Origin of the sequence: Mesorhizobium qingshengii, from assembly GCF_027563465.1 — a bacterium.
Lineage (GTDB): Bacteria > Pseudomonadota > Alphaproteobacteria > Rhizobiales > Rhizobiaceae > Mesorhizobium > Mesorhizobium qingshengii_A.
Genome location: NZ_JAPFQA010000006.1, coordinates 113,266 through 343,017 on the forward strand (window position 1 = coordinate 113,266; position 229,752 = coordinate 343,017).

Consider the following 229,752-nt stretch of genomic DNA (forward strand, 5'->3'; position numbering starts at 1 on the left):
CTTCGCCGGCGTCGCGATCCTTTGCTCCAGCAGCGGCGGGAATGCTCGATGCGGCACGCGACGAGATGACAGGAATGGAAGGGAAATGGTGCCGCTTGCGTGACTCGAACACGCGACCCCCGCATTACGAATGCGGTGCTCTACCAACTGAGCTAAAGCGGCCCCGGGAAGCCAAGGCCTCCAGGATGGGCTGGGTGATAGACTCAACCGGCCGCGAATTCAAGATGCGACTTGCCATTTCATGCGGGGTGTCGTGCCGCCGTCGAAAGCCGGCCGCCGCACCCTCGCCAATTGGTCGCGAAGGGATGGCTCGGCAGGATTGATATCTCCATGCGCGGGAAATTAGATGAAACATGCTGATTTCGTTGTCGGATCACTGCCGGAATGGACTTTGCACACCTCGGCAAGGCAGAATGCGCCGCTCGCCCGTTGATTGATTGGTCGCCTGCGGCTAACGATCATGGCAAGGTTGGGCAAACGTGCAGAGGGACCCGCTTGGACGCGATCGAAAAAGCGATCCGGAACGCCTTGGAGAAGGGCAATGCCGAGGACCGCGCGTTCCGCGAAAAGGTCTATCGATCGGCTTTCGCCGCGCTCGACCGCGCGCTCCAGGCCAACCCTGGTGTAACAGTCGAGGTCGCCATCAATCGCCGCAAGTCGATACAGGCGAAAATCACCGAAATCGAATCCGAGTACCTGCCGGCGGTGCCGGATGTCGCGCCGCGGGGCGATGCCCCGGCGGTCGAGCTTGCGGCCGATGCCGCACCCACGGTCGAGACTGGCCGGGCGGCGCCATCGCCTGCTGTCGACGGACCTGTGCAATCCGGCTCCGATGCGCCGCACTTGCGCGTGCTGCCCGTCGTTCCCGACATCATGCCGGACACGACTCTTCCCGGCGTGCCGGCCATCGACATGTCGGCGCCGGCCTCGGCGCAAGCCGCGGCCGAAGTGGCGCCCGATCGCGATGAACGGCGCATAAGGGGGCGTCGCCTGCCGCTGACCGGCATCTTCCTCGGCGTGACGCTGCTTGCCGCAATTGGCATCGGCCTGTTCTTCGCCATGCAGACCGGCGTGTTCAAGACGCCGGCGCAACTCGACACCGCGCCGCCGCAAGCGCCGCCGACGGTCGAGGACGACGATTTCACGCCAGCCGATGGCGAAACCGGACCGGCAAAGCCGGGTGCGGCGGACCAGTCGCGTGACTGGATCAATGTGTTCTCGCCGACCGACCCGACGCATGTCAGCGCCCCGTCGGATGCCAAGGCCGAGGTGATGAAGGACGACACCGGGTCGTTCCTGCGCATCCAGTCCGGCGCCTCCGGTTCGGCGATCAGCTTCGATGTCGGGCAAGGCGTGCTGGAGAAGCTCGCCGGCAAGCATGCCGTGTTCGACATCATCGCCCGTTCCGAAGAAGGCAAGGAGACGCAGATGTCCGTCGACTGCAATTTCGGCGAACTCGGCGACTGCGGCCGCAAGCGCTATGCGGTCGGCCAGCAGCAGAACGAATATCTGTTCGACGTGAAGTTTCCCGACAAGCACCCGGGCTCGGCCGGCACGATCGCCATCAATTCCGATTTCGACAAGCAGGGCAAGGCCGCGGACATCTACGAAATCCGCGTTTCGGTTGAGCCGTAAGAGCATCCGGTGCCGGACGAAGTGGACTAGCGGTCGAGCAGCGCCCGCAGCGTCTCGATACGGTCGGCCTCGTTGGCCGGCTTGTCCCAGCGCAGCCGCGAAATGCGGGGGAAGCGCATGGCGACGCCGGATTTGTGCCGGGTCGAGCGGTTGAGCCCCTCGAAGGCGACTTCCAGCACGAGGCCGTTGTCGCGGTCGGCCCGCACCGAACGCACCGGTCCGAAGCGTTCGATGGTGTTGTCGCGGACATATTTGTCGATCTGCTTCAGCTCCTCATCGGTGAAGCCGAAATAGGCCTTGCCGACCGGCACCAGTTCCTCCTCGCCTTCCCCGCCGGACCAGACGCCGAACGTGTAGTCCGAGTAGAAACTCGAGCGCTTGCCATGGCCGCGTTGGGCGTACATCAGCACCGCATCCACCGTGTGCGGATCGCGTTTCCACTTGAACCAGGGACCTTTCGGCCGGCCGGCGACATAAGGTGAGTCCCAGCGCTTCAGCATCACGCCTTCGATGACCGGGTGCGGCGGCGCCCGGCGCAGGTCCTCCAGCGCTTGCCAATCCTCGAACTGGACGAACGGCGAAAGATCGAAGCGGCTCGGATCGAGCGTCTGCACGAAGGTTTCGAGACGGCCGCGCCGCTCGCGAAACGGCAAGGCGCGCAGATCCTCGTCGCCGATCTGCAGCAAATCGTAGCAGCGCATGAACGCCGGGTACTGTTGCTGCATCTTCGCGGTCACCGTCTTGCGGTTCAGCCGCTGCTGCAGATCCGAGAAGGTTCCCGTCGTCTCTCGGGGATCGCCGACCAGCAGTTCGCCGTCGAGGACAGCGGAAAAATGCATGGCGTCGGCGAGGTCTGGAAAGGCGCCGGAGACATCGTCGCCGGTGCGCGAATAGAGCCGGCGACTGCCGCCTTCGGCTGCCGCCTGGACACGGATGCCGTCCCATTTCCACTCGGCCGCATAGTCCGCGGGGTCGAGCTTGTCGAGATCGCCATCGCCGACCGGGTTCGACAGCATCACCGGTTTGAACAGCGCCATCGCCGTGCTTTGTGGTTTTTCGGCCTTGCCTTCCAGCCACGCGAACAGTGCCGTGTAAGGCGGCGACAGTCCGTGCCAGAGCTCCTCGATCTCCGCGACATCGACCTTGCCGAAATCCGCCAGAGCCTGTTTGGCAAGCCGCGCCGATACGCCGATCCGCAGGCCCCCGGTGACCAGCTTGATGATGGCAAAGCGCGCCGAGACGCCGGCGCTGTCGAGCAGCCCGGCCAGCACCTTCGGTCCATCGGAGCGGCTTGCCGACTGCAGTTTCCCCACGACCTCGCCAAGCGTCGGCTCACGGTTCGGAATGTGTCCGGGCGATTGCGGCCAGACCAGCGATACCGTTTCTGCGAGATCGCCGACATAGTCGTAGGAATAGCCGAACAGCACCGGGTCCATGCGTTCGCTGACCAAACCACGCAGCATCGCCGGCTTGACCGCGGCTATATTGAGGTCACCGGTGATGGCGGCCAGCGCCAGGCCGCGGTCGGGATCCTCGACGCTGCGGAAATAGTCGGTCAGCAAGGTCAGCTTGCCGTTACGCGACGGTGTCAGCACGAGGCGGTCGAGAAGCTCGGCGAAGCGGTTCATGCCATCAATCGCCCTCGTCCTCATAGCCGACAAGGTGCAATGGCCGGGCGGCTATGCCTTCGAGTTCGCACCAGCGCACCAGCGCTTCCTCGCGGCCATGCGTCACCCAGATCTCCTCGGCTCCGGTCTCCTTGATGGTGCCGGTCAGCTCGTCCCAGTCGGCATGGTCCGAGATGATCAGCGGCAGTTCGACGCCGCCTTGCTTGGCGCGCTGGCGGATGCGCATCCAGCCCGACGCGAAGCAGGATATCGGATCGGGAAAGCGCCGCGCCCAGCGGTCGGCGAAGGCCGACGGCGGGCCAACGACGATGGCGCCGGCGAAATCATCCTTGCCGCCCTCCACCGTTGCCGGTTCGAGCGTCCCGAGGTCGATGCCCTGGCCCTGGTAGTACTCGCTGAGTCTCGCCAGCGCGCCGTGGATGTAGATCGGCCTGTCGTAACCGGCGTCGCGCAACAGCCGCATCACCCGCTGCGCCTTCCCCAACGCATAGGCGCCGACTAGATGCGAGCGCTCGGGGAACTGCGCCGCCGATTTCAGCAGTCGCGCGATCTCCTCGGTGTCGGGCGGATGGCGGAACACCGGCAGGCCGAAGGTTGCCTCGGTGATGAACACGTCGCACCGGATCGGCTCGAATGGCCGACACGTCGCGTCCTTCTGTCGCTTGTAGTCGCCGGAAGCGACGATGCGCGTGCCCTGGTGCTCGACGGCGATCTGCGCCGAGCCCAGCACATGACCGGCCGGATGGAAGCTGACGCTGACGCCGTTGAGGGCAATCGTCTCGCCGAGCCGTGCTGCTTGCGTCGTGTCGGCAAAATGCTCGCCATAGCGCAGGCCCATGATGTCCAGCGTCTGCTGCGTCGCCAGTACCGAGCGGTGGCCGGAACGCGCATGGTCGGAATGGCCGTGCGTGATCAGCGCCCGGTCGACCGGCCGCACCGGGTCGATGAAGAAGTCGCCCGGCGGGCAATAGAGGCCTTCGGGCCGGGGATGAAGCAGGTCTCTGGCGCGCATGTTTCTCCAAGATAGGATATAATTCCGCCACGGGAAGCCTGTTGTCAGAGACTGCTGACTCGCGCATACGGCATCGCCGGCTGCATTTGCCGACAGGACCCATCGCCATGAAACCGCTACAGGCCTCGTCAGGCGACTTGAACGCCGATCGCCGCGCCGATTATGCCGAGATGCTCCACGCGGATGGTGATCATGCGGCGGCGGCGGAATTGCTGCTCGGCGCACTGGAGCTGACGCCACAATGGGCGATGGGCTGGTTTCGCCTCGGCGAAATGCAGCAGGCTGCGGGTGCGCCGGACCTGGCTGCGCAGGCGTGGACGATGTCGCTGCAACTCGATCCGACGGATCGTCAGGGGGCTGCATTGAACCTGCAATTGATCGGCAAGGCGCCGGCCGCCGCCGCGCTCCCCAGTGCCTTCGTCGAGACGCTGTTCGACCACTACGCCGAGAGCTTCGATGAATCACTGGTCGAGAAGCTGGGTTACCGGCTGCCGCAGTTGCTCGATCAGGCCATCCGGACGGCAAGGCCGGGCCGCTTCCCGCTGGCGCTCGATCTCGGCTGCGGCACCGGCCTGATGGGGCAAAGGCTGCGGCCGATCGCCGACCGGCTGGAGGGTTACGACATTTCGGCCAGGATGCTGAAGCAGGCGCGTGCCAAGGGCGTCTACGATTTCCTGGGCAAGGCCGATTTGCGGGATTTTTCCTATGCCGGCCCGAAAGCCAAACTGGTGACGGTGGCCGATGTCTTCATCTATGTCGGCGCGCTGGACGGCGTGGTGAAGACGATTGCCGGCTTGCTGACCGGGGATGGCCTGTTCGCCTTTTCCGTCGAGAAATTGGCCGGCAATGGCGATTTCGTGTTGCTGCCATCGCGTCGCTACGCCCATTCGCAACATCATGTGCGTGAAGTCCTGGCTGCCAACGGGTTTTCGGTCCTGTCGCTGGAAACAACCGTGATCCGGCAGGATCGCCGGGAACCGGTCGAAGGGTTGGTCGTTGTGGCGGGCAGGCTGCCGGCGGGTTGAATGGCAATCTTGTTTCGTCGTCCTCGCAGGCATCGGCGCTGCGAAAAAAGTCTGATTTGCGTGCGCGACTGATATTTGCGATCTGGTCGCATCAGGGCGGGATATCAGGAGGAGCATATCAGATGCGCTGGAACATGATTGTCTTGGCATCTTGCCTGGCGACCGCCGGCTGCGTGGGCAATTCGATGTCCGAGAGGCAGGATGCCAACATACAGTCCTCCCTGCAATATGACAGCGTCCCGTGCGACCAGTTGCTCGCGCAGCGCGACGGATTGGCGCTGCAATACCATCTGTCGGCGGAAGCCAAGCCGACATTCTCCAACCCGGCGATGGGCTTCGGCCCGTTCACGCCTGACATGCGCTCCAAGGCCAAGCGCGATGCCGACCAGGCGACCGGCGAGATCGATGCCATGAACCGGTCGATCGACCGCCGCGACTGCGGCCACCCGGACAAGCAGAAGAAGTTGGCCCTGCCTGGCTAGGGCATGATCCCGAAAAGTGGAATCCGGTTTTCGGACGCGGCGCTCTAATACCCCGCTTTGCGATCCACCAGATTGTCGAGCTTTTCGCCCCGTTCGAAAGCATCCATCTGGCGCAGCATGATCGGCGCCAGGTGAACGGGGTCGGAGGTCGCGGCCGTGTGTGGCGTCACGAACACCTTGGGATGGCTCCACAACGGACTGGTCTTCGGCAGCGGTTCGACCTCGAACACGTCCAGACTCGCTTCCTTCAGCGTGCCGTCATCCAGCGCCCGCAAAATGTCGGCGTCCTTCTGCAGGCGGCCGCGTCCGGCATTGATCAGCACCGAGCCGCCAAGACCGTTGCGTTTCCTCAACTCCTTCAGCACTCCGTAGTTGATGATGCCACGGGTGTCTGGCGTCAGGGGCAGCAGAACCACCAGGATATCGGTCGCCTTGAGGAAAGGGATCAATCCGGCCTCGCCGGAATAGGTCGCAACCCCGTCCATCGGTCGGTCGCCGCGCGACCAGCCATTGACGGCAAAGCCGAGCGACAAGAGCACCGAGGCTGCGGCGCGGCCGAGATTGCCGAGCCCCATGATGCCGACGGAAATGTCGCTGGCCGGCCTCTGCTGCGGCTCATGCCAGATTTTCTTCGGCTGCTGCGACCGGTAGAGCAGGCCCTGGCGATGGTGATCGAGCACCCGCCATACGACATATTCGGTCATGTACTGGGTAAGGTTGTCGGCGACGACCTTGACGATCGGCACATCGGGCAGGCCGGGATCGGCGAAGATATGGTCGACGCCGGCACCGATCGAGAAGATGGCGCGCAGATTGGGCAGCGACGCCAGAATGTTCGGCTTCTGCTTCCACACCACGGCATAGGTGATCGAGGGGTCTCTGGCGCCATCCGGCTCCAGCACCACCTCGCGTTCCGCCGACAACAGTTCGCGCCAGCGCTGCGGATGAAAGCCGGTGACGGCAAGCAAGATACGGCCTTTTTCCATCGCGATCTTCTAGTCCCTCTTTACGCAAATCACTGGCTGACGATGCCGACCGGGGCCGTCTCTATCTTGAAGGCGGCCGAGATCAACGCCCGAGTATAGTCGGTTTGCGGATTTCCAAAAATCTGCTCTGAGGGGCCTGCTTCGACGATCTTGCCGTTGCGCATGACGATGACGTCATTGGCCAGCGCCCGGATGACCTTGAGGTCGTGGCTGATGAAGAGATAGGCGAGGTCGTGCTTGGCCTGCAGGCTGCGCAACAGGTCGACGACCTGTGCCTGCACGCTCATGTCGAGCGCCGACGTCGGCTCGTCCAGCATGACGAAGCGTGGGTTGAGCACCATGGCGCGGGCGATCGCGACACGCTGGCGCTGGCCGCCGGAAAACTCGTGCGGATAGCGGTTGCGCGTCGCCGGATCGAGGCCGACCTCGTTCAGCACGGCGGCTACTTTGTCGTCGCGCTGGTCGGGCGACAGCTTCGGTTCATGGATCTTGAGGCCTTCCTCGATAATCTCGGCGATCGACATGCGCGGGCTGAGCGAGCCGAACGGGTCCTGGAAGACGATCTGCAACTCGCGCCTGAGCGGCCGCATGGCGTTGAAGGACAATTGGTTGATGTCGTGCCCGTTGAACTGGATGGTCCCGGTCGACGAGATCATGCGCGCCAGCGCCAGGCCGAGCGTCGTCTTGCCCGAGCCGGACTCGCCGACCACCCCGAGCGTCTGGCCGGCACGCACGGTGACATCGATGCCGTCGACCGCCTTCACATTGTCGACCGTGCGGCGGAAGAAGCCCTGCTTGATCGGAAACCAGACCTTGATGTCCTTGCCCGTCATCACCGGCTTGGCGGCGGCATTGGCCGCCGGCGGCTTGCCCTTCGGCTCCGCCGCCAGCAGATGCCGCGTGTAGGCGTGCCGCGGATTGGCGAAGATCTCCTTGGTCGGTCCGGTCTCGACGATCTTGCCCTTGGTCATCACGCAGACCCGGTCGGCAATCTTGCGCACGATGCCGAGATCGTGGGTGATGAACAGCATCGACATGCCCTTGCGGCTTTTCAAGCCGGCCAGCAGTTCGAGGATCTGCGCCTGCACGGTGACGTCGAGCGCCGTCGTCGGCTCGTCGGCGATCAGCAGTTCGGGTTCGTTGGCCAGCGCCATGGCGATCATGACGCGCTGGCGCTGACCGCCGGACAGCTGGTGCGGATAGGCATCGAGCCGCTTCTGCGGATCGCGAATGCCGACCTCGTTGAGCAGTTCCAGCGTACGCGCCTTGGCCGCGCGGTCGGCCATGCCCTGATGCAGCTTCAGGATCTCGACGATTTGATGCTCGATCGTGTGCAGCGGATTGAGCGAGGTCATCGGCTCCTGGAAGATCATGGTGATCTTGTTGCCGCGCACCTGCCGCAACTGCTTCTCGCTCATCGCAAGCAGGTCAGCGCCCCGGAACAGGATTTTTCCCGATGGGTGGCTGGCGCTCGGATAGGGCAAGAGCTTCAGCACCGACAGTGCCGACACCGATTTGCCGGAGCCGGATTCGCCGACGAGCGCCACTGTCTCGCCCCTGGCGATGTCGAAGGAGATGTGGTCGACCGCCATCGACTGGCCGCCGCCCTGGCCGAAGGCGACGCTGAGGTCTTGTACGCTGAGCAGGGGCGCCTCGCTCATCGGAACGTCTTGCGCGGATCGAAGGCGTCGCGCGTCGCCTCGCCGACGAAAACCAGCAGCGACAGCATCAGCGAAATGACGACGAAACCGGAAATGCCGAGCCACGGCGCGTTGAGGTTGCGCTGCGCCTGCTTGAGCAGCTCGCCGAGCGAGGCGGAGCCGGGCGGCAGGCCAAAGCCGAGATAGTCGAGCGAGGTCAGCGTCGAGATCGAGCCGCTGAGCAGGAACGGCAGGAAGGTCAATGTCGCCACCATGGCGTTGGGCAGGAGGTGCCGGAACATGATGGTCAGGTTGGGCACGCCGAGCGAGCGGGCCGCGTTGACATACTCGAAGTTACGGGCGCGCAGGAATTCGGCCCGCACCACGCCGACCAGCGCCACCCAGGAGAACAGAAGCATCAGCCCGAGCAGGATGAAGAAGCCCGGCGGCAGGATGGCGGCGACGATGAGCAGGAGATAGAGCACCGGGATCGCCGACCAGATTTCGATGAAGCGCTGGAACAGCAGATCGGTCCAGCCGCCGAAATAGCCTTGCAGGGCGCCTGCCGCGACGCCGATCAATGCCGAGCCGGCGGTCAGGATCAGGCCGAACAGCACCGAAATGCGGAAGCCGTAGATGACGCGCGCCAGCACGTCGCGTGCCTGGTCGTCGGTGCCAAGCCAGTTCCAATTGCCGACGATGCAGGCCGGGTCGGCCGCGCCTTGCGGGTACTGGCTGCAGCGTGTCTTGGCGTCGTACTCCCAGGACGGCTTGGCGGGCGCGGCTTCCGGAATGGCGTTGTTGACGGTCTGGTAGGAGTAGCGCACCGGCGGCCAGATCATCCAGCCATTGGCGTTGATCTCGTCCTGGATCACCGGGTCGCGATAGTCGGTGACGGCATAGAAGCCGCCGAACTTTTCCTCGGGGTAGGCGACCAGCACCGGAAACAGGATCTCGCCCTTGTAGGAAGCGATGATCGGCTTGTCGTTGGCGATGAATTCGGCAAACAGCGACAGCACGAACAGGACGAGGAAGATCCACAGCGACCAGAAACCGCGCCGGTTGGCCTTGAAATTCTGCAGGCGGCGCTTGTTGAGCGGCGACAGGAAGGGCCGCTTGATCCGCGCGGGCGCCGTCTCCGCACTGGCGCTGGCCTCCGACATCAGACGTCTCTCCGCTCGAAATCGATGCGCGGATCGACCCAGGTGTAGAGCAGGTCGGACAGCAATCCGACGAACAGGCCGAGAAGCGAGAAGATGTAGAGATTGGCGAACACCACGGGATAGTCGCGTTCGACCACCGACCTGAAACCGAGCAGGCCGAGGCCATCGAGCGAAAAGATGTTCTCGATCAGCAGCGAGCCGGTGAAGAAGGCCGAGATGAAGGCGCCCGGAAAACCGGCGATGACGATCAGCATGGCGTTGCGGAAGACGTGGCCGTAGAGCACCTGCCGTTCCGACAGGCCCTTGGCGCGCGCGGTCACCACATACTGCTTGCGGATCTCTTCCAGGAACGAGTTCTTGGTCAACAGCGTCGTGGTGGCGAAGGCCGACAGCACCAGCGCCGTCAGCGGCAAGGTCATGTGCCAGAAATAGTCGACGATCTTGCCCCACCAGGACAGCTGATCCCAATTGTCGGAGGTCAGGCCGCGCAGCGGAAACCAGTCCCAGAAGGATCCGCCGGCAAACAGCACCATCAGCAGGATGCCGAACAGGAAGCCTGGAATGGCATAGCCGATAATGACGACGCCGCTGGTCCAGACGTCGAACGGACTGCCATCCTTGACCGCCTTGCGGATGCCGAGCGGGATCGAGATCATGTAGGAGAGAAGCGTGATCCAAAGCCCGATCGAAATCGACACCGGCATTTTTTCCCGGATCAGGTCGAGCACCGAGATGTCGCGGAAATAGCTGTCGCCGAAATCGAAGCGGGCGTAGTTCCACAGCATCATGCCAAACCGCTCGAGCGGTGGCTTGTCGAAGCCGAACTGCTTTTCCAGCTTCTTGATGAATTCCGGATCGAGGCCCTGCGCGCCGCGATATTTCGAACCGACGTCGCCGGCGACATCCAAATTGCCACCGCCCACGTCGCCACCGCCGCCGCCGAGGCGATCGCTGCCGCCCTGGTTGGTCAGTTTGGCGATGACCTGCTCGACCGGACCGCCGGGTGCGAACTGGATGACGGCGAAGGATATCGCCATGATGCCGAACAGGGTCGGGATCATCAGAAGGATGCGGCGCAGGATATAGGCGCCCATCAGGCTTTCTGCCCTCGTTGGACTGATATCTCAGCCTTTGCCAATTTTTGCCGCCTTGCCCTTATCGAACCACCACAGCGCCTCGACCGGAAAGCCGAAATCGGGCTTCTGTTCGGGAAAGCCGAACATGTCCCAATAGGCGCTTCGGTGATTCGCCAGGAACCAACTAGGAATCCAATCGCGCCGCGCGCGCAAGACCCGGTCGAGCGCCCGCATCGTCACGGTCAGGGTTTCACGATCCTTTGCGGCGCCCACGGCATCGATCAGCGTGTCGATCGCCGGGTCTGCGACACCCGGCAAATTGCGCGAGCCGGAGACGTTGGCGGTGCTCGAGTGGAAGAAGACTTCGAGATCGTCGCGCGTCGGCGTCGCGCTGAACGAGAAGGCGGCCGACAGCAGATCGAAATCGAACGTCGCTTGTCTGGACTGGTATTGCGCCGAATCCACCAGTCGGATGGTGGCATCGATGCCGATCGCCTTCATGTTGGCGACCCAGGGCGAATAGATCTGCACAAAGGTGTCGTCATCGACCATGAACTCGGCCGAGAGTCTGCTGCCCTTGTCGTTGACGACAAAGTCGCCCGACCGTTTCCAGCCCGCGGCGCCAAGAAGCTTTGCCGCCTGGCCAAGCAGTTTGCGGTCGCGGCCGGAGCCGTCGGATGCGGGCTGCGCCACGGCCTCGCCGAAGACTTCCGCCGGAAGCTGGCTGCGCAGCGGTTCCAGCAGGGCCAGTTCTGCCGGCGAAGGCGGCCCTTCGGCGCGGAAGGCCGATTTCTCGAAGCAGGATTGCGAGCGTTCGTAGGAGCCGTAGAAGAAATTGCGACGCGTCCATTCGAAGTCGAAGCACAGTGCGATCGCCTGCCGCACCCGCGCGTCGCGAAACTGTTCGCGCCGTTGATTGACCGCGGTCCCCTGCATGGCGGGTTTCTTTTCGGCCGGAAATTCGTGCTTGATCACCTTGCCGGCGGTCAATGCGGGGAAGTCGTAGGCCGTGGCCCAGACGCGCGAGGTGAATTCTTCGCGATAGGTGATCTCGCCCTTCTTGAAGGCTTCGAAGCCGGCCGTGCGGTTCTGATAGAACTCGATGCGGATGCGATCGAAATTCTGCTGGCCGCGATTGACCGGGAGGTCGCGTCCCCAATAGTCCGCCACACGCTCATACTCGATCCATGCGCCGGCCGAGAAGCTCCCGACCTTGTAGGCGCCGGAGCCAAGTGGCGGGTTCAATTGCGAACTGTCGAACGGGTTTGCCGTGTAGAAAGCCTTCGACAGGATCGGGAACTGCACGATGTTGAGAACGGTGCGGGCGGATTGCTTGCCGGAAAAAGTCAGCCGCAGCGTGCGGTCGTCGACGGCGACGGCGTCGACCATATGCGTCAGCGACAGCGACAGGTCGGGGTGGCCCTTGTCCTTGTAGAGCTTGAAGGTGAAGGCGGCGTCTTGTGCCGTCAGCGGCGTACCGTCGTGGAAGCGGGCCTGCGGGCGAAGCGAGAACGTGAAGCCGTTGCGGTCGTCCGACAGCGTCACTCCGTCGGCGATCTCGCCATAGACGGCGTCCGGCTCGTCGAGCGCCGACACCATCAGCGCATCGAAGCACATCTCCATGCGCGGCGGCGCATCGCCCTTGTTGGCGAAGGAATTGAGCGTGTTGAAGGTCTGCGTGTCCTGGTTGTAGCCCCAGTTCGGTGGGGCGAAATTGAAAATGCCGCCAGTCGGTGCGTCGACGTTGACATAGTCGAAATGTGTGAAATCCGGTTTGTATTTGAGGTCGCCGAAGGCAGACAGGCCGTGCAGCTTGGTGCCGGTCGCGATGTTGGCGAAGGCCCGGCCGGGCAAAAGAGCGGCGGCCGCGGCCGCGCCGCCCAATGCCAGGAAGTCGCGGCGGGGCAGGGCCGCCATCAATTGCCGCCCTTGTATTTGGCCGCCAGCGCCTTCTCCTTGTCGGGGTCGATCCACCAGGAGTCGATATCGGCACCGACATAAGCAGGCTGCTTGTCGGGGAAGCCGAACTTGTTCCAATAGGCCAGCCAGACCGCGGACCGGTGATATTGTGGCAGGACGTAGAAGTTCCACAGCAGGACGCGGTCGAGCGCGTGGGTGGCGGCGACAAGGTCATCGCGGTCGGTGGCGAAGATGATGCGGTCGACCAGCGCGTCGACGATCGGGTCCTTGATGCCCATCAGATTGCGCGAACCTGGCGCATCAGCGGCCTTCGAGCTCCAGAAATCGCGTTGCTCATTGCCGGGCGAATCCGATTGGCCGAACAGGCCCGTGACGACATCGAAATCGAAATTGTTGACGCGGTTGATATACTGGGTCTGGTCGATGATGCGCAAAGTGGCAGCGACACCGATCTTGCGCAGATTGGCGATGTAGGGACTGGCGATCACCTGATCGGTGTCGTTCCAGCCGAGGATCTCGAACTTGAACGGCGCGCCGGTCTTGGCATTGACCATCTTGCCACCTTTGATGACCCATCCGGCCTTGGCGAAAAGATCGACCGCCTGCTTGAGGTACTTCCGTTCCGCTTGCGGCGAATCGTAGACGGGCAGCTTGAATTCCTGGGTGAAGAGTTCGGGCGGCAGCTTGTCGCGGTACTTTTCCAGGATCTCCAGTTCCTTGCCTTGCGGCAATCCGCTCGACGCCAGGTTCGTGCCCTGGAAGTAGCTTGATGTGCGGGTGTTGAAGCCGAAGAACAGGGTGCGGTTCATGCTCTCGAAATCGAACGGGATGGTCAGCGCCTCCCGCACCAGGCGGTCCTGGAACAGCGGCCGCCGCTGGTTGAGGACGAAGCCCTGCATCGGTTCTGGCGACTGGGTCTGGAAGTCCTTCTTGATGACGTCGCCAGTCTGGAATGCCGGGAAATTATAGGCTGTCGCCCATTTGCGCGAGCTGTACTCCCGGTGGATGTCTTCAAGCCCACCCTTGGTGAAGGCCAGCCAGGCGGCATTGTCATCGAGGATATAGGTGTAGCGCCGCCTGTCGAAATTCTCGCGACCGATCTTTACCGGCAGCTTGGCCGCCCAGTAGTCCGGCACGCGTTGCCAGATGATTTCCGAGCCCGGCTTGAAGCTGGCGATCTTGTAGGCGGCCGAGCCGAGCGGAATTTCCAGCGTCGGCTTGGTGACGTCACGCTTTTTGCCGCTGGCATCGGTGCCTTCCCACCAGTGTTTCGGCAGCACGGCGAGATCGCCGATGATCTTGGGCAGTTCGCGGTTGCCCTTCTGGCCGAAATGGAACTCGACCTCGCGGTCGGAGACCGCCACCGCGTCGGTGACATTCTCGAAATAGCGGCTGTATTGCGGGCTGTTGGCCTTCAGCACCTGAAACGACCAGATCACGTCATCGACGGTGATCGGCTGGCCGTCGTGCCATTTCGCGCGCGGGTCGAGCCGGTAGGTCGCCGAGGAATAGTCGGCCGGATATTTGTAGGCATCGGCGATCAGCGGATGGCTGGTGCTGCCTTCGTCCGTGGCCTGCTCCATCAGCGTGTCGTAGAGCAGGCCACCGCCGAACCCGACAAGGCCCGCCGCCGGCGATCCCTGGACGACATAGGGGTTGAAGCTGTCGAAGGTGCCGAGCACCACCGAATTCAGCGTGCCACCCTTGGGCGCATCAGGGTTGACGTAGTCGTAGTGCTGGAAGTTGTCGCCGTATTTGGACTCGCCGATCAGCGATGAGGTGGTGCGCCATTCGTCGGCACGGGTGGTCTGCAGTCCCGCCGCCAGAAGGGCCGCCGCCAGCAACGACTTGAGAAGCGTTCGGCCAACCGTCATGCACTATCCTCTTCGCGATGCCTGTCCCGGATCAGTCCAGAAAGGCAATCTAGATGATTTGGCGCTCGTGAAAACCGCCATGGGCGGCTTTGTCGCCGTATATGCCTCTTTCCTAACGAAAAAGCCGGGCTGAACCCGGCTTTTTCAAGGTCGTCGAAATCACATCTGTTTATTGGGCGGGCGCCGGTGCCGGTGCGGCCGGAGCCGGTGCAGCGGGAGCCGGTGCGGCGGGAGCGGCTGGCGCCGCCGGCTTTGCCGGGGCGGCTGCATCAGCCGGCTTGGCGGGCGCCGTTGCGTCGGCGGCGGCTCCTGGCGCCGGCAGCGGCTTGGGATTGTCCGAAAGCGTACGCAGATAGGCGATGACGTTGGCGCGGTCCTCGTCCTTGGGCAGGCCGGCGAAGCCCATGGCCGTGCCTTTCACGAATTTCTTCGGCGAGGTGATGAAGTGGTTGATGTTGTCGTAGGTCCACTTCTCGGCACCGCCCTTCGAGAATTCCTTCATGCCGGCCGAATAGGCGAAGCCTGCATGTTCGGCGACGGGGCGGTCGACGAGATCCCACAGATCGGGGCCGACCTTGTTCGGGCCGCCCTTTTCACCGGAATGGCAGGCCTGGCATTTCTTGAAGACGGCCGCGCCCGCTTCGACATTGGCGGTCGCCAGCAGGTCGGCGATCGGCTTGGCTTCGGCAGCCGGAGCGGCCGGGCCGCCTTCGGCCGGCTCGGCGGCTTCGATGGCAAAGCCGGGCTTTTCCGGGGGCGGCGAGGCAAACAGCGCATTGGATACAAGGCCGACCGAGAAGACCACGAAAACGGTTCCGAGCAATCCGGCGAGCAGCTTGTTGACTTCGTTGGAATCCATACGCCCCTTGCTCCCTTTTCCGGCGGACAGAACCGTCCACTCCGTCCGTCGGTATCGAGACCTGCCCTCCAGAGCCGGTCAAATCGGGCGGAAACTAGGTCTTTTGCTCGGGCGTTGCAACACCTATAAGGGCGCTTCCAGTGAGACCTTTTGCCACTTTTCCCTTCCTCTCCGAGACGCCCCGCACTTACGATGTCCACGTTGATCCTGATCCCGGCCCGCATGGCCTCGACGCGCCTGCCGGGCAAGCCGCTGGCTGACATCGCCGGCGCGCCGATGATCGTCCATGTCGCCCGCCGCGCCGCCGAGGCCGGCCTCGGCCGGGTGGTGGTGGCGACCGACACGCAAAGCGTGGCGGAAGCGGTGCGCGCGCATGGCTTCGAGGCCGTGATGACGCGCATGGACCACGAATCGGGTTCCGACCGCATCTTCGAAGCGCTGACGATCCTCGATCCCGCAAAAAAGGTCGAAACGATCGTCAACGTGCAGGGCGACCTCCCGACCATCGATCCCGATATAATCGGCGCTTCGCTCAGGCCTTTCGAGAACGCGGCCGTGGACATCGCCACGCTCGGCGTAGAGATCGTCCGCGACGAGGAGAAGACCAACCCGAACGTCGTCAAGATCGTCGGTTCGCCGCTCTCCGGCACGCGGCTGAGGGCGCTTTATTTCACCCGCGCCACCGCGCCATGGGGCGAAGGGCCGCTCTACCATCATGTAGGCCTCTATGCCTACCGCCGCGCCGCGCTCGAACGCTTCGTCGCGCTGAAGCCGTCGCAGCTCGAACGCCGCGAGCGGCTGGAACAACTGCGGGCGCTGGAAGCCGGCATGCGCATCGATGCCGAGATCGTGCGTTCGCTGCCGCTCGGCGTCGACACACCCGAAGACCTAGAACGCGCCAGAACCATCCTTTCGACCTGAGAAATCCCTTCGAACCCGAGATCCCCTTGAATCGAGACTTGGCCCATGCCTGAAAAGACCAACAGAATATCGTTCCAGGGCGAGCCGGGCGCCAATTCCGACACCGCCTCCCGCAACGTCTATCCCTCGATGGTGCCGTTGCCATGCCCGACCTTCGAGGATGCGTTCAATGCCGTCGAGACGGGCAAGGCCGATCTCGCCATGATCCCGATCGAGAACACCATTGCCGGGCGCGTCGCCGACATCCATCACCTTTTGCCGGAATCGAAGCTGCACATCGTCGGCGAGTACTTCCTGCCGATCCATTTCCAGCTGATGGTGCTGCCGGGAGTCAGGCGCGACGAGATCAAGACCGTGCACAGCCACATCCACGCGCTTGGCCAGTGCCGCAAATACATCCGCAAGAACGGCTGGAAGGCGATCGTCGCAGGCGACACGGCTGGTGCCGCCAAGCTGGTCTCCGAGGTCAAGGACCGCACGATGGCCGCTCTGGCGCCGGCACTGGCCGCGACGCTCTACGGGCTCGACATCATCGAGGAGAATGTCGAGGACACCGACAGCAACGTCACCCGCTTCGTCGTTCTGACCAAGAACAAGCAGTGGGCCGAACGCCCCTCGGCCGACGCCAAGATGATGACGACCTTCATCTTCCGCGTCCGCAACGTGCCGGCCGCGCTCTACAAGGCGATGGGCGGCTTCGCCACCAACGGCATCAACATGACCAAGCTGGAGAGCTACCAGCTGGGAGCTTTCACCGCGACGCTGTTTTACGCCGACATCGAGGGCCACCCCGACGATCCGCTGGTCAAGCTGGCGCTGGACGAGCTTCGCTTCTTCTCGCGCGAGGTGCGCATCCTTGGCGTCTATCCGGCCAGCGAGTCGCGTGAGCAGTGGAAGGTGGCGGACTAAATCACCGCGCCGAGCGGCACATAGTCGATTTCGAGAAATTTCTCGACTTCCGGAATCCAGCGATCGCGCACGAAGGCGACGTGGTCGGGATGGTCGTTGTACCTCGTATAGGCGGCCTGGTCGGCGAACTCCATCGAGAAGCCGAACTGATAGTCGTTCTTGGGGCTGACCTGCCGCAACTGTTCGAAATGCGTGACGCCCCGGATCGCCGAGAGGATTTTCCTGGCGTCGACGAGAAACCGCTTTTCCTCCAGCGAGTGTGGCGCATGCTTCAGCGTGAAGACGACGGTGTGACGGATCATTTGTCTCTCCTGGAATGTCTTTCAGTATTCGCGGGCATTATTCGGCATCGACCCAGGCGCGGATAAGATGGTGCGCGATGGCGCCTTTCGGCGGCGTGATCAGATTGCCGGGATGCTCCCTGGCAAGCATCAGGCGCACTTCGTCGCGGGCAAACCAGCGGCAGTCTTCCAACTCGTTGAGGTCGGCCTGGATGTCTTCATTGAGCGGTTCGCCGAAGCAGCCGATCATCAGCGAATAGGGAAACGGCCAGGGCTGGCTGGCATGGTAAACGACACGGCCCAGCCTTATGCCGGCCTCCTCCAGCGTTTCGCGGCGCACCGCCGCCTCGATCGTTTCGCCCGGCTCGATGAAACCGGCAAGGGCCGAGTACATGCCCGGCGCGAAGTGCCGGCCGCGCCCAAGCAGGCATTTTTCCCGCGTCGTCGTCAGCATGATCGCCACCGGATCGGTGCGCGGAAAATGCTCGGTGCCGCAATTCGGGCAATGCCGCTTGTAGCCGCCCGCCCGCATCTGCGATTCGGTACCGCACTTGCTGCAGAAACGATGGCTTGCATGCCAGGCGAGCAGGGCGGCACCCTGCGCCATCGCGCCGGCGGCCTCTTCATCGATCAGCCCTTGCATGTAGACCGAGCGGTAATCGATCGCCTTGATGGTTTCGGGCAGCTGTTCGGCATCGACGCCGGCCGGCACGGCCAGCACGGGTCCTCGTTCGGAAAAGCCGAGCAGGACGCCGTCGGCAAGGGAAATCTTGAAGGGCTGGCTATCGGCGGCGCCGAACCATGGGTCGAGACTGCTGTTGCCGAGCTTCAGGTAGAGCCGGCCGCCATTCATCAAAAGCAGCCGCGTCGTCGGATCGGCCAGAGCCTGGTCGACCGAATCGTCGGCGCGGTTCTCGGACTGCCGGTCGATCGTGTTGCCGGCGAAGCCGACGAACTGGCTCGGCTCGCGCAAGGGCGCGTCAAACAGGCGGAAGCTCATGCGGACTCTGGTGTTTGGGATGGACATGTTTTGGGATGAACACAGGGAAGGCTTATAGCGCCGCCCTTATCGTTTCGGCAAACCGGCGCAGATCGGAACGCTTGTAGGGCTCGCGCAGGCCGTGCCCCCACACCGGGCCGGGCCAGCCGGGATCGCCTTCCGAGCGTGCGATGACGTGGATGTGCAACTGGCGCACGATGTTGCCGAGCGCGCCGGTGTTGATCTTGGTGCAGCCGCTCGCCTTCTTCAGCGCTTGCGCCACCATATTGGTCTCGAAGGTCAGCATTGCCTGGTCGAGCGGCGTCATGTCGTGGATTTCCTCCGCGCCAGGCCGCTGCGGCACAAGTAGCAGCCATGGCCAGCGGCGGTCGTTCATCACCCGCAATTCGCACAGCCCAAGCCACATCAACTGCTCGCTGTCTGCCTCCAGCCGGGCATCCAGCGTGAATCCGGCCTTCAGGCCCGGCAGCATCGGCGTTTCCCTTGCATTTCGTGTTTTTTCGAACTCATAAACGCTAGAGCGGCGGCACAGGGGCTGCAAGCGAATCATTATGCCCCTCACGGTTTGGTGTGCCAATTCTCGTGCGCACTTGCATTTCATCGCCGAATTGCCGATATGGGAAGCGGGAGGTTGGTGGTGGACGATCCACTCGCCAACCGGGTCAGGTCCGGAAGGAAGCAGCCCTAACGAGCCCGGAACGGGTCATTGTTCCAGCCTCCCACCTCAACGGCCCCTCTCGCGACATTGACGACGCATTGCAGCGCGAGCGAGACTATGCGCAGGAGTCGGCCGCCTTCGGGCGCGGCCATTTGGAGCTTTACGGGCGAATGAGCGAAGCCGGAAATTCGGGGCCACAAAGCCTGGAGAATGGCAAGGCCGCCGCCTATCGCGTGCTGGCGCGCAAATACCGTCCTTCGAACTTCTCCGAACTGGTCGGCCAGGAGCCGATGGTGCGCACCCTTACCAACGCCTTCGCCACCGGCCGCATAGCCCAAGCGTGGATGCTGACTGGCGTGCGCGGTGTCGGCAAGACCACGACGGCGCGCATACTCGCGCGGGCCCTGAATTATAAAACCGCCGATATGGACCAGCCTTCGGTCGACCTTGCCGTGCTCGGCGAGCATTGCCAGGCAATCATGGAAGGCCGCCATGTCGACGTCATCGAGATGGATGCCGCCTCGCACACCGGCATCGACGACATCAGGGATATCATCGAGCGCGTGCGCTACGCACCGGTCTCGGCGCGCTACAAGGTCTACATCATCGACGAAGTGCACATGCTTTCCACGCAGGCCTTCAACGGCCTGCTGAAGACGCTGGAAGAGCCGCCGCCGCACGTCAAGTTCATCTTCGCCACCACCGAGATCCGCAAGGTTCCGATCACCGTCCTGTCGCGCTGCCAGCGCTTTGACCTGAGGCGCATCGATGCCGGTGCGCTGGTCGCCCACCTCTCCTCGATTTCGGCCAAGGAAGGCATTTCGGTCGACGACGACGCGCTGGCGATGATCGCGCGCGCGGCCGAAGGCTCGGCCCGTGATTCGCTCTCCATCCTCGACCAGGCGATCGCGCACGGCGCCGGCTCCGTCAGTGCCGATGCCGTACGGGCGATGCTGGGGCTTGCCGATCGCGCCCGCATCGTCGACCTGTTCGAACATGTGATGAAGGGCGACGTGGCGGCGGCATTGGCCGAATTCCGCACGCAATACGACACTGGCGCCGATCCGGCCGCCGTGCTGACCGATCTCGCCGAGTTCAACCACCTCGTCACCCGGCTGCGTTTCGTGCCGACGGCAATCGAGGATGCTTCGCTGTCCGAGGGCGAGCGGCAGCGCGGCGCCGATTTCGCCAGGACGCTGTCGGTCAGGGTGTTGTCGCGGACATGGCAGATGCTGCTCAAGGGCATCCCCGAGGTGCAGTCTTCCAACCGGCCGGTCAGTGCCGCCGAGATGGTGTTGATCCGGCTGGCGCATGCCGCCGACCTGCCGACGCTGGACGAGGCGCTGAGATCGCTTGACGGCACGGCACCGGTTCAAAATGGCGCGACGCGGCCGAATGGAGCGCCGGCACCTTCCGGTAATGGCAATGGCGCCAGCGCCAGCGCGGTGGCGCAGACGCGCATGCCTGCCGGACCGGGCGGTGCGCAGACCATGCGGCTGGTCGAGGCCGCGCCTGCTCCCGTCGCCTTCGTCGCGCCCCCGCAACCGGTGCTGGAGACGCAGCAGGTACCGCTGAAATCGCTGGCCGACATCGTTGCCCTTGCCGATGCGCAGCGTGACATCGCCTTCAAGGTGTTGGTCAAGAGCTGCATCCGTCTCGTACGTATCGAGCCCGGCCGTATCGATGTCGGCTTGACCAGCGACGCGCCCAAGATGCTGCTCAACGACCTGACGACAAAGTTGCGCGCCTGGACCGGGCGCAGCTGGCTGGTCTCGCTGTCGAAGGAGGAGGGCGGCCAGACCCTCGCCGAAATGGAATCGACCAAGCGCGAGAATGCCTTCCTCGATGCCAAGAGCGACCCGACCGTCGCCGCCATCCTGGCGCGCTTTCCCGGTGCGAAAGTCATCGACGTGCGCATTCCCGACGCGCCGGAAGCCGAGACGGCTGAAGCCGACGTGCCGGTCGAACCGCCGACGGACGACGACGAGACCTGATCCCAGCAAGTATTCGCAAAGGACCCGACCATGAAAGATCTTCTCGGCCTGATGGGCAAGGCGAAGGAAATGCAGGCCAAGTTCCAGGCCATGCAGGACGAGATCGCCACGCTGGAAGCATCCGGCCAGGCCGGCGGCGGCCTGGTTAACGTGACGCTGACCGGAAAATTCGAGTTGAAGTCGCTGAAGATCGACCCGTCCTTGTTCAAGGAGGACGACGTCGAGATCCTGGAGGACCTGATTCTTGCCGCCCACAATGACGCCAAGACCAAGGTCGAGCAGATCATGCAGGAAAAGACCAAGGCGCTGACTGCCGGGCTGCCGATCCCGCCAGGAATGAAACTGCCCTTCTAGCGTTCAGTGGCGGCACGCCATGACCGAAGAGCCGTCCGAGAGACTGATCGAGCAGCGTATCCGCAACCGGATCTACGAGATTCTGGAAATCCTGGCCGATTGCGATGCGGGCGTCGATCTCGTCGGCATCAAGGGTTATTTCGATCTGTTCGAGGATTTCGTGCATCGCCCCGCGATCGAGGCCGGCACGTCGGCGCTTTCGAGGGACGAACGCGTCATCGTGCTGGAGATCGCTGAATTCCTCGAGGCGGCCTGCGAGACAAATGCGGACTTCACCAAGGCTGAGTTCATCGAAAGCGACTGGCCGGGAAAGATCGCCCCAACGGCCAGGAACGCGCGGGAATTGTTCCTCCACAGAGGGCTGTTTTCCGAGAAAGTCGAAGAGGTCGAGCCTGGCCAGCCGGCCGTGATGCCGGCCGCGCGATAAAGCAATTCCGGGAAAAGTGTGAACGGTTTTCCCGGGAAAAGCGCATAGCGCTTGCCCTTGGGAATTGCGTCAAGACAAAGAGATTGAGCGGTTCAGCGGTTCCGTGAAACGCTGAACCGCTCAGCCGGGAAAAACCATGCATTTGTGCCCATTTGGCAACAGTGCCTCATTAATAACGTTTTAGCCATCATTTTGCCTGAAAGTGTCTCATTCTTGCCGCAGCCTGGGGGCGGGCATCGAAGTGAGAGGGTTACCTGTTGATTGCCACGCGATGGAAGACGCCGCTGTTGCTCGGCGTCGTTACGTCTCCCCTGTTCTTGGCCGCTTGCAGTCAGACCACTTCGCACGGCATGTCCGTGGCAAGCCTGACTGACGCCATAACGCCGAGTTTCCTGAGCTCGAAGGCCTACAGCCACACGCCGAAGGACAAGGAATGCCTGGAGAGGGCGATGTTCTTCGAGTCCAACCGGTCGAGCCGCGACGGCATGATCGCGGTCGGCACGGTGGTGATGAATCGGCTGCGCTCCGGCAACCACGGCAGCACCATCTGCGAGGTGGTGGGCGAGCACGGGCAGTTCGCGCCGGGCGTCATGACCCGGCCAATGAATTCGCGGGCGATGCCCGATGTCGAGGAAGCCGCCGACGCAGTGCTCAAGGGCGAGCGCAAGGCCAAGCTCAAGAACACGATGTATTTCCACACCGCCGGGCTGCGGTTCCCCTACAAGAACATGCACTACACCATGGTTGCCGGCGGCAATGCCTTCTACGAGAAGCGCGGCCGCAACTGGCAGCCGCTGCCGGACGAGCCGACGGTCGCCATCGCCTCGGCCGAAACGCCAGCCCCTGTTCCGGCCGTGCTTGTCGCTTCCGCGGACCCGGCGCGTCCGGCCAAGACGTCTGTCCGTACCGCTCCGGCGCAACAGGCCTTTATGACTGCCTCGGTCGAACCGGCACATCAGCCCAAGACGGCGACCGCCCGCACCGCCCCTGCCCAGCAGGCCTATGTGACCGCATCCGCGGCGCCGACGGCAAAGTCGGCGCGCGTCTCGGCCAAGCCGATAGTGGTGGCGATGCAGGAGCCGATGGAAGAACCGGATGCCGCCCGTTTTGGCGGAACGTTGACCAAAAGGGTCATCAGCTCGGTCCAGAACGCGCCGCAGGAGGCGTCGATGGGATTCCAGTCGACGCCGGACGACACCGACGCCATCGGCGCGATGATCGTCAGCCAGACCCGGCCGCTCGAAGCCAACTGATCCGCACCCCAGGGTCCGCCAGGGCGATATGGCGGGTCTTGCCGACTCTGGATGTTCCAAAGCGCTCTGAAAAATCCTAGATCAGAGCGATGTCCAAGCGAATCGCCGGTCCCGAGATCGAACGCCTGATCCAGCTCCTGGCCAAGGTACCGGGGTTGGGTCCCCGTTCGGCCAGGCGCGCCGCACTTCATCTGATCAAGAAGAAGGAGCAGCTCTTGTCGCCGCTCGCCGCCGCCATGGGCGAGGCGGCCGAAAAGGTGCGCATCTGCTCCACCTGCGGCAATGTCGATACGGCGGACCCTTGCATGATCTGCACCGATCCGCGCCGTGACGCGGCTACCATCATCGTCGTCGAGGACGTCTCCGACCTTTGGGCGCTCGAACGGGCGGCGGCGATGAATGTGCGCTACCACGTGCTCGGCGGCACGCTGTCGCCGCTCGACGGCATCGGCCCCGACCAGCTCAACATCCGTTCGCTGATCGACCGCGTCGCCGGTGGCGAGGTCAAGGAGGTCATCATCGCCGTCAACGCGACGGTGGAGGGCCAGACGACCGCGCACTACCTTACCGACCAGCTGTCCGGCTTCGACATCAAGGTCACTCGTCTCGCGCATGGCGTGCCGGTTGGTGGTGAACTCGACTATCTCGACGAGGGCACGCTGGCGGCGGCGCTGCGCTCGCGGACGGCGTTTTGACGCAATTGGCGGGCAGGGGGATGCAGATGGTTCCTGCTTTTGTGAAATCGACCCTCGTCTTTCTCTGCCTCGCCTTCGCGCTGACGGTCTCGACCACTCCGGCGTCAGCCGCCAGGATCGACGACCAGTTCAGCGCCTGGCTGCAGAACGACCTGTGGCCGCAAGCCAAGGCGAAAGGCATTTCCAAAAAGACCTTCGATGCCGCTTTCGATGGCATCAAGCCCAATCTGAAGCTGCCCGATCTGGTGAAGCCGGGCGAGAAGGCGACGACGCCGCAGAAGCAACACCAGGCTGAGTTCGGCTCACCCGGCGCCTACTTCGCCGAAAAGACCATTGGCGCCGTCACCGCGGGCGGCCGCGCGCGCGAAGCCACCAATGCCAGGACACTTGCCGCCATCGAAAAGCGCTATGGCGTGCCGGGCGAGGTGTTGCTGGCGATATGGGGCCGCGAGACCGGCTTCGGCGCGGCAAAGATGCCCTACGACGCCTTCGAGGTGCTGGGCACCAAGGCGTTCATGTCGACCAAGAAGGATTTCTTTCGCACCGAGCTTCTGGCCGCGCTGGAAATCGTCGAACGCGGGCTGGCTCCGGTCGGTGCGATGAAATCGTCCTGGGCCGGTGCGCTCGGTCAGCCGCAGTTCATGCCGACGTCGTTCCTGAAGCATGCGGTGGATTTCGATGGCGACGGCCGAGCCGACATCTGGAACTCCACGCCGGACGTGCTGGCTTCGATCGCCAACTACCTCGTCCACTATGGCTGGGTGAGGGGGCGCGGCTGGGGCTTCGAGGTCACGGTGCCGGAGACCGTCTCCTGTTCGCTCGAAGGTCCGGACCAGGGCAAGAAGATTTCGCAGTGGGCGGCGATGGGCATCAAGCGCGTCGGCGGAAAAGCGTTTCCGGCGGGCGAACTGAAGGCCGAGGGTTTTCTGCTGATGCCGGCCGGGCGCAGCGGGCCGGCCTTTATCGCGACGCCCAATTTCTACGTGCTGAAGGAATACAACACCAGCGACCTCTACGCGCTGTTCATCGGCCATGGCGCCGATCGCATCGCCCATGGCGACAGCAATTTTGCCGGCAGCTGGGGCGCGGTCGGCGGGCTTTACCGGTCGGACATCGCAGCCCTGCAGCGGGCGCTGGAAGCCAAGGGCTACGATGTCGGCAGCGCCGACGGCCTGCCCGGCTTCAAGACCCGCCGGTCGATCGGCGAATGGCAGGCAAAGAATGGTCAGGCCGCCACCTGCTTCCCGGACGCAAGCCTGGTCGCGGTGCTGAAATAGCTCCGAAATTAGCAGATTTTTCCCGATCGGCGGCCGCAATTGGCTGGCGCGTGCATCGACACGCCATGGCCCATTCTGGTCCAATGCACTGTCCCGCGAATGCCCGTTGCCGGCTGGCAGGCCGCCGGATAGGGTGTTGACCAATTGGACAAAAACCACGACGGTAAGGGGCTGGAGGGCCATCGTCTGGCTCCGACAAGAATTCTACAACCCTGAGCCGGGAACTCAGGTCAACAAACCAACAAAACAGGGAACGATCACCATGATGATGGAAAAGTTTGCTCTTCGCTCGCGCACCTTGCTTGCGGGTGCGGCGATGTCGGCGCTGCTCATTGGCGCGGCACCTGCCTTCGCTGTCACGCCCGCCGACACGCTGGTCGAGGGCTTCGCCATCGACGACATCATCTCCATGGATCCGGGCGAAGCGTTCGAACTGTCGACCGCAGAGGTCACCGGCAACACCTACGATCTGCTTGTCCGACTCGACCTCACCGACACCTCCAAGGTCAAGGGCGATCTCGCCGATAGCTGGAGCGTCTCCGACGACGGCCTGACCTACACGTTCAAGCTCAAGCCCGGCCTGAAATTCGCTTCGGGCAATCCGATCACGGCGGCCGACGTCGCCTATTCGTTCGAGCGCGCCGTCAAGCTGGACAAGAGCCCGGCCTTCATCATCGACCAGTTCGGCATCAGCGGCGACAACGTCACCGAAAAAGCCAAGGCCGTCGACGACACCACCTTCCAGTTCGTCGTCGACAAGGCCTATGCGCCGAGCTTCGTGCTGAATTGCCTCTCGGCAACCGTTGCTTCGGTGGTCGATGCCAAGCTGGTCAAGGAACATGTCGCGGCAGTCACGCCGAGCGCCGACTACAAATGGGACAATGATTTCGGCAATGCCTGGCTGAAGACCGGCTATGCCGGCTCCGGCGTCTTCAAGCTGCGCGAATGGCGTGCCAATGAAGCCGTCGTCATGGAGCGCAACGACAATTACCATGGCGAGAAGGCCAAGCTTGCCCGCGTCATCTATCGCAACATGAAGGAAAGCTCGGCCCAGCGCCTGGCGCTTGAAGCCGGCGACATCGACGTTGCCCGCAACCTCGAGCCGAACGACCTCGATGCCATCGCCAAGAAGGCCGATCTCACCACCACCAGCGCGCCGAAGGGCACGGTCTACTACATCAGCCTCAACCAGAAGAACCCGAACCTGGCCAAGCCCGAGGTTCGCCAGGCGTTCAAGTATCTGGTCGACTATGATGCGTTGAGCTCGACCATCCTCAAGGGCATCGGCGAGATCCACCAGACCTTCCTGCCCAAGGGCGTTCTGGGTGAACTGGACGAGAATCCGTTCAAGCTCGATGTCGCCAAAGCCAAGGAATTGCTGGCCAAGGCCGGTCTCGCTGACGGCTTCAGCGTAACCATGGACGTACGCACCGGCCAGCCGACGACCGGCATGGCGGAATCGATCCAGCAGACACTGGGACAGGCCGGCATCAAGCTGGAGATCATCCCCGGCGACGGCAAGCAGACGCTGACCAAATACCGCGCCCGCAACCACGACATCTATATCGGCCAGTGGGGCCAGGATTATTTCGATCCGAACTCCAACGCCCAGACCTTTGCCTCGAACCCGGACAATTCGGATGAAGGCAAGACCAAGACGCTCGCCTGGCGCAATGCATGGGACATTCCGGACCTGACCAAGGAGACGGAAGCGGCTCTGCTCGAGAAGGATTCGGCCAAGCGCGCTGCGACGTACCAGGACCTCGAGAAGAAGATCCTCGACACCAGTCCCTTCGTCGTTATCCATCAGCAGCTGGAAGTTGCCGGGCTGCGCAAGAACCTCAAGGGCTTTGCGCTCGGCCCGAGCTTCGACAGCAACTTCGTCGGGCCGGTCTCGAAAGAGTAACGCCCGCGGACGCGCCGCATGAGTGCGGTTGAAAACGAGGGCGGGCGCGGCAGCGCCCGCGCCGTCGCCCTTGCATCCTTCATCGGCCGTTTCCTGGTCATCGCGATCACGACCTATCTTGGTCTTCTCGCGGTCACCTTCTTCATCGGCCGGGTCATCCCGATCGATCCGGTGCTGGCGGTGCTCGGCGACCGGGCGCCAGCCAATGTCGTCGAGCGCACGCGTCGCGAAATGGGTCTGGACCTGCCGCTGGTCGAGCAGTTCTACATCTATGTGAAAAGTGCGCTGAGCGGTGATTTCGGCACATCGGTGCTGACCACCAATCCGGTCATGACCGACATTCGCCGTGCCCTTCCGGCAACGACGGAACTGGCGACGCTGGGGACATTGATCGGTGCGCTGTTCGGCGTGCCGCTTGGCGTACTGGCTGCGGTCAAACGCGGCAGCCTCATCGACCAGATCGTGCGCATCATTGGCCTGATCGGTTATTCCGTGCCGATCTTCTGGCTCGGGCTGCTGGCGCTGGTGCTGTTCTACGCCAAGCTGCAATGGGTCGCCTTCCCGGCGCGGCTCGACGTCGTCTACGAATACACCTTCACGCCGATCACCGGCTTCTATCTGCTCGACTCTGCGATGCAGGGACAGTGGGACGTCTTTTACGATGCCTTCCGCCACATCATCCTGCCGGCCTCGCTGCTCGGCTATTTCTCGCTCGCCTACATCAGCCGCATGACGCGCTCGTTCATGCTCAACGAACTCACCCAGGAGTACATCGTCGCGGCGCGCGCCAAGGGCCTGTCGGAAACCCGCATCATCTGGGGCCACGCGCTGCGCAACGCCGCCGTGCCGATGGTGACGGTGATCGCGCTGTCCTATGCCGGGCTGCTCGAGGGCTCGGTGCTGACCGAGACCGTCTTCTCGTGGCCGGGCATCGGCCTCTACATCACCAATTCGCTGCAGAACGCCGACATGAATGCCGTGCTCGGCGGCACCATCGTCATTGGTTCGGTTTTCATCGGCATCAATCTCTTGTCCGACCTGCTTTACCGCGTGCTCGATCCGAGGACCAAGACAGGATGAGCGCCGAGACCATCCAGAGCCGTCGCGACTGGCTGCTCAGCGAGCGGCCGGCGTCGCGCATGCAGGCAAGGCTCGGCCGCGCCTATGTCGCGTGGCGGCGCTTTTCCGCCAACCGGCTGGCCTTTCTCGGCCTGCTCATCATCATCGCCCTGCTGGTCGTTGCCGCCCTTGCCGGTGTGCTGGCGCCCTATTCGCCGACATTCGGCGACCTCAAGGGGTCGCGCCTGCTGGCGCCGGGCGCCGAGCACTGGTTCGGCACCGACGATCTTGGCCGCGATATCCTTTCGCGCATTCTCTACGGCTCGCGCTGGACGCTTTACGTGGTCATCCTGGTCGCCATCATCGCCGCACCCATTGGCCTGCTCGTCGGCACCGTGGCCGGCTATGCCGGCGGCTGGACCGATGCCATCCTGATGCGCATCACCGACATCTTCCTCGCCTTCCCCAAGCTGATCCTGGCATTGGCCTTCGTCGCCGCCCTTGGCCCGGGCATCGAGAATGCGGTGCTTGCCATCGCCATCACCTCCTGGCCGCCCTATGCCCGCATCGCGCGCGCGGAAACGCTGACCGTGCGCAACTCGGATTACATCAAGGCCGTGCAGCTGATGGGCGCCTCGCCTTTCCGTATCGTGCTGCGCCACATCATGCCGCTCTGTATCTCCTCGCTGATCATCAGGGTGACGCTCGACATGGCCGGCATCATCCTCACCGCGGCGGGCCTCGGCTTCCTTGGCCTCGGCGCGCAGCCGCCACTGCCCGAGTGGGGCACGATGATCGCCTCGGGCCGCCGCTTCGTGCTCGACCAGTGGTGGGTGGCCGGTGCGCCGGGTTTCGCCATCCTGATCGTCAGCCTCGGGTTCAACCTGCTTGGCGATGGCCTGCGCGACGCGCTCGATCCGCGCAGTGGTGACCAATGAGTGGTGGCCCCAATCAGCAGCGGTCAATGAGCGCGCTTCTCGATGTCGACGATCTGCGCGTCACCTTTCCGACCCGCTCCGGGCTGATCGAGGCGGTGCGTGGCGTCTCCTTTTCGCTCGGCCGCGAGCGGCTCGGCATTGTCGGCGAATCCGGCTCGGGCAAATCGCAGACCGGCCGCGCCATCATGGGCCTGACGCCGCCGCAGGCCAGGATATCGGCAAACAAGCTCGCCTTCGACGGCATCGACCTGCTCGCCGTGTCGCCACGCGAACGCCGGGCGCTGCGGGGAAAACGCATCGCCATGATCCTGCAGGATCCGAAATATTCGCTCGACCCGGTGATGAGCATCGGCCGTCAGATCGTCGAGACGCTGCGAACGCATGAGAAGGTCGGCAAGGCCGAGGCGCGCGACCGCGCGCTGGCCATGCTGGAGGCGGTGCAGATCCGCGACCCCGCCCGTGTCTTCGACCTGCATCCGCATGAGGTGTCGGGAGGCATGGGCCAGCGCGCCATGATCGCCATGATGCTGATCGCCGGGCCGGAAATGATGATCGCCGACGAGCCGACCTCGGCGCTCGACGTCACCGTGCAGCTCGACGTGCTCGGCATCTTGGACCGGCTGGTCAGCGAGCGCGGCATGGGGCTGATCTTCATCTCGCACGATCTGCGCCTGGTCTCGTCCTTCTGCGACCGCGTCATCGTCATGTATGCCGGCAAGGTGGTCGAGCAGCTCAAGGCGTCGGAACTCGGCCGGGCCCAGCACCCCTACACGCGCGGCCTGCTCAACTGCATGCCCAGGATCGGCTTCGAACGGCATCCGCTGCCGGTGCTCGACCGCAAGCCGGAGTGGGCGGCATGACAGCAGCGATTGCCATCGACGGGTTGGAAGTGATCTTCGACCGGTTTCGCGCGCTGAAAGGCGTCAGCCTCGAAGTCAGGTCAGGTGAATCCTTCGGCCTTGTCGGCGAATCCGGCTCCGGAAAATCGACGCTGCTGCGGGCCATCGCCGGCCTGGCGCCGGTCGCCTCGGGCAGCATCACCGTCAATGGCAAGAAACTCGGGCCACGCCGCGACAAGGCCTTTTACCGAGAAGTGCAGATGGTCTTCCAGGATCCGTATGGGTCGCTGCACCCGCGCCAGACCGTCGACCGCCTGCTGCAGGAACCGCTTGCCATCCATGGTTTTGCCGACGGCGAAAAACGTATCCAGCGGGCTCTCGATGAGGTCGGTCTCGGCAGCGGTTTCCGCTTCCGCTATTCGCATCAATTGTCGGGTGGCCAGCGCCAGCGTGTGGCGATCGCGCGGGCGCTGATCCTCGAACCCTCGATCCTGTTGCTCGACGAGCCGACCTCGGCGCTCGATGCCTCGGTGCAGGCGGAAGTGCTCAACCTGCTGGAAGAAGTCCGCCGGCGGCGCAAGCTGACCTTCCTGATGGTCAGCCACGACCTCGCCATCGTCACCCATATGTGCGAACGGCTGATGGTCATGCAGGGCGGCGAGGCGGTGGAGAATCTCACGGCGGCCCAACTTGTCGCGCACCGCGTGACAGAGGATTACACGCGCAATCTGCTCAGGGCCAGCGAGGGGTTTGTGAGGACAGCCTGAATTCGTTTCTTGCTCTGTGCAGAACAGTCGTCTTGGGGAATTCCCATGGAGAAATGGAAGTTTGCGGACCCACCCAACGTCGCGGTGTTTCTGGATAGGGGCATTATTACTCGCGGCGACTGGATCGCATACGTCTCGCACGACGATGACGACGGCAGTTGGCAATTCCACAACAGCGAAACTGGACCTGTTGACGAAGGCGACATAATGATCGTCAGCTTGCAAAACGTTGTGCAGCGAGATGAAAGCATCCTGGCGTTGGCCGACTTGCCAGAAGGCTGGCACGCCTGGCGCACTTCAAAATCGTCACCGTGGCAGCGCGCCAGGTCGCGCCCTGTACCCTCCAACGATAACGAATGACCCGTCAAAACCTTAAGCTGGGCCTTGCACTGGCTCGCCATTCTCCAGAACGGGCGGTTCTTCTCTGCCCTTCGGCTCCTTGATCCGGAACCACGTCACATAAAGCGCCGGCAGGAACAAAAGCGTGATCGCGGTGCCGGCGATGATGCCGCCCATCATGGCATAGGCCATCGGGCCCCAGAACACTTCGCGGGCGATCGGGATCAGCGCCAGGCTGGCGGCCGCTGCCGTCAGCGCGATCGGCCGCATGCGGTGCTCGGTCGCTTCGATGACGGCCGCCCAGCGGTCCTTGCCCTCGCGCACGAGGTCCTCGATCTGCACGATCAGGATGACCGAATTGCGGATCAGGATGCCGATCAGCGCCAGCACGCCGAGGATGGCGACGAAGCCGAGCGGCGCGCCGCTCGGCACCAGTGCCGCCACCACGCCAATCAGCCCGAGCGGCGCCACCGCCACGACCAGGAACAGGCGCTGGAAGCTCTGCAACTGCACCATCAGGATGGTCGCCATGATGAACAGCATGAGCGGCACCACCGCCGCGATCGGCCCTTGGCTTTTGGCGCTTTCCTCGACCGAGCCGGCGGTGGCGATCGAATAGCGCGGCGGCAGCTTGGCGATGAAGGCGTCGACCGAGGGCTTCAGCTCGTTGACCACGGTTGCCGGCAGCACGTCGCCGACCAGCCCGGCGCGCACGGTGATCGTCGGAATGCGGTCGCGCCGCCACACCGTTGGCTGTTCGAGCTCGTAGCGGAAATTGGCCACCGCGGCGAGCGGGATGGATTCGCCCGTGCCGGTCGGCAGTTGCATGTTCTGCAGCGTTCCGATCGAGCCGCGCTCGGCCTCGCGCGAACGGGCCACCACATTGATCAGGTAGGTGGCGTCGCGCACCTGGGTGATGGTGGCGCCGCCGACCGTGCTGTTCAGCGCGCTGGCAATGTCGGAAGAGGTGATGCCGAGCTGGCGCGCCTTGTCCTGCAGCACTTCGACCCTGAGCACACGCTGCGGCTCGTTCCAGTCGAAGGTGGGTGCTGCCAGCTTTGGATTCGCGGAAATCACGCCGGAGAACTGCTGTGCCAGCTCCCGCACAGTCTGGATATCGGGGCCGCTGACGCGGTACTGCACCGGACGCCCGACCGGCGGCCCGAGTTCGAGCGGCTTGACGAAGGCGTCCGTGCCGACGAACTCCTCGCGCAGCAGCTTTTCCAGCGCCGGCTTGACCCGGTTGCGCGCCTCGATGCTCCTGGTGACGATCACGGTCTGGCCGAAATAAGGATTGGCCGGCTGCACGTCATAGGCCAGCACGAAGCGCACCGCGCCCTGGCCGATATAGGAGCTGAAATGGTCGATGTCGGGATTGCCGACCAGCGCCCGCTGCTCGAAGCGTTCCATCTGGTCGCGGGTCTCGGCGATCGACGAGTTCTGCGGCAGGTTCCAGTCGACGATCAGCTCCGGCCGGTCGGAGGGCGGGAAAAACTGCTGCTGGACAAGGCCGAAGCCGGCGATCGAGGCGGCAAACAACAGCACCGTGGCGATGATGGTCAGCCAGTGATGGCGCACGGAGCCGACCAGGACACGCCGGAACAGCGATGTGAAACGGCCGGGCTGGTCGTGATGTTGCTGCTTCATGGTCGCCGGCAGGATGGTGACGCCGAGCAGCGGCGCGAACAGCACCGCCACGATCCATGACACCAGGAGCGACACGGCGATGACGACGAACAGCGTGAAGGTGTATTCGCCGGCGGCGCTGTTGTTGAGGCCGATCGGAATGAAGCCGGCGACCGTCACCAGCGTGCCGGTCAGCATCGGGAAGGCGGTCGAGGTGTAGACATAGGTCGCCGCCTTGCGCAGACTGTCGCCGACCTCCAGTCGCGCCACCATCATTTCGACCGCGATCATGGCGTCGTCGACCAGAAGGCCGAGCGCGATGATCAGCGCGCCGAGCGAAATGCGCTGCAGCGAGATGCCGAGATAGGCCATGACCGTGAAGGTGATGGCCAGCACCAGCGGGATCGACAGCGCCACCACGAAGCCGGCGCGCATGCCAAGGCTGATGAATGAGACAGCAAGCACGATGGCCACCGCCTCGAACAGGGCGCGGGTGAAGCCCGAGACCGCTTCCTCGACGATCACCGGCTGATCGGCGACCAGGTGCACGCCGACGCCGACCGGCAGGTCAGCCAGCACCTTGTCCATCTCCCTGTGCAGCGCCGCGCCGAATTCGAGCAGATTGGCGTTGGGCCTCATGCCGATGGCGAGCGCGATGGCGTCCTGGCCGTTGAAACGAAACAGTGCCGTCGGCGGATCGACATAGCCACGTGTGATCGTCGCCACGTCGCTCAGCCGGAAGAAGCGGTCGTTGACGCGCAGATTGATGGCACGCAGGCTCTCTTCGGAAGTGAAGTGGCCGCCGACGCGCACGCTGATGCGCTCCGGGCCGGACTGGATGACGCCGGACGGCGTTATCGCGTTCTGCGCCTGCAGGCTGGCCACGATCGCCTGCTGGTTGAGGCCAAGGGCCGCGATCTGGCGGGTCGAGAATTCGAGATAGATCGCCTCGTCCTGCGCGCCGACGAGATCGACCTTGCCGGCATTGGGCACGGTCAGGATTTTTGTGCGGACATCCTCGACATAGTCGCGCAATTGGCGCGGGGTCAGCCCGTCCGACGTGAAGGCGTAGATGTTGCCGTAGACATCGCCGAAGCGGTCGTTGAAGAACGGTCCCTGCACGCCTTGCGGAAACTGCCCCTTGATATCGTTGACCATGTTGCGCACCTGGATCCAGTTCGGCACGACATCGCGCGCCCTGGTGGTGTCCTTCAGGTTGACGAAGATGACGGTCTGGCCGGCGGTGGTGATGGATCTGGTGAAGTCGAGGCTGTCGAGCTCCTCGAGCTTCTTCTCGATGCGGTCGGTCACCTGCTGCAGGGTCTCCTTGACCGAGGCGCCCGGCCAGTTGGCCTGGATGATCATCGTCTTGATGGTGAAGTTGGGGTCTTCCTCACGGCCGAGATTAAGGTAGGAGAACACACCGGCGACGACGAAGACCAGCATGAAATACCAGACCATGGAGCGGTGGCTGAGCGCCCAGTCGGAGAGGTTGAAGCCTTTCACGTGGCCCCTCCTTCGAGAATCCTGACTTTCTGTCCCTCGGCCAGGCTATGTACGCCGGCGGTGACGACGCGCATGCCGGCCTCCAGCCCTTCGGCGACGGTAAAGGTGGCGGCGCCTTTGGCGGCAACCTTGATCTCGTGCGCGCTCACACTCGATGTCTGCGGATCGACGATCCACACTCTGTCGGAACCGTCCTTTTCGAGCAGCGCCGACAGCGGCAGTTCGATCGTCGGCGCCACCTTGGTCATGCGCGTCGCGGTCACCGTCGAGCCGAGCCTGAAGGCCTGCGGCGGATCGGTGAGCGTCAGCCGGACGCGGCGGGTGCGGGTCGAACCCTCGGCCTGCGGCGCGATCTCGCGCAGCTTGGCCTGGGTCTCGATCGTCGGCAGCGATTGCAGGATGACCTGGAACGGCGTGCCGGCTGTCAGATCGCCGGTCAACTGGTCGGGAATGTCGACCACCGCTTCGCGCAGGTCAGAGCGTGCCACCGTGACCACGGTCTGCCCGGGCGAAACCGTCTGGCCGACCTCGGCGCCGGTAGCGGTGACGACGCCGTCGAAGTCCGAGAACAATCTGGCATAGCCAAGCTGCTCCTGCGACTTGGCAAGCGCGGCCTTGGCCCGCTCGACACCGGCCTCGGCTGCCTTGCGCGCCTGTTGTGCGGCATCGAAGACGGCTTGCGAGGTGTTGGCGGCGGCAAGCAGCTGGCGTTGGCGTTCCTCGCTGGCGGCGGCGTTGGCGAACTGCGCCTCGGCATTGGAGAGTTCGGCCTTGGCCGCCTGGACGGCCAGCTCCAGCGCGGTCGGATCGAGCGCGGCGATCGTCGTTCCCTTGCTGACGATGTCGCCGACCTTGACGTCGCGCGAGACGACCCGGCCAAGCAGGCGGAAGGCAAGGTCGGCGCTGTACTGCGGCTCGACCGAGCCGGCGAAGCCGAAGGTCTGGGTGGTGCGCGGTTCGACCACGACCGACAGCACCGGCCGGACGATCTCCGGCGGCTTTTCATCCGGCTTCGAGCAGCCAGCGAGCGCGCCAAGCGCAAACAGGCCAAGCAGGATGCGCGGCAGCCGGTTCATTGGCCCGCTCCCGATATCTCGACCGTCTGTCCAGGGCTGAGCAACTGTCCGCCTGATGTGACAACGCTTTGGCCTTCGTCCAGCCCCTTGGCGATCACGACCGTGCCCGATTCGAAAGCCAGCACCTCGACCGGCGTCGTGGTCACCGCCTTGGTCGCGGGGTCGACCACCCATACCGCCGGATTGCCGGCGCTCGACGTCAGCGCCTGCCAGGGCAGCAGGACAGCCTTCGTCGGCTTGGCGCTGACCGAGCCGATGACCGCCGCCCCCAGCGGCATGCCGGCGGGCGTGTCGGGAATGCTGACCTTGACCCGGATCGAACCCGAAGCCGGATCAACCACCGGCGAGATTTCGCGCACCTCGCCCGTCGCCTTGATCTGGGGGTCGGACAACAGCGTGATCGTCACCACCGGAGAGGCCGGCGTCCTGGCGACCAGAGTTTCCTGGACGTTGAATACCGCGTCGCGGTCGCCGTCCTCGGCGACGGTGAAGACAGTTTGCGCTGCTTGCACCACTTGCCCGGTTTCGACCTGGCGGGCGGTGATCACGCCCGCGGCGCCTGCCTTGAGTTCGGTGAAGGACAGGTTCTGCTGGGCGTTGGCGAACGCGCTCCGCGCGGCATCGACGCTGCCTTGCGCCACCTTCAGCGCCTGGTCGGCCGCGTCATAGTCGCGCCTGGTGGTGAAACCCTGGGCCAGAAGCGTCTTCTGCCGCTCGAAGGCGGCGGCGGACTGGGTCAACTGCGCCTGCGCGGCGTCGAGGTCGGCCTGCGCCGAGCGCAGATCGGACTCCTGCTCCTGCGGATCGATGCGGGCGAGAACGGTACCTTGATCGACATGCTGGCCGACATCGACAAGCCGCTCGGCGACGCGGCCGCCGACCCGGAACGACAGATTGTTCAGCGTGCGCGCGGCGATCACCCCGGTCAGCGAGGTCCGCGGCGCAAAGTTGGCGATCTCCACCGTCTCCGTGCGCACCATCACCGGCAGCCTCTTTGCCACGGCCTCCTGCTTCTGGCAGCCAGTCAGCAGCATCGCGGCCGTGCAGGCAAGAATCGCCAAGGCGGCTGGAAAAGGCAAAAGGCTGGAGGCTTTGACCGATGGCGGCGAGACGGACGATGTCGCGTTCCTGCTCATGGGCTCCCTCAGCCGCGGGCCGATCGCGATACCTCGCGGACAATTAGGAGGATAATCGATCCTTGGAAAAAGAAAACCGGTCTTGGACGCGTAGCGCCCGACTGTTAAGGGCATGCCTGCGCCGCAGGCCCAATCGACCGCCGGTGGTGCCGGCTTGAGGAAAACGTGAAATAAGGTCAGAAGACGGTGATCAAACGAGAACGGGCGCCAGCCCGATGAGGGATATCATGAAGAATTCAGCCATTTCCGAACGCAAGAACCAGTCGATTTCACGCGGCGTCGGCATGACCACGCAGATTTACGCCGACCGGGCTGAAAACTCGGAGATCTGGGATGTCGAGGGTCGCCGCTATATCGACTTCTCGTCGGGCATCGCCGTCGTCAATACCGGACACCGCCACCCCAAGGTGATCGATGCGGTCAAGGCACAGCTCGACCGCTTCACCCACACCTGCCATCAGGTGGTGCCCTATGAGAGCTATGTGCGGCTGGCCGAACGGCTGAACGCCATGCTGCCAGGCAAGTTCGAGAAGAAGACGATCTTCGTCACCACCGGCGCCGAGGCGGTCGAGAACGCCGTGAAGATCGCCCGCAACGCCACCGGGCGCCCGGCGGTCATCGCCTTCGCCGGCGGCTTCCACGGCCGCACCTTCATGGGCATGGCGCTGACCGGCAAGGTCGTTCCCTACAAGGTCGGCTTCGGCGCCATGCCGGGCGACGTCTATCACGCGCCGTTCCCGGTGCCGCTGCATGGTGTATCGGTTGCCGATTCGCTGGCCGCGCTCGACCGCCTGTTCAAGGCCGATGTCGATCCGGCCCGCGTTGCCGCCATCATCGTCGAGCCGGTGCAGGGCGAGGGCGGGTTCTATGAAGTGCCGCGCGATTTCATGGTGGCGCTGCGCAAGCTCTGCGACCAGCACGGCATGCTCTTGATCGCCGACGAGGTGCAGACAGGCTTTGCCCGCACCGGCAAGATGTTCGCGATGGACCACCACGACGTGGCGGCCGACATCACCACGATGGCCAAGAGCCTGGCCGGCGGTTTCCCGCTCGCCGCGGTCACCGGCCGAGCCGAGATCATGGATGCACCCGGCCCCGGCGGGCTCGGCGGCACTTATGGCGGCAGCCCGATCGGCGTCGCCGCGGCGCACGCCGTGCTCGACGTGATCGAGGAAGAAAAGCTCTGTGACCGGGCCAATGCGCTGGGCGGGCGATTGAAGCAGCGGCTGCAGTCGATCCGCGACGAGGTACCCGAAATCGTCGATATCAGAGGCCCTGGCTTCATGAACGCGGTCGAGTTCAACGACGTCAAGAAAGGCCTGCCGTCGGCCGAGATCGCCAACGCGGTCAGGTTGAAGGCGCTCGACAAGGGCCTGATCCTGTTGACCTGCGGCGTCTACGGCAATGTCATCCGCTTCCTCGCTCCGATCACCATCCAGGACGGCGTCATGAACGAGGCGCTCGATATTCTGGAAAGCTCGATCCGCGAAGTCTGCGCCGCCTGATTGAGGGCGTGCCGACCCGGAGGGGCGGGATTATCCCGCCGCTCTGGCCGGTTCCTTTTCAAGGAAAGCGGCCAGTGCCGCTTTCAGGCCCTCGGGGCCATCGGCAATCGTCTGCGGCGACGGCGAGAAGCCGGCGCCGAGCATCTTGCGGCCAAGCATGTGGTCGCCGGGGCGGTTGACCGATTCGATGCCGAGCAGCCGGTCGCCGGCATAGTGGTAGATCGAGAACTTGTTGTCGGGCAGGTCGCCCAGCACGACGTGGCTGTCGCCGCCGGCGGTCAGGCCGACCATCTGCAGCTTCATGTCGCCAATGTCGGACCAGAACCACGGCACCGCCGAATAGGCGTCCGCATGGCTGGCGATCGTGCGTGCGGCAAGCCGCGCCTGGTCGGTGGCGTTCTGCACCGATTCCAGCCGCACGTCGCCGCCGGTGAACCAGTGCCGGTAGGAAGCGGCGTCGCCGATTGCGAGGATTTCAGGCGCCGAGGTGCGCATCTGGTGATCGACACGAATGCCGTTGGCGATGGCAAGGCCGGCTTGCTGCGCCAGTTCGACGTTCGGCACGGCGCCGATGCCGACAATGACCATGCGTGCGGGCAGCCTTTCGCCTGACGAGGTGATAGCGGCCACGACACTGCCGTTTTCGCCTTCAAGCCTTGCAACGCTGGTCCCGGTAAGGATGCGCACGCCGGTCGCTTCCAGCCTTTGGCGGACATGGCTTGCCACCACAGGGGCAACGGCGCGGCCAAGCAGCCGGTCGACCGCCTCGACAACAGTCACCGTGCGGCCGGCCGCACGCAGCGTCGCGGCGATTTCCAGCCCGATGAAGCCGCCACCGAGGATGACGACCTCGTCGCTCTGCGCGCTGAGGTCGCGGATCAGCCGCGCATCGGCGAGCGAGCGCAACGACACCACACCGGACAGATCGGAGCCTGGCAGCGGCAGGGTGCGCGGGCGCGAGCCAGTCGCCAGGATCAGGTGGTCGAAGGCGAGCGCGCCGCCGCCGGCAAGGTCCAGGAGCCGACCGCCGGCGTCGATCCGGTCGACCTTGACGCCCGGCCGATAGTCGATCGCGCTGCCGCTGTAGAAGGCTTCGCCGCGCAAGGGCTGGGGTTTCGCCTCGGCATCCTTGATGAAGGTCTTGGACAGCGGCGGCTTGTGATAAGGCAGCTCGTTCTCGTCGCCGACGAGGATCACCGGCCCGTCATACCCTTCCTCGCGCAGGCTGGCGGCCGCTTGCACGCCCGCATGACCAGCACCGACAATGACCACACCGTTCTTCATCGCAGCCCAAATTCCTCGACAGATTCTAGGACGTCTCGCCAGATGGCATCTGCCTGACACCGTCGCGAGCGTATGCGTTCGGGTCGCACCCGGAATGGCGTCTGTCAATCATGCGGTTCCACGGCGCGCGTGACGCAGGAGGCGTGGTTAAAGTTGACAGTTGTAGTTTAGAATAATTCTAAACTGTTGTTTTAATTGAATTTTATCTCTTTCGCCAGTTGACTTCCAGCTGCTCCGACGCTTTATGGAGGGCTCGCGCATCAAGCGCATCCCTTTGATGTCTGGGCCTTGAACCCTTTCGATTGGAGGCATTTCGGTGTCTTTCTTACGCCAGCCGCGTCGTCGCGCGGTCCCTATCCCCTCCGGTTGCATGCACATGCCCTGGCGTGGGCCGTCCGTTGCCGCGCCATTGGCGCCGGCTTTTCACCGAACTTCGAGGAGATAGCAGTCATGAGAGCGATGATCACGGCACGGTATGGCGGCAGGCTTGCAGCGATCGGCGCCACGGCACTGCTGACGGCGGCGGTATTTGTGTTGCCGGCCAAGGCGGAAACCGACGTGAAGGCGGTCATCAAGACCTATGCCGATATTGGGCTCGCCAAATATCAGGACGCGCTGACCACGGCGCAGGCGCTCGACAAGGCCGTCGACGCGCTGCTCGCCACCCCCTCGGTCGAAACGCTCAATGCGGCTCGCGACGCCTGGAAGGCGGCCCGCGTTCCCTACCAGCAGACCGAAGTCTACCGGTTCGGCAACAAGATCGTCGACGACTGGGAAGGCGAGGTGAATTCCTGGCCGCTGGACGAAGGCCTGATCGACTATGTCGCCAAGAGCTACGGCGCCGAGTCGGACGCGAATTCGCTCTATACGGCCAATGTGATCGCCAACAAGGAGATCGAGATCAACGGCAAGAAGGTCGACGCCTCGAACCTGACGCCGGAATTCCTCTCCGGCACGCTGCAGGAGGCCGGCGGCATCGAGGCCAACGTCGCCACTGGCTATCACGCCATCGAGTTCCTGCTCTGGGGCCAGGACCTGCATGGCACCGGTCCGGGCGCCGGCGAGCGCCCTTATACCGACTACGACCTCAAAAACTGCACCGGCGGCAATTGCGACCGCCGCGCCCAGTACCTGAAGTCGGCCAGTGACCTTCTGGTCTCCGACCTGCAGAAGATGGTCAACGATTGGAAAGAGGACGGCGCCGCGCGCAAGAACCTCGTCGATGGCGAACCGAACACCGCCGTCTCGATCATCTTCACCGGCATGGGCTCGCTGTCCTATGGCGAACTGGCCGGCGAGCGCATGAAGCTTGGTCTGCTGCTGCATGATCCGGAAGAGGAGCATGACTGCTTTTCCGACAACACCCACAACTCGCATCTCTACGACGCCATCGGCATTCGCGCCGCCTATCATGCCAGCTATGTCAGGCTCGACGGCACCGTTGTTTCGGGTCCTTCGGTGTCGGATATGGTGAAAGCGGCCGATCCGGCGATCGACAAGGAGCTGTCGGACAAGCTCGACGTCAGCGTCGCCAGGATGGAGGCGATCAAGGCGCGGGCACTGGCCGGCGAGGCCTATGACCAGCAGATCGCCGAGGGCAATACGCAAGGCAACGCCACCGTGCAGGCAGCGATCGACGCACTGGTCGACCAGACCAAGTCGATCGAGCGCGCTGTCGGCTCGCTGAAGCTCAACGACATTGCCTTCGAGGGCTCCGACAGTCTCGACGCGCCGGACAAGGTGTTCAAGTAAGAGTCGTCTTGGCATGACCCCGGACCGGAGGTCCGCGTCTGCGAAAAGTGGAAACCGATTTTCGGAAAAGGTCATGCCGACCAGGAAATACCAGCCAAACGGTGCCGGGGCGCCGTCAGCCAGAGCAACATAATGCTGATCTGCCATTGCAACATCATCACCGAGAAGGAGATCGAGCAGACGATCGTCGGGCTGCTGGATCAGGATCCCTGGCAACTGATCGTGCCGGCCAAGGTCTATCACGCCATGCAGAAGCGCGGTCGTTGTTGCGGCTGCTTTCCAAATGTGGTCGAAACGATCATTCGGGTCACCGAAAATTACCACGCCCGCTCGGAGGCGAGCGGCATGGATGTTGTTTCACACCTGGATCGCGTCAGAGGGCTGCGCGTCCAATACGGGAGCGGAACCCATGAAAGGCGAAAAGCAGGTCATCGAGCGGCTTAATGAGGCTCTGTTTCTGGAGCTCGGTGCGGTCAATCAATACTGGGTGCATTTCCGTCTGCTTGAAGACTGGGGATATGCCAAGCTGGCGAAAAAGGAACGCGCGGAATCGATCGAGGAGATGCACCATGCCGATCGGCTCGTGGCCCGCATCATCTTCCTCGAAGGCCACCCGAACCTGCAGTCCGTGGCGCCGCTGCGCATCGGGCAGAATGTGAAGGAAGTGCTCGAATCCGATCTCGCCGGCGAGTATGACGCGCGCACGGCATACAAGCGGTCGCGCGAGATCTGCGAGGAAGCGGGCGACTACGTGACAATGAAGCTGTTCGAGGAATTGCTGGCTGACGAAGAGGGTCACATCGACTTCCTCGAGACGCAGCTCGACTTGCTCGCCTCGATCGGCGAGGAAAAATACGGCCAGCTCAACGCCGCATCGGCGGACGAGGCGGATTGAGGCATGCTGGAATGCGGCGCCTGCTAGAATTCGTGCGCCGCTTGCGGCGGGCCGCCGGCTCGCCGCTCCGTCAGAAAACACCAGCCGGATTGGTCGGCAGGCGCTGCGTCCTCTTCGTGGTGGCGTTCACCTCTTGCGCGATGGCCGGCGACCCTCGGCCTCCCGGCCTCGCCATCACGCGCACCGACCTCAGTGCGAAGGATCAGGCGCGCGTCACCACCATCATCAGGCCGACCACTGATTTTTCCAAACCCGAGCAATTCGAACTGATGCAAGGCGGCGCCGGCACGTCCAGAAAGGACGTCAGCCGCGATTCCTTCTCGCAATCCTCGGCCAACATCACCTTCGAGGAAGAGGGCACCTTCAAGCTTGGCAACGCCCTGTTCCGCAAGAATTGGGTGTCGTCGCCATCCTCGACGCAGGCGTCGGACGGACTTGGCCCCCTGTTCAACGAACGCGCCTGCCAGAACTGCCATCTGAAGGATGGCCGCGGCCATCCGCCGGAAGGCGAGGCCGGCACCACGTCGATGTTCCTGCGGCTGGCGCGCGAGGCGAGCAGCGCGCAGGAGAGAGCCGCGCTTGCCGACCACAAGGTGCTCAATTTCCCCGACCCGGCCTATGGCACGCAGTTGCAGGAACTGGCCGTGCCCGGCCTGCGTGGCGAAGGCAGGATGCATGTCGACTATCAGGAACGGAAGGTGATGCTGGCGGACGGCAGCGTGGTTTGGCTGCGCAAACCTGCCTATTCGGTCGCCGATCCCGCCTATGGGCCGCTTGATCCGCGCACCACGCTGTCGCCGCGCCTGACCCCACCGATGATCGGCCTTGGCCTGATCGAACAGATTGCGCCGGCGGACATCCTTGCCAACGCCGACCCGGACGACCGCAACGGCGACGGCATTTCCGGCCGGCCGAACATCGTGCGCGACGGCCAGAGCGGCGAGCTGGCGCTTGGCCGTTTCGGCTGGAAGGCACAGACCGCGTCGATCCGACAGCAGGCAGCGGATGCCTTTGCCGGCGATATCGGCATCTCGACGCCCGAAGTGCCGAAACACTGGGGCGACTGCACCGCCGCGCAGCCAAAATGTCTCGCCATGCCGAACGGCGTGCAGGAGCGGCTTGGCCCGGCCGAGGCACCGCCGCCGGTGATGGATCTCGTCACCTTCTATTCGCAGAATCTGGCCGTGCCGGCACGCCGCGGCCTCGACACAAGGCAGGTGCTGGCCGGCAAGAAGGTCTTCTACGAGATCGGCTGCATTGCCTGTCACACGCCGAAATTCGTCACCCGTCGCGACACGCCCAACAAGGCGCAGGCGTTCCAGCTGATCTGGCCCTATTCCGATTTTCTGCTGCACGACATGGGACCTGATCTGGCCGATGGTCAGGCCGTGGGGGAAGCGGCGGGCAATGAGTGGCGCACGCCGCCGCTGTGGGGCATCGGCCTCACTGAAACGGTCAACGGCAACTCCTTCTTCCTGCATGATGGCCGAGCGCGCACATTGGCCGAGGCGATCCTTTGGCATGGTGGCGAGGCGCAGAAGGCGCGTGACCGTTTTGCCGCCGCCAGCGCCACGGACCGAGATGCCCTGGTCAAATTCCTGGAGTCACTCTGATGCCGAAGCGTTCCGCACTGGTTCTCGTTCTGCCTCTGGCTCTGCTGGGTGTCTTCCCGGCGTCGGCGGCGGTGAAAGCCTCCGACATCATCCAGCGAGCGATCGATGGGTTTGTCCGCCCGGCCTATGCAAGCCTGCACGAGCATGCGGAAACCTTGACCGGATCCGTGCGCAAGCTCTGCACCGCGCCCTCGCAAGGGGAGCTTGATGCGGCGCGTGCCGAATTTTCAGCCGCGGTCGATGCCTGGTCGTCAGCCGAAATCATCGGCTTCGGGCCGATCAAGGAAAACAACCGGCTGGAACGCATGCTGTTCTGGCCGGATCGCAAGGGCATCGGCCTGAAGCAGGTGCAGGCTGCCTTGGCGGACAAGGACCCGACCGCCACCGATCCCGCTCAACTGGCCGGCAAGAGCGTTGCCATGCAAGGGTTGGGCGCGCTGGAATTCGTCCTTTATGGCGATGGCGCCGATGCGCTGACCGGCAAAGGCGGTTCCTATCGCTGCGCCTATGGCGCTGCGCTTGCCGGCAACATCGAAACCATGGCCGGCGACGTCAGCGATGCCTGGAACAAGCCGGACGGGTTTGCCGCGCTGTGGGCCAATCCGGGACCGCAGAACCCGCTATACCGCGATGGCAACGAAGCGGTGACGGAACTGGTCGGCGTCTTCATCAATGAGCTGGAAATGGTCCGCGATGTCCGCCTGAAGGGCTTTTTCGGCGGCAAGCCGGATGCGGACAAGCCGAAACAGGCGATCTACTGGCGCTCGCAAAACACCACCAATTCACTGGCTGGAAACCTCGCCGGCATCGATACGCTGTTCCAGGCTTCGAAGCTTGGCGACGCATTGCCGCCCGATGCGCGCTGGATGGCGGAATCGATCCATATCCAGCTGGTCAACGGCGTTGCCACCGCCAAGGCCGTCAAAGGTCCGATCGACAAGGCGCTCGCCGATCCGGTGCTGCGTGACAAACTCGACCATTTCGCGCTGATCACCTCCAGCCTGTCGACCCTGTTCGGAACCAGGCTGACCGCCGAATTCGGCCTGACCGCCGGCTTCTCGTCGCTGGATGGGGACTGAGCATGATCCCGAAAAACGGAATCCGGTTTTCGGAAGAGATCATGCTCAAAAAGAGAGACTGATCCTTGAAAACGCCACTCATAGATCGCCGTGATTTCCTCAGGGCCGCCGGGGCAGGCTTCATGGCCGCAATGGCGCCGTCGGCATGGGCGAAGACGCTTGCCGCCGACGCCGTCTTCGCCACCGCTTTCGTCAAGCGCGATGGCAGTTATGGCGCCGCCGTGCTGTCCGAGGCCGGCAAGGTCCTGCATGCGATCGACCTGCCCGATCGCGGCCATGACGTCACCTTCGATCCGGTCTCGAAGCGCTCGGTGGTCTTCGCCCGCCAGCCCGGTACCTTCGCGATCGTTTTCGATCACACCGGACGCGACGCGCCGCTGACCATCGCCAGCATCGCCGGCCGGCATTTCTTCGGCCATGGGGTGTTCTCGACCGACGGCGCGCTGCTTTACGCCACCGAGAACGACTTCGACAATGCCGCCGGCATGGTCGGGGTCTATGATGCGCGCGCGAAATTCAACCGTATCGGCGAGTTCCCGACCTATGGAATGGGGCCGCACGAGCTTCTGCTCATGGGGGACGGCAGGACGATTGCCGTCGCCAATGGCGGCATCGAGACCCACCCGGACTACGGCCGCGCCGAGCTCAACATCGCGACCATGAAGCCATCCTATGTGCTCATCGACCGCGTCACCGGCGACCTCGTCGAGAAGCACGAACTGCCGGCCGCACTGCACCAGCTGTCGATCCGCCACATGGACACCGATCGGTCCGGAACGGTCTGGTTCGGTTGCCAGTACAGGGGGCCGGGCACCGATCGCCCGCTGCTGGTCGGCCGCGCCGGGCGGGGCAAGGACTTGCAACTGCTCGACATGCCGCGGGACGTGCTGACCGGCTTCCGCAACTATATCGGCTCCGTCGCCGCCAATCCGGTTGCCGGCACCGTCGCCGTCTCGTCGCCGGAGGGCAATTCGCTTGCCGTGATCGACGCGGCGAGCGGCAAGGTCGTCTCGGCCAGCGCACTGGTCGAGGTCTGCGGCGTGGCGCCCGACGGAACCGGCTTCATGGCCACCACCGGCGCCGGCGAGATCGTCGCGGGCAGTGGTGCGACACGGTCCGAGCCGGACTATGTCTGGGACAACCATATGCTGCGTATCGAGCCAGTCGCGTAGATGCTTTTCCGGCAAGGCCGAAGCGAAGCCGCTTAACAAATTATGCACTATCCCCTTGCGGTGGCGCGCCGTGGCGGGCACAGGGAAACTGTTCTCGAACCGGTCGTTTCATGAAATTGCTCGCCATCGACTGTGCCGCCAATCTCTGCGCCGCTTGCGTCTATGACGCGGAGGCGAAGCAGGAACTCGGCCGCTCGGTGATCGACCTGGGTAAGGGCCACGCCGAGCACCTGATGGCAGTCATTGCCGAGGCGCTGAAGGCGAGCGCAACCGACTATGCCGGTCTGGGCGCCATCGCGGTTTCCGTCGGCCCCGGTTCCTTCACCGGTCTGCGTGTCGGCGTCTCGGCCGCGCGCGGTCTGGCGCTGGCGTTGAAGATTCCGGCGATCGGGGTGACAACGCTCGAGGCACTGGCGGCTGAAGCGGCCGTGACATTTCCCGGTCGCGCCGTGCTGGCGGCGCTCGATGCCGGGCGCGAGGAAATCCATGCCGCCCTTTACGATGAAATGTCGGTTTTGACTTACGGACCGGCGGTGACCACGCTGGCGGATGCCACCACCATGGCGACGGAAAGCTCTCCGGTGCTGGCCGGCACCGCGGCAGCGCAGATTGCCGCATCGGCCGGGCGCGCCTTCGATATCGGCCCTCGGACGGCTACCGCCGACATTCTCACATACGCTCGGCTGGCTGCCGCCAAGGGGGAAGGCGAAAGGCCGAAACCACTCTATCTGCGCGGTGCGGACGCCAAGCCGCAGGCCGGGTTCATACTGGCGAGGCTCAGACCGTGATCCCGAACCGAAGGAACGCGGTAGCGAAAAGTGGAAGCCGGTTTTCGGAAAAGATCGTGGTCAAACAAGAAAACGGAAATTAATGCGCATACCTTTTCTCCAGCCGCGGCGCCGGGACTATGCGCTCGAGCCGCTGAAGATCGCCGACAGCCCGGCGGTCTCGCTGCTGCACCGCGAGGACTTTGTCCGCCCGTGGACCGATGGCGAATTCGCCGCCTTGCTCGAACAGGACACCGTGTTCGGCTATGCCGCGCGCGAGACCGGGCACGGCTCCAAGCCGCCGGTCGGCTTCGTGCTGGCCAGGCTGGCCGCCGGCGAGGGCGAGATCCTGACCGTCGCGGTGGCGCGGTCCCATCGCCGGCAGGGGCTTGGCTGGCAGTTGATGGACGCGGTGCTGCGCGAACTGCACGCGCAGCGCGCCGAGGCGCTCTTCCTCGAAGTCGACGAGACCAATGTCGCCGCGATCGCGCTCTATCGGCGGCTCGGCTTCCGCGAGGTCGGCAAGCGTCCGAATTATTACAAGTCGCCCGAGCGCGGCCCGACCGGTGCGCTTGTCATGCGCCGCGATCTTCGCTAGCCAGAGGCCTGGGTAGGGGCGATGATCAAGAAAATCAGGATTTTCCTGGCGCTGGGCCTCGTCGTCGCAGGTTCCCTGATCCTCGTGCCGTTGCAGATCCTGTCGATGAAGACCGGCTGGTGGCCGGAAACGTTCATCTTGAAGATCTGGCACAGGCTGATCATCAGGGCGCTCGGCATGCGCGTCCACGTCCACGGCGCGCTTTCGACCAGGCGCCCTTTGCTGGTGGCGGCCAATCACATCTCCTGGACCGATATCATGGTGCTCGGCTCTTTTGCCGATGTGAAGTTCATCGCCAGGGCGGATATGGAAGGCTGGCCGCTGATCGGCATGCTGTCGAAGCTGCAGCGCACCGTTTTCATCGAGCGCGAGCGCAAGCGTTCGTCTGGCGACCAGGCAAGCGAAATCGCCAGCCGCATGGCCAAGGGCGACGCCATGGTGCTGTTCGCCGAAGGCTCGACCGGCGACGGCAACGTCATCTTGCCCTTCAAGAGCACGCTTTTTGGCGCCGCCTCGATGGCGATTTCGGAAGGCGCGGCGGAACAGGTGTTCATCCAGCCGGTGGCGATCGCTTACACGCGCCTGCATGGCGTGCCGCTCGGCCGCCGGCACCGGCCGCTTGCCGCCTGGATCGGCGATGAGGACCTGATGCCGCATCTCAGGGTGCTGCTGGCGGAGGGCGCCCTCGATGTCGAGGTGCATTTCGGCGAGCCGATCGCCTTTTCCAAGGGCTCGAACCGCAAGGAAACGTCGAAGCTTATGGAAAGCAGGGTTCGCGAGATGATGCAGGCGGCGCTTGCCGATCCGCGCTCCAGCCGTTAGCCGGCCGCGCGTTCGCCGGCAAGCATGACGGCGGCAGCGGAGAATCGTCTGTTTTTTGTCACGGAAAGGCGTTAGAAGCCGCCGGATGGACTTGAACACGATAGAGCGTGACGACATCGACGCCACCGCCGAAGGGATGGCCGCGCCGGCAGGAGCGACCAGGAAGGTCTTCATCAAGACCTATGGCTGCCAGATGAACGTCTATGATTCCCAGCGCATGACCGATGCGCTGGCCGCCGACGGCTACACCGCGACCGACACCATCGGCGAGGCCGATCTGGTGCTGCTCAACACCTGCCATATCAGGGAGAAAGCAGCCGAAAAGGTCTATTCCGAGCTCGGCCGTATCCGCGAGATGAAGGCAGAACGCGCCGGCACCGGGCGCGAAATGCTGGTCGGCGTCGCCGGCTGCGTGGCGCAGGCCGAAGGGGCCGAGATCATCCGCCGTTCGCCGGCCGTCGATCTGGTCATCGGCCCGCAGACCTATCACCGGCTGCCCGATGTGCTGGCGCGGGTGCGCGGCGGCGAAAAGATCGTCGAAACCGACTACGCCATCGAGGACAAGTTCGAGCATCTGCCGCAGCCGAAGCGAGCCGAGCTCATCAAGCGCGGCGTCACCGCATTCCTCACCGTGCAGGAAGGCTGCGACAAGTTCTGCACCTTCTGCGTCGTGCCCTATACCAGGGGCTCCGAAGTGTCGCGGCCGGTGGCGCAGATCGTCGCGGAGGCGCAGCGTCTGGCGGAAGCCGGCGTGCGCGAGGTGACGCTGCTCGGCCAGAACGTCAATGCGTGGCATGGACAGGGCGAAAATGGCGAGGAATGGGGCCTTGGCCGGCTGCTGTCCAGGCTCGCCGAAATCCCCGGGCTGGCGCGCTTGCGCTACACCACCAGCCACCCGCGCGACATGGACGATGAACTGATCGCCGCCCACCGCGATCTGCCGGCGTTGATGCCTTATTTGCATCTGCCGGTGCAATCGGGGTCCGACCGCATCCTCAAGGCGATGAATCGCCGGCATACGGCGAAGGACTATCTGGCGCTGCTCGACCGCATCCGTGCCGCCCGGCCGGATATCGCGCTTTCCGGCGACTTCATCGTCGGTTTCCCCGGCGAGACCGAAGCGGATTTCGAGGCGACCATGGAACTGGTGCGCCAGGTGAATTACGCCTCGGCCTTTTCGTTCAAATATTCGCCGCGTCCCGGCACGCCGGGCGCCGAGATGGCCGATCACGTGCCGGAGACCGTCAAGGATGAACGCTTGCAGCGGCTGCAGGCACTGCTCGTGAAACAGCAGCAGGACTTTGGCTTGAGCCTCGTCGGCAGCACCATCGACACGCTGATCGAGAAGCCCGGCCGCCAGGCCGGCCAGAAGGTTGGCCGCTCGCCTTGGCTGCAGCCGGTTATTGTTGATGAAAAGGCCGGCGAAATCGGTGACATTATCCAGGTGCGAATCACGAAGACGGGCTACAACAGCCTGTTCGCCGAATTGGCCTGAGGGTCTCGGCAGATGAGGAGAGACGGTTGAGCGCAGCAGAGCTGAAGAACCTGCCCCCGGTACCGGCATCTGGGGCTTCTGACATGGCGCACATCGTTCTGACTTTCGACAACAACAAGCTTGCCAGCGCCCTTTACGGTCAGTTCGACGAAAATCTTGCCAGGCTCGAGCAGAAGCTCGGCGTCGACATCCGCTCGCGCGGCAACCAGCTGACCATCAAGGGGTCCGCCTCGGCCGCCGAGCAGGCGCGCCGCGCCCTGGATAATCTCTACGGCATTCTGCAGAAGGGCGTGGATATCGGTCAGTCCGACGTCGACGGCGCCGTGCGCATGGCTGTCGCCGCCGATGATCAGCTGACCCTGCCGACGCTGGAGCGCAAGGGCAAGGTCTCCGCCGCCCAGATCGCCACCCGCAAGAAGACCATCTATGCCCGCTCGCTGAACCAGGACGCCTACATGCGGGCGCTGGAGCGATCGGAACTCGTGTTCGGCATCGGTCCGGCCGGCACCGGCAAGACCTATCTGGCGGTGGCGCATGCGGCGATGCTGCTCGAACGCGGCATGGTCGAACGCATCATTCTCTCGCGGCCGGCGGTCGAGGCCGGTGAGCGGCTGGGCTTCCTGCCGGGTGACATGAAGGAGAAGGTCGATCCCTACCTGCGTCCGCTCTATGATGCGCTCTACGACATGATGCCGGCCGACAAGGTCGAGCGGGCCATTGCCGCCGAGGTGATCGAGATCGCGCCGCTCGCCTTCATGCGCGGCCGCACGCTGGCGCATGCCGCGGTCATTCTCGACGAAGCGCAGAACACCACGCCGATGCAGATGAAGATGTTCCTGACGCGTCTGGGCGAGAACTCGCGCATGATCGTCACCGGCGATCCAACCCAGATCGACCTTCCCCCGAGCACCAAATCCGGCCTGGTCGAAGCCTTGCGTGTCCTCGACGGCGTGGCGGGCGCGGTGACCGTGCGCTTCAACGATGTCGACGTGGTTCGCCATCCGCTGGTGGCGGAAATCGTCAGGGCGTACGACCGGGATGCCAAGCTGGCGCGCGGCCTCGGCGCCGAGAATTGATTTTGACGATGCGGCGTCATGCCTGAGGACATAAAACCAGTCGGTGGGGAGATTTCGCTTCCCGTCGACATCGACTTGGCCGTCGAAGCGGGAAACTGGCCTGAAGAGGCCGTACTTTTGCGGCTGGTCGAACGGGCTGCCGGTGCCGCCTTCGCCGAAACCGGCGCGGCGGGACGCTCCGAACTCAGCGTCGTTTTTTCCGACGATGCCCAGATACGCACGCTCAATGCCGGCTGGCGCGGCAAGGACAAGCCAACCAACGTCCTGTCTTTCCCGGCTTTTCCGTTTCCCAAGGGTGGCCCGCTGCCGCCGATGCTGGGCGATATCGTGCTGGCCGCTGAAACGGTCGCGCGCGAAGCGGCACTGGAAGAGAAGCCCTTGGAGAACCATATCTCCCATCTCGTCATCCATGGCCTGCTGCATCTCCTGGGCTATGATCACGAGACCGACGCCGAGGCCGAGGAGATGGAGGCCATCGAACGCGCAGCGCTCGCAAGGCTTGCCATTCCCGATCCCTACGCGTAACTACAAAAGACCAATTGACCGGACGACGATGAACGACAAACCAGAGACTGCCGCCCGCCCCGACGCCGGCAGTGCTACCAAGGCTTCCGATACGTCGGAAGAGGGATCAAGTCCGAGTACCGTTACCGGCAGCGCTGCCAGCGAGTCTTCGCCTGCCGGTCCCTCCCTGTTCGAACGCGTTTTGGGCTTGTTCCGGCAACGCAACGGCACCAGCCTGCGTGAGGAAATCGCCGGTGCGCTTGCCGAGACGACGAGCGATGCCGGCGCCTTCTCGCCCGGCGAACGCGCCATGCTCAACAACATCCTGCGGCTGCGCGAAGTGCGCGTCGAGGACGTCATGGTGCCGCGCGCCGACATCGAGGCGGTCGAGATCACGACGACGCTTGGCGATCTCTTGGGCACCTTCGAGCAATCCGGCCATTCCCGCATGCCGGTCTATTCCGAGACCCTCGACGATCCGCGCGGCATGGTCCATATTCGCGACGTGCTGGCCCACATCACCAAGATCGCGCGGGTCAAGAAGGGCCGCACGAGCAGGAAAACCCCTGCCGCCACGGTTCTCGATCTCGCGCAGGTCGACCTCGCGCGCACCATTGGCGAGCTCAGCCTGATCCGCCCGGTGTTGTTCGTGCCGCCGTCGATGCTTGCCTCCGACCTGATGGGCCGCATGCAGACGACGCGCACGCAGATGGCTCTGGTGATCGACGAATATGGCGGCACCGATGGCCTCGCCTCGCTGGAAGACATCGTCGAGATGGTCGTTGGCGACATCGAGGACGAGCATGACGACGACGAGCCGATGATCACCCAGAGCGGTGACGGCGTTTTCATCGTCGACGGCAAGGCCGAGATCGACGATGTCGCCAAGATGATCGGTGGGGATTTCGCCGCCGGCGAACACGGCGAATATGTCGACACCATCGGCGGCATGATCTTCAACACGCTCGGCCGCGTTCCGGCCCGGGGCGAGGTGGTGCAGGCCATTCCCGGCTTCGAGTTCCACGTGCTTGATGCAGATCCGCGCCGCGTGAAGCGCGTGCGCATCGTGCAAATCCAGAAGGCTGAACGCCGCCGGCGCGCCACCGCCCGTGCCGAGCAGGCGTGAGCGTTTCGCTCCCCGATGACACTCGACGACCCGTTCAAGCACTCAAGCCTGGGCTCCGGTGTCTTCTACAAGGATCCTCGTGCCGCGCTGGACTGGCTTGAGGCGGCTTTCGGCTTCGTGCGCAGCATGGTGGTCGGCGATGCAGAGGGAAAGCTCGTCCATTCTGAGATGCGGTTCGGCGACAGCTACATCATCGTCGATTCCGAATGGGCCGACCACGTCGCCAGTCCGGCTTCGGTCGGCGGCAGGAACACGCAGTGCGTCTATGTGCGCCTGAAGGATGGACTGGACGCCCATTGCGAACAAGCCAGGGCAAACGGCGCGGAGATCATCCAGGAGCCCGCCGATCAGTTCTATGGCGAACGTCAGTATCGCGCCCGTGATCCCGAGGGTCATGTCTGGACCTTCACGCAACCCATTCGCCTGGTTCCGCGCGAGGAGGCGGAGCGATTGGGCGGTCTGCGCATCGACGGCTGGCATCGCTAGGCTCGGCCCGGGCGCGCTTCCCGCCAGATCGCTGCCGTTTGGAGCGCGGACCACAGCCTGTTAAATCTTGCTTCCTGATTCGCGCGACTCGGAAGTATGCATGGAGCGCCTTGCCGGCCGGATAATTCTGCTTTGGGGTTGGCGGCGTGCGCTCGTCGCGTTTCTCGTGGGGGCGCTGGCGGTGCTTGGCCAGGCACCTTACGATTTCTTCGCCGCCTGTTTCATCTCGTTTCCCTTGCTGGTCTGGCTGCTCGACGGCGCCACCGGCGAAGCGTCCGGCAGCCTGTTCCGGCGCCTGCGGCCTGCCTTTGCCGTCGGCTGGTGGTTCGGCTTCGGCTATTTCCTCGCCGGCCTGTGGTGGATCGGTTCGGCGCTGCTGGTCGAGGCCGACAGCTTTGCCTGGGCGCTTCCCTTCGCGGTGGTCGGCATTCCCTTCGCGCTCGCCTTTTTCTATGGCTTCGCGGCGATGGTGGCGCGGCTTTTTTGGAGCAGCGACATAGGCCGTATTGCCGCCCTTGCCTTCGGCTTCGGGCTGGCGGAGTGGCTGCGCGGCTTCCTGTTCACCGGTTTCCCCTGGAATGCGATCGGCTACGCCGCAATGCCGGTTCCCTTGCTGATGCAGAGCGTCTCGGTCACCGGCATGGTCGGCATGAACGTGCTCGCGGTGTTCCTCTTTGCGCTGCCGGCGCTGCTGGCGGCGCGCCGGCATCTTCGCCTCGGCGCGGCGCTGTTTGTCATCCTCGCCGCGGCCCATGCCGGCTTCGGCTATGTCAGGCTTGCAGCTCCCGAGAAGCCGGCGACGCACAGCCTGGATGTCCGCATCGTCCAGCCGGCCGTCGACCTGTCGGAAAAATGGGACGCTTCGGTCCGCGACCGCATCTTCGCGGTCCTGATGGGCCTTTCGGCCAAGGCCCCGGACCCCGGCCATGCAAAGCCGCAACTGATCCTGTGGCCGGAAACCTCGGTGCCGTTCCTGTTCACCGAGCGGCCCGACGCGTTGACGGCGCTGGGTGACATGCTGGGCGATGGCCAGACGCTGATAGCCGGCGTCGTGCGCGAGGAAGGCGGCTCGGCCGCCAACGCCGACAGCCGCTACTACAACTCTGTGGTGGCGATCAACGACAAGGGTGAAATCACTGATGCCGTGGACAAGGTTCATCTGGTGCCGTTCGGCGAATACCTGCCGTTCGCCGATCTGCTCGAGCGTTTCGGCATCGAGCAGCTGGTTGCCGGGCCGATGACGTTTACCGCCGGCAACGAGCGGCACGCCCTCACGCTGCCGGGCGGCATCCGCGCGCTGCCATTTATTTGTTATGAGGTGATTTTTCCCGATCTGGTGGCAGTTGACGCAACGTCAGCACAGCTTATTGTGAACGTCACAAATGATGCCTGGTTCGGCGACACGCCAGGTCCGTACCAGCATTTCAGGCAGGCTCAAATCCGCGCGGTGGAGAATGGATTGCCATTGTTGCGTGCTGCCAACAACGGCATCTCGGCCGTTGTCGATCCACGCGGACGCATCGTCGATGCGCTGGCGATCGACGCGCGCGGCGCCATCGATGCACATGTGCCGATTTCCGAACAGAGTATCGTATCGTCCGGCCAGCGGCGGATTAACGGAATGCTGATCATGTTGTTGTTTGCCGTTGCAGCGGCGCTGTTGAACGTAAGGCAAAGGCTACGGGCGAATTGACAGCCCGCACATTAGAAACTCATACTGTAACGCCTGAAATTTCTCGAAGTCGGTTGATCGTTCTGTTGGGGCAGTTGCCTCCGGCTCCATTTGGGCAGGAAAAAAATAGAGAAAGCCGAAAAAATTCGGCGAGGAAAAAATGGCAGAAGACAACAAGAAGAAACCGAATCCGATCGATATCCATGTTGGGAGCCGCATCCGGCTTCGCCGCAATATGCTGGGGATGAGCCAGGAGAAACTGGGCGAGAATCTCGGCATCACATTTCAACAAATTCAGAAATATGAAAAGGGCACCAACCGCGTCGGCGCCAGCCGCCTGCAGGCGATCGCTTCCATACTCGGCGTGCCTGTTGCCTTCTTTTTCGAGGATGCGCCGGGCCAGGAGCCTGTTGCCGGCCGTGGCTTTGCCGAAGATGCGTCGATGGCTTTCGCCGTCGAATTCTGCGGCAGTCCCGAAGGTCTTCAGCTCAACCGGGCCTTTGTCAAGATCGCCGACGCCAAGGTGCGCCGCAGGATCATAGATCTGGTCAAGTCCCTCTCCGCCGACGATCCCGACTGATCCGCAATCCCGTTGCACCGGCGGCGACTTGCCGCCGGTGGCACAAGATAACTGCATTGACATTCATGCCAGGACGGCGGCACCGCTTGACGAGCGGCGCTCCGCCCCGCTAACACGTGGCGCGCCAAAATCGGCAGCCTGCCGATCGTTTTTCAAGAGGGGACACCCGTGACGCGGCAGAATTACTTCTTTACCTCGGAATCCGTTTCCGAGGGCCATCCCGACAAAGTCTGTGACCGGATCTCCGACGAGATCGTCGATCTGGTCTATCGCGAAGCCAAGAAGACCGGCATGGATCCGTGGAAAGTCCGCGTCGCCTGCGAGACGCTGGCAACCACCAACCGCGTCGTCATCGCCGGTGAGGTGCGCGTTCCCGAGACGCTGCTGAAGAAGGACAAGGAAGGCAACATCCTCAAGGATGCCGCAGGTCATCCGATCGTCAATCCGGCCAAGTTCAAGTCGGTCGCCCGCAAGGCGATCCGTGAAATCGGCTACGAGCAGGCCGGCTTCCACTGGAAGACGGCGAAAATCGAGGTCCTGCTGCACGGCCAGTCGCCCGATATCGGCCAGGGCGTCGACAACGCTTCCGACCGTCAGGGCGAGGAAGGTGCCGGCGACCAGGGCATCATGTTCGGTTATGCCTGCCGCGAGACGCCGGACCTGATGCCGGCGCCGATCTACTACAGCCACAAGATCCTCGAACTGCTGGCCGCCGCGCGCCACGAAGGCAGCGGCGAGGCCGGTAAGCTCGGGCCGGACGCCAAGAGCCAGGTCACCGTTCGCTATGTCGACGGCAAGGCGGCGGAAGCGACGCAGATCGTGCTCTCCACCCAGCACCTCGATGCAAGCTGGGACTCCAAGAAGGTGCGCCAGGTTGTCGAGCCCTATATCCGCGAGGCGCTGGGCGACCTCAAGATCGCCGACAATTGCATGTGGTACATCAACCCGACCGGCAAGTTCGTCATTGGTGGCCCTGACGGCGACGCCGGTCTCACTGGCCGCAAGATCATCGTCGACACCTATGGTGGTGCGGCACCCCATGGCGGCGGCGCCTTCTCCGGCAAGGACACCACCAAGGTCGACCGTTCCGCGGCCTACGCGGCCCGCTATCTGGCCAAGAATGTCGTCGCGGCGAAACTCGCCGACCGTTGCACGATCCAGCTTTCCTACGCCATTGGCGTCGCCCAGCCGCTGTCGGTCTATGTCGACCTGCACGGCACCGGCAAGGTCGACGAGGCCAAGCTCGAGGAAGCGCTGCGCACCGTCATGGATCTCTCGCCGTCCGGCATCCGTCGCCATCTGGATCTCAACAAGCCGATCTATGCCAAGACGTCCTCCTACGGCCATTTCGGCCGCAAGGCCGGCCGAGATGGGTCTTTCTCCTGGGAAAAGACCGATCTCGCCAAGGCACTCAAGGACGCGGTTGCCGCCTGATAGCGGCGCCAAGGCCTCGCTGTGGAACCGAAGGACAGACCACGCCGCGCGACCGAAGCATTTTTCGGTCGCCGGCGCGGCAAGACCATGCGACCGCAGCAGGCGGCCGCATTGGAGAGCGGTTTCGGGACATATAGGCTCGATCTGACGGCTGAACCGCCGGCTGATCCGCGCACTCTGTTTGAAGCGGATGTTTCGGCAGTTCGCCTCGAGATTGGCTTTGGCGGCGGCGAACATCTGCTGCATCGCGCGACCGAGGCGCCAACGATCGGCTTTATCGGTGTCGAACCCTTCGTCAACGGCATGGCCAAGATGATGATGGCGGTCAAGGAAAAGCCACTCGCCAATCTTCGGGTTTATGACGACGACGCCACCCGGCTGCTTGACTGGCTGCCGCAAGCTTCACTCGACGGCATCGACCTTCTCTATCCGGATCCCTGGCCGAAGAAGAAGCACTGGAAGCGCCGTTTCGTCAGCCCGGTCAATCTCGACCGTTTCGCGCGCGTCCTGAAGCCGGGTTCAAAATTCCGTTTCGCCTCCGACATCGACACGTATGTAAACTGGACCTTGCTGCATTGCCGGGCGCATGGCGGGTTCGCCTGGCAGGCTTCGGAGGCGGCGGACTGGCATCGTCCCTATGACGGCTGGCCCGGCACCCGCTACGAGGCGAAGGCCATTCGTGAGGGCCGGCGGCCGGCCTATCTCACCTTCATCAGGACGTAAGCGCGCTCACACAGCGCAGCGCGCTCACACAGCGCATTGTGTCCGGCGTTCACCCCGGCAAAGGCGAGCGTCATCCGCCCGCCAAATTTCAGAAACGGCCGATCCTGTTGAAGATGGCAGGATCCATGCCGAGGTTGCGCAGGTCATCCGCGCGTGGCTTGCGGCCGGCTTCCACGGTACGCGAAGCGGCGACCGCGCCGCCAAATGTCGTGAAGAGATCGCCTATGGCGGATAAGATCTTGCGGTTGGTCATGTCAAACCCCTTTCGCTGCTGTGACGTTCATTCATCTTTGTGCAATGCAACATAGATGGGGGTGCGGCTCTGAGGCTCACAGAGGCGTCGCCGCATGGACGCCATGCGCCTGGCGCAACGCTGGCGCCGCCACGGCTTTTGTCCGGTCGGGCATAGCGGGCTTGAAACACCGGCCGCGATCGTTTATATCAGCCTCAAATTCTTGGTCGGTATGACGAAGAGTGGGTCCACCCGGTCCCGCTCTTTTTTATTACCTGCCGATAGCTTCGAATCGAACGACAGGAATCGAATGACTGCAACGGCAAGCGAGGGCGACGATCGCATCATCCGCGAGAGCGGCATCGATGCGCGCATCGCGTTGATCGTCCAGCCGGTGCTGCGCGCGATCGGCTTCCGCCTCGTGCGGGTGCATCTGTCGGGCCAGAACGGGCTGACGCTGCAGATCATGGCCGAGCGCGAGGACGGCACCATGACCGTCGAGGATTGCGAAGAGGTCAGCCGCGCGGTGTCGCCGGCGCTCGATGTCGATGATCCGATCGAAAAGGCCTATCATCTCGAAGTCTCGTCGCCCGGCATCGACCGGCCATTGGTCCGCAAGTCTGATTTCGCGACGTGGACGGGTCACTTGGTCAAGATGGAAACATCGATCGTTGTCGCCGATCGCAAGCGGTTCAAGGGCAAGATCGTCGAAGCCGGTGAAAATGACGTGCTGATCGAGCGCGACAAGGCCGCCTATGGCGAAGAGCCGACGGTGCGCGTACCCTACGATGCGATCGCCGAAACCCGGTTGATCCTGACCGACGATCTCATCCGTGACGCGCTGTCGAAGGACAACAGGGCGCGCAAGGAAGCGAAGAAACGCCGCGGCGAGCCGGAAGACGAGGCGCCAGAGGGCGCGGAAAACGAAACCGAACAGGAAATGTGATTGGGCTGCCGGGCGCAAAGGCTCGGCAACAAGCTCGGGAGAAAAAACATGGTTGTAAGCGCCAACAGGCTTGAACTGCTGCAGATCGCCGATGCGGTCGCGCGTGAAAAGTCGATCGACAAGTCGATCGTCATCGCCGCCATGGCCGATGCGATCCAGAAGGCGGCGCGCTCGCGTTACGGCCAGGAGACCAACATCCGTGCCGACATCAATCCCAACACCGGCGAGATGAAGCTGCAGCGGCTGATGGAAGTGGTCGAGAAGGTCGATGACTACGCCACGCAGATCGCCATATCCTCGGCGCGTGAGCGCAATCCCGACGCCCAGCTCGGCGACTTCATCGCCGAACAGCTGCCGCCGATGGATTTCGGCCGCATCGCCGCCCAGTCGGCCAAGCAGGTCATCGTGCAGAAGGTGCGCGAGGCCGAGCGCGACCGCCAGTACGACGAATACAAGGACCGCATCGGCGAAATCGTCAACGGCACGGTCAAGCGCGTCGAATACGGCAATGTCATTGTCGATCTCGGCCGTGGCGAGGCCATCATCCGCCGCGACGAGCTGATCCCGCGCGAGAACTACAAATATGGCGATCGCGTCCGCGCCTATGTCTACGACGTGCGCCGCGAGCAGCGCGGCCCGCAGATATTCCTGTCGCGCACCCATCCGCAGTTCATGGCGAAGCTGTTCACCATGGAAGTGCCGGAGATCTATGACGGCATCATCGAGATCAAGTCGGTTGCCCGCGACCCGGGCTCGCGCGCCAAGATCGCCGTCATCTCGCGGGACTCCTCGATCGATCCCGTCGGCGCCTGCGTCGGTATGCGCGGCAGCCGCGTCCAGGCGGTCGTCGGCGAATTGCAGGGCGAGAAGATCGACATCATTCCGTGGTCGCCTTCGGCCGCGTCCTTCATCGTCAACGCGCTGCAGCCGGCCGAAGTCGCCAAGGTCGTGCTCGACGAGGATGCCGAACGCATTGAGGTCGTGGTTCCCGACGACCAGCTGTCGCTGGCCATCGGCCGCCGCGGCCAGAACGTGCGGCTCGCCTCGCAGCTCACCGGCTGGGATATCGACATCCTGACCGAGGCTGAAGAATCCGAGCGCCGCCAGAAGGAATTCGTCGAGCGCTCCTCGCTGTTCATGGAAGCCCTCGATGTCGACGAGATGGTCGGCCAGGTGCTGGCCTCCGAAGGCTTCACCAGCGTCGAGGAAGTCGCTTATGTCGACGCCGGCGAAATCGCCTCGATCGATGGCTTCGACGACGACACTGCTTCGGAGATCCAGACCCGCGCCCGCGAGTATCTGGAGAAGATCGAGGCCGAGCACGACGACAAGCGCAAGGCGCTGGGCGTCAAGGACGAGCTGCGCGAAATCCCCGGCATCACCACCGCCATGATGGTGACGCTCGGTGAGGACGGCATCAAGACGATCGAGGATTTCGCTGGTTACGCGGCCGACGATCTGACCGGGTGGAAGGAACGCAAGGACGGCGAGACAAAGGTATTTCCGGGTGTGCTCGCCAGCCATGGCGTGACGCGCGCCGATGCCGAGCAGATGGTTCTGGCTGCCCGCCTCAAGGCTGGCTGGATCACCGAAGACGAGCTTGCAGCCGAAGAAGAACCGGCTGACGAAGCCGTTGGTGCGTGAGGTGAAACCGCATCGCACCGAACCCGCCCTTGGACGAGATGAACGATCGCACCTGCATCGTCACCCGCAGGCAGGCCGAACCGGATGAACTGATCCGGTTCGTCGTCGGCCCGGATTCGGCCGTCGTTCCCGACATCAAGAGAAATCTGCCTGGCCGTGGTTGCTGGGTGACGGCCGACCGCCTACATGTCGACAAGGCGGCGGCCAAAAACCTGTTTGCCCGTGCCTTCAAGGCGCAGGTGACAGTGCCGCCCGACTTTGGCGGCATGGTCGACGGGCTGCTTTCCAGATCTGCTCTGGGCATGCTGGGGCTTGCACGCAAGGCGGGCGCAATTTCTCTTGGCGCCACCAAGGTTGAGAGCGCGGTGCGCGGCGGGCTGGCGCTTTTCGTGCTCCATGCGACCGAGGCGTCCGACGACGGCGTACGCAAGATCAGCCAGGCGCGGCGGGCGACAGTCCATCTCGGCGGGCCTGCCATCCTTGCCTACAAACTTTTCTCCGAGGCCGAGTTGAGCTTGGCATTGGGGGGTACAAATGTGATACATGCTGCCGTTCTCGCGGGAGACGCGGGCAGGGCGGTCCAGAAGCGCATGGTTGCGCTCGACCGGTATCGGGGCGGTTCCCCGGACGATCTGGCAATGCTTGCGGCTGTTGCTGACGAAGATGATGCCGCAGAGGATATGGAATGAGCGATACGAAATCGGGTGACGACAATACGCTGAGTGTGACGCCGAAGAAGACCTTGACGCTGAAGCGCCCCGGTATGGAACAGGGCACTGTGCGCCAGAACTTCTCGCACGGCCGCACCAAGCAGGTCGTCGTCGAAACCAAGAAGCGCAAGTTCTCGATGCCCGGCGACAAGCCGGAGCCTGTTGCCGCACCTGTGTTCACGCCGAAGCCGCCGGTCGTGGCCGCTCCCGTCGTGCAGGAAGCGCCCAAGGCGCCGCCGCCACCACCACCACCACCGCCTCCGGTCGAGCGCGGCGGCATGGTGCTGAACGAATTGTCGCGCAGCGAAATGGAAGCGCGCCGCAGGGCGCTCGAAGGCTCGAAGGTGCGCGAGGTCGAGGACCGTCAGCGCGCCGCCGAGGATGCCAAGCGCCGCGCCGAGGACGAAGAGCGCCGCAAGCGCGAACGCGAGGAATCCGCGCGCCGCCAGGCCGAGGAAGAGGCGCGGTTGCAGACCGAGGCCGAGTCGCGCCGCCGGGCCGAGGAAGAGGCACGTCGCCGCGCGCCGCTGGCCGCTGAACTGGCAACGGTCGACGAAGAGGAAGAGGTCAAGCCGAAGCGGACTGGCGCCGGTGCGCCGGTGCGCCGTCTGGTCACGCCCGAAGTGGCGCGCCCGGCCAAGCCGACCAAGAGCGAGGAAGACCGCCGCCGTGGCAAGCTGACGCTGAATTCGGCATTGTCCGACGAGGACGCGCGGGCTCGGTCGCTGTCGTCGATGCGTCGCCGCCAGGAGAAATTCAAGCGCGCGATGCACAATGAGCCGCGCGAGAAAGTCATGCGCGAAGTGATCCTGCCCGAAACCATTACCATCCAGGAACTTGCGCAACGCATGTCCGAGCGCGCCGTCGACCTGGTCAAGTTCTTCATGAAGCAGGGCCAGATCCTGAAGCCGGGCGACGTCATCGACGCCGACACGGCCGAGCTGGTCGCCACCGAATTCGGCCACACGGTTCGCCGCGTCGCCGAGTCCGACATCGAGGAAGGCCTGTTCAACATCGCCGACAATGCCGAGGACCTGGTGTCGCGTCCGCCTGTGGTGACGATCATGGGCCATGTCGATCACGGCAAGACCTCGCTGCTCGACGCCATCCGCAACGCCAATGTCGTGTCCGGCGAGGCCGGCGGCATCACCCAGCATATCGGCGCCTACCAGGTCGAGAAGAACGGCAACAAGATCACCTTCATCGACACGCCCGGCCATGCCGCCTTCACGGCGATGCGTGCCCGCGGCGCCCAGGCAACCGACATCGCCATCCTGGTGGTGGCGGCCGACGACAGCGTGATGCCGCAGACGATCGAGTCCATCAGCCACGCCAAGGCGGCCGGCGTTCCGATCATCGTGGCGATCAACAAGATCGACAAGCATGATGCCGATCCGCAGAAGGTGCGTTCGGAACTGTTGCGCCACGAGGTCTTCGTCGAATCGATGGGCGGTGAAGTGCTGGACGTCGAAGTGTCGGCGACCAAGGGCACCAATCTCGACAAGCTGCTCGAGGCGATCCTGCTGCAGGCCGAAATTCTCGACCTGAAGGCCAATCCGGACCGCACCGCCGAGGGTGTTGTCATCGAAGCTCAGCTCGACAAGGGTCGTGGCCCGGTTGCCACCGTGCTGGTGCAGACCGGCACGCTGATGCCGGGTGATATCCTTGTCGCCGGCAACGAATGGGGCCGGGTGCGTGCGCTGGTCAACGATCGTGGCGTGCAGATCAAGGAAGCGCCGCCGGCGATGCCGGTCGAAGTGCTTGGTCTGCAAGGCACGCCGCAGGCTGGCGACCGCTTTGCCGTGGTCAACAACGAGGCCCGCGCCCGCGAAATCACCGAGTACCGCCAGCGTCTGGCGCGTGAGAAGGCGGTTGCCAAGCATGCCGGCCAGCGCGGGTCGCTCGAGCAGATGATGTCGCAGTTGCAGACGAGCGGACTGAAGGAATTCCCGCTGGTCATCAAGGGCGACGTGCAGGGCTCTATCGAGGCGATCAACGCGGCGCTGGACAAGCTCGGCACCGACGAGGTGCGTGCGCGCATCGTTCATGCCGGCGCCGGCGCCATCACCGAAAGCGACGTGTCGCTGGCGGAGACTTCGGGTGCGGCGATCATCGGCTTCAATGTCCGCGCCAACGCCCAGGCGCGTGCCGCCGCGGCGGCCGCGGGCATCGAGATCCGCTACTACTCGATCATCTACAATCTCGTGGATGACGTGAAGGCGGCTCTGTCGGGCCTGTTGTCGCCGGAGCGTCGCGAGACCTTCATCGGCAATGCGCAGATCCTCGAGATCTTCGACATCACCAAGGTCGGCAAGATCGCCGGCTGCCGTGTCACCGAAGGCAAGGTCGAGCGTGGCGCGGGCGTGCGCCTGATCCGCGACAACGTCGTCATCCACGAAGGCACGCTGAAGACGCTGAAGCGCTTCAAGGACGAGGTTTCGGAAGTCCCCGGCGGCCAGGAGTGCGGCATGGCCTTCCAGAACTACGAGGACATGCGTGTCGGCGACGTCATCGAGTGCTTCCGCGTCGAGATGGTGACCCGGACGCTCTGAGTTCGAGTGACTTGTCCATACCGGGCGGTGGTCGAAAGACCGCCGCCCAACACATATGAGACATGCGGCACGGTCCCATCCCGCGCCCCACGCTTTCAGGATTGAGAGAAATGCCCCGTCCAACCACTTCAAGTCCATCCCAGCGCATGCTGCGCGTCGCCGAACAGGTGCGCCATGCGCTGTCCGAAACCTTGCAGCGCGGCGAGATCATCGATCCGCTGATCGAGAATACCGTGGTTTCGGTCTCGGAAGTGCGCATGTCGCCCGACCTGAAGGTCGCCACCGCTTTCGTTTCGCCACTTGGAGCCAAGGATACCGACGCGGTGGTCGAGGCGCTCAACAAGCATGCGAAATTCGTGCGTGGCCGCGTTTCCGGGGCGCTGCGGCAGATGAAGTTCATGCCGGAGTTCCGCTTCAAGCTCGACACTTCCTTCGACAATTTCGCCAGGATCAACGATCTCCTCAAGTCGCCCGAAGTGGCGCGCGATCTGGGCCCAGACGACCAAAATAAAGCCGACCAAAACAAAGACGACAACAAGGACACCGAATAGTGGCGCGTCGCGGCAAGAAGAAGGGCCGGCCGATCTCGGGCTGGCTGGTGCTGGACAAGCCGGTCGGCATGGGTTCGACCGAAGCCGTCTCCAAGATCAAGTGGCTGTTCCAGGCGGAAAAGGCCGGCCATGCCGGCACGCTCGATCCACTGGCTTCCGGCATGCTGCCGATCGCACTCGGCGAAGCCACCAAGACCGTGCCCTATGTGCAGGACGGCGCCAAGATCTATCGTTTCACCGTTGCCTGGGGGCAGGAGCGTTCGACCGACGACCTCGAGGGTCCGGTAACCAAGGATTCCGACCAGCGTCCGTCGGAGGCAGAGGTGCTGGCGCTGCTGCCGAAATACACCGGTGTCATCATGCAGACGCCGCCGCAATTCTCGGCCATCAAGATCGCCGGCGAGCGCGCCTACGATCTGGCCCGCGAGGGCGAAACGGTCGACATCCCGCCACGCGAAGTGGAGATAGGCCGTCTCGACCTTGTCGAGCACCATGCCGACCACACCGTTTTCGAGGTCGAGTGCGGCAAGGGCACGTATGTGCGTTCATTGGCCCGCGACATGGGCCGCGACCTCGGCTGTTTCGGCCATATTTCGGAACTGCGCCGTGTCGAGGTCGAGCCGTTCACGCCGGAAGACTTTGTCACCATCGCCGAACTGGAAGCCGCTCGCTTCGGCGAAAAGGGCGACGAAGGTTCGGAAACGGTTGATGAGGCGGAAAAGCCGGCCGATTTCGGTGCGATCGACGCGCTGCTGGTCGACACGTCGGCCGCGCTCGACTGTCTGCCGCAGATCGCCATCAGCGACGACGCGGCGACAAAGATCCGCCTCGGCAATCCGGTCATCATCCGCGGGCGCGACGCGCCGGTGGAAGCGGAAGAAGCCTGCGCCACGGCACGTGGCAAGCTGGTCGCCATCGGCGCGATCGAACAAGGCATGTTCAAGCCCAAGCGGGTCTTTGCCGGGTGACGGCGCTCGTCTAGTTTCTTTCGACACGACGCGCGAGGGGGCTCCATGGCAAAGGCTGGGACGGTCAAGAGGCGGGCGACGGCGAGGATGCGGCGGCCACCGGTCGGCGCGTCGCCCGGCACGCTCATCGCCGACCCGGCGGCGCGGCGCTCGGAACTGCGGCTGACCCTGATCTCGCCGCAAAAGTTCATGACCATCGACAATGCCAGCATCGACGACGTCGCCGCCAATTGCGAAAAATGGCCGATCATCTGGCTCGATTGTACCGGACTGGCCAACATTTCGCTGATCGAGGAGATCGGCCGCATTTTCAGCCTGCACCCGCTGGCGCTGGAAGACGTCGTCAACACGGGCCAGCGGCCGAAGGTGGATTTCTTCGAGGACCATGCCTTCGTCGTCGTCAGGATGATCGACGACGTCACCGCGCACCGCTACGAGCAGATCGCCGTTTTCTTCGGCAAGGGTTTCGTCGTCACGTTCCAGGAACGTGAAGGCGATCCGTTCGATCCGGTGCGCAAGCGCATCGAGAGCTCGGCGCCCAACCGGCTGCGCGCGCGTGGCGCCGATTACCTTGCCTATGCGCTGATCGATGCCATCGTCGACAGCTATTTCCCGCCGATCGAGACTGCCGGCGACCTGGTCGACAGCATCGAGGACGAGATGATGAACACGCCGCACAAGCATCAGATGCGGCAGTTGCACGAATTGCGGCGCGACGCCAATGTGCTCAAGGGCGTGCTGTGGCCGATGCGCGATGCGCTGGCGACCCTGATCCGCAACGACGTGCCCTATGTGAAGGCCGAGACCAAGGTCTTCCTCAACGACACGCTCGATCATTCGCTGCGGCTGATCGAATTGGTGGAAACCCAGCGCGACATGCTGACCGGCCTGATCGAGATGCATCTGTCGCTGAGCCAGGCGCGCACCAATGACGTCATCAGCTACCTGACCATCGTCTCCGTCATCTTCATGCCGCTGACCTTCCTGGTCGGCGTCTGGGGCATGAACTTCAGTCCCGACGCCTCGCCATGGAACATGCCGGAACTGCGATCCTACTACGGTTATCCGGCCGCACTCGTCTTCATGCTGCTTGTCGCGATCGGGCTGATCTCGTTCTTCAGATGGAAGAAGTGGCTTTAGCCGCGGCGAAAGTCCTCTTTTGGGTCACAAAAGCTGCGACGAAGCCGGCTTGTGAATTGGGCTGGTGTTTTCCGGGGAATTGCACTATATGCGCCGCAGCATCGCGCCCTGACGCGTTGCCTGCACCGGCCCCTGCTGGACGACATCCCGGCTGAGGGCGACCCGTTTCCTCAAACAGATAAGGAAAAACACGATGTCGATTACTGCCGAGCGCAAAAAGGAATTGATGGGTGAATTCGCAACCGCCAAGGGCGATACCGGGTCTCCGGAAGTCCAGGTGGCCATCCTTTCCGAGCGCATCAAGAACCTGACCGACCATTTCAAGGACCACAAGAAGGATAACCATTCCCGCCGTGGTCTGCTCGCTCTCGTCTCCCAGCGCCGCAGCCTGCTTGATTATCTCAAGCGCAAGGACGACGCGCGCTATCAGACGCTGATCGAGAAGCTCGGTCTGCGCCGTTGACGAATTGACCGGCGGGCTTTCCTCGGAGAGCCCGCCGGTCGCGCATTCTGCCAGTCGTATCGATTGGCCAGACCCGGTTTCGAGCGTGCAGAGGGCCACTCGAAACCGCCCATGGACGGTCATGGGGCAGGATTGCAGGACGCTCGCGCGCTCGCCGCGCCGAAATTACCCGAGCTTCCCGTTGTCTTGCCCGTGGCTGCCCGAGAAAGGAAGCCAGGGAAAGGGCATCCGCGCACCGTGAAACGGCGCGGCCCTTTCCGCTTATTAAGGACAAGACATGTTCAATCACCACAAAGTGGAAATCGAATGGGGCGGCCGTCCGCTCATCCTCGAAACCGGCAAGATCGCGCGCCAGGCTGACGGCGCGGTGCTCGCCACCTATGGCGAGACCAAGGTTCTCGCCACCGTCGTTTCGATGAAGGAGCCGAAGCCCGGCCTTGATTTCTTCCCGCTGACCGTCAACTACCAGGAAAAGACCTACGCCGCCGGCAAGATCCCGGGTGGCTATTTCAAGCGCGAAGGCCGTCCGAGCGAAAAGGAAACGCTGGTTTCCCGCCTGATCGACCGCCCGATCCGCCCGCTCTTTGCCGAAGGCTACAAGAACGACACCCAGATCGTCGTCACCGTCGTCCAGCATGACCTCGAGAACGATCCGGACATCCTGTCGATCGTCGCCACCTCGGCGGCGCTGACCCTGTCGGGCGTGCCCTTCATGGGCCCTGTCGGCGGTGCCCGCGTCGGTTACATCAACGGCGAATACGTGCTCAACCCGCATGTCGATGAGATGCAGGAATCGAAACTCGACCTCGTCGTCGCCGGCACCGCCGACGCCGTGCTGATGGTCGAGTCCGAAGCCAAGGAACTTGGCGAAGAGCTGATGCTCGGCGCCGTCATGTTCGGCCACAAGGGCTTCCAGCCGGTCATCGACGCCATCATCAAGCTGGCCGAAGTTGCCGCCAAGGAGCCGCGCGACTTCACCGCGCCGGACTATTCCGCGCTTGAGGCCGAGATGCTGAAGATCGTCGAGGGCGAACTTCGCGACGCTTACAAGAACGTAGACAAGCAGAAGCGTTACGCCGCCGTTGACGCCGTCAAGGCCAAGGTCAAGGCCGCGTTCGCGCCGGCTGAAGGCGAAGAGGCCAAATACACCTCCGAGCAGATCGGCACCGTGTTCAAGGAACTCCAGGCCAAGGTCGTGCGCTGGAACATCCTCGACACCGGCTCGCGCATCGATGGCCGCGATCTCAAGACGGTCCGCAAGATCGTCTCGGAAGTCGGCGTCCTGCCTCGTACCCATGGTTCGGCGCTGTTCACCCGCGGCGAGACCCAGGCACTGGTCGTTGCCACGCTCGGCACCGGCGAGGACGAGCAGTATGTCGATTCGCTGACCGGCATGTACAAGGAGAAGTTCCTCCTTCACTACAACTTCCCTCCCTATTCCGTCGGCGAGACCGGCCGCATGGGATCGCCGGGCCGCCGCGAAATCGGCCACGGCAAGCTCGCCTGGCGCGCCATCCGCCCGATGCTGCCGAGCGCTGACCAGTTCCCCTACACGCTGCGCGTTGTCTCGGAGATCACCGAGTCCAACGGTTCGTCGTCGATGGCCACGGTCTGCGGCACCTCGCTGGCGCTGATGGATGCGGGCGTTCCACTGGCCAAGCCGGTCGCCGGCATCGCCATGGGCCTGATCAAGGAAGGCGAGCGCTTCGCCGTGCTCTCCGACATCCTTGGCGACGAGGATCACCTCGGCGACATGGACTTCAAGGTCGCCGGCACCGCCAACGGCATCACCTCGCTGCAGATGGACATCAAGATCGAGGGCATCACCGAGGAGATCATGAAGATCGCGCTGGACCAGGCCAAGGATGGCCGCCAGCATATCCTCGGCGAAATGGCGCATGCCCTGACCGGCGCCCGCCCCGAACTCGGCGAGTTCGCGCCGCGCATCGAGGTCATGCATATCCCGACCGACAAGATCCGCGACGTGATTGGTTCGGGCGGCAAGGTCATCCGCGAGATCGTCGAGAAGACCGGCGCCAAGATCAACATCGAGGATGACGGCACGGTCAAGATCGCTTCGTCCAACGCCAAGGAGATCGAGGCGGCCAAGAAGTGGATCCACACCATCGTCGCCGAGCCGGAAGTCGGCGAGATCTACGAAGGCACGGTCGTCAAGACCGCCGACTTCGGCGCTTTCGTCAACTTCTTCGGTCCGCGTGACGGCCTCGTCCACATCTCGCAGCTTGCCAACGACCGGGTCGCCAAGACCTCGGACGTTGTCAAGGAGGGCGACAAGGTCTGGGTCAAGCTGATGGGCTTCGACGAGCGCGGCAAGGTCCGCCTGTCGATGAAGGTGGTCGATCAGGCCACCGGCAAGGAACTCGCTCGCGACAAGAAGACCGAAGGCGAAGAAAACGCCGCCTGATCGGTCCGGCCAGTAGATCAAGACGGGCGCGCCGGTAGGTCGCGCCCGTTTTCATTTGAAGGGACATCGGAATGCCGGCTGAGGCGCTGAAGACGCTTTTTCACCCATTCGAGGCCGAGGCTGTCGCCTTGCCGCGAACGGGCGAGCGCGTTCTCTTTCTCGGCGCCGAACCGGGCTTTCGCCTGCCTGACGGTTTCGAGGCCGAGCTTCACGTCGTACAGGGCTTCCGGCCGTACTTTCGCGCGCTGCAGGCTCCCGGTGTCGTCGTCACTCCGCAAGCGGAAGGCGATGGCTTTGGTATGGCGCTCGTGTTTGCCGGCCGCCATCGCGGCCTGAACGAATTGCGTATCGCCCAGGCGCTCGAGAGCGTGGCGCCGGGTGGGTTGATCGTCATTGCCGGCGGCAAGGATGATGGTATCGCCAGCCTGCGCAAGCGCATTGACGAGCTTGTGCCGCTCGACGGCCATCTGCCGAAATATCACGGCATTGCCTTCTGGCTCCGCCGTCCCGCCGATCTGGCAGCGGCGCAAAAACTGCGCGCCGCCAATCCAGCCTTGCTGGTGGAAGGCCGTTTCCATACCGCACCGGGCATGTTTTCCTTTGACCGGATCGATACCGGCTCGAGATTGCTGGTCGAAAACTTGCCCAATGACCTGCGTGGCAGCGTAGCCGATTTCTGCGCCGGCTGGGGCTATCTGGCGGCCGAGCTCGTCGCGCGCTCCCCCGGCATTCTGGCGCTCGACCTTCATGAGGCGGACTTCGCCTCGCTCGAAGCTGCAAAGCTTAATCTGGCGGGGGTTGGCCAGTCGATCACACGGAATTTCTTCTGGACCGATCTGCTGAGCGAGCCGGTAGAACGGCGCTACGACGCGATCGTCATGAACCCGCCGTTTCACCGCAGCCGCGCGGCCGAGCCTGAGATCGGGGCCGGCATGATCCGCGCGGCAGCCAAGGCCTTGAAGCCTGGAGGGCGGCTGTTCATGGTGGCCAACCGTCAGCTTCCTTATGAGCCAATACTGTCGGCCGCCTTCTCGAGCCATGCCGAGCTTGCCCGCGACGGCATGTTCAAGGTGCTTTCGGCACGTCGCTGAAGCATTGATCCGAACGGACGGTCAGCGTAAGCGGATGCGCGCCGTGCTCAATGCAGATTGGCGACGCGTCGGACCTCGTCGGTGGCATACCCGTCGCCAGTCCTGAACTTGAGTGGCGCCGGCCTGCCGAACAGGTAACCCTGCACCACTTCGCAGCCGGCTGCCCTCAGCATCGTCGCCTGGTTTTCGGTCTCGACGCCTTCGGCAATGATGCTGACGCCGAGCGCGCGCGAAAGCCCGACGATGGTCGAGACGACCGCGCCGGAGCTGGAATCGGTGTCGATGCGGCTGACGAAGGAGCGGTCGATCTTCAGCTTGCCGAACGAGAAATCGATCAGGTAGCTCAGGTTGGAATAGCCGGTGCCGAAATCGTCGACAGCGACCGAGATGCCCATGTCGGCAAGCTGCTTCAGGATGATGGCGGCGCGGTCGCGGTCCTGCATCATCGCCGTCTCGGTCACTTCCAGCTCCAGCCGCGACGGCTTGATACCGGTGCTCGTCATGGTGTCACGCACGATGCCGACGAAGTCCTTGGTCATGAACTGCACGGGCGAGATGTTGACCGCGACGAAGCAATCGTCGGGCAGATGGCGGGCGTCGCTGCAGGCCTTGCGCAGCACCCATTCGCCGATCGGACCAATCATGCCTGTTTCCTCGGCGATCAGTATGAAATCCATTGGCGGGATCATCCCACGTTCTGGATGCCGCCAGCGGATCAGCGCTTCGTAACCGATGATGCGGCCCGTCGGGAGATCGAGTTGTGGCTGGTAGTGAAGATCGAAGTCACCGCGCTCGAAGGCTGTATGCAACTCGGATTCGATCCATTGGCGATGGTCGGCGACCCTGCCCATTTCGGCATGGAAGACAGACCAGTTGCCGACCCCGCTGGCGCGCGCATGCTGCAGCGCCAGATTGGAGCGCCGCAGGATGAGGACGGGATCGATGCCATCCTTTGGCGTCGCCACGATGCCCACCGACAGGCTGACCGATTGCATGTGGGTGCTGAGCTCATAGGGCTCCATCATCTCGTCGATGAGCCTCTCGATGAAACTTTCCAGCGTCCCCTGCACCTGATTGTCGGGGAGCAGCACCGCGAACTCACCGGCGCCGATCCGCCCGATCAGCGCTCGCGGCGGCACGCAAGCCTTCAGTCGCTTGGTGAAGGCGCGGATCAGTTCGTCGCCCTGGCTATAGCCGATCGCGTCGTTGACCTGCTTGAACCGATCGATGTCGATGTCGATGAGGAACATCGGCTCGCCGGTGCGGCTGGTCGTGCATGCCGCCTCGGCAATCTTGCCAACCATCGCCGGGCGTGCCAGCAGGCCGGTCAGCTTGTCGAAGTGGGTTTCCTTGAAGACGAAATCCGCCGATTCATCGACACCGGCGAAGAAGGACATCGCGGCTCCCGCCGCCGCCAGGGCGCAAAGGGCGGCCATGATCGCGACCATCATGGCCGCCGGTATGCCGGCAAAACCATCGCCGAGACCGAGCTTCAGGCCCCAGATGCCGAGGACGAAACTGCCAATGCCCGAGCTTGCTATGGTAAGAAGCCGGAACACCGGTGTTCGCTTCGGGTTGCTGACAGCGGGCATTCTAAGGTCCCCAGAGTGCGGGGCTTTCTAGCAGATACCTCCTTAAAATGAGTTTCCGCGAATGCGTCCAATTTTACTGGAAGGAATCGTCTCTTTACTGGAGAGACTATTTCCAGGAGCGGCCTATTCTCGCGCGCCGTCGGTCTGCTTCAATTCGTCGAGCGTCGGCATCGAGACGATGTGATAGCCGGAATCGACATAGTGGATTTCACCGGTGACGCCGGAGGCGAGATCGGACAACAGATAAAGCGCGGAGCCGCCGACCTCGTCGATGGTCACGGTGCGGCGCAGCGGCGAGTTGCGCTGCTGGTAGGAAAACATGTGGCGCGCGTCGGAAATCCCGGCGCCGGCAAGCGTGCGCACCGGTCCAGCCGATATGCCGTTCACCCTGATGCCGCGCGGACCGTAGTCGTTGGCGAGGTAGCGCACACTGGCTTCCAGTCCGGCCTTGGCGACGCCCATGACGTTGTAGTTCGGCATGACGCGCACGGAGCCCGCGTAAGTCAGCGTGATCATCGATCCGCCGTCTTGCATCAACGCCGCGGCGTGGCGGGCGATCTCGGTGAAGGAGTAGCAGGAGATCACCATGGTGCGGACGAAATTGTCCCGGCTGGTGTCGGCGTAAAGGCCCTTCAGCTCATTCTTGTCGGAAAAGCCGATGGCGTGGACGATGAAGTCCAACCCGCCCCAGGCCTTGCCCAGGGTCTCGAACGTGGCGGCGACCGAAGCGCTGTCCTCGACATCGCACGGAACGACCAGCGAGGCGCCGAGCTTGTCGGCGAGTGGCTTGACCCGGCGCCCAAAGGCGTCGCCCTGGTAGGTGAAGGCGAGTTCCGCCCCATGTTCGGACAATTTCCGCGCGATGCCCCAGGCGATCGAATGGTCGTTAGCGACACCCATGACAAGCCCGCGCTTGCCCTTCATCAATCCGTCCATGGTCGGCGGTCCTTATGCGGAATAGCGCTGGAAAACGAGCGTTGCGTTGGTGCCACCGAAACCGAACGAATTTGACAAAACGGTGTCGATCCTGGCGTTGTCGATGCGCTTTCGCACGATCGGCATGCCCTCGAATTCCGGATCGAGGTTCTCGATATGGGCGCTTTCGCCGATGAAGCCGCCTTGCATCATCAGGATCGAGTAGATCGATTCCTGCACGCCGGCGGCCCCCAGCGAATGGCCGGTCAGCGATTTCGTCGAGGTGATGTACGGCATCTTCTCGCCGAACACCTCGCGGATCGCGCCCATCTCCTTGGAATCTCCAACCGGCGTCGACGTACCATGCGTGTTGATGTAGTCGATCGGGGTGGCGACGGTCGACAGCGCCTGGCGCATGCAGCGGATCGCGCCTTCGCCCGACGGCGCCACCATGTCGTAACCGTCCGAGGTCGCGCCATAGCCGACAATCTCGGCGTAGATCTTGGCGCCGCGCGCCTTGGCATGCTCCAGCTCTTCGAGCACCAGCACGCCGGCGCCGCCAGCGATGACGAAACCATCGCGATTGGCGTCATAGGCGCGCGAAGCAGTCGATGCCTTGTCGTTGAATTTCGACGACATGGCGCCCATGGCGTCGAACAGGTCCGACATCGTCCAGTCGAGGTCCTCGTGGCCGCCGGCAAAGACCATGTCCTGCTTGCCCCACTGGATCAATTCGTAGCCATTGCCGATGCAGTGGGCCGAGGTCGAGCAGGCCGACGAGATCGAATAGTTGACGCCGTGGATCTTGAACCACGTGGCAAGCGTTGCCGATGCGGTCGACGACATCGCTTTCGGCACCGCGAATGGGCCGATGCGCTTGGGGCTGCCGTTCTTCAGCGTGATTTCAGCCGCTTCGACAATGGTGCGGGTGGATGGCCCGCCCGATCCCATGACGATGCCGGTGCGTTCATTGGTGATGTCGCTCTCTCCAAGGCCAGCGTCCGCGATCGCCTGATCCATGGCGACGTGGTTCCAGGCCGCCCCTTGCGACAGGAAACGCATCGCACGGCGATCGATCATGGCGGATGGGTCGAGCGTCGGCGCGCCCCAGACCTGGCACCGAAAGCCATGCTCGGCGAAGGAATCGGAGAAGCTGATGCCGGATCTGGCGTCATGCAGCGAGGCCTGCACCTCGTTGGCATTGTTGCCGATCGACGACACAATGCCGAGGCCTGTGACTACGACACGTCTCATTCGCAACTCCTTCCAAGGGGCCGGTCAGCGACCGGTCAGCCGGCCGCCGATTGCTTGGACAGACCGACCTTCAAATCCGTTGCCGTGTATATGGGCTCGCCATCCGCTTTCAGCCAGCCATCGGCAATGCCGAGCACCAACCGGCCGCGCATCACGCGCTTGAAGTCGATGCCATACTCGACCTTCTTCACAGCGGGCGTCACCATGCCTTTGAACTTGACCTCACCGGTTGACAGCGCCATTCCCTTGCCCGGCTCGCCAAGCCAGCCGAGGTAGAAGCCCGTCAACTGCCACATCGCATCGAGGCCGAGGCATCCCGGCATGATCGGATTGCCGATGAAATGGCAGGCAAAGAACCACAGGTCCGGCTTGATGTCGAATTCGGCACGGATGAAGCCCTTTTCGAAGGCACCGCCCGTCTCGCTGATCTCGGTGATGCGGTCGAACATCAGCATGGGCGGATAGGGGAGTTGGGCATTGCCCGGTCCGAACAGTTCGCCGCGGGCGCAGGCCAGCAATTCATCGTAATCGTAGCTGGATTTCGAACCCGCCATCAATCTCGTCCCCATGTCGTCTCGGGCTATAGCGCGCCCTTGTCGTTGGTTTCCTAACACAATCCGTTTCAGGCCGGAAACCGGCGCTTGCGCTTAACCCGCCCGTCTGCCTGGGTCAATGCGCGCTATTGATCGCATTCGGACGACAGAATATATGTCGGTAGGGGTCCGGTTGCGGCAGGCGTTCATTTTTTTGCCATTCTGGGCGCGTCTTGGGGCGGAACTGTGAGCGTGGGCGGATAGATGGACCTGGGCTGCCGGAAGGAAAATGTCGCTGTGGACAAGCGGGTCCGTGAAGCCGGCCTGAGGCCGACACGCCAGCGCATTGCGCTGGCCGACCTGCTTTTCGCCAAGGGCGACCGCCATCTGTCGGCCGAGGAACTGCACGAGGAGGCGGTTGCCGCCGGCGTGCCGGTGTCGCTGGCCACCGTCTACAACGCCCTTCACCAGTTCACCCAGGCCGGACTGTTGCGCATCCTGGCGGTCGAGGGCGCCAAGACCTATTTCGACACCAACACTTCCGACCACCACCATTTCTATGTCGAAGGCGAAAACCGGATATTCGACATCGCCGGCGGTCCCGTGACTGTTGCCAACCTGCCGCAGCCGCCGGAGGGGATGGAGATCGCCAATGTCGACATCGTGGTGAGACTGCGCCCCAAACGCCCGGAATGATCCGCGAGGAATGAAACCTCTCGATCCGACAATTCGGCTCGAATGGGCCATCGTGGCGGTCGCCGCCGTCGTATTCTACGGATCGGTCGGCGTTTCCTGGTGGCTCTTTGCGGCGCTCATCCTGGCGCCGGACCTGTCGATGTTGGGCTATCTTGGCGGGTCGCGCGTCGGCGCCATCGCCTATAACGCTTTCCACATCCTTGTTGTACCGGTGCTGCTGCTGCTTGCAGGGCACCTGTCCGGCAATGCGGCCGCGATGGCGTTTGCATTGATCTGGATCGCCCACATCGCCGTCGACCGGGCGCTGGGCTACGGCCTGAAGCTGTCAACCGGGTTTCAGGACACTCATCTCGGTCGTATCGGGCGCTAGATCGGCGTCAAACAGTCAGAAAGTCAGTCCTTGACCCGTTCGCCGGGATAAGCACCCCAGACAAGCGACTGGGCGAGCCAGCCGGTGTGGCCGTCGAGCGTCATTTCGCACCACTGGCCGTCGCAGGATTTGAGCGTGCCCATGACACCCGGCTCGACGAGCGCGACCACCCTTGCGTCTTTGTCAGGGCTGTTGACCATGTTGATCTGACCACCCTTGCCGCGTTGCCACGGCGCGACGATCGCCGTGCGCCGGCCCGAAAGCAGCGACTGGTTGATCCAGCCTTCCGAACCGTCGGCATCGCGCACGCGGCGCCATGTGTCGAATTCCTGGATGATCTCCATCGGCAGGCCGGCCTTCATATACATCCAGTCGACCGAGTAGTTGGCGCCGGGGCCGACGCGCGAGTTGACGCGGCCGGATTTCAGGCTGACGAATCGCGGCAGCGGCAGGCCGCTCGGCCCGAGCGTGACGACGCTCTGGGCGGGTGCTGCCGCGCCTTGTGCGGCCAGTTGCGGGGAATAAAGGAGAGCGCCGAGAAATGCTGCGCTGAGGGTCAGGCGAAGCGACGCGAAACCAGACACTTTCATTCCTTTCGGCGCTTGCCTGCCGGCGTCGGCGCCCCTTTTTCTTTGTCTTCGGCGGCACCGCTTGTTACATGGGTAATCGGCACCGCGACCGGCTCCCAGTTTCGCCGGTCTTGGTTAAAGAGGTCTCAACGAGGGAAACAATGGTAGGCAAAAAGAAGCCTCTCGTGGTCATCACGCGAAAGTTGCCCGACCCGGTCGAGACCCGCATGCGCGAGCTGTTCGATGCCCGGCTGAATGTTGAGGACAGGCCGATGACGCAGCCGGAACTGGTTGCGGCGGTCAAGGAAGCCGATGTCCTCGTCCCGACCGTGACCGACCAGATCGACGCGGCGCTGATCGCCCAGGCCGGCGACAATCTCAAGCTGATCGCCAACTTTGGCAACGGCGTCGACAAGATCGACGTGGCTGCTGCTGCGAAGCGGGGCATCACCGTCACCAACACGCCGAATGTGCTGACCGAAGATACCGCCGACATGACCATGGCGCTGATGCTGGCGGTGCCGCGGCGGCTGGTGGAAGGCGCCAATGTGCTCACCGGAGACAAGAAATGGGCCGGTTGGTCGCCGACCTGGATGCTTGGACGGCGCATCTGGGGCAAGCGGCTCGGCATTGTCGGCATGGGGCGCATTGGAACCGCGGTCGCCAGGCGGGCCAAGGCGTTTGGCCTTTCCATCCACTACCACAACCGCCATCGCGTGCTGCCGGCGGTCGAGGACGGGCTGGAGGCGACCTATTGGGAAAGCCTCGACCAGATGCTGGCCCGCATGGACATCATCTCTGTCAATTGTCCGTCGACGCCGGCGACCTTTCACCTGCTTTCGGCGCGGCGGCTGGCGCTGCTGCAGCCCTCGGCCTATATCGTCAACACCGCCCGCGGCGATATCATCGACGAGGAAGCGCTGGTCAAGCTGATCCAGGACGGCAAGATCGCCGGCGCCGGCCTCGACGTCTACGAGCACGAGCCGGCGTTGAACAGCAAGCTGCTCAGGCTCGCCGCCAAGGGCAAGGTCGTGCTGTTGCCGCATATGGGCTCGGCGACGCTCGAGGGCCGCATCGACATGGGCGAAAAGGTCATCATCAACATAAAGGCGTTCGTCGACGGCCACCGCCCGCCGGACCGCGTGCTGCCGCTCAGAACCTGATCCTGTCGAAGCGACATTTCGCGGCCTTTCAAATGAAAGCCCGGGCTTACGCAAGAACCTTGCGCATGGTGATAGAGGTCGGCCTGAGATAGCCCTCATGTGCCGTCCGTTCTGTCTCGTGAAAACCGAAGCGTGCAAAGGCCGCATGGTTTCCGGTCAACTCGATCCGGGTCTGAAGCTCGAGGGCGGCCTTGCCGCGCCTGCGGGCAAGATCTTCGACCGCCTGCATCAGCCGGCGGCCGATGCCTTGCCCCTGACAGTCCGGCGCGACGGCGAGCTTGCCGACATAGACCTCCGCCACCCGATCAAGAGCAAAGACGCAGCCGACGATCCTGTCGCCCTTGAACGCCACGAAACCGGCTTCCCGCCGCGCCTTGTCGCGCAGATTGTCGGCGGTCAGCAGGTGCGCCGAGGAGGGCGGGTCGATGACACCGTCCATCGAAGCGAAGGCACGCATGATCAGTGCGAGCACATCGTTCCAACGATCGAAATCGGCCGGGATCCGGGCAACGGAAACGGCTTCTGTCCGGTCCACGGGTCAGTTTCTCTTGTAGCGGATCGTTTCAAAGCGCGCGGCCAGCGCATCGTAGAGCAGCAGCCGGCCAACCAGCGGCTCGCCGATGCCGGTGATCAACTTGATCGCCTCCATCGCCTGCAGCGTGCCGACGACACCAGTCAGCGCACCAAGCACCCCGGCCTCGGCACAGGACGGCACCACGCCGGGAGGCGGCGGTTCCGGAAACAGGTCGCGGTAGCCCGGGTTGGGCTTGCCGTCCTTGCCGTCCTCGAATGGCTTCAGCACGGTCACGGAGCCGTCGAAGCGCCCGACGGCGGCGTGCACCAGCGGTTTCCTTTCGCTCGCACAGGCATCGGCCACCGCATAGCGGGTTTCGAAATTGTCGGAACCGTCAACGACGATGTCATAGCGGGCGACGAGGGCGGCGGTGTTGTCCGGGGTCAGCCTGAATGTGTGGGTTTCGACAATGGTGTTGGGATTGATGCGGGCGATTGCCGCCTGCGCACTGTGGGTTTTCAGCATGCCGACAGTATCCGTGCCGTGAATCACCTGGCGCTGCAGGTTGGAGAGCGACACGGTATCGTCGTCGACCACGCCGAGCGTGCCGACGCCGGCGGCGGCAAGGTACTCGAGTACCGGTGCGCCCAGCCCGCCCGCGCCGATCACCAGAACCCGCGCCCGCTTCAATCTCTGCTGGCCGGCGCCACCGATTTCGGGCAGCACGATGTGGCGGGCATAGCGTTCGATCTCGTCGGCGGTCAGGGCGGAACTGGTCATCACCGGACCATATAGTGGCTGGAAAATCTTGTCAGGCCTTCATGCATGTCGCGCAAAAGTGTGGAGCGGTTCTGGGATAACGACATGCATGCAACAAAAATCTAGACGGTTGGCCCAACCGTACCGTGGTCGACGGTAAGGAACTGCGCGCGCCCCTTGAGGCTGGAAAACAGCGCCGCGTCGGTGCCGGTCATGAACACCTGGCAGTTCACCTCTTCCAGAATGGAAAACAGCGCCGCGCGCCTGCCGCCATCGAGATGCGCGGCGATTTCGTCGAGCAGCAGGATCGGCGTCATGCCCGACATCTCGCCAGTCAGCCGCGCGTGCGACAGGACAATGCCGACCAGCAGCGCTTTCTGTTCACCCGTCGAACAGAGCTCGGCCGGCATCGCCTTGGGACGGTGTCGAACCACGAGATCCGAACGGTGCGGGCCTTCGAGCGTGCGCCCGGCGGCGCGGTCGCGGTCGCGACCCTCGACGAGCGTCCGGCGGAATCGCTCCTCGACATCGACCGCCGGCGCGGCGGCAACCGCGGCTTCCAGTTCGCCCGAAAGGCCGATGTCGGCCTGCGGAAACGGCCCTGTGTCGGGCAGCTTGTCGATCATCGCGGCCAGCAGGCGCACCATCTCGGCACGTGCGGCGGCGATCGCCACACCGGTTTCGGCCATCTGTGTCTCGATCGCGTCGAACCAGCGGTCGTTCCGGGAGCCTTCAGTAAGCAGCCGATTACGGCCACGCATCGCCTTCTCGTAGTCGAGCGCCCGCTGCCCGTGGCCGGGATCGATCGCCAGCACCAGCCGGTCGAGAAAGCGCCGGCGATCCGCAGCCGGTCCGGTAAACAACGCATCCATGGCCGGCGTCAGCCACACCACGCGCAGCCATTCCAGCATGTCCTCGGTCGAACGCGCCGCAGCCCCGTTGATACGCACCCGTCTGCCACCCTCGCCGGCACTGTCGCCGCCTGAAATGCCGGTACCGATCTCGACCGGGCCGTCGGGTCCATCGAGCCGGGCATGCAGGGCAAAGCCGCCGTCGCCGCCCTCGCGCGCGACATCCGCGTAAGGCGCGCGGCGCAAGCCGCGTCCCGGCGTCAGAAAGGAAATCGCTTCGAGAAGATTGGTCTTGCCGGCGCCGTTGTCGCCGGAAAAAACCACGGCGCCTGGAGCGAGATCGATCGCCAGCGCAGCGTAGTTGCGAAAATTAGTAAGTGTAAGCTTACTTATATGAGTTTGTACCGGCAACCGCTATCCGCCTATAGAGCGGCTCGTCGTTTCACGGAAACGCGGAACAGCCCTATCTCTTTTTTCACGCAATTCCCAAGGGAAAGCGCTACGCGCTTTTCCCGGGAAAATCGTTTCACACGTTTCCTGGAATTGCTCCAGAAGTCGCCGCAACCATCGTTCTCGTTGCCGGTTTCTTGGCAGGCCCGGGTTGATGACGCAGCGCCAGCTACACCCGCATCGGCATCAGCACATAAAGCGCGGTTTCGTCGGCCATGTCGTGGATCAATGTCGGCGAACCGGCGTCGGCCAGCATGAACTTGGCCTCCGTGCCGGTCAACTGCGCGGCAACGTCAAGCAGGTACTTGGCGTTGAAGCCGATTTCGATCGGATCGGATGAGTAATCGGCGGCCAGTTCCTCGGTGGCGCTGCCGGAATCCGGATTGTTGACCGCCAGCGTCACTTGCCCCTCGCTGATCGAAAGCTTCACCGCGCGGCCGCGTTCGGAGGAAATGGTCGAGACGCGATCGACCGCGGCAGCGAAACTCTGGCGGTCGATGATCAGTTTCTTGTCGTTGCCGGTCGGAATGACCCGCTGATAGTCCGGGAAGGTGCCGTCGATCAGCTTCGAGGTCAAAACGACGCTGCCGATGGTGAAGCGGATCTTGGTGTCGGACAGTTCGGTGGTCACGGCAACGTCCGGGTCATCGACAAGCTTCTGCAGCTCGCTCACCGTCTTGCGCGGAATGATGATGCCCGGCATGCCCTCCGAGCCCGCCGGCGCGTCGATCTCGGCGCGTGCCAGACGGTGGCCGTCGGTCGCCACCGAACGCAGCTTCAGCTTGCCGCCGACCTCATGCGTGTGCAGGTAGATGCCGTTGAGATAGTAGCGCGTCTCTTCGGTGGAGATGGCGAACTGGGTCTTCTCGATCAAGCCCTTCAGGGCAACCGAGTCGAGACGGAAGATATGCGAGAAGGATCCGGCCGAAAGTTCGGGGAAGTCGGATTGCGGCAAGCACTGGAGACGGAAGCTCGAGCGGCCGGACGTCACCGTCATGGCATTGCCGTCCTCGTCTGTCTTGAGCATCACTTCGGCGCCGTCGGAGAGCTTGCGCACGATGTCGTACAAAAGATGCGCCGGAACCGTCGTCGCCCCGCCGCGCTCAACCTTGGCGGGCGTCGCCTCCGTCACCTCCAGGTCGAGATCGGTCGCCTTCATCTCCAGGCTGGCGCCCTCGGCGCTGAGCAGCACGTTGGACAGGATCGGAATGGTGTTGCGCCGTTCGACCACGCGGTGGACGTGGTTGAGCGACTTCAGGAGATTTGACCGTTCCAGGATAACACGCATGACGAAACAGGCTCGCTTGAATGAATGACGGGCTCCGGCAAGCGGCGTCCCGCGAAAGGTCTGAACAGGCTCAGAATCTGCGTAAACTGACAGGAAAAAACCAGCAAAGGCAAGCCCGCGCCACCGGTTCGGGCCGGCTGCGCGGGCTTTCTGGGGATAAACGGCAAGAACTCCGTGAGCCGGTGTGGGAAATCCGAAATCCGGACCGCTTCCGGCCCGCCCAACGAACCCATTTCGGGTTCAAGGCTGCGCAGGTAAGCCCTTGAATTCCGGTGTTGTTCCGCTTCGCACTTCCCGGGCCGGTCAGGCCTGGTCGTTGATCAGCCTTCTTAACAGCTCGAGTTCCTGCGCCAGCGTGTTGTCGTTGCCGGAAAGGTCCTCGATCTTGCGCACGGCGTGCAGCACGGTGGTGTGATCGCGACCGCCGAAGCGCCGTCCGATCTCGGGCAGCGAGCGCGGCGTCATCACCTTCGACAGGTACATGGCGACCTGCCGCGGCTTGACGATGGTGCGCGTGCGCCGGTTGGACAGCAATTCGGTTTTCGACACGTTGTAGTGGCGCGCGACGATACGCTGGATATCCTCGATACGGACCCGCTTCGGCTCGCCCGTGCGATAGATGTGGCCGAGTATCTCGTCGATACGGTCGATGGTGATCTGCGGTTCGAAGGACTGGCGGAACAGCAGCTGATTGAATGCGCCTTCCAGCTCGCGTCCGCTGCCGGTCACGGTGCGGGCGACGTGGTTGAGGATTTCCTCCGAGATGTCGAGCGACGCGTCATCGACCCTGGCGGTCGCAAGGCGCAATTTGAGCATGCCAATGCGCATGGCGAAATCGGGCGCCGACATTTCGAGCGCGACGCCGCCATTGAGACGCGACCGGACCCGCGGTTCGAGCGATTCCAGTTCCGATGGCGGCCGGTCGGCGGCAACAACGACTTGCTTGGCGCTGTCCAGCAACATGTTGATCAGGTGGCAGAATTCATGCTGGATCGACTTGCCCTGCAAGAACTGCATGTCGTCGATGATGAGCAGGTCGATGTCGCGCAGCTGCTCCTTGAGCGTCAGCGCATTGTTGTCGCGGATCGCGGTGGCAAAGCGCCACATGAAATACTCGGCCGTCAGATAGACGACGCGCGATTTTGGGTTCTGCTTCAGCGATTCCGCGGCGATGGCCTGCAAAAGGTGGGTCTTGCCGAGCCCGACGGTTGCGTGAAGGAAAAGCGGATTGAAGCGCACCGCGCTTGACTGCGATTCCGCTACCGCCTTGGCAGCGGCGAATGCCACCCGGTTCGACGGCCCCTCGATGAAGGAGCCGAATGTGTAGCGCGGATCAAGCGGCGAGCCGAGCACGTTGTGCCTGAACTCGCTCTCGACCGGTGTGCCCGGACGCGGAGCCGGTGCACGATCCGCCCTGCCGGGGCTGACAGTGCCGGCGGCGAGCGCCGTCTGCGTCTGCCGCGTCATCTTGCGTGCCGGGGTTACCTCAGGCTCGGCCTGGCTGCGCCCCTGGCGAGTGGCCGTGCGCACGACGATTTCGATCTTGAGGATATCGGGATCCTCCTGCTTCCACAGTTCGGAAATGAGGTCGAGATAGTGCCCGTTGATCCATGAGCGCAGGAAGGCGGTTGGCACCGAGATGCGGACGATGCCCTTGGAAGCCTCCGCGACCTTCATGCGTCCGAACCAGCTCGAATAGACTTCGGTTCCCAGGCGCGCCTTCAACTGGGCCTTGACCCGGTCGAACTTCTGCTCCGCGTCGCTGGAAACAGCCATGTCGCTTGCTCCGATCAAAGTTCCTGGGAATGGGAGGTCGCTCGTAAGCTCCCTTTCGATGCCGCTCTGCATGATCCTTGCCTTTCTGTACCTGTTTTCCGCTGGGGATGCGCCTCCTGCATCCTTGTTCCAGCGACTGCGTCTTCGCTACGATGCCCTTTGCCGCCGCCGGCAATGAACGTCGCCCACTATCCAGGGGAAACCGGAGCCGGCCCATGGAAGCCAGTCCGCGTTTTGGGTATGTCAAGGCAATACAACATCGTCCGGCGTAAAGGCGCCGGCGCGCTGTCTACCTGCCATGTCTCGTTACGCCAGTCCCCTTACCCACATCGAAAAGGACAAACCAACCCATCCGCAGACTTGATCCGCGTTGCAAATCCCGCCAATTTAAGCTGGCCGATTCAGGCTGGGGTGGGGGCTACGGGCCCGTCCCTTTCAATACGTCGACATTACCGAAATCGCTGTGGATAGGGCAAGGCCACGACTAACCGATTTTTAATGAATCTGCTTACCGCAGAGAGGTGCCGCAACGGTATATTTTGACAAAGCCATTGTGATTCAAACCCTTTTCCGGCGAATATGAAAAAGCCGGCGCGGCACGAAATTTTCTGAAATAATTCGCTTGACAGCCACTTGTCCCCCATCGCCCCGGCTCGATGTGAACAAGCTGTGGATGACTGTCTGTAACTATCTGAATAATAAAGATTATTTCTGAGTGCCGACTTTATTTCAGCAGTCGCTTTTCGGGGATATCGACTATCTGCCAGCAAGGCTGTGCCGGCAAAGTATTTCGAACGGCGGAATCCGTACCGGACACCATTTCCGATTATTCTTTTTAAGTACTTGCCGGCAAACGAAAAAACCCGGCGCAATTGGCCGGGTTCGAAGAACGTCAGTCTAGGAAAGTAATGTCAGGCCGACAATACCTTGACCCGCTGGGCCAGCCGCGAGACCTTGCGGGATGCCGTGTTCTTGTGGATCACGCCCTTGGTTGCGGCGCGCATCAATTCGGGCTCCGCGATCTTGAAGGCAGCCTGTGCGGCGGCCTTGTCGCCGGAGGCAAGTGCCTCCTCGACCTGGCGCACATAGGTGCGGACGCGCGAACGGCGGTTCTTGTTGATCGCTGCGCGGCGTACGATCTTGCGCGTTGCCTTTTTGGCCGAGGATGTGTTGGCCATGATGCCTCTCTTCTGATCTGGTCGGCGCATGCGGCATGCCGCAGGGCGCAAAAAACAAACGGGCAGCCACGGGGCCGCCTCGGTTGGTGCGGCTTATAGTTCAGCTTTTCCGGCGCGTCAACGCTGCCTGGCCTTCTTTTTGGCGGCCATCGGGCGGGCGTCAACGGTTGGTGAAATTCGGCTTCCGCTTCTCCGCAAAAGCCGCCATGCCTTCCTTCTGGTCTTCGAGCGCGAACAGCGAGTGAAACAGCCGTCGTTCGAACCGCAATCCCTCGGCAAGCGTCGTCTCGAAGGCGCGGTTGACGGCCTCCTTTGCCATCATCACCGATGGCAGCGAGAAATCGGCGATCTTGGCTGCCGCCTTGAGTGCCTCCTCGACGAGTTCGCCCGCGGGCACGACCCGCGACACCAGGCCCGAGCGTTCGGCCTCGGCCGCGTCCATCATCCGCCCGGTCAGGCACATGTCCATTGCCTTCGACTTGCCGACGAAGCGGGTCAGCCGCTGCGATCCGCCCATGCCTGGAATAACGCCGAGCGTGATCTCCGGCTGGCCGAACTTGGCGTTGTCGGCGGCGATGATGAAATCGCACATCATCGCCAGCTCGCAGCCTCCGCCGAGCGCATAGCCGGCCACCGCCGCGATGATCGGCTTTCGCACCCGCGTGAATTCTTCCCAGCCGACGAAGAAGTCCTGGCTGTAGGCGTCCACATAGGAGATCGACTGCATCTCCTTGATGTCGGCGCCGGCGGCGAAGGCCTTTTCGGAACCGGTGATGACCATGGCGCCGATACCGGCATCGGCGCTGAAACCGTTCACGGCCGCCACCAGTTCGGCGAGGATCTGGGAATTCAGCGCGTTGAGTGCCTTCGGCCTGTTCAAGATGATCAGCCCGACCTTGCCGCGCGTCTCGGTGATGATTGTCTCATAAGTCATGGCTGCGTCTCCTCGCTCGACCCATCGTCTAACTCACCGCTGACACGTCCGGCAATAGAAGGTCGAGCGGCCGCTCTGCACGACGCGCTCGATGTGACCACCGCAGCCAGGCTTGGAACAGGGTTCGCCTTCGCGGTCATAGACGGCGAAGGAATGCTGGAAGTATCCCAGCGATCCGTCGGTCCGCATGTAATCCCTGAGCGAGGATCCGCCGGCCGCGATCGCATCGGCGATGACCGAGCGGATGGCTTCGGCAAGGCGTTCGCTTTGAGCCTGGGCCTTCTTTCCCGGCTTGGCTATCGTGCCGGCCTCGCGCAGCGGCGACAGGCCGGCGCGCCACAGGGCCTCGGAGACATAGATATTGCCGAGCCCGGCGATCAACCTCTGGTCGAGAAGTGCTGCCTTCAGCGGCGATCGCCGCCCTTTCATCAACGATGCAAGCAGCGCACCGTCCAGTGTATTGCCCGTAGGCTCTACACCCAGCCCGCTCAGCATCGGATGCGTGTCGGGCGGCCCTTCCGAAAACAGCATGAAGCCGAAGCGGCGCGGGTCATTGAAGATCACGCGGGACCTGGCGCCGGCCGGGGACGCCACATCGAACACAACATGGTCGTGTGCCGTGCTCTTCGAGCGCTCATGATGGAACACGCCAGGCATTTCACTGTCATTCGCCGTCTCGATACGGAATGAGCCCGACATGCCGAGATGGCAGATCAGCGCCGGGCCGCCTTCGATATCCATCGTCAGATACTTGGCCCGGCGGCCGAGCGCGGTGATCGTCCTGCCGGTCAGCCGTTGCGAGAATTTCTCAGGAAATGGAAAGCGCAGATCCGGCCGGCGCGCCTCGATACGGGTAATGGTGGCGCCTTCCAGGACCGGCTGCAACCCTCGGCGGACCGTTTCGACCTCGGGCAATTCAGGCATGACCGCCAATCGATCTATAGAAGGAAGTGCCGTGCCGGCCGCGCGCCAGCCCAAGATGCTCGGCCACGGTTTCACCGATGTCGGCAAATGTTGCCCTCAGCCCGATATCGCCGCCTTTGAAACCTGGTCCGGTGCCGATCACCGGGATACGTTCACGCGTATGATCGGTGCCGCGCCAGGTCGGATCGTTGCCGTGATCGGCCGTCAGGATGAGAAGATCGCCTTGCTTCAATCTTGCCAGCGCCTCCGGCAGCCGCCGGTCGAAGGCCTCGAGCGCGGCGGCATAGCCGGCGACATCGCGGCGATGTCCGAACTCGGTGTCGAAGTCGACGAAATTGGCGAAGACCAGGTCGCCGTCGCCGGCATCGTCCATTGCCCCCAGCGCCTCATCGAACATGGCCATGTTGCCCGCCGCCTTGCGCACTTCCGAGATTCCACGATGGGCGAATATGTCGCCGATCTTGCCGACCGCGATGACGCGGCTTCCACGCGCCGTCAGCCGGTCGAGCAGGGTCGGCTCCGGTGGTGGCACGGCGTAGTCATGGCGGTTGTAGGTTCGCTCGAAAGTTGCGGCGGTTTCCCCGATGAACGGCCGCGCGATCACCCGTCCGATCCTCAGTGGGTCAACCAGCTTGCGCACCACCTTGCAGAATTCATAAAGCCGCTCCAGGCCGAAATGAACTTCATGCGCCGCGATTTGCAGGACGGAGTCGACCGATGTGTAGCAGATCGGCTTGCCGGTTCGGATGTGCTCCTCGCCGAACCGCTCGATAATCTCGGTGCCCGGCGCGTGACAATTGCCGAGAATGCCCGGCACCTTGCCGATGCGGATCATGGCCTCGGTCAGATCGGCCGGAAAGGCGGGAACCGTATCAGGGAAATAGCCCCAGTCGAAGCGCACCGGCAGGGCGGCGATCTCCCAGTGGCCGGACGGCGTATCCTTACCGCTCGAAACCTCCTGCGCCGCGCCGTGGAAGGCAGTCGCGAGCAGATCCGTCCTACCGGTGTCGAAGCCTAGCCCCGTGGCGGTTTCGGCAGCCTTGCCAAGCCCGAGCGAGGCCATGTGCGGGACGAAGAGAGGCCCGTTGCGGAGTCCCTCGCGATCGGCGCGGCCTTCCGTGCAGGCTTCCGCGATGTGCCCCAATGTATTGGCGCCGGCGTCACCGTAGCGCTCGGCGTCGGCAGCGCCGCCGATACCAAAGGAGTCCAGAACGAAGAGGAAAGCACGCGCCATTGGAGCCATTGTTGCCAGTTTGGACGCCCAGACATAGGGTTCGCCGGCCGCATTGGCAATTCGGAAACCAAACGGCAATGGCTTGGCACGACAGTCTGGTGCATGTCACCCAAAAGCGCCGAGCGGTTTTGGGACAGCGACATGCACAATACAGACATGCGCAATACAGAAGACTACAGTATCGCGACACGCCGGGCATGGGACGACATGGATCGAAGAAAACAGAGGACCCTCTTGTCATGACAGATGTCTTGTCATGAAAGCTGCCCTGAAGGCGTGTGCTGCCCTCATGGTCGCGCAGGGCGTGGTCTGGTCTGATCCGGCGCGGGCCGACTGGCGCGAAGATATCGGCACGTTTCGCATAGGTATCGTCGCCGAACCCGGCGCCGTCAACACCGTTCCGGGGCTGGCGCTGTTGACCGATGCCTACACCAAGGCCTTGGGCATGAAGGTCGAGTTCGTCGTCGCCCGCGACTATGGCGCGCTGATCGAGGCGCAGGCCAATGCCCGCATCGAATATGCGATCTATTCGGCGACTGCCTACGCGACGGCCTCGCAGCGCTGTGGATGTGTCGAGCCACTTGTGGCTCCGGTTGATTCCGACGGCGCGATCGGCATCCGCTCCGTTCTGCTGACGCGGGACGGCAAGCTGCCTGACCTGGCGGCAATGGAGAACCATCGCATCGCCATGGCGCCTTCGAGCAGCGTCGGCGGTTCTCTCCTGCCGCTGGCGGCGTTGGCCGCGGAAGGCCGCAAGGTCGCGGAAGATGCACCATTTCTGGTCCATGCCGATTCGGCCGCGGCAGCGGAAACGATGCTGGTCGACGGCAAGGCCGATGCCTTGTTCGGCTGGGTGACGGCCGCTGCCGACGGCCAGCCGGAAGCATCGGGCACGCAGGCGAGGCTCGAAACGGCAGGGCTTTCGGCAACGGCACTTCAGGTCTTATGGACGTCGGGCCTGTTGAGATACGGTCCCCATGCCGTCCGTAGCGATCTCGACCCGGAAGCGAAGCGCCGGCTCACCGTGTTCCTCACCAACCTCAAGTCGATGACGCCGGACGTTTACGATCTTCTGGAATCGAAGCATTCCGGCGGCTTCACCGTCGCGGCCGCCAAGGACTACGAGATGGCGCAAGCCATAGTGCGTCTGGTCTCGAATGGCGGCTCGCGGCGATAAAGGCCGTCAGCAGTCGCCGCAAGGGATCGTCACGCTTCTGCGGGGACGCAGATAATAGGTCTCGCCCATCGATATGGCATTGAAAGCCGAGGTCAACCCAAGCTGCTGTTGACCGCCCGCCGACCAGGTGATGACCGGCTTGTAGTCGAGATTGCTTTCGACGCGGATGAGGAAGGTGCCGGCGACCTTGAGCGTTGCCGGGACCGTCGTGGCCGAGTTCGCGGCAGCGCCGACGCTCGTGGTGCCATTGACCAGCTTGCGTGACCATACCACCAGCACCTTCGGCGTTGCATCGGTCGTAACTTGTATTGCCGTGATCGTGATGCTTGGCGTCGAGCGGTTGTAGGGCTGAAGGGTGACGGTGCCGATCTTCATGATGGCGTCGAGATCCGCCTTGACGATGGTCGTCTGCTGCGTGACGAGATCAGCCACCATGCTGCCGACACGGCTGACCTTCTTGCTGGTCTCGATGGCTTGTGACGCCTCCATGGTGATGAAATACATGATCAGCAGGATAGGCATGATCAAGGCGAATTCGACCGCCGCGATGCCACGGCGATCGGAACAGAACCGGATCGCTTTGCGCCAAGTTCCCGTAATCCCCGGATGTGCCCCCGCACGCATCATGCCCATCACCCTTTCTTCTTTTGCCGTACGTGCATCCGCCGCGACCTCAGTTGCCGAACGGTTCATTCTGCCAAGTCACCGATGCGAAATGCAGGGTCTTGTTACCGCCCATCGACTGCGCCAACAGATCGGTCATGATCGGCCATTTGTAGAAGACCCGCAGCATGTTCCTCGATTCCGCCGGGCCCGGCGCAACAGTAAAGGACTGTGCGGCAGCGCCTTGCGTCAGCACGACGTCGTTGTTCTGGATCTTGAAGCCGGCCAACGCCGCGTCGGCGAACGTCGCGTATTGGCGAAGATCCACCAGCAGCTGATTGGGACAATCCTGGGAGACGATGATCTCCAGTTTTACGCAGATCTTGTCCCTCAAATTGTTTCCGGCGACGTCGGCCGCCCTTAACTGGCCGGTGCGCAACTGGCGCGCGATATCGTCGGTGATGTTGGCCATCACTTCCTGGCCGGCAAATGAAATGCAGCTTTCCAGAATCGCAAAGACAAGCAGCGCGAATGGGATTGCAAGGATTGCGAATTCCAATGCCGTGCTGCCGCGCCGGTCGCGGATAAAGCGAGCGAAAAACCGTGGGTGTTTCGCCTTGCGCTCGCCCGCGGACTCGATTTCCTTGCTCATGTCCCGGTCCTGCCGATCTCTAAAGGGTCTCGGAAGGAGTATTAGCGGAAACCAATTGAAGTCCGGTTTGAATGATCGTTAAAGTCGGCGTTGGCGTCTTAACCAGACGATAACCGGAACTGCACTCAGCCGCGCTATCCTACCGGCTGACACTCATCTCGGCTTCGGAGGATTTCTCCGCGTCGCTCTTGTAAGAGCTTTCGCAATAGGGCGTGCAGGACATGGTCTGGATTTCGGCGCGCCGATAGATACGGACGGACGAGGCGGCCTGCCGCACGACGGTAACCTGCTCGTCGACGATCGGGCTGCCGTCCGGATCGAGCACGACCAGATTGGTAACGCCGAAGCCCTTGCCGGTCAGCACGATCGTCGAGGCGTCCTGTACGGAAGCGTCGGCGATTGCCGGGTTGCCGACCACGATCGTGTCGGCGGGACGCGACAGTTTGACGATCTTGGCCTGGTTCATCGTGACCTCGATGCCGGGGCCGGCCATGGCGGGCATGGCGAAGGTCGTGGCGGCAAGAAGCACTGCAACCAGAATTGATGATCTCGGCTCGGCCATTGTGGCGCTCCACGCATGCAGACTGTTCAACGGAACATGAACGAGATTGGTGAACCAACGGTTAAGCGGGCGCTCTTGCCGATGATTGCCTTGGCCGACATGAGTGCATGCGTGACGAGGTCGGGTCCGGATCGCAAGCGCCAGCGACCCGGGAAACGGAAGGGTCGGCCAGCACTTAGCTCGGGATTAACCACGCAATAGGTTCGAACCGGGAAAGGAATCGGTAAGGCTGTTTATTAAGCCGATCGAAAGAGCTTCTCCCTAGATTGGCAGTATCCGATCAACCATCACAGAAGTTGACGGAAGTGCTGTAACACGTGGAGTAGGAGCTCTCGAATGTCTAAACTCGTTGCACGTTTTGTGAAGGACGAATCCGGCGCGACCGCTATCGAATATGGTCTGATCGCCGCTCTTATCGCGCTTGCCATCATCGTCGGCGCCGGCGCGCTCGGCAATGCAATCAACGCCAAGTTCACTTCTATCGGAACCACCCTGAACAGCAGCGGCGGCTGATCTGTCATAGTGCCGAGCGCTCAAGCCTGAGCGTTCGGATTGGGTTCTGGACAAGGGCCGCCACATGGCGGCCCTTGTTCTTTGCCGCAGCCAATACCAGTCGTCTTTTTGGTCCGAGCCTCATCAATCGTTAATCGAAGATGCCTAGATTGGACCCCGTGGAATCGGACAATAGGTATAGCGCCGATGCTTGAAGCCCTGATCTTCGTCGTCTTTCCGTTCTGCATGCTGTTTGCCGCGATCTCCGACATGCTGTCGATGACGATCGCCAATCGCGTGTCGGTGCTGCTTGTCGTTGTCTTTGCTTTGGTCGCCCCCCTGACCGATATGGGCTGGGCTGCCTATGGCGGGCACTTCGCCGCCGGCGCCCTCGTCCTGGCCGTGACGTTCGGCCTGTTCGCGATGGGTGGCATGGGTGGCGGCGACGCCAAACTGCTGGCCGCCACCGCGGTGTGGATGGGGCTCAACGTGCATCTCGTCGAGTATCTCGTGGCCTCGACACTCATCGGCGGCCTGCTGACGCTGGCTGTCCTCCTTTACCGGAAATCGCCGCTTTCGACCGTTACCGGCCGAAACCCGTTTCTGCGCCATTTCGCCGACGAGACGACGGGCGTTCCCTATGGCATCGCGCTTGGCCTTGGCGGGTTGGTGACCTATCCGGATTCGCCCTTGATGGTGTGGGCGCTGACGAAGCTGGCGACCTGAACGCGCCTGATTTCCATGACCACCTGCGCTGTCGCGGCCGGCCTTCAACAAGGTCGGGGCCGCGATCTTGTCCGGTCCGCACACATTTCAGCTAATTTATGTAAACCTTAAATTAATCACGATCGTAAGCATTGCATTAACCTTGTTTTGACGATTGCCGCTGCAAAGTCCGGCTTGGCTACGTGGTTTGCCAGGGCGAGGGTTCGGACAGATGCCAGCATCGCGATTGATTATTCTGAGCGTGGCGGTTGCCGCGGCGGGTGGCGCTGGCTATGTCGCGAAAAACATGGTGGCGGCACCGCCCCCGCAGGTCACCGTCGAATCCGGCCCAAAGGCCCCGGCGGTGGCTCTGCAGGATGTGCTCGTGCTTTCGGGCGATGTTCCGATGGGCAACCCGCTCGAAAACAACATTGCCTGGCAATCCTGGCCGGCCGACGGCATCAACGCGAACTTCATCACCCGCGCAGCCGAACCCGAAGCGTTGGAGAAGCTGAAGGGTTCCGTTGCCCGTATGACGATGTATACCGGGGAGCCGCTGCGCCGCTCCAAGCTGATCGGCGAGGGGCAGAGCTTCATGTCGTCGATCCTTCCTTCCGGCATGCGGGCGGTCGCCACGGCCATCTCGGCCGACACGTCGGCCGGCGGCTTCATTCTCCCGAACGATTTCGTCGATGTCATCATGACCCGCAAGGCTGATGCCAGCGGTGGCGGCACCGGCTTCAACACCGAAACCATCCTCAAGAACATCCGCGTCCTGGCAATCGACCAGACCATCCAGGAAGATGAGGAAGGCAAGAAGACCAGGGTGGGTCAGACCGCTACGCTGGAGCTGACACCGCGGCAGGCGGAGATCATCACGGTTGCCCAGCAGATGGCGGATCGCCTGACCCTGGCGCTGCGGGCGATCTCGGACACCCAGGAAAAGAATGTCGACGAGGCCGACTATCTCGTTTCCGGTAATGGCCGGAGGGGAACGGTGAGGCTGATCAAGTCGGGCGAAGTTTCCGAAGTAGGGGCAAGGAAATGAGGCTAAATGGTAAACTGCCGGCGATTGTAGCCGCGGCATTCGGCCTGCTGCTGGTCGGAACGAATGTGCAAGGCGTTGTCGAGGCAAAGAACGCGCAGGTCACTGCATCGACGGCCACCCAGCGCGTCAAGCTCGGCCTCAACAAATCGGTGGTCATCGACCTGCCGAACGATGCCTACGACATTCTTGTCGCCAACCCGGCGGTCGCCGATGCGGTGACCCGCACCGCAAGGCGCATCTATCTGTTCGGCAAGGCGGTCGGCGAGACGAACATCTTCGTCTTCGGTCCGAATGGCGAACAGATCGTCAGCCTGGATCTGGCCGTCGAACGCGATGTCGCCGGCCTTGAGGGTTATATCAAGCGCTTCCTTCCGACGTCGACGATCAAGGTGGAACTGCTGAACGACAACGTCGTCCTGACGGGAACGGTCGACACGCCTCTGGACGCGAAACGGGCGGTCGACCTGGCGACGATCTTCGTCTCGGGTGGTGAAGCGACGACGGGACAATATTCGCAAACGGCGTCCGGCGGCTCTGCCCAGGGCGGTGTCGACATCAACAATCCCGACCAGGAGCGCCGCGTCAGCAAGATCGTCAACCTGCTGCAGATCATCGGCGACGATCAGGTCACGCTGAAGGTGACGGTCGCCGAAGTCAGCCGCTCCGTCATGAAGCAGCTCGGCGTCAACATGGTCGGCAGCGGCGGCAGCAACGGCATCAGCTACGGCGCGCTCAGCGACAATTTCACCGGCCTCGGCAAGCAGCTGTCGAATTCGGGCTTCAACATCGGCGCCTCGGGTCTGCAGGCCTATATCAACGCCATGGAGCAGTCCGGGGTCATGAAGACCTTGGCCGAGCCGACCTTGACCGCCGTATCCGGCGAGAAGGCGACCTTCAAGGTCGGCGGCGAATACAACATGGTGAGCGGTGTCTCCCAGAACGTATCCACCGACAATCAGACTGGCTTGAAGACCTATACCGTCGACAAAATCGAGTACGGCATAGGCCTGGAATTCCAGCCGGTGGTGTTGTCCCCCGGCCGCATAAGCCTGAAAGTCAGGACCTCGGTTTCCGAGCCGACGACCGAAGGGTCGGTGTCGTTGTCCGAGGGCGTGACGAGCCCCGGCATGAATGCGCTGTCGCTGCGCAAGCGTCTTGCCGATACGACGGTCGAACTGCCCTCGGGCGGCTCCATGATGATCGCCGGCCTGGTTCGCGACGATGTCAGGCAAGCCGTCAACGGGTTGCCCGGACTGACGAAGATTCCCGTGCTCGGCGCGCTCTTCCGCAGCCGGGACTTCGTGCGCAACGAGACCGAGCTGGTCGTCATCATCACGCCTTATCTGGTGAAGCCGGTGGCGCGCAACGACCTTGCCAAACCGGACGACAATTTCAACGCTGCCAGCGATGGCGCCGGCATGTTCCTTGGCCGCGTCAATCGTGTCTACGGCACCATGCAAACCGACAAGCCCAACGGCCGTTACCACGGCGTTGTCGGCTTCATCTACAAGTGAGCGGGGAAGCGCACATGTTCGAGTCAGCATTGAAGGCAGGGGCCATCGCCACAACGATGCGCGTCGGTCGTTTGCACCGGCGAGCCGTTCCGGTCCTGGCGGTGGCGGTCGCGGCGCTGCTGGCCGGCTGCGCCCAAAGGGACAGCATTACTGTCGGCGCCATTCCGGACGACTATCGCACGAACCATCCAATCGTGATCGCGGAGAAGAATCTGAAGATCGACCTGCCGGTCGGCGCCGGCGACCGCGGCATGACCGGCTCCCAGCGCGATACGCTCCTGGGTTTCCTAGAAGGCTACGACAAGAGTGCCGCTCCGGCATTGACGATCCAGGTCCCGAGCGGTTCGGCCAACGAGGTTGCCGCGACGGCCGCCGCCCGCGACTTTGCCCGTCTCGCGGTCGCCAGCGGCGTCAAGCGGAACCGGATCGTCGTCACCTCCTACCAGGCCGCCTCGAGCGAGGCATCCGCACCGGTTCGCGTCGCCTATGTCTCGGTGAGAGCCCAGACCGACAAATGCGGACGCTGGCCCGCTGACCTGGGCGATACGTCGGAAAACAAGCACTACGCCGACTTCGGCTGCTCCTATCAGAACAATCTTGCCGCCCAGATGGCCAACCCGGCCGATCTGCTCGGCCCGCGGAAGCCTTCCACCATCGATGCCGAAAATCGCGGCGCGGTGATCGATATCTACCGTACGAGAGGCATTTCGGGCGAGTTCCTCGGCAATTCGGAAGTGACGTATTGAGCCACGCCAGTCTCGGACAGAACAGGCCACGGGAAAGAGCATGACCATGAGCAACCTTGCCTACGACGCTTCGGTGGATGGCGGCGACACCTCGCAGCAGGACATCGCTGCGATGCAGGCATTGCGGCCGATTCCGCGCATCTCGATCCAGGCATTCTGCGAGACCGAGGGCGTTGCCAATCCGGTCGAGCGCGCCGGCGAGGATCGCCGCATGGCGAAGGCGCACCTCAAGGTCCATATGGGGGGCGTCCCCACCGCCATCGAATTCTACCAGTCGGCGCCGACACCCAACCTGATCCTGCTGGAATCGCGCAGCGAACCGAAGCAACTGCTGGAGCAGCTCGCCCAGCTCTCCGAATATTGCGATCCGACCTCGAAAGTGGTGGTGATCGGTCATTACAACGACGTCGGTCTCTATCGCGAGCTCATCCGCAACGGCATTTCCGAATATGTGATCGCGCCGGTTTCGATGGCCGACATCGTCAGCGTGGTGTCGTCGATCTTCGTCGATCCGGAAGCCGAGCCGCTCGGCCGCTCGATCGCTTTCGTCGGCGCCAAGGGCGGCGTTGGCTCCTCGACGATTGCCCACAATGTGGCCTGGGCGATGTCCTCGCTGTTCAAATCCGAAGTGGTCGTCGCCGACCTCGATCTCGCCTTCGGCACGGCCAACATCAATTTCGATCAGGACCCGGCTCAGGGCATCGCCGAGGCGGTGTTTTCACCCGAACGCATCGATGAAGTCTATCTCGACCGGCTGCTGACCCAGTGCGCCGAGCACCTGTCGCTTCTGGCAGCACCTTCGACCCTGGAACGGGTCTATGACTTCGATCCCGAGGCCTTCGCCCAGCTCATCGACACCGCACAGCGCAGCGTGCCGCTCCTGGTCCTCGATATTCCGCATGTCTGGACGGGCTGGGCCAAGAACACCCTGATCAAGGCCGACGAGATCGTCATCACCGCGACGCCGGAACTGGCCAATCTGCGCAACACCAAGAACCTGGTCGACATGCTCAAGCGGCTACGTCCCAACGACCCGCCGCCGAAGCTGATCATCAACCAGGCTGGCGTCCCCAAACGCCCGGAGATTTCGCCATCCGATTTCGCCGAGCCGCTGGGCTTGTCGCCGATGTCGGTGATCGGTTTCGATCCGCTGCTGTTCGGCAATGCCGCCAACAACGGACGCATGCTCGGTGAAATGGATGCCAAGAACCCGGTCGTCGCAATGATCAACGAAATTGCGCATGTGCTGACCGGGCGCAGTGAGATCAAGGCGAAGAAGAAAGCCGGGCTTGGCACTCTGCTCGGCAAACTCTCGCGCAACAAGAAGTGACATTTCAGCGGTGGAATCGGTAGCCGATCATGTTTGGTAAAAGAGGCAGCGACGACGGAAACCGGTTCAAGCCGGAATTTCGCCAGCCAGCACCGGCGCCTGTCGCGCCGGCGGCTGCAAGTTCCGTGGACACGGCTGTTCTAGCCCGGCCCACGGCTCCGGCGCCAAGCGCATTTGTCGCGCCGCCGGCCCGCCGCGCCGTGGAGGCGCCGCCATTGGCGCCGGAGCCGAAGCGGATACAGCGCGAAAAGAGCGAAACCTACTACGACACCAAGAGCCAGGTCTTCTCCGCGCTCATCGATACGATCGATCTGTCGCAGCTTGCCAAGCTTGATCCCGAAAGCGCCCGCGAGGAAATCCGCGACATCGTCAACGACATCATCGCGATCAAGAATTTCGCGATGACCATCGCCGAGCAGGAAGAACTGCTTGAGGACATCTGCAACGACGTGCTTGGCTATGGGCCGCTCGAGCCGTTGCTTGCACGCGACGACATCGCCGACATCATGGTCAACGGATCCAAGAACGTCTACATCGAAGTCAACGGCAAGGTCGAGCAGACCGGCATCCGCTTCCGTGACAACCAGCAGCTTCTCAACATCTGCCAACGCATCGTCAGCCAGGTTGGCCGCCGTGTCGACGAATCCAGCCCGATCTGCGACGCGCGTCTTCCCGACGGCTCCCGTGTCAACGTCATCGCGCCGCCGCTCTCCATCGACGGCGCCGCGCTCACCATCCGCAAGTTCAAGAAGGACAAGCTGACGCTCGATCAACTGGTCAAGTTCGGCGCCATTTCACCGCAGGGAGCCGAGGTTCTCAAGATCATCAGTCGTGTTCGCTGCAACATCGTCATCTCGGGCGGTACCGGTTCCGGCAAGACGACGCTGCTCAACTGCCTGACCAACTATATCGATCGCGACGAACGCGTCATCACCTGCGAGGACTCGGCCGAGTTGCAATTGCAACAGCCGCATGTCGTGCGCCTTGAAACCCGTCCACCCAACCTCGAGGGCGAGGGTGAGGTGACGATGCGCGACCTCGTGAAGAACTGCCTGCGCATGCGGCCCGAGCGCATCATCGTCGGCGAAGTGCGCGGACCTGAAGTGTTCGACCTTCTGCAGGCGATGAATACCGGCCATGACGGCTCGATGGGAACGATCCACTCGAACAGTCCGCGCGAATGCCTGAACCGTATGGAATCCATGATCGCAATGGGCGGCTATTCGCTGCCGCAGAAGACCGTGCGCGAAATCGTTGTCGGCTCCATCGACGTGATCATCCAGGCGGCGCGCCTGCGCGACGGATCGCGTCGCATCACCCACATCACCGAGGTGATCGGGATGGAGGGCGACGTCATCATCACGCAGGACATCATCCTCTACAACATCAAGGGCGAGGACGCCAATGGCAGGCTGCTGGGAGAACATGTATCGACCGGCATCGGCCGCCCGCATTTCTGGGAGCGGGCTCGCTACTATGGCGAGGAGCAGCGCCTCGCCATCGCGCTCGAGGCGATGGAGAAACGCGCTGACTGACGCATCTGGAGGCGTGAAGGTTCTGGCCAATGTTCGGAATTGACGGCACCGTACTGGCGTTTGTCGTGCTCGCCGGCCTCAGCGCCGGCGCGGTCGCCTATGCATTCCTGTTCACCCGGATCAGCAACGAGAAACAGGTCGGCAAGCGGCTTGAAACGATCAAGAGCGCCGAGACGGACCGTTCCGTCGTCAAGGCCTCACGTGACCGCGTTGCGGAAGCCGCCAAGCGGCGCAAATCGGTTCAGGATTCGCTGAACGAGCTCGATGCGAAGCAGAAGTCCAAGGACAGCGCCGTCAGGAAACCGCCGCTGAAAGCCCTGCTTCGTCAGGCCGGCCTGAAAACCACCGTCGAGCGCTTCTATATCTACTCCGCCATATGCGGCCTCGCCTTGACGATTGTCGCCTTTGTGGCCGGAGCACCGTTGTTCCTCTTGCCAGGTGTTTTGCTGGCCGGCGCCCTCGGCCTGCCGCGCTGGTTCGTCTCGTTTCGTCGCGCCCGACGGGTCAAGGCGTTCCTCAACGAATTTCCAAACGCGCTCGATATCATCGTGCGCGCGGTCAAATCCGGCCTGCCGCTGAACGATGCCGTGCGCCTGATCGCCAACGAATCTCCAGAGCCCGTGAAGACCGAGTTTCGCCGCGTCGTCGATTCGCAACAGATGGGCCTGTCGATCCCCGAAGCGACATTGCGCATGCCCGAGACCATGCCCTGCACGGAGGCAAGCTTCTTCGGCATCGTCATCCAGATTCAGTCTCAGGCCGGCGGCAATCTCTCCGAGGCGCTGGGCAATCTTTCGCGCGTGCTGCGCGATCGCAAGAAGATGAAAGCCAAGGTCCAGGCACTGTCGATGGAGGCGAAGGCGTCCGCCGCCATTATTGGCGCGCTGCCTTTCATCGTCGCATTCCTCGTCTACCTGTCGAGCCCGACCTACCTGATGCCGCTGTTCAACACCAGCGTTGGAAACCTGATCCTTGGGTGCGCGGCGGTCTGGATGTCGATCGGCATCCTCGTGATGCGCAAGATGATGAACTTCGATGTCTAGGATGTCAGCATGACCGACCAAGTCGTCAAATCCCTGACGGATCCGAGCTTCCTGATAGCGTTGCTGGTCGGTATAGCGGTGTTTGCGACCGTCTTCACCTTGCTGCCGGCGTTTGGCGGAAACCAGCTCAAGTCACGCATGAAATCGGTTGCGCTGGAACGTGACGAACTGCGTGCCAAGCAGCGCGCCCGGCTTGCCGTCGAGGCGGATCGCCGCCGCAAGGGCCTGCGCGAGGAACAGTCGGTTGGCATGCGCAACATTGTCGACCGGCTGGACCTGCGGCGCGCACTGGCCGACGAGGGCACCTTGCAGAAGCTCAAGGTGGCGGGGTTTCGCGGGCAGAATCCGCTGACGCGGTTTCTTTTCTTCCGCCTCGTGCTTCCTTTTGTTGGCTTCGGGTTGGCGCTTGTCTACCTGTTCGTGCTCGGCGGCTTGCCCGACAAGCCGCTCGTCATCAAGCTTTTCGTTTGTATCCTGGTTGCCTATGGCGGCTTCTACGCACCGGTCGTCTATGTCAACAACCGTGCCACCAAGCGCAAGCAGTCGATCCAGATGGCATGGCCGGACGCGCTCGACCTGATGCTGATCTGCGTCGAATCGGGCATGTCGGTGGAAGCGGCCCTGCGCAAGGTCGCCGACGAGATCGGCGCGCAATCGGTGCCGCTGGCGGAAGAATTCATCCTCACCAACGCCGAGCTTTCCTATTTGCAGGAGCGCAAGCAGGCTTACGAGAACCTGGCAAGCCGCACCGGCCTGGAATCGGTCAAGTCGGTCTCGCAGGCGCTCGTTCAGGCAGAGCGTTACGGCACGCCGGTGGCGCTTGCATTGCGCGTGCTTGCCGCCGAAAGCCGCGACATGCGTATGAACGCGGCCGAGAAGAAGGCCGCTGCCTTGCCGCCAAAGCTCACCGTGCCGATGATCCTGTTCTTCCTGCCGGTGCTTTTCGCCATCATCCTGGGCCCTGCCGGTATCCAGGTCAGCCAGCGCGGCATCTTCGGCGATCATTCGGGATCGGCGTCATCCGCCAAGTAGCGGCGAGGCACGTCCCTCCACGAAAAGACGAAGAAGCCGCGCTGAACGCAGCGCGGCTTCTTCGTTCATTCAGGGTCGTTGCAGATCGTCGCCTCAGTTGGTCGCCGACTTGGGCTTGTCCTGATCCTTGAGTTGGGTCCAGGCATTTTGCTGAGCCAGCATCTGGCGCAGATAGGCGACGTTTGCCTGCGCCTGTTCGGGCGACAGTTCCTGCGAGGCGATCTTCTCGGCTTCGTCGAAACGGCCTTGCAGGCCAACGACGAGCGCCAGGTTCTGACGGACCCGGCTGTCGGCGTTCGGCTGCTGCGCGGCGGAGCGCATATAGGTTTCAGCCGTGCGCAGGTCGCCTTCCAGCACATAGGACATGCCGAGATTGGAGAGCACGGAAGGCTCGTTCGGCTTGAGTTCGAGCGCCTTGCGGTAAAGCTGGCGGGCGTCAGCTTTCTGGCCGATCTGGTCGAGAATGGCCGCCTCGGCCGACACCAGCCTCCAGTCGGGATATTCCGGCGTCTGGGCGCGGCGTACGGCGTCCAGCGCGGCTTCGAACTGGCCATTGGCGGCCAGCGCCTTGCCATAGGCGGCGAGCACGTCGCGATCCTTCGGCAAGGTGATCGCCAGCTTGCGCATGACGGCGAGCGACTGGTCGGCGTCGCCATCCATTTGCAGCGCGGCGGCGAAGTTTGTCGCGATTCGCTTGTCGTTGGGGTTCCTGGCGTAGGACTGGCCAAGCGACGCGGTGGCGTTGTGCAGTTCTCCGGCCGACATGGTTTCCAGCGGCTTGCCGCTGGTGCGCCCGATCGAGCCGGTGGTGAGCTTGCTGGTTCCACAGCCGGCAACGCCAGCCGCGAGCGCCAGCATGAGGGCCGTGGTGATGAGCCGCTTTCCCGTGGCGTTGATCGTGCGGTTGGTCGGCATCGGCACCGGGCCTCCATTATGCGCGGCCATTGCGTGGCCGTCTTTCCTCCCGCAGAAATATTCTGTTAACCCTAACGGATGGTTAAGAACGCCGACTCGGAATCCCGTCGGACGGAGAACATTGAATGCCTGTCGAACTCGTCGAAAAGAAAATGCAGGGTGCGCTGCCGGTCCACCTGGTCGCCAGGGACGGTCTGGAGACCGCCGGTCTGGCGCCATCCGCCGTCGCCTGGGCCAAGGCGAATGGCTTTTCAGGCGAGGTGGGCAGGACGTTGGTCATACCCGGTGAAAATGGGGCGCTCGGCGGTGCCTTGTTCGGTGTCGGTGAGGGCGAGGGTGCACTCGCTCTCGGCGCTCTGTCGAAAGCCCTGCCGGAAGGCGACTGGCATTTCGCTTCGGCACCGGCCGAGCCGGAACTCGCGGCAATCGCGTTGGCGCTCGGCGGCTATGTCTTTACCCGATACGGCAAGAAGCCTGGCAAGGCGCTGCGTTTCGAGCTGCCGGCCGGGGTCGATGCGGGGCGTGTTCGCCGCATCGCCGACGGCGTCTTCCTGACGCGCGATCTGGTCAACACACCGACCAGCGACATGGGGCCGGAGGATCTGGAGAAGGCGGTGCGGACCCTGGCCGGAGCCCACAAGGCCGATGTCTCCGTGATCAAGGGCGACGATCTGCTCAAGCAGAATTTCCCGATGATCCATGCCGTCGGCCGTGCATCCGCCGGCGCGCCGCGCCTGATCGACATGAGATGGGGGCCGCGAAGCGCGCCGAAGGTGACGCTGGTCGGCAAGGGCGTCTGCTTCGACACTGGCGGTCTCGACATCAAGCCGTCCTCCGGCATGCTGTTGATGAAGAAGGACATGGGCGGTGCCGCCAATGTGCTCGGTCTGGCTTCGATGATCATGGCCGCCGGGCTGAACGTGCGGCTGCGCGTGCTCATTCCCGCGGTCGAGAATTCGATCGCCGGCAACGCCTTCCGGCCCGGCGACGTGCTGACGAGCCGCAAGGGCATCACCGTCGAGATCGGCAATACGGACGCCGAGGGGCGGCTGGTGCTGGCGGACGCCCTGGCGCTGGCCGACGAGGAGGAACCGCAACTGCTGGTCGACATGGCGACGCTGACCGGAGCTGCCCGTGTCGCGCTAGGCCCCGACCTGCCGCCGTTCTACACTGGTGATGAGGCGCTGGCCTCGGAACTGGCCTTGGCATCGCTGACGGTCGAGGATCCGCTGTGGCGCATGCCGCTGTGGCGGCCCTACGACGCGAAACTGTCGTCGAGGATCGCCGACATCAACAATGTCACCACGGATGGTTTCGCCGGCTCGATCACCGCGGCGCTGTTCCTCAAGCGCTTTGTCGAGAAGACCACGAGTTGGGCGCATTTCGACATCTTCGCCTGGAACCCCGCCGATCGTTCGCATGGCCCCGCCGGCGGCGAGGCGCAGGGCATTCGCACATTGGAGCGGATCATCTCGACACGCTTTGGCTGAGGTTTCCGCCGTTTTAAAGTCATGACTGAAACGGAACCGAAACAATTTGCCGTCATGCTGGCGCGATGTCGATTGCGATGCGCCCGAGCCAGGCCTTGCGACTGTGGCAGCAAGTGATGCTGTCGCAGGTGCGCGAGGACGCGCCCGATCTGACCATGCGCCAGACGGCGATCCTGTTCACCATCTATCTCGATCCGCCGCCGCACACGGTGCGCGGGCTCGCCGCTCGCCTCAATGTCACCAAGCCGGTGATCACCCGCGCGCTCGATACGATGGGCGCATTGAAACTGGTGTCGCGCCATCGCGACGAGCTCGACAAGCGCAATGTTCTGATCAAGCGCACCGTCGAGGGCGCGCTCTTTGTCGAGCGCTTCGGCGATGGTATCATCGCCAAGGCCCACGAACTGCCGATTTGAGCGAATTTTCCATTCTAACAGTTGTCCATAACAGAGTTGCCGATTTGACCGCCAGGGATGCACGCCTTCACGCCTTCCGTTCCGATCTTGCCGATGCACGGCTGAGGGGCGAGGTTGTCGCCGACCGCTTCGTCGCCGGTCGCCCGGCGCGGATCACCGCATCCGTGGCCGATATGCGCAAGGCGCCGCGACCGGATGCCGGCGTCAACACGCAACTCCTGTTCGGCGACGATGTCCTCGTCTTCGAGGTCTCCGAGGGCTGGGCCTGGATACAGGCCGAGCGCGATGGTTATGTCGGCTATGTCGCCGACACCATGCTGGGCGGGCGGGACCATGCACCCACTCACATCGTCTCGGTGCCGCGCACCTTCCTCTATCCAGGTCCGGATCTGCGCTTCCCGATCGCGGGACAGCTATCGATGGGATCGACTGTGACGGTGACGGGGTCTGCCGAAACACGCGGCACGCACTATGCCGTTCTGTCTACCGGCGAAGCGCTGATCGCAGGTCATCTGCGGCCAATCGGCGAAGTTGCTGCTGACTACGTCGCGGTTGCCGAGACGTTTCTTGGAACACCCTATCTGTGGGGTGGCACTTCCGGCTTCGGCATCGATTGTTCGGGCCTGGTGCAACTGGCGATGCGGATGGCCGGCAAAAACGTACTGCGCGATTCCGACATGCAGGCGGCGACGCTCGGCGAGCCGCTCGAGCGGGGCCCTGATTTCTCGGGGCTGCGCCGCGGCGACCTGGTGTTCTGGAAAGGCCATGTCGCTGTCATGACCGACGCCGACGCCATGATCCATGCCAACGGCCACACCATGCTGGTGTCACGCGAGGGGCTGAAGGATGCGGTTGCCCGCATCGGCTACCTCTATGGCGGCCCGACCGGGTTTCGGCGGCCGTAGCTTCTTCCTTCTCCCCGTATAGTGACGGGGAGAAGAGCGCTCTCCTCGATCCCCTTTTGTTCCGATTCTTCTTGGCGATTGACCGCCGTCGCGCTACCTCTGGCGCGTGACAGTTGAGCCGCGCCTTGCCGAACAGAATGCCACTGTGACCCTGCCCGAACCATTCATCAAATGGTTCGGCGAAAAGGGCTGGTCGCCGCGCGCCCACCAGATCGAGTTGCTGGCGAGGGCTCAGGGCGGGCAATCGGTGTTGCTGATCGCGCCGACCGGCGCCGGCAAGACGCTGGCCGGCTTCCTGCCTTCGCTGACCGAACTGGCCAATCGGCCAAGGCGAAAACCGGGCCAGGCGCATCGCGGCATCCACACGCTCTATATCTCACCGCTCAAGGCGCTGGCCGTCGACATCGAGCGCAATCTCGGCAAGCCGGTGGAAGAGATCGGGCTGCCCGTCACCATCGAGACGCGCACCGGTGACACGCCCGCGCATAAGCGCCAGCGCCAGAAGTTGGTCCCGCCCGACATTCTGCTCACCACGCCCGAGCAACTGGCGCTGCTGATTGCGGCAGGCGATGCCGGGCGCTTCTTCGAAGACCTGCGCTATGTCGTTCTCGACGAACTGCACTCGCTGGTGACGTCGAAACGCGGACATCTGCTGGCGCTTGGGTTGGCGAGGCTGCGCGGCTTTGTTCCTGGCCTGCAGACGATTGGCTTGTCGGCGACCGTGGCCGAGCCGGACGAATTACGGCGCTGGCTGGTCAGCCAGAATCCACTTGGCGCGATGGCCGGGCTGATCACCGTCGCTGGCGGCGCCAAGCCCGATATTTCGATCCTCGACTCGCGCGAGCGTGTGCCGTGGTCCGGGCACTCAGCCCGCTATGCCATTCCCGAAATCTACGAGGCGATCAAACGGCACCGCACGACGATCCTGTTCGTCAACACCCGCAGCCAGGCCGAACTGCTGTTCCAGGAACTGTGGCGGGCGAATGAGGATTCGTTGCCGATCGCCTTGCACCATGGCTCGCTTGAGGTCGGCCAGCGCCGGCGGGTCGAAAAGGCGATGGGCGAGAACGCTCTGCGCGCCATCGTCGCCACCTCGACGCTCGACCTCGGCATCGACTGGGGCGATGTCGATCTGGTCGTGCATGTCGGCGCGCCGAAGGGCGCCAGCCGGCTGGCGCAGCGCATTGGACGCGCCAACCACCGCATGGACGAGCCGTCCAAGGCGATCCTCATTCCGGCCAACCGTTTCGAGGTTCTGGAATGCCGGGCCGCGCTCGACGCCAACTATCTCGGGGCGCAGGACACGCCACCGCTGATCACCGGCGCACTCGACGTGCTGTCGCAGCATGTGCTCGGCGTCGCCTGCGGTGCGCCTTTCGACGCCGACCGGCTGTTCGAAGAGGTGCGTGGCGCCGCGCCCTATGCCGGGCTGGAACGCGAGACCTTCGACCGTGTCGTCGATTTCGTCGCCACCGGCGGCTACGCGCTGAAGAACTATGAGCGTTACGCTCGCATCCGCAAGACCAGGGATGGGCTGTGGCGGGTCTCGCATCCGCGTGTCGCCCAGCAATACCGGCTGAATGTCGGCACCATCGTCGAGATGCCGGAGCTCAATGTCCGCTATGTCAGGCAGGGCCGTGGCATGGCCGGGCGCGGCGGGCCGGTGCTGGGCAAGGTCGAGGAGTACTTCGCCGAGACGCTGCGGCCCGGCGACAATTTCCTGTTCGCCGGCAAGGTGCTGCGCTTCGAGGGTATCCGCGAGAACGAATGCGTCGTCTCCAACGGCGTCGGCGCCAACATCATCGTGCCGTCCTACGCCGGCGGCAAGTTTCCGCTGTCGACCTATCTCGCCGACCAGGTGCGCGGCATGCTGGCCGACAGCGATCGCTGGCAGGCGTTGCCCGAACAGGTCGCCGACTGGCTGCGGCTGCAGAAGGAGAAGTCGGTGCTGCCGAAGCGCGGCGATCTTCTGGTCGAGACCTTTCCGCGCGGCAACCGCCACTACATGGTCGCCTATCCCTTCGAGGGCCGGCTGGCGCACCAGACGCTCGGCATGCTTTTGACGCGGCGGCTGGAACGCGCCAATGCCCGCCCGCTCGGTTTCGTCGCCACCGACTATTCGCTGGCCGTATGGGCGCTGGACGACATGGCGGCCCTGTTCAAGGCGAAGAAGCCGTCGCTGGCCGCGCTGTTCGACGAGGACATGCTCGGCGATGACCTCGAGGCCTGGCTGAACGACAGCTGGATGCTGAAGCGCACCTTCCGGACCTGTGCCGTCATTGCCGGGCTGATCGAGAAGCGCTTTCCGGGGCAAGAGAAGAGCGGCCGGCAGGTGACGGTGTCGGCCGACCTCATCTATGACGTGCTGCGCAGCCATGAACCGGACCATATCCTGCTGCAGGCGACGCGAACCGACGCGTCGGCCGGGTTGCTCGATGTCAGCAGACTTGCCGAGATGCTCTCGCGTGTGCGTGGTCGAATCATGCATAAGCATCTCGACCAGATTTCGCCGCTCGCGGTGCCGATCATGCTGGAGATCGGCAAGGAATCGGTGAATGGCGGCGCCAACGAGTCTCTGCTCATGGAAGCCGCGGATCTGGTCGAGGAGGCCATGGGCCAAAGATGAGTCTGGTTTCGAGATGAATTTTTCGCTGGCGCGCACATCGCTGATAGCCCAGGCCGATCTGGTCGGCATCGCCGGCGAGCGCGCGGTCTGCGACCCGCGCGGCGTGCTCTATTTTCCGGAGTTCAGGCTTCTGGCAGTGTCCGACCTGCATCTGGAAAAAGGTTCGTCGCTGGCGCGGCGCGGTGCGCTGATCCCGCCCTACGACACCGGCGCGACCTTGCTCAGATTGCAGGCGGTCATATCAGACTACCAGCCGTCGATCGTCATCAGCCTGGGCGACAGCTTTCATGATGGTGGTGGCGCCGAGCGCATGCATGCGAGCTTCCGCGAACGGCTGGAAGCGCTGATGGCAGGACGCGACTGGTTCTGGGTCGCCGGCAATCACGACCCGGAAGCACCGGCCGACCTGCCCGGCGAGACTGTGCGTGAACTTGCCATCGGCTCGCTGCTGTTCCGGCACGAGCCATCGAAGCTGCGCATCGAAGGCGAGATTTCAGGCCATCTGCATCCCGGCGCCCGCATCGTGCAGCGCGGCCGTTCGGTGCGGCGGCGCTGCTTTGCCGGTGACGGCGGCCGCATGATCATGCCGGCATTCGGTGCCTATACAGGCTCGCTCAACGTGCTCGACCGCGCCTATGCCGGCCTGTTCCGCCTGGACACGCTGATGGCCTATATGCTCGGCGCCGACCGCATCTTTGCCATCTCCCGCTCGATGCTGCGGCCCGGCTGACCTTAACGTCCGTAGTACAGGCTAACCGTGTGCTTCGCCTCGGCGAAGAACAGCCAGCGTTCGACCAGCATGCCGGAGAGCTGAGCGATCGCGGCAAGAACCGAAAGCACCGCCGCGAAGGGCCACGGCAGGGCGAGGGTGGCGGCAAGCAGCAGGACGGGCAAGGCGAAGGCCAGAACCTGCGTGATCTGGCGCAGCCGCGCGCTGTGCTTGCGAGCGATGCGGAACCCCATTTCCTTGAGCAGGTAGTTCTCCTCGGTATGCGGCCATTCCAACGACCGCACCGTGCCGCCCACCAGTCCAGTCGCGGTGTTCGCGTTGGTCGCGATCTCCAGCGCGTCGTTGTATCGCCAGGTCGCCAGTTTCCAGCCCCAGCCGAGCAAGGTCAGCAGCATCGAAGCCGCCAGAAGCATTCTCGAACCCAGTGCAAAACCCTGCAGCAGCGCGTTCAAGAGCACACTGCCGGTCATCGCCGAGAAGATGAGGTAGGCGGGCAAAGTGTAGCGGCTGTGCCATTGGGCAATCGGCTTCAGCGACGCATAGATCATGCCCGTGGTGCAGACGGTGACGATCGCGCCAATGGCCGCCAGCAATCCGGCAATGGCCACCCAGCCACCGGTGCGATCGAAGAATACCCAGCCGATGCAGAACAGTCCTGCCGGCACGAAGGTGGCGACCGAGGCGACGCCTTCGCGGGACAGCCACGAGCTTCGCCACTGCGAGAAGGCGCGCCAGGCGCGTTCGGGCCTGCCGAGATGACCGGTCGAGGACAACAGCCCGGCGGCGATCAGGCCGAGCGCCAGCCCCATGCCGATGAAGCCCAGCCAGAAATCGGGCGGGATGATCTGGGCTCCTCCGAGCACACCCAGCAGCGCCAGCAGCCCATAGCCGGCACCGGTGGCGGTGGTGAAGAAGACGACGGAGAAGGCTGGATGCATGGTCAGTTCGAAAGCATGCGGTCGACCCAGCCAAGGAAACCGCCTTCGGCCCGCACCGGCTCCAACGCCTTCGCAGGCACCGATGCGGCACGCCTGGTATGGGCACGCGGCGGAAGATATTTGTTGGTCGGGTGATAGCCGAGTTCTGGCATCAGGTCGACGCCGCCACGTTCCGCCACCAGTTGCGACACAGCCGACCTGGGATCGCCGAGATCGCCGAAATGCCGCGCACTGGTCGGGCAGGCGGCGACGCAGGCCGGCACACGGTCTTCCTCGGTCAGATTGTCATTGTAGATGCGGTCGACGCAAAGTGTGCACTTCTTCATCACCCCGACATCGGTGTCGAATTCGCGCGCCCCATAGGGGCAGGCCCAGCTGCACAATTTGCAGCCGATGCACTTGTCCTCGTCGATCAGCACGATGCCATCCGAGGCTCGCTTGTAGGAGGCGCCGGTCGGGCAGACGGTGACGCAGGCCGGCGTCTCGCAATGCAGGCAGGAACGCGGGAAATTGACCGTGCGCCCGCCCATCTCGGTGGTGTGCTCATAAGCGTGCACGCGGTTGAACCAGACGCCGTCGACAGTGCCGCCATAGGGGTCGATGTCGGTCAGCGGCGCCATGTGGCCGCCGGTGTTCCATTCCTTGCAGGCGGTGGCGCAGGCCTGGCAGCCAACGCATGTGTCGAGATCGATGACGAGGCCGAGTTTCTTGCCGCCTTGACTTGGAAGACAGGTCATTCGGCCGCCTCTCTTGCCCGCCGGAATTCTGCGCCGAAAGTCAGCTTCTGCGGCGAAGGCTCGAAATGCGGCGGCTGCTGGAAGCGCTCGAACTGCGGCTCGGTGAAGCCAGCCTCTTCCGCCGCGCATTTGACGATGCGCACCCGCAGGTCGAACCATGCCGCCTGGCCGGTGACAGGATCGGAATTCGAATAGCGCTTGCCGTTGGCGTCGGCCGTGGTCTGGTCGCCGATGATGTGGTTGAGCAGGAAGCCGCGAGTGGATTCGGCCGCACCGTCCTTAAGCCCCCAGCTGCCGCGTCGTTTGCCGATCGCATTCCAGGTCCAGACCGTGCTTTCGTTCACCCCGTCGACCAGTTTGATCTGCCCCTTCACCCTGCCGTTGATGCTCTCGATCCACACCCAGTCGTCATCGACCAGGCCGAGGCTGGCGCCGGTCCGGTGATGCACGAACAGCCGGTTCTGGCTGGTGATCTGCCGCAGCCAGGCATTCTGCGAGCCCCAGGAATGATACATATGCATCGGCCGCTGCGTCAGCGCATGCAGCGGATATTTCTCGAGGTCGACGGCCGCTTCCTCGAAGGGCGTGTACCAGAAAGGCAGCGGGTCCATGTAGGTCTCGATGCGCTGGCGATCACCCTGTGGCGGCAGCACGCGGCCATGGCCGCGCGCGGCCAGGCGGAAGCGCTGCAAGGGCTCGGAATAGAGCTGGAAGACGATCGGCTCCGCCTTGGGGATGAAGCCCATGCTCTCGGCGAAGTCGAGATAGGAGCGGTTGGCCATCTTGTAGTAGCGCTGGTCGTCCGCGAAATCGTGATGCCAGAAGCCGCCATTGTCGATGTAGCGCTGTAGCTGGTCCGGATTGATCTCGCCTTTGCCGATCGACGTCCCATCCTTGCCGCGCCAGCCGGCAAGCGGCCCGATGCCGGGCGTCCGCTCATGATTGACGATGTAGTCGGCATAGTCGCCATATTTGGCCGAGCCGTCCTCATCCACGAAACCGGGCAGGCCAAGCCGGGCGCCGAGCTCGATCAGCACCGACTGGAACGGCCTGACGTCGCGGTCCGGCTCGACGACGGGATGGCGGATGGCGTCGCCGGGTCCGTCGGCATGGCTGATCGGCCGGTCGAGCAGGCTGATGCAGTCATGGCGCTCAAGATAGGTCGTGTCGGGCAGGACGAGGTCTGCGAACGGCACGGTCTCGGAATAATAGGCGTCGGAATAGATAATGAAGGGGATTTTGTAGTTGCCGGCTTCGTCGTGGTCGGTCAGCATCGCGATGGTCTCGACGGTGTTCATCGAGGAATTCCACGCCATGTTCGACATGTACATCATCAGCGTGTCGATCGGGTATGGATCGCTAGCCCAGGCATTGCGGATGACGGTGTGCATCAGGCCGTGCGCGGCCAGCGGCGCGTCCCAGGAATAGGCCTTGTCGATGCGGGTTGGCGTGCCGGCCTCGTCGACCAGCAGATCGTCCGGCCCACAGACGAAGCCGAGTGGCATGCCGTCGAGCGGCGTCATCGGCTTGATGGTCCGGCCTGAAGGCTTTGGACCTGGCGGCGCCGAGCGTGGATAGGGCGGCTTGAAGCGGAAGCCGCCGGGAACATCCACTGTCCCCAAGAGCACCTGAAGCAGATGGATGGCGCGGCACGTATGAAAACCGTTTGAGTGAGCGGAGATGCCGCGCATGGCGTGCATCGAAACAGGCCGGCCCTTGATCGTCTGGTGCCGGCGCCCGGCCCAGTCGGTCCACGCAACCGGCAGTTCGATCGTCTGTTCGAAGGCGACATGGGCAAGTTCGGCAGCGATCCTGCGGATCGTATCGGCGGGAATACCGCAACGCCCGGCGACCGCATCGGGTGCATAGCTCTCATCGAGGTAACGGTCGGCGATGAGCTGGAACACTGGCGTGCAGCGGCGGCCATCGACGGTGTAACTACCGGTCAGCGCCGGCTTGGCGCTGGCATCGGTGGCGCTGACAGGCGTCTTCGCCACCCTGTCCCAGGCCAAGGGATTGCGAGTGTCGTCTCGCACAAACAGCCCGTCATCGGCGGCACCCGGCTCCTGGATGACGAGCACATGGGCATTGGTGTAGCGCAGCAGATAGTCGAGATCGACGCGGCCGGCTTTCAGCAATTCATGGATCAGCGCGAACACGAACAGGCCGTCCGTGCCGGGCCGGATGCCGATCCAGTCGTCGGCAATGGCGTTGTAGCCGGTCCGGCACGGGTTGATCGAAACCACCTTGGCGCCGCGCGCCTTGAGCTTGCCCAAGCCGATCTTGATCGGGTTGGAGTCATGATCCTCGGCGACGCCGAACAGCATGAAATATCGGGTGTTGTCCCAGTCGGGCTCGCCGAACTCCCAGAACGAACCGCCGATCGTATAGAGGCCCCCCGCCGCCATGTTCACCGAACAGAAGCCGCCATGGGCGGCAAAGTTCGGTGTACCGAACTGGCTCGCCCACCAGCCGGTCAAGGATTGCGACTGGTCGCGCCCGGTGAAGAAGGCGAGCTTCTTCGGATCGGTCCGGCGGATGGCGGAGAGCCGTTCGGTGGCGATCGAAAACGCTTCCTCCCACTCGATCTCGCGGAACTCGCCCGAGCCGCGCGGCCCGGTGCGTAGCAGCGGCTTCTTCAGCCTGGCAGGGCTGTAATGCTGCATGATACCGGAACTGCCCTTGCCGCAGATCACGCCGCGATTGACCGGATGGTCCTTGTTGCCGTTGATGTAGCGGACCTTGCCGTCCTTGATGTGAACATCGATGCCGCAGCGGCAAGCGCACATGTAGCAGGTCGTCTTGGCGATGCTGTCCGAGATATCGGGCGAGGTGTCGACGCCGTCGCCTTCGTCGGGCGCGCGCGTGTCGGCAAGCGGGCGTTGCGATGGTGCCGAATTCGCGCCGCGCGGCGGTCCTTGCATCATGATCCGGTGGTGCCCGCGCGGCCGGCGGATTTGGCTCGCGTCTTCGGCCCGGGGCCACGCATGTAATGCTCTTCCGGGTGATAGCCATCGCCGGCCAGCCGCCGCCGGATGCACCGGGTCCAATGCGCAAACAAGGATCTGAACCGCCCGATCATTTTAGTCTCTGCGATCCGCTGGCGAATTTTTTCTAACTTCACTCGAAAACGTAGAATAAAGATATCGATCCGTCTAATCAGTTGTTCTTGTAAATTCGATCGATATTGTTTCTTAATGCGCGCATGACCCTGGACCAGTTACGCATTTTCGTCGCCGTCGCCGAGCGCTGCCACATGACCAAGGCGGCGGAGCTGCTGGGCATTTCCCAGTCGGCGGCGTCGGCGGCCATACGCGCGCTTGAGGAGCAGCACGGCGTCCACCTGTTCAACCGCGTCGGCCGCAACATCGAGCTTGCCCAGACCGGACACCGGTTCCTGCCAGAAGCCAAGGCTGTACTGGAACGAGCCGCCGCGGCGCGCAACGTGCTGGAACATGTTTCGCAGACGGTCACCGGCAGCCTTTCGATCGCCGCCAGCCAGACCATCGCCAGCTATTGGCTGCCGCGCCGGCTGGCGTCCTTCCACGAGGCCTATCCCGCCGTCCGGCTGAGCGTCACCATCGGCAACACCAGACAGGTCGAGGCGAATGTCCTCGATGGCGCCGCGGATCTCGGCCTGGTCGAGGGGCGCACGGAATCCGACATCCTGCGCCGCGCCAAGGTCGACGTCGACCGGCTGATGCTGGTCGTCGCCAGCTCGCATCCGGAGATCGCCGAACTGTCGCCCGGCCGTCCTGATATCAGGGGGCTGCGCTGGATCATCCGCGAAGGTGGTTCAGGCACGCGCGAGGTGCTGGAGGATTTGGCGCGCCGCGAGGGGATTTCGCTCGCCGACCTGCGCATCTTCCTGGTGCTGCCGAGCAACGAGGCCGTTCGCCAGGCGGTCGAGGCGGGCGCCGGCGCCACCATCATTTCGGAGCTCGTCGTCGCGCGCGCCGTCGCCGAGGGCAGTCTCAGAGCCGTGCCGCTCGATTTGCCGAAACGCGACTTCGCCATGATCACCCACCGCGATCGCCAGGCAAGCCTGGCGCAGATGGCGCTCAAGGCGCATCTCGGCACGTCTGCGGACCATGACTAAGGGTCCGCAGAGATTCAGGTCAGGCCGGCGTCACCTGAATATCAATGGACCTGGATCAGCCGAACTTCCGTTGGGCATCCAAAGCCAGGCCAAGCCCGACCGAGCCGAACATGTCGCCTTCGATGACGGAAGCCCGCGGCACCAGCGACAGGATCTCCCGTCTCGCCAGCGGGATCGCGGTCGATCCGCCGGTCAGGAACACCGCGGTGATGTCGGACGGCTTGACCTGGGCATCGCGGATGGTCTGCCCGACCGTCGCGGTGACCCGCTCGATGTCCCTGGCAATCGTGGCTTCCAGCCCGGCGCGCGTGATGTTGGCGGCGAACTCCACGCCCGGCAGCTTCACCGCGACCTCGGCGGATGATCTGTCGGTCAGCTCTATCTTGGCCTTTTCGACCAGTGCCGCCAGCGCGTGTCCGTAGCGGTGCTCGACGATGTGGATGAAGCGGTCGACCAGGTCGGCGCGCTCGGCCTCGTAGCGGATCTGGCGCAGATGCGTCATCGCCTTGGCGGTGTAGACTAGGTTTATGCGCTGCCAGGTCGCGAGATCGATGAAGTAGCTGGCCGGCAGATTGCGCTTGCCGTCCTTGGTCGGGGTCAGGTAGCCGAGTTGCGGCATCACATGAGCGATGCTCAAGAGCCGGTCGAAATCGGTGCCGCCGATATGGATGCCTCGGCTGGCCAGGATGTCGTCCTTGCGGTCGAGCGAGCGGGTGCGCTCCGGTGAGACGCGCACGATCGAGAAGTCGGACGTGCCGCCGCCCATGTCGATGATCAGCGCCAGTTCCTCGCGCGTCACCTTCTGCTCATAGTCGAGCGCCGCCGCGATCGGCTCGAACTGGAAAGCGATATGCTTGAAGCCCTGGGCCTGCGCCGCCTTTTCGAGTTCGCCCTGGGCATTCGCATCGGCTTGGGCATCGTCGTCGACGAACTGGACCGGGCGCCCGAGCACCACGGTCTCGACCGCATCGCCGGCGTCTTCCTCCAGCTTCTTCCTGAGATGGCCGAGGAACAGGCCGATGATCTCCATGAAGCCGATCGAGCGCGCCTTGATGCGCGTCTTTTCGTGCGCGAGCGAACTGCCGAGCACGCTCTTCAGCGAGCGCATCAAGCGGCCCTCGATGCTGTCGGTGTAGTTGGCGATGGCGTTGCGGCCAAAACAGGTGCGGTTGTCCTCGAAGTTGAAGAAGACGGCACTTGGCAGCGTGACCTGGCCATCTTCCAGAGCGACAAGGCGAGGCTGCCCGTTGCGGACCACGCCCACGGTGGAATTCGAAGTGCCGAAGTCGATACCGCCGAATGCTGGTCGCATCGCAACGTCCTGTCATTGTCCTTGGGGCAGCGGATCGGCGTCTTCGCATGCGCGCCGTTGTCCGGGGTGACCGAACCATCCTGCCGAACTGAAATCGTGCGCGTTCGCCGCGCCGGGAGGCGGCGGTCTATCGCATGGCCCGGGAAAGGGAAACCCCTTTCAAGAGCATGATCCCGAAAAGTGGAAACCGGTTTCGGACAGGATCGTGCTCAAACAAACAGATAGAGCCCGGTCCCGATTCAATCGGGATGAAACAGGATCTAGTCTTTTCTGAAGATCAGCCTTCCGAGCCAGCCCGTTATCATGGCCAGCGATATCGCGAAGACGCCGTAGAGGAAGGAGTAGTCGTGGGCGACGCGGAAGATCGATTGTTCGAAACCGGATTTGCGGATTTCGAGCTGGGCCGAGCTTTCCTTGATGAACAGGCCGCTCTTGAACAGGAAGGCACGCGCCTTGTGGGTGCCGACCGGAACATTCGGCGCCAGCCTGACAGTGGCGCGAAACAGGTTCTGTGACAGGAATTGCACGCCGCCGACATTCTCGCTGAAGAGGCCGGTCGCCGATTTGCGCTCGCGCAGTGCCGCCGTGAATTCCTCGATGGTCGCCGGGCTGTCGCCGACATCGGCGGGCTGCATGTAGAGGTTGGAGGCGCCGAGCGACAGCTGCTTGTAGCTGTTCGGTTCGGTAATGTCCTGCAGCGGCCGCGTCGTCGCCACCGAATAGGACATCGGCACGTTCTCGAAAGTCGCGGAGTCCAGATTGACCCAGACACCGAGCACCCGGTCCTTGCGGCGCACCACCACCGTTCGCGGCGGGCCTTCGAGCACGACAATGACATCGTAGCGGCCCTGACGGGCAACGAGCGGATCGGGGTTTTCCAGGGAACCGAAGATCGTCAGGTCTGCGCCGGAAAAGCCGGCGGTGATCGACACATTGTCGGTGGAGAGCCCGATCTGGATGCCTTCCGTTGGCAAAGGCGTCTGCGCCTTCGCCGGCACGGCGGCGGCAAGCAACGACAGGAGTATTACGGTTGCGATCGCTTTTGGTGCCGGCATCAGTTGAGGCCCACGCCGGACAGCGAATAGAGATTGGGCGGGGTGACGAAGAGATCGATGGCAAGCCGGATCGCCACCGCCAGCACAAGCAGCGCCAGCAACGCCCTGAGCTGCTCGCCACGCAGCCTCTGGCCGGCCTTGGCACCATATTGCGCCCCGGCCACGCCGCCCGCCATCAACAGGAAAGCCAGCACGACATCAACCGTCTGGTTGGTGGTGGCGTGGACCAGCGTCGTGTAGGCGGAGGTGAAGATGATCTGGAACAGCGAGGTGCCGATGACGACGTTGGTTGGCACTTTCAGCAGATAGATCAGCGCCGGCACCATGATGAAGCCGCCGCCGACGCCCATGATCGACGACAGGAAGCCGATGCCGGCTCCGAGACCAAGCACCGGGATGACGCTGACGAACAGTTTCGAGGCCCTGAATCGCATCTTCAGCGGCAAGCGGTGGATCCAGTTGTGCTGGCCGGATTTCTTCAGCACCGGTGCCGCGCCACTGCGCGTGGCACGCAGCGCATTGACGCTTTCGACCAGCATCAGCCCGCCGACGGTGCCGAGCAGCACGACGTAAAGCAGCGAGATGAACAGGTCGAGCTGGCCGAGCCTGCGCAGGAAGGCGAAGACGTAGATACCGCCGGTTGAGCCGACGATGCCGCCGGCCAGCAACACGCCGCCGAGCTTGAAGTCGAGCGTCCCTCGCTTCATGTGCGAAAGCACGCCGGAGAAGGAGGAGGCGATGACCTGGTTGGCGCCGGTGGCGACCGCGATCGCCGGGGGTATGTTGTAGAAGATCAGCAGCGGCGTGATGAGGAAGCCGCCGCCGACGCCGAACATGCCCGACAGGAAACCCACTGCCGCACCCATGGCCAGCAGCACGAAGACGTTGACGGAAATTTCCGCGATCGGGAGATAGATGCCCACCCGTCAGTCTCGATCAGTTCTGCCTGCCGGCGAATGCAACCGTTGCGGGCATCTTGCCCCGACAAGCCAATTTGTTCTTGCGCCGGAGGTGCTACGAAGTCAAACCACGCCGCACCGCCGAAACAAAAAACATCTCAATCAGTTAACAGGCAAATGTGTGGCAAGGGCGTCGTGGAAGCGACGCATCCGCCGTTATTTGCGCGCCAGCAGGGCCTTGACCAGTTTTTCATCGATCGTGCCGGTCGCCGGCATCTTGTTGTCGGTCTGGAAAGCCATGATAGCGGTCTTTGTCTTCTGGCCCATCTTGCCGTCGGCGCCGCCGGCATCGTAGCCATTCTTGTTGAGAATGCGCTGGATGTTCTGGATGGCCTTCGTCATGTCGATGCTGGCGGTCGTCTGCGGAGTGTCGTTCTGCCAGGATTCGGGAATGTCCGCCGAATTGGACGCCGGATCCAGCGGCTTGGCCTTCCACAGTTCGGCAGCGGCGCGGGCGCGTTCGAGCTGCTCGGGCCGCAGCGCATTGGCGATCTCGTCGCGCTTGGCCGCCGCATCCTTGTCGCCTGTCTTGGCGACGAGAGCGAACCATTTGTAGGATTCCTCGAGGTTCTGCTTCATGCCGACGCCCTTGGCGGCGAGGATACCGAGATTGAACTGGCTGTCCTTGACGCCGACATCGGCGGCCGCCTGGAACCAGTGGGCGGCCGACTCATTGTCGGTCACGCCGTCCGCCGCCATGGCGAACAGCACGGCCAGATTGTGCATGGCGCTGGCGTTGCCCTGCTCGGCGGCGAGCTGGTACCAGGTCTTGGCTTTCTTGATGTCGCGGGCGACGCCGATGCCCTTTTCGTAGAAATTGCCGATGCGGTATTCGGCCGGCGCAAAGCCGAGTTCCGCCGCCTTCTCGTACCATTTGGCGGCCGCCGCCATGTCTTCCTTGACGCCGCGCGACTCGGCGTAGCGCGAGCCGATCTCGAACAGCGCCTTGGCGTCGCCATTGGCGGCTGCGTCACGCAAGGCGGCCGGGCCGGCATTGGCGGGAATGTCGATCTTGGCCGCGGCCGTCGCCGGGGGTGCGTCCGCTGGCGGAACCGCGCCTGTGGTATCCGTGGCTGGCGCGGCCGCGATCGGCTGAGCGCCGGTGTCGGCATCGGTTGCTTCCGCGGCCGGCGCGGCGACCGGGGCCGGCGCTATCGGCGCCGCAGCCGAGGCTGTCGTGCCGGATGCCGCCGGGCCAGCATCGGTGGGCATGGCCGAAGCAACAGGCATCGGAGCGGGCTCGGCTGTCGGTGCCGCATCCATCGACGGCTCGACGCCCGGTGGCGCTGCCATCGTGGCTTGCGTCGCCATGTCGTCCTTGGTTGCCGGTTCGGATGGCTCGGCCTGCCTGACGGCACGGGCCGGCGCGGTTTCCAGTGCCGGGGGCCGCGCATCCGCCTTTGCCTGGCTTGCGGTGTCGAGCGAGGCGGTTTGCACCGGTTGGGAAGCCGCGATCGGTGCGGCGTCGTTGCTCGCAACTTGCGCGGGATCGGCGAAGAAAGCCTTGCCCAGTTGCAGGCCGGCAAGCGCCAGCAAGATCGCGGTTGACCCCATCAGGATCGGCTTGCGTCGCGCCTTGAGCAGGTCACCGATCCGCAGCGCCTTGACCGGTCCGGTCATCGTCGACTGACGTTTCAGGGCATCGGCCTCGGCGGCGGCGGCCTGCGCCGCGCGCCGCGCCGCGGCGATGAAATCCGATTTGGCGGCATCGGTGTCGCTGGGCTTGGCCGGTTGGCCGCGCTCGTCACGCACGCGCTTCATGATGGCGTTGAGGTCCGGTGCGCCAGAGCCGGGCTCCAGCGGCCGGTTGGCCATTTTCGGATCGAGCGGCTCGTCGAGGTCCACACTCGGGGTCGGAGCGCTCGGCGCCGAGCCGGCCAGTGGTACGTCCGCCTCCTTCCTGCCCCTGAATGCGCGCGCCAGCCCGCCGAACATCGATTTGCGGCGACCCGCCGGCTCGCCACTGTCGGCGATCGTGTCGGAACCAAGGGCTGCCATGGCCGCGGCAGCGGCGGCCTCGGCCGGCGTACGCGTGCCCAGGTCGCGCGTACCCAGGTCGCCACGCGTACCCAGGTCGCTCCGCGTACCCAGGTCGCCGCGCATGATGGCGGCGACGCGGCCATCGAGATCGGCCATGTCTCCGGTCAATGGCATTGGCTCGTCGATGTCCATCGACGGTGCGTCGACGGAGATCTTGGACTGCCGCGCGCGGCGCCTGCCGACCGACTCATCCGGTCGCGCGTCCAGGAGTTCGCTGACCGCCTCGACCGGCTCGCCGGGTTCCAGCGAGCCAAGCCTGTCGACGATCTTGAGCAGCGTGTCGTGGATGGCCTCGAACGTTCTCGAATTGCGCTCGTCTGAGCGCCGCGTCAGCGCTTCGAGCGTCTTCAGGTCCTGAGCGAGGCCGGAAACCGCCGTCGTGTTGGCGCTCGAACCGGCCAGCGATCGCACCGCGTTCTCAGCCGCTTCGCGTGCCGCGCCGAGAATGGAATCGCGGGTTCCGGCCAGCGACTTTTCGATTTCGTCGAGGCGCGGGCTGATGTCCTCGAATTCCGGCAGCGGCGTGCTGGGCTTGGAAAGATGGGCGGACAGGCCGGCGACCTGTGCTTCCAGGCTTCGGATCAGCGCTGGATCGATGCCGGCCACTTGCGCGGCGGACGCGTCCAGCCGGCTTGAAATGTCTTCGAGCCGGCTTTCCAGGCCGCGGATCGCTGCTTCGCCGGCGGGATCTGGAACACGCGTTTCGATGCGCTGGGCCAGAGCGGTGAAGCGGGCGTCGATGGCGTCCATGATGCCGGCGCTGTCGACTTGCGGCATGCGCTCGTCCAGCCTGTCGGCAACTTCGTCCAGCCGGCGCTCGAGATCGCGGAACAGCATGTTGCCCTGTTCGATGGCGTCACCCTGGCGGCGTTCCATCATGCCGGACAGCACGTCGAAGCGCTGCTCCAGCCCATGGAAGATGTAGTCGGCATCAGGCATGGCAGGCGCCTGGTCGATCTTGTCGGCGATGAGTGCGATCTGGTTGGCCAGGCGCTCCATCGCCTGCTCGGGCAGATCGGCGCGGCCGGCGAGCTCGTCGACCCGGCTCGACAGCGTGTTCAGGCGGTCCATGACCGCGTTGCCGGGGCGATCCTGCGCCACTTCCTCGATCTGTCCGGCAAGCGAGTCGATCCGCTTCTCGATGCGCTCGAAAGCCTCATGGTCGAATGAATTGGCTTGCGCCGCGACGGTCGATGCAACGATGGCGCGGGAAATCTCGTCCAGCCGCTCATCGATCATGCCAAGCGTGTCGCTGCCGCGATTGTCCTGCTGGCTGGCGAAGTGGTCGACGGCGCCGGCAAGCGTGCGTACCTTGTCCTCGAGCGAGCGCAGCGACAGCGATTCCGGCAGATTGTTGACGGCGTTGCTGATCTGCTCCAGCCGGTCGGTCAGCATCGACAGGCCGGGGCCGTCCGAGCGCTTGCGCTGGTCGGCATCGACGCGATCCTCGAAAGCCGTCCAGCGGCGATCGAAATCGTCCCAGCGGCGATCGACTTTCTGCACACTCTCCTCGCGCGCCAGCGTGTCGAGCGCCGCCTTGACCTGCTCGAGTTCGAGCCGCAGCATGTTGACGCTTCTGTCGTCGCTCTTCTCGGCCAGCGTCTGGATGGCGCCGGAAAGCCTCTCGAACTCAAGGCCGAGTTCGGCGCTGCCCTTGGCCATGGCGCCGGACGGGCCGCCTGGTGTCGCGCTCGACTGGAAGGCCCGCTCGATGTCCTTGCGCAGCGCTTCGAATTCACGCTGCAGCCCGGCGGTCATCTGGTGGCGCAGTTCCTCACGCATGCCGCGCAATTCGCCGGCGATCTTGCCGACCATGGCAACGCCGTCTTCCTGTCCCCGCACGCGATCGATGTCGCGCGCAATGGCCTGGTAATTCTGCTCGAAAGCGGCGGCGGGCTGTATCGGGCTCTGCGGGCGCGGCGCCGGCTGCGGATCCTCGTACCAGCGCTGCTGGCCGGCGGGCCGGGCGGCGGGATAGCGGGCGTCGGCGCCATATTGGCGCGGATCGGGACGACCCATCGGATCCTCGCGGGTTCGCTCCAGTCGCTGTTCCAGCGTCTCCAGCGAGCGGTTCAACTGCTCGAGCGTGGTCTGCGGCCTGCGCTGCCTGCCGGCGTTGAGTGTATCGAGATAGGACCGCTTGCTGTTCATCTGTGCGTCCGTCTTTCAGAATGGCTGGCTTGTGGCCAACTCCCCCAAGTCCCTGTCGGAACGAGGCGACCGGACGGCTTTGCCGCGGTGGAAGACAAGCTTCCCGGGTTCTCACCCGCGCTCCGAAAAACCGTGAAAAATTCGATACAGGATAAACACGGGTAGCCGACGCGCCCACATTTCGCCCAACGTGGTAAACAACGCGTTAACCAAACTTAAGAAGTTGCAATCATGTTGGCTTCGGGCCTGACGGTGCGGCATAAAGCTCCGCTCGCAGAACGCCCTTGCGTCATGAGGCGGCTATCGGTATAGAATTGACGTAAACGTAAAAGGCGCATTGAGCGTGCTGTTTGCGATTTGTTTGTTGAAACCACGACTGGAAGCACGCCCCCGCTTCCAGTCAGGCGACGCACGGTCCAGGACCGCGACGCCACCAGACGGGGAAAGCCAGTGACCATGAAGCTTATCTCGGCCGGCGAGACCGCGGCCAATACCAATATGTCTGTTGAAGCCGGCGAGGACCTTGTCCGCATCGGCGAGATGGCGAAGAAATATGGAGTAACGCTGCGCACGCTGCGTTTCTACGAAGACAAGGGCCTGCTCAACCCGCAGCGCGACGGTTCGACCCGTCTCTACACGCGTCGCGACAGGGCGCGGCTGAAGCTGATCCTGCTTGGGCGCAAGGTCGGGTTCTCGCTGCGCGACGTCAAGCAGATGATGGACCTCTACGATCCGACCGGTTCCAACACCAAGCAACTGCGGCTTGCGCTGGACAAGTCGGAAAAGCAGCTTTCACGCCTGCAGAAGCAGCGGGCGCTGATCGACGACGCCATCAACGAGCTGAGCGGCTCGATGTCGGCAGTACGCCAGATGCTGGCCGAGCGTTCGGTGCCACAGGCGAGCGCGGCAAGCTAGGCCATCTGCTGATTCCGACGCCGTCGGACTCCTGACCATCAAAGCCGCGTGGCTCCGCCGCGCGGCTTTTCGCTGTCTGCGCCCGCCATGTAGCCCTTCTGGTTGTTTCGCGCTGGCTTGCGCGATGCCGCGCCGCTAGGCTCCTTGCGCTCAGGGGCGGGAAATCTTGTCGCATCGAAAAAATTGACGTTTACGCAAACGTCAATTTTTGCTATCCCGGCCCCAACACAGGTCCGCATGCCGCCCTGGCTTGATTTCGGGGGCTTTCGGATCAGGTTTGCAGGGTGGAGAAAAAGCATGCCGACATACAGGGCTCCGGTCCAGGACACGCTGTTCGTGCTCAACGAGGTGCTGGGCTATCAGCGCTATTCGAACCTTCCCGGATTTTCCGACGCCACGCCCGATGTGCTGGAGGCGATCCTCGCCGAAGGCGCCAAGCTCGCCGAGAACGTCATGCATCCGCTCAACCGTGTCGGCGACATGGAAGGCTGCGTCCGTCACGACGATGGTTCGGTGACGACGCCGAAAGGCTTCAAGGAGGCCTTCGACCAGTATCGCGAAGGTGGCTGGATGGGGCTGGCGGCACCTGTCGAGTTCGGTGGCCAGGGCCTGCCCTATGCCGTGCATACGGCGGTTTCCGAATACTTGGTCTCGGCCAACATGTCGCTGATGATGTATCCGGGCCTGACACAGGGCGCGATCGCGGCGATCATCACTCACGGCACCGACGAGCAGAAGGCCAAATGGTTGCCGAGGATGGTCGAGGGTGCCTGGACCGGCACCATGAACCTGACCGAGCCGCATTGCGGCACCGATCTCGGCCTGCTGCGCACCAAGGCGGTGCCGAACGGCGACGGCACCTACAAGATTTCAGGCCAGAAGATCTTCATCTCGGCCGGCGAGCACGACATGTCCGACAACATCGTCCATCTGGTGCTGGCCCGCATCGAGGGCGCGCCTGAAGGCGTCAAGGGCATTTCGCTGTTCATCGTGCCGAAGCTCAAGCTCGACGCATCGGGCAATCCGGGCAAGAGGAACACCGTCTCATGCGGCTCGATCGAGGAGAAGATGGGCATCCACGGCAATTCGACTTGCGTCATGAACTATGACGAGGCCGAAGGCACGCTGCTCGGCGAGGCCAATGGCGGCCTCAAGGCGATGTTCACGATGATGAACGAGGCGCGGCTCGGTGTCGGTCTGCAGGGGTTGTCGCTGTCGGAGATCGCCTACCAGAATGCTGTCGCCTACGCCAAGGACCGTTTGCAGGGTCGATCGCTGTCGGGGGCCAAGGCGCCGGACAAGAAGGCCGACCCGATCATCGTCCATCCCGACATCCGCCGCAGCCTGATGACCATGAAGGCCTTCAACGAGGCCGGCCGCGCGCTGGCGCTGTGGACCGCCATCAAGTCCGACATCGCCCATCGCTCCGGCGACGACAAGGATCGCCAGGCCGCCGACGACTACACCGGCCTGATGACGCCGGTGGTCAAGGGCGTGCTCACCGACAAGGGTTTCGACCACGCCGTGATGGCGCAGCAGGTGTTCGGCGGTCACGGTTACATCGAAGAGCATGGCATGAGCCAGTTCGTGCGCGATGCCCGCATCGCCATGATCTATGAAGGCGCCAACGGCATCCAGGCGCTCGACCTTGTCGGCCGCAAGCTTGGTTTGAATGGCGGTCGCGCCGTGCAGGCCTTCTTCAAGGAGGTCGGTGAGTTCTGCGAGGAAAACCGCTCCGACGAGAAGATGGCGTCCTTCACCAAGGCACTGAAGAAGGGTCTCAACGACCTGCAGGCGGCGACCATGTGGCTGGTGCAGAACGGCATGGCCAGGCCCGACAATGCAGGTGCCGCCTCGACCGACTACATGCATCTCTTCGGCCTTGTCGCGCTGGGTTACATGTGGGCGCAGATGGCCAAGGCGGCCCTTGGCAAGACGGGCGTCAACGGTTCCCAGTCCTTCTACGACAACAAGGTCGTGACGGCCCGCTTCTTCATGGAGCGGATCATGCCGGAGACCTCGGCGCACCTCGCCCGCATTTCGAGCGGCGCCGATACGTTGATGGCTCTGCCGGCGGAAGCGTTCTAAGCTCGACCGCCGGCGCGGCCGGCCCTGTCTGTCGATACGCGGAGGAAATCGTGGCGACAAATCCCGCCGAAGTGCTCTCGTTGCCGAAGCCCGCCTGGGCAGCGGATGAAGTCGGTATGCTCTACGACATGGCGCATCGCTTCATGTCGGAAGAGATCGCGCCGCGTTACGACGAATTCGAGAAGAACGAGATGGTCGACCGCGAGAGCTGGTTGAAGGCCGGTGCGGCCGGTCTGCTCTGCGCTTCGATGCCGGAGGAATATGGCGGCTCGGGTGGCACCTTCGCCCATGAGAGCGCCATCATCGAGGCCATCGGCCATGTCGGTGTCGATGGTTTCGGCATCGGCCTGCACAACTCGATCGTTGCGCCCTACGTTCTTCATTATGGTTCGGAAGAGCAGAAGAAGAAGTGGCTGCCGAAGCTGGCCACCGGCGAACTGATCGGCGCCATCGCCATGACCGAGCCCGGCGCCGGTTCCGACCTGCAGGGCGTCAAGACGCGGGCGCAGAAGGATGGCAACCAGTACAAGATCAACGGCTCCAAGACCTTCATCACCAACGGCCAGTTGGCCAACTTCATCATCGTCGTCACCAAGACCGATCCGGAGAAGGGCGCCAAGGGCACCTCGCTGATCGTCGTCGAGACCGATCAGGTGGAAGGCTTCGAGCGCGGCCGCAACCTCGACAAGATCGGGCTGAAGGCCAACGACACATCGGAGCTGTTCTTCAATGATGTGCGTGTGCCGACCTCCAACCTCCTCGGCCACGAAGAGGGACAAGGCTTCGTCCAACTGATGCAGCAATTGCCGCAGGAGCGGCTGCAGATCGGCACCGGTGCCATCGCCATGATCGAGCGGGCGCTGGCGCTGACCATCGACTACGTCAAGGACCGCAAGGCCTTCGGCAAGGCGATCATCGATTTCCAGAACACCCAGTTCAAGCTGGCCGAACTCAAGACCGAAGCGACCATCGGCCGTGTCTTCTACAATGACTGCGTCACCCGCCACATCGCCGGCGGTCTCGATCCGGTGACGGCCTCGATGGCCAAGTACTGGCTCAGCGACCTGCAGGGAAAGGTCGTCGACGAATGCCTTCAATTGCATGGCGGCTATGGCTACATGAATGAATATCCGATCGCCCGCATGTTCCGCGACGCTCGCGTCCAGCGCATCTACGGCGGCACCAACGAGATCATGAAATTGCTGATCGGACGCTCGCTCTGAGCTGCGTCCGATAAACCCAAGGAGCAAGAAAATGACTGACGCTTATGTCTATGATGCCGTGCGCACGCCGCGCGGCAAGGGCAGGAAGGACGGATCGTTGCACGAGGTGCCGGCGGTGCGGCTTGCCGCCAAGACGCTCGAGGCGTTGCGCGATCGCAATGGACTCGACACCGGCAACGTCGACGACATCATCTTCGGCTGCGTCGATCCGGTCGGCGAGGCGGGCTCGGTCATACCGCGCGCCGCCGCCTTCGAGGCCGGTTACGACACCAAGGCGCCAGGCATGCAGATCTCGCGCTTTTGTGCTTCCGGTCTCGACGCAATCAATTTCGGCGCCGCCAAGATCGCCCAGGGCGCCGACGAGATCGTCATTGCCGGCGGCGTCGAATCGATGTCGCGCGTCGGCATGGGCGCCTCCGGCGGTGCCTGGTTCATGGATCCCTCGGTCGGCTTGCCCGGCTGGTTCGTGCCGCAAGGCATCTCGGCCGACCTGATCGCCACCAAATACGGCTTCTCCCGCGACGACGTCGACGCCTATGCGGTCGAGAGCCAGAAGCGCGCCGCCAAATCCTGGGCCGATGGCCGTTTCAAGAAGTCCGTCATCCCGATCAAGGACCAGAACGGCCTGACCATCCTCGACCATGACGAGCACATGCGGCCCTCGACCGACATGCAGTCGCTGGCCGCACTCAACCCGTCCTTCGTCATGCCTGGCGAAATGGGCGGCTTCGATGCCGTTGCAGTGCAGAAGCACCCCGAGGTTGAAGAGGTCAACCACGTCCACCACGCCGGCAACTCGTCCGGCATCGTCGATGGCGCCGCCGCCGTGCTGCTCGGCTCGAAGCGGGCCGGCAAGGCCATGGGCCTGAAGCCGCGGGCCCGCATCCGTACCTTCGCCAACATCGGTTCCGAACCGGTGCTGATGCTGACCGGTCCGGTCGACGTCACCGAGAAACTGTTGAAGCGCGCCAAGATGAAGCTGTCCGACATCGATCTGTTCGAACTCAACGAGGCCTTTGCCTCGGTGGTGCTGCGCTACATGCAGGCCTTTGATATCGAGCACGGCAAGATCAACGTCAATGGCGGCGCCATCGCCATGGGCCATCCGCTCGGCGCCACTGGTGCGATGATCCTGGGCACGGTGCTGGACGAGCTCGAACGCCGGGACCTGAACACCGCGCTGGTGACGCTGTGCATCGGCGCCGGCATGGGCACCGCCACGATCATCGAACGCGTCTGACGGGGAGAGAAACGATGAGCTACACCAATTTCACCCTCGATATCGACGCCGACGGCATTGCGCTGGTCACCTGGGACATGCCGGGCCGCTCGATGAACGTCTTTACAGAAGAGGCGATGCGGGAGCTGAACGCCATCGTCGACAAGGTGGCTGGCGATGCGGCCATCAAGGGCGCGGTGATCACCTCCGGCAAGGATACGTTCTCCGGCGGTGCCGACATCACCTTGCTGCAGAAGATGCTGACGACCTTCGCCGCTGAAAAGGCCAAGGATGTCGAAAAGGCGACCAAGGCGCTGTTCGACAATGCCGGCACTATGACGGGCCTGTTCCGCAAGCTGGAGACTTGCGGAAAGCCGTGGGTTTCGGCGATCAACGGCACCTGCATGGGTGGCGCCTTCGAATTGTCGCTTGCGTGCCACGGCCGTGTCGCGGCCGACTCGGACAAGGTCAGAATGGCGCTTCCCGAAGTGAAGATCGGCATCTTCCCGGGCGCCGGCGGCACTCAGCGCGTGCCGCGGCTGACCGATCAGCAGCAGGCGCTGCAGATGCTTACCTCCGGCCAGACGCTGTCGCCGCAGAAGGCCAAGTCGATGGGCCTGATCCATGAGATCGCCGAGCCGGCCAGGCTGGTCGAAGCGGCCAAGGCGATGATCAAGAACGGCTTGAAGCCTGTGGCGCCGTGGGATGAGAAGGGCTTCAAGTTGCCCGGCGGCCCGATCTATTCGGCGGCGGGCGCCAATCTGTGGCCACCAGCCATCGCCATCCTGCGCCGCGAGACCCATGGCAATTATCCGGCCGCCGCCGCGATCCTCAAATGCGTCTATGAAGGCCTGCTGGTGCCGTTCGACACCGGTCTGCGCATCGAGCAGCGCTATTTCACCGAGATCATGCAGACCAGGGAAGCGGCGGCGATGATCCGCTCGCTGTTCGTCTCGCTGCAGGAACTGAACAAGGGCGCGCGCCGTCCGGCCGGCGTGCCGGAAACCAGGTTCAAGAAGATCGGCGTCCTTGGCGCCGGCTTCATGGGCGCCGGCATCGCCTATGTCACGGCCAAGGCCGGCATCCCGGTGGTGCTGCTCGATCGCGACATGGAGTCCGCCGCCAGGGGCAAGGCACATTCCGACAGCCTGGTCTCGGATCAGGTGAAGAAGGGCCGCGCCAAGCCCGAGGAGAAGGACAGGCTTCTGTCGCTGATCACGCCGACGGCCGACTATGCCGACCTCGCCGGTTGCGACCTGGTGGTCGAGGCGGTGTTCGAGGATTCGGCCGTCAAGAAAAGCGCTACCGAAAAGGCGGAAGCCGTGCTGAAATCGTCGGCGATCTTCGCCTCCAACACCTCGACCATTCCGATCACCGGTCTGGCGAAGAATTCGGCGCGGCCGAAGAACTTCATCGGCATCCACTTCTTCTCGCCGGTCGACAAGATGATGCTGGTCGAGATCATTCTGGGCAAGAAGACCGGCGACAAGGCACTTGCCACGGCAATCGACTTCGTGCGCGCCATCAAGAAGACGCCGATCGTCGTCAACGACACGCGCGGCTTCTACGTCAACCGCTGCGTGCTGCGCTATATGTCGGAAGCCTACAAGATGCTGATCGAAGGCGTGCCTGCCCCGATGATCGAGAATGCGGCGAAGGCCGCCGGCATGCCGGTCGGGCCCTTGGCGCTGACCGACGAGACGGCCATCGACCTTGCCCAGAAGATCATGAAGCAGACCATCAGGGACCTCGGCGACAAGGCCGTCGACCCGAAGCAGATGGCGCTGATCAACACCATGGTCGACACGCACGGCCGCTTCGGCCGCAAGAACGGCAAGGGTTTCTACGACTACCCCGCCAAGCCGGCCAAGAAGAAGCTGTGGCCAGGCCTCAAGGACCTCTATCCGCAGCTGGCGCCGGAGAAGGTCGACTATGAGGGACTGCAGCAGCGGCTGCTCGTCACCATCGCGCTGGAGGCAGCGCGGGTGATGGAAGAGGGCATCGTCACCGATCCGCGCGAGGCCGATGTCGGCTCGATCCTGGCCTTCGGCTTCGCGCCCTACACCGGCGGCGCGCTGTCCTATATCGACGGCATTGGCGCCAAGGCGTTCGTCAAGATCGCCAAGGGCCTGCAGAAGAAATACGGCGCCGAGTTCAAGGCGCCCAAGCTGCTGCTCGACATGGCCGAAAAGGGTGAGACCTTCTACCAGCGCTTCGATCCCTACGCCAAGGGCGACGTGAAGCAGGCGGCCTGACGCATGGGTAAGATCAAGGGTCTTGCAGCGTCCTTTGCGCGTCCAAGAGGACGCGCGGCGCTGTAATGTATGTCTGGGCGCGCATGGCGCGCATGATGGCCACGGCACGAAGCCGTGGCCCCTATGTGATGGGCGGCGAGAGCCGGCTGGCCTTTCGCTGCCTGCCGACCGACATCGATTTCAACATCCATCTCAACAATGCGCGCTACATGATGCTGGCCGACCTCGGCCGCATCGACCTGTTTATGCGCGCCGGCCTCATCAGGCTGGCGAGGAAGAATGGCTGGGCGCCGATGATGGGCGGGCTGCAGTCGGTCTACGCACGCGAGATCAGGCTGTGGCGGCGTTTTGAGGTTGTGTCTTCGATCGAGACCTGGGAAGGCACCCAGGTTATCGGCAAACACCGCTTCGTCCTCGACAATGGCGAAACGGCCGCATTGATCATGACGACGGCCGGCGTCTACGATCGCGCGGCTGGCCGCTTTCTCGGCATTGACGAGGTCGTCGCAGCACTTGGCCGTGCCGTTCGGCCCCGCCCGCTTACAGAAACCGAGCGGGCGTTCATGATCTCCCACCAGGGGCTGCGCGGGCTGGCCAAGTCATCCGGCTGATCAAGCTTTCGGGAGCGGGCTCCTATCGGCTTTTCCAGGCGAAGCGCGAGTGTTAAATTAGACATCGCTAACAAAACGTTGGCGGAGGGAGAAATCGTCATGCGCATGATGCTGAAAGTTTCTGTTCCGACCGTTGAGGGCAACAAGGCGATCAAGGACGGCAGCATGGGGAAGTTCATTGAGCACGCGCTGTCGGAACTGAAGCCGGAGGCGGCCTATTTCACCGCCGAGAAGGGTCAGCGAACGGCCTATCTGTTCGTGGACATGAAAGAGAATTCCGACATGCCTTACCTCGGCGAGCGGTTCTTCTTCGCCTTCAACGCCGCTGTCGACTTCGTCCCCGTGATGAATGCCGAAGAGCTCAAGAAAGGGCTGCCCAAGGCGATGGCAGGCATGGCCGCATAGGCTCACGCCCGGCCCGGAAGGGCCTTGGCTTTGTTCGCGATCCGCCGGCCGCCCCGGTGGACATTGAGATGTCTGCGCGGTAGAAAGGAAAGGTATTTTTTCCTGTCCTGAAGGAGAGCGAGATTGCTCTCGCATGACCGCGTCTGGGCTGCCATCGATGCTCTTGCCGAGCGCTATTCGCTTTCGGCCTCGGGTCTGGCAAGGCGCGCGGGCCTCGATTCGACCGCCTTCAACAAGTCGAAACGTCTGTCGTCGGATGGCCGGCCGCGTTGGCCCTCGACCGAATCGCTGGCCAAGATCATCGAGGCGACCGGCGCTTCGCTCGACGAATTCACCGGGCTGATCGAAGGCCGGGCCGAATCCTCCCATGGCGCATCGGTCGCGCGCAAGCGCTCCGTGCCATTGCTCGGCTTTGCCCAGGCCGGTGCCGGTGGCTTCTTCGACGATGCCGGCTTTCCGGTCGGGCAGGGCTGGGATCTGGTCGAGTTGCCGGCGCAATCCACCGATAGCTCCTACGCGTTGCAGGTGCAGGGCGATTCCATGCTTCCGCTCTACCGCAATGGCGATGTCCTCATCGTCGAGCCGGGCGCCATCACCCGCAAGGGCGATCGCGTCGTCGTCAAGACAACAGCCGGCGAGGTGATGGCCAAGGTGCTGGACCGCCAGACCGTCAAGTCGATCGCGCTGGTCTCGCTCAATCCCGATCATCCCGACCGCGACATTCCCATGCGCGATGTCGAATGGGTGGCGCGGATTGTCTGGGCAAGCCAGTAGGCCATGCCGTTGCGGCTCCCTCATCTTGCCTTGGCGGTTCTGATGGTCCCGGTTATGGCGGCCCTGGTCGTCGCCGGCGGTCGCACGCTGAAGCGAAGCGACAGCGTCGTGACGGTGGATCAGGTCGATCCGAGCGCCGACACGATCCCGCAGCAGGGCGCCGACACGGTGCCCGAAGAACCAGCCACTTCCGCCATACCCGCCCCGCAGCCGCCAAAGCCGGCACCGCATTCGAGGGCGATCGATCCCGACGTCATCGCGCCGCCGGAGCTTCCGCCCGAGGGGCTTGAACGGGTCGAGCCGCGCGCGCCGCTGAGCAAGCTGGCGCTGGCCGTGCCGCCGAAGCCGAAAATGCCCGACGACTGGAACGGGACGAAACTGTTCCAGCCGGTCGCGCCGGCCGCCGGCCTTATCGAAGCGAAGGGTTATTCGGTCGCGGTTTCTGGCATCGACGTCGTCAGGCAGGATGAGACCTGTGGCGATGAGGGCAAATCCTGGCCGTGCGGCGTCCGGGCGCGGTCGGCGTTCCGCGCCTTCCTGCGCGGCCGCGCGGTGGCATGTACCGTGCCGCCCGAGGGTGGCCGTGACCTGATCGCCGCCGAATGCCGGATCGGCAAGCAGGATGTCGGTCAATGGCTGGTCGAGAACGGCTGGGCGCGCGCCACCAGGGGCGGGCCCTATGTCGAGGCCGGCGAAAAGGCACGCACCGAAAGGAAAGGCATTTTCGGATCGGCGCCGAACCTTTCCGGTATGCCGTCGATGCCGGCCGCACCGAGCCCGGCGCCTCAGGCGCCGAGTTCGATCCTGGAAGAGGTCGACGGCGTTCTCAAGCCAGCTGACCAGCCAGCGCCCGCTCAATGAGCGCTCGCGTTTCGGCAATGCCGTAGAGCGCGGCGAACGATCCGAAGCGCGGGCCGCGTTCCTGGCCGATCAGCACCTGATAGATCATCTGGAAGAAGGCACCCGAAACGCCAGGGCCGCCCTCCGGGCTTTGCTTGGAATGGTCCTGATAGCGCTCGATCTTGCGCGCGACGTTGAGCGAAGCATTCTGGATCGCTTCGCCATTGGCGCCCGCCGGCAGGGCGCCAAGCGCCTTGTCGAGGTCTTCCAGCGCAGCGCGCTCGACGTCGTCGGCTGGGCGGAAGGTTTTCGTCGGCTTCACGAAGTCGTCGAAATAGCGGATCGCATGGCCGACCAGCTGGTCGAGCTCGGGATGCGTCTGCGGCGTCACGCCCTGCGTATGGCGCGAGATGAAGCCCCACAGCACATCCTTGTTTTGCGCGTTGGAGGCGCTGACCAGATTGAGCAACAGCGAGAACGGCACCGGCATGTCTATGGCCGGCGGATTGCCATCATGCATATGCCAGACCGGGTTGCCCAGCCGCTCCTTCCAATCCTGCCGGGGATACGCGGCGAGGAATGCATAGTATTCGTCCACCGCTCTCGGGATGACGTCGAAATACAGCTTCTTGGCCTGCCGCGGCCGCTGGTACATGTAGAGCCCGAGGCTCTCGGTCGGCGCATAGGTCAGCCACTCGTCGATGGTCAGGCCGTTGCCCTTGGATTTCGAGATCTTCTGGCCGTTCTCGTCGAGGAACAGTTCATAGACGAAATGTTCCGGCGCCCGCCCGCCCAGAATGTTGCAGATGCGGTCATAGACCACCGCGTTGGTCTGGTGGTCCTTGCCGAACATTTCGAAATCGACGCCAAGCGCCGCCCAGCGCATGCCGAAATCAGGCTTCCACTGCAGCTTCACTCTGCCGCCGGTGATCGAAAGCGTCGTCTCGGTGCCCTCGTCGTCGAAGGTGATGGTGCCGGCCTTGGCGTCGACATGCTTCATGGGAACGTAAAGCACGCGGCCGCTCTTCGGCGAAATCGGCAGGAACGGGCTGTAGGTCGCCTGCCGCTCGGAGCCGAGCGTCGGCAGCATCACCGCCATGATCTGGTCATAGCGTTCGGCGGCGCGCAGCAGCATCGCATCGAAACGGCCTGACTTGTAATATCGCGTCGCGCTGGCGAACTCGTAGTCGAAGCCAAACGTGTCCAGGAAGCGGCAAAGCATCGCGTTGTTGTGATCGGCAAAGCTCGCATAGTCGCCGCCGAAGGGATTGGGAACCGATGACAGCGGCTTGTGCAGGTGCGGCTCCAGTGCCGAGCGATCCGGCACGCTGTCGGGTATCTTGCGCATGCCGTCCATGTCGTCGGAAAAGCAGAGCAGCTTGGTCGCGACCTTGTCCTGCGTCAGGACGCGAAAGGCATGGCGCACCATCGACGTGCGCGCCACTTCGCCGAACGTGCCGATATGCGGCAGGCCGGACGGTCCGTAGCCGGTCTCGAACAGGATTGTTTCTGGAAAGTCGGCGCCTTTGTAGCGCTCGATGATCTTTTTGGCTTCCTCGAACGGCCATGCCTTGCTCTCGGCCGCGGCCGAGAGCAGCTCGGGATTGAGATCGATGATGTTTGATCCCGCCATGGTACAGTCTTCCAAATCATTCGCCGGCATCGCCGAGGCTGGTTTTTTTCAATCGGTCTCTAGGCGCGCGTGGCCGGAGCGTCAACGAGTGCGGCGCTTTTTCCTTGCGGCACGGGTACCGCGCTCCTACCTTCGGGGCCTGTTCAAGGAGTAAGAAATGCCTCTGCCGACGCCGCACGAAGCCCTGATCTACCTGATGGTCATCACCTCGGCGTCCGATCGCGACATGACCGATGTCGAACTGGCGCGGATCGGCGACGTCGTCCGCTCCTGGCCGGTGTTCGAGGATTTCAATCAAGACCGGCTGGTTTCAGTCGCCCAGGCCTGCCAGAAGATGCTGCATGAAAAGGATGGGCTGGAAGGCGTTCTGGCGCACGTCGCCGAGGCCCTGCCGGAGCGCTTGCGCGACACCGCCTATGCCGCCGCCTTCGAAGTGGCCGCCGTCGATCTCGAAATGCGGCTGGAAGAGGTGCGGGTGCTGCAGCTGATCCGCCGCCAGCTCGATCTCGACACGCTGACCGTCGCGGCAATCGCGCGCGCGGCCAAGGCGAGGCTGCGCACCTTGACCTGATCGCCTCCGGGTTCCCTAGAAAAAGCCGACCGGGCCGGATCAGTAAAAGCTGACCGGGAAATAGCGCAGGTAGAATTCCGCAAACGTCCCTTTCATCGAAATTTCCTGCAGTGCGTAGTCGAGCGCGGCGGCCAGCGCCGGATTGTCCGCCTTGGTGGCGATGGCCATGCCCGAGCCCAGATATTCGGGCGCCAGGTAGGGACCGCCGGCAAAGCGGCAGCATCCCGCTGCATCCGAGCCGCCCAGCCAGAAGGCCAGGCGCATGCCGTCGCCGAAGGCGGCGTCGATCTTGCCAGTCTTGAGATCGTTGTAGAGGTCTTCCGGTCTGTCGAAGGGAACGACCTGAACGGTGTTGAAATAGTCGCGCAGCATGCGCTCATGCGCCGAGCCGGCGATCACGCCGACACGCTTGCCGCGCAATTTGTCGAAGACCGGATCGGTCAGCGCCGTACCCTTCGCCATGACGAAGCGCGCCGGAAACTGCAGGTAAGAGCGCGAGAAGGCGTATGTCGAGCGCGATTGCGGCGTTGCGGCTATGCCGGCGATGATTGCCTCGCCTTCGCCTTTCTGCAGCGCGCCTTCCAGCTCGACCCAAGGCAATGCCTGGATCTGGCATTTCTCGACGATGCTGAGCTCGGCGCATATGGCGCGCGCCAGATCGATGTGAAACCCGGACAGTTTTCCCGCGCCATCGAGGAAATTGAAGGGCGGGAAGTCCGTGGTCGTCAGGAATCTCAGTCGCGGCAGAGCCGAAAGGTCCGGCTTGGGCAATCGCTCCTTGGTATCCCACAGCACCGGAACCTGCGGCTCCGCGGCGCGCCCGCCATTGGCGGCCAACAGCGCCGCGACCAGCATCGACGCAAGAACGAAGGACCTCCACTGGAACGCCACGATAAAACTCCGCCACGGTCGTGCTCGCAGGGTTTTGGTACGAAAATGGTACAGGTACAATGGTTTTTGATTTCAACCTGTCGATTTCGGGATATGATTTAGCGAGTTTGCAAACAGCGGTGGTTGCCTTGGTGGAGGATCAGGGTCGAGAACCACAACCGGGAGCGAGTGCTTTGCAATTCATGGTTAGTGGCGAAGTGCAATTCAGGCACGGACCATTGATCGAAATGCATGAGGCAACATGGGATTGATGTTGCGATGAGTCAGTTCGATCGCACGCTGGAATTCATAGATCAGCTGCAGCACGCCGGAACGGCGGCCGCGGTCTGCGAAAAGCTTCTGGGCATAACGTCGGATTTCGGTCTCACCGCGCTGATGGCGGGAACCGTCCCGCAGCCAGGCACGCCGGCCGGCCTGCAGAAACAGCACGTGCTTCTCTGCGACTGGCCCGTTGAATGGCTGGAGCGCTATGTCGCGCGCAACTATGTCGATCACGACCCGGTCGTCAGCCATATGAAACAGTTGCAGGCGCCGTTCCAGTGGCGCGAGGCCTCGCAGGGCATCAGCATCGACAAGAGCAGCGGCGAAGTGATGGGCGATGCCGGCGTGTTCAAGTTGCGCGACGGGCTGGCCTTCCCGCTGATCACGCTCGACGGCCAGATCGTCATGGTGTCGCTGGGCGGCGAGGCTGTGGAGTTGTCGGCGGCGGAGTTCGGCCAGGTGTCGCTGGTGTCGACCTACGCGGTTGGCCGCGCCATGCAGCTCCACACCATGGCAAACAAGACCATCGACCATATCGAACTGACGCCGCGCGAGCGCGAATGCCTGCAATGGGCCGCCGTCGGCAAGTCCGAATGGGAGATTTCGCAAATCCTTGGCATCTCCGAACATACCTCGGAGAAACACCTTCTTAACGCCAAAGGTAAACTCGGTGCCGTCAACCGGGTGCAGGCCGTCGCGGAGGCGATAAGGCGCGGCTACATTAGTTAGGTCGGCCGTGCCGGCCTAGAAATTCTTGCCTACGTGATCACGCAATTTTCTCGTCGAAGCACGGCCGTATCTTCCTCTGAACCCAGGAGACGGCAGAATGCTTTATTCCCTTACAACCCAAGAATTGATGGAACGTCCTGACCTTTGGGAGGCCGTCCATCGGCTACGCTACAAGATATTTGTCGAGGAGATGGGATGGGATGATCTCAGGCGCCCCGACGGACTCGAGCGCGACCAGTTCGATCATGACGAGGCCGTCCACCAGATCGTCATCAGGGGCGACGAAGTCGCAGGCTACCAGAGGCTGTTGCCGACGACGCGCGGGCATCTCCTGACCGAGGTGCTGACCGACCTCTTCGAGGGAACGCCACCCTCCGGTCCGAACATCTACGAATTGACCCGCTACGCGGTTGCTCCCGGTTATCGGGACGGCCGTCGCGGCGTGTCGACTGTCGGCACCGAGCTGATTGCCGGCTTCGTCGAGTGGGGGCTGAAGCGCAATGTCCACCAGATGATCATCGAGTTCGAGCCGATGTGGGTCCTGCGCGCATTGCAACTGCATTTCCTGGCGACACCGCTTGGCTATCAGCGCACCTATGGCAACCAGCAGGTCGTTGCAACCTTGCTTTCCTTCAACGAGCACACGCTCGATGTGGTGCGTTCGCGCCGCAATCATTTCGCCCCCGTTCTGGCCAGGGGATACCCCGACATGCTCGGACAAAGGCGTGCGTCGTGAGATCGGAGACAGTCATGAACACACATCCACAACCCGAACTCCGCAACCACACGCTGGTCGTTACCGTATCGTCGAATGACGGCCGACCGGTGCTGGACAGAAGAGCTTATGAAAGCCTGGCCAAGACTTTCCATGAAGCTGCCGACAATGAGGAGGTTCGCGTCGTCGTGCTGCGCGGCCTGGCAGGCTGCTTCTGTCTCGGCGGCGACTTCTCCGAATTCCTCGACGCCACCAAGCACCAGAAGCTGATCGCCGCCGTCACCGATCTGTTTCGCACGTTGGCGACGTTTCCCAAACCCATCCTTGCCTGCGTGGATGGCGATGCCGTCGGCGTCGGCTGCACCATCCTGTTCCATTGCGACATGGTGATTGCGTCGAGCCAAAGCACTTTTAGGGTGCCGTTCGTCGATTTCGGCCTGGTCCCGGATGCGGCGACCAGCATCCTGGCTCCGCAGAAGCTCGGCTATGCCGGTGCTTTCCGCTTCTTCTGCCTCGGCGACACGCTTCGCGCCGAGGACGCTAGGGCGCTCGGCCTCGTCGCCGAGATCGTGCCGGGCGGCAGCGTCGAGGAAGCGGCTCTCGGCCGGGCGAGACAGCTTGTCAAGAAGCCGGTCGCCGCCTTGCTGCAGACGCGCGGCCTGCTCAAGGGCAACACCGGCGAGCTGTGCGAGCGCATCGATCAGGAGATTTCGCTTTTCCAGCAGGCTCTGCAGGATGACACCACGCTGCGGCGCTTGCAGCGGATTGCCCGGCTGGCCGCCTGAACGGCTCTGCCGAAAGGCCTCGATGATGGCGCGCCGCGCGGCCTCCTGGCTGCGCGGCGCGAAGAAGCGTCTGTCCTGGTTTCACAGGCCACGGCCTGCGGGCCGTCCTATTCTTTCAAAAATGACGGCCCTTCGCCGATGATCTTCTTGTCCTCCTTGCCGAGGATGCCGAGATCGCGGCCATCATAGGGCAGCGACAAAAGGATGCGCCGCATGACCGCCAGCCGCGCGCGCCGCTTGTCATTGGCCCGCACGATGATCCAGGGCGCGAACTGTTTGTGGGTGCGCTTGAACATGGTGTCGCGCGCTTTGGTATAGTCGTCCCACTTGGTGATGCCGGCTATGTCGATGGGCGAGAACTTCCAGCTCTTCAGCGGGCTGTAGCGGCGATCATGGAAGCGCTCGAGCTGCGTTTCCTGGCCGATATTCAGCCAGAACTTGAAGAAGTGGATGCCTTCGTTGCAGATCATCCGCTCGAAATGGGGCGTTTCGTCGAGAAACTGCTCGTGCTGCTGCGGCGTGCAGAAACCCATCACCGGCTCGACGCCGGCGCGGTTGTACCAGGAGCGGTCGAAGGTGACGAATTCGCCGGATGTCGGGAAGTGCTCGACATAGCGCTGGAAATACCACTGACCGCGCTCCGGTTCGGTCGGCTTGGTCAGAGCCACGTTGCGTGCGGTTCGAGGGTTCATGTACTGGTGCAGGACGAAGATCGTGCCGCCCTTGCCGGCGGCGTCACGGCCCTCGAACAGCGCCATCACCCGTTTGCCGGTCGATTGCAGCCACGCCTGCGCCTTGACCAGCTCGATCTGCAGTTGCTCGAGCATCGCGTCATACTCGTCGCTGTTCATCTTCTTGTCGTAGGGATAGCCGCCGGCGGTCAGCTTGCGCTCCTCAACCCAGCTTGGAAGGGTCGGATTCTCGATATCAAACTCCCGCTCCTTGCCGTCGATCCTGATCTTCTGCGGTCCCGATGTCGGAGCGGCGGAGTTTTCCTTGGCTTTTTTCATGGAGACGAACCTTTCCAGCTTCCGGACTCATGCTATTGGGAGCCTCTACAGCGCCGCGCGTCCGTTTGGACGCGCAAAGGACGCTGTAGCACTTTTTAATTTGCGCATGATCCTTTCCGAAAATCGATCCCGATTTTCGGGGTCATGCGCGAAGCCGGTCCAGCGCGAAGTTGCCAGGGGACCGGCCGGCGAAGCGCAAGAATGCGGGGCGCGCGTATGGCTGACCGGGGCGCGGATGACAGGGGCATGGTGCAAGCCATTGCCACGCGGCTGTGGAACAGCCGCTGGCTGCTCGCGGCGAGCCTCGTTGCGGTTCTCGCGGTCTATACCCTTGCCGGTATCTCCGCCTACGTGCTGCTGCTGGCACTGGCCATGCTGCCAGCGGCGGCGCTGTTGCCGGCCGGTGCCACGCGCCAGTCCGGCGAGAACGGCGCTGCCATCGAGGCGATCGGGTTGCAGCGGCTCTCCGGCGAGTATCTGGCGGCGGCCGTCGCCGATCCGCTGATCATTTTCGACCGTACCGCCACCATCGTCCATGCCAATGCCGCCGCCTTCGCCGCTTTCGGGGGGATCGCGCCGGGCATGTCGCTGTCGCTGAAATTCCGGGCGCCGGAAATGCAGGCTCTGCTGGACAGTGTGCTGTCGGGCGATGTCGCCTCGGATGTCGTCGACTACACCGAGAAGCTGCCGGTCGAACGGGCTTACCGGGTGAGCGCGTCCTCGGTCGGCCACGGCACCGATCTCTATGTGCTGGTGTTCAAGGACCAGAGCGAAACGCGCAGGATCGACCGCATGCGCGCCGACTTCATCGCCAATGCCAGCCACGAGCTGCGCACGCCGCTCGCCTCGATCGCCGGCTTCATCGAAACACTGCGCGGCCCGGCGCGCAACGACCCGGCGGCACGCGATCAGTTCCTGCAGATCATGCAGAGCCAGACCGGCCGCATGGCGCGTCTGATCGACGACCTGTTGTCGCTGTCGCGGCTCGAGATGAAGCCCTATCTGAAGCCGGGAACCGAGGTCGACCTGCGCCAGACCGTCGACAGCGTCATCGATTCACTCGGTCCGCTGGCCAGGGAAAACAGCGTTGTCATCGAGCGGGATTTCGCCGACGGGCCGCTCGATGTGCCGGGGGATCGCGACGAGCTTTTCCAGGTTTTTGAGAATCTGCTGGAAAACGCCTGCAAATACGGGCAGTCGGGCGGGCGCGTCGTGGTGTCGATCGCGCGCGGCGATGCCGATTCCGAACCGGGCATCGACGTGACCATCAGGGATTTCGGCCCCGGCATTCCCGAGGAACACATTCCGCGCATCACCGAGCGCTTCTATCGCGTCGATGTCGAGAGCAGCCGGACCCAGAAAGGCACCGGCCTTGGCCTGTCGATCGTCAAGCATATCCTGACGCGCCACAACGCCCGGCTCTCGATCAAGTCCGAAGTCGGTAAGGGAGCGGCATTCTCGGTTCATTTGCCGACGCACTGATACCGCCCTAGTTTTCCAGAAGACCGTTTCTTTTTTCTGTCATCCGGCTAGCGTATCGGTGGGGATTCGAGGAACGACTCAAGTCAACCCCCCTTGGGAAGGCATTTGGTCCATGCAGTCCGTGCACATCATCAGCGCCTATGACGAGGAGCTGAAGTACCTGTCAAAGCGCATCGCCGCGATGGGTGGCCATGCCGAGCGCATGGTCGAGCAGGCGATCGCCGCACTGGTCAATGCCGATCCGGGGCTGGCCCAGAAGGTCATCCGCGATGACGCCGTGCTGGACGAAGGCCAGCGCGAGATCGACGACAAGGCGATCATCATCATCGCCAAGCGGCAGCCGATGGCGACTGATCTACGCGAGATCATCGGCGCCATCCGCATCTCCGCCGACCTCGAACGGGTCGGGGATCTCGGCAAGAACGTTGCCAAGCGGGTGGTCGCCGTTATTGATGGACGCCAGCCGACCAGCCTGTTCCGCGGCCTCGAGGCTTTGGCCAATCTGGCGCTGACCCAGCTCAAGGAAGTGCTCGACGTCTACGCGTCGCGCTCGGTGGACAAGATCGGCTTCGTGCGCGACCGCGACGACCAGATCGACGCCATGTACACATCGCTGTTTCGCGAATTGCTGACCTACATGATGGAAGATCCGCGCAACATCACGCCTTGCACGCATCTGCTGTTTTGCGCCAAGAATATCGAGCGTATCGGCGATCACGCCACCAACATCGCCGAGACCATCTACTACATCGTCACCGGCGACCAGATGCCGGCCGAACGGCCGAAGGGCGACAAGACGGACAAGATAGGCCTTTCCGGCACGCTACCGGTGAAGTGAACGGCCGCCACTCGAAGGCTTTCGAGAATTGCGTTAAGCTCCGCGAACTTTCCTGGCCATGGACCTAGGTCCGCCCTTCAGGAGGTCGTGATGGAAAATGTTCGGAACCTGACGCCGGCGCCGCCGCCAACCTCCGGCATTGTCGCCTCCAGCGTCTACACGGCCGGCCGTCGCATTGCCGACATTCCAATCGAGGAGGCCGGCGAATGGGCAAAAAAGTCCGGTCATGTCGTCTGGATTGGCCTGCTCGAGCCCGACCGCAACCTGCTGCTGCGCGTCAAGGCGCAATTCCATCTGCATGAGCTGGCAATCGAAGATGCCGAGCACCCGCACCAGCGGCCGAAGATCGAGCAATATGGCGATGCGCTGTTCATCGTTGCCCGCACCGCCCAGCTCATCGACGGCCGCGTCACCTTCGGCGAGACGCATCTTTTCGTCGGCAGCGGCTACATCGTCAGCGTCAGGCACGGCCCCTCGACATCCTATGCCGCGGTACGCCAGCACTGGGAAAGCTGCCCGCATTCACTCGCCAAGGGCGAGGATTTCGTCCTCTATGCCATTCTCGATTTCATCGTCGACAACTACATGCCCGTGCTCGAGCAGATCGAGGACGAGGTCGAGGCGATCGAGGACAAGGTCCTGCTGAAGCCGATGACCGGCCGCGACATCGAGCGGCTTTATATGCTGCGCCGCGACCTCTTGCGCTTGCGCAATGCGGCGCTGCCGCTGGTCGAAGTCTGTCGCCGGCTGACCAGTGCCGACCTGCCGCAGATCCATACGGCCATGCACCCGTTGTTCCGCGACGTGACCGATCACATCCGCACCGTGCAGGAAAAGATCGACAGTCTGCGCGAAGTGCTGGCATTCGCTTTCGAGGCGAGCCTGCTGGTTGGCCAGAGCCAGGAAACGGCAATCTCCAAGAAGCTCGCTTCGTGGGCCGCCATTCTGGCGGTGCCGACGGCATTCGCCGGCATATACGGCATGAATTTCAGCGACATGCCGGAACTGAAGATGGAATATGGCTATCCCATGGTCTTGGCGGTGATCGCCTTGATCTGCTCGTTCCTGTACTGGCGTTTCCGCAAGAATGGCTGGCTGTGAATAAAGCGAGCAGCGAATAGGGAGTCACGAGTGGCGTAGAAAGGCTTGCTCGGCCAGTGATACGACGCTGTATCTGTTAGCTATTCGCTCAGCGACTGCGCCTCCGTTCCGACGCGGGCTGGAACGCCACGCGGGCGTGGTACTTGCAGTAGGGGCCGGTTTCGGCGGCCTCGTTGCCGCAGAAATGGAAGTCTTCCGAAAGCGGATCGCCATTCGGCCATTTGCAGGTCCGCTCCGTCAGCTCGACGAGCTGCAGATGCCGTGAGATCGGCAGCACGACATTTTCGACCGGGCGGATGTAGTGGCGGGCCACCGGTTCGGCGTCGAACTGCGTCTGCAGGGCCGTCGCGCCGATCGATGTCGTGACGTGGCGCGTCGCGCTCGCGGCGCGCGACACCGATTTCTGAACCGTCGATCCTTGCGCCGTCTTCTTCTGGCGTGCCGGCGTCGCCGTTGCGCGTCCGCGGCCCGACAGCTTCAGCCGATGTACCTTGCCGATGACCGCATTGCGGCTGACCCCACCAAGCTGGGCAGCAATCTGGCTTGCGCTCAGACCCTCCGACCACAGTTTCCTGAGAAGTTCAACTCGCTCGTCAGTCCAGTTCATGAGACCGCGCTCCTGCTAAGCGTGCGGCAATCGGAATCCATTCCCGACCCAGCAAAATTGCTGGGGCAGACACCACATATATCTGGTGATTAGGTCCGCCGCACGAAATCTAGTTATTTCTCGACTACAACTACTCTATGCGCTGACTCGGTGACAAGAGTCCCAAGTGCAACACGAATCGGTTTTTTCGGTTTTCCCCAACTTGCCCGGTCGCTTATGAGCCGGCGTCTCGTCAGGAGGCTTGCCGCGGGCCTATGCGCGACGTTTTCGTTGACTTCATGGCCGAAAAACACGATAAGCCGCACAGGCCGCCGCTTTGGCGGCTTTTTTGATTTTCCGGTACCGGAGACGCATATAATGAGCGGTTCGGCGCTTTTCGAGACCTTTTCTCGCGCACCCCTGGCTTTCGACCATGGGGAGGGCACCTGGCTGGTTACCGACAAGGGCGAGCGATATCTCGATTTCGCCGGCGGCATCGCCGTCAATTCGCTGGGCCACAGCCATCCGCATCTTGTCGCCGCGCTCACCGAGCAGGCAGCAAAGCTTTGGCACGTCTCCAATCTCTACGAGATTCCCGCGCAGAGCCGGCTTGGCGAGCGGTTGGCCGATGCTACCTTCGCCGACAAGGTGTTCTTCACCAATTCCGGCGCCGAGGCGCTGGAATGCGCGATCAAGACGGCGCGGCGTTACCACTTCGTCAAGGGACATCCCGAGCGCTTCCGCGTCATTACCTTCGAAGGCGCTTTCCATGGCCGCACGCTGGCAACCATCGCGGCCGGCGGCCAGTACAAATATCTTGAAGGGTTCGGACCCAAGGTCGAAGGCTTCGACCAGGTAGGCTTCGACGACATCGACGCCGCAGAAAAGGCGATTACGCCGGAAACCGCCGCGATCCTGATCGAACCGGTGCAGGGCGAGGGTGGTATCCGTCCGGTGCCGGCGCAATCGCTGAAGCGGCTGCGTCAGCTCTGCGACCAGCATGGCCTGTTGCTGATCTACGACGAGGTCCAGTGCGGCATCGGCCGCACCGGCAAGCTGTTCGCGCACGAATGGTCCGGCGTCACACCCGACATCATGGCGATCGCCAAGGGCATTGGCGGCGGTTTCCCGATGGGCGCCTGCCTCGCCACCGATGAAGCAGTGGTCGGCATGACCGCGGGCGTTCACGGCACCACTTTCGGCGGCAACCCGCTGGCCATGGCCGTCGGCAACGCCGTGCTCGACGTCGTGCTGGAAGACGGCTTCCTCGAAGAGGTCCAGCGCAAGGCGTTGCTGATGAAGCAGGGGCTGGCGGCGGTCGCCGACGAGTTTCCCGAAGTCATTGAGGACATCAGGGGCGTTGGGCTGATGCTCGGCCTCAAATGCGCCATGCCCAACACCAAGGTGAACATGGCGCTGCGCGATCAGCACCTGCTGGCGGTTCCGGCCGGTGACAATGTCATTCGGCTGCTGCCGCCGCTCACCGTCACCGACGCCGAAATCCACGAAGCGCTCAACCGCATCCGCGCCGCCGCCAAGGGCCTGGCGGAGGCGATCGCCTCCGCTGCCGCGAAGTAATTCGAAAGATCCTGATGAGCCCTCGTCATTTCACCGATCTTTCAGCCGTTTCCGAAGGCGACCTGCGCTTCATGCTCGACGATGCGGTGGTGCGAAAGGCTCGCCTCAAGGCTGGCGAGCGGACTAAGCCGCTCGAGGGCAAGGTGCTGGCGATGATCTTCGACAAGCCGTCGACGCGCACGCGGGTCTCCTTCGACGTCGGCATGCGCCAGCTCGGCGGCGAGACCATCATGCTGACCGGCACCGAGATGCAGCTCGGCCGCTCCGAGACCATCGCCGACACCGCCAAGGTGCTGTCGCGCTATGTCGACGCGATCATGATCCGCACCACCTCGCATGAGCGGCTGCTCGAGCTGACCGAGAACGCCACCGTGCCGGTGATCAACGGGCTGACCGACGACACCCATCCCTGCCAGCTGATGGCCGACATCATGACCTTCGAGGAGCATCGCGGTCCGGTTGCCGGCAAGACGTTTGCCTGGACCGGCGACGGCAACAATGTGCTGCATTCGCTGCTCGAGGCCTCGGCGCGGTTCCGCTTCAACCTCAACGTCGCCGTTCCCGAGGGCAGCGAACCGGCACGCAAGCATGTCGACTGGTCGCAAGCGCATGGCGGCAAGCTGCATTTCACCCGCTCGGCCGAGGAAGCCGTCGATCAGGTCGACTGCGTCGTCACCGATTGCTGGGTGTCGATGGGCCAGGAGCACCGTGCCCGCGGTCACAACGTGTTCTCGCCCTATCAGGTCAATGCCAAGCTGATGGCCCAGGCTAAGCCGGACGCTCTGTTCATGCATTGCCTGCCGGCGCATCGCGGCGAGGAAGTGACCGACGAGGTCATCGACGGGCCGCATTCGGTGGTCTTCGACGAGGCCGAGAACCGGCTCCATGCCCAGAAGGCCGTGCTCGCCTGGTGTCTTGGTGCTTGAAGTGTCTTGGTGCTTGAAGCGTCTTGGCGCCTGAAGTGTCTGGAAGCTTGATCTCTGGGGGCGTGATGCCTATTTGCGCCGCATCACGCAAATCAAGCGCGTTTCGAGGCATGCTTCCGAGAGGGCGGCACGGCCGCGCCCTGGAGCTTTGTCATGTTGGAAACCCATCAAGTGACTGAACATCACCCCAAACTCGGCGAATTCGGCTACGCCGGCGACGATCACGTCGTTCCCTTCGAGGTCGGTCCGCTCGACGTACGCGGCCGCACCGTTCAGCTCGGGCCGATGCTCGACGCCATCCTGAGCCGCCACGACTATCCCGAGCCGGTTGCCCGCCTGCTGGCGGAAACCTGTGTGCTGACGGTGCTGCTCGGCACATCGCTCAAGTTCGAGGGCAAATTCATCCTGCAGACCCGCACCGATGGTCCGGTCGATATGCTAGTCGCGGATTTTTCCACGCCTACGGCACTGCGGGCCTATGCGCGTTTCGATGCCGACCGGCTTGAGGCGCTGGTCGCGGCGGGCGAAACGTCTCAGCAGACGCTGCTCGGCAGCGGCGTGCTGGCGCTGACCATCGACCAGGGTGCTCACACGCAGCGCTATCAGGGCATTGTCCAGCTCGACGGCGAAACGCTCGAAGACGCGGCACGTACCTATTTCCGCCAGTCGGAGCAGATTCCGACCGATCTCAGGCTTTCGGTGGCCAAGCTGTTGACGCCCGGCATCGGTGGCGCACGCGAACAGTGGCGCGCCGGTGGTATCCTGGCGCAGTTCCTGCCGCAGTCGCCCGAGCGCATGCGTGTGCCGGACCTGCCGGGTGGCGATGGCGATCCGCGCGACGAAATCCACGATCCGGCCGACAATTCCTGGCAGGAACTGCTGGCGTTGCTCGGCACCATCGAGCCGACCGAGCTGATTGACCCGACGATCGGTGCCGAGCGGCTGCTCTACAGGCTGTTCCACGAGCATGGCGTGCGCGTCTTCGGCGGTGTTCCGGTCGCCGATCAGTGTTCGTGTTCGCGAGACAAGATCCGCGGCATCCTCGAGGGCTTCTCCGCGCAGGAGATCAAGGACAGCACCGAGGATGGCGGCATCCACGTCGCCTGCGAATTCTGCTCGAAGCAATATGACTTCGACCCGGCGGAATTCGCGGCGGCTCAGTGAAATGCCTTCCTTCTCCCTATTCACGGGGAGAAGGTGCCCGAAGGGCGGATGAGGGGCAGCGCGAACTTTGGCGAATGGCCGCGCACATCCGCTGCTGTATGCATGGGAGACAATCTCACCAGTCTGACGCCGCCCCTCATTGCCCTGCCGGGCATTTCTCCCCGTGACGGGGAGAAAGACGCTGTCGCGGAGGATTTCGCCAATCGCCCGACTGTCCTAATTCACCGTGCGCCGCGTGTCCGGCAGGTCGAGCGAGAAGGCGGGGATGGCGATGTCGAACGCCTCGCCCCGCTTGTTGCGCATCGTGTAGTGCCCGACCATGATCCCTGACGGTGTCGAAAGTGGGCAGCCGGACGTGTATTGATAGCTGTCGCCGGGATTGAGTTCGGGCTGGTCGCCGACGACGCCGGCGCCGCGCACTTCCTCGACCCGGCCGGTGCCGTCGGTGATGTGCCAATAGCGCGACAACAGCTGCACGAACTCGTCCGACTGGTTGTCGATCGTTATCTGATAGCCCCAGACATAGCGGTTCTCGGACGGATCCGAGCGATCCTCCAGATAGAACGGCCTGACCTGCACTTCGATGTTGCGCGTCACGGCGCGGTACATAAGCGACTCCAAAACAGTCCCGGCAACCTTCGGCGCTCCTCGCGGGCTGGTCAACGGTGCGCCCCGTCATTCCGACCTGATAGGCAGGTGCCGACAAAGAATGTCATTTAAGTGACACATGACAATGATGGTGTGCTCCAACCAGTGCCTGGCGACTCGGGCGCTCTGTCGAACTGTCGAAAGCGGTCGCCATGGAGACCGGCTTTCCCTGGAGTGACCGGATCTCGATGGAACTCACTCTCATAGCCGCCTTGCTTTCGACTGTTCTCATTGTCTCAAACCTCGCCAGCATCGTGCTCGCCGCTTCGCGTCTGAAGCGACGCCGCATCATCGCGCCGCCGACCGGCAAGTCGCAGCCGGTGTCGATCGTCGTGCCGTCGCGTGGCGTCGAGCCGTTCACGCATGAGACGCTGGAGCGCGCCTTCTCGCTCGACTGGCCGCGCTACGAACTGATCTTCTGCGTCGCCCATGCCGATGATCCGGTGGTCAGATTGATCCGCGCCGCCATCGCCCGTTTTCCGGCAGTGCCGGCCCGCCTGTTGCTCGGCGACGACCGCATCAGCGCGAATCCGAAGCTCAACAATTGCGTCAAGGGTTGGGAAGCGGCGCGCCACGACTGGGTCGTCCTGGCCGATTCCAACGTGTTGATGCCTGAAGATTACGTCCAGCACCTGATGGCGGCCTGGCGGCCGGACACCGGCCTTGTCTGCTCGACGCCGATCGGCTCGCGGCCGGACGGCTTCTGGGCCGAAGTCGAATGTGCCTTCCTCAACACGCTGCAGGCGCGCTGGCAATATGCCGGCGAGGCGCTTGGCCTTGGCTTTGCCCAGGGCAAGAGCATGTTGTGGAACAAACCGATGCTCGACGCCAGCGGCGGCATCCGCGCGCTGGCCGCCGAGATCGCCGAGGACGCTGCCGCGACCAAGCTGGTCAACGGCCTCGGCCTGCGCGTCAATCTCGTCGCCTCGCCCTTCGAGCAGCCGCTCGGCCGGCGCTCGCTCGGCGAGATCTGGTCGCGCCAGGCGCGTTGGGCGCGCCTGCGCCGTGTCACCTTCCCGCTGTTCTTCGCGCCCGAGATCCTGACCGGCGCGGCGGTGCCGCTGATGCTTGCGCTGGTCGCGGCGGCAAGCGCCGGCTCCAGTCTGCCGCTGACCCTCCTCGCCGTGCTGGCAGCCTTCTATCTTCCGGAATGCGCCCTGGCCTCGGCCAAGGGCTGGCATCTGTCGCCCCGCATGATCGCGGCGATGGTGGTGCGCGACATGATCCTGCCGGTGACGTGGGCACGCGGCTGGCTCGGCGGCGCCGTCGACTGGCGCGGCAACGCGATGACCATCGGCACCAAGGCGGCCGAACTGGAAGAGACGCCGTCGAGCGCCTGACGGCCAAAACCTCTGTTATTTGGCCTTCAGCGCCTGCGCGATATCCTTGAGCAGATCGTCGGTATCCTCCAAGCCGACCGAAAGCCTGAGCGTGCCCGGCCCGATGCCGAGTTCCGCGCGGGCCTCGTCGGTCAAATTCTTGTGCGTCGTTGTCGCCGGATGGGTGATCAGGCTCTTGGCGTCGCCGAGATTGTTGGAGATCAGCACGATATCGAGCGCGTTCTGCAAGGCGAAGGCCGCCTGCTTGCCGCCCTTCACATCGAGGCAGATCAGCGTTGAGCCGCCCGACATCTGCTTCTTGACGATCGCCGCCTGCGGGTGATCAGCACGGCCGGGATAGATGACGCGGGCGATCTGTGGCTGCTCGGCGAGGAAGTCGGCGATCTTGCCGGCGCTCTCCGTCTGCTGCCGCACGCGCAGCGGCAGCGTTTCCAGGCCCTTCAGCAACGTCCAGGCGTTGAAGGGCGACAGGCTGGGGCCGGTGTGGCGGAAATAGTCGTGCAGGTTCTCGTCGATCCACTTCTTGTCCGACAGGATGACGCCGCCAAGGCACCGTCCTTGGCCGTCAATGTGCTTGGTCGCCGAATAGACGACGATATGCGCGCCAAGCTGCAAGGGTTTCTGCTGCAAGGGGGTGGCAAAGACATTGTCGACGACGAGCCGCGCGCCGATCGAATTGGCGAGTGAGGCAACCGCGGCGATGTCGACGACTTCCAGCGTCGGGTTGGTCGGGCTTTCCAGGAAGAACAGCTTGGTGTTCGGCCTGACCGCTTTTTCCCAGTTGGCGATGTCGGTGCCGTCGACCAGCGTTGCCTCGATGCCGTATCGAGGCGCCAGGGTCTCGACCACCCAGCGGCAGGAGCCGAACAGCGCGCGCGCCGCCACGATATGGTCGCCGGCCTTGACGCTGCACAGAAGGGCGGCGGTCACCGCCGCCATGCCCGACGCGGTGGCGCGTGCATCCTCGGCGCCTTCCAGCGCGCACATGCGCTTTTCGAACATGTCGACCGTCGGATTGGCGTAGCGTGAATAGATGAAGCCCGGCTCCTCGCCCTTGAAGCGGGCTTCGGCGGCCTGCGCCGTCTCATAGACATAGCCCTGGGTGAGGTACATCGCCTCGGAGGTTTCGCCGAATTGGGAACGCAGGGTTCCGGCGTGTACGAGTGCCGTCTGAGGCTTCCAGTTGCGCTTCTTGGTGCTCATCGCTCTTGTTCCAGACACAAAAAAACCGGCCGCGAAAGTCGCAACCGGTCCATACGGCCTTGCGGCCCGACGGTCCTTTAGCGACTTGTTTAACGTGGCTGCAAGCCGACCGGCCAAATCACCACGGGATAACGACCCTTTAGACCCGCGCCACGCTTGCGTCAATTGCCGGCTTGATTAAGAGGTTTGTACCAGGCAGGTTCCGCGAAAGTGTTCCACGGTTTTGCGGCAAGAACCTGCGACAAGAAAAACGTCTGGCCTAGGAGTGGAGCCTTGCGGCAGACAGGCATTCTTCCCGATCAGGACATTTCGGCGCTGTTCCAGTCCGGTGCGCTGAAGTCGTCGCGCGCGCTGGATGCCGACCAGATCCAGCCGGCCAGCCTTGATCTGAGGCTCGGCGACAAGGCATGGCGGGTGCGGGCCTCCTTCCTGCCCGGCCCCAGCCACAAGGTTTCGGAAAAGCTCGACCGGCTGAAGCTGCACGAGATTGATCTTGCCGACGGCGCGGTGCTGGAAACCGGCTGCGTCTACATCGTACCATTGCTCGAAAGCCTTGCGCTGCCGGCGGAGATTTCGGCTTCGGCCAATCCGAAGAGCTCGACCGGGCGGCTCGACATCTTCACCCGTGTCATGACCGACCGTGGCCACGAGTTCGACAAGATCGCGGCCGGCTATCACGGGCCGCTCTACCTGGAAGTCAGCCCGCGCACCTTCCCGATTGTTGTGCGCACCGGCTCGCGGCTGTCGCAGATTCGCTTCCGCACCGGCAATGCGCTGCTGTCGGAAGCCGAGCTGCATGAATTGCATCGCGCCGAGATGCTGGTCGCCACCGAGCCGCCGAACATTTCCGGTGGCGGCATCGCACTGTCGATCGACCTCAATGGCGATGAGAATGGCCTGGTCGGCTATCGCGGCAAGCATCACACCGGTCTCGTCGACGTCGACAAGCGCGCCGCGCAGGAGGTTGTCGATTTCTGGGAGCCGATCCACAAGAGTGGCGCCGGCGAGCTGGTGCTTGATCCCGACGAGTTCTACATCCTCGTCAGCCAGGAGGCGGTGCATGTGCCGCCGCTCTATGCCGCCGAGATGACACCCTTCGATCCGCTGGTCGGCGAGTTCCGCGTCCACTATGCCGGTTTCTTCGATCCGGGCTTCGGTCATTCCGCGGCCGGTGGCACCGGCAGCCGGGCGGTGCTCGAAGTGCGCAGCCACGAAGTGCCGTTCATCCTCGATCATGGCCAGATCGTCGGCCGGCTGGTCTATGAGCATATGCTGAAGCGGCCGCAGGCGCTCTACGGCACCGACCTCGGCTCAAACTACCAGGCGCAGGGCCTGAAGCTGTCCAAGCATTTCCGCCCCGCGCGCTGAACCACATTGCCATCAGGCAAGATACCTTGCCTGTGCTGGCTCATCATGCTTGGCTGCTTTGCTGGTCTTCAGGATGCCAGCGTTCAAGGGGAACCAAGAAAATGCGGATTTCAAAATGGATCGTATCGGCAGCGGGCGCTGCCATGCTGGTTGTGGCGGCTGGCTCTTTGTCGGCGCAGGCCGCGGAGAAACTGAAAATCGGCACCGAGGGCGCCTATCCGCCGTTCAACACCATCACCTCGGACGGCAAGGTGGTCGGCTTCGATATCGACATCGCCAATGCGCTGTGTGCCCAGATGAAGGTCGAGTGCGAAATCGTCACCCAGGATTGGGATGGCATCATTCCCGCCCTGCAGGCCAAGAAGTTCGATGCCATCATCGCGTCGATGAGCATCACCGAGGAGCGCAAGAAGCAGGTCTCCTTCACCAACAAATACTATACGACGCCGCTTGCTTTGGTGGCGCCGAAGGACAGCGATCTCACCTCGACCGAACCGGCGGCGCTTGCCGGCAAGACGGTTGGCGCCCAGGCTTCGACCACGCAGGCCGACTATGCCCAGAATACCTATGGCAAGGCGGGCGCGGAGGCGAAGCTTTACCCGACGCAGGAAGAGGCGATCACCGACCTGACCAACGGCCGGCTTGATGCCGTGATCTCGGACAAGTTCGTGCTGGTGGACTGGCTGAAGAAGGCGAGCGACGGCTGCTGCAAGCTGGTCGGCGACGTCAAGGGCACCGAGACGCAAGCCGGCATCGCCGTTCGCCTGGAAGACACGGCATTGCGCGACAAGCTCAACGCGGCAATCGACGCCATCGTCGCCGACGGCACCTACAAGAAGATCCAGGCCAAGTATTTCGACTTCGATATCTATTGAGGGTGAAGAGCGTCTCTTCCTTCTCCCCTTGTGGGAGAAGGTGTCGCCGCAGGCGACGGATGAGGGGTGTTCCAGGGAACGCCAACGCCTCACTCCACTGGAACACCCCTCATCCGTCTCGGCGCTGCGCGCCGATCCACCTTCTCCCACAGGGGGAGAAGGGTAGGGGCACTACATCAAAGCGCCTTCACCGCCACGTTGACTGGCTGCTCGATCTCGAGAGGATTGCGCAGCGGCAGGCCGAAATCCCTGGCCTCTATCTCGAACACGTCGCCGGCCTCGGTCCTGATGCCGTCGGCGAAGGACAGCGTCGCCGTTCCGAACATGTGCACGTGCACGTCGCCGGGCTGGCGGAAGGCTGAGTATTTGAAATGGTGATGTTCGAGATTGGCGATGGTGTGCGACATGTTCGCTTCGCCCGACAGGAACGGCTTTTCCCACAGCGTCTTGCCGTCGCGCACGATGCGCGAGGTGCCGCGGATGTCGGACGGCAGGTCGCCGATCAGGATCTCCGGTCCGAACGACGCGTTGCGCAGCTTGGAATGGGCGAGGAAGAGATAGTTCACGCGCTCGGTCACGTGATCGGAAAACTCGTTCGACAGCGTGAAGCCGACGCGGAATGGCGCGCCGTCGTCGCCGATCACATAGATGCCGGCGATCTCGGGCTCCTCGCCGGCATCCATGGCGAAAGCCGGCGACATCAGGGCTGCACCTGGCGCCACCGCCATCGTGCCGTTGCCCTTGTAGAACCATTCCGGCTGCACGCCGACCTGGCCTTTCGCGGGTTTGCCGCCCTCCAGCCCCATGCGGAACATCTTCATGGAATCGGTGAGCTGCTCCTCGCCGTCGGTGCTGAGCTTCTTGTGCATGGAATCGCGCGTCGCCGCTGAGCCGAGATGCGTCAAGCCCGTGCCGGTGAGGTGGAGATGCGCGGGGTCGGGATGGTTGATCGGCGACACCAGCCGCCCCTTCTTGTAGGCGGCGTCGAGGTCGATGGTTTCACCGAAGCCCTTGCGTTCGATCAGCGCGACGAGGCCGACGCCGGTGCGGGCGGCCTCCATGGCCAGCGAATAGACGCTGCGCGCCCCGTTGATGATCCGGGTCTTGCCGCCATTGCGGGCAACGACGCGGATGGTCTCGGCGTCATCGAGAATCTGGGAGATCAGCATGATGAATCCTCTCTCATTTGCCTTGGCATGGCTGCCGGCGCGGCAAACCTTCCCAAGCGCGGCCGGGACGTTGTCCATGCCACGGTTGAAATTCTCCGTTCGGATTGCGCTCGCGGGCCCGGTCCCTCGGGCGACTTCTTCGTGCCGCCCGGCAGTGCCGCGATGTGACCCGTATGCCTTCCTGTTTCCTCAACCCTTGTTCTTGTTGTAGACGTCGAACACCACGGCGCCGAGCAGCACCAGGCCTTTCACCACCTGTTGCCAATCCACGTTGACGCCCATGATCGACATGCCGTTGTTCATGACGCCCATGATGAAGCCGCCGACCACCGCGCCGATGACCTGGCCGACGCCGCCCATGGCCGAAGCGCCGCCGATGAACACCGCGGCGATGACGTCGAGCTCGCTGCCGAGGCCCGCCGCCGGCACGGCCTGCCCAAGGCGTGCCGCGATGATCAGGCCGCCAAGCGCCGACAGCACGCCCATGTTGACGAACACCATAAGGGTCAGCCGTTCGGTCTTGATGCCCGACAGCTGCGCCGCCTTGGCATTGCCGCCCATGGCGTAGATGCGGCGGCCGATCGTCATGCGTTTGGTGACGAAGACGAACAGCGCGATCAGCACGCCCATCACCATGAGAACGATCGGCAAGCCCTTGTAGGTGGCGAATTGGTAGACCAGGAACAGCGCGAGCGCACTGGTCACCAGGGTCTTCACGACGAACAGGGCGAAGGGCTCGGCTTCATAGCCATGCTGCTCGCGGGTGCGCCGTGCCCTGAGCCCGAAATAGGCATAGGCGAGCACGGCGACGACGCCGATCAGGATCGTCGTCATATGCAGCGTCAGGCCGCTGCCGATGATGGTCTTGCCGGCGGCGTTCACGGTCGGCGGGATCAGCGTCAAGGGGCCGATCACATCGGGAATGAAGCCGGAACTGAGTGCCTTGAAGCCGTCCGGAAGCGGCCCCACCGAAGACCCGCCGCCCAGCAGCGCCTGGCAGATGCCGCGGAAGATCAGCATTCCCGCCAGCGTGACGATGAAGCTCGGTATTCGGTGATAGGCAATCCAGTAGCCCTGAGCCGCGCCGATGCCGCCGCCGATGATGAGGCAGATGATCGACACAACCAGCGGATTGCTGAATGGGCCGAGCGGCCAAATGACCATCATCATCGCCGCCAGCGCGCCGATGAAACCGGCCACGGAGCCGACACTGAGGTCGATATGACCCGAAACAATCACCAAAAGCATGCCCAGCGCCATCACGATGATGAAGGAATTCTGCTGGACGAGGTTGCTCAGGTTCACCGGCTTGAACAGTGTGCCGGAGGTGGTGAACTGGAAGAACACCATGATGGCGATCAGCGCCAGGATCAGGCCATATTCGCGCAAATTGGTGATCAGCGCCGAGACGGCGACGCGCGGTCCCTGCTGCACATCCTCGGCGACGCCGCTTTTCGGCGCGGGAGCGCTTTCGGTGCTCATGATGCTTTTCCTTCTCCCCGAACGATGGCCCGCATGATCTTTTCCTGGCTGGCGTCGCTCGCTGCCATTTCGCCGACCATACGGCCTTCATTCATGACGTAGATGCGGTCGGTGATGCCGAGCAGTTCCGGCATCTCCGACGAGATGACGATGATCGCCTTACCCTCGGAGGCGAGGCGGGCGATGATGGTGTAGATTTCGTACTTGGCGCCGACGTCGATGCCGCGCGTCGGCTCGTCGAGGATCAGCACTTCCGGATTGGCAAACAGCCATTTCGACAGCACGACCTTCTGTTGATTGCCGCCCGACAGATTGCCGGTCATCTGATAGACGCTGGACGAGCGGATGTTGGTCTTGGCCTTGTAGTCGTTGGCGACGGCGAGTTCGCGCAGGTCGTCGATCACGGCGTGACGCGACACGCCGGGAAGGTTGGCCAGCGTAATGTTGTGCTTGATGTGATCGATGAGGTTGAGACCGTAGGTCTTGCGGTCCTCGGTGACGTAGGCAATGCCGTGTTCCACCGCCTTGCTCACCGAAGAGACATCGATCGGCTTGCCCTTGAGCAGCACCTCGCCAGTGATGCGGCGGCCATAGGAGCGGCCAAACAGGCTCATCGCGAATTCGGTGCGCCCGGCCCCCATCAGCCCGGCGATACCCACCACCTCGCCCTTGCGGACATTGATATCGATGCCCTTGATCACCTGCCGCTCGGCATGGATCGGGTGATAGACCGACCAGTTCTTCACCTGGAGCACGACATCACCGATCTTCGGCTCGCGCGGCGGATAGCGGTCGTCAAGCGAGCGGCCGACCATCGAGGTGATGATGCGGTCTTCCGATATGTCTTTCTTGGCCAGCGTCTCGATGGTTCGCCCGTCGCGGATGATGGTGACCTTGTCGGCGACCCGGTTCACCTCGTTGAGCTTGTGCGAGATCAGGATCGAGGTGATGCCTTGCCGCTTGAACTCGAGCAGCAGGTCGAGCAGCGCCTGGCTGTCCTTTTCCGACAGGCTCGCCGTCGGCTCGTCGAGGATCAGCAGCTTCACTTCCTTGCTGAGCGCCTTGGCGATCTCGACCAGCTGCTGCTTGCCGACGCCGATGTTGGTGATCAGCGTCTTGGGGTCCTCCTTGAGGCCCACCTTCTTCAGCAAGGCGCTGGTGCGTGTCTCGTTGGCATTCCAGTCGATGATGCCAAATCTGGCGTGTTCATTGCCAAGGAAAATGTTTTCGGCGATCGACAGCATCGGCACCAGCGCAAGCTCCTGGTGGATGATGACGATGCCCTTGTGTTCGCTGTCGTGAATGCCTTTGAAATGGCATTCCTCGCCACGGTAGACGATCGCGCCATCATAGGTGCCGGACGCATAAACGCCTGACAGCACCTTCATCAGCGTCGATTTGCCGGCGCCGTTCTCGCCGACCACGGCATGGATCTCGCCTTCCTCGACGCTGAGGTTGACGTTCGACAGCGCCTTCACGCCGGGGAACGTCTTGGTGATGTCGCGCATCTCCAAAATCGTCGAGGCCATCAGGAATACCGCTCCTCCGAGGTCCGGAACAATGCCGGGGGGCTAGTATGCGAATTTTGGATTCGCCGCGCTAGCAAAAAGGGGCCCCGCTGTGCGCGGGACCCCAGGCTTTGCAAATGCGATTACTTCAGGTCTTCGGCCTTGATATAGCCGGAGTCGACCACCAGTGCCTGGTAGTTCGACTTGTCGACTTCATGCGGCGTCAGCAGGATCGAGGGAACGACCTTGACGTCGTTGTTGTAGGTCTTGGTGTCGAGGCCTTCCGGCTTGCCGCCCGAGAGCACCTTGTCGACCAGGCCGACAGTGGCCTTGGCCAGTTCGCGGGTGTCCTTGAACACGGTCGAGTACTGCTCGCCCGAGATGATCAGCTTGACCGAAGCGGTCTCGGCGTCCTGGCCGGTCACAACAGGCCAGGGCTGAGCGGCCGTGCCGTAGCCCACGGCGCGCAGCGAGGCGGTGATACCACGCGACAGGCCGTCATAAGGCGACAGAACGCCATCGACGCGGCTGCCGTCCGAGTAGTTGGCGGAGAGCAGATTGTCCATGCGGGCCTGGGCGGTTGCCGCCAGCCAGCGCAGCGTGCCGACCTTGTCCATGCCCATCTGGCCGGACTTCACGACCAGCACCTTGCTGTCGATCAGCGGCTGAAGAACGGACATGGCGCCGTTGTAGAAGAAGAAGGCGTTGTTATCGTCGGGCGAACCGCCGAACAGTTCGATGTTGAACGGACCCTTCTTGTCCGGGTAGCCCAGGCCCTTGAGCAGCGAATTGGCCTGGATGACGCCGACGCCGAAATTGTCGAAGGTGGTGTAGTAGTCGACATTTGCGGTCTTCTTGATCAGGCGGTCATAGGCGACGACGACGACACCGGCGTCAGCGGCCTTCTGCAGCGCGTCCGACAGCGTGGTGCCGTCGATGGAGGCGATGATCAGTGCCTTCGGACCCTTGGTGATTTCGTTTTCCAGCTGGCTGAGCTGGTTGGGGATGTCATCCTGCGCGTATTGCAGGTCTACGGTGTAGCCGAGAGCCTCGAGCTGGGACTTGACGGCGTCGCCGTCGTTGATCCAGCGCTGCGAGGTCTTGGTGGGCATCAGCACGCCTACCAGACCTTTGTCGGCCGCGTAGGCGGTGGCCGACATGGCCGCGATGCTGACCGCCAAGGCGGCGACTAATGTCTTGATGATTTTCACTTAACTCTCCCTGGTTGATGGACGCGGCACCCCGGGGGTCGCGGGCCGCGCAATCGTGCAGAAGCGCCAAGGCACTGCTGCCGTCATATCGATCTCCGGTATCCTCCCATGGCTCCGAGCCGCTGATTTCAATCGATACGATTTTTCTCGTCAGCGACCGTGGCGTCTCGGAACGCGCGAAGGGTGTGGCCCTTTGCCATAACTGTCAAATGCGATCTTTGATGGTTGCTATATCACTATTGGTATGTGCTATGAGACGTCGCGGGACCGCCGGCAATCCCGGCCGGCGGCGAGCGGAGGCGGCGAAAAAGCCATGGTGGCGCTACGGAATCCGACAGCGGTTTCAAATGGTTACAGCGAAATGCCGGGCGACGGCGAAACCCTGCTGCGCAGCGGTCTCAGCCTGCGTCACATGCGCATGATCGTTGCGCTCGACGATCATGGCCGGGTGAGCGCGGCAGCCCAGGTCATGAACATCTCGCAGCCAGCGGCCTCGCGCATGATCGGTGAGATGGAGGCCGTGCTCGAGGTCAAGCTGTGTGAAAGGCTGCCGCGCGGCATCACGTTGACGCCGTACGGAAAGGCGCTGGCTAGGCGCGCGCGCTCGATCCTGCTGGAGATGCGCGAGGTCGACCGCGAGATTTCCGAGCTCAAGGCGGGCAAGGGCGGTTCGGTGTTCCTGGGTGCCGTGACGGCGCCGGCGATCGAACTGGCGGTGCCGGCGATTCGCGAGATCCGCCGCATCTATCCGCGCATCGAGATCACCATGCAGGTCGAGACCTCCAACGTGCTGGCGCGCGAACTGATCGCCATGCGCCATGACTTCATCATCGCGCGCATCCCCGACGATCTCAATCCACGCCTGTTCGAGTCGCGCGTCATCGGCGTCGAGAAGGCCTGCCTGATCGTGCGCCGGGGCCATCCGCTCACCAAGGGCAAGGTGGTGCGTCTGGAGGAGACCGCCGGCTATGACTGGGTCTTCCAGTCGGGCGGTTCGCCCTTGCGCCAGGCGATGGAGAGCAATTTCCTCAACCGCAACATCGCCCTGCCAGACCGCATCCTCAACACCAGCTCGCTGCTCTTGACCCTGGTCATGGTCGCGCAGTCCGACGCCATCGCGCCGGTCTCGGTCCAGGTCGCGAAATTCATCCAGAATCCCGACGGGCTGGCCGGCGCCATCGACGTCGTCCACACCGAATTCGACATCGAGGTCAGGCCCTACAGCCTGATCACCGTGAAAAACCGCGTGCTGTCGCCGGCCGCCAAGATGCTGCACGACTTCATCCTGCGGGAGGTGGGATAGCGGCCACTTCGGGCATCCTGCCTGACGCACGAGGTCGCTCCCAGGTCCGACCGCCAACGGCGATGCCATCGCCGGCGATAACCTCGGCCCCGGAGCCAGTCGGTCCCGACCTCTGCAACCTAAGGTGAGGGACTATACATTCCTCGAGAGCGCCATATGTTCCTTAGCCAATGAACCTTTCAAACAACGAGCAATGGGGACACATGAAAGGCGTGGCGATATTAACCGAGGCTCGTAGCGGCTCCGAATGGCTTGGCAGTCTCACCAACAGCACCGGCACACTTGGCAATTCGGCCGAATGGCTCGATACCATCAATCTGGGATTCAAGCCGAAATCGTTCGACGAACTTCTTTCCGCTGTGATCGATCGCGGCGGGACGGCGAATGGCAGGTTCGCGGTAAAGTTATTCCCACGGCATCTTCACTGGTCGCAGGCGAAATATGGAGCCGACTTCCTCGCCGAATGCGTCAGTCGCCATGATATGGGATTGGTCCTGCTGGAACGGAGGGACCGCCTTCGTCAAGCAATTTCCCATTGTCGGGCGAAGGCAACCGGCCATTGGAAAAGCACGATGATCGGCGCGGATTTGGTTCCGCAATACGACTTCGCGGGCATCTGCCAGGCCTACTTCCTGATCGAACAGAGCTATGCCTTCTGGGAGGCCTATTTGCGCATAATCAATCTGCCTTACGACCATTTCTTCTATGAAGACCTGTTGGACGATCCTCGTCCTTATGTCGAATCGATGGCCCGGCAGTTGTCGGTTGAAATGCCAGACGGAGAGTTCAAGACGAACTTACGGTTGCAGCGGGACACATACACCGAAGACTGGGTAGAGCGGTTCCAAAATGACGCCAGATCCACGAGCCCATTGGCCCATCTCCCCGAAAACGTGGCGCCGCGCAACATCGACAATCTCGCTCGCTTCCTTCTGAAGAAGCAGATGCGAATCAGCCAAGCGTAGACAGCCTGTTCGGACCTTCCGGAATGTGGGTGCTGGAGCGGGTAGCGAGAATCGAACCCGCGCGTTCAGCTTGGGAAGCTGGCCGGGGCGGCCGTCAACACCCCCGACGCTAAGGCGATCATCAGCAAGCGCTCCCGGGCATGGCCTGCAAAGTTCTAAATCTGCGATCGTATGGAGATCCCGTCTCGTCCGAAGACGTGGACACGCTGTCCAGTCATGGTTACGGGCACGAGGTCGCCGGGACGGACCTGCGGATTGGCCGGCAGCTTGATCGACAACAATTCTTCCTGGCCATCAACGCCAGCATAGGCGATGGTTTCGCTTCCAAGCCGCTCAACGACTGCAATCCTCGCCTGGCAAATCTGCCGACCTTCGCCACCGATGGCCAGACTTTCCGGCCGGATGCCGACCGTCACGTCCTCTCCCGGTTGAGCCGGCACTTCATCGCCGAGCTGCACGGCTATCCCACCGGCCACCGCCATCTGCCGCCCTTCGACGACGTCTATCTTTGCAGCGAGGAAATTCATCTTCGGCGAACCGATAAACTGGGCGACGAAGCGATTTGCAGGGTGTTCATAGAGGTCTATCGGCGCCCCGACCTGTTCGATGCGGCCTGCATTCAGAACCACGATCCGGTCGGCCAGCGTCATCGCCTCGACCTGGTCATGGGTCACGTAGATCATCGTCGCCTTCAGGCGCTGGTGCAGGCGTGCGATCTCGAGCCGCATCTGCACGCGAAGTGCCGCATCGAGGTTGGAGAGGGGCTCGTCGAACAGGAACACGTCCGGGTTGCGGATGATCGCGCGGCCGATCGCGACGCGCTGGCGCTGCCCGCCTGACAGTTGCTTGGGCCGGCGATCGAGAAGCGGCGTCAGCTGCAGGATATCGGCGACCTCGGCGAGCTTTTTTGTAACCTCATCTTTGCCGGCATGCGACAATCGAAGACCGAAGGTGATGTTGTCGGCGACGCTCATATGGGGGAAGAGCGCATAGGACTGGAATACCATGGCGATGCCGCGCCGAGCCGGCGGGACATGGGTGACATCACGGTCACGGATCGAGATCATGCCAGAACTCGTCGTCTCTAGGCCCGAGATCATGCGGAGCAGCGTGGACTTGCCGCAGCCTGACGGTCCTACGAAGACGACAAACTCGCCCGACTGGATGTCGAGTTCGATACCTTTGATGATGTGGACATCGCCGAAGGATTTACGGATATTCTTGAGAGTAAGGGTGCTCATGCGATCTTTCCGGGTCAGCCTTTGACGGCCCCCATGGTCATGCCTTTTATGAAATAGCGCTGGAAGAAAAGGAAAACGATCAGAGTCGGCAGGCTGGCTATCAGCGACAATGCGCCTTGGATGCCCCAAGCGACGCTGTACTGCCCCTGCAGGAACACCAGGCCGAGCATGATCGTGCGCTTGTCGTCGGATTGCGTGAAGATCAGCGGCCAAAGGAAGTCGTTCCAGATCCAGGTGAACTGTAGTGTCGACAGCACTGCCAGCGCCGGCAGGCTGAGTGGCAGGGCGACCTTGGTCAACACCTGCCATTCGCTGGCGCCTTCAATGATGGCGGCTTCCCGGAGCGCCGCCGGCACGGTGGCGAAGAAGTTGCGCATCATCAGCGTGCAGATCGGGATGCCCATGGCGATGTGCACGAAGATCATCGGCCAGAGCGTGTCGAGCAGGCCAAGTCCGTTGAAGAGGCGGAAGAGCGGGATCAAGATCACTTGCGGCGGGAAGAACATGCCGGCAACGATCGCCAGGAACAGGACGTCGCTGCCGCGGAACGGCAGCTTAGCGAAGACGTAGCCGGAGAGGATTCCGAGCACGATAGAGCCTGCTGTCGCCGGGACGGCGATCAACAGCGTGTTTAGGAAATAGGTGTGGATCGCCGGGTCGGCGAGCACGGTCCTGAAGTTGTCGAGATAGAGGCTGGTCGGGAAGCTCCAGAGTTTGCCGAGAGCGATGTCCTCGGTGGTCTTCAGCGACGATAGGAGCACGCCGATCGTCGGGGCAAGGAAGAGCAGCGCGAGCACTGCCAGACATACGAAGATTGCCGCTTGCCACGGGTTGAAGGAGGGCATGGCGGCGGAGGCAAGGCGATCATTCATAGATTTCGTCGACTTTCCTCAACTGGCGGAAATAGGCGAAGATGATAGCGAGCGCGATGAGGAACAGAACGACTGAAATCGCACTGCCGTAGCCCATGTGATATTTCTTGAAGGACTCGTTATACATGTGCATGGCGAGCGTGTCGGAGCTGTTGAAAGGGCCACCGCCGGTCATGATGTAGAGGATGTCGAAGCCCTTTAGCGAGTTGATGACGCCGAGTGCCACCACCACCACGGTGGCCGGACGCAGCAGCGGCAGGACGACTTGCCGGATGCGCTGACCGGAGCTGGCGCCTTCGATATGGCAGACCTCGATGAGGTCAGGCGGAATGGCGGTCAGGCCGGCAAGGAAAATCACCATGGCGAGGCCGGTCTGCTGCCAGGACCAGGCTGCAATCACCGCGTAAAGGGCTGTCCCGGGCTTGGCGAGCCAGGCGAAATGGCTGTTGCCGCCGGTGACCAAGTTGATCGCCGTATTGAGCAGGCCCCAGTCCGGTTGGTAAATCCATACCCAGATCTGTCCCACGACAATCGCCGAGAGGCAGATCGGTAGATAGAAGATCGACTTGAAGACCGAAGCGCCGGGAACCTGCGAGTCGATCAGCAGGGCCAGGACAAGGCCAAGGCCCGTCGGCACGATTACGGCAGCCAGCATCCAGATCACGGTGTTCACCGCCGCTCTCGTGAAAAGCGGATCGTGAAAGATCTGCAGGAAGTTGTCGAATCCCACATACCGATAGTCGGCGCTGAAACCGTTCCAGTTGGTGATGCTGTAGTAGAACGAGCTGAACAGTGGCCAGACCACGAGGATCCCGAACACGGCAAGCGGCGGGATCAGCATCGCCACCCGCCACAGCGTCTTGTCCTTCTCCAAATTCATCTTCCTTCAACCGTCAGTGCCGGCCGATATCATTGAATCGGCCGGCCCCTTTATGACGAGACGTCGCTTACTGCTTGAATGCTGCGGCTGCGGCAGTTTGCGTCTGGTCGAGCATCGACTGGACCTCGCCAGGATTGTCAAGAAACTGGGAGAACATTGAGAGGCCCACTTCAGAGACCGCCGGAGGCGTGGCAAGGTCGTAATTGAAGGCGAAGGCCGGTGCATGCTTCACCACATCGAGCGCGTGCTGCATCACTGGGGTGTAGGTCTTGGGATTGACCTTCTCATTGGCCGACAAGGCTCCTTGGATCGAGGCCCACTTCGCCTGAACGTCGGGCTTGGAGATCATGAATGCGAGGAGCTTCTCGGCTCCCTCCATGTTCTTGGCATTCGCCGCGATTACCAGGCCGTCGACAGGACCGACGGCAGCGCGCGGAACACCTTCCTTGACGGTCGGGAACTCGAAGAAGTCATAGTCGGCATCGGTGAACTTGTTGGTGTTCCAGTAGCCGGTGATCCAGGTGCCCATCAGGGTCATCGCCGCCTCGCCGCGTTGCACCTGGTCGGCGGCGTCCGTCCAGTCATAGGCGTTGGGAGTCTTGGTGAAGTCGCCGGCCTCCAGCAACTGCTTCCAGAGTTCCATGGCCTGCGCGACTTCAGGGTCGGTATAGGAGGCGGTGCCGGCCATTAGCTTTGCGCGATACTCCGGTCCGGCGGTCCTGAGCAGCAGGTAGTCGAACCAGAACTGCGCCGGCCAACGGTTCTTCGAGCCGAGCGCGATCGGCGTGACGCCGGCTGCCTTCAGCTTGTCGCACATCGCCTTGAACTCGTCCCAGGTCTTCGGCATTTCGGTGATACCGGCCTTTTGCAGGATCTTCTTGTTGTAGAAGATGCCGGCATAGTGATAGCCAAACGGGATCAGGTAACGGTGGCCGTTATAGAGGGTCGCGCCGTCGGCGATCGGCTTGGCGACAATCGCGTCGAGATCGGCGGCCTTCCACATGTCGTCGATCGGATGCAGGCTCTTCGAATTGATGATGAACTGTGTCTTTGCGCCCGCCCAGTAGCTGAACACGTCGGGCAGGTTGCCACCGGCTGCCCGCACCAGGATGCCGGTCTTGAAGTCCTCGTGTCCGATCGGGCTGTCCTTCACCGTGATGCCGGTTTCCTTGTTGAATTCGGCGAAGATCTGCTTGAGGCCGTCGAGGCCGAGATCGCCGGTGAAATAGTGGCTGATGGTGACTTCTCCGCCTGCAAGGACCTGCTGAACCGGCAGCGCGGCCATGAGGCCGGACGCCAGCACCGAGACCATCAAGGCGCGTCGTGTTGTTTTGAACATCTGTTCCTCCCTCGGACCGCCAAACTAAAAGTTTGACAATGTTAAACTATGTGCGCAGCACGAGAATATGAAAGTCAGGGATTTGCCATCCTGTCAATAAAAAGTGTTGCATACGGCTATTTTTTCTGAATTATCACTCTCATACGAAGCGATTGTCGATTATTTGTTGCCCTATGTTTAACTTGTGGTTTGCATATGTTAAACAAGGGTGTGGCAACAAAAGATCCCGAGACGAAAAAATGAGATTGCTGAAATCATTGGCGCGTGGATTGGAAGCCCTCGACTACCTGGTCGCCCAAGGCGGACCGGTCAGGTTGACCGAGCTTGCTTCGGCGCTCGGCGTCGACAAATCCAACGCCTCGCATCTGCTTCAGACCCTTGTGGCGGGCGGCTATGCCGACCAGGTCGAAGGTCGGCGCTACCAGGCCTCGGCCAAGGTGGCAACCGATCCGTCGCCTTCCCTCGAGGACATCATCGACGTTCGCGATCGACTGCGTCCGGCGCTGGCCGCGCTCGTCGAGGAAACCCGCGAATGCGCCCATGTGGCTGTGCTGGTCGGCAGCCGCGTCTGGTATATCGACCAGATCGCCTCGCCGCTGCCGTTGAAGGTTGACCATCCGATCGGGTCCCTTGCGCCCCTGCACTGCACGGCCCTGGGTAAGGCGTTTCTCGCCTTTGGCGGTGCAAATCCGCCGTCAAAGTTCGAGCAGCACACGCCAAAATCGATCGTTACCCAGCTTGCGCTGAATGCCGAGGTCGCCGCGACCCGTAAGCGAGGCTTTGCGCTTGATGACGAGGAATACACGCTCGGCATACGTTGCGCCGCCGTGCCGATCTACAACACGCGTGGACAGATGGTGGCGGCGATTGGCGTGTCCGGTCCCACCGCACGTATCGACGATATTCGTTTCGCCGAACTCGGCCAGACCGTGTTGGCACAAATCGACAAGATCAAACCTGGGGTATTGAATGTTTTATGACCGCTTGCGCGTGGCCATGATCGGCACGGGCCGGATTTCCGACCTGCACGCAATCGAATATTGCCAGAACCCTCACGCGGAGATCGTCGCGCTCTGCGATCGGGATACGGAATCGGCAAGAAGCCGGGCATCAGCCTGGGGCGTCGAGAATGCACGGATCGTCGAAGATTACAGGACCATCCTGGCCGACCCGGAAATCGACCTGGTCGAAATCCTGCTGCCGCACCACCTGCATTGCTCGGTGACGCTCGCGGCGATCGAGGCGGGAAAGGTCGTGTCGCTGCAGAAGCCGATGTGTGTCGATCTCGCCGAAGCGGATAAAGTGGTGGAGGCTGCCGCGAACGCCCGCGCACCGGTCAAGGTGTTCGAAAATTTCATCTTCTATCCTCCCGTGATGAAGGCGAAGTCGCTCGTGGATGAAGGCGCGATCGGCACCCCTCTCACCATCCGTATCAAGAGCAATCCCGGCCGGTCGCAGACAGCCTGGAACGTCCCGCATGCCGCGGACGCCTGGCGGCAGGAGCGGTCGCAGTCTGGCGGCGGGCCGCTGGTGTTCGACGACGGCCATCACAAGTTCGCGCTCGCCTGGCACTTCATGGGCAATCCGGAAGAGGTGCATGCCTTCATCGGCGAGACGCAGCGGCAGGACGGGTTCTGTTTCGATGCCCCGGCCATGGTCTCGTTCCGGTTCCCCGGCAACCGCATGGGCAATCTCGAAGTAGTCTATTCACCTGAACTCGACATCATCACCCGCCACTATGCCCAAGACGATCGTGTCGAGATCACCGGCACCAAGGGCGTCATGTGGATCAATTGCGGTCACGGCCGCCTTGGCGATCCCCCGCCGCTCGCCCTCTATCGGGACGGCGAACTCCGCACTTTCCACGGCATGGAAACCGGCTGGGAGGCGAGCTTCGTGCACTCGACACGGCATTTCATCGAGGCGTTGCGCAGCGGCACGGCTCCTTCTCTGACCGCTGGCGAAGGCCGTCAGGTGCTCCGGTTCGCGCTGGCAGCTGAAGAGTCGGCGCGCACCGGCAAGACAGTCGAGCTCAGGTGAGGGATGGCCGTGCTGCAGACCGAGGCCAACTCAGGCTCCGATATTTCCGCAGCGCGCCTGGCAGGGCGCATCGCTGCCACCGGCGGCTTTGAGCAAGCGCTTGCCGCCGGCCTGTTCTCGACACCTCACCGGATCACGTTGAGCGAGGCACTCGTGCTCGGCCTTCTCAAGCAGGGGGTGAGCAAATATTTTGCTATCTTCGGCCACGGTTCGACCGCGCTTGCCGAGACCTTGCGCGTCTATGAAATCCATGGACTTGTCAGCGTCTGGCAATGCCGCAACGAGGTCGAGATGGCGCATGCCGCCACCGTGCTTCGGTGGGCCTATGGCGAACCCTCGGCCGTCGTGACCTCCATCGGGCCCGGCGCATTACAGGCCATGGCCGGGTCGCTCGCTGCCGCCTCGAATGGGATTGGCGTCTATCACCTCTATGGTGACGAGACGACACATGGCGAAGGCTACAATATGCAGCAGGTGCCGAAACAGGAGCAGATGCTCTACGGCCGGATCACCGCGCTGATGGGACGCTCCTATGTGCTGCATACGCCCGACGCGTTGCGCGACGCCTTGCGCCGCGGCGCGGCGACCGTGTTCCATGATTTCAAGGCTGGCCCGTTCTACCTGCTGCTGCCGATCAACACGCAGCCGAAGGAAGTCGACATCCGGATAGAGACGCTGCCGGCGGTGACGCCGATCACGCCTTCGGCCCCGGCCGCAGCGGCCTCGCTCGACCGAGCCGCGGAGCTGATCCGCGCGACCGCACGCATTGTCGTCAAGGCCGGTGGCGGCAGCCGCGGCCATGCCGAAGCTGTGCGGCGCTTCGCCGAAGCTTCCGGTGCCGCCGTCGTGCTGAGCCCCGGATCAACCGGCGTCGTGCCGGACGATCATCCGCAGAACATGCATGTTGGCGGGTCGAAGGGTTCGATCAGTGGTAACTGGGCCATGGAGCATGCCGAACTGTTGGTCGTCGTCGGCTCGCGCGGCGTCTGCCAGTCCGATTGCTCTGGAATTGGCTATCCCCGGGTCACCAATGTCATCAACGTCAATGCCGATCTCGACGACGTTCAGCACTACAACAACACGACAGCGCTGCACGGCGACATCGGCGCCATTCTCGCAGCGCTTACGGCACGCCTCGACAGTGCAGGGTTGTTGGTGGACCACGCTCGGCAGGCCTGGCTCGCCGATTGCCTGGCCGAAAAGCGGCGGTGGGGCGCTTTCAAGAGGGTGCGCTACGAAGCGGCCCCGATCATCGACGCAGTCTGGGGACGGCCGGTGTTGACCCAGCCGCGCGCCATCAAAGTGGTCGCCGATTTTTGCAAGGCCAATGGCGCGCTCAAGCTGTTCGACGCCGGCGATGTCCAGGCGAACGGTTTTCAGGTCGTCGAGGACGAACGGCCTGAGGACACGATCACCGAAAGCGGTGCGTCCTACATGGGCTTTGCAGTCTCGGGATTGCTCGCCGCCGCCGTGGCGGACAAGCCGCGTTACACGGTCGCCTTTACCGGCGACGGATCGTTCATGATGAACCCGCAGATCCTGGTCGACGGTGTCGAACATGGCCTGCATGCCACGATCGTCCTGTTCGACAATCGTCGGATGGCGGCGATCACCTCCCTGCAGCTTGCCCAGTATGGCCGCGAATTCCGCACCAATGACAGCGTTGCGGTCGATTATGTCCGGTTCGCCGGTGCGATTGAAGGCGTGCTGGCGCTCGACGGCGGCAATTCACCCGACAGCCTGCTGGACGCATTGAGGCGGGCACATGCTTATCGGGGACTGAGCGTGGTGCATGTGCCCGTTTATTTCGGCGACGATCCGGTCGCCTCCCTGGGCGCCCATGGTTCCTGGAACGTCGGCAACTGGGTTGCCGACGTCGAAGAAGCCTACCGGGTGGCGACGATATAGGAACTTCCCCCATGTACGAGAACTATGGCCTTTTTATCGAGAACCGATGGCGGCCCGCCGGTTCCGGCGAAACCCGCGCGGTCGTCAGCCCCGTCACCGGCGAACCGGTCGGTCACGTGCCGAACGCCGCCGCAGGAGACATCGACACGGCGCTGGCGGGCGCAGAGGTTGCTTTCAGCGTCTGGCGCGCCGTTCCGGCCTGGGAGCGTGGCCGCACTCTCGCCAAGGCGTCATCGCTGATCCGCATGCGCGCCGATGCGATCGCTCGGATGATCAGCACCGAAACGGGAAAACCTCTCGCCGAGTCGATGGGTGAAATCAACGCCACGGCCGACCAGTTCGAATGGTATGGTGAGGAAGCCAAGCGCATCTATGGCCAGATCATTCCGGGCCGCAACGCCACCGACCGCATGTCGGTGACATACCAGCCGGTCGGTGTCTGCCTTTCATTGTCTGCCTGGAATTTTCCTGCTCTGCTCCCGGGCCGAAAGATCGCCGCGGCACTTGCTGCGGGATGTTCGGTTGTTGCGAGGCCGGCGTCGGAAGCGCCAGGCGCATGCTTTGCCATCGCACAGGCGCTGATGGATGCCGGCCTTCCCTCCGGCGTCCTGACGATCCTGACTGGCGATCCAGGGCCGATCTCCGAACGGCTGATCGCTTCGCCTGTTGTCCGCAAGGTCTCGCTGACGGGATCCGTCCGGGTTGGCAAGCATATCCTGTCGCTCTGCGCTGCGGGCATGAAGAAGGTCACGATGGAGCTTGGCGGCCATGCGCCGGTGATCGTCCATGCGGACGCCGATCCGGTCGCGACGGCGGAACGGGTTGCTGCGGCGAAATTCCGCAACGGCGGGCAGGTGTGCATTTCACCCAGCCGCTTCTACGTGCATGTGAAGATCAAGCGCGAATTCGAAGCCGCTTTCAAATCATTTGCCGAGAAACTCGTCATCGGCGACGGACTTTCGGAAGGCGTCACCATGGGGCCGCTCATCCGCCCTAACGCGGTCGAACAGTCGCTTGGACTTGTCGAGGACGCCGTTAAGCACGGGGCGAAGCTCCTGACCGGCGGGCGCCGGCCAAGCCAGTTCAACAAGGGCAACTTCCTGGAGCCGACGGTACTGACGGACGTGCCCGACGAGGCGCGGATCATGCAGGAGGAACCGTTTGCGCCGGTCGCTCCGATTGCCGGGTTCTCCCGGCTCGAAGACGTGATCTGTCGCGCCAACAGCGTGCCTTTCGGCCTCGCTTCCTATGTCTTTACGCATGATGATGCGCTCGCGGCGCTCACGGCAGAGGGCATCGATGCAGGCATGGTTGGCGTGAACGAAACCATGCTGGCAACCGCGGAGGCGCCGTTCGGCGGCATCAAGGAGAGCGGCTTCGGCCGGGAAGGCGGCTCGCTCGGAATCATGGACTATCTCGAGCCGAAATATATCCGGCACCGGCTGGCAGTGAGGGGTGCCGTCTGATGGTCGACAGGCATGAAGGCCTTACCGGCGGCCTCACCAACTACGGCGACCGGGAATTTGCCCGCTATCTGCGCCGTTCCTTCGCGAAATCGATGGGCTACACCGACGCGTCGCTCGACAAGCCGATTGTCGGCATCTGCTATACGGAAAGCGGCTTCAACAACTGCCACCGCCATTTTCCCGAGCTCCTGGAGGCGGTGAAACGGGGCGTGCTCGCTGCCGGCGCCCTGCCGGTGCCGTTTCCAGTGATTTCACTCGGCGAAGTTTTCCTCAGTCCGACCAGCATGCAGTTTCGCAATCTAATGGCCATGGATGTCGAGGAAATGATCCGCGCCCAGCCGATGGATTCGGTCATCCTGATGGGAGGTTGCGACAAGACCGTGCCGGCGCTGCTGATGGGCGCGGCCTCGGCCGGCAAGCCTGCGGTTCTTCTGGTGGCAGGTCCGATGATGACTGGGCGGCACAAAGGTGAAAGGCTGGGTGCCTGCACAGATTGCCGCCGCTTCTGGGGGCAGTATCGTGGTGGCACCATCGATGAGGCCGAGATCAACCAGGTCGAGGGACGTCTCGCCGTGACGGCCGGCACCTGCGCTGTGATGGGAACAGCCAGCACCATGGCGCTGATCGGCGAAACGCTCGGCATGTGCTTGCCAGATACGGCGGCCATCCCAGCCGTGCATGCCGATCGGCTGCGGGCTGCTGAGGAGACCGGCGCGCTTGCCGCGCGGCTCGTCGGCTCGAATCAGACGCCGGACAAGATCGTAACCGCGGCTTCCGTGGAAAACGCGATGCGGGTGCTGCTGGCGGTGTCAGGTTCGACAAACGCGCTGATTCATCTGACCGCAATAGCCGGCCGGTTGGGGATCGATGTCGATCTCGACCATTTCAACAGGCTCTCCGACGAGACGCCGGTCGTGGTCAACCTCAAGCCCGTCGGGCAAGGTTACATGGAAGACTTCCACACGGCGGGCGGGCTCGAGGGCGTGTTGCGCGCGATTGCACCACTGCTTGATCTCAATGCGGTCGACATTACCGGGCAATCGATGGCGGAGCGGCTGGCGAAGCCGTTGTCCGACCCGATCGACCGGACCTATATCCGTTCCGCCGAGGATCCCATTGAGCGGGCGGGCGGACTTATCGCGCTCAATGGATCACTGGCGCCGGGTGGTGCCGTGCTGAAACGTGCCGCAGCAACGCCTGGACTGCTCGAACACGAGGGCCGCGCAGTTGTGTTCTCATCGCTGGATGATCTCGCGGCCAGGATCGACGATCCCGATCTCGATGTGAACGCCGACGACATACTGGTCCTGCAGAACGCCGGCCCGAAAAGCCCTTCCGGGATGCCGGAAGCCGGCTATCTGCCGATTCCGAAAAAGCTCGCACGGCAGGGTGTCAAGGACATGGTGCGAATCTCGGACGCGAGAATGAGCGGCACCGCCTTCGGCACGATCGTGCTGCATGTCACGCCGGAGGCAGCTTTGGGCGGTCCTCTCGCGCTTGTATGCAACGGCGATCGTATCCGGCTCTCGGCCAGGGACAAACGGATCGATCTGCTTGTCGACGAAGCCGAACTCGCTCGGCGCAAGGTCGAATTCCGACCGGACGCGGATGTCCCGGCGCGGGGTTACCAGGCGCTCTACCGCCGCTCGGTGCTGCCTGCCACGCTCGGATGCGATTTCGACTTTCTGCGCGCCGCAAGCTCGACGGGGGCAGAAGGAGAACCTAGCCTGTAAAACCGGCTCTCGGCCAAAGGTGCCGGATCAACATCGATCCCTTGTAGGATAAGCTGGAGCGGGTAGCGGGAATCGAACCCGCGCGTTCAGCTTGGGAAGCTGACAGGCTACCATTACATCATACCCGCGTGAGCCCTCGTTATCATGACGGCATGCCTTGGGGCAATCGCCAAAGCGGCATTCGCGCTGGCGCTGCGGGATCAGGCCCCGGGCAGGTAGATCACCGCATAATCGTCCGAATAGGCGCGCTTCCAGCCCAGTTCGTCGAAGAAGGGAATGCGGCTGTCGCCGGCCGACAGCAGCGCCCAGCCTATGGCGTATTTCTTCAGCTGGGCCTCCAGCAGCGGCTTGCCGTCGCTGTGCCCCATCTCGTCATCGGTCTTCGTGAAGCCGCCCAGGAACAACTGGTCCGTCCGTCCGTCGATGTAGGTCTTGATCCCGTGGAAAATCAGCGTGCCGCCGAAATTGTAGGAATTCAGCACGTTGCCGGACAGATGATGGTTTTCGGCGAATGCCAGCGCGCCGCTGGCCGACGTCTTCTGGCTCGGCGCGACCTGATACACGCTGCCAAGCACCAGGGCCGCACCGACCAGCAGGACGGTTGCCGCGCCGCAGATCGGGTAGAACCGCCTGGCGAAGAATTCTTCCAGCCCGTCGCGCTTTTCCGCCAGCCATGCGGTCGCTGAAAGCGAGGGGTATTGCCGCGCCACCTCGACCGCGATCACGAGCGGAACCAGCAGGAAGAACAGATACACGAAGCGCATGTGGCCGAGGAACATATGCAGGGTGAAGATGATGAACAGGGCCTTGGGCCAGCCAATCCGCAACCGCGATACCAAAAGCCCGAAAAGCGCCACCAGCATCGCGACTTCCTGAAAAGGCTGTTCCTGAGCATTGAAGGGCCGCCACTCGAGGATCAGTGGCACGGCCTCATTGCCATAGGCGACGGTGAGCGTGGCCAGGATCGATTTCACGCCATAGGGATGCAACAGGCTGACCAGTGGGCAGAGCAGGCCGAACGCGACCCATTTCGCCAGGAGGACGGGTTTCGACAGGCCGATGCGCGCCAGCAGATCGAGACCGGCAAAGGCGGCGATGACGAAGCCCAAGGTGAAGGTGGCGTGTAGGTTCGCCCACAGCACGACAAGCACAAGCAGCCACCAGGGCGGGGTTTTCTCTTCTTGCGCCGCACGAAACAGCATCGCCGTCCAGATGACGATGATCGGCAAGGTGAAGACGTGGGGGCGCGCCGTATAGATCGGGTCGATCAGGAAGGCCACGACGAACGCCAGCGCTATCGCCAATATAGGCTTCAGCCAGGCGCTGAGAAACCATCCCATCAGGAAGACCGTCAGGCCGACCGTGGCGATGATCAGCGTGACCACCCCGTTCCAGCCTCCCGCCCGGTAGGCAAGCGCCAGCAGGACCTGCCCAAGCCATTCCTTGGCGATCCATGGCTGGCCGGCAAAAGTGTGGGAGTAGGGGTCAGCCGTCGGAAACGTCCGGTTTGCCAGGAAATCCAGTCCGACCTTCACTTGCCACCAATTGTCGGGATCCTGCAGGAGGGCGCTGGCAAAGGCAGCCAGTACCGCCGCTATGACGCAGGCAACCAACAGGCAGAATATCAACCTGGCCCGCTGTGCGTCCTCGAGCGACGGCGTTGCCGGCACGATTGCTTCCGCCTGGCTCATATGGCGGCTCCAGGCCATTTCGCGTTCACTGCGGTCGAGGACTCGGGATCATTTCCCGCCAGATGGACAAACGGGTTTTCGATGAAGGTCCCTTGGCGGTTGAGGAAGAAGCCGGGGACAAGGCCAGCAGCATTGGAAACGATGTCGCCAAGGCCCGGCGCGAGTCCGGCCAGGATGACCGCGTATCCCAGCGCCGTGTTCAACAACCCGACGGCGCCAGATCGCAGCATCCTCGGATCGTCAAACGGCAGGCTTGACCGCATGCGCAAAATACTGGGCTCCGACAGGAATCTTGGTGAGGAAGCGCTCGAACGGCCTCAGCCTGGCAAGCAGCCGGGGAAAGAAAATCCGGTAGATGATGCGGGTGTTGGAAAGGCCCGCTGCGGCCATCCGCTTGCGCATCTCGCGGGAGTCGATCAAGACCGCGTTCTCGTCGAAAGCGCAATTTCTCACCGCGTGGGTGGTCAGCGGGTTCCACGGATTGTGTTCGAAAAGAAAGAAGCTGCCGCCATCGGCCAGCACTCTGCCGATCTCCGCGAGCAATCCAATCTGCAGGTCCTCGGGAATATGATGGAAGACGCAAGCCGCGAAGGCCAGGTCGAAGCTGCCGTCGGCAAACGGAATTGTCTTGCCGTCGAAATGCGTGAACGAGGCCTGGCCGGGAAAGCGCTTGCGGGCGATGTCGAGCGATTCCCGCGAAGGATCGAGCAAGACGATCTCGCTGTCTGGAAACGCCTTGCGCATATGGCCGAGCGAATTGCCGACGCCAGCGCCGAAGTCGAGTATCCGTCGCGGTTTCACACCGGCCCGCCGCAGCGTCGCGGCAACGTCGTCGATCTTGTACTTGGCGAAGAAGTCTGGCGTTTCGCCGCTCAGCCTTATGCTCGCGGCATGCTGTTCCTGATACTCGCGCGCAAACTGGTCGAACTCCGCCTCAAGCACGCGCGGCCCTCTTTGCCATCTCCTGCAGGCGATGGACTGGCAAGTCGTTGTCCTCGGCTGCCTGGCCGCGCGAAACAATCTCGTTGACGAAGTAGAGCGGCCGCCGCTTTGTCTCCATGTACATGCGCCCGAGATACTCGCCGAAGATGCCAAGCACCATGAGCTGGACGCTGCCGAGGATCAGCATGATCGCGGCAAGGCTCGTCCAGCCGGGCAACACGTTTCCGGCGGTCCATTCGAACAGGGTGTAGCCGAGCACGACCAGCCCCAGAAGTCCGAACATCATGCCGAGCAGCGAGGCGAACCGCAGCGGTGCGATGGAGAAGCTGGTCATCGCGTCGATCGCCAGGAGAACCATCTTCTTCAGCGGATAGTGGGTGGTGCCGGCAAAGCGCCGGTGTCTTTCATAGGGAAAGGCCACCTGTTTCAGCCCGATCCAGCTCACCATGCCGCGAATGAACCTGTAGCGTTCAGGCATTGCGTTGAGATGGTCCAAAGCGCGGCGGCTCATCAGCCGGAAATCGCCGGAATTCGGCGCTATGTCGACGTCGACCATTCGCCCCAGCAAGCGATAGAACATCGAGGCCGAGGCCAGCTTGAACCAGCTCTCACCGTCGCGCGTCAGCCGTTGGCCGTAAACGACATCGAAGCCTTCATTCATCTTCGCCATCATCGCGCCGAGCAGTTCCGGCGGATCCTGCAGGTCGGCATCGAGAATGAGAATGCGCTGGCCGCGGCAGAATTCGAGCCCCGCGCTCAACGCGATCTGGTGGCCGTAGTTGCGGGCAAGGTCGATGGCGACGACATGGTCGTCCTTTTCGGCCAGCTGGAAAATGGCTTCGCGCGTGCCGTCGGTCGCGCCATCGATGACCAGCACGACCTCGTAGGAAGGGCCGTGTTCCAGGCATGCGGCCGTCACCCGCCGATGAAGTTCGGCTACCCCATCCAGTTCATTGTAGCACGGGACGACCACCGACAACATGACGGCGCGTCGCGTGGTGATGTTCTGCGTTTCCACCAAAAGCCTGGCTCCCGCTATTCGACTGGGGATAGCGGCAATTGGTTAGAAAACAGATAAGCCGGCGGCATCGACCGTGGCCGCGGGCTGCGTGCCCTTTTCCGCCATGCGTTTTGACGCCATGAGCCCGTCACGAACGAACCGGCAGCTCCATGCGGATGCGGGCGCCACGCCAAGACCCCGCCAATATCCGGATGGTGCCGTCATGCAGAAGGGCGATCTGCCTGGCAAGGTTCAATCCCAGACCCGCTCCGCGCGACTGCGGCTGCAAACGGTAAAAGGGCTCGAAGACATTCTCGTGCTCCTCCACCGGAATACCCGGGCCTTCATCGCGGACTTCGACACCGCCGGCGGCGTCGACCGCTATCGTGATCGTGCCGCTGCCACCGCCATGGTCGATGGCATTGCGGACAAGATTTGCGAGCGCACGTTCGATCTGCAGGACGTTGACCTCGACACGGGCCGTGTTGGGCGCGGGTTCGAAGGCAAGGTCGTAGCCGGCCTCGATGGCGAGTGGGGCGAAGTCGGCGGCGACCCGGCTGCCGAGGTCGGTGAGATCGATGATCCGGCACTGGTCCGCCGGGCGGTCGAGCAACTGGTGATCGAGCAGTTGTTGCGCAAGATGCGACAGGCGTTCGATGTCGTGCAGCAGGCGCGCGCTCTGCGGCTCCTGCTTCAGCAATTCGGCGCGCGTGCGCAGGATGGCGATCGGCGTGCGCAGTTCATGTGCCGCGTCGGTGAGGAAGCGGTTGTGCCGGTCGTAACCTTGCGCAAGGCGGGCCAGCGCCTGGTTGAAGGCATGCACCAGCGGCGCGATTTCCTGAGGCACGTTCTTGACCGGCAACTGCATGGCGCGGGTACCGATATCGATGCGCGCTGCCTGGCGGGCGGTTTCGACAAGCCCGGCAAAGGACCGGCGCACCACCGCAGGTGTCGTCACCAGGGTCGTGGTTCCCATGACAAGCACAATCGGCAACAAAAGGATGATGATGATGACCGCAAGTGCTGGAAGCGCTTTCTCCCAGTTCCTGCTGCCGTCGGGATTCCTGGCGACGTCGACAGTGGCTGAAATGTTGACTTCGAGGCCATCGGTTTCGTTCCGCGACGACCGTGTCGCGGCGAGGATCTGGACCGTGCCGGCCTTGGTCGAAACCTTTTCGAGATAGGCCTCGGGCCTCAAATCGTCTTCGGAAAATCCGATGGTGGCATGATCGGCCTCGCCCAGCAGGTCACCAAAATTCCTGGCGTAGACATCAGGGATGTTGCCGAAGCGGACGCTCTGGCCGCTGCCGTCACGAACGATGTACCAGACATTGGGGAAACCCTGGCGAAAGGCCGCCAATTCGCCGGTTTCATGGACGATCAGTCTGCCGTTGCCATCACGGTCGACCGCCCCCCTGATGGCGGCAACGGCGGCCTCGTTGTCGATCAGCAGCCGCGGATTGGCGATCCAAAGCGCGGCCGCGGACAGCACGATGAAGATGAGAAGTGTCGCCGCCTGCAGCAGGATCAACCGCCGCACCAGGACCCACTGCAGCGAGCGCGCGCGCACCTTCTTCACGAGGCTGCCCGCAAGAGATAACCGAGGTTGCGGATCGCCCTGATCTCGATGCCGGCTGCGACATCGTCAAGCTTGCGGCGCAGCCGCGAAATATGCGCATCCAGCGCATTGGAGCCGATCTCGTCGTCGAGGGCGTAGACGGCTTCTTCCAAGGCGCCGCGCATGATGGTCCGGCCCGGCCTGCGGATGAGCGTTTCCAGCACCAGCCGTTCTCGCCGTGGCAGTTCCAGCGCCTGGTCCTCGACCAGCGCCTCGCGATGGCGGAAATCATAGGTGAGGCGGCCGACCACCGTCTGGTTGGCGCGTGTGGTGAACGAGCGCCGGTGCAAGGCATTGAGCCTGGCAACCAGTTCCACCGTGGCGAACGGCTTGACCATGTAGTCGTCGGCGCCGGCGTCGAGCCCGGCCACGCGGTCGTCGAGGCCGCTGAGCGCGGTCAGCGCTATCACCGGCACATCCAGATGCAGGGCCCGCAGGCGCGGTATCAGGCTGAGGCCGTCGCCATCCGGCAGGCGGCGGTCCAGCACCACGGCGTCATGATAGCCGAGCCGCGCCACGGCCTCGGCATCGGCCAGTGTCGCGGCGTGGTCGACGATGATGTCCTGGCGCTCGAGCGCCGTCTTCAGCACCGAGGCCATTTCCGGTTCGTCCTCGATCAGCAGGATGCGCATGCGCATTCCCTTTCATGGGCAACCAGACGGGCACAGGCAACCGGACGGGATCCCGGGCTCTGGCAATTCATTCGCATTCCAGCTTCGGTTGGCGAAAATTGGTGATGAACCAGCGGCCGCCCGAGGCGCGGGCGTAGAACGTGTAAAAGCATTCCTGACGCTCGACATAGCCAGGCGTTTCGGTCTCTTCGTAGACCGTTCCGTGTTTTGTGTGGCGAACCTCGCCACTGGAGGTTCCGGAAACCGCGTTGGTGGAGATCTTGCGCCACTGATAGGCCCGCTCGCCTTGGCCGAGGTCAACAACAGCGGTTGGCGGACCATAGTCCAGAATGACCGATTCGACCGGCTGCCCGATGTAGTTCTTCATGATGTCGGAGGCACACCCCGTCAGTGCCAGCACGATGGCGACGAAGAACGCCTTTGAGATCCACATAAGACGATTTGTGCCGGGCATGGACATATCTGATTCCCATCATGAAGGTCATCCACGGCACCTAGGGTGCGAAGGTTGCATCGACATTACGGACGACGTGGTGGAGACGGTCTGTTGATGCGCGTCAGCGCCAGCTCGGATAGAGGCACGCAATTGCGCGGCACCCGTTCCCCTATGGTGCCGCGCAAGGTCTGCTTTCTAGAACCGATAGTTGATGCCGGCCTTCAGTTCATGGCTGCCGATCGTCTCCTTGGATTTGCCAAGGGTCGACGTCGTTTCGACGCCGGGCGTCCGGACATAGTCATATTCGACCTTGGCCGAGAGGCCGCCGGCGAAACCCTGCTCGATGCCGGCGCCGACCAGGTAGCCGAGCTTCCATCCATCGGCGCTGCTGACGTTGTCGCCCTTGTCGAATTTGGTGAGGGCAACGCCACCGGTTCCAAACAGCAGCGTCTGGTCGAAGCTCAATCCTGCCTTGGCCTTGGCGGCACCGCGCCATTTTTCCTTGATCCTGCCGCCCTGGACGTCGTGTTCGGCACCGCCCAGATAGGAGCCTTCGATTTCGGCACCCAGCACCCCTGGGCCTACTTGCTGGTTGTAGCCGGCCTGGATACCGCCGCTGAGACCATTCCTGCCGGCAAACGGGTTTGGCATTCCAGTGAACGCCGTGCCGCCATGGACACCGACATAGGCGCCGCTCCACTGGAAGGCGGGGGGATCGTTATAGGTGGGCGAAAGGTCGGCTGCCATCGCCGGCCCGACAAGACACACGGCAAGGGCATTTGCCGTCAGCAGGATCATTGCTTTGGGGGACATTGCATTACTCCAACACGCACGCGCATCCGGCAATCGATACGCAGGTTAACTCCCGTGGAGCCTGACCCCTGGGGCGGTCAGGTTCCGATTTGGTGTCTCTCAGGGATGGTTGCACGGTCCTGGAAACTGGCTCTCGCCAGCTGCGGTGGGGGCCAGAGCTCCGCACGGCCAGTCACCTGAAAGACGTGGATTATCTCGCAGTCGAAAATTGCACGCACATTGCGGGAAACCGAAAACCGAAGGTTTTCTGCTTTATTTTCAATAAATTAAAGCAGTTCTGTTTACCCATATTTAACAATTACGCTCAGCCGGAGGCCCCGCTCCCCGATCATTTGTTCGAGATGTCGGGCTCGCCAGTTGCCCAGCTCTCGCGAAACAGCGTACAAAATCCGCGGGCAATCGGCCTCACAACGAAGGCTGCGGTTCGCGGTGCCCAGGGCAATTCGGGGGAATTTGCTTTTGCGGATCGTCTATTTCCATTCGGACACCCATGCGTACGACAAGGCGATCTATCCCGGTGTCGGCCCCGCCTTCGCCAGGCCGTTCTCCTGGGAGTCCCGGCCGATCAGCCGGATCAGCAAGGGCGATTGCGACTGCGCCATCGTCGACAATCGTCTCGAACCCGGCGATATCGAGCAGTTGACGAGGCATCTGGCACTTCCTCCAAGCCGCAGGCCGCCTCTTTTCTTTCGGGTCAGCGATCCGGATATGCCGGCAACGACCAATCCCTGCACCAGGTTCATTTTTGACTGCGCCGACCATCCCGGTGTTCACTACGCCACGACCTACGATCCCGAAGGTCCGGTGCTGGCGTTTATGCGGCTTCTTCGGGTTTCTCGCGTGGTCCGCCTTCCCTATGCCTACGATTCTTCGCGGGAGATCGACATTCCCCTTGCGGGCCGCCGCCGCAGGATCTTTTTGTCGGGAAGCAACTCCAGAACCTTGTATCCACTTCGATACGCTTTGCGCCGCAGCCGTTCCCGGTTGCCCTGGCTGAGACTGGTCATCGTTGACTTGAATCATCCGGGCTATCCAGAGGACGGGCAGCCACCGCGACACGGCATTACGCATGCGCGGTTCGTGAACTTTGCGGCGCAGTTCACGCACTTCTTCCTTTGCGGCGCGCGCTACAATGTCGAGCTGATGAAATATGTCGAATGTGCCTATGCCGGCTGCGTGCCTGTCGGCGTGCCTGCGACGTCACTGAGCGCGACTGCGGGACAGTACTTTCGACCGTACACCGCCCGCGGGTTCGATCTCCTCAGGGATGTTTGCCAGGCAATGCCGACCCTTGAGGAGCGAGCGGCAGGGTACAGGGCCGCGATGCGTGAATTGAGGGCGCCCGCCCGGATCGTCCGCGATCTTGTGGCTGAGATCAGGAGCATCGGGCCTGGATGACCTCCAAGAATCCGGGGCTACCAGAGGAAGGCCAAATGGCGCCCATTGAACCAGTCGTCAATGCGGTATGGATAGGCGCTTCCCTCGACAATCTGCATGCAGCTTGCCTGCGCTCTTTCGTGCTGGCGGGTCACCGGATGCTTCTTCATTGCTACGACATTCCACGCAACGTTCCCCCCGGCGTGGAGATAGTCGATGCCTCGAACCTGATGCCAAGGGACCGGATCGTCTATTACCGGTCGAACGGAAGCCCGTCGCTTTTTTCGAACCTCTATCGCTTGAAGATCCTGCAAGCCGGGCTGGGGCTGTATGTCGATTGCGACGTGTTTTGTGTCAGACCGATCCCGAAACAGGATTACATCTTCGGCTACCAGACAAGTGACCAGCTCAATGGAGCCGTGCTGAAATTGCCGGTTGGCAGCCGGACGCTGATGGAAGCGCTCAGCATCGCGGAAGATCCCTACTACATCGTGCCGTGGCTCGTCCGCTCGAAACTCCTGCGCTACAAGTTCCGGAAATCCATAGGCCTTCCGATCCATATCTCCAACTACAGCTGGGGCAAGCTGGGACCCGAGGCGATTACCTATTTCACCCGCAAGGCCGGCACCATTCACCTTGCGGCGCCGATCGACGTCTTCTACCCGATCAGTCATCATCAGGTCGCGATGTTGCTGGATCCGGACCTCTCGCTTGCGGACATCGGAACGCCGCGCACCCTATGCATTCACCTGTTCGACCATACGCTCAGCCAGTGGATGAAGGGCCGCGCCATTCCGGCGAGCTCGCCGCTCGGTCAGATGCTCGAGCGGTGCGGACTTCCCGCGGCAGTCACAGCGTAGCAACGCTCCTGGCTCGACGTGCCTGGTTCCACGCGAAGGCCGCGCCGGCTTGATGGATGGCCGGCGAGTGCGTATCTCTGGGGCCTGTTCCCCGAATCGGGGCGACCGAAGCTGGAGACGGGCCTTGTCCGCACTGACGCGCTTTCTCGGCGATTCGCCGCTCAGGGTTATCCTGAAGCTGCTCGTGGTGTCCTTCCTCGTCGGTCTGGTCATGAACGCTTTCGGCTGGTCGCCGATGGACGTGCTCTACGGCATCCAGAAGTTCTTCATCGACCTATGGAACCTGGGCTTCCACGCCCTTGATCGCTTCCTTGGCTACATCCTGCTGGGTGCGGCAATCGTGGTGCCGGCCTTTATCCTGCTCAGGATCGCCAACTACCGCAAATGAACCGTCAGGCATAACCCGAAGCCACCTCGAACAGGATGGCGTGCCGCGCCGCAAGCGCGGCCACATCGGTCGAATAGCCCCCGCCAATGACGCCGCAGACAGGAATGCCGAGCGCGCGAAAGTGGCGGATAACCATCTCGTCGCGGGCGCGAAGACCGTCATCCGACAGCGACAGCCTGCCCAGCCGGTCCTCGGCATGGACGTCGACGCCGGCATTGTAGAACACGATATCCCAGCGCGCTTTGGCGGCCAGCTCCGGCAGGATACCGCCAAGCCTCTCGAGATAGGCGGCGTCACCGGTGCCGTCGGGCAGTGCGATGTCGAGGTCGGAGGCGATCTTGCGCACGGGGTAGTTGCGGTCGCCATGCATGGAAAAGGTGAGCGCGCGTGGCTCATCGCTCAGAATATCCGCCGTGCCGTCGCCCTGATGCACGTCGAGATCGACGACCAGGATTTTTTGTGCCGTGCCTTCGGACAGCAACATCAACGCGGCGACGGCGACATCGTTGAAGGTGCAGAAGCCCGCGCCTTGCGCGCGCCGCGCATGGTGGCTGCCGCCGGCGGTGTTGCAGGCGATGCCGTGCCGCAAGGCGAGCCGCGCCGCCAGCATCGTGCCGCCGGTGGCAAGCCGCGCGCGCAGCGAGACGCGGGGACTGACCGGGAAACCAATCTCGCGTTCGATCTTTTCGGGTACCGTGCAGGCCAGCACCTGATCGACATAGTCCGCCGCGTGGGCAAGCTTCAGCCATGGCGCTGGTGCGGCTTCGGCGCTGTTGAGCGCGTTGGGTTCGGCCAGTCCGCGTGCGCGCAAGGCGTCCATCAGCAACGGGTACTTGCTCATCGGAAAGCGATGGTTGACGGCGAAGCCGGCGTCATAGTCGGGGTGATGGACGATCTGCAGAGGCATGAGAGCTCGCGCCAGGGTCAGGGAATCGATTGGCCGTTATCGGATGAATGATTGCGCGATGCGAGCAAAGTGGGGCACATCGGGTGCCCGATCAAGCCGCAAACAGCAAGGCAGAAGACCTTTGGACGAGGGTGCAATCCCAGCCGACGCGAGATCCTTTGTCGTCACCAACCGTTCCGTGCTCGCCATCGCGGTGCCGATGACGCTTGCCTATCTGACGACGCCGCTGCTCGGCCTGGTCGATACGGCGGTTGTGGGACAGTTCGGCGACGCCGCCTTGCTCGGCGGCCTGGCGGCCGGCGCGCTTGTTTTCGACGTGGTCTTTACCACCTTCAATTTCCTGCGTTCGGGAACCACCGGCCTTGTCGCGCAGGCTTTCGGGCGCGGCGACGCCCTGGAGGAACAGGCGGTGTTCTGGCGCGCCGTGCTGATCGCGGTCGTCGCTGGCATCATACTCGCCGCGCTTGCTCCTCTGGTCGCCATCGCCGGACAAAAATTCATGGGTGCCGAACCGCGCGTCAGCGAGGCGATGGCCGTCTACATCCGCATCAGGCTGCTCGCGGCACCCTTCTCGCTGATCAACTATGCCATCCTCGGCTATGTCTTGGGGCGCGGCGAAGGCGGGCTCGGACTGGTCCTGCAATTGGTCCTCAACGGCATCAACATCGCGCTCTGCTTCCTGCTCGGCCTGGAACTCGGCTGGGGTGTCGCCGGCGTCGCCTGGGCGACCGTCACCGGCGAGTTCCTTGCCATGCTGCTTGGTCTCGCCATCGTTGTCAGACGGTTCCGGGCGACGCCGCCCTTGCCGCGCCATCGCCTGCTCGATGTGGCCGCCTTCCTGCGCATGCTGTCGCTCAACCGCGACATCATGATCCGCTCGTTCTCGCTGCTTGCCGCCTTCGCGCTGTTCACCCGCCAGGGTGCGCAGTTCGGCACGGTGACGCTGGCCGCCAATGCCGTGCTGATGAATTTCTTCCTCGTCGCCGGCTATTTCCTCGACGGCTTTGCCACGGCCGCCGAACAGCTCGCCGGCCGTGCCGTCGGCGCTCGTGCGGCCATCCCCTTCCGTCAGGCCGTCAGGCTGACCTTGTTCTGGGGGTTCGGGCTGGCCGGGACTGCGACCCTCGTGCTGCTGATGGCCGGGGCCAATCTGGTCGCCCTCGTCACGACGTCGGAGGAGGTCCGGTCAGTGGCCGACATCTACCTGCCGTGGGCGGCGTTCACCGCGCTGAGCGGTGTGTTGGCGTTCCAGATGGATGGCGTCTTCATCGGTGCGACCTGGTCGCGCGACATGCGCAACATGATGCTGCTGTCGTTCCTGGCTTTCGTGGCCGCGCTGCTCACCCTTGCGCCCGCATTCGGCAATCACGGCCTGTGGGCGGCGCTGCACGTCTTCCTGCTCGCGCGCGGCTTCAGCCTGCTGGCCATTCTGCGGCTGCGGCTGCGGACGGTGTTCAGCTGAGTGGCTTCGTCGCCCATTGATCGAGGTGGCCGTCGCGCAATTCGCGAATTGACTTGAGCCGCGACGTTTCGACAATGCGTGCCATTCCGGCGACGATCCGGCCCGGCAGTGCAGGGCCGGCATAGATCATGCTGGTGTAAAGCTGGACGAGATCGGCTCCGGCAAGGATTTTTTCAAGCGCCGTATCGGCGGAATCGACGCCACCGACGCCGATGATGGCAAGCTCGGGTCCGAGCAATTTGCGCATCCTGGCCAGTACGATGGTCGAGCGTTCGAACAGCGGCTTGCCGGAGAGCCCGCCGGTCTCGCGCGCGGTGTCGCCGCTGCGCAGCGCTGGACGGGAGATGGTGGTGTTGGAGACGATCACGCCGTCGATCCGCTTCTCGGTGACCTCGGCGGCGATGTCCTCCAGTTCGGCCTCGACCAGGTCCGGCGCGATCTTGAGGAAGACCGGCGGCTGCGCGGTTGCCGAGGCGCGTGCGGCCATGACGCGCGACAGCAATTCGCCGAGTTGCTCGCGCGCCTGCATGTTGCGCAAGCCGGGCGTGTTGGGCGAGGAGATGTTGACCGCCAGATAGCTGGCGTAGGGTGCAAGGCGCGCCACGCCGCGCTCATAGTCGCCGATGCGGTCGGTGCTGTCCTTGTTGGCGCCGATGTTGACGCCGACGATGCCGGAACGCCCCTTGCGCGCGGCAAGGCGTCTTTCGGCGGCCGCATGACCTTCATTGTTGAAGCCCAGCCGGTTGATCACCGCTTCGTCCGCCGTCAGACGGAAGATGCGTGGCTTCGGGTTGCCGGCCTGCGGCAGCGGCGTGATCGTGCCGACCTCGGCAAAGCCGAAGCCAAGGCCAAGCAGTGCGTCGGGCACCTCGGCGTTCTTGTCGTACCCGGCCGCCATGCCGAGCGGATTGGGGAAGTCGATGCCGCGGACGCTGACCTTCAGCCTGTCGTCGCGCGTCGGCCGCCCGGTCACCGGCAGGCCGCATCGCAGCGCCGCGATCGACAGGCCATGCGCGGTTTCCGGATCGAATGTGAACAGCAGCTTCTGGCCAAGCCGGTCGAGCACGCTCATTCGCCCTCCAGCGCCGGGAACTGGTGCGCGCCGTCGGCGCCAAGCGGTAATGGTCGGACCCACCGCACGGCTTTCAGGTCCAGCACGCCGTAAAGATGCGGAAACAGCGCACCGCCGCGCGAAACCTCGTATTTCAGCGCGGCGCCCAGCTTGGCGCCGTCGATGGCGACCAGCAGAAGGCCGGTCTGGCCGGCGAAGTGCTTTGTCGCCGTTTCCTTGACCTGCGCCGCCGTGGAGAAATGGATGAAGCCGTCCGCGACATCGATCGGTGCGCCGGTGAAGCGGCCATCTGTTTCGGCCTCGCGCCAAGGCGCTTCCGGGGTTATCTTGTAGATAATCTGAGACATGGTTGCGCTATAGTCTGAACCAGCCACGCGGGAAAGGCCACGCCAAGGGTCTTCCCCATTTCCGGCGCAAACATGCGATATTTCAGGCTTTGGCCATGGAGGACAACATGCGTCTGCAGCACATCTTGATCCCCGCCGCACTCGTTTCGCTGGTCGCGGCATCCGCCTTTTCCGAAGAAACCGACCGCTATCGCCTGGAAAAGTCGGATAACGGCTATGTCCGCATGGATACGCGGACAGGTGCGATGTCGATCTGCGAGGAGCGTTCCGGTCAGCTCGTCTGCAAGATGGCGGCCGACGAACGCGCCGCTTTCCAGGACGAGGTCGATCGCCTGCAGACCTCGATGAAGGCCATGGACGAGCGCGTCACCAAGCTCGAGAATTCGCTCTCCGCCCGCCTCGAATCGAAACTGCCGAGCGAGGAGGATTTCAACAAGACCATGAACTACATGGAGCGCTTCCTGCGCGGCTTCATGGGCATCGTCAAGGATATGGACAAGGACAATGGCGGCGGCGCCCAGCTCAACTCGCAGAAGACATGAGCGTCTAAAGCAGGGAAAACGCGGCGCGCTGGCTTTGCCGCTTGAAAACAGCGCGCAGCCCCTCATAATCGTTCATCTGATCCCGAAAAAAAGCAGAAAATCATCGGGGGATTCGGGGAGGGACATTTGCCGTCAGGCTATTCTTTCGTCATCGCCGACGATCACCCGCTGTTTCGCGGTGCGTTGCGTGAAGCGCTTGCTGGCATCGGCGACGTCGCCGCGATCCACGAGGCCGGTGATTTCGAGAGCGCCAAGGCGCTGCTCGTGGCCAACGAGGATGTCGACCTGGTGTTGCTCGACCTGTCGATGCCGGGCGCCAGCGGCCTCTCAGGCCTGATCTCGCTGCGCGGTATCCATCCGGCGGTGCCGCTGGTCGTGGTGTCGGCGCATGACGATCCGGCGACCATCAGGCGAGCGCTCGATCTCGGCGCGTCCGGTTTCATCTCCAAGTCGGCCAGCATGGAAGAAATCCGCGATGCCGTGCAGTCGGTGCTTGCCGGTGACATTGCGGCACCCGTCGGTATCGATCTCGGCGTCGAGCGCGATCCCGAGATTTCCGACCTGATCAAGCGGCTGCAGGCGCTGACCCCGCAACAGACCCGCGTGCTCGGCATGCTGGCAGAGGGCCTGCTCAACAAGCAGATCGCCTATGAACTCGGTGTTTCCGAGGCCACCATCAAGGCACATGTCTCCGCCATCCTGCAGAAGCTCGGTGTCGACAGCCGCACCCAGGCGGTGATCCTCCTGTCCAAGATCGGCAGCGACCCGCTACAGGCAACCGGCTGACTATTCGGCGGCCGAAGCCAGCGGCCTGACCCTGGCCATCATCGAACGCAGCACTGCCGGCTTCAGCGGCTTGTTGATCACCGGTACCTCGAGCCCGCCCGCGGCCGTGCGCACCTCGTTGGAGCGGTCGGCGGTGACCAGCACGGCCGGCAGATCGTCGCCATGGATCGCGCGCAGCCTCATGATGATGTCGAGACCGGTTTCGCCGTCGAGATGATAATCGGCAAGGACGATGTCCGGGCGGTGCATCGCGGCTCCGTCCAGATCCCTTGAGCCGGACACTGTATCGACGTTGCACCCCCAGCCTTCGAGCAGCAGCCGCATGCCTTCGAGGATGCGGGCGTCGTTGTCGATGCAAAGCACGTGCAGCCCGGCCAGCGAAGCTGTTGCACGCGCAGGGGCTCTGCTCTCGATCTCGCGGCGCGGCTCCTGCACGGCCGCCACGGGCAGTATGACGGAAAAACGTGTGCCCTTGCCCGGATTTGAAAAGATCCGGATTTCCAGGCGCAGAACCCGTGCGATGCGGTCGACGATGGAGAGGCCAAGGCCAAGTCCCTCCGCTTCACGGGCACCTTCGTCCAGCCGGGTGAATTCGTGGAAGACGGTGTTCAGCTTGTCGCCGGCAATGCCGATGCCGGTGTCGATCACCTGGATCTCGGCCAGTTCGCCACGCCGTCGCACGCCGACCAGCACGCGGCCGTGGCGCGTGTATTTGATGGCGTTGGAGACGAGGTTCTGGATCAGGCGGCGCAGCAGGTTGCGATCCGTCATCACCGTCACCGACGATGGCATGATCGTCAGGCCGAGCTTCTTCTTGGCGGCGAGCGGCTGGAAGTCATTGCCGATCTGGCGCAGCAACCCGTCAAGGCTGAAGGCTGTATCGTCCGGCTTCATCGCGCCGGCATCAAGGCGGGAGATGTCGAGCACGGCGCCGAGAATGGTCTCGACCGATTCCAGCGAGGATTCGATGTTGACCGCTGCCTTGCCGGCAGGCCCCTTGCCTGCCTTTTCGATCAGCGACGAACAATAGAGCCGGGCGGCGTTCAGCGGCTGCAGGATGTCGTGGCCGGCGGCGGCGAGGAAGCGCGTCTTGCCCAGATTGGCCTCTTCGGCCAGCATCTGCGCCTGCGCCAGTTCCTCGTTGACCCGGGTCAGCTCGATGGTGCGGGTCTTGACGCGCTGCTCCAGTGATTCATTGGCGCGCTTCAGCGCCAGGTCCTGTTCGACGCGCCCGGAAATGTCGGCATAGGTGGCAACGATGCCGCCGTCCGGCATCGGGTTGGACCGCAGTTCCAGGATGCGGCCGCTGGTCTTCAACTCCATCTGCCAAGGGCTGACGAAACTGGTCAGCCGGTTGAGCATGGCGACGCGCTGATCGGCGGGAATGTCGCCGCGCTCGGCCAGATGGCGCAGGATGCGGTCGAGCGAGACGCCGACCTGGCCCATCTCGTCGGGCAGGTCGAAGAGTGCCCGGTACTGGCGGTTCCAGCAGATCAGGCGGAAATCCCGGTCGAAGACGGTGATGCCTTGCTCCATCTGGTCGAGTGCGATCTGCAAGAGGTCGCGGTTGTGCTGCAGCGCCTCGGTGGCGTCGTCGAGCAAGCGGAAGGCATCCCGTGATTCGCGGTCATGGCGCCGGAACAACAGCGACAGGATCAGCCGTGCCGAGGAAGAGCCGACGGCGCTGGCCAGCAGCTGCTCGGAGAAGCGGATGATGTCCATGCTCGCCTGTTCGTTGCCGTGCAGCGACGTGCCGTTGGTCTTCTCGAACGACTGGAAGGAGCGCTCGGTGCGTTCGACCCCGAGATAGCGCGCGATCGTGTCCTTGAGGTCATTGACGGTGATGGCGGTGCGGAAGCGGCGCAGGCTGGGCATCGGGCCGGCATCGCGCGGCACGAAGATCGACGCCTGGATGCGCTCCAGCGGCACCGACGCACGGGAGAGGGAGCCCAGAACGAAGAACACCGCGTTGATCGACAGGCTCCACAGCACGCCGTGGTTCAAAGGTTCGGCGACGGTGCCGAACAGCGCCTGCGGCCGCAGCGCCTCGAAGCCGAACAGCCCCTGCAGGATGATGTCGGTATCGGGCGCGACGAGCGAGGGCAACAGCAGTGTGTAGCCCCAGACGAGGATACCGGCGATCATGCCAAGTGCTGCACCCCTGCCGTTGGCGCCGCGCCAGATCAGCCCGCCAATCAGCGCCGGCGCGAACTGCGCGATGGCCGCGAAGGACATCAGGCCGATCGACGACAGGCGCGCGCTGTTGGTGCTCTGGCGGTAGTAGAGGAAGGCGATGAACAGCAGGATGAAGATCGCCCCGCGCCGCACATTGAGGATGAGCGTCGACCAGTCTTCGGTCTCGGAGGTCGAGGTCTTGAGCAGGCGGCGCACGAACAGCGGAATGACGAGGTCGTTGGAGATCATGATCGACAGCGCCACGCTTTCGACGATCACCATCGCCGTTGCCGCCGACAGACCGCCGATGAAAGCCGCCATCGCCAGCACGTCGTGGCCGCTGAACAGGGGCAGCGACAGCACGTAGAGATCGCTGCTGGTTCCGGTGCCGACCAGCGACAGGCCGGCAAAGGCGATCGGCAGCACGAACAGGTTGATCGCCACGAGGTAGAGCGGAAACACCCATGTCGCGGTGCGCAACTCGGCCTCGCCGCGGTTCTCGACGATGGTGACGTAGAACTGCCGCGGCAGCATGATGATGGCAAAGCCGCTCAAGCCCGTCAGCACCAGCCAGGTGGCGAGCGACGTGTTGTAGCTCATCGCTTGCCGGACCTGCGCGTTCTGGGCGAGCTTGTCGAACATGTCGCCGAGCCCGCCGAAGATCAGGAAGGTGACCATCAGGCCGATCGCCAGGAAGGCGGCGAGCTTGACCACGGTTTCGACCGCCACCGCCAGCACCAGCCCGTCCTGGTGTTCGGTGGCGTCGGCGTGGCGAGTGCCGAACAGCACCGCAAACAGCGCCAGCAGCATGGCGACGACCAGCGAGATGTCGCTGACGAACGGATCGAAGGAGGGCGGCGAGCCGGTGTAGTGCTCGACCATCAGGCTGACCGAACCGGAAATCGCCTTCAACTGCAGCGCGATATAGGGCACCGCGCCGATCGTGGCGATCAGCGTGGCGATCGCCGAGACGGTGAAGCTCTTGCCATAGCGGGCGCCAAGGAAGTCGGCGATCGAGGTGATCTTCTCGGTTTTGGCCAGCCGAACGATGCGGTTGAGCAGCGGAAAGCCGAACACGAACACCAGCACCGGGCCGGTATAGATGCCGAGGAATTCGAGGCCGCGTTCGGAGGAGAGGCCGACCGAACCGAAGAAGGTCCAGGACGTGCAGTAGATGGCAAGGCTGAGCGCGTAGATGAAGGGCCGGGCTCGGCCAGGCCCGGATATCGCCGAGCGGCGGTCGCCCAGGCTGGCAATGGCGAACAGCAGCGTCACATAGGCGATAGCGACGATGACGATGAACAAGCCCTGCACGCCTGCAATTTCCTCCCTTTGCCGTCTTTTTATCCGGCTTGCCCGAACGCAATCACAGCTTGGCGTCCGAGTCCATCGCGGCTTTGGAAGCAGGACCACCGGAGCATCAAGCGGTGGCGACGACGAGAAACCGATTGTTTTCCGCTTTTACCCATTTTGCAACCGCAGGTTTTTGCTATGCTCCTTATTGGTCGGCGCCGAACGAAGGGGCGGAGCGGTAGCGCGGCTTGTCATGACAGGAGGGTCGAATGCTGAAAGAATTCCAGGAATTCATTTCCAAGGGCAACGTGATGGACTTGGCCGTCGGCGTCATCATCGGCGGCGCCTTCAGCACGATCGTTACTTCCCTTGTCAACGACATCATCATGCCGATCGTCGGCGCGATTTTCGGCGGCTTGGACTTTAACAACTACTACGTCGGGCTTTCCTCGGCCGTCAACGCCACTTCGCTGGCGGAGGCCAAGAAACAAGGCGCCGTTTTTGCCTACGGCAGCTTCATCACCGTGGCATTGAATTTCATCATCCTCGCCTTCATCATCTTCCTGATGGTCAAGGCGGTGAACAATCTGCGCAAGCGGCTCGAGCGCGAGAAGCCTGCTGCCCCCGCTGCTCCGCCGCCGGCTGATGTCGCACTGCTCACCGAGATTCGCGATCTGCTCGCCAAGCGCTAACCATTGGTGGCATTACTGGACCAAAACCCCGGCCGTTCGCGGCCGGGGTTTTCTTTTTTCGCTTCTGGTAAGGAGCGCTGACGAACATTTGAGACCGGAACGGATCCGCCCATGACCTTGATCGAAAGTTTGCGCGCCGAAGCCCGCGCGGCGCCAGAAAGCGGCATTGTCGCCGTTGTCAACCACGGCCGCCTGCGCGAGGGCCTGATCCCGCTCTGGGCCGGCGAGGGCGACCTGCCGACGCCCGCCTTCATCAGCGACGCGGCCGCCCGGGGACTGGCCAGCGGCGAGACATTCTACACCTGGCAGAAAGGCATTCCGGAGCTCAGGCAAGCGCTCGCCCGCTACTACGCCAGGCACTTCGGCAAGACCTTCCCCGAAGAGGAATTCATCGTCACCGGATCGGGCATGCACGCCATCCAGCTGGCCCTCGACGCTGTCGCCGGCGCCGGCGACGAGGTTGTCTATCTGTCGCCGGCCTGGCCGAATTTCGATGCCGCCACGGCGATAGCGGGAGCCGTGCCGGTGCCGGTCACGCTCGACCAGTCCGGCAATGGCTGGTCCTGCGATGTCGAGAAGATTGCAGCCGCGATCACGCCACGCACCAAGGCACTGTTCATCAACACACCGTCGAACCCAACCGGCTGGACCGCCGATCATGAGACCTTGCAGGCGATCCTCGATCTTGCCCGCGCGAAGAACCTTTGGATCATCGCCGACGAGATTTATTCCCTGTTTCACTATGGCCATGGTCGTGCGCCGTCCTTCCTCGACATCGCGTCGGCGGAAGACCGCATCCTGTTCGTCAACAGCTTCTCCAAGAACTGGGCGATGACTGGCTGGCGTGTCGGCTGGATCAAGACCCATCCCGCCTTGCAGCAGGTGTTCGAGAACCTGATCCAGTATTCGAACTCCGGCGTAGCCCAGTTCATGCAGCGCGGTGCGATCGCCGCCCTCGATGAGGGCGACGCCTTCATTGCCGAACAGGTGGAGCGGGCGCGTGCGGCGCGTGACCTGGTCTGCGGCATCCTCGGTGCCACTGGCCGCGCCCGGTTCACCGCGCCGCAAGGCGCGTTCTACTTGTTCTTCACTGTCGACGGCATTACCGATTCACGCGCCGCCGCTTTCGAGATCGTCGACAAGGCCAATGTCGGCCTGGCGCCCGGGACGGCCTTCGGCCCAGGTGGCGAAGCCTTCCTCAGGCTGTGCTTCCACCGCCGCCTCGACCAGGTCGAGGAAGCCGCGCACCGGCTGGCGAAGTGGATGAAGGCTGTCTAGCTAAACCGCCGACGAAACCCGGATTGAAAATCGCTCCGGCGAGTCAGCTGGCGTGGGTTTCGAGAACCGGAGCGCAGCGGACATTCAGGGCCGTGGGCACGCGCATGACCCCGAAGATCGGGATCGATCTTCGGCAAGGATCATGCGCAAATTTGGAGTTGCTACGGCGTCCTTTGCGCGTCCGAATGGACGCGCGGCGCTGTAGAAAGCGCAGAAACCCGCACCGGATAGCCGTCGGAGTAGAGTTTCAAACGGGCTTTAGCCGCCTGATTTGGGCACCAGCAGCGGAATGACGCGGTCGCTTTCGGCCACCGAGGGCCGGCCTGCAGAACCATAGGGGATGCCCAGCGCATCCCAGGTCTCGATCAGCGCATCCTGCAGTGCCGCGATCAAAGCGTCGGTATGGAAGGGCGTCGGCGTGATGCGCAGCCGCTCGGTGCCGCGCGGCACGGTCGGATAGTTGATCGGCTGGATGTAGATGCCGTGCACGCCAAGCAGGCGATCGCTCGCCATCTTGCAAAGTTCCGGATCGCCAACCAGCAGCGGCACGATGTGGGTTGGCGATTCCATCACCGGCAGGCCGGCGGCGGAAAGGACCTGCTTGGTTCGCGTCGCCTGCTGTTGCTGGGCATCGCGCTCGGCCTGCGAGCGTTTGAGGTGGCGGATCGAGGCGGTGGTGGCGGCAGCGATCGCCGGCGGCAGCGCCGTGGTGAAGATGAAGCCCGGCGCATAGGAGCGCACCGCGTCGATCACCGCGCTTGTGCCGGTGATGTATCCGCCCAGCGTGCCGAACGCCTTGGCCAGCGTGCCCTGGATGATATCGATCCGGTCGGCCAGTCCCTCGCGCTCGGTGATGCCGCCGCCTCGCGGTCCGTACATGCCGACGGCATGGACCTCGTCGATATAGGTCATGGCGTTGTAGCGCTCGGCGAGCTCGACGATCTGCTTTATCGGCGCGATGTCGCCATCCATCGAATAGACGCTCTCGAAGACGATCAGCTTGGCGCGTTCGCGGCCCGCCGCCTGCAGCAGGCTTTCCAGATGCGCGACATCATTGTGGCGAAAGATCTTCTTCTCGGCGCCGGAGCGCCGCACGCCTTCGATCATCGAGGCGTGGTTCAGTTCGTCCGAAATGATCAGGCAGTTGGGCAAAAGCCGGGCAATGGTCGAGATCGAGGCCTCGTTGGAGACAAAACCGGAGGTGAAGACGAGTGCGGCTTCCTTGTCGTGCAGGTCGGCAAGCTCCACTTCGAGCTCGACCAGCGGGTTGCTGGTGCCCGAAATGTTGCGGGTGCCGCCGGCGCCCGACCCCATTTTGCCGGCCGCGTTCTGGAACGCGGCGATGACGTCGGGATGCTGGCCCATGCCGAGATAGTCGTTGGAGCACCAGACGGTGATTTCCTCGGCGCGGCCATTGGCACGCCAGATGGCGCGCGGAAATTTGCCTGCGATACGCTCCAGGTCGGCGAAGACGCGGTAGCGACGCTCTGCATGGAGCTGGTCGATCGCTTCCTCGAAGAACCGCTGATAGTTCATGTCGGCTTCCCAATTTTTGCGCGGGATCATAATCATTGCCCTATTGGTCGTCCACCGGGCCTTTTTGGTCAAAATGCCACGCCCCGGACCGGTTCCTAACGACCACGGATCGTGGCCTATTCCCTTGATGTGGATCAACTTTGTTTCAGGATGATGCCACATGCCGACCATGCCGGTTACCGCGGCTTGTAGTGGCCATCCGGCAGGCTTTCCAGTAAGGCGGTGGTTGAGACAGTTTCCGATAAATCTTGAGATGCGAGGAAGCGGATGACGGTTTTGGTGACAGGCGGTGCCGGTTACATCGGCAGCCACATGGTCTGGGAGTTGCTGGATGCCGGTGAGAGCGTGGTCGTTCTCGACCGCCTTTCGACCGGTTTCGAATGGGCGGTGGCGCCGGAGGCGAAGCTGGTCGTCGGCGATATCGCCGACCGTGAGTTGGTCGGTTCGATCATCAGGGACAACAAGGTCGATGCGATCATCCATTTCGCCGGTTCCATCGTGGTTCCGGAATCGGTCGCCGACCCGCTCGGTTATTATGAGAACAACACCTGCAAGACGCGCACTCTGATCGAAACCGCGGTGCGCGAAGGCGTGCCCAACTTCATCTTTTCCTCGACCGCCGCCGTCTATGGCGGCGCCGGACTGGAGCCGGTGCGCGAGGATGCCCGCCTGGCGCCGGAATCGCCCTATGGCCTGTCCAAGCTGATGAGCGAATGGATGCTGCGCGATGCGGCGATCGCGCACGGCCTGCGCTATACCGCGCTGCGCTACTTCAACGTGGCCGGCGCCGACCCGAAGGGTCGCACCGGCCAGTCGACGCCAGGCGCCACCCATCTGATCAAGGTCGCCTGCGAGACGGCGCTCGGCAAGCGCCCCTTCATGCAGGTATTCGGCACTGACTATCCGACGCCGGACGGCACCTGCATGCGCGACTATATCCATGTCAGCGACCTGGTGGCGGCGCATCGCCTGGCCTTGCAGCGGCTGCGCGCGGGGGGAGCGAGCCTTGTCGCCAATTGCGGCTACAGCCATGGCTATTCGGTGCTCGAGGTCATCGACAGCGTGCGCCGGGCCTTCGGCCATGATTTCGAGGTGAAGATGGGCGATCGCCGCCCAGGCGACGCCGCGGCGGTGGTTGCCAATTCGGATCTCGCCCGCGCGGAACTCGGCTGGACCCCGCAACGCGACGATCTCGACCAGATCGTTGCCGATGCGCTCGCCTGGGAGCGTATCCTGACCGGCAAGAACTCCGCACGGAGCTGAGCCGGCGGCTTTTCTCCCCAGGGCTCGCAAGGCGCCCGGCGAAGCGCTATTGAAGGCATTCGCAAGGCGCCGCGCCGCGGGGAATTCTTGGGGGATGGCATGAAAATCACGGTGCTCGGAGCCGGCGTCGTCGGTACGGCGGCCGCCTATTACCTGGCCAGCGACGGCCACGAGGTCACCGTGATCGAGCGCCATCCTGCGCCGGCGCGCGGCACCAGCCAGTCGAATGCCGGCCTGGTGTCACCCGGCGATGCTACCGCCTGGGCTTCACCGGCGGCGCTGAAGACGTTCCTGCGCGGGCTCTACAATCACGACCTCGGCATCAAGGTGCGGCTGCGCTTCGATCCCTATTTCCTCGCCTGGAGCCTGCGCTTCTTGCGACAGTGCACAAAAGAGCGCCTGCGCGCCAACAGCCGGGTCAAGCTGCGCCTGGCGCTTTATTCGCGCGACTGCATCAACGCCATCTCCGCCGACACGGGCATCGGCTATGACGAGCGCAAGAAGGGCATCCTCTATTTCTTTCGCTCGCAGCACAGTCTCGACACCGGCACCGACAACTACCGCTATCTGGCCGAGCATGGCCTGCCGATCGAGATCGTCGGCCGCGACAGGCTGATCGAGCTCGAGCCGGGTCTTGCCGGAGTGAAGGAAAAGATCGCCGGCGGCGTCTATTCGCCGATCGACCAGACCGGAGATTCCCGGCAGTTCGTGGAAAAGCTCGCCGCTTATGCCGCCGAGAAACTCGGCGTGAGGTTTCTCTATGGCACGACGGTCGAGGGCCTCGACATGGAGGGTGACCGGGTGCGCGCGGTGATGACCTCGGCCGGACCGGTTCTCGGCGATGCCGTGGTCATCTCGATGGGGCCGGAAAGCGGCCTGCTCGGGCGGCGCTACGGCATCGACCTGCCTGTCTATCCGGTGAAGGGCTACACCGCGACCATTCCGCTGGAGGACGAGAGCAAGGGGCCGACCATGGGCGGCGCCGACGAGGACCAGCTCATCGCCTATTCCAGGCTGGGCAACCGGCTGCGGCTCGCTTCGACCGCCGAGTTCACCGGTTTCGACCGTACGTTCCGGCGGAGCGATTTCGCCGCCATGTTCAGGACCGGCAAGGACCTGTTCCCAGGCGCCTTCGACGAGAAGAAGGCCGAGCTGTGGGCGGGTCTGCGGCCGATGATGCCGAACTCGGTGCCGGTAATCGGCAAGGCGCGCTATGAGAACCTCTATCTCGACACCGGCCATGGCCATGTCGGCTGGACCATGGCCTGCGGCTCGGGGAAGTTCCTTGCCGACCTCGTCGCCGGCCGCAAGCCGGAGATCGACCCGCAAGGGCTGGTCTACGGGGGATAGGATGTCGGGACCGCAAGTCGCCATCGACCTTGGCCGCATCGAGCGCAACGCCCGCACCATCGTCCAGCGCTGCGCACTCTCGGGCATCAAGGTCTTCGGCGTCACCAAGGGCACCTGCGGCATGCCGCAGGTGGCGCGCGCCATGCTGCGCGGCGGTGTCGCCGGCATCGCCGAATCCCGCTTCGAGAACATCCGCCGGCTGCGCGACAGTGGCATCAACGCGCCGATCATGCTGCTGCGCAGCCCGCCGATGGCGCGCGTCGAGGAGGTGGTGCGCACGGTCGACATCAGCCTGCAGTCGGAGTTGAGCACCATTCGCGAGATATCGCGCATCGCCGGGCGCATGGGCCGCGTCCACGACATCATGCTGATGATCGACCTTGGCGACCTCCGCGAAGGCATCTGGCCGAGCGACCTGATCCCGACGGTCGAGCAGATACTGCAGCTGAAGGGCGTGCGCATCGCCGGCATCGGCACCAACCTCGGCTGCTTCGGCGCCATCATGCCGACCGAGGAAAACCTTGGGCAATTGGTCGCCCATGCCTACAAGACCGAGCGCCTGTCCGGCAAAAGCCTCGACTGGATATCGGGCGGCGCCTCGTCGTCGCTGCCGCTGCTGCTCAAAGGCAAGCTGCCGGCCGGCATCAACAATCTGCGCGTCGGCGAGGCGATCCTGCAAGGCGGCGTCGAGACCTTCCGCGACACGCCATGGGCCGAACTCGAGCCCGACGCCTGCCGGCTGACCAGCGACATCATCGAGGTCAAGCTCAAGCCGTCACGCCCGATCGGCCAGTCCGGCTACGATGCCTTCGGCAACCAGCCGGTCTTCCCCGACGAGGGCGACAGGCTGCGCGCCATCGCCAATATCGGCCGCGAGGACGTGCTGGTCGAGGGGCTGACGCCGATTGCCAAGGGGATAAGGGTGCTCGGCGCCTCCAGCGATCACCTGCTGCTGGATGTCGCCGACGCTGATCCGCCGCCCGCCGTCGGCGATCGCGTCGCCTTCCGCATGAGCTACGGCGCCATGCTTCTGGCGATGACTTCGGAATATGTCGAGAAGGCCCCGATGCATGACGTCGAGGATTTTTCCGGCCGCAAGATGGTGCAGATCACCGCCGAACAGGAAGCCGCCGGCATCCTGGCTCGGGAGCGCACCGGCGCGCGGTTGGAAGCGATGAATTTCGACGTGGTGGAACTCGCCGATGTCGAACGGCCGCCTTCAGGGCTGATCCGGCTGAGCGCCGGCGCTGACCGTCGCATCGCCCACGGGGCGCTGACCGCCACGGCACGCGCGTCACATTCCTTCGGTCTGATCTGGATCGATTCCATCGCAGCCCTCATGCCCGAGGACGAGGACGGCATCGACCTGCCGGAAGGCTCGGTGCTGGCCCGCACGCTCGGCCTCGATCACAAGCCAGGCGCGCTGCAGCCGCAGCTGTCACCGGAAAATGTCGTCATCGTCGGCCTGCGCCACGCCGATCCAGCCGAGGCGAGGGTGCTGAAGGATTCGCGCGTTTCGGCCTTCACCATGACCGATATCGACGCCATGGGCATGCGCGATCTGATGCACGAGGCGATCCGCATCGCCACCTCGGGCACGCAGGGTTTTCATGTCAGTTATTCGCCGACGGCGACCGAATTCGCCGGCTGGGCCGCGGGCTCCGGCGGGCTGACGGTGCGCGAAACGCACCAGGCGATGGAAGCGATCGCGCTCTCCGGCGGTCTGCTGTCGATGGATGTTTCGGGCCTGGCAACGGATCTCGAGCCCCGGATCGGCGCCGACGTGATCAACTTCGTCATGTCGGCTTTCGGCAAGCGGATCCTTTGATCGGCCGCTCGCCAAGTCTAGGCAAATCTCATCCCATCGCGGCGATGACGCAGCTTCATCGCCGCGATGCATTTCCCGGCAGCCTATCGCTGCAGAGATTTTCGAACGCGCACGAATGGCGCGGGGTCGATTAAATCGTTTGGGTTGAGCTCACGACCGGCGCAGCAGCAGCAGTAGCAATAGCACATGCTTGCTCCAAGCGGCCCGATCTTAAGAGAGTAGCGCTTGTCCTTCGGGATATACATCCAATCTCCCGCGTTCAGTTCGATGCCATCGTAGTAGACCGAACCGGACATGATGAAACGAACGCCGTCGTTGTCGTGCGAATGTTCCCCCACTTCCGCATTTGGCGCGGTGGCGGTGATGAAGAACTGGCCGCCGTCCAGGTAGAATGGCAGCTGCCACTTCGTGAAACCGCTAGGAAGTTGCTCGCGCGGGACGCCAAGGAGATTGCACAGTGCAACGGCCTCCTTGTCTCTTGAAGTGAGTATCCGAGAGTTCATCTTGTGTCCGACTTTTGCAAGTGCTTCATCGACACGCTTCTTGCCGTCGGCGAAGTCAATATGCGTAGGCTTGAATGTGGATGTCATTTCAGCCTCCTTGTAAGGGCGGGTTAGCGCCGATCGCCACCTGAATTGAGCGGCGATACAAGTACTGAGCCTGTACATGAGACCATTATATGATCGGCTTCACACTTCTTTCTCGATTGCCCTTTGGAAATTCGGCAGTTTAATTAGATAATAGAAGTCTAGAAGGCCTGTTGCCACGAGCGCGAATAGCTCGCCCATGTCGGATCGATCGGCGGTTCGGTTCTTTGGCCTTCGCCTCGTGCCGCTACCGGGCCCGATGCGAGCAGCGCGGCACCGATGCTGGTGCCGGTGGCGGCCTCCGAAGCGACAACGGCGCGCACTGTCGCTGCCGCCAGCATGCCGACAAAGAGCCGGTTGCGGGCAAAGGGACCTTCGACAATGGTCGGACCGTCGGCGCCGATCAGGTCAAGGCAGGTCGCCGTCATCAGCGCCAGATAGAACGAGATGGCGGCAAAGCGCTGGCCGCTATTCATGTTGTCAGCGTTGAGCCAAGTCGCGGCCCGATGCGGGAACGGCCCGGAACCTTGCTGGGTCGATGGCAGCAGCAACGTCTTTCGCGCCAGCAAGGCGCCGACGTCATCTTCGGTCCACGTCTCCGGCTGGCCTTCGGTCAGCACGGAGAACTCGCGGCCGCCCATGAAGCGGGCCGAGGGGACGGGATTGCCGAGTGCGTTGACATTGACCAGCGTGTCGCGCGCGGCATCCAGAACAATCTGTTTGCCGCCGACCGCCATCGACACCACCCAGGTGCCGGTCGAGACCACAGAGAAGGGCGGCGTGTCGGAGAGGAGATGCGGCAGCAGCGAGGCGTTGGAATCGTGCAGGCCACAGAAGACCGGCGTTTGCGGATCAAGGCCGGTTCGCGCGGCAAGCGCGGGCAGGATCGGGCCGAGCCGGTCCTTGGCCGGTCGTACCGGCGCCATCAGACGGCGCCACTCCAGGCTGTCGACCAATGATGAAAAATCCGCTGCCCACGGGTTCCACAGATCGGTGTGGCAACCGAGCGATGTCACCTCGTTGACGGCGACGCCGGTCAGCCGCAGGGCCCAGTATTGCGGATACATCAGCACCGCGGCGGCCTTGGCGAACTCGGCCGGAAAGGTTTTCTGCTGCCAGAAGAATTGCGCGCCGAGATTGAGGCCGAGCGGCAGGCGCGGCGTGCCGGTCTCGGCAAAAGGCGGACGGATCGCGTCATAGTCCGCCGCCAGCCTGTCGGGACCATCGAATTCGTAATCGAGGACCGGCAGCACCAGCTCGCCCGAGGCACCGATCAGCGCCCCCGTCGCGCCATGGGTGGTGATCGATATGGCGTCGATGCGCTGTTCGCGGTTGAGGCCGGCAAGGCTGTCAAGGATGAACGTCCACAAGGCCTCGACATCGTGATGCGGGTAAGGTGCCTGCCGAACCGGCGCATTCGCCATGCGGCGCAGCGCCACCTCGCTCGACGTGGCGAGGTCGACCAGCGCCACCTTGGCGTTGGTCTTGCCGATGTCGATGACGGCGATGTGGCGCATCGCGCTCATGCCATGTGGAACACGGTTTCCAGCGGCACGGCCACCGGCTCGTTGTCCGGCTTGGTCTCCATGAGGTCGGCCATGTGTGCCCACCAGCGCTGCATCACCGGATGCTTCGGCAGATCGTCCATGCCACGGTCGTCCCGCCGCCACAGCACGCCGAACAGAGTGCCGGTCTCTTCGTCGAGATGGATGGAGTAGTCGGAGACGCCGGCCTGCTTGAGCAATGCGACCAGCGACGGCCAGATCTCGTCGTGGCGCTTTTTGTACTCGGCCTTCATGCCGGGCTTGAGCATCATCTTGAACGCGTATTTCTGCGGCATCAGCGTCCTCCGCGCAGCCGCCGCCAGACGATCGGCAGCGCGATGACGATGATCAGGAGCAGGCCGATGAAGATCGACATGACGATGCCGGGCACGTTGAGCAGGCCGAGCCCGAAAGTCACCAGCCCCATGATGAAGGCGGCGAGCACGACGCCGAGGATGCTGCCGGCCCCGCCGAGAATGCTGACACCGCCGAGCACCACCATGGTGATGACTTCGAGTTCATAGCCCTGCGCGATCGACGGTCGCGTCGAGCCGAGCCGCGAGGTGATCAGCACCGAGGCGATGCCTGACATCAGCCCGGTCAGGCAGAACAGGGTGAATTTGATGCGGCCGACGCGCACGCCGGAAAACTGTGCCGCCACCGGGTTGTTGCCGATGGCAAAGACGCGGCGCCCGAAACTCGTCCGGTGCAGCACGAACCAGTAGACGACCGCCGCGACCAGGAAGAGCACCAGTTCGAACGACACCACCCACCAGACATAGCCCTGGCCAAAGAAGGCAAAGCTTTCGGGATAGCCCTTGTAGGCCTGGTCGCCGAGGATGATGAAGGCGATGCCGCGAAACAGGCTCATCGTGCCGATGGTGACGACGATGGATGGCAGGCCAAGCCTCGTGACGAGCAGCCCGTTGAAGGCGCCGCAGCCGAGCCCGACGACGATGCCGATCAGCACCAGCACTGGTGTGCCGGCGCCGGCCTGCACCGCCATTCCCATCATGGTCGAGGCAAGTGCGATGATCGCGGCGACCGACAGGTCGATCTCGCCCGAGATGATCAGCAGCGCCATGGCGAAGGCTATCAGACCCTTCTCGGTGAAATTGAAGGTGAGATCGGACAGCGAATAAGGGTCGAGGAAGTAGGGCGAAGCGAAACTGTTGATGGCGAAGATGGCGACCGCCACCACGACCAGCAACGCTTCCCAGGAAAAGATCGCCGAACTGAACGGTCTGTCGAGTCGGTCAGGAATGTGGCGCGGGGCAGGGGTGCTGGTGATGTCGGTCATGCTTCGACACCCTTCGAACTTTGGCGCCGAGAGCGGGTCGCCAGCGTTGCGGCCATCCTCCCCGTCACTATACGGGGAGAAGGTGCCGGCAGGCGGATGAGGGGCGGCACAAACGTTGCAGGCAGGCTTGTTGCGAGCGGCAACAAGCCGACCATCTTCGTAAAATGGAGAAGACGCTCGGTCATGCCGCCTCCATCTTTCTCAGGATGATGCGGCCCTGCTGGCGTTCGCCGCGCGCGTTGAGCACGACAGCGAGGATGATGGCGCTGCCCGAAATCGCCATCTGCCAGAAGGGCGAGATGTTGATGACCGGCAGCGCGTTGGAGATGATGCCGAGGAACAGCGCGCCGAGCACCGCGCCGCCGACCGAGCCGATGCCGCCGGCGATCGAGATACCGCCGATAACGCACGCGGCGATGATGTTGAGCTCATAGCCGTTGGCGACCTCGACCGAGGCGATCACATAACGCGAGATCCAGAGATAGCCAGACAGGCCGCCGATCATGCCGGAGATGCAGAAGACGATGAATTTCGTCCGGCCAACATCGATGCCCGCATAGACCGACGCCGTCGGGTTGACGCCGATGGCGTAGATCGAGCGGCCGAGCGCGGTGCGTGTCATCAGGATGAAGAACAGCGCGATGACCAGGATGGCGATCCACGACAGCACCGGAATGCCGAGGAAGGCCGCACGCTGAAAGCCGATGAAGTCCGGGCTCATCTTGTCGGCATTCACCCAGGCGCCGCCTGATATGACGAAGGTGGCGCCGCGGTAGATGGTGAGCGTGCCCAATGTCACCACGATCGAAGGGATGTTCAGCCGCCAAACCAGCAGGCCGTTGATGGCCCCGAGCACCAGGCCGACGACCAGCGCGATGACGATCAGCAGCGGGATCGGGATTGCCGGATGCGCCGCGTTCAGCATCGCCACCACCATGCCGGTGAAGCAGAGGTTGGACGCCATCGACAGATCGATCGAACGGGTCAGGATGACAACCATCTGGCCCAGCGCCAGGATCATCAGGATCGAGGTGTCGTTGAACACCTGACGCAGATTGCCGGGGTCGGCAAAGGCCGGGAAGCGCGTCGAGATCAATCCGATCAGCACGACGATGGCCGCGAGCAGCCAGATTTCGCGGTATTTCAAGAAAGCCTTCATGCCGCGATCCCCGCTGCCGTCCTGACCAGTGTCTCGGCATCCAGTTCTTTGTTGTCGTAGACCGCCGCGACGAGGCCTTCGCGCATGACGACGACGCGGTCGGACATGCCGAGGATTTCAGGCAGTTCCGACGACACCATGATCACCGACAGGCCTTGCGCCACCAACTCGGCCATGAAGCCGTGCACGGCGGCCTTGGAGCCGATGTCGATACCCTTGGTCGGTTCGTCCAAGATGATCACCTTGGGCGCCGTCGCCAGCCATTTGGCGATGACGATCTTCTGCTGGTTGCCGCCCGACAGCGTGCCGACATCCTGGCTCAGCGAAGAGGCCCGCAGATCGAGCCGCTCGGTGTAGGAGCGGGCGAGCGAAAACTCCTCCGCCAGCCGCAACAGGCCCGATCTGGAGGTGCGCTTGAGCGAGGGCAGCGAGACATTCTGGAAGATCGGCAGGCCGATCACCACGCCCTGCTTGCCGCGCTCCTCGGGCACATAGACGATGCCGGCATCGATGGAATCCGCCGCCGATTTCGGCGCGATGGTCTTGCCTTCCAGCGTGATCGTGCCGCCTGACGTGCGGGTGATGCCCGATATTGCCTGCATGACCTCGCTGCGCCCGGCGCCGACAAGGCCGTAGAAACCGAGGATTTCGCCCTTGTGCAGTTCGAAACCGATGTCGTTGAACTCGGTCGGATGCGACAGGCCGGAGACGGTGAGCACCGGCGCGCCGATCTCGGCCTTGCGTTGCGGAAAGATGTGATCGACCGAGCGGCCGACCATCATGCGCACGATCTGGCTCTGGCCGGCATCCCTGATCAGGCCTTCGCCGACCATCTCGCCGTCACGGAACACCGTGTAGCGGTCGGCGATGCGGTAGATCTCGTCGAACTTGTGGCTGATGAACAGGATCGCCTTGCCTTCGCTCTTGAGGAATTCGATGAGCAGGAAAAGCTCCTCGATCTCCTTCATCGAAAGGGCGGCGGTCGGCTCGTCCATGATGACGATCTGCGCATCGATCGACATGGCGCGTGCGACGGCGACCAGATGCTTGTTGGCGATGCCCAGGTCCTTCAACCGCGCGTCGGCGCCGATGTGGCCGGCATGCATGGTGTCGAGAACTTCGCGCGCATCTTTGCGCATCGTGCGCCAGTCGATGGTGCCGAAGCGCGTGCGCGGCGCGTGGCCTAGAAAGATGTTTTCGGCGACCGTCAAATCATCGAACAGCACGGTTTCCTGATGGATGGCGGTGACGCCATGGCCGAAGGCGGCGTGCGCGCTGGGCAAGGTGACGGCCTGGCCGTCGATGCTGATGGTGCCCGCGTCGGGCTGGTAGATGCCGGTCATGATCTTGACCAGCGTCGACTTGCCGGCACCGTTTTCGCCGATGAGTGCCGTCACCTGCCCCGGATAGAGCGACAGGCTGACATTGTGCAGTGCGCGCACGCCGGGAAAGCTCTTCGAGATGCCGGACAGCGTCAGGCGTGGAGCCGTCTTACCCTCCCCCTTGTGGGGAGGATCGCGAACATCGTGAGCGGGGTGGGGGTTGTCTAGCATATCAAGGTCCTGGTGCGTGAAGATGTCGCCACCCCCACCCCGTCTCGCCGGTTTTGCTTCGCAAGACCGCCTCGCCGACCCTCCCCGCAAGGGGGAGGGTGCAAGCGCCCTAGATCAATAGATCTTGGAGAACTTCTCGATGTTGGTCTTGTCGAACTGGAAGGGCGGAGCCATCGCAGCCGAGTTGGTGTCGTCGAGCGTCACCTTGCCGACGCGGCCGATCGACAGCGTCGCGCCGGGCTTGGCCTCTTCCTTCTTCACCGCCAAATCGTGGGCGAGGTAGACGGCGGAGTAACCGAGGTCGATCGGGTTCCACAGGGCCACGGCCTGGCTGGCGCCGTTGTCGATGAACTTCTTGAACTCGGACGGCAGCGCCAGGCCGGTGACATTGACCTTGCCGATCAGGTTCTCGTCGGTGACGACCTGGGCAGCGGCAACGACGCCGACGGTGGTCGGCGCGATGATCGCCTTGAGGTTCGGATAGGACTTCAACAGGCCCTTGGCTTCGTCCGTGCTCTTGGCCGAATCGTCATCGCCGTAGACGGTGGCGACGAGTTTGATCTTGGGGAACTTCTCCGGCAGGATTTTCTTGGCCGCGTCGATCCAGGCGTTCTGGTTGGTCGCGGTGGAGGAGGCCGACAGGATGGCGACGTCGCCGCCTTCCGGCAGGTAGTCGGCGGCGAGCTTGATGATGGTCTCGCCGATCAGGCCGGTGTCGGATGGGTTGAGATGCAGCTGCCGGCCTTCCTTGGCGACACCCGAATCCCAGGAGATGACGGTGATGCCGCGCTCCATGGCCTTCTTCAGCACCGGCACCAGCGCGTCGGCGTCATTGGCCGAAATGGCGATGGCGTTGACCTTCTGGGCGATCAGCGAATTGACCACTTCGATCTGCGCTTCGGCTGTCGCCTTGGTCGGGCCGGTGTAGATGATGTCGACATCGCCGAGTTCCTTGGCCGCCTCTTCGGCGCCCTTGTTGGCGGCATCGAAGAAGCCGTTGCCGAGCGACTTCACCACCAGCGCGATCTTGACGTTCTCGGCATAGGCGGCATTCACGAACACGGCGGCCGAAAACGCCGCCGTAACCATCAATTTCTTCAAGAAGCTCATCGAATATCCTCCCTTGAGCGTTGCATTCCATCGCCGCTGCGGGCGTGAGTTGGCCTCAGGCCTGCAGTGAAGATTCTTCCTTGTTGGTTGCCGACTTGCGGGCGACGATCAGCGTCACGCCCGCGGTCTCCAGCATCTTGGCTTCGCGATCCTCGATGCCGTCATCGGTGATGACGGTGGCGATGCGCGACAGGCCGCACAGGATCAGGCTGGAGCGTTTGCGGAATTTCGAGGAATCGACCAGCACCACCAGTTCGTCGGCCTGGTCGATCAGTTTCTGCTCCGCCTGGATCAGCAGCGGGTCGCCTTCCATCAGGCCGAGCGGTCCGAGCCCTTGCGCACCCATGAACATGCGGCGGGCGTAGAAATTGCGCGTCACGTCATTGTCGAAGGGCGACAGGATGATGTTCTGCTCGCGGTAGATCGTGCCGCCCGACAGCATCACCGTGTTCTTGGAGTGCTTGAGCAAATGCTCGGCGATCGGGAAGGAATTGGTAAAGATCGGCATGCGGCGGCCGGTCAGGAAATGCACCATCTGGAACGTGGTGGTGCCGCCATTGATGATGATCGGCTCGCCATCCTTGCAAAGCTCGACCGCTTCGCGGGCGATCGCCCGCTTCTGCGAAGCATTGATTGTCTCATTGACGGAAAAGGGCCGTCCGGCGAGGCCGATGAACTGCGGCGGCGAGATTGCTTCGGCGCCACCGCGCACCCTGCGCAGGCGCTTCTGGACGTGGAGAGCCGCGATGTCGCGCCGGATCGTCGCCTCGGAGGACTCCGTCAGGTCGACCATCTCCTGCACCGTCACCACAGGCTTTTCCTGGACGGCGGACAAGATGATCCTGTGGCGCTCTTTTTCGTGCATGGTTCCTCCCTGCCTGAGCATCTAGGCACCCAAAACGCGCAGTGTCAATCATTTCCGATCATATAATTTCATTGTGCAGTGCAATATGATCGATATTGATCGTTTGTGATTGACAAGCTGGGCGCTTCCGTGGAAATTCGAGGCCAAATGGGCCGCACCGTTTGCGTGCCTTCGGGAGGATTACCTATGCTCGACAAGCGCACCGGCGCGCGCCTCGCCAATCTGTGGGACGAGGCCAAGGCTCAAGCGATGAACGAGCCGGAACGGCTCGTCTACCGCTCGAATGTGCTTGGCTCCGACAAGCGCGTCACCAACTATGGCGGCGGCAACACGTCCTCGAAGATATGGCAAAAAGACCCGCTCACCGGCGACAACGTCGAAGTGCTTTGGGTCAAGGGCTCGGGCGGCGACAGCGCCTCGATCAAGCTCGACGGCTTTGCCACGCTGTACATGGACAAATTGCGCGCGCTGAAGAAGCTTTATCGCGGCCTGGCGCATGAAGACGAGATGGTCGGCTTCCTGCCGCACTGCACCTTCAACCTCAATCCGCGCGCGGCCTCGATCGACACCCCGCTGCATGCCTTCGTGCCGAAGCCTTTTGTCGATCACATGCATCCCGACGCCATCATCGCCATTGCAGCCGCCAAGGATTCCAAGGCGCTGACCAGGGAGATCTTCGGCGACGCCATCGGCTGGCTGCCATGGAAGCGTCCGGGCTTCGAACTCGGCCTGTGGCTGGAGAAATTCTGTCTCGAACATCCCGCCGCCAAGGGTGTCATTCTCGAAAGCCACGGCTTGTTCACCTGGGGCGACACCCCTCGGGAATGCTACGAGACGACGATCTCGGTGATCAATCAGGCGATCGAATGGTTCGAGCGCCGGTCAGAGGGCCTCCCCATTTTTGGTGGCGAGGTGGTCAAGTCGCTCGATGTCGCGGCACGCCGGGCCATCGCCGCCAAGCTGATGCCCAGGATTCGCGGCCTGATCTCGGAAAAGAGCCACAAGCTTGGTCATTTCGACGACCAGCCCGCCGTGCTCGAATTCGTCAACTCCAAGGATTTACGCCCGTTGGCGGCACTCGGCACGTCGTGCCCGGACCATTTCCTGCGCACCAAGATCCGGCCGCTGGTCATCGAGTTCGATCCGGCAAAGCCTGATGTCGATGCGGTCATTGCCCGGCTCGCCGACGACATTGCCGCCTATCGTGTTGGCTATCAGGCCTACTACGACAGCTGCAGGCATGCGGACTCGCCCGCCATCCGCGATCCCAATGCCGTGGTCTATCTGATGCCCGGCGTCGGCATGTTCACCTTCGCCGGCGACAAGGCGACGGCGCGCATCTCGGGCGAATTCTACGTCAACGCCATCAACGTCATGCGCGGCGCTTCCACCGTCTCGTCCTATGTCGGCCTGCCCGCGCAGGAAGCCTTCGACATCGAATACTGGCTGCTCGAGGATTTGAAGCTGCAGCGCATGCCGAAGCCGAAGACGCTCGCCGGCCAGATCGCGCTGGTCACCGGCGGCGCCGGCGGCATCGGCCGCGCGACGGCCAACCGGCTGCTGCGCGAGGGCGCCTGCGTCGTGCTGGCCGATATCGACGAGGCAGCGCTCGCCAGCGCAAATGACGAACTGGCCAAGGCCTACGGCAAGGATTTCGTGCGGCCGGTGGTGATCAACGTCACATCGGAGGACCAGGTCATCTCCGGCTTCGCCGACACGGCGGTCGAGTTCGGCGGCATCGACATTCTGGTGTCGAATGCGGGTCTCGCCTCCTCGGCGCCGATCGAGGAGACGACGCTGGCGCTGTGGAACAAGAACATGGACATCCTGTCGACCGGCTATTTCCTGGTCTCGCGGGAAGCGTTCCGGCTGTTCCGGGTGCAGAAGATCGGCGGCAACGTCGTCTTCGTCGCCTCCAAGAACGGCCTCGCCGCATCGCCCAACGCCGCCGCCTATTGCACGGCCAAGGCCGCCGAGATCCATCTGGCGCGCTGCCTGGCACTGGAAGGGGCGGAAGCGCAGATCAGGGTCAATGTCGTCAATCCGGACGCCGTCCTGCGCGGCTCGAAGATCTGGACCGGCGAATGGAAGGAACAGCGCGCCGCCGCCTACAAGATGTCGACCGACGATCTGGAGGAGCACTACCGCTCACGCTCGATGCTGAAGCGTTCGGTGTTTCCCGAAGACATCGCCGAAGCGATCTATTTCTTCGCTTCCGACATGTCGGCCAAGTCCACCGGCAACATCATCAATGTCGACGCCGGCAACGCGCAGAGCTTTACGCGGTAGTATCTTACCCTCCCCCTTTTGGGGAGGGTCGGCAGGCAGTCGCCGCGAAGCGGTGATTGCTTGCCGGGGCGGGGGTCCCCCCACCCGGCCCTGCGGGCCACCCTCCCCACAAGGGGGAGGGTAAAGCTGCATTTTGGGAGGAAACCTGAGTGTCCGAAGCCATTATCTCCGCCGACGTCGTGGATAAGAACAATGCCGCGCGCAAGGCCAACCTCGAGCGCGACTACGCCTCCCTTGGCGAACGGCTCGACCGTCGCGGCATCGCCATCGATGCCATCCGCGACAAGGTCGAAAAATTCGCGGTTGCCATCCCGTCCTGGGGCGTCGGTACCGGCGGCACCCGCTTTGCCCGCTTTCCCGGCGCCGGCGAGCCGCGCGACATCTTCGACAAGATCGAGGACTGCGCCGTCATCCAGCAATTGACCCAGGCGACGCCGACCGTCTCGCTGCACATTCCGTGGGACAAGGCCGATCCGAACCGGCTGAAGCAGGCCGCCTCGCGTTTCGGCCTCGGCTTCGACGCCATGAACTCCAACACTTTCTCGGATGCCAGGGACCAGAAACTCTCCTACAAATTCGGCTCGCTGTCGCATGCCGACGCCGGCACGCGCCGGCAAGCGGTCGAGCACAATCTCGAATGCATCGAGATCGGCAGGACCCTGGGCTCCAAGGCGCTGACGGTATGGATCGGCGACGGCTCGAACTTCCCCGGCCAGGTCAATTTCGCCAGGGCTTTCGAGCGCTATCTCGACGCCATGAAGGAGATCTATGCCGGACTGCCCGCCGACTGGAAGCTGTTCACCGAGCACAAGATGTACGAGCCGGCCTTCTATTCCACCGTCGTGCAGGACTGGGGCACCAATTACCTGATTGCGAAGGAACTGGGCGACAAGGCATTCTGCCTGGTCGACCTTGGCCACCATGCGCCCAACGTCAACATCGAGATGATCGTGTCGCGGCTGATCCAGTTCAAAAAACTCGGCGGCTTCCATTTCAACGATTCGAAATATGGCGACGACGATCTCGACGCCGGTTCGATCGATCCTTACCGGCTGTTCCTCGTCTTCAACGAACTGGTCGATGCCGAACTGTCGGACGCCGAGGGTTTTGATCCGGCGCACATGCTCGACCAGAGCCACAACGTCACCGATCCGATCGAAAGCCTGATGCTGTCGGCGGTCGAGGTGCAGCGCGCCTATGCACAGGCGCTGCTGGTCGACCGCAAGGCGCTGGAAGGCTTCCAGGACGGCAATGACGCGTTGATGGCGACGCAGACGCTGAAAGCCGCCTACCGCACCGATGTGGAGCCGATCCTGGCCATGGCGCGGCTGAAGCGTGGTGCCGCCATCGATCCGATCGCCGCTTACCGCGCGGCGGGCTACCGCGCCAAGGTCGCGGCGGAACGCCCGGCGGTCGCCGGCGGCTCCGGCGGCATTGTGTAGGCAAACTCTGATCCGATATTGCCTCACCGGTCTGCTTCGTGAGGTGGCCATTTTGTGAATGGACTCGATTGGACCGAGAGGGTCTTCTAGGCGTCCCCCGCCCGGAGAACCCGCCATGCATCCCACCCGTCGGACATTGATCGCCGCCAGTCTTTCCATCGCCTTTGCCCTCGCGCCATTGACGAGCATCTTCGCGGCTTCACCCGCGCCGGTGAAGGGCGAGCATGGCATGGTGGTGACGGCCCAGCATCTGGCGTCGGAAGTCGGCGTCGAGGTCCTGAAGAAGGGCGGCAATGCCGTCGATGCGGCGGTCGCCGTCGGCTATGCACTGGCCGTCGTTTACCCCAACGCAGGCAATATCGGCGGCGGCGGCTTCATGACCATCCGTTTCAAGGATGGCAAATCGACCTTCCTCGATTTTCGCGAGCGCGCGCCACTGGCGGCGACCAAAACCATGTATCTCGACAAGGACGGCAACCCGGTGAAGGGCGCCAGCCTGGATGGCTATCTCGCCGTCGGCGTGCCTGGTTCGGTGGCTGGTTTCGAGACGGCGCGCGAAAAATATGGCACCTTGTCCAGACAAGACCTGATGGCGCCGGCGATCAACTATGCCAAGGACGGGTTCATCCTCGATCAGGGTGACACAGCCTCCTTTTCTGGCAGCGCCGCTCGGCTGGCCAAGGATCCCGCCGCAGCCGCTATCTTCCTGAAGCCGGACGGGAAGAGCTACGCCATTGGCGATCGCCTCATCCAGCCCGACCTTGCCGCCTCGCTCGCCGCCATTTCAGAAAAAGGCCCTGATGCGTTCTACAAAGGCGCCATTGCGGACGCCATCGTCAAGGCGAGCGGCGCCAAGGGCGGCATCCTGGCCAGGCAGGATTTCGAGCAATACGCGGTGCGCGAACTGAAACCCGTGACCTGCTTCTATCGCGGCTACGAGGTCACATCCTCGCCGCCGCCGAGCTCCGGTGGCGTCATCATCTGCGAAATCCTCAACGTGCTGGAGGGCTATCCGTTGTCCTATCTCGGCGCCGGTTCGGCCGAGACCGTCCATGTCATGGTCGAGGCGATGCGCCATGCCTATGTCGACCGCAATTCGGCGCTCGGCGATCCCGATTTCGTCGACAATCCGGTCTCGAAACTTCTGGACAAGACCTATGCCAAGGACATTCGCGACAGGATCGACCCGTTCCGGGCTGGCGTGTCGCAGGATCTGATGCCGAAGGGTTTTGGCGAGTCGAAGGAGACCACGCATTATTCGATCATCGACAATGACGGCAACGCGGTCGCCGTCACCTATACGCTGAATGGTTCCTTCGGCGCCGGCGTCGTTGCCGATGGCACCGGCATCCTGCTCAACAACGAGATGGACGACTTCACCCAGAAGCCCGGCGTGCCCAACCTCTATGGTCTGGTTCAGGGCGAGGCCAACGCCATCCAGCCGAAAAAGACGCCCCTGTCATCGATGAGCCCGACAGTCGTGGCAAAGGATGGCAAGCCGTTCATGGTCATAGGCAGCCCGGGGGGCTCGCGCATCATCACCATCACGCTGGAAGCCATCGTCAACGTCATCGACCACGGCATGAACATCCAGGAGGCGATCGACGCGCCGCGCATCCACCACCAGTGGTTGCCTGACACGGTTTACATCGAGCCGTTTGGACTTTCGCCCGACACCGAAAAGCTGCTCGCCGGCATGGGCTACCACCTCGATCCAAGCAGCACGACCTGGGGCCAGGCGGCCGGCATTTTGGTCGGCGGCAAGAGCCTGGCTGAAATCGAGAAGGGTGGCGGCGCCCGTTACAACGGCGCCATCGACAGCCGCGCCGCATCCGGCGAGGCGCTGGGATATTAGGATCGGAAAAGCTGGAGCGCGGCGATTCGGGTTGATCGCCCGCTGCTCCAGCGGATCGTCACAAGACCAGCGTGATGGTCGACGCAACCAGCATCAGGGCCGCGATGCCGACGAACAGCGCATAGATGCGTGGCCGGTCGAGCAGCAGCGCGTTTCCGGATATCCAGGCTGATGTGGCGCCGCCAAGTGCATAGAGGAAGCCGTTACGGTGCCCGAAGCTCATCGATGCCGCCATCAGCCCGCCAATGATGAGCGCGCCGAACACGATGATCACCGCGACGGCGTACTTCTCGAAATCGTTGCCGCTTCCCATGCTTGGACCGATCGCGTTCAACGTCGAAAGGTCGTCCGGGTCGAAGGGGCTGGTCGACCCATATTCGTCTTGACCGACAGGCTCTCGCATCATTCGTTCTCCGTATAGCGGCAACAAATCATCAAGCCTTGCCGAGCGCAACCCGATCGCGCTGCCCGCGATGCGTTCGGCGCGGTCTTCAACATCTTCCGACGGAAGCCTGCCGCCTGCTTTTTGATCCGTGCCCGATCGTCTTTTAGACTCAGGCAACGCCAGGGCGCGCCTGCCTGAAGGCGACCGTACACCACTATCATGGCGCCTGTTCGTGGAAGAAAGATGATGCCGGGTGGGTTCGGCTGCCCCGATGGAGATTTTCGGTGAGGCGTGACGTCGCACAGGGGCCGTGACGGGCCGAATCGCCCTTGCGACAAGCGTCGATAGCGTACCGGGCCGCGCCTGATCGCTGCCCAGGACGCATAGCGTCGTCGTGGCATGCCGGCGAAAACCATATGTCGATCCTGCCGGTGACAACCACGCGGTCCAGGGCAGCGATTGCGGTACATGGCTCGGGCTAGGCGCCTCCGGCCCGAAGCTCTGAAATCACCCGTTCCTGCCTCGCGGCCCTATCCGCGGTCATTGCGCCAAAGCGCAGGGCGCAGCGAAATATTCCCCCCGGCGCGACGTGAACCAGGCGGCCTCTTTGCTTCGCCGCGAGATAGCCGTCGGGTTCGGCGGTCGCCGGCAGCACGAGGCCGAGTGCGTCCTGGTCGGCGCCGCGCGTGATCCAGCGAACGGCATAGTTGAGTTCCGCCGGGCGAAAGCTGACGAAATCCGCGGTCTGGTCCGGATGGACCTGCAAGGCGTGCGCCCAACCCTCGGCGTCCGCCCCCGCTTTCATCGTCAGCACGAGTTCGGGGTCTATGGGCTCGCCTTTGGTCAGCATGCGATGCCGCGACGGGTCGGCGACAATGGCGTCGCGGTAGGCAAGGTAGCTTTCGCTCGGTTTGAAAAAGGCTGGAAGCACCTGGCGCACGACGATGTCGGCGCGATCGTCGGCCACGCTGTCCACCAGAAGTCCGCCATCCGCCGGCCTGAAATTGATGTGCGCTAGGTACATCAGTTCCATGGGCGAGCGCTTCCGGTTCTCGATGACGATGTCGACAGCCACGCTGGTGGCATCGCGCTGCAGCAGCACGGTCGGCTTCATCACATAATCGTGGCTGAAGGCGACGGTCTGGCGGCAGCGCCCGGTCAGGGCCATGAACGGCCCTTCGGAATTGTCCCCGACTATGAGTTGCACATCTGTGTAGGGCGCATTGGGCAGGTCGCCGTGAAGCGGGTGGCTGTCGTTCGGCCCCGGGTTTCCCATCGCTGTCGCACCGCAGTGAAGGAAGAACGCGCCGTAGTTGGAGAGATAGTCGCGGGTGGCGACCGGCTCGTCGAACATCGAGCGCATGGTCAAGGAGCGGCCGAGGAACGTCGCGTCCCAGATTTGCTGCCCCTGGAACGGCAGCATGACGATTTCGCCCTTTTCGCTGCTGATCCGAAGACCGGCGACGCCAGACCGGAAGCGAAAGGCCCTGGCGACGAGGCCGGCATATCGCGCGACGACCGTTTCCGACGGGCCAAACTGCTCCGGCACGAGGTCGATGAGAACGTGATCTGAATGCTCGGGGGACATTGTTTCGATCTCCCCGCTGCGTCCGGGTTACGTGGACTCGCCGATAGTCGCAGGAAACGCCCGGAAATCAACGGCAACGCGCCAGACATGCCGCTGCATGACTGTGACCCCTGTCTCCGGTATGAACCGTAACCCATGTGTCCAGAATGGACCCGGAGGGTGATGGTGCCCAGAGGCGGATTCGAACCACCGACACGCGGATTTTCAATCCGCTGCTCTACCAACTGAGCTATCTGGGCCTGTTCCGGCAAACGAAATTTCGTGCACCGGATTTCATGGGATCGCCGTCGGCGCCCCTTGAAAGCGCGTGGGTTATAGCACGGGAATTCGGCCTGTCCAGCGCTTAGGTGGCGATTTCAGACAGGAAAAGAGATGCGGTGCAGCGGGCCGGTTCCATGCTGCTTCTCCAGTCGGAAAGGCGCGCGGCATGGTGGTATTTCGGCCATTGGCGTCCTTTTCCGGTGCCGCCATCGCGGCCCGCAATGACGTGGCCGGTCTCTTGGCCGACGATTGAGGCGTCCCGTTCGCGCTGCCGGGCAAGCGCATGGTCATCGAGCTATCTGGCGCCGGACACGCCTCTGCGAAAATCGGACGGCGACATGCCGGCCAGCTTGCGGAACGATTTGTTGAAGGCGCTGAGCGAGCCGAAGCCTGAGTCCATGGCGACGCGCAGCACATTGGCGTCCTGATGCATCAGCATCGCCTGCGCGTAGCTCAGCCGCAACAGGTTGACATATTCGTTCAGCGTCATGCCGGTCGATTTCTTGAACAGGCTCATGGCGTATTTGGGATGGATGTCGGCGGCGGCCGCGATGTTCATGCAATCGATGTCGTAGAGGAAGTTCTCGGCGATGAAATCGCACATGCGCCCGACATTGCGCGACGACTGCTGATCGAAGGGACTGCCCGTTTCCTGCCCGGCCGCGGTTTCCGGTACCAGCCGATAAGGTTCGAACCGCACCCGCTCCAGCCGCAGCAGCAATTCGTTGACGGCGTGTTCTGCCTTGGCCTGGTCACCAGACCGGGCGTAGCGGTTCCAGCGCTCGAAATTATTGTGGTCGGATTGGTCGGTGGCGCCGCTCACCAGCGTTGCGCCCGTCATCAGCCGATGCCTTATATCCGTGGGCAGGTGCAGCCGGAAGAAATGCACCAGCGGCAGATGCGCTCCAGCGTAGATGGCGTCGTCGGACAGATCGTCCATCTGGTGCGGCAGACCGCCCCAGAACAGGCACATCTCGCCGGCTGAAAGCGAAATCTCGTGGTCGTTCATGCGGTAATGCACGCTGCCGCGCACAATGAAATTCACCTCGACCTGGGCGTGCCAATGCGGTTTGAGCATCACCAGAGGAGCGGTGTGAAACATCTGCAACAGCAGCGGCAGGCCTTCCACGCTGCTGGCGCCAGGCTGGTAAAACGGCCGTTCCGGCATCTTACTTTCCGCCAATTTCATATTCCCTTTGACGGCGACAGGCCCTGCCCACTGCATAGTCTAGCCACGCTCACAGTGAGAGAGCAAATGAAATGGGAGGATTTCAATGCGCATCACAATGACCTGCGCCGCGCTCGCGCTTGCCCTGGGCTCAGCCCCGGCCTTTGCGCAATCCGGCGAAATCACCATCTGGAGCTGGAACATCGCCGCCTCATCGCTGAAGGCGACCATTGCCGGCTTCAACAAGCAATTCCCCGACGTCAAGGTGACGGTCCAGGACCTCGGCAACCAGCCGACCTATGACAAGTCGATCGCCGGCTGCGCCGCCGGCGGCGTCGGCCTGCCTGACATCGTCTCCATCGAGAACGGTGAGGCCGAGAACTACTGGAGCCAGTTCCCGGACTGCTTCGTCGACCTGCATACGCTGGGCTATACCGCACAGGATCAGGCGAAATTCCCCGATTTCAAGCGCACCGAGCTCGAAGTCGGCGACAAGGCCTATGCGATGCCATGGGATTCGGGGCCGGTTGCCGCGTTCTATCGCCGCGACTTCTACGAAAAGGCCGGCGTCGACCCGGCCTCGATCAAGACCTGGGATGATTTCATCGCTGCCGGCAAGAAGATCCAGGCCGCCAATCCGGGCGTCTCGATGACCAACGCCGATTTCAACGGCGACTCGGAATTCTTCCGCATGATCTCCAACGAACAGGGCTGCGCCTATTTCGCCGCCGATGGACAGTCGATCACGGTCAACCAGCCCAAATGCGTCGATGCCATGACCAAGGTCAAGGAGATGAAGGATGCAGGCATCGTTTCTTCCGCCGACTGGGGCACCAAGATCACCAACAACACGGCCGGCACCGTCGCCACCCAGATCTATGGCGGCTGGTATGAAGGCACCATTCGCACCGAATCGGCCGGTGAGAGCGGCAAATGGGGCGTCTATCTGATGCCGAGCCTCACCGCCGACGGGCCGCGCGCCGCCAATCTGGGTGGATCCTCGCTGGCCATCACGTCGGCGTCGAAGAACAAGGAAGCCGCCTACGCCTATTTGAAATACACGCTCGGAACCAATGAAGGCCAGATCACCATGCTGAAGGAATTCGGCCTCGTGCCCTCGCTGGTATCGGCGCTCAATGACCCCTACGTCTCGCAAGGTCTGCCCTACTGGGGTGGCCAGGCGGTGTGGAAGGACATTCTCGGCACCTTGCCCAAAGTCGTCCCCAGCCGTGGCACCCAGTTCCAGAGCGATGCCGAGATCATCGTTCGCGCGGTGCAGACCAAATATCTTGCTGGTGGCTATGCCGACGCCAAGGCAGCGCTCGACGATGCCGCGAACCAGATCGCCGCGGCGACCGGACTGCCGGTCAAGTCGTGATCCGGAGGTTCCTCTCCCCGGATCGGGACGGGGAGAGGGGCGCTCTCATCAATGGCTTCGCCAATCCCAATGTTGCAGGAAAGGCGCAGGCGTTGCGGCCATCTCCCTTCTCCCCGTCACCATACGGAGAGAAGGTGCCGGCAGGCGGATGAGGGGCAGCGCCGAGATCAACAGTTGATGCAGAATCCGCAGCCCTGCATTGGCTGGGGCATCGACACGGTACTCTCAACAGACACAAATCTGAAAGCACAACAAGCAGAGAAGAAGGAGGAGGAAGATGCGCAACCGCAACGCCACGGCCTATCGCTTCCTCACGCCCTATCTGCTGATCTTTGCCGTTTTCTGGGTCTGGCCGATCATCAGCTCGTTCCTGATCTCCTTCCAGGCGACGCGCACCGTGCCATGGCGGTTCGCGCCCGCCTTCAACTGGGGCCGGCTGATCGGCGATCCGGCCTTCTTCAACGCGCTGAAGAACACGCTGCTCATCCTCGTCATCCAGGTTCCGGTGATGATCGCGCTGGCCATGGTGATGGCGGTGCTTCTGAATTCGCCGCTGCTGAAGGCGAGGGGCCTCTACCGCTTCGCCTTCTTCGCCCCGGTCGTGGTCGGCGAGGTTGCCTATTCGGCGGTGTTCCGGCTGATGTTCAATCTCAATTTCGGCATCATCAACAAGCTCCTGAACAGCGTCGGCCTGCCCAGCATCGACTGGTTCTCCAACGTCACGCCGGCGATGGCATTGATCATGATCGCGGTGACCTGGCGCTGGGCCGGCTACAACGCCATCATCCTGCTCGCCGGCATGCAGTCCATTCCCGAAGATGTCTACGAGGCGGCAACACTCGACCGTGTCTCCAAGCTCAAGCAATTCTTCTTCATCACCCTGCCGCTCTTGAAGCCGGTCATCGTGTTCTGCCTCGTGCTGTCGATCATCGGCACCATGCAGCTGTTCACCGAGCCGTTCCTGATCACCGAGCGCGGCGGACCGGGTGGCGGCACCGAAACGCTCGGCCTGCTGCTCTACCGCCAGGGTTTTCGGTCGCTCAATTTCGGCTACGCCTCGGCCGTTGCCTACACCATGGCGGGGCTGGCGATCGCGATAACGCTGGTGCAACTGTGGCTGACGAGGGAAAAGCAATGAGTTCGCTGTCCGCCGCCCGCCTAAGACGCAGCATCGCGCTGCATCTCTTCCTCACGCCGCTGGCGCTGATCTGGCTGTTTCCGCTGTGGATGATGGTGGTGTTCTCCACCATGCCGGACAATGGCATCTTCAGCCCCGGCATCGAGCTTTTGCCGCATGGCAATTTCATCGACAATTTCAACAATCTGCAGCATGACACTGACTTCGTCGGCGCCATCGGCATTTCGGTCTCGGTGGCGGTGACCTATACCTTCCTGTCGGTGCTGCTGACGTCGATGGCCGGGTGGGCGCTGGCCCGTTACCAGTTCTTCGGCAAGGGCGCGGTTGTCGCCATCATTCTCGGCACCATCACGCTTCCCTACGCGGTGGTGCTGATCCCGCAATTCATCATGGTGGCGCGCGACTTCAAGCTCGCCAACACCTGGGTGGCGCTGATCGTGCCGCCGCTGTTCAATTCGCTCGGCGTGCTGTTCATGCGGCAGAGCTTCTCGATGATGCCGGACGATCTGTTCGACGCGGCGCGCGTCGAGGGGGTGAAGGAGTGGCGCATCTTCCTGTTCGTCGCGCTGCCCCTGGCGCGGCCGATGCTGGCGGCGCTTGCCATCATCCTGTTCCTCGCCTCCTGGAACAATTACCTGTGGCCGCTTTTGATCAACAGCCAGCCCGGTTCGATGACGGCGCCGGTGGCGCTCGGCACGCTGATCGGCCTCACCAAGGTGTCGTGGGGCGGCATCATGGCGGGCGCGGTGATGCTGACGGTGCCGATGCTGATCGTCTTCGTGCTCTTGCAGCGTCATTTCATCGCCGGCATCGCCGCCGGCGCCATCAAGTAGGATAGAACGAGATGAGGTTAGATTGGAACATTCCGCCCGGCCCTTCGGGTTTCCCGTCGGCGGGCACCCGCTGCGTCGAGCCGCTTGAGCGATGGAACCCCATCGCTCATCGCACCTCTCCTGGCGGATTGCCTCGCCGATCGGGAAACAGAATGATCCAATCTAACCTCATCTCGCTCTAGCATGGCGACTGTCACGCTCAACAAAGTCGTCAAGCGCTTCGGCGCCTTCGAGGTCGTCCATGGCGCCAATATAGACGTCAAGGACGGCGAGTTCGTCGTCTTCGTAGGCCCCTCCGGCTGCGGCAAGTCCACCCTGCTCAGGATGATCGCCGGGCTCGAGGATATCAGCGGCGGCGAAATCGCCATTGGCGGCAAGGTGGTGAACGATGTCGAGCCGGCCGACCGCGGCATCGCCATGGTCTTCCAGTCCTACGCGCTCTATCCGCACATGAGCGTCGAGCAGAACCTCTCTTTCGGGCTGCGCATGACCGGCAATCCCAAGGCCGACACCGAACGGCGCGTGAAGCGCGCGGCCGAGATCCTGCGCATCAGCGAATTGATGGACCGGCGTCCGCGAAAACTCTCCGGCGGCCAGCGCCAGCGTGTCGCCATCGGCCGCGCCATCGTGCGCGAGCCGCAGGTGTTCCTGTTCGACGAGCCGCTCTCCAATCTCGACGCCGAGCTGAGGGTGCAGATGCGGATCGAGATCGCGCGGCTGCACAAGGAGCTCGGCGTCACGATGATCTATGTCACGCACGACCAGACCGAGGCGATGACGCTGGCCGACAGGATCGTCGTGCTCAATGCCGGCAACATCGAGCAGATCGGCGCCCCGCTCGATCTCTACGACGATCCGGCCAACCGCTTCGTCGCCGGCTTTGTCGGCTCGCCGAAGATGAATTTCATGGCGGCTAAGGTCGTCGCAACGGAGAAGGACGCGGCGGTGGTCGAGCTTCTCAACCACGGCGGAGCCCGGCTGCGCAAATCGCTTTCGAGCGCGCCGCCTGCTGTCGGCGCGGATGTCGTTCTCGGCGTGCGGCCGGAGCATTTCTGCGAGGCCGGCGAGGGCGACTGCGACATACCGGTCCGGGCCGACGTTGCCGAGCATCTCGGCTCGGTAAGCTATGTCTATGCCAATGCCGGACCGGAGGAACTGATCATCGAGCGCGAGGCCTCGCGGCAGCGGGCGAGCGGCGATCATCTGGTGGTCTCGATCAAGGCCGGCCGGTCGCTTCTCTTCGACACATCAGGTGCACGGATACGCTGATGCATGTCGCCCAAAAGTGCACAGCGGTTCTGGGGCAACGACATGCATGAACCAGGACGCATGTCGCCCAAAAGTGCGCAGCGGTTCTGGGGCAACGACATGCATGAAACCCAAACTTTTCTTTGCCCGGTCGCAATGCGTCGTGGCGATTCAGGGAGATCCAAATGAATTCCGAACCAGGAAAAATCCGCTGGGGCATCCTCGGACCGGGCGGCATCGCCAAGGCCTTCGCGGGCGGCGTCGCTGGCTCGCGCAACGGCGTGCTCGCCGCCATTGGCGCGCGCAACCCCGGCAAATCAGGCCTCGCCGAGGCCTTCCCTGGCGCACGCATCCTCAACGGTTATGATGCGCTGCTCGCCGATCCCGACATCGATGCCGTCTACATCTCGATTCCGCATCCCGGCCATGCGCAATGGGCGATCAGGGCGGCGGAAGCGGGAAAGCATGTGCTGTGCGAAAAGCCGCTTGGGCTGACCGCCTTCGAGGCCGACGCCATGATCCATGCGGCGCGCAAGGCCGGCACCTTTCTCGGCGAGGCCTTCATGTACCGGCTGCATCCACAGACGCTGAAGCTGGTGGAATTGATCAGGTCCGGCATCATCGGCGACATCAGGATGATCAAGTCGAGCTTCGGCTTTGCCATGCCGGGCGTCATGCCGGAGCACCGGCTCTATGCCAACGATCTCGCCGGCGGCGGCATTCTCGACGTTGGCGGTTATCCCGTGTCGATGGCGCGGCTGATTGCCGGGGCGGCGGCGGGACTTCCCTTCGCCGAGCCGGACAAGGTGGTTGGCGCGGCCCATCTCGGCCAGTCCGGCGTCGATGAATGGGCCTCGGCGCTGCTGCACTTTACCGGAGGCATCGTCGCCGAGGTCTCCTGCAGCATTTCGCTCAACCAGGACAATGTGCTGCGCATCCTCGGCACCAAGGGCCGCATCGAGGTGCCGGACTTCTGGTTCGCCGGCGGCGACCGCGATGTCGGCCTCGGCCGGATCGACGTGATCGGCGCCGACGGCAACCGCGAGACCATCAGCGTCAACGAGAAGCGCCATGTCTATTCTTTCGAGGTCGACGCCGCCGGAGATGCCATCCTCGCCGGGCGGCAGGAGTTCGCCTGGCCGGGCATGGCGTGGGCCGACAGTCTCGGCACCTTGCGTGTGCTCGACCGATGGCGCGCGGCGGTGGGGCTGGAGTACGAGATCGAGAAGGCCCCGCTGCGCACCAACACCATCTCTGGCCGGCCTTTGCGGTCCGGCGGCGCGGCGATCGGCAAGCGCACGATTCCGGGCCTGCCGAAGCCGGCGTCGGTGGTGGCGCTCGGCTTCGAGGATTTCCGCACCTTCTCCTCGGGGTCGATCCTGCTCGATGCCTTCTTCGAGGCCGGCGGCAATCTGTTCGACACCGGCTATGTCTATGGCGCCGGCTATACCGAGACGCTGCTTGGCGGGTGGTTGAAGAACCGTGGCGTGCGCGAGCAGTCGGTGATCATCGCCAAGGGCGCGCATACGCCGCTCTGCTATCCCGACGTGATCGGCAAGCAGCTTGCCCAGTCGCTCGACCGGCTGCAAACCGATCATGTCGATATCTATTTCATGCATCGCGACAATCCGGACGTGCCGGTCGGCGAATTCGTCGATGCGATGGATCGCGAGGTCAAGGCGGGTCGCATCCGGGGTCCGTTCGGCGGCTCGAACTGGACGATGCAGCGCATGGACGAGGCGATTGCCTATGCCGAGCGCACCGGCAAGCAGAAGCCCGGCGCGCTCTCCAACAATTTTTCGCTGGCCGAAATGCTGGAGCCGATCTGGCCGGGTTGTGTCACCTCGTCCACCGATGACTGGAAGGCCTGGCTGGCCGCCCGGCAGATGCCGAATTTCGCCTGGTCGAGCCAAGGCCGAGGCTTCTTCACCGACCGCGCCGGGCGCGACCGGCGCGACAGCGAGGAGCTGGTGCGGGTCTGGTATTCGGAGCGCAATTTCGGCCGCCGTGACCGGGCAATCGAACTTGCCGCGAAGCTGGGCAAGAGCCCGATCCATATTGCACTGGCCTATGTGCTCAATCAGCCCTTCCCATCCATTCCGCTGATCGGACCACGCACGCTGGATGAGCTCGACGACAGCCTGCAAGCACTAGATGTCGTGCTCTCACCCGACGACCTGAAATGGCTGGACGGAGCCGGCTAGGGCCATTTCGGCAACGATCATGCCGGAAGGCGCAGATACTTGGGCAAAGCGCGGATACCTGAGTAAAGGCGCGGATACCTGAGTAAAGGAAGGTCACCGTACGGACGGCCACACGCCGGCGCCGCGCTGCTGTTGGTGCAGTGGGACTGCAATGCCGACCGTCAATCGAGGAATGTGTACAGCGCCGAAATTCGTCCCTCACTAACAACGATGACGTCGAGACCTGTAATACGTTTCGAATCGTTCTGGGGGCCGAAGCTCCAAGCAAGACGTCCCGCGTCCAGAAGGACCTGGCATTCGCCGAGTTCGGCAAACTCGAAGTCTGGCATCATCTCGAGCAGAGCACTCACGGCCCGATCGAGCGCCAGCCAGCCGACGTGGCGGGCGTGAGAATCCGAGAAAACGCAGTCGGGGGAGAAAATCTGCTGGATCGCGGCCAGGCGGCGCGTTTTGTCGCGCTCTCCAAAGACTTCGTGGAGATTTCGCTTGGCAAGTGTCTCAATTGAGTTGGGCATGGCGACTTCCTGTCGACTGGCTGATAGTCGGTTTCGATGCGCTTGTTGGTGCGTTTGACAACCGATGCCAGACGACCCACGACCGCGGCCCTCTGACCGCTGGCCATCACGTCCTCGATGTCCACGCTCTCCTTGGTTGATCAGCTCTCGCGTGCCACGGAAGAAATCCGCGACGCTCTGGCGACCCTTTTGCTTGCCGATCCACGGTAGCACCCCATCGTCCCCCTGTCTTTCGAAGACCACATCTTTGGCAAAATCCCCGGCGATGGCGTCCGGATCTTCTCCGGTGCCGACCGTATCCAGAATGGCGTGATCATCAGCCAACTCGGCCGCGCGAATTTCGACGACATATCGAGTGAATGCCTGGGCAACGGAAGTTCGCCAGGCGGGAGGCTTCACTTCGGATCGTCTTCGCCCGACACCTTGGCGCCGCGCCTGGCCGGGGTTCTCATGCTGGCGTACATGCCGGTGGTGCGGAACTGGCTGGGCGTGATGCCGTAGCAGCGTCGGAAGACCTTCGAAAAATAGTTCGCGTCCTCGAAACCGCAAAGGATGGCGACTTCCTTCACCGGCAGGAAATCGGCCTTGGTCAGCAGCTTCGCCGCGCGCTGCAGGCGCTGCTGCAGCACGAACTCAGCCGGCGGCAGCCCTTCGCTTTCGGCGAAACAGCGTGAGAAATGGGCTCGGCTCAGGCCACTGATCTGGACGAGGTCCGCCACCGGCAGCGGCCCGTCGAGATTGGCATTGATGTGATCGATGACCGGCTGCATGGCGCTCTGTTTATCGGCAAAGGCATGTGAGCCGAACACATCGTCATAGAGCGCCATGGCAGCCTCGTAGGCAACGGCGGAAGCAGCACCCGGCGAAGCGGCTCCCTTGATGAGGCGCAGGCTGCAATCGGCAAGATGATCGATCGTCGCCGGCTGCAGCCGAAACACCGGACCCGAGGTGCCGAGGATCGATTTGTGGATGCGCAGCGCCTCCTCGCCGTTCATCGAGATCCAGAAATATTCCCAGCGCTCGTCCCTGGCCAGCCAGTAGCGGTGGTTGTGCGGCACCAGCACAAGCAGGGTGTCGTTCTTCTGCAGGCGATAATCGCGATTCTCGTAGCGCAGCCGGCCGGTTCCGCTGATCGTGTGCTGGAGCACGGTGAACGGTGTCTGGCCGCGCCTGCGTCCGTCCCAGTCATAGGTTTCGTCCTCGCGCACCTCATAGCCCGTGCTCGTCGGCATGGCATGCAGTCGCTGGCCGCCGCGTGGCAGCGAGATCGTTCGCATGGATTGTCCGTTGGCTATCAAATCCTGCAGCACAAAATTACCCTTGAAAGCATAATCCTTCTCTGGTCGCGCTCACGAATAAGCGCATAATCGCCCACGAAAAGCGAGAGAGATCCGCAGGCGAGGAGCGGATAGGGAGGTTGGCAGGCCGGAATCAGGCTTGTCCCGCACACATGTCATCGCATGGGGCTGCAATCCACTCCTGTCATTTCCTGCCTGTCATTCGAACAAAATGAGGTGCGGCTGATGAGTTTCAAAATCGCTATCATCGGTGCCGGCAGCGTCGGCTTCACCAAGAAGCTGTTCACCGACATTCTGTGCGTGCCCGAATTCAAGGATATCGAATTCGCGCTCACCGACGTCAGCGAGCACAATCTTCAGATGATCAAGGCGATCCTCGACAGGATCGTCGAGGCAAACGCATTGCCGACCAGGGTGACGGCGACGACTGAGCGCCGCAAGGCGCTCGAAGGCGCACGCTATGTCATCAGCTGCGTGCGGGTCGGCGGCCTCGAAGCCTATGCGGACGACATCCGCATTCCCCTCAAATATGGCATCGACCAATGCGTCGGCGACACGATCTGCGCCGGCGGCATTCTCTATGGCCAGCGCAACATTCCGGTGATCCTGGATTTCTGCAAGGACATACGCGAGGTCGCCGAGACGAACGCCAAATTCCTCAACTATGCCAACCCGATGGCGATGAACACCTGGGCGGCGATCGAATACGGCAAGGTCGACACGGTGGGCCTCTGCCACGGCGTCCAGCACGGCGCCGAGCAGATCGCGGAGGTTCTGGGCGCGAAGTCCAGGCGGGAGCTCGACTATGTCTGTTCCGGCATCAACCACCAGACCTGGTTCATCGACCTGCGGCTCAACGGCCGCAAGATCGGCAAGGACGAGCTGGTTGCGGCCTTCGAGGCGCATCCGGTTTACTCGCAGCAGGAAAAGCTGCGCATCGACGTCTTGAAGCGCTTCGGCGTCTATTCGACCGAAAGCAACGGCCATCTTTCCGAGTATCTGCCCTGGTACCGCAAACGCCCCGACGAGATCACGCGCTGGATCGACATGTCCGACTGGATCCATGGCGAGACGGGCGGCTATCTCCGCTACTCCACGGAAACCCGCAACTGGTTCGAGACGGAATATCCGCAATTCCTCGAAGCGGCATCGAAGCCGATCGATCCTTCGAGGCGCTCGAACGAGCATGCCAGCCACATATTGGAGGCGCTGGAGACCAACCGCGTCTATCGGGGGCACTTCAACGTCAGGAACAATGGCGTGATCACCAATCTGCCGCAGGACGCCATCATCGAGTCGCCCGGTTTCGTCGACCGTTTCGGCATCAATATGGCTGCCGGCATCACGCTGCCGGAAGCCTGCGCCGCCACCTGCACCGCCTCGATCAATGTGCAGCGCATGTCGGTGCATGCCGCGATATCAGGCGACATCGATCTCTTGAAGCTTGCCGTGCTGCATGACCCGCTGGTCGGCGCGGTTTCGACCCCGGAGGAGGTCTGGCAGATGGTCGACGAAATGGTCGTCGCCCAGGCAGCATGGCTGCCGCAATATGCCCATGCGGTTCCGGCCGCCAGGGAGCGGCTGTCGACATCGGCGGTGAAGACCCGCGAGTGGGCGGGCGCGGCGCGGCGCAGCGTTCGCTCGATCGACGAATTGCGCGCCGAAAAGGCGCTGAAACAGGCGGGCTGAAATCTCATGCGCGGCGACGGGCCTGCGGGAGGCAGGTTCGCCGCGACGAAGCCGTTTCGAATTCGAGGAGAAGCGGAGCAGGTGCAAACGCTCCGGAACAAACAAGAGGGAGAGAGACAGTGAGGAATTTAGGCAATATCGGCCTTGCTGCCGGACTGGCGCTGAGCGTCTCGGCTGCGGCACTGAACGCATACGCTTCCGAGCCCACCGTCCCGCCGGCGCCGGCAACCTTTCCGGCCGAGGGCAAGATCCACTATGTGGCGCGCGACTCCATCCTGGAGTTCAAGGCGCTGCCGCAATATCACGAGCCGGACTGGGTTACCGAGAAATACGTCAAGGCCGGCAAGCTGCCGCCGGTGAAGGACAGGCTGCCGAAGGAGCCGCTGGTCTTCAAGACCGCCAATATGCCTGACGGCATCGGTGTCTATGGCGATACGATGCGTCATGTCATCGGCGGCCGGCCGGAAGGCTGGAACTATGGCGCCGGCCAGACTCAAGGATGGGGCGGCATCGATATCGGCCTTTCCGAATGCCTGACACGCACGGCGCCGCTGTTCCAGGTCGAAGCGAAAGACACCGAGCCTCTGCCGAACCTGGCCAGGAGCTGGGACTGGTCGAAGGACGGCCACACACTGACGATGCACCTCGTCGAGGGTGCGAAATGGTCGGACGGCGTCCCCTTCAATGCCGACGATGTCATGTTCTACTGGGACGACGAGGTGGTCGATCCGAATGTCTCGCCGCTGAACGGCGCAACGCAGGAAACCTTTGGCGTCGGCACGACGCTGAAGAAGATCGACGACTACACCGTCGAGTGGACCTTCAAGGAGGCGTTTCCCAAACAATATCTCTACGCGATGGCCTACGGCACCTTCTGTCCCGGCCCCGCGCACATATTGAAGCCGCAGCACCCGAAATATTCGAAGAACACCTACGAGCAGTTCAAGAACGCCTTCCCGCCGGAATATATGAACATGCCTGTCATGGGCGCCTGGGTGCCGGTCGAATATCGGCCTGACGACATCATCGTCATGCGCCGCAACCCCTACTACTGGAAGGTAGACGAGAAGGGCAACCAGCTGCCTTACCTCGACGAACTGCAGTACAAGCTGTCGACTTGGGCCGACCGCGACGTCCAGGCGGTCGCCGGCTCCGGCGATTTCTCGAACCTCGAGCAGCCGGAAAACTTCGTCGCCTCGCTGAAGCGCGCGGCGGAAGCGAATGCGCCCGCGCGCCTGGCCTTCGGTCCGCGGCTCATCGGTTACAATCTGCGCATGAATTTCTCCGCCAATGGCTGGGGAAACCCGGATGAGCGCGGCCAGGCGATGCGTGAACTCAACCGCAACGAGGACTTCCGCAAGGCCGTCACCATGGCGCTCGACCGCAAGGCGCTTGGCGACTCGCTGGTCAAGGGGCCGTTCACCGCCATCTATCCCGGCGGCTTCTCCTCGGGCACCAGCTTCTATGACCGCAAGTCGACCGTCTATTATCCGTTCGATCTCGCGGGCGCCAAAGCGGAACTCGCCAAAGCCGGCCTCAAGGATACCGACGGCGACGGCTTCGTGAACTTCCCGGCCGGCACCGCCGGCGGCAAGAACGTCGAGATCGTGATGCTGGTCAACAACGACTACGGCACGGACAAGAGCCTCGCCGAAGGCGTCGTCGCGCAAATGGAAAAGCTCGGGCTTCGGGTCGTGCTCAACGGCCTCAACGGCACCCAGCGCGATGCCTCCCAGTACTCCGGCCGCTTCGACTGGCTGATCCGGCGCAACGACCAGGAACTGACCTCCGTCGTGCAGAACACCGAACAGCTTGCTCCCGTTGGCCCGAAGACCAGCTGGAACCACCGCGCCCCGGAAAGCGGCGAGGTCGACCTGATGCCCTTCGAGAAAGATCTGGTCGACATCGTCAACAAGTTTGTCGCGTCGGAGGACAATGACAAGCGCGCCAGCCTGATGAAACAGTTCCAGAAGATCTCGACGGAACATGTCTACAATGTCGGCCTGACGGAATATCCTGGCGCGCTGATCGTCAACAAGCGCTTCTCGAACATTCCGCAGGGCACGCCGATCTTCATGTTCAACTGGGCCGAGGATTCCATCGTCCGCGAACGGGTCTTTGTGGCGGCCGACAAGCAGGCGAAATACGAACTGTTCCCGCAAGAGCTTCCCGGCAAGCCTGGAGACAAAGGCCCGATGGACTAAGGTTTACCTCCCCTGACCAAGACAACTCCGGTCGCGCCGCTGGCGCGGCCGGTCAAAGTCAACCTCCGGACGCACCAAAGGGCGCGATCGGCGAGATGAGGAAGCGGACCGTCCATGTTGCGATTCCTGCTCATGCGCGTAGCGTCGGCGATACCGGTCCTAGCAATCCTGAGCCTCGTCACCTTTGCCATCATCCAGGCCCCGCCGGGCGACTACGCCGACTATATCCGTTCGCAGTTGATCAACCAGGGTGGCGCTTCCTTCGCCGAAGCAGATGCCCAGGCCCAGGCCTATCGCGTCGAGCACGGCCTCGATAAGCCGCTGCCCGTCCAGTACCTCAACTGGATCGGCGGCATCATCACCCGCGGCGATTTCGGTTACAGCCTCTACTACAACAAGCCGGTCGCCGACGTGGTCGGCGAGCGCCTGCCGCGCACGCTCATTCTGGCGCTGGTCTGCCATCTGCTTGCCTCGGTGCTCGGCATCACTTTCGGCATATGGGCCGCGACTCGGCAATACACCTGGATCGATTCGACGCTGTCGGCCATCTCCTTCCTCGGCATGACGGTGCCGCGCTTCCTGATGGCGCTGATCATCGTCTATCTCCTGGTCTTCCGGTTCAACGTCTCGGAGATCGGCAGCTTCTTCTCGCCGCAATATGGCGGCGCGCCATGGTCGTGGGCCAAGTTCGCCGACCTGGTCAAGCATGTCTGGCCGGTGGTGGCGATCGCCACCTTTGGCGGCCTCGCCACAACATGCGCGTCATGCGCGGCAATCTGCTCGACACGCTGAACGCCCAATATGTAGAAACGGCCAGGGCCAAGGGCCTGACCGGCGCCGCCGTCGTCATGCGCCACGCCGTGCCCAATGCGCTGCATCCGCTCGTCATGTATCAGGGCGTGGTGCTGCCCTATATGCTCACCGGCGAGATCGAGACGGCGATCATCTTCGCGCTGCCGACCGTCGGTCCGGCAATCGTCGGCTCCATGGCAGTCGGCGACGTTTATGTCACTGCCACCTTCATGATGGTTCTGTCGGCGACGCTGATCGTCGGCAACATCATTGCCGACATGCTGCTCGTCCTGCTCGATCCGCGCATCCGCCAGTACGGGGAGGGCTAGATGCTGGCCCGCGACACATCGCTGCCACCGCCGCCTGCCGAGGGAACCGCCGTGACCAAACCGGCGCGCGGCAATGAGAGCTATATCGCGCTTGTCTGGCGCCGGCTGAAGCGCTCCTGGACCGGCATGGCCGGTTTCTGGCTCGTCGTGCTTCTGCTGGTGATGGCCGTGTTCGCCGAGTTCATGGCACCGATGGACCCAAAGGCCACCGATGTCGGCTTCGCGCCGCCGCAAGTGCCAAGTTTCCACGACAAGGACGGCAATTTTGTCGCATGGCCGCGGGTCTATGCGCTGTCCGATTCGGCGGACCTCGATCCGGTCACCTTCCAGCCCGTCGTCGGCCCCGACTATGACCATCCGAGGCTGCTTGGCTTCTTCGTGCATGGCGCGCCCTACAAGCTGTTCGGGCTCATCCCGGCGGACCGGCATTTCTTCGGCTCGTTGGACGGTCAGCCGGTGCATTTCCTCGGCACCGACAAGTTCGGCCGCGACGTGCTGTCGCGCGCCATCCACGGCTCGCGCGTCTCGCTGATGATCGCGCTGACGGTCGTCTTCATCATCACCGTCATTGGCACCACCGTCGGCATGGTTTCCGGCTATTTCGGCGGCAGGTTCGACGTCTGGATGCAGCGCTTCGTCGAACTGGTGCTCGCCTTTCCGCAGCTGCCGCTCTATCTGGCGCTGACGACGCTGATCCCGGTTACCGCTCCCACCAACGTCTTCCTCGCCTTCGTCATCATCGTCATGTCGGCACTGGGCTGGGCGCAGATGTCGCGCGAGGTGCGCGGCAAGACGCTGGCGTTGGCGCGGATCGAGTATGTGCGCGCCGCCATGGCGGTCGGCGCCACCGACCGTCGCATCATCATGCAGCACATCTTCCCCAATGTGATGAGCCATGTGATCGTCGCCGTGACGCTGGCGATCCCGACGGTGGTGCTGCTGGAATCCTTCCTCGGTTTCCTCGGCTTTGCCGTCAAGCCGCCGCTGATCTCGTGGGGGCTCATGCTGCAGGACACCGCGACCTATTCCGTCATCGGCACCTATCCCTGGATCCTGTCGCCGGTCGGTTTCGTGCTCGTCACCGTCTTTGCCTTCAACGCGCTGGGCGATGGCCTGCGCGACGCCGTCGACCCCTATTGAGGTGGCTGGGATGACCGTCGCGCTCGCCGAATCCTTCGCACCCGCCGTCCGCCACGACCATGACGGACGCCAGGGCCAGCCCATCATCGACGCCCGCAACATCGAGGTCGCCTTCAAGGTCGAGCACGGCGTCGTCGAAGCGGTCAAGGACATCTCGTTCCAGCTCTATCGCGGCGAAACGATCGCGATCGTCGGCGAATCCGGTTCCGGCAAGTCGGTGACGGCACGCGCCGTCATGGGGCTGCTGTCGCGGCGGGCCACGGTGTCGCCCCGGTCGAGCATCTGTTATGACGGCCAGAACATCCTGAAATTCCCCGAGCGCGAGCGGCGCAAGCTGCGCGGCAACCGCATCTCGATGATCTTCCAGGAGCCGATGAGCTCGCTCAACCCGATCTACACGGTCGGCAGCCAGATCGTCGAGGCGATCAGGGTGCATCGCAAGATGGGCCGCAGGCAGGCACAGGCGCGGGCGCTCGAACTCTTGCAGCACGTGCAGATTCCCGACCCTGTCGCGCGGCTCAGGCAATACCCGCACCAGCTCTCTGGCGGTCAGCGCCAGCGCGTGATGATCGCCATGGCGCTGGCCAACAATCCCGACGTGCTGATCGCCGACGAGCCGACCACGGCCCTCGACGTCACCGTCCAGGCGCAGATCCTGAACCTGATCCGCAGCCTGCAGAAAGAGCTGCGCATGGCGGTGATCCTGATCACGCACGACCTGACCGTGGTGCGTAAATTCTCCGACTACGTCTATGTCATGCAGCACGGCGAAATGTGCGAGCACAACGTCACCGAGCGGCTGTTCGCCGATCCGCGGCATGCCTATACGCGGCGGCTTTTAGCCTCCGAGCCGCGCGGCCGGCCGCAACCGCTGCCGGAAGGTTGCGGCACCATTCTCGAGGCGAGCGGCGTGCGCGTCTGCTTCATGCTTCGCCACGGCACCTTCCTGAAACCGGACTGGCGCGAACTGGTCGCCGTCGCCGACCTCGACCTCAGCCTGCGCCGCCATGAGACGCTGGGGCTTGTCGGCGAGTCCGGCTCCGGCAAGACCACCTTCGGCCAGACCCTGCTGAGATTGATCGACGCCAAGCGCGGCGAGATACGTTTCGACGGCAAGCCGATCCACGGCTTGTCGCGGGCCGAGATGCGGCCGCTGCGTTCGCGCATGCAGATCGTCTTCCAGGATCCGTTTTCCTCGCTCAACCCGCGCATGACCATCGGCCAGATCATCGAGGAAGGGCTGATCGTCAACAGCATCGGGGCGACGCGGCGTGAGCGGGTCGAACGGGTGCGCGACGCGCTGGTCAGCGCCGGCATGCCCGGCGATATACTGTCGCGCTTTCCGCACGAATTCTCCGGCGGCCAGCGCCAGCGCATTGCGATCGCCCGTGCCATCGCATTGGAACCCGAATTCATCCTGCTCGACGAACCGACATCGGCACTCGACCTCTCCGTCCAGGCGCAGATCATCGACCTCCTGCGCAAGCTGCAGGACGAGCGGGGCTTGAGCTATCTCTTCATTTCGCACGATCTCAAGGTGGTGCGCGCGCTGTGCCACCGCGTCATCGTCATGCAGAACGGCAAGATCGTCGAGCAGGGTCCCGTCGATGACGTCCTGTGCCATCCCAAGACCGCCTACACCGAACGGCTCGTCAGGGCCGCTTTCGACGTGGCCTGACCATATGCCGGAGGTTAGCATGGCAAGAAATCCAAGGATCACTTTCATCGGCGCCGGCTCGACGGTGTTCATGAAGAACATTGTCGGCGACGTGCTGCAGCGGCCGTCGCTTTCGGGCGCGACGATCGCGCTGATGGACATCGATCCGCAGCGGCTGGAAGAGAGCGCCATCGTCGTCGGCAAGTTGATCGCGACGCTCGGCGTCAAGGCGAAGGCCGAGACCTACTCCGACCAGCGCAAGGCTCTGGCGGGCGCCGACTTCGTCGTCGTCGCCTTCCAGATCGGCGGCTATGAGCCCTGCACGGTCACCGACTTCGAAGTGCCGAAGAAATACGGCCTGCGCCAGACGATCGCCGACACATTGGGCGTCGGCGGCATCATGCGGGGCCTCAGGACCGTGCCGCATCTGTGGAAGATCTGCGAGGACATGCTCGCCGTCTGCCCGCAGGCGATCATGCTGCAATATGTCAACCCGATGGCGATCAACACCTGGGCGATATCGGAGAAATATCCTGACATCAGGCAGGTCGGCCTCTGCCATTCGGTGCAGGGCACGGCGATGGAACTGGCTGAAGACCTCGACCTTCCCTACGAGGAGATCCGCTACCGCTCGGCCGGCATCAACCACATGGCCTTCTACCTGAAGTTCGAGCATCGCCAGCCGGACGGTTCCTACCGTGACCTCTATCCGGAGCTCGTGCGCGCCTATCGCGAAGGCCGCGCGCCCAAACCCGGCTGGAACCCGCGCTGCCCCAACAAGGTGCGCTACGAGATGCTGAGGCGGCTGGGCTATTTCGTCACCGAAAGCTCCGAACATTTCGCTGAGTACACGCCCTATTTCATCAAGGAGGGGCGCCCGGACCTGATCGAGAAATACGGCATCCCGCTCGATGAATATCCCAAGCGCTGCATCGAACAGATCGAGCGCTGGAAGGGGCAGGCGCAGGCCTATCGCTCGGCCGACCGCATCGAGGTCGAGCAGTCGAAGGAATATGCTTCCTCGATCATGAACTCGGTCTGGACCGGCGAGCCCTCGGTGATCTACGGCAATGTCCGCAACAATGGCTGTATCACCTCGTTACCCCGGGATTGCGCCGCCGAAGTGCCGTGCCTGGTCGATGCCTCCGGCATCCAGCCGACCTATATCGGCGAGCTGCCGCCGCAATTGACCGCACTGATCCGCACCAACATCAACGTACAGGAACTGACCGTGCGGGCGCTGATGAGCGAGAACCGCGAGCACATCTACCATGCGGCGATGATGGACCCGCACACGGCGGCAGAGCTCGATCTCGACCAGATCTGGTCACTGGTCGATGATCTCCTGGCTGCTCATGGCGACTGGCTGCCGGCCTGGGCGCGGGTCAACCGGAAGAACGAGGC

Annotated in this window: 201 protein-coding genes, 3 tRNA genes, 1 other RNA gene, 1 pseudogene and 1 riboswitch (1 of these 207 only partly in view); of the genes and pseudogenes, 121 read left to right on the plus strand and 85 right to left on the minus strand. The window is 63.1% G+C overall.

What is annotated here, in order from left to right:
- Positions 1–86: 86 nt before the first annotated feature.
- A tRNA-Thr gene (locus tag OOJ09_RS15785) sits at positions 87–162 on the minus strand.
- Between the two features lie 333 nt (positions 163–495).
- Here OOJ09_RS15785 and OOJ09_RS15790 point away from each other — a divergent pair.
- Positions 496–1,635 carry a hypothetical protein gene (locus tag OOJ09_RS15790; RefSeq protein ID WP_269906068.1) on the plus strand — a complete coding sequence of 380 codons (1,140 nt, stop codon included), beginning with the start codon at positions 496–498 and terminating at the stop codon, positions 1,633–1,635.
- A gap of 26 nt (positions 1,636–1,661) precedes the next feature.
- Here the strand turns inward: OOJ09_RS15790 and OOJ09_RS15795 are convergent, their stop codons facing one another.
- The gene (locus OOJ09_RS15795; protein ID WP_269906069.1) at positions 1,662–3,263 is read right to left on the minus strand and encodes a cisplatin damage response ATP-dependent DNA ligase; all 1,602 of its coding nucleotides are present in this window, start codon (positions 3,261–3,263) and stop codon (positions 1,662–1,664) included.
- A gap of 4 nt (positions 3,264–3,267) precedes the next feature.
- Positions 3,268–4,275: a ligase-associated DNA damage response exonuclease gene (locus OOJ09_RS15800; RefSeq protein ID WP_269906070.1), complete on the minus strand. Its 1,008-nt coding sequence runs from the start codon at positions 4,273–4,275 to the stop codon at positions 3,268–3,270.
- Between the two features lie 107 nt (positions 4,276–4,382).
- On the opposite strand from OOJ09_RS15800, the gene OOJ09_RS15805 reads away from it, so the two are divergent.
- Both OOJ09_RS15805 and OOJ09_RS15810 read left to right on the plus strand, forming a co-directional pair.
- Entirely contained in the window at positions 4,383–5,300 is a 918-nt protein-coding gene (locus tag OOJ09_RS15805) for a class I SAM-dependent DNA methyltransferase (RefSeq protein WP_269906071.1), read from the plus strand.
- 122 nt (positions 5,301–5,422) lie between these two features.
- Positions 5,423–5,782: a hypothetical protein gene (locus OOJ09_RS15810; protein ID WP_269906072.1), complete on the plus strand. Its 360-nt coding sequence runs from the start codon at positions 5,423–5,425 to the stop codon at positions 5,780–5,782.
- Positions 5,783–5,826: 44 nt separating this feature from the next.
- Here the strand turns inward: OOJ09_RS15810 and OOJ09_RS15815 are convergent, their stop codons facing one another.
- From OOJ09_RS15815 to OOJ09_RS15845, 7 genes are all read right to left on the minus strand, one after another.
- Positions 5,827–6,768, minus strand: a complete 942-nt coding sequence (locus OOJ09_RS15815; RefSeq protein ID WP_269906073.1) for a 2-hydroxyacid dehydrogenase — start codon at positions 6,766–6,768, stop codon at positions 5,827–5,829.
- A gap of 29 nt (positions 6,769–6,797) precedes the next feature.
- Positions 6,798–8,429, minus strand: a complete 1,632-nt coding sequence (locus OOJ09_RS15820; protein WP_269906074.1) for an ABC transporter ATP-binding protein — start codon at positions 8,427–8,429, stop codon at positions 6,798–6,800.
- Complete coding sequence (locus tag OOJ09_RS15825) at positions 8,426–9,571, minus strand: ABC transporter permease (RefSeq protein WP_269906075.1); 1,146 nt, start codon at positions 9,569–9,571, stop codon at positions 8,426–8,428. Before OOJ09_RS15825 ends, OOJ09_RS15820 begins: the two co-directional genes overlap by 4 nt.
- The gene (locus OOJ09_RS15830; RefSeq protein ID WP_269906076.1) at positions 9,571–10,665 is read right to left on the minus strand and encodes a microcin C ABC transporter permease YejB; all 1,095 of its coding nucleotides are present in this window, start codon (positions 10,663–10,665) and stop codon (positions 9,571–9,573) included. The genes OOJ09_RS15825 and OOJ09_RS15830 overlap by 1 nt, the downstream gene beginning before the upstream one ends.
- A 30-nt stretch (positions 10,666–10,695) precedes the next feature.
- A complete protein-coding gene (locus OOJ09_RS15835; RefSeq protein WP_269906077.1) occupies positions 10,696–12,564 on the minus strand; it encodes an extracellular solute-binding protein in 1,869 nt (622 codons plus the stop codon).
- A complete protein-coding gene (locus OOJ09_RS15840; RefSeq protein ID WP_269906078.1) occupies positions 12,564–14,441 on the minus strand; it encodes an extracellular solute-binding protein in 1,878 nt (625 codons plus the stop codon). The genes OOJ09_RS15835 and OOJ09_RS15840 overlap by 1 nt, the downstream gene beginning before the upstream one ends.
- Before the next feature lie 169 nt (positions 14,442–14,610).
- Complete coding sequence (locus OOJ09_RS15845) at positions 14,611–15,300, minus strand: c-type cytochrome (protein ID WP_269906079.1); 690 nt, start codon at positions 15,298–15,300, stop codon at positions 14,611–14,613.
- A gap of 192 nt (positions 15,301–15,492) precedes the next feature.
- Between OOJ09_RS15845 and OOJ09_RS15850 the strand changes: the two genes are divergently transcribed.
- Both OOJ09_RS15850 and OOJ09_RS15855 read left to right on the plus strand, forming a co-directional pair.
- Positions 15,493–16,221 (plus strand): 3-deoxy-manno-octulosonate cytidylyltransferase, encoded by a 729-nt coding sequence (locus OOJ09_RS15850; RefSeq protein ID WP_269906080.1) that lies wholly within the window; start codon positions 15,493–15,495, stop codon positions 16,219–16,221.
- A gap of 45 nt (positions 16,222–16,266) precedes the next feature.
- Positions 16,267–17,130, plus strand: coding sequence for a prephenate dehydratase (locus OOJ09_RS15855; RefSeq protein WP_269906081.1), 864 nt, complete (start codon positions 16,267–16,269; stop codon positions 17,128–17,130).
- Here the strand turns inward: OOJ09_RS15855 and OOJ09_RS15860 are convergent.
- Genes OOJ09_RS15860 through OOJ09_RS15870 form a run of 3 tightly spaced genes read right to left on the minus strand, consistent with a single transcriptional unit; the run spans position 17,127 to position 18,883 of the window.
- A complete protein-coding gene (locus OOJ09_RS15860) occupies positions 17,127–17,432 on the minus strand; it encodes a Dabb family protein (RefSeq protein ID WP_256748981.1) in 306 nt (101 codons plus the stop codon). The two genes, OOJ09_RS15855 and OOJ09_RS15860, sit on opposite strands and share 4 nt — an antisense overlap.
- A gap of 37 nt (positions 17,433–17,469) precedes the next feature.
- Entirely contained in the window at positions 17,470–18,411 is a 942-nt protein-coding gene (nudC, locus tag OOJ09_RS15865; protein ID WP_269906082.1) for an NAD(+) diphosphatase, read from the minus strand.
- A gap of 52 nt (positions 18,412–18,463) precedes the next feature.
- Positions 18,464–18,883, minus strand: coding sequence for an HIT family protein (locus OOJ09_RS15870; protein ID WP_269906083.1), 420 nt, complete (start codon positions 18,881–18,883; stop codon positions 18,464–18,466).
- 154 nt (positions 18,884–19,037) lie between these two features.
- Between OOJ09_RS15870 and ffs the strand changes: the two genes are divergently transcribed.
- The 13 genes from ffs (at position 19,038) to OOJ09_RS15935 (ending at position 30,938) form a co-directional block, all read left to right on the plus strand.
- Positions 19,038–19,134, plus strand: an RNA gene (gene ffs, locus OOJ09_RS15875) — signal recognition particle sRNA small type.
- A 105-nt stretch (positions 19,135–19,239) separates the two neighbouring features.
- Positions 19,240–21,063 carry a DNA polymerase III subunit gamma/tau gene (locus OOJ09_RS15880; RefSeq protein ID WP_269906084.1) on the plus strand — a complete coding sequence of 608 codons (1,824 nt, stop codon included), beginning with the start codon at positions 19,240–19,242 and terminating at the stop codon, positions 21,061–21,063.
- 30 nt (positions 21,064–21,093) lie between these two features.
- A complete protein-coding gene (locus OOJ09_RS15885) occupies positions 21,094–21,417 on the plus strand; it encodes a YbaB/EbfC family nucleoid-associated protein (RefSeq protein WP_269906085.1) in 324 nt (107 codons plus the stop codon).
- A gap of 19 nt (positions 21,418–21,436) precedes the next feature.
- Entirely contained in the window at positions 21,437–21,844 is a 408-nt protein-coding gene (locus tag OOJ09_RS15890; RefSeq protein WP_269906086.1) for a hypothetical protein, read from the plus strand.
- A gap of 257 nt (positions 21,845–22,101) precedes the next feature.
- Positions 22,102–23,097, plus strand: coding sequence for a cell wall hydrolase (locus OOJ09_RS15895; protein WP_269906087.1), 996 nt, complete (start codon positions 22,102–22,104; stop codon positions 23,095–23,097).
- An 89-nt stretch (positions 23,098–23,186) separates the two neighbouring features.
- Positions 23,187–23,792 (plus strand): recombination mediator RecR, encoded by a 606-nt coding sequence (gene recR / locus OOJ09_RS15900; protein ID WP_269906088.1) that lies wholly within the window; start codon positions 23,187–23,189, stop codon positions 23,790–23,792.
- A 26-nt stretch (positions 23,793–23,818) separates the two neighbouring features.
- A complete protein-coding gene (locus OOJ09_RS15905) occupies positions 23,819–25,069 on the plus strand; it encodes a lytic murein transglycosylase (RefSeq protein WP_269906089.1) in 1,251 nt (416 codons plus the stop codon).
- A gap of 262 nt (positions 25,070–25,331) precedes the next feature.
- Positions 25,332–26,975, plus strand: coding sequence for an ABC transporter substrate-binding protein (locus OOJ09_RS15910; RefSeq protein ID WP_269906090.1), 1,644 nt, complete (start codon positions 25,332–25,334; stop codon positions 26,973–26,975).
- A gap of 18 nt (positions 26,976–26,993) precedes the next feature.
- Positions 26,994–28,055, plus strand: a complete 1,062-nt coding sequence (locus OOJ09_RS15915; protein WP_269906091.1) for an ABC transporter permease — start codon at positions 26,994–26,996, stop codon at positions 28,053–28,055.
- Positions 28,052–28,972: a nickel transporter permease gene (gene nikC, locus OOJ09_RS15920; RefSeq protein WP_269906092.1), complete on the plus strand. Its 921-nt coding sequence runs from the start codon at positions 28,052–28,054 to the stop codon at positions 28,970–28,972. Before OOJ09_RS15915 ends, nikC begins: the two co-directional genes overlap by 4 nt.
- Before the next feature lie 26 nt (positions 28,973–28,998).
- Entirely contained in the window at positions 28,999–29,832 is an 834-nt protein-coding gene (locus OOJ09_RS15925) for an ABC transporter ATP-binding protein (RefSeq protein ID WP_269906093.1), read from the plus strand.
- Positions 29,829–30,578: an ABC transporter ATP-binding protein gene (locus OOJ09_RS15930; RefSeq protein WP_091580037.1), complete on the plus strand. Its 750-nt coding sequence runs from the start codon at positions 29,829–29,831 to the stop codon at positions 30,576–30,578. The genes OOJ09_RS15925 and OOJ09_RS15930 overlap by 4 nt, the downstream gene beginning before the upstream one ends.
- Positions 30,579–30,623: 45 nt before the next feature.
- Positions 30,624–30,938: a hypothetical protein gene (locus tag OOJ09_RS15935; RefSeq protein WP_269906094.1), complete on the plus strand. Its 315-nt coding sequence runs from the start codon at positions 30,624–30,626 to the stop codon at positions 30,936–30,938.
- Between the two features lie 12 nt (positions 30,939–30,950).
- On the opposite strand, the gene OOJ09_RS15940 is transcribed toward OOJ09_RS15935, so the two are convergent.
- Genes OOJ09_RS15940 through OOJ09_RS15950 form a run of 3 tightly spaced genes read right to left on the minus strand, consistent with a single transcriptional unit; the run spans position 30,951 to position 36,261 of the window.
- On the minus strand, positions 30,951–34,049 hold the full coding sequence (locus tag OOJ09_RS15940) for an efflux RND transporter permease subunit (RefSeq protein ID WP_269906095.1): 3,099 nt from the start codon (positions 34,047–34,049) through the stop codon (positions 30,951–30,953).
- Positions 34,046–35,125 carry an efflux RND transporter periplasmic adaptor subunit gene (locus tag OOJ09_RS15945; RefSeq protein ID WP_269906096.1) on the minus strand — a complete coding sequence of 360 codons (1,080 nt, stop codon included), beginning with the start codon at positions 35,123–35,125 and terminating at the stop codon, positions 34,046–34,048. Before OOJ09_RS15945 ends, OOJ09_RS15940 begins: the two co-directional genes overlap by 4 nt.
- The gene (locus OOJ09_RS15950; RefSeq protein ID WP_269906097.1) at positions 35,122–36,261 is read right to left on the minus strand and encodes an efflux RND transporter periplasmic adaptor subunit; all 1,140 of its coding nucleotides are present in this window, start codon (positions 36,259–36,261) and stop codon (positions 35,122–35,124) included. Before OOJ09_RS15950 ends, OOJ09_RS15945 begins: the two co-directional genes overlap by 4 nt.
- 227 nt (positions 36,262–36,488) lie before the next feature.
- On the opposite strand from OOJ09_RS15950, the gene OOJ09_RS15955 reads away from it, so the two are divergent.
- On the plus strand, positions 36,489–37,766 hold the full coding sequence (locus OOJ09_RS15955; RefSeq protein ID WP_269906098.1) for a 4-aminobutyrate--2-oxoglutarate transaminase: 1,278 nt from the start codon (positions 36,489–36,491) through the stop codon (positions 37,764–37,766).
- Positions 37,767–37,796: 30 nt separating this feature from the next.
- Here the strand turns inward: OOJ09_RS15955 and OOJ09_RS15960 are convergent, their stop codons facing one another.
- On the minus strand, positions 37,797–39,050 hold the full coding sequence (locus OOJ09_RS15960) for an NAD(P)/FAD-dependent oxidoreductase (RefSeq protein ID WP_269906099.1): 1,254 nt from the start codon (positions 39,048–39,050) through the stop codon (positions 37,797–37,799).
- 459 nt (positions 39,051–39,509) lie between these two features.
- On the opposite strand from OOJ09_RS15960, the gene OOJ09_RS15965 reads away from it, so the two are divergent.
- The 18 genes from OOJ09_RS15965 to trmB all read left to right on the plus strand — a co-directional run bounded on the left by OOJ09_RS15965 (position 39,510) and on the right by trmB (position 56,844).
- Entirely contained in the window at positions 39,510–40,802 is a 1,293-nt protein-coding gene (locus OOJ09_RS15965; protein ID WP_269906270.1) for an imelysin family protein, read from the plus strand.
- Between the two features lie 132 nt (positions 40,803–40,934).
- Positions 40,935–41,246 carry a (2Fe-2S)-binding protein gene (locus OOJ09_RS15970; RefSeq protein WP_269906100.1) on the plus strand — a complete coding sequence of 104 codons (312 nt, stop codon included), beginning with the start codon at positions 40,935–40,937 and terminating at the stop codon, positions 41,244–41,246.
- Positions 41,212–41,697, plus strand: a complete 486-nt coding sequence (gene bfr / locus OOJ09_RS15975) for a bacterioferritin (RefSeq protein ID WP_269906101.1) — start codon at positions 41,212–41,214, stop codon at positions 41,695–41,697. The genes OOJ09_RS15970 and bfr overlap by 35 nt, the downstream gene beginning before the upstream one ends.
- An 11-nt stretch (positions 41,698–41,708) precedes the next feature.
- Positions 41,709–43,310: a di-heme oxidoredictase family protein gene (locus OOJ09_RS15980; protein ID WP_269906102.1), complete on the plus strand. Its 1,602-nt coding sequence runs from the start codon at positions 41,709–41,711 to the stop codon at positions 43,308–43,310.
- Positions 43,310–44,389, plus strand: a complete 1,080-nt coding sequence (locus OOJ09_RS15985) for an imelysin family protein (protein ID WP_269906103.1) — start codon at positions 43,310–43,312, stop codon at positions 44,387–44,389. The genes OOJ09_RS15980 and OOJ09_RS15985 overlap by 1 nt, the downstream gene beginning before the upstream one ends.
- Before the next feature lie 65 nt (positions 44,390–44,454).
- A complete protein-coding gene (locus tag OOJ09_RS15990) occupies positions 44,455–45,561 on the plus strand; it encodes a DUF1513 domain-containing protein (RefSeq protein ID WP_269906104.1) in 1,107 nt (368 codons plus the stop codon).
- A gap of 110 nt (positions 45,562–45,671) precedes the next feature.
- Complete coding sequence (tsaB, locus tag OOJ09_RS15995) at positions 45,672–46,349, plus strand: tRNA (adenosine(37)-N6)-threonylcarbamoyltransferase complex dimerization subunit type 1 TsaB (protein ID WP_269906105.1); 678 nt, start codon at positions 45,672–45,674, stop codon at positions 46,347–46,349.
- Between the two features lie 82 nt (positions 46,350–46,431).
- Positions 46,432–46,926 carry a ribosomal protein S18-alanine N-acetyltransferase gene (rimI, locus tag OOJ09_RS16000; RefSeq protein ID WP_269906106.1) on the plus strand — a complete coding sequence of 165 codons (495 nt, stop codon included), beginning with the start codon at positions 46,432–46,434 and terminating at the stop codon, positions 46,924–46,926.
- A 21-nt stretch (positions 46,927–46,947) separates the two neighbouring features.
- Positions 46,948–47,748 carry a lysophospholipid acyltransferase family protein gene (locus OOJ09_RS16005; protein ID WP_269906107.1) on the plus strand — a complete coding sequence of 267 codons (801 nt, stop codon included), beginning with the start codon at positions 46,948–46,950 and terminating at the stop codon, positions 47,746–47,748.
- 136 nt (positions 47,749–47,884) lie between these two features.
- A complete protein-coding gene (miaB, locus tag OOJ09_RS16010; protein ID WP_269906271.1) occupies positions 47,885–49,243 on the plus strand; it encodes a tRNA (N6-isopentenyl adenosine(37)-C2)-methylthiotransferase MiaB in 1,359 nt (452 codons plus the stop codon).
- An 83-nt stretch (positions 49,244–49,326) separates the two neighbouring features.
- Positions 49,327–50,319, plus strand: coding sequence for a PhoH family protein (locus OOJ09_RS16015; RefSeq protein ID WP_019863063.1), 993 nt, complete (start codon positions 49,327–49,329; stop codon positions 50,317–50,319).
- A gap of 18 nt (positions 50,320–50,337) precedes the next feature.
- Entirely contained in the window at positions 50,338–50,844 is a 507-nt protein-coding gene (gene ybeY / locus OOJ09_RS16020; protein WP_269906108.1) for an rRNA maturation RNase YbeY, read from the plus strand.
- A gap of 28 nt (positions 50,845–50,872) precedes the next feature.
- Positions 50,873–51,949 carry a hemolysin family protein gene (locus OOJ09_RS16025; protein ID WP_269906109.1) on the plus strand — a complete coding sequence of 359 codons (1,077 nt, stop codon included), beginning with the start codon at positions 50,873–50,875 and terminating at the stop codon, positions 51,947–51,949.
- 15 nt (positions 51,950–51,964) lie between these two features.
- Positions 51,965–52,435, plus strand: coding sequence for a VOC family protein (locus OOJ09_RS16030; protein ID WP_269906110.1), 471 nt, complete (start codon positions 51,965–51,967; stop codon positions 52,433–52,435).
- 100 nt (positions 52,436–52,535) lie between these two features.
- Positions 52,536–54,128, plus strand: coding sequence for an apolipoprotein N-acyltransferase (lnt, locus tag OOJ09_RS16035; protein WP_269906111.1), 1,593 nt, complete (start codon positions 52,536–52,538; stop codon positions 54,126–54,128).
- A gap of 139 nt (positions 54,129–54,267) precedes the next feature.
- Positions 54,268–54,687: a helix-turn-helix domain-containing protein gene (locus tag OOJ09_RS16040; RefSeq protein WP_269906112.1), complete on the plus strand. Its 420-nt coding sequence runs from the start codon at positions 54,268–54,270 to the stop codon at positions 54,685–54,687.
- Positions 54,688–54,855: 168 nt separating this feature from the next.
- Positions 54,856–56,121: a methionine adenosyltransferase gene (gene metK / locus OOJ09_RS16045; protein ID WP_269906113.1), complete on the plus strand. Its 1,266-nt coding sequence runs from the start codon at positions 54,856–54,858 to the stop codon at positions 56,119–56,121.
- Between the two features lie 21 nt (positions 56,122–56,142).
- Positions 56,143–56,844 (plus strand): tRNA (guanine(46)-N(7))-methyltransferase TrmB, encoded by a 702-nt coding sequence (trmB, locus tag OOJ09_RS16050; RefSeq protein ID WP_269906114.1) that lies wholly within the window; start codon positions 56,143–56,145, stop codon positions 56,842–56,844.
- A gap of 88 nt (positions 56,845–56,932) precedes the next feature.
- On the opposite strand, the gene OOJ09_RS16055 is transcribed toward trmB, so the two are convergent.
- Complete coding sequence (locus tag OOJ09_RS16055; RefSeq protein WP_269906115.1) at positions 56,933–57,097, minus strand: hypothetical protein; 165 nt, start codon at positions 57,095–57,097, stop codon at positions 56,933–56,935.
- A 289-nt stretch (positions 57,098–57,386) separates the two neighbouring features.
- Between OOJ09_RS16055 and rimP the strand changes: the two genes are divergently transcribed.
- The 10 genes from rimP to OOJ09_RS16105 all read left to right on the plus strand — a co-directional run bounded on the left by rimP (position 57,387) and on the right by OOJ09_RS16105 (position 69,566).
- Positions 57,387–58,022, plus strand: coding sequence for a ribosome maturation factor RimP (gene rimP, locus OOJ09_RS16060; RefSeq protein WP_269906116.1), 636 nt, complete (start codon positions 57,387–57,389; stop codon positions 58,020–58,022).
- A 48-nt stretch (positions 58,023–58,070) separates the two neighbouring features.
- Positions 58,071–59,666, plus strand: coding sequence for a transcription termination factor NusA (gene nusA / locus OOJ09_RS16065; RefSeq protein ID WP_091579586.1), 1,596 nt, complete (start codon positions 58,071–58,073; stop codon positions 59,664–59,666).
- 38 nt (positions 59,667–59,704) lie between these two features.
- Complete coding sequence (locus tag OOJ09_RS16070) at positions 59,705–60,355, plus strand: RNA-binding protein (RefSeq protein ID WP_269906272.1); 651 nt, start codon at positions 59,705–59,707, stop codon at positions 60,353–60,355.
- A complete protein-coding gene (gene infB / locus OOJ09_RS16075) occupies positions 60,352–62,928 on the plus strand; it encodes a translation initiation factor IF-2 (protein ID WP_269906117.1) in 2,577 nt (858 codons plus the stop codon). Before OOJ09_RS16070 ends, infB begins: the two co-directional genes overlap by 4 nt.
- A 110-nt stretch (positions 62,929–63,038) precedes the next feature.
- Positions 63,039–63,479: a 30S ribosome-binding factor RbfA gene (gene rbfA, locus OOJ09_RS16080; protein WP_269906118.1), complete on the plus strand. Its 441-nt coding sequence runs from the start codon at positions 63,039–63,041 to the stop codon at positions 63,477–63,479.
- The gene (truB, locus tag OOJ09_RS16085) at positions 63,479–64,447 is read left to right on the plus strand and encodes a tRNA pseudouridine(55) synthase TruB (RefSeq protein ID WP_269906119.1); all 969 of its coding nucleotides are present in this window, start codon (positions 63,479–63,481) and stop codon (positions 64,445–64,447) included. The genes rbfA and truB overlap by 1 nt, the downstream gene beginning before the upstream one ends.
- Before the next feature lie 45 nt (positions 64,448–64,492).
- Complete coding sequence (gene corA / locus OOJ09_RS16090; protein ID WP_269906120.1) at positions 64,493–65,587, plus strand: magnesium/cobalt transporter CorA; 1,095 nt, start codon at positions 64,493–64,495, stop codon at positions 65,585–65,587.
- A 193-nt stretch (positions 65,588–65,780) separates the two neighbouring features.
- Positions 65,781–66,050 (plus strand): 30S ribosomal protein S15, encoded by a 270-nt coding sequence (gene rpsO / locus OOJ09_RS16095; RefSeq protein ID WP_006337962.1) that lies wholly within the window; start codon positions 65,781–65,783, stop codon positions 66,048–66,050.
- A gap of 277 nt (positions 66,051–66,327) precedes the next feature.
- The gene (gene pnp, locus OOJ09_RS16100) at positions 66,328–68,475 is read left to right on the plus strand and encodes a polyribonucleotide nucleotidyltransferase (protein WP_269906121.1); all 2,148 of its coding nucleotides are present in this window, start codon (positions 66,328–66,330) and stop codon (positions 68,473–68,475) included.
- A 71-nt stretch (positions 68,476–68,546) separates the two neighbouring features.
- Positions 68,547–69,566 carry a class I SAM-dependent methyltransferase gene (locus tag OOJ09_RS16105; RefSeq protein WP_269906122.1) on the plus strand — a complete coding sequence of 340 codons (1,020 nt, stop codon included), beginning with the start codon at positions 68,547–68,549 and terminating at the stop codon, positions 69,564–69,566.
- 47 nt (positions 69,567–69,613) lie between these two features.
- Here the strand turns inward: OOJ09_RS16105 and OOJ09_RS16110 are convergent, their stop codons facing one another.
- From OOJ09_RS16110 to fabA, 4 genes are all read right to left on the minus strand, one after another.
- Complete coding sequence (locus OOJ09_RS16110) at positions 69,614–71,158, minus strand: putative bifunctional diguanylate cyclase/phosphodiesterase (protein ID WP_269906123.1); 1,545 nt, start codon at positions 71,156–71,158, stop codon at positions 69,614–69,616.
- Between the two features lie 123 nt (positions 71,159–71,281).
- Complete coding sequence (gene fabI, locus OOJ09_RS16115) at positions 71,282–72,094, minus strand: enoyl-ACP reductase FabI (protein WP_091579606.1); 813 nt, start codon at positions 72,092–72,094, stop codon at positions 71,282–71,284.
- Positions 72,095–72,106: 12 nt separating this feature from the next.
- On the minus strand, positions 72,107–73,327 hold the full coding sequence (gene fabB / locus OOJ09_RS16120; RefSeq protein ID WP_269906124.1) for a beta-ketoacyl-ACP synthase I: 1,221 nt from the start codon (positions 73,325–73,327) through the stop codon (positions 72,107–72,109).
- 35 nt (positions 73,328–73,362) lie between these two features.
- Positions 73,363–73,881: a 3-hydroxyacyl-[acyl-carrier-protein] dehydratase FabA gene (fabA, locus tag OOJ09_RS16125; protein ID WP_269906125.1), complete on the minus strand. Its 519-nt coding sequence runs from the start codon at positions 73,879–73,881 to the stop codon at positions 73,363–73,365.
- A 243-nt stretch (positions 73,882–74,124) separates the two neighbouring features.
- Here fabA and irrA point away from each other — a divergent pair, with 243 nt between their 5' ends.
- Together irrA and OOJ09_RS16135 are read left to right on the plus strand one after the other, a co-directional pair.
- Complete coding sequence (gene irrA, locus OOJ09_RS16130; protein WP_269906126.1) at positions 74,125–74,556, plus strand: iron response transcriptional regulator IrrA; 432 nt, start codon at positions 74,125–74,127, stop codon at positions 74,554–74,556.
- A 10-nt stretch (positions 74,557–74,566) separates the two neighbouring features.
- The gene (locus tag OOJ09_RS16135) at positions 74,567–74,926 is read left to right on the plus strand and encodes a DUF4260 domain-containing protein (protein WP_269906127.1); all 360 of its coding nucleotides are present in this window, start codon (positions 74,567–74,569) and stop codon (positions 74,924–74,926) included.
- Positions 74,927–74,949: 23 nt separating this feature from the next.
- On the opposite strand, the gene OOJ09_RS16140 is transcribed toward OOJ09_RS16135, so the two are convergent.
- On the minus strand, positions 74,950–75,510 hold the full coding sequence (locus tag OOJ09_RS16140; protein ID WP_269906128.1) for an SH3 domain-containing protein: 561 nt from the start codon (positions 75,508–75,510) through the stop codon (positions 74,950–74,952).
- A gap of 146 nt (positions 75,511–75,656) precedes the next feature.
- Between OOJ09_RS16140 and OOJ09_RS16145 the strand changes: the two genes are divergently transcribed.
- On the plus strand, positions 75,657–76,658 hold the full coding sequence (locus OOJ09_RS16145) for a 2-hydroxyacid dehydrogenase (RefSeq protein ID WP_269906129.1): 1,002 nt from the start codon (positions 75,657–75,659) through the stop codon (positions 76,656–76,658).
- 46 nt (positions 76,659–76,704) lie between these two features.
- Here OOJ09_RS16145 and OOJ09_RS16150 read toward each other — a convergent pair whose 3' ends face one another.
- From OOJ09_RS16150 to OOJ09_RS16190, 9 genes are all read right to left on the minus strand, one after another.
- Positions 76,705–77,193 (minus strand): GNAT family N-acetyltransferase, encoded by a 489-nt coding sequence (locus OOJ09_RS16150; protein WP_269906130.1) that lies wholly within the window; start codon positions 77,191–77,193, stop codon positions 76,705–76,707.
- A 3-nt stretch (positions 77,194–77,196) separates the two neighbouring features.
- Positions 77,197–77,952, minus strand: a complete 756-nt coding sequence (locus OOJ09_RS16155; RefSeq protein ID WP_269906131.1) for a molybdopterin-synthase adenylyltransferase MoeB — start codon at positions 77,950–77,952, stop codon at positions 77,197–77,199.
- A gap of 101 nt (positions 77,953–78,053) precedes the next feature.
- Entirely contained in the window at positions 78,054–79,193 is a 1,140-nt protein-coding gene (gene recF / locus OOJ09_RS16160; RefSeq protein WP_269906132.1) for a DNA replication/repair protein RecF, read from the minus strand.
- 208 nt (positions 79,194–79,401) lie between these two features.
- Positions 79,402–80,520, minus strand: a complete 1,119-nt coding sequence (gene dnaN, locus OOJ09_RS16165; protein ID WP_269906133.1) for a DNA polymerase III subunit beta — start codon at positions 80,518–80,520, stop codon at positions 79,402–79,404.
- A gap of 303 nt (positions 80,521–80,823) precedes the next feature.
- Positions 80,824–82,368 carry a chromosomal replication initiator protein DnaA gene (gene dnaA / locus OOJ09_RS16170; RefSeq protein ID WP_269906134.1) on the minus strand — a complete coding sequence of 515 codons (1,545 nt, stop codon included), beginning with the start codon at positions 82,366–82,368 and terminating at the stop codon, positions 80,824–80,826.
- A gap of 839 nt (positions 82,369–83,207) precedes the next feature.
- Complete coding sequence (rpsT, locus tag OOJ09_RS16175; protein ID WP_091579634.1) at positions 83,208–83,474, minus strand: 30S ribosomal protein S20; 267 nt, start codon at positions 83,472–83,474, stop codon at positions 83,208–83,210.
- Between the two features lie 160 nt (positions 83,475–83,634).
- Positions 83,635–84,408, minus strand: coding sequence for an enoyl-CoA hydratase (locus OOJ09_RS16180; RefSeq protein ID WP_269906135.1), 774 nt, complete (start codon positions 84,406–84,408; stop codon positions 83,635–83,637).
- A gap of 33 nt (positions 84,409–84,441) precedes the next feature.
- A complete protein-coding gene (gene mutM / locus OOJ09_RS16185) occupies positions 84,442–85,332 on the minus strand; it encodes a bifunctional DNA-formamidopyrimidine glycosylase/DNA-(apurinic or apyrimidinic site) lyase (RefSeq protein WP_269906136.1) in 891 nt (296 codons plus the stop codon).
- Positions 85,325–86,566, minus strand: coding sequence for a phosphopentomutase (locus OOJ09_RS16190; protein WP_269906137.1), 1,242 nt, complete (start codon positions 86,564–86,566; stop codon positions 85,325–85,327). The genes mutM and OOJ09_RS16190 overlap by 8 nt, the downstream gene beginning before the upstream one ends.
- A 256-nt stretch (positions 86,567–86,822) precedes the next feature.
- On the opposite strand from OOJ09_RS16190, the gene OOJ09_RS16195 reads away from it, so the two are divergent.
- Positions 86,823–87,743 (plus strand): phosphate/phosphite/phosphonate ABC transporter substrate-binding protein, encoded by a 921-nt coding sequence (locus OOJ09_RS16195; RefSeq protein ID WP_269906138.1) that lies wholly within the window; start codon positions 86,823–86,825, stop codon positions 87,741–87,743.
- Positions 87,744–87,749: 6 nt separating this feature from the next.
- Here OOJ09_RS16195 and OOJ09_RS16200 read toward each other — a convergent pair whose 3' ends face one another.
- From OOJ09_RS16200 to OOJ09_RS16210, 3 genes are all read right to left on the minus strand, one after another.
- Positions 87,750–88,370 carry a TadE/TadG family type IV pilus assembly protein gene (locus tag OOJ09_RS16200; protein WP_269906273.1) on the minus strand — a complete coding sequence of 207 codons (621 nt, stop codon included), beginning with the start codon at positions 88,368–88,370 and terminating at the stop codon, positions 87,750–87,752.
- 46 nt (positions 88,371–88,416) lie between these two features.
- Entirely contained in the window at positions 88,417–88,998 is a 582-nt protein-coding gene (locus OOJ09_RS16205) for a TadE/TadG family type IV pilus assembly protein (protein ID WP_269906139.1), read from the minus strand.
- A gap of 139 nt (positions 88,999–89,137) precedes the next feature.
- The gene (locus OOJ09_RS16210) at positions 89,138–89,560 is read right to left on the minus strand and encodes a pilus assembly protein N-terminal domain-containing protein (protein ID WP_269906140.1); all 423 of its coding nucleotides are present in this window, start codon (positions 89,558–89,560) and stop codon (positions 89,138–89,140) included.
- Positions 89,561–89,896: 336 nt separating this feature from the next.
- Here OOJ09_RS16210 and OOJ09_RS16215 point away from each other — a divergent pair, with 336 nt between their 5' ends.
- The 9 genes from OOJ09_RS16215 to OOJ09_RS16255 all read left to right on the plus strand — a co-directional run bounded on the left by OOJ09_RS16215 (position 89,897) and on the right by OOJ09_RS16255 (position 99,005).
- Complete coding sequence (locus tag OOJ09_RS16215) at positions 89,897–90,073, plus strand: Flp family type IVb pilin (RefSeq protein ID WP_256748915.1); 177 nt, start codon at positions 89,897–89,899, stop codon at positions 90,071–90,073.
- A gap of 186 nt (positions 90,074–90,259) precedes the next feature.
- Positions 90,260–90,778 (plus strand): A24 family peptidase, encoded by a 519-nt coding sequence (locus OOJ09_RS16220; protein WP_269906141.1) that lies wholly within the window; start codon positions 90,260–90,262, stop codon positions 90,776–90,778.
- A gap of 211 nt (positions 90,779–90,989) precedes the next feature.
- Complete coding sequence (gene cpaB / locus OOJ09_RS16225; RefSeq protein ID WP_269906142.1) at positions 90,990–91,805, plus strand: Flp pilus assembly protein CpaB; 816 nt, start codon at positions 90,990–90,992, stop codon at positions 91,803–91,805.
- Complete coding sequence (locus tag OOJ09_RS16230; RefSeq protein ID WP_269906143.1) at positions 91,802–93,319, plus strand: type II and III secretion system protein family protein; 1,518 nt, start codon at positions 91,802–91,804, stop codon at positions 93,317–93,319. The genes cpaB and OOJ09_RS16230 overlap by 4 nt, the downstream gene beginning before the upstream one ends.
- A gap of 14 nt (positions 93,320–93,333) precedes the next feature.
- Complete coding sequence (locus OOJ09_RS16235; RefSeq protein WP_269906144.1) at positions 93,334–94,065, plus strand: CpaD family pilus assembly protein; 732 nt, start codon at positions 93,334–93,336, stop codon at positions 94,063–94,065.
- Between the two features lie 40 nt (positions 94,066–94,105).
- Entirely contained in the window at positions 94,106–95,395 is a 1,290-nt protein-coding gene (locus OOJ09_RS16240) for an AAA family ATPase (RefSeq protein WP_269906145.1), read from the plus strand.
- 29 nt (positions 95,396–95,424) lie between these two features.
- The gene (locus tag OOJ09_RS16245) at positions 95,425–96,930 is read left to right on the plus strand and encodes a CpaF family protein (protein WP_269906146.1); all 1,506 of its coding nucleotides are present in this window, start codon (positions 95,425–95,427) and stop codon (positions 96,928–96,930) included.
- A 29-nt stretch (positions 96,931–96,959) separates the two neighbouring features.
- On the plus strand, positions 96,960–97,973 hold the full coding sequence (locus OOJ09_RS16250; protein ID WP_269906147.1) for a type II secretion system F family protein: 1,014 nt from the start codon (positions 96,960–96,962) through the stop codon (positions 97,971–97,973).
- Positions 97,974–97,982: 9 nt separating this feature from the next.
- Positions 97,983–99,005: a type II secretion system F family protein gene (locus OOJ09_RS16255; protein WP_091579676.1), complete on the plus strand. Its 1,023-nt coding sequence runs from the start codon at positions 97,983–97,985 to the stop codon at positions 99,003–99,005.
- Positions 99,006–99,098: 93 nt separating this feature from the next.
- Here OOJ09_RS16255 and OOJ09_RS16260 read toward each other — a convergent pair whose 3' ends face one another.
- Complete coding sequence (locus OOJ09_RS16260) at positions 99,099–99,920, minus strand: tetratricopeptide repeat protein (protein WP_269906274.1); 822 nt, start codon at positions 99,918–99,920, stop codon at positions 99,099–99,101.
- A gap of 125 nt (positions 99,921–100,045) precedes the next feature.
- On the opposite strand from OOJ09_RS16260, the gene OOJ09_RS16265 reads away from it, so the two are divergent.
- The 5 genes from OOJ09_RS16265 to pdeM all read left to right on the plus strand — a co-directional run bounded on the left by OOJ09_RS16265 (position 100,046) and on the right by pdeM (position 106,087).
- A complete protein-coding gene (locus tag OOJ09_RS16265) occupies positions 100,046–101,410 on the plus strand; it encodes a leucyl aminopeptidase family protein (RefSeq protein ID WP_269906148.1) in 1,365 nt (454 codons plus the stop codon).
- Between the two features lie 65 nt (positions 101,411–101,475).
- Positions 101,476–101,826 (plus strand): MarR family winged helix-turn-helix transcriptional regulator, encoded by a 351-nt coding sequence (locus OOJ09_RS16270; protein ID WP_015319324.1) that lies wholly within the window; start codon positions 101,476–101,478, stop codon positions 101,824–101,826.
- A gap of 44 nt (positions 101,827–101,870) precedes the next feature.
- A complete protein-coding gene (locus tag OOJ09_RS16275; protein ID WP_269906149.1) occupies positions 101,871–102,731 on the plus strand; it encodes a C40 family peptidase in 861 nt (286 codons plus the stop codon).
- Positions 102,732–102,837: 106 nt separating this feature from the next.
- Positions 102,838–105,357, plus strand: a complete 2,520-nt coding sequence (locus tag OOJ09_RS16280; RefSeq protein WP_269906150.1) for a ligase-associated DNA damage response DEXH box helicase — start codon at positions 102,838–102,840, stop codon at positions 105,355–105,357.
- Positions 105,358–105,370: 13 nt separating this feature from the next.
- Positions 105,371–106,087, plus strand: coding sequence for a ligase-associated DNA damage response endonuclease PdeM (gene pdeM, locus OOJ09_RS16285; RefSeq protein ID WP_269906151.1), 717 nt, complete (start codon positions 105,371–105,373; stop codon positions 106,085–106,087).
- Between the two features lie 2 nt (positions 106,088–106,089).
- Here pdeM and OOJ09_RS16290 read toward each other — a convergent pair whose 3' ends face one another.
- The 3 genes from OOJ09_RS16290 to OOJ09_RS16300 are packed head-to-tail and all read right to left on the minus strand — an operon-like array spanning position 106,090 to position 110,689.
- The gene (locus OOJ09_RS16290; protein ID WP_269906152.1) at positions 106,090–107,025 is read right to left on the minus strand and encodes a dimethyl sulfoxide reductase anchor subunit family protein; all 936 of its coding nucleotides are present in this window, start codon (positions 107,023–107,025) and stop codon (positions 106,090–106,092) included.
- 2 nt (positions 107,026–107,027) lie between these two features.
- On the minus strand, positions 107,028–107,762 hold the full coding sequence (locus tag OOJ09_RS16295; protein ID WP_269906153.1) for a 4Fe-4S dicluster domain-containing protein: 735 nt from the start codon (positions 107,760–107,762) through the stop codon (positions 107,028–107,030).
- A complete protein-coding gene (locus OOJ09_RS16300) occupies positions 107,759–110,689 on the minus strand; it encodes a molybdopterin oxidoreductase family protein (protein ID WP_269906154.1) in 2,931 nt (976 codons plus the stop codon). The genes OOJ09_RS16295 and OOJ09_RS16300 overlap by 4 nt, the downstream gene beginning before the upstream one ends.
- 278 nt (positions 110,690–110,967) lie before the next feature.
- Here OOJ09_RS16300 and OOJ09_RS16305 point away from each other — a divergent pair, with 278 nt between their 5' ends.
- Positions 110,968–111,861: a LysR family transcriptional regulator gene (locus tag OOJ09_RS16305; RefSeq protein WP_269906155.1), complete on the plus strand. Its 894-nt coding sequence runs from the start codon at positions 110,968–110,970 to the stop codon at positions 111,859–111,861.
- A gap of 55 nt (positions 111,862–111,916) precedes the next feature.
- On the opposite strand, the gene OOJ09_RS16310 is transcribed toward OOJ09_RS16305, so the two are convergent.
- The 4 genes from OOJ09_RS16310 to OOJ09_RS16325 form a co-directional block, all read right to left on the minus strand.
- A complete protein-coding gene (locus tag OOJ09_RS16310; protein WP_269906156.1) occupies positions 111,917–113,173 on the minus strand; it encodes an Hsp70 family protein in 1,257 nt (418 codons plus the stop codon).
- A 260-nt stretch (positions 113,174–113,433) separates the two neighbouring features.
- The gene (locus tag OOJ09_RS16315) at positions 113,434–114,228 is read right to left on the minus strand and encodes a TIGR02186 family protein (protein ID WP_269906157.1); all 795 of its coding nucleotides are present in this window, start codon (positions 114,226–114,228) and stop codon (positions 113,434–113,436) included.
- A complete protein-coding gene (locus OOJ09_RS16320; RefSeq protein ID WP_256748895.1) occupies positions 114,228–115,151 on the minus strand; it encodes a sulfite exporter TauE/SafE family protein in 924 nt (307 codons plus the stop codon). The genes OOJ09_RS16315 and OOJ09_RS16320 overlap by 1 nt, the downstream gene beginning before the upstream one ends.
- A gap of 192 nt (positions 115,152–115,343) precedes the next feature.
- Positions 115,344–119,378 (minus strand): peptidoglycan-binding protein, encoded by a 4,035-nt coding sequence (locus tag OOJ09_RS16325; RefSeq protein ID WP_269906158.1) that lies wholly within the window; start codon positions 119,376–119,378, stop codon positions 115,344–115,346.
- 456 nt (positions 119,379–119,834) lie between these two features.
- Between OOJ09_RS16325 and OOJ09_RS16330 the strand changes: the two genes are divergently transcribed.
- From OOJ09_RS16330 to OOJ09_RS16370, 9 genes are all read left to right on the plus strand, one after another.
- The gene (locus OOJ09_RS16330) at positions 119,835–120,293 is read left to right on the plus strand and encodes a MerR family transcriptional regulator (RefSeq protein ID WP_269906275.1); all 459 of its coding nucleotides are present in this window, start codon (positions 119,835–119,837) and stop codon (positions 120,291–120,293) included.
- Positions 120,294–120,590: 297 nt separating this feature from the next.
- Positions 120,591–122,381 (plus strand): acyl-CoA dehydrogenase, encoded by a 1,791-nt coding sequence (locus tag OOJ09_RS16335; protein ID WP_269906159.1) that lies wholly within the window; start codon positions 120,591–120,593, stop codon positions 122,379–122,381.
- A 50-nt stretch (positions 122,382–122,431) separates the two neighbouring features.
- Positions 122,432–123,604, plus strand: coding sequence for an acyl-CoA dehydrogenase family protein (locus OOJ09_RS16340; protein WP_269906160.1), 1,173 nt, complete (start codon positions 122,432–122,434; stop codon positions 123,602–123,604).
- Between the two features lie 31 nt (positions 123,605–123,635).
- Positions 123,636–124,844 carry an acetyl-CoA C-acetyltransferase gene (locus OOJ09_RS16345; protein WP_269906161.1) on the plus strand — a complete coding sequence of 403 codons (1,209 nt, stop codon included), beginning with the start codon at positions 123,636–123,638 and terminating at the stop codon, positions 124,842–124,844.
- 14 nt (positions 124,845–124,858) lie between these two features.
- Positions 124,859–127,078, plus strand: coding sequence for a 3-hydroxyacyl-CoA dehydrogenase NAD-binding domain-containing protein (locus OOJ09_RS16350; RefSeq protein WP_269906162.1), 2,220 nt, complete (start codon positions 124,859–124,861; stop codon positions 127,076–127,078).
- Positions 127,079–127,143: 65 nt separating this feature from the next.
- Entirely contained in the window at positions 127,144–127,689 is a 546-nt protein-coding gene (locus OOJ09_RS16355; RefSeq protein WP_269906163.1) for a thioesterase family protein, read from the plus strand.
- A 99-nt stretch (positions 127,690–127,788) separates the two neighbouring features.
- Positions 127,789–128,094, plus strand: coding sequence for a hypothetical protein (locus tag OOJ09_RS16360; RefSeq protein ID WP_269906164.1), 306 nt, complete (start codon positions 127,789–127,791; stop codon positions 128,092–128,094).
- Positions 128,095–128,217: 123 nt separating this feature from the next.
- Entirely contained in the window at positions 128,218–128,868 is a 651-nt protein-coding gene (locus OOJ09_RS16365; protein ID WP_269906165.1) for a S24 family peptidase, read from the plus strand.
- A gap of 9 nt (positions 128,869–128,877) precedes the next feature.
- Positions 128,878–129,729, plus strand: coding sequence for a thermonuclease family protein (locus OOJ09_RS16370; protein WP_420107516.1), 852 nt, complete (start codon positions 128,878–128,880; stop codon positions 129,727–129,729).
- Here OOJ09_RS16370 and OOJ09_RS16375 read toward each other — a convergent pair.
- On the minus strand, positions 129,695–131,341 hold the full coding sequence (locus OOJ09_RS16375) for a lysine--tRNA ligase (RefSeq protein ID WP_269906167.1): 1,647 nt from the start codon (positions 131,339–131,341) through the stop codon (positions 129,695–129,697). The two genes, OOJ09_RS16370 and OOJ09_RS16375, sit on opposite strands and share 35 nt — an antisense overlap.
- Positions 131,342–131,498: 157 nt before the next feature.
- On the opposite strand from OOJ09_RS16375, the gene OOJ09_RS16380 reads away from it, so the two are divergent.
- Positions 131,499–131,912, plus strand: a complete 414-nt coding sequence (locus OOJ09_RS16380) for a tellurite resistance TerB family protein (RefSeq protein WP_269906168.1) — start codon at positions 131,499–131,501, stop codon at positions 131,910–131,912.
- A 39-nt stretch (positions 131,913–131,951) separates the two neighbouring features.
- Here OOJ09_RS16380 and OOJ09_RS16385 read toward each other — a convergent pair whose 3' ends face one another.
- Entirely contained in the window at positions 131,952–132,803 is an 852-nt protein-coding gene (locus tag OOJ09_RS16385) for a transporter substrate-binding domain-containing protein (protein WP_269906169.1), read from the minus strand.
- Positions 132,804–132,862: 59 nt separating this feature from the next.
- Between OOJ09_RS16385 and OOJ09_RS16390 the strand changes: the two genes are divergently transcribed.
- The 4 genes from OOJ09_RS16390 (at position 132,863) to OOJ09_RS16405 (ending at position 135,293) form a co-directional block, all read left to right on the plus strand.
- Positions 132,863–133,054, plus strand: coding sequence for a hypothetical protein (locus OOJ09_RS16390; protein WP_269906170.1), 192 nt, complete (start codon positions 132,863–132,865; stop codon positions 133,052–133,054).
- 7 nt (positions 133,055–133,061) lie between these two features.
- Entirely contained in the window at positions 133,062–133,793 is a 732-nt protein-coding gene (locus OOJ09_RS16395) for a helix-turn-helix transcriptional regulator (RefSeq protein WP_269906171.1), read from the plus strand.
- A gap of 97 nt (positions 133,794–133,890) precedes the next feature.
- Positions 133,891–134,529 carry an acyl-homoserine-lactone synthase gene (locus OOJ09_RS16400; protein WP_269906172.1) on the plus strand — a complete coding sequence of 213 codons (639 nt, stop codon included), beginning with the start codon at positions 133,891–133,893 and terminating at the stop codon, positions 134,527–134,529.
- 14 nt (positions 134,530–134,543) lie between these two features.
- Positions 134,544–135,293, plus strand: coding sequence for an enoyl-CoA hydratase-related protein (locus OOJ09_RS16405; protein WP_269906173.1), 750 nt, complete (start codon positions 134,544–134,546; stop codon positions 135,291–135,293).
- 107 nt (positions 135,294–135,400) lie between these two features.
- Here the strand turns inward: OOJ09_RS16405 and ppk2 are convergent, their stop codons facing one another.
- Positions 135,401–136,303 (minus strand): polyphosphate kinase 2, encoded by a 903-nt coding sequence (gene ppk2, locus OOJ09_RS16410; protein WP_269906174.1) that lies wholly within the window; start codon positions 136,301–136,303, stop codon positions 135,401–135,403.
- A 216-nt stretch (positions 136,304–136,519) separates the two neighbouring features.
- Between ppk2 and OOJ09_RS16415 the strand changes: the two genes are divergently transcribed.
- From OOJ09_RS16415 to OOJ09_RS16425, 3 genes are all read left to right on the plus strand, one after another.
- Positions 136,520–137,785: an ATP-binding protein gene (locus OOJ09_RS16415; RefSeq protein WP_269906175.1), complete on the plus strand. Its 1,266-nt coding sequence runs from the start codon at positions 136,520–136,522 to the stop codon at positions 137,783–137,785.
- 112 nt (positions 137,786–137,897) lie between these two features.
- Entirely contained in the window at positions 137,898–138,623 is a 726-nt protein-coding gene (gene phoU / locus OOJ09_RS16420) for a phosphate signaling complex protein PhoU (RefSeq protein WP_269906176.1), read from the plus strand.
- 90 nt (positions 138,624–138,713) lie between these two features.
- Positions 138,714–139,724 (plus strand): magnesium and cobalt transport protein CorA, encoded by a 1,011-nt coding sequence (locus OOJ09_RS16425; RefSeq protein WP_091579756.1) that lies wholly within the window; start codon positions 138,714–138,716, stop codon positions 139,722–139,724.
- Between the two features lie 88 nt (positions 139,725–139,812).
- On the opposite strand, the gene OOJ09_RS16430 is transcribed toward OOJ09_RS16425, so the two are convergent.
- Positions 139,813–140,331, minus strand: coding sequence for a GcrA family cell cycle regulator (locus OOJ09_RS16430; protein WP_269906177.1), 519 nt, complete (start codon positions 140,329–140,331; stop codon positions 139,813–139,815).
- Positions 140,332–140,688: 357 nt separating this feature from the next.
- Between OOJ09_RS16430 and OOJ09_RS16435 the strand changes: the two genes are divergently transcribed.
- The 3 genes from OOJ09_RS16435 (at position 140,689) to OOJ09_RS16445 (ending at position 143,978) form a co-directional block, all read left to right on the plus strand.
- Positions 140,689–141,888, plus strand: coding sequence for an aspartate aminotransferase family protein (locus OOJ09_RS16435; protein ID WP_269906178.1), 1,200 nt, complete (start codon positions 140,689–140,691; stop codon positions 141,886–141,888).
- Between the two features lie 14 nt (positions 141,889–141,902).
- Positions 141,903–142,814, plus strand: coding sequence for an ornithine carbamoyltransferase (argF, locus tag OOJ09_RS16440; protein WP_269906179.1), 912 nt, complete (start codon positions 141,903–141,905; stop codon positions 142,812–142,814).
- 153 nt (positions 142,815–142,967) lie between these two features.
- Positions 142,968–143,978 (plus strand): Hsp33 family molecular chaperone, encoded by a 1,011-nt coding sequence (locus OOJ09_RS16445; protein WP_269906180.1) that lies wholly within the window; start codon positions 142,968–142,970, stop codon positions 143,976–143,978.
- A gap of 216 nt (positions 143,979–144,194) precedes the next feature.
- Here the strand turns inward: OOJ09_RS16445 and apaG are convergent, their stop codons facing one another.
- Positions 144,195–144,587, minus strand: a complete 393-nt coding sequence (apaG, locus tag OOJ09_RS16450) for a Co2+/Mg2+ efflux protein ApaG (protein WP_269906181.1) — start codon at positions 144,585–144,587, stop codon at positions 144,195–144,197.
- A gap of 227 nt (positions 144,588–144,814) precedes the next feature.
- Here apaG and OOJ09_RS16455 point away from each other — a divergent pair, with 227 nt between their 5' ends.
- Positions 144,815–145,966: a ceramide glucosyltransferase gene (locus OOJ09_RS16455; RefSeq protein ID WP_269906182.1), complete on the plus strand. Its 1,152-nt coding sequence runs from the start codon at positions 144,815–144,817 to the stop codon at positions 145,964–145,966.
- A 15-nt stretch (positions 145,967–145,981) separates the two neighbouring features.
- Here the strand turns inward: OOJ09_RS16455 and OOJ09_RS16460 are convergent, their stop codons facing one another.
- Positions 145,982–147,169: an O-succinylhomoserine sulfhydrylase gene (locus tag OOJ09_RS16460; RefSeq protein WP_269906183.1), complete on the minus strand. Its 1,188-nt coding sequence runs from the start codon at positions 147,167–147,169 to the stop codon at positions 145,982–145,984.
- Between the two features lie 57 nt (positions 147,170–147,226).
- A riboswitch (SAM riboswitch) is annotated at positions 147,227–147,304 on the minus strand.
- Positions 147,305–147,442: 138 nt separating this feature from the next.
- Between OOJ09_RS16460 and OOJ09_RS16465 the strand changes: the two genes are divergently transcribed.
- On the plus strand, positions 147,443–148,537 hold the full coding sequence (locus OOJ09_RS16465) for a 2'-deoxycytidine 5'-triphosphate deaminase (RefSeq protein ID WP_269906184.1): 1,095 nt from the start codon (positions 147,443–147,445) through the stop codon (positions 148,535–148,537).
- Positions 148,538–148,638: 101 nt separating this feature from the next.
- Complete coding sequence (locus OOJ09_RS16470) at positions 148,639–149,412, plus strand: ABC transporter substrate-binding protein (RefSeq protein ID WP_269906185.1); 774 nt, start codon at positions 148,639–148,641, stop codon at positions 149,410–149,412.
- Positions 149,413–149,588: 176 nt separating this feature from the next.
- Here the strand turns inward: OOJ09_RS16470 and araD1 are convergent, their stop codons facing one another.
- From araD1 to chvE, 4 genes are all read right to left on the minus strand, one after another.
- The gene (gene araD1 / locus OOJ09_RS16475) at positions 149,589–150,581 is read right to left on the minus strand and encodes an AraD1 family protein (RefSeq protein WP_269906186.1); all 993 of its coding nucleotides are present in this window, start codon (positions 150,579–150,581) and stop codon (positions 149,589–149,591) included.
- 189 nt (positions 150,582–150,770) lie between these two features.
- Positions 150,771–152,063, minus strand: a complete 1,293-nt coding sequence (mmsB, locus tag OOJ09_RS16480) for a multiple monosaccharide ABC transporter permease (RefSeq protein ID WP_269906187.1) — start codon at positions 152,061–152,063, stop codon at positions 150,771–150,773.
- Positions 152,060–153,592: a multiple monosaccharide ABC transporter ATP-binding protein gene (gene mmsA / locus OOJ09_RS16485; RefSeq protein WP_269906188.1), complete on the minus strand. Its 1,533-nt coding sequence runs from the start codon at positions 153,590–153,592 to the stop codon at positions 152,060–152,062. Before mmsA ends, mmsB begins: the two co-directional genes overlap by 4 nt.
- 122 nt (positions 153,593–153,714) lie before the next feature.
- On the minus strand, positions 153,715–154,782 hold the full coding sequence (gene chvE, locus OOJ09_RS16490; protein ID WP_091579787.1) for a multiple monosaccharide ABC transporter substrate-binding protein: 1,068 nt from the start codon (positions 154,780–154,782) through the stop codon (positions 153,715–153,717).
- Positions 154,783–155,095: 313 nt separating this feature from the next.
- Between chvE and OOJ09_RS16495 the strand changes: the two genes are divergently transcribed.
- Both OOJ09_RS16495 and OOJ09_RS16500 read left to right on the plus strand, forming a co-directional pair.
- The gene (locus OOJ09_RS16495) at positions 155,096–156,085 is read left to right on the plus strand and encodes a LysR family transcriptional regulator (RefSeq protein WP_269906189.1); all 990 of its coding nucleotides are present in this window, start codon (positions 155,096–155,098) and stop codon (positions 156,083–156,085) included.
- A gap of 170 nt (positions 156,086–156,255) precedes the next feature.
- Positions 156,256–157,050 (plus strand): Stf0 family sulfotransferase, encoded by a 795-nt coding sequence (locus tag OOJ09_RS16500; RefSeq protein ID WP_269906190.1) that lies wholly within the window; start codon positions 156,256–156,258, stop codon positions 157,048–157,050.
- A 155-nt stretch (positions 157,051–157,205) separates the two neighbouring features.
- Here the strand turns inward: OOJ09_RS16500 and OOJ09_RS16505 are convergent, their stop codons facing one another.
- The 4 genes from OOJ09_RS16505 to OOJ09_RS16520 all read right to left on the minus strand — a co-directional run bounded on the left by OOJ09_RS16505 (position 157,206) and on the right by OOJ09_RS16520 (position 161,382).
- Positions 157,206–158,291, minus strand: coding sequence for an ABC transporter ATP-binding protein (locus tag OOJ09_RS16505; protein WP_269906191.1), 1,086 nt, complete (start codon positions 158,289–158,291; stop codon positions 157,206–157,208).
- A gap of 14 nt (positions 158,292–158,305) precedes the next feature.
- Complete coding sequence (locus OOJ09_RS16510; protein WP_269906192.1) at positions 158,306–159,163, minus strand: carbohydrate ABC transporter permease; 858 nt, start codon at positions 159,161–159,163, stop codon at positions 158,306–158,308.
- Positions 159,156–160,043: a carbohydrate ABC transporter permease gene (locus OOJ09_RS16515; protein ID WP_269906193.1), complete on the minus strand. Its 888-nt coding sequence runs from the start codon at positions 160,041–160,043 to the stop codon at positions 159,156–159,158. The genes OOJ09_RS16510 and OOJ09_RS16515 overlap by 8 nt, the downstream gene beginning before the upstream one ends.
- 67 nt (positions 160,044–160,110) lie before the next feature.
- On the minus strand, positions 160,111–161,382 hold the full coding sequence (locus OOJ09_RS16520; protein WP_269906194.1) for an ABC transporter substrate-binding protein: 1,272 nt from the start codon (positions 161,380–161,382) through the stop codon (positions 160,111–160,113).
- A 239-nt stretch (positions 161,383–161,621) separates the two neighbouring features.
- Between OOJ09_RS16520 and OOJ09_RS16525 the strand changes: the two genes are divergently transcribed.
- From OOJ09_RS16525 to OOJ09_RS16545, 5 genes are read left to right on the plus strand one after another with little or no spacing between them, the layout of a single operon-like run.
- Complete coding sequence (locus OOJ09_RS16525; RefSeq protein WP_269906276.1) at positions 161,622–162,362, plus strand: IclR family transcriptional regulator; 741 nt, start codon at positions 161,622–161,624, stop codon at positions 162,360–162,362.
- Positions 162,352–163,422 carry a Gfo/Idh/MocA family protein gene (locus OOJ09_RS16530; protein WP_269906195.1) on the plus strand — a complete coding sequence of 357 codons (1,071 nt, stop codon included), beginning with the start codon at positions 162,352–162,354 and terminating at the stop codon, positions 163,420–163,422. The genes OOJ09_RS16525 and OOJ09_RS16530 overlap by 11 nt, the downstream gene beginning before the upstream one ends.
- Before the next feature lie 3 nt (positions 163,423–163,425).
- The gene (locus OOJ09_RS16535) at positions 163,426–165,330 is read left to right on the plus strand and encodes a thiamine pyrophosphate-binding protein (protein ID WP_269906196.1); all 1,905 of its coding nucleotides are present in this window, start codon (positions 163,426–163,428) and stop codon (positions 165,328–165,330) included.
- 11 nt (positions 165,331–165,341) lie between these two features.
- Positions 165,342–166,796, plus strand: coding sequence for an NAD-dependent succinate-semialdehyde dehydrogenase (locus tag OOJ09_RS16540; protein WP_269906197.1), 1,455 nt, complete (start codon positions 165,342–165,344; stop codon positions 166,794–166,796).
- Positions 166,796–168,529, plus strand: coding sequence for a dihydroxy-acid dehydratase (locus OOJ09_RS16545; RefSeq protein ID WP_269906198.1), 1,734 nt, complete (start codon positions 166,796–166,798; stop codon positions 168,527–168,529). The genes OOJ09_RS16540 and OOJ09_RS16545 overlap by 1 nt, the downstream gene beginning before the upstream one ends.
- Positions 168,530–168,583: 54 nt before the next feature.
- On the opposite strand, the gene OOJ09_RS16550 is transcribed toward OOJ09_RS16545, so the two are convergent.
- The 9 genes from OOJ09_RS16550 to OOJ09_RS16590 all read right to left on the minus strand — a co-directional run bounded on the left by OOJ09_RS16550 (position 168,584) and on the right by OOJ09_RS16590 (position 175,661).
- Positions 168,584–168,657: transfer RNA gene (locus OOJ09_RS16550), tRNA-Gly, on the minus strand.
- A 72-nt stretch (positions 168,658–168,729) separates the two neighbouring features.
- Positions 168,730–170,220 carry a hypothetical protein gene (locus OOJ09_RS16555; RefSeq protein WP_269906199.1) on the minus strand — a complete coding sequence of 497 codons (1,491 nt, stop codon included), beginning with the start codon at positions 170,218–170,220 and terminating at the stop codon, positions 168,730–168,732.
- Positions 170,217–170,450 (minus strand): hypothetical protein, encoded by a 234-nt coding sequence (locus OOJ09_RS16560; RefSeq protein WP_269906200.1) that lies wholly within the window; start codon positions 170,448–170,450, stop codon positions 170,217–170,219. Before OOJ09_RS16560 ends, OOJ09_RS16555 begins: the two co-directional genes overlap by 4 nt.
- A gap of 10 nt (positions 170,451–170,460) precedes the next feature.
- The gene (locus tag OOJ09_RS16565; protein WP_269906201.1) at positions 170,461–171,162 is read right to left on the minus strand and encodes a class I SAM-dependent methyltransferase; all 702 of its coding nucleotides are present in this window, start codon (positions 171,160–171,162) and stop codon (positions 170,461–170,463) included.
- Positions 171,155–172,144, minus strand: coding sequence for a glycosyltransferase family 2 protein (locus OOJ09_RS16570; RefSeq protein ID WP_269906277.1), 990 nt, complete (start codon positions 172,142–172,144; stop codon positions 171,155–171,157). Before OOJ09_RS16570 ends, OOJ09_RS16565 begins: the two co-directional genes overlap by 8 nt.
- Positions 172,145–172,310: 166 nt before the next feature.
- Positions 172,311–173,741, minus strand: a complete 1,431-nt coding sequence (locus tag OOJ09_RS16575) for a sensor histidine kinase (RefSeq protein WP_269906202.1) — start codon at positions 173,739–173,741, stop codon at positions 172,311–172,313.
- Complete coding sequence (locus tag OOJ09_RS16580) at positions 173,738–174,412, minus strand: response regulator transcription factor (RefSeq protein ID WP_269906203.1); 675 nt, start codon at positions 174,410–174,412, stop codon at positions 173,738–173,740. The genes OOJ09_RS16575 and OOJ09_RS16580 overlap by 4 nt, the downstream gene beginning before the upstream one ends.
- 67 nt (positions 174,413–174,479) lie before the next feature.
- Positions 174,480–174,845, minus strand: a complete 366-nt coding sequence (locus OOJ09_RS16585; protein WP_269906278.1) for a hypothetical protein — start codon at positions 174,843–174,845, stop codon at positions 174,480–174,482.
- Positions 174,846–175,043: 198 nt separating this feature from the next.
- Positions 175,044–175,661 (minus strand): outer membrane protein, encoded by a 618-nt coding sequence (locus OOJ09_RS16590; RefSeq protein WP_269906204.1) that lies wholly within the window; start codon positions 175,659–175,661, stop codon positions 175,044–175,046.
- A gap of 459 nt (positions 175,662–176,120) precedes the next feature.
- Here OOJ09_RS16590 and OOJ09_RS16595 point away from each other — a divergent pair, with 459 nt between their 5' ends.
- From OOJ09_RS16595 to OOJ09_RS16605, 3 genes are all read left to right on the plus strand, one after another.
- On the plus strand, positions 176,121–177,059 hold the full coding sequence (locus OOJ09_RS16595; RefSeq protein WP_269906205.1) for a hypothetical protein: 939 nt from the start codon (positions 176,121–176,123) through the stop codon (positions 177,057–177,059).
- Positions 177,056–177,898, plus strand: coding sequence for a hypothetical protein (locus OOJ09_RS16600; protein ID WP_269906206.1), 843 nt, complete (start codon positions 177,056–177,058; stop codon positions 177,896–177,898). Before OOJ09_RS16595 ends, OOJ09_RS16600 begins: the two co-directional genes overlap by 4 nt.
- A 124-nt stretch (positions 177,899–178,022) precedes the next feature.
- On the plus strand, positions 178,023–178,286 hold the full coding sequence (locus tag OOJ09_RS16605) for a DUF6460 domain-containing protein (RefSeq protein ID WP_269906207.1): 264 nt from the start codon (positions 178,023–178,025) through the stop codon (positions 178,284–178,286).
- Positions 178,287–178,290: 4 nt separating this feature from the next.
- Here the strand turns inward: OOJ09_RS16605 and OOJ09_RS16610 are convergent, their stop codons facing one another.
- Entirely contained in the window at positions 178,291–179,193 is a 903-nt protein-coding gene (locus tag OOJ09_RS16610; protein ID WP_269906208.1) for a histone deacetylase, read from the minus strand.
- A 121-nt stretch (positions 179,194–179,314) separates the two neighbouring features.
- Here OOJ09_RS16610 and OOJ09_RS16615 point away from each other — a divergent pair, with 121 nt between their 5' ends.
- Entirely contained in the window at positions 179,315–180,655 is a 1,341-nt protein-coding gene (locus OOJ09_RS16615) for an MATE family efflux transporter (protein WP_269906209.1), read from the plus strand.
- Here the strand turns inward: OOJ09_RS16615 and OOJ09_RS16620 are convergent.
- Together OOJ09_RS16620 and OOJ09_RS16625 are read right to left on the minus strand one after the other, a co-directional pair.
- Complete coding sequence (locus OOJ09_RS16620; protein WP_269906210.1) at positions 180,648–181,727, minus strand: quinone-dependent dihydroorotate dehydrogenase; 1,080 nt, start codon at positions 181,725–181,727, stop codon at positions 180,648–180,650. The two genes, OOJ09_RS16615 and OOJ09_RS16620, sit on opposite strands and share 8 nt — an antisense overlap.
- Positions 181,724–182,074, minus strand: coding sequence for a DUF952 domain-containing protein (locus OOJ09_RS16625; RefSeq protein WP_269906211.1), 351 nt, complete (start codon positions 182,072–182,074; stop codon positions 181,724–181,726). Before OOJ09_RS16625 ends, OOJ09_RS16620 begins: the two co-directional genes overlap by 4 nt.
- A gap of 107 nt (positions 182,075–182,181) precedes the next feature.
- On the opposite strand from OOJ09_RS16625, the gene OOJ09_RS16630 reads away from it, so the two are divergent.
- Together OOJ09_RS16630 and OOJ09_RS16635 are read left to right on the plus strand one after the other, a co-directional pair.
- The gene (locus OOJ09_RS16630) at positions 182,182–182,616 is read left to right on the plus strand and encodes a hypothetical protein (protein WP_269906212.1); all 435 of its coding nucleotides are present in this window, start codon (positions 182,182–182,184) and stop codon (positions 182,614–182,616) included.
- A gap of 126 nt (positions 182,617–182,742) precedes the next feature.
- Complete coding sequence (locus tag OOJ09_RS16635; protein WP_269906213.1) at positions 182,743–183,402, plus strand: response regulator transcription factor; 660 nt, start codon at positions 182,743–182,745, stop codon at positions 183,400–183,402.
- Here OOJ09_RS16635 and OOJ09_RS16640 read toward each other — a convergent pair whose 3' ends face one another.
- Positions 183,403–186,891: a PAS domain-containing hybrid sensor histidine kinase/response regulator gene (locus tag OOJ09_RS16640; protein ID WP_269906214.1), complete on the minus strand. Its 3,489-nt coding sequence runs from the start codon at positions 186,889–186,891 to the stop codon at positions 183,403–183,405. It abuts the gene before it with no gap.
- A 248-nt stretch (positions 186,892–187,139) separates the two neighbouring features.
- Between OOJ09_RS16640 and mscL the strand changes: the two genes are divergently transcribed.
- Together mscL and OOJ09_RS16650 are read left to right on the plus strand one after the other, a co-directional pair.
- Positions 187,140–187,562 (plus strand): large conductance mechanosensitive channel protein MscL, encoded by a 423-nt coding sequence (gene mscL / locus OOJ09_RS16645; RefSeq protein WP_269906215.1) that lies wholly within the window; start codon positions 187,140–187,142, stop codon positions 187,560–187,562.
- 111 nt (positions 187,563–187,673) lie between these two features.
- Positions 187,674–188,840 (plus strand): pyridoxal phosphate-dependent aminotransferase, encoded by a 1,167-nt coding sequence (locus tag OOJ09_RS16650; RefSeq protein WP_269906216.1) that lies wholly within the window; start codon positions 187,674–187,676, stop codon positions 188,838–188,840.
- A gap of 258 nt (positions 188,841–189,098) precedes the next feature.
- On the opposite strand, the gene hemA is transcribed toward OOJ09_RS16650, so the two are convergent.
- On the minus strand, positions 189,099–190,376 hold the full coding sequence (gene hemA, locus OOJ09_RS16655; protein ID WP_269906217.1) for a 5-aminolevulinate synthase: 1,278 nt from the start codon (positions 190,374–190,376) through the stop codon (positions 189,099–189,101).
- 267 nt (positions 190,377–190,643) lie between these two features.
- Between hemA and galE the strand changes: the two genes are divergently transcribed.
- From galE to OOJ09_RS16670, 3 genes are all read left to right on the plus strand, one after another.
- Positions 190,644–191,639: a UDP-glucose 4-epimerase GalE gene (gene galE, locus OOJ09_RS16660; RefSeq protein ID WP_269906218.1), complete on the plus strand. Its 996-nt coding sequence runs from the start codon at positions 190,644–190,646 to the stop codon at positions 191,637–191,639.
- A gap of 99 nt (positions 191,640–191,738) precedes the next feature.
- Complete coding sequence (locus OOJ09_RS16665; protein ID WP_269906219.1) at positions 191,739–192,989, plus strand: D-amino acid dehydrogenase; 1,251 nt, start codon at positions 191,739–191,741, stop codon at positions 192,987–192,989.
- A 1-nt stretch (position 192,990) separates the two neighbouring features.
- Entirely contained in the window at positions 192,991–194,817 is a 1,827-nt protein-coding gene (locus tag OOJ09_RS16670; RefSeq protein ID WP_269906220.1) for an alanine racemase, read from the plus strand.
- 83 nt (positions 194,818–194,900) lie between these two features.
- Here the strand turns inward: OOJ09_RS16670 and OOJ09_RS16675 are convergent, their stop codons facing one another.
- From OOJ09_RS16675 to OOJ09_RS16710, 8 genes are all read right to left on the minus strand, one after another.
- Positions 194,901–195,407: a hypothetical protein gene (locus OOJ09_RS16675; RefSeq protein WP_269906221.1), complete on the minus strand. Its 507-nt coding sequence runs from the start codon at positions 195,405–195,407 to the stop codon at positions 194,901–194,903.
- A gap of 158 nt (positions 195,408–195,565) precedes the next feature.
- Positions 195,566–196,930, minus strand: a complete 1,365-nt coding sequence (locus tag OOJ09_RS16680; protein WP_269906222.1) for an FGGY-family carbohydrate kinase — start codon at positions 196,928–196,930, stop codon at positions 195,566–195,568.
- A complete protein-coding gene (rhaM, locus tag OOJ09_RS16685; protein WP_269906223.1) occupies positions 196,927–197,244 on the minus strand; it encodes an L-rhamnose mutarotase in 318 nt (105 codons plus the stop codon). The genes OOJ09_RS16680 and rhaM overlap by 4 nt, the downstream gene beginning before the upstream one ends.
- The gene (locus OOJ09_RS16690; RefSeq protein ID WP_420107517.1) at positions 197,244–198,239 is read right to left on the minus strand and encodes an ABC transporter permease; all 996 of its coding nucleotides are present in this window, start codon (positions 198,237–198,239) and stop codon (positions 197,244–197,246) included. The genes rhaM and OOJ09_RS16690 overlap by 1 nt, the downstream gene beginning before the upstream one ends.
- A gap of 190 nt (positions 198,240–198,429) precedes the next feature.
- Positions 198,430–199,407, minus strand: a complete 978-nt coding sequence (locus tag OOJ09_RS16695; RefSeq protein WP_269906225.1) for an ABC transporter permease — start codon at positions 199,405–199,407, stop codon at positions 198,430–198,432.
- Positions 199,404–200,960 carry a sugar ABC transporter ATP-binding protein gene (locus tag OOJ09_RS16700; RefSeq protein WP_269906226.1) on the minus strand — a complete coding sequence of 519 codons (1,557 nt, stop codon included), beginning with the start codon at positions 200,958–200,960 and terminating at the stop codon, positions 199,404–199,406. The genes OOJ09_RS16695 and OOJ09_RS16700 overlap by 4 nt, the downstream gene beginning before the upstream one ends.
- Positions 200,961–201,074: 114 nt before the next feature.
- Positions 201,075–202,070, minus strand: coding sequence for a rhamnose ABC transporter substrate-binding protein (gene rhaS / locus OOJ09_RS16705; RefSeq protein WP_269906227.1), 996 nt, complete (start codon positions 202,068–202,070; stop codon positions 201,075–201,077).
- Between the two features lie 55 nt (positions 202,071–202,125).
- Positions 202,126–202,935, minus strand: coding sequence for a DeoR/GlpR family DNA-binding transcription regulator (locus OOJ09_RS16710; RefSeq protein ID WP_256753955.1), 810 nt, complete (start codon positions 202,933–202,935; stop codon positions 202,126–202,128).
- Positions 202,936–203,121: 186 nt separating this feature from the next.
- Between OOJ09_RS16710 and OOJ09_RS16715 the strand changes: the two genes are divergently transcribed.
- From OOJ09_RS16715 to ggt, 3 genes are all read left to right on the plus strand, one after another.
- Entirely contained in the window at positions 203,122–205,224 is a 2,103-nt protein-coding gene (locus tag OOJ09_RS16715; RefSeq protein WP_269906228.1) for a bifunctional rhamnulose-1-phosphate aldolase/short-chain dehydrogenase, read from the plus strand.
- A 149-nt stretch (positions 205,225–205,373) separates the two neighbouring features.
- Positions 205,374–206,666 (plus strand): L-rhamnose catabolism isomerase, encoded by a 1,293-nt coding sequence (rhaI, locus tag OOJ09_RS16720; protein ID WP_269906229.1) that lies wholly within the window; start codon positions 205,374–205,376, stop codon positions 206,664–206,666.
- A gap of 115 nt (positions 206,667–206,781) precedes the next feature.
- Positions 206,782–208,521: a gamma-glutamyltransferase gene (gene ggt, locus OOJ09_RS16725; protein ID WP_269906230.1), complete on the plus strand. Its 1,740-nt coding sequence runs from the start codon at positions 206,782–206,784 to the stop codon at positions 208,519–208,521.
- 58 nt (positions 208,522–208,579) lie between these two features.
- On the opposite strand, the gene OOJ09_RS16730 is transcribed toward ggt, so the two are convergent.
- From OOJ09_RS16730 to OOJ09_RS16745, 4 genes are all read right to left on the minus strand, one after another.
- Positions 208,580–208,927 carry a hypothetical protein gene (locus OOJ09_RS16730; RefSeq protein WP_333474471.1) on the minus strand — a complete coding sequence of 116 codons (348 nt, stop codon included), beginning with the start codon at positions 208,925–208,927 and terminating at the stop codon, positions 208,580–208,582.
- A 457-nt stretch (positions 208,928–209,384) separates the two neighbouring features.
- The gene (locus tag OOJ09_RS16735; RefSeq protein WP_269906232.1) at positions 209,385–210,494 is read right to left on the minus strand and encodes a DUF4432 family protein; all 1,110 of its coding nucleotides are present in this window, start codon (positions 210,492–210,494) and stop codon (positions 209,385–209,387) included.
- Between the two features lie 163 nt (positions 210,495–210,657).
- Positions 210,658–210,733, minus strand: a tRNA-Phe gene (locus OOJ09_RS16740).
- Between the two features lie 317 nt (positions 210,734–211,050).
- Positions 211,051–211,944 carry a helix-turn-helix domain-containing protein gene (locus OOJ09_RS16745; protein ID WP_269906233.1) on the minus strand — a complete coding sequence of 298 codons (894 nt, stop codon included), beginning with the start codon at positions 211,942–211,944 and terminating at the stop codon, positions 211,051–211,053.
- Between the two features lie 85 nt (positions 211,945–212,029).
- Between OOJ09_RS16745 and OOJ09_RS16750 the strand changes: the two genes are divergently transcribed.
- The 5 genes from OOJ09_RS16750 to OOJ09_RS16770 all read left to right on the plus strand — a co-directional run bounded on the left by OOJ09_RS16750 (position 212,030) and on the right by OOJ09_RS16770 (position 218,724).
- Positions 212,030–213,301, plus strand: coding sequence for an ABC transporter substrate-binding protein (locus tag OOJ09_RS16750; RefSeq protein ID WP_269906234.1), 1,272 nt, complete (start codon positions 212,030–212,032; stop codon positions 213,299–213,301).
- A 277-nt stretch (positions 213,302–213,578) separates the two neighbouring features.
- Positions 213,579–214,439: a carbohydrate ABC transporter permease gene (locus tag OOJ09_RS16755; RefSeq protein ID WP_269906235.1), complete on the plus strand. Its 861-nt coding sequence runs from the start codon at positions 213,579–213,581 to the stop codon at positions 214,437–214,439.
- On the plus strand, positions 214,436–215,272 hold the full coding sequence (locus OOJ09_RS16760; RefSeq protein ID WP_269906236.1) for a carbohydrate ABC transporter permease: 837 nt from the start codon (positions 214,436–214,438) through the stop codon (positions 215,270–215,272). Before OOJ09_RS16755 ends, OOJ09_RS16760 begins: the two co-directional genes overlap by 4 nt.
- Positions 215,273–215,455: 183 nt before the next feature.
- Entirely contained in the window at positions 215,456–216,541 is a 1,086-nt protein-coding gene (locus tag OOJ09_RS16765; protein ID WP_269906237.1) for an ABC transporter ATP-binding protein, read from the plus strand.
- 164 nt (positions 216,542–216,705) lie between these two features.
- Positions 216,706–218,724, plus strand: coding sequence for an aldo/keto reductase (locus OOJ09_RS16770; RefSeq protein ID WP_269906238.1), 2,019 nt, complete (start codon positions 216,706–216,708; stop codon positions 218,722–218,724).
- A gap of 161 nt (positions 218,725–218,885) precedes the next feature.
- Here OOJ09_RS16770 and OOJ09_RS16775 read toward each other — a convergent pair whose 3' ends face one another.
- Together OOJ09_RS16775 and OOJ09_RS16780 are read right to left on the minus strand one after the other, a co-directional pair.
- Positions 218,886–219,638 (minus strand): hypothetical protein, encoded by a 753-nt coding sequence (locus OOJ09_RS16775; protein WP_269906239.1) that lies wholly within the window; start codon positions 219,636–219,638, stop codon positions 218,886–218,888.
- On the minus strand, positions 219,635–220,516 hold the full coding sequence (locus tag OOJ09_RS16780) for an AraC family transcriptional regulator (protein WP_269906240.1): 882 nt from the start codon (positions 220,514–220,516) through the stop codon (positions 219,635–219,637). The genes OOJ09_RS16775 and OOJ09_RS16780 overlap by 4 nt, the downstream gene beginning before the upstream one ends.
- A 246-nt stretch (positions 220,517–220,762) precedes the next feature.
- On the opposite strand from OOJ09_RS16780, the gene OOJ09_RS16785 reads away from it, so the two are divergent.
- The 6 genes and pseudogenes from OOJ09_RS16785 to OOJ09_RS16810 all read left to right on the plus strand — a co-directional run.
- Entirely contained in the window at positions 220,763–222,226 is a 1,464-nt protein-coding gene (locus tag OOJ09_RS16785; protein WP_269906241.1) for an alpha-glucosidase/alpha-galactosidase, read from the plus strand.
- 119 nt (positions 222,227–222,345) lie between these two features.
- A complete protein-coding gene (locus OOJ09_RS16790; RefSeq protein WP_269906242.1) occupies positions 222,346–224,430 on the plus strand; it encodes an ABC transporter substrate-binding protein in 2,085 nt (694 codons plus the stop codon).
- Between the two features lie 114 nt (positions 224,431–224,544).
- A pseudogene (locus OOJ09_RS16795) lies at positions 224,545–225,551 on the plus strand (ABC transporter permease).
- Positions 225,552–226,691, plus strand: a complete 1,140-nt coding sequence (locus OOJ09_RS16800; RefSeq protein ID WP_269906243.1) for an ABC transporter permease — start codon at positions 225,552–225,554, stop codon at positions 226,689–226,691.
- 10 nt (positions 226,692–226,701) lie between these two features.
- Positions 226,702–228,369: an ABC transporter ATP-binding protein gene (locus OOJ09_RS16805; protein WP_269906244.1), complete on the plus strand. Its 1,668-nt coding sequence runs from the start codon at positions 226,702–226,704 to the stop codon at positions 228,367–228,369.
- A 19-nt stretch (positions 228,370–228,388) separates the two neighbouring features.
- Positions 228,389–229,752, plus strand: partial view of an alpha-glucosidase/alpha-galactosidase gene (locus tag OOJ09_RS16810; protein ID WP_269906245.1) — the 5' portion only. It continues 7 nt past the right edge of the window; only the first 1,364 of its 1,371 coding nucleotides appear in the window; it begins with the start codon at positions 228,389–228,391; the stop codon falls past the right edge of the window.

Excerpts from the sequence above, each read along its gene's own strand:
- OOJ09_RS15795 (WP_269906069.1), bottom strand. The coding sequence starts at position 3,263 with ATGAACCGCTTCGCCGAGCTTCTCGACCGCCTCGTGCTGACACCGTCG.
- OOJ09_RS15800 (WP_269906070.1), bottom strand. The coding sequence starts at position 4,275 with ATGCGCGCCAGAGACCTGCTTCATCCCCGGCCCGAAGGCCTCTATTGC.
- OOJ09_RS15805 (WP_269906071.1), top strand. The coding sequence starts at position 4,383 with ATGAAACCGCTACAGGCCTCGTCAGGCGACTTGAACGCCGATCGCCGC.
- OOJ09_RS15810 (WP_269906072.1), top strand. The coding sequence starts at position 5,423 with ATGCGCTGGAACATGATTGTCTTGGCATCTTGCCTGGCGACCGCCGGC.
- OOJ09_RS15815 (WP_269906073.1), bottom strand. The coding sequence starts at position 6,768 with ATGGAAAAAGGCCGTATCTTGCTTGCCGTCACCGGCTTTCATCCGCAG.
- OOJ09_RS15820 (WP_269906074.1), bottom strand. The coding sequence starts at position 8,429 with ATGAGCGAGGCGCCCCTGCTCAGCGTACAAGACCTCAGCGTCGCCTTC.
- OOJ09_RS15825 (WP_269906075.1), bottom strand. The coding sequence starts at position 9,571 with ATGTCGGAGGCCAGCGCCAGTGCGGAGACGGCGCCCGCGCGGATCAAG.
- OOJ09_RS15830 (WP_269906076.1), bottom strand. The coding sequence starts at position 10,665 with ATGGGCGCCTATATCCTGCGCCGCATCCTTCTGATGATCCCGACCCTG.
- OOJ09_RS15835 (WP_269906077.1), bottom strand. The coding sequence starts at position 12,564 with ATGGCGGCCCTGCCCCGCCGCGACTTCCTGGCATTGGGCGGCGCGGCC.
- OOJ09_RS15840 (WP_269906078.1), bottom strand. The coding sequence starts at position 14,441 with ATGACGGTTGGCCGAACGCTTCTCAAGTCGTTGCTGGCGGCGGCCCTT.
- OOJ09_RS15845 (WP_269906079.1), bottom strand. The coding sequence starts at position 15,300 with ATGGATTCCAACGAAGTCAACAAGCTGCTCGCCGGATTGCTCGGAACC.
- OOJ09_RS15850 (WP_269906080.1), top strand. The coding sequence starts at position 15,493 with ATGTCCACGTTGATCCTGATCCCGGCCCGCATGGCCTCGACGCGCCTG.
- OOJ09_RS15855 (WP_269906081.1), top strand. The coding sequence starts at position 16,267 with ATGCCTGAAAAGACCAACAGAATATCGTTCCAGGGCGAGCCGGGCGCC.
- OOJ09_RS15860 (WP_256748981.1), bottom strand. The coding sequence starts at position 17,432 with ATGATCCGTCACACCGTCGTCTTCACGCTGAAGCATGCGCCACACTCG.
- nudC (WP_269906082.1), bottom strand. The coding sequence starts at position 18,411 with ATGAGCTTCCGCCTGTTTGACGCGCCCTTGCGCGAGCCGAGCCAGTTC.
- OOJ09_RS15870 (WP_269906083.1), bottom strand. The coding sequence starts at position 18,883 with ATGCTGCCGGGCCTGAAGGCCGGATTCACGCTGGATGCCCGGCTGGAG.
- OOJ09_RS15880 (WP_269906084.1), top strand. The coding sequence starts at position 19,240 with ATGAGCGAAGCCGGAAATTCGGGGCCACAAAGCCTGGAGAATGGCAAG.
- OOJ09_RS15885 (WP_269906085.1), top strand. The coding sequence starts at position 21,094 with ATGAAAGATCTTCTCGGCCTGATGGGCAAGGCGAAGGAAATGCAGGCC.
- OOJ09_RS15890 (WP_269906086.1), top strand. The coding sequence starts at position 21,437 with ATGACCGAAGAGCCGTCCGAGAGACTGATCGAGCAGCGTATCCGCAAC.
- recR (WP_269906088.1), top strand. The coding sequence starts at position 23,187 with ATGTCCAAGCGAATCGCCGGTCCCGAGATCGAACGCCTGATCCAGCTC.
- OOJ09_RS15905 (WP_269906089.1), top strand. The coding sequence starts at position 23,819 with ATGGTTCCTGCTTTTGTGAAATCGACCCTCGTCTTTCTCTGCCTCGCC.
- OOJ09_RS15910 (WP_269906090.1), top strand. The coding sequence starts at position 25,332 with ATGATGATGGAAAAGTTTGCTCTTCGCTCGCGCACCTTGCTTGCGGGT.
- OOJ09_RS15915 (WP_269906091.1), top strand. The coding sequence starts at position 26,994 with ATGAGTGCGGTTGAAAACGAGGGCGGGCGCGGCAGCGCCCGCGCCGTC.
- nikC (WP_269906092.1), top strand. The coding sequence starts at position 28,052 with ATGAGCGCCGAGACCATCCAGAGCCGTCGCGACTGGCTGCTCAGCGAG.
- OOJ09_RS15925 (WP_269906093.1), top strand. The coding sequence starts at position 28,999 with ATGAGCGCGCTTCTCGATGTCGACGATCTGCGCGTCACCTTTCCGACC.
- OOJ09_RS15930 (WP_091580037.1), top strand. The coding sequence starts at position 29,829 with ATGACAGCAGCGATTGCCATCGACGGGTTGGAAGTGATCTTCGACCGG.
- OOJ09_RS15935 (WP_269906094.1), top strand. The coding sequence starts at position 30,624 with ATGGAGAAATGGAAGTTTGCGGACCCACCCAACGTCGCGGTGTTTCTG.
- OOJ09_RS15945 (WP_269906096.1), bottom strand. The coding sequence starts at position 35,125 with ATGAACCGGCTGCCGCGCATCCTGCTTGGCCTGTTTGCGCTTGGCGCG.
- OOJ09_RS15950 (WP_269906097.1), bottom strand. The coding sequence starts at position 36,261 with ATGAGCAGGAACGCGACATCGTCCGTCTCGCCGCCATCGGTCAAAGCC.
- OOJ09_RS15955 (WP_269906098.1), top strand. The coding sequence starts at position 36,489 with ATGAAGAATTCAGCCATTTCCGAACGCAAGAACCAGTCGATTTCACGC.
- OOJ09_RS15960 (WP_269906099.1), bottom strand. The coding sequence starts at position 39,050 with ATGAAGAACGGTGTGGTCATTGTCGGTGCTGGTCATGCGGGCGTGCAA.
- OOJ09_RS15965 (WP_269906270.1), top strand. The coding sequence starts at position 39,510 with ATGATCACGGCACGGTATGGCGGCAGGCTTGCAGCGATCGGCGCCACG.
- OOJ09_RS15970 (WP_269906100.1), top strand. The coding sequence starts at position 40,935 with ATGCTGATCTGCCATTGCAACATCATCACCGAGAAGGAGATCGAGCAG.
- bfr (WP_269906101.1), top strand. The coding sequence starts at position 41,212 with ATGAAAGGCGAAAAGCAGGTCATCGAGCGGCTTAATGAGGCTCTGTTT.
- OOJ09_RS15980 (WP_269906102.1), top strand. The coding sequence starts at position 41,709 with ATGCGGCGCCTGCTAGAATTCGTGCGCCGCTTGCGGCGGGCCGCCGGC.
- OOJ09_RS15985 (WP_269906103.1), top strand. The coding sequence starts at position 43,310 with ATGCCGAAGCGTTCCGCACTGGTTCTCGTTCTGCCTCTGGCTCTGCTG.
- tsaB (WP_269906105.1), top strand. The coding sequence starts at position 45,672 with ATGAAATTGCTCGCCATCGACTGTGCCGCCAATCTCTGCGCCGCTTGC.
- rimI (WP_269906106.1), top strand. The coding sequence starts at position 46,432 with ATGCGCATACCTTTTCTCCAGCCGCGGCGCCGGGACTATGCGCTCGAG.
- OOJ09_RS16005 (WP_269906107.1), top strand. The coding sequence starts at position 46,948 with ATGATCAAGAAAATCAGGATTTTCCTGGCGCTGGGCCTCGTCGTCGCA.
- miaB (WP_269906271.1), top strand. The coding sequence starts at position 47,885 with ATGGCCGCGCCGGCAGGAGCGACCAGGAAGGTCTTCATCAAGACCTAT.
- OOJ09_RS16015 (WP_019863063.1), top strand. The coding sequence starts at position 49,327 with ATGGCGCACATCGTTCTGACTTTCGACAACAACAAGCTTGCCAGCGCC.
- ybeY (WP_269906108.1), top strand. The coding sequence starts at position 50,338 with ATGCCTGAGGACATAAAACCAGTCGGTGGGGAGATTTCGCTTCCCGTC.
- OOJ09_RS16025 (WP_269906109.1), top strand. The coding sequence starts at position 50,873 with ATGAACGACAAACCAGAGACTGCCGCCCGCCCCGACGCCGGCAGTGCT.
- OOJ09_RS16030 (WP_269906110.1), top strand. The coding sequence starts at position 51,965 with ATGACACTCGACGACCCGTTCAAGCACTCAAGCCTGGGCTCCGGTGTC.
- lnt (WP_269906111.1), top strand. The coding sequence starts at position 52,536 with ATGGAGCGCCTTGCCGGCCGGATAATTCTGCTTTGGGGTTGGCGGCGT.
- OOJ09_RS16040 (WP_269906112.1), top strand. The coding sequence starts at position 54,268 with ATGGCAGAAGACAACAAGAAGAAACCGAATCCGATCGATATCCATGTT.
- OOJ09_RS16055 (WP_269906115.1), bottom strand. The coding sequence starts at position 57,097 with ATGACCAACCGCAAGATCTTATCCGCCATAGGCGATCTCTTCACGACA.
- rimP (WP_269906116.1), top strand. The coding sequence starts at position 57,387 with ATGACTGCAACGGCAAGCGAGGGCGACGATCGCATCATCCGCGAGAGC.
- nusA (WP_091579586.1), top strand. The coding sequence starts at position 58,071 with ATGGTTGTAAGCGCCAACAGGCTTGAACTGCTGCAGATCGCCGATGCG.
- OOJ09_RS16070 (WP_269906272.1), top strand. The coding sequence starts at position 59,705 with ATGAACGATCGCACCTGCATCGTCACCCGCAGGCAGGCCGAACCGGAT.
- infB (WP_269906117.1), top strand. The coding sequence starts at position 60,352 with ATGAGCGATACGAAATCGGGTGACGACAATACGCTGAGTGTGACGCCG.
- rbfA (WP_269906118.1), top strand. The coding sequence starts at position 63,039 with ATGCCCCGTCCAACCACTTCAAGTCCATCCCAGCGCATGCTGCGCGTC.
- corA (WP_269906120.1), top strand. The coding sequence starts at position 64,493 with ATGGCAAAGGCTGGGACGGTCAAGAGGCGGGCGACGGCGAGGATGCGG.
- rpsO (WP_006337962.1), top strand. The coding sequence starts at position 65,781 with ATGTCGATTACTGCCGAGCGCAAAAAGGAATTGATGGGTGAATTCGCA.
- pnp (WP_269906121.1), top strand. The coding sequence starts at position 66,328 with ATGTTCAATCACCACAAAGTGGAAATCGAATGGGGCGGCCGTCCGCTC.
- OOJ09_RS16105 (WP_269906122.1), top strand. The coding sequence starts at position 68,547 with ATGCCGGCTGAGGCGCTGAAGACGCTTTTTCACCCATTCGAGGCCGAG.
- OOJ09_RS16110 (WP_269906123.1), bottom strand. The coding sequence starts at position 71,158 with ATGCCCGCTGTCAGCAACCCGAAGCGAACACCGGTGTTCCGGCTTCTT.
- fabI (WP_091579606.1), bottom strand. The coding sequence starts at position 72,094 with ATGGACGGATTGATGAAGGGCAAGCGCGGGCTTGTCATGGGTGTCGCT.
- fabB (WP_269906124.1), bottom strand. The coding sequence starts at position 73,327 with ATGAGACGTGTCGTAGTCACAGGCCTCGGCATTGTGTCGTCGATCGGC.
- fabA (WP_269906125.1), bottom strand. The coding sequence starts at position 73,881 with ATGGCGGGTTCGAAATCCAGCTACGATTACGATGAATTGCTGGCCTGC.
- irrA (WP_269906126.1), top strand. The coding sequence starts at position 74,125 with ATGGACCTGGGCTGCCGGAAGGAAAATGTCGCTGTGGACAAGCGGGTC.
- OOJ09_RS16135 (WP_269906127.1), top strand. The coding sequence starts at position 74,567 with ATGAAACCTCTCGATCCGACAATTCGGCTCGAATGGGCCATCGTGGCG.
- OOJ09_RS16145 (WP_269906129.1), top strand. The coding sequence starts at position 75,657 with ATGGTAGGCAAAAAGAAGCCTCTCGTGGTCATCACGCGAAAGTTGCCC.
- OOJ09_RS16155 (WP_269906131.1), bottom strand. The coding sequence starts at position 77,952 with ATGACCAGTTCCGCCCTGACCGCCGACGAGATCGAACGCTATGCCCGC.
- dnaN (WP_269906133.1), bottom strand. The coding sequence starts at position 80,520 with ATGCGTGTTATCCTGGAACGGTCAAATCTCCTGAAGTCGCTCAACCAC.
- dnaA (WP_269906134.1), bottom strand. The coding sequence starts at position 82,368 with ATGCAGAGCGGCATCGAAAGGGAGCTTACGAGCGACCTCCCATTCCCA.
- rpsT (WP_091579634.1), bottom strand. The coding sequence starts at position 83,474 with ATGGCCAACACATCCTCGGCCAAAAAGGCAACGCGCAAGATCGTACGC.
- OOJ09_RS16180 (WP_269906135.1), bottom strand. The coding sequence starts at position 84,408 with ATGACTTATGAGACAATCATCACCGAGACGCGCGGCAAGGTCGGGCTG.
- mutM (WP_269906136.1), bottom strand. The coding sequence starts at position 85,332 with ATGCCTGAATTGCCCGAGGTCGAAACGGTCCGCCGAGGGTTGCAGCCG.
- OOJ09_RS16190 (WP_269906137.1), bottom strand. The coding sequence starts at position 86,566 with ATGGCGCGTGCTTTCCTCTTCGTTCTGGACTCCTTTGGTATCGGCGGC.
- OOJ09_RS16195 (WP_269906138.1), top strand. The coding sequence starts at position 86,823 with ATGAAAGCTGCCCTGAAGGCGTGTGCTGCCCTCATGGTCGCGCAGGGC.
- OOJ09_RS16200 (WP_269906273.1), bottom strand. The coding sequence starts at position 88,370 with ATGATGCGTGCGGGGGCACATCCGGGGATTACGGGAACTTGGCGCAAA.
- OOJ09_RS16205 (WP_269906139.1), bottom strand. The coding sequence starts at position 88,998 with ATGAGCAAGGAAATCGAGTCCGCGGGCGAGCGCAAGGCGAAACACCCA.
- OOJ09_RS16210 (WP_269906140.1), bottom strand. The coding sequence starts at position 89,560 with ATGGCCGAGCCGAGATCATCAATTCTGGTTGCAGTGCTTCTTGCCGCC.
- OOJ09_RS16215 (WP_256748915.1), top strand. The coding sequence starts at position 89,897 with ATGTCTAAACTCGTTGCACGTTTTGTGAAGGACGAATCCGGCGCGACC.
- OOJ09_RS16220 (WP_269906141.1), top strand. The coding sequence starts at position 90,260 with ATGCTTGAAGCCCTGATCTTCGTCGTCTTTCCGTTCTGCATGCTGTTT.
- cpaB (WP_269906142.1), top strand. The coding sequence starts at position 90,990 with ATGCCAGCATCGCGATTGATTATTCTGAGCGTGGCGGTTGCCGCGGCG.
- OOJ09_RS16230 (WP_269906143.1), top strand. The coding sequence starts at position 91,802 with ATGAGGCTAAATGGTAAACTGCCGGCGATTGTAGCCGCGGCATTCGGC.
- OOJ09_RS16235 (WP_269906144.1), top strand. The coding sequence starts at position 93,334 with ATGTTCGAGTCAGCATTGAAGGCAGGGGCCATCGCCACAACGATGCGC.
- OOJ09_RS16240 (WP_269906145.1), top strand. The coding sequence starts at position 94,106 with ATGACCATGAGCAACCTTGCCTACGACGCTTCGGTGGATGGCGGCGAC.
- OOJ09_RS16245 (WP_269906146.1), top strand. The coding sequence starts at position 95,425 with ATGTTTGGTAAAAGAGGCAGCGACGACGGAAACCGGTTCAAGCCGGAA.
- OOJ09_RS16250 (WP_269906147.1), top strand. The coding sequence starts at position 96,960 with ATGTTCGGAATTGACGGCACCGTACTGGCGTTTGTCGTGCTCGCCGGC.
- OOJ09_RS16255 (WP_091579676.1), top strand. The coding sequence starts at position 97,983 with ATGACCGACCAAGTCGTCAAATCCCTGACGGATCCGAGCTTCCTGATA.
- OOJ09_RS16260 (WP_269906274.1), bottom strand. The coding sequence starts at position 99,920 with ATGCCGACCAACCGCACGATCAACGCCACGGGAAAGCGGCTCATCACC.
- OOJ09_RS16265 (WP_269906148.1), top strand. The coding sequence starts at position 100,046 with ATGCCTGTCGAACTCGTCGAAAAGAAAATGCAGGGTGCGCTGCCGGTC.
- OOJ09_RS16270 (WP_015319324.1), top strand. The coding sequence starts at position 101,476 with ATGTCGATTGCGATGCGCCCGAGCCAGGCCTTGCGACTGTGGCAGCAA.
- pdeM (WP_269906151.1), top strand. The coding sequence starts at position 105,371 with ATGAATTTTTCGCTGGCGCGCACATCGCTGATAGCCCAGGCCGATCTG.
- OOJ09_RS16290 (WP_269906152.1), bottom strand. The coding sequence starts at position 107,025 with ATGCATCCAGCCTTCTCCGTCGTCTTCTTCACCACCGCCACCGGTGCC.
- OOJ09_RS16295 (WP_269906153.1), bottom strand. The coding sequence starts at position 107,762 with ATGACCTGTCTTCCAAGTCAAGGCGGCAAGAAACTCGGCCTCGTCATC.
- OOJ09_RS16300 (WP_269906154.1), bottom strand. The coding sequence starts at position 110,689 with ATGATGCAAGGACCGCCGCGCGGCGCGAATTCGGCACCATCGCAACGC.
- OOJ09_RS16305 (WP_269906155.1), top strand. The coding sequence starts at position 110,968 with ATGACCCTGGACCAGTTACGCATTTTCGTCGCCGTCGCCGAGCGCTGC.
- OOJ09_RS16310 (WP_269906156.1), bottom strand. The coding sequence starts at position 113,173 with ATGCGACCAGCATTCGGCGGTATCGACTTCGGCACTTCGAATTCCACC.
- OOJ09_RS16315 (WP_269906157.1), bottom strand. The coding sequence starts at position 114,228 with ATGCCGGCACCAAAAGCGATCGCAACCGTAATACTCCTGTCGTTGCTT.
- OOJ09_RS16325 (WP_269906158.1), bottom strand. The coding sequence starts at position 119,378 with ATGAACAGCAAGCGGTCCTATCTCGATACACTCAACGCCGGCAGGCAG.
- OOJ09_RS16330 (WP_269906275.1), top strand. The coding sequence starts at position 119,835 with ATGAAGCTTATCTCGGCCGGCGAGACCGCGGCCAATACCAATATGTCT.
- OOJ09_RS16335 (WP_269906159.1), top strand. The coding sequence starts at position 120,591 with ATGCCGACATACAGGGCTCCGGTCCAGGACACGCTGTTCGTGCTCAAC.
- OOJ09_RS16345 (WP_269906161.1), top strand. The coding sequence starts at position 123,636 with ATGACTGACGCTTATGTCTATGATGCCGTGCGCACGCCGCGCGGCAAG.
- OOJ09_RS16350 (WP_269906162.1), top strand. The coding sequence starts at position 124,859 with ATGAGCTACACCAATTTCACCCTCGATATCGACGCCGACGGCATTGCG.
- OOJ09_RS16355 (WP_269906163.1), top strand. The coding sequence starts at position 127,144 with ATGTATGTCTGGGCGCGCATGGCGCGCATGATGGCCACGGCACGAAGC.
- OOJ09_RS16360 (WP_269906164.1), top strand. The coding sequence starts at position 127,789 with ATGCGCATGATGCTGAAAGTTTCTGTTCCGACCGTTGAGGGCAACAAG.
- OOJ09_RS16375 (WP_269906167.1), bottom strand. The coding sequence starts at position 131,341 with ATGGCGGGATCAAACATCATCGATCTCAATCCCGAGCTGCTCTCGGCC.
- OOJ09_RS16380 (WP_269906168.1), top strand. The coding sequence starts at position 131,499 with ATGCCTCTGCCGACGCCGCACGAAGCCCTGATCTACCTGATGGTCATC.
- OOJ09_RS16390 (WP_269906170.1), top strand. The coding sequence starts at position 132,863 with ATGGTTTTTGATTTCAACCTGTCGATTTCGGGATATGATTTAGCGAGT.
- OOJ09_RS16395 (WP_269906171.1), top strand. The coding sequence starts at position 133,062 with ATGAGTCAGTTCGATCGCACGCTGGAATTCATAGATCAGCTGCAGCAC.
- OOJ09_RS16400 (WP_269906172.1), top strand. The coding sequence starts at position 133,891 with ATGCTTTATTCCCTTACAACCCAAGAATTGATGGAACGTCCTGACCTT.
- OOJ09_RS16405 (WP_269906173.1), top strand. The coding sequence starts at position 134,544 with ATGAACACACATCCACAACCCGAACTCCGCAACCACACGCTGGTCGTT.
- ppk2 (WP_269906174.1), bottom strand. The coding sequence starts at position 136,303 with ATGAAAAAAGCCAAGGAAAACTCCGCCGCTCCGACATCGGGACCGCAG.
- OOJ09_RS16415 (WP_269906175.1), top strand. The coding sequence starts at position 136,520 with ATGGCTGACCGGGGCGCGGATGACAGGGGCATGGTGCAAGCCATTGCC.
- phoU (WP_269906176.1), top strand. The coding sequence starts at position 137,898 with ATGCAGTCCGTGCACATCATCAGCGCCTATGACGAGGAGCTGAAGTAC.
- OOJ09_RS16425 (WP_091579756.1), top strand. The coding sequence starts at position 138,714 with ATGGAAAATGTTCGGAACCTGACGCCGGCGCCGCCGCCAACCTCCGGC.
- OOJ09_RS16430 (WP_269906177.1), bottom strand. The coding sequence starts at position 140,331 with ATGAACTGGACTGACGAGCGAGTTGAACTTCTCAGGAAACTGTGGTCG.
- OOJ09_RS16435 (WP_269906178.1), top strand. The coding sequence starts at position 140,689 with ATGAGCGGTTCGGCGCTTTTCGAGACCTTTTCTCGCGCACCCCTGGCT.
- argF (WP_269906179.1), top strand. The coding sequence starts at position 141,903 with ATGAGCCCTCGTCATTTCACCGATCTTTCAGCCGTTTCCGAAGGCGAC.
- OOJ09_RS16445 (WP_269906180.1), top strand. The coding sequence starts at position 142,968 with ATGTTGGAAACCCATCAAGTGACTGAACATCACCCCAAACTCGGCGAA.
- apaG (WP_269906181.1), bottom strand. The coding sequence starts at position 144,587 with ATGTACCGCGCCGTGACGCGCAACATCGAAGTGCAGGTCAGGCCGTTC.
- OOJ09_RS16455 (WP_269906182.1), top strand. The coding sequence starts at position 144,815 with ATGGAACTCACTCTCATAGCCGCCTTGCTTTCGACTGTTCTCATTGTC.
- OOJ09_RS16460 (WP_269906183.1), bottom strand. The coding sequence starts at position 147,169 with ATGAGCACCAAGAAGCGCAACTGGAAGCCTCAGACGGCACTCGTACAC.
- OOJ09_RS16470 (WP_269906185.1), top strand. The coding sequence starts at position 148,639 with ATGCGGATTTCAAAATGGATCGTATCGGCAGCGGGCGCTGCCATGCTG.
- araD1 (WP_269906186.1), bottom strand. The coding sequence starts at position 150,581 with ATGCTGATCTCCCAGATTCTCGATGACGCCGAGACCATCCGCGTCGTT.
- mmsB (WP_269906187.1), bottom strand. The coding sequence starts at position 152,063 with ATGAGCACCGAAAGCGCTCCCGCGCCGAAAAGCGGCGTCGCCGAGGAT.
- mmsA (WP_269906188.1), bottom strand. The coding sequence starts at position 153,592 with ATGGCCTCGACGATTTTGGAGATGCGCGACATCACCAAGACGTTCCCC.
- OOJ09_RS16495 (WP_269906189.1), top strand. The coding sequence starts at position 155,096 with ATGGTGGCGCTACGGAATCCGACAGCGGTTTCAAATGGTTACAGCGAA.
- OOJ09_RS16500 (WP_269906190.1), top strand. The coding sequence starts at position 156,256 with ATGAACCTTTCAAACAACGAGCAATGGGGACACATGAAAGGCGTGGCG.
- OOJ09_RS16505 (WP_269906191.1), bottom strand. The coding sequence starts at position 158,291 with ATGAGCACCCTTACTCTCAAGAATATCCGTAAATCCTTCGGCGATGTC.
- OOJ09_RS16510 (WP_269906192.1), bottom strand. The coding sequence starts at position 159,163 with ATGAATGATCGCCTTGCCTCCGCCGCCATGCCCTCCTTCAACCCGTGG.
- OOJ09_RS16515 (WP_269906193.1), bottom strand. The coding sequence starts at position 160,043 with ATGAATTTGGAGAAGGACAAGACGCTGTGGCGGGTGGCGATGCTGATC.
- OOJ09_RS16520 (WP_269906194.1), bottom strand. The coding sequence starts at position 161,382 with ATGTTCAAAACAACACGACGCGCCTTGATGGTCTCGGTGCTGGCGTCC.
- OOJ09_RS16525 (WP_269906276.1), top strand. The coding sequence starts at position 161,622 with ATGAGATTGCTGAAATCATTGGCGCGTGGATTGGAAGCCCTCGACTAC.
- OOJ09_RS16530 (WP_269906195.1), top strand. The coding sequence starts at position 162,352 with ATGTTTTATGACCGCTTGCGCGTGGCCATGATCGGCACGGGCCGGATT.
- OOJ09_RS16535 (WP_269906196.1), top strand. The coding sequence starts at position 163,426 with ATGGCCGTGCTGCAGACCGAGGCCAACTCAGGCTCCGATATTTCCGCA.
- OOJ09_RS16540 (WP_269906197.1), top strand. The coding sequence starts at position 165,342 with ATGTACGAGAACTATGGCCTTTTTATCGAGAACCGATGGCGGCCCGCC.
- OOJ09_RS16545 (WP_269906198.1), top strand. The coding sequence starts at position 166,796 with ATGGTCGACAGGCATGAAGGCCTTACCGGCGGCCTCACCAACTACGGC.
- OOJ09_RS16555 (WP_269906199.1), bottom strand. The coding sequence starts at position 170,220 with ATGAGCCAGGCGGAAGCAATCGTGCCGGCAACGCCGTCGCTCGAGGAC.
- OOJ09_RS16560 (WP_269906200.1), bottom strand. The coding sequence starts at position 170,450 with ATGCTGCGATCTGGCGCCGTCGGGTTGTTGAACACGGCGCTGGGATAC.
- OOJ09_RS16570 (WP_269906277.1), bottom strand. The coding sequence starts at position 172,144 with ATGTTGTCGGTGGTCGTCCCGTGCTACAATGAACTGGATGGGGTAGCC.
- OOJ09_RS16580 (WP_269906203.1), bottom strand. The coding sequence starts at position 174,412 with ATGCGCATCCTGCTGATCGAGGACGAACCGGAAATGGCCTCGGTGCTG.
- OOJ09_RS16585 (WP_269906278.1), bottom strand. The coding sequence starts at position 174,845 with ATGTGGATCTCAAAGGCGTTCTTCGTCGCCATCGTGCTGGCACTGACG.
- OOJ09_RS16590 (WP_269906204.1), bottom strand. The coding sequence starts at position 175,661 with ATGTCCCCCAAAGCAATGATCCTGCTGACGGCAAATGCCCTTGCCGTG.
- OOJ09_RS16600 (WP_269906206.1), top strand. The coding sequence starts at position 177,056 with ATGACCTCCAAGAATCCGGGGCTACCAGAGGAAGGCCAAATGGCGCCC.
- OOJ09_RS16610 (WP_269906208.1), bottom strand. The coding sequence starts at position 179,193 with ATGCCTCTGCAGATCGTCCATCACCCCGACTATGACGCCGGCTTCGCC.
- OOJ09_RS16620 (WP_269906210.1), bottom strand. The coding sequence starts at position 181,727 with ATGAGCGTGCTCGACCGGCTTGGCCAGAAGCTGCTGTTCACATTCGAT.
- OOJ09_RS16625 (WP_269906211.1), bottom strand. The coding sequence starts at position 182,074 with ATGTCTCAGATTATCTACAAGATAACCCCGGAAGCGCCTTGGCGCGAG.
- OOJ09_RS16630 (WP_269906212.1), top strand. The coding sequence starts at position 182,182 with ATGCGTCTGCAGCACATCTTGATCCCCGCCGCACTCGTTTCGCTGGTC.
- mscL (WP_269906215.1), top strand. The coding sequence starts at position 187,140 with ATGCTGAAAGAATTCCAGGAATTCATTTCCAAGGGCAACGTGATGGAC.
- OOJ09_RS16650 (WP_269906216.1), top strand. The coding sequence starts at position 187,674 with ATGACCTTGATCGAAAGTTTGCGCGCCGAAGCCCGCGCGGCGCCAGAA.
- hemA (WP_269906217.1), bottom strand. The coding sequence starts at position 190,376 with ATGAACTATCAGCGGTTCTTCGAGGAAGCGATCGACCAGCTCCATGCA.
- galE (WP_269906218.1), top strand. The coding sequence starts at position 190,644 with ATGACGGTTTTGGTGACAGGCGGTGCCGGTTACATCGGCAGCCACATG.
- OOJ09_RS16665 (WP_269906219.1), top strand. The coding sequence starts at position 191,739 with ATGAAAATCACGGTGCTCGGAGCCGGCGTCGTCGGTACGGCGGCCGCC.
- OOJ09_RS16670 (WP_269906220.1), top strand. The coding sequence starts at position 192,991 with ATGTCGGGACCGCAAGTCGCCATCGACCTTGGCCGCATCGAGCGCAAC.
- OOJ09_RS16675 (WP_269906221.1), bottom strand. The coding sequence starts at position 195,407 with ATGACATCCACATTCAAGCCTACGCATATTGACTTCGCCGACGGCAAG.
- OOJ09_RS16680 (WP_269906222.1), bottom strand. The coding sequence starts at position 196,930 with ATGAGCGCGATGCGCCACATCGCCGTCATCGACATCGGCAAGACCAAC.
- rhaM (WP_269906223.1), bottom strand. The coding sequence starts at position 197,244 with ATGCCGCAGAAATACGCGTTCAAGATGATGCTCAAGCCCGGCATGAAG.
- OOJ09_RS16695 (WP_269906225.1), bottom strand. The coding sequence starts at position 199,407 with ATGAAGGCTTTCTTGAAATACCGCGAAATCTGGCTGCTCGCGGCCATC.
- OOJ09_RS16700 (WP_269906226.1), bottom strand. The coding sequence starts at position 200,960 with ATGCTAGACAACCCCCACCCCGCTCACGATGTTCGCGATCCTCCCCAC.
- rhaS (WP_269906227.1), bottom strand. The coding sequence starts at position 202,070 with ATGAGCTTCTTGAAGAAATTGATGGTTACGGCGGCGTTTTCGGCCGCC.
- OOJ09_RS16710 (WP_256753955.1), bottom strand. The coding sequence starts at position 202,935 with ATGCACGAAAAAGAGCGCCACAGGATCATCTTGTCCGCCGTCCAGGAA.
- OOJ09_RS16715 (WP_269906228.1), top strand. The coding sequence starts at position 203,122 with ATGCTCGACAAGCGCACCGGCGCGCGCCTCGCCAATCTGTGGGACGAG.
- ggt (WP_269906230.1), top strand. The coding sequence starts at position 206,782 with ATGCATCCCACCCGTCGGACATTGATCGCCGCCAGTCTTTCCATCGCC.
- OOJ09_RS16730 (WP_333474471.1), bottom strand. The coding sequence starts at position 208,927 with ATGATGCGAGAGCCTGTCGGTCAAGACGAATATGGGTCGACCAGCCCC.
- OOJ09_RS16735 (WP_269906232.1), bottom strand. The coding sequence starts at position 210,494 with ATGTCCCCCGAGCATTCAGATCACGTTCTCATCGACCTCGTGCCGGAG.
- OOJ09_RS16745 (WP_269906233.1), bottom strand. The coding sequence starts at position 211,944 with ATGAAATTGGCGGAAAGTAAGATGCCGGAACGGCCGTTTTACCAGCCT.
- OOJ09_RS16750 (WP_269906234.1), top strand. The coding sequence starts at position 212,030 with ATGCGCATCACAATGACCTGCGCCGCGCTCGCGCTTGCCCTGGGCTCA.
- OOJ09_RS16755 (WP_269906235.1), top strand. The coding sequence starts at position 213,579 with ATGCGCAACCGCAACGCCACGGCCTATCGCTTCCTCACGCCCTATCTG.
- OOJ09_RS16760 (WP_269906236.1), top strand. The coding sequence starts at position 214,436 with ATGAGTTCGCTGTCCGCCGCCCGCCTAAGACGCAGCATCGCGCTGCAT.
- OOJ09_RS16765 (WP_269906237.1), top strand. The coding sequence starts at position 215,456 with ATGGCGACTGTCACGCTCAACAAAGTCGTCAAGCGCTTCGGCGCCTTC.
- OOJ09_RS16770 (WP_269906238.1), top strand. The coding sequence starts at position 216,706 with ATGAATTCCGAACCAGGAAAAATCCGCTGGGGCATCCTCGGACCGGGC.
- OOJ09_RS16780 (WP_269906240.1), bottom strand. The coding sequence starts at position 220,516 with ATGCGAACGATCTCGCTGCCACGCGGCGGCCAGCGACTGCATGCCATG.
- OOJ09_RS16785 (WP_269906241.1), top strand. The coding sequence starts at position 220,763 with ATGAGTTTCAAAATCGCTATCATCGGTGCCGGCAGCGTCGGCTTCACC.
- OOJ09_RS16800 (WP_269906243.1), top strand. The coding sequence starts at position 225,552 with ATGCTGGCCCGCGACACATCGCTGCCACCGCCGCCTGCCGAGGGAACC.
- OOJ09_RS16805 (WP_269906244.1), top strand. The coding sequence starts at position 226,702 with ATGACCGTCGCGCTCGCCGAATCCTTCGCACCCGCCGTCCGCCACGAC.